This window comes from Enterobacter sp. E1 (genome assembly GCF_016809815.1).
Classification (GTDB): Bacteria; Pseudomonadota; Gammaproteobacteria; order Enterobacterales; family Enterobacteriaceae; genus Enterobacter; species Enterobacter adelaidei.
Map to the genome: position 1 here is coordinate 57672 of NZ_JAFBJM010000001.1, position 228838 is coordinate 286509.

Consider the following 228838-nt stretch of genomic DNA (forward strand, 5'->3'; position numbering starts at 1 on the left):
CGCTATGACGTGGCGGTGATCAGCGATGAAATACATATGGACATGGTGTGGGGAGATCGTCGTCACACGCCGTGGAACGCGGTAGCACGGGGCAAATGGGCGCTTCTCACCTCCGGTTCGAAAAGTTTCAATATTCCGGCGTTGACCGGCGCTTACGGCCTGATTGGTGATGAAGAAAGCCGTAACGGTTATCTTAGCGCGTTGAAAGGCCGGGACGGACTCTCTTCCCCTTCCGTGCTGGCACTGACGGCACATATCGCCGCCTATCAGCAGGGAGAGCCGTGGCTGGATGCCTTGCGGCGTTATCTGGAAGAAAATTTGTCGTATATCGCGCAGGAAATAAACAGCGCTTTTCCGAAACTGAACTGGCAGCCGCCAGAAGCGACCTATCTGGCCTGGATTGACCTGCGCCCACTGAACATTGACGACCGGGCGCTGCAAAAAGTGCTGATCGAGAAGCAAAAAGTCGCCATCATGCCAGGAAATACCTACGGCAAAGAGGGAAATGGCTTCGTGCGCCTGAATGCTGGCTGCCCGCGCAGCAAGCTGGAACAAGGGGTTCAACGCCTTATCGCCGGGATTAACACGCTACTGTAATTCATTTGCGCAACGGAATATTCCATTGCGCAAATAGCTTTTTACCTCGTTTTGTTTTTATAATATGGCGCACTTTAACCAGAAAAGAGTGCGACCATGATTGATACACGCCTGCCATTAACTGATATTCATCGTCACCTTGACGGTAACATTCGTGCCCAAACCATCCTCGATCTTGGCCGCCAGTTCAATTTAACGCTTCCTGCTCAGACACTTGAGTCCTTGATCCCTCATGTTCAGGTCACCTCCAATGAACCTGACCTGGTCAGCTTCCTGAGTAAACTCGACTGGGGCGTGAAGATGCTGGCCTCGCTGGATGCCTGCCGCCGCGTGGCGTTCGAGAACATCGAAGATGCCGCCCGTAACGGTCTGCATTACGTCGAACTGCGTTTCTCGCCAGGCTATATGGCGATGACCCACAACCTGCCCGTTGCAGGCGTAGTGGAAGCCGTCATTGAAGGCGTCCGCGAAGGCTGTAAAACGTTTGATGTCCAGGCCCGTCTGATTGGCATCATGAGCCGTACGTTCGGTGAGGCAGCCTGCCTGCAGGAACTGGAAGCGCTGCTGGCGCATCGCGATGCCATCACTGCGGTCGACCTCGCCGGTGATGAGCTGGGCTTCCCGGGCAGTCTGTTCCTGTCCCATTTCAACCGCGCGCGTGACGCCGGGTGGCACATTACCGTTCATGCAGGTGAAGCGGCAGGTCCGGAAAGCATCTGGCAGGCCATCCGCGAGCTGGGCGCCGAGCGTATCGGCCACGGCGTAAAAGCGGTAGAAGATCGCGCTCTGATGGATTTCCTGGCGGAACAGCGCATCGGAATTGAGTCTTGCCTGACGTCTAATATTCAGACCAGCACCGTGGCAACGCTGGCACAGCACCCGCTGAAAACGTTCCTTGAGCACGGTGTGCTGGCCTCACTGAACACTGACGATCCGGCGGTTCAGGGGGTGGATATTATTCACGAATACAACATTGCTGCGCCTCAGGCGGGTCTGAGCCGCGAGCAAATTCGTCAGGCGCAGATCAACGGCCTGGAGATCGCCTTCCTGACGCCTGAAGAGAAGCAGGCGCTGCGGGATAAGGTGGCATCCGCGTAAGCCTTTTTGCCGGGTGGCGGCTGCGCCTTACCCGGCCTACAAAATACCTGTACCTTATGCCAGACAGAGCGTGGCGCGATGTTTGGCCGATTCGATGCCCAGCTCAATCAGCTCCATAATCTGAATGGCCTGGCTTGCCGGAACCGGATTCTCCCCCGTTCCGTTCAGCGCATCGCGGATAGCTGCATAATAAGCCGGGTAGTTGCCAGGAATAGTCAGCAAGGTTTCCTCCACCAGCTCCTCACCTTCAACCCGCGTCACGACACCGTCTCGCATATCATAGCCCCAGTCTTCCTGCGGCAAACGTTCTCCGTTTTTTAAGCGATCTTCCTGCGGGTCGAGACCAAACTTCACATAGCTACCGCGCGTACCGTGAATGATATAACGCGCGGATTCTGCGGCCGCCACCATCGTCCCGTGGAGCACAATTCGACGCAGTGGGTAACTCAAAACCGCATGGAAATAATCCGTTGTCTGCGCGCCAGGCCTGAGCTGTGCCAGATCGACCGTCATACTCACCGGCAGGCCAAACAGATTCACGGCCTGATCCAGAAGATGCGGGGCCAGATCGTACCAGATGCCGCTGCCCGGACCGGCCTGCTCGCGCCAGCGGTTTCGTACCTGCGGGCGAAAACGGTCAAAATGCGATTCAAAAAAGAGGATCTCCCCCAACGTACCTTCGCTGAGAAGCCTTTTTACGGTCAAAAAATCGCTGTCCCAGCGACGGTTATGGAATACCGAAAGTAACCTGCCCAGGCTCTTTGCTAGCGCATCAAGCTCGCGTGCTTGTGACAACGTCACGGTAAACGGTTTATCAACGACCACGTGCTTGCCGGCTTCCAGCGCCGCCTTTGCCAGCGGAAAGTGCGTGTCGTTTGGCGTGGGGATGATAATTAAATCAATATTCGGATCGTTGAAAAGATGTCTAGGTTCAGAGACAACCGGCACGGAAGGCCAGTCGGCATGGACTTTAGTTGCATCACTACTGGATACGGCAGCCAGCGCCATTCCGGGCGTCCCGGCGATCAAAGGCGCATGAAACGTTTTTCCTGCATATCCATAACCAATAAGCCCGACGCGGATATTATCACTCATTGTGTCATCCTCTTTTATGGCGTTCTTATTTCACACTGGCTAGCCTGGCATTACTACAGATTAATAATGTGCCATATGACTTAAAATAGCAGGTTGTATGGGTTGTTTTTGTTACATAGTATTAACCACCTGATTTTGTTTAAGGGAACCGTTCCCAAAGCACTTGCCGCCGGGGAAACGCCGCTGTAACATCTGCTCCCTGTATTTATGGATAAATTACAACTACGAATCATGACGTCAATTATTAATCGAATCATTGAATTAGCGGGATGGATTGTTCTTGGGGTATCGGTCATTTTGCTTGGCGTTGCCAGCCATATCGATAACTACCAGCCGCCGGAGCCTGTCACAGTCGCCCAACCTAAGTAACCGGTTACTGCAATAAAGAGTGACACAATATGTCAGTTACGTATTGCCAGCCCTGGTGAACACGGTTAACCTTCTCTTCCAGGCATCATTTGATGCCTGAAACTTTCAGCAAAGAAAACTCCTAATTTAGTCGCATTACCTGAGTGGGCTGTTTACGTCTTTATTAATCCGTTTATTATTCGAACGAATTACCTTAACTGGTATTACTCACTTTTATATGGAAAATTATTAATATGACAGTTCAGGACTATTTATTAAAATTTCGCAAGATCAATTCGCTTGAAAGCCTGGAAAAACTGTTTGACCATCTGAACTACACCCTGTCGGATAATCAGGAAATCATCAACATGTATCGTGCCGCTGACCATCGCCGTGCGGAACTGGTCTCCGGAGGCCGTTTGTTCAATGTGGGTGAAGTGCCTAAGTCTGTCTGGCGTTACGTTTTATAAGAAAGTAGCCATCAGCGCGAAATGTTATATACTCTCCGCCCTGCAAACTGGCTGTACAACATTTCGCGCAGATTATGGGAGAGTTTATGACCGCAACGCCTGGAGAACGCATTGGAGGCTGGTTAATCGCCCCACTGGCATGGCTGCTGGTTGCCTTATTAAGCGCATCACTTGCGCTGCTGCTTTATACCACCGCACTGATTACCCCGCATGCCATCCAGACGCTGATGTCGCAAAGTGTGCTTAATATTGCGATGTGGTTTGTATCGTTCGTTTTCGCGATAGGGATGTGGTACTACACGCTGTGGCTGACCATCGCTTTCTTTAAGCGCCGTAAAAGTGTGCCTAAGCATTACATTATCTGGCTGCTGATTTCGGTCCTTCTGGCGGTAAAAGCTTTTGCTTTTTCGCCGGTTTCTGACGCCCTGGCCGTCCGCCAGCTACTTTTCCCTTTACTGGCCGCTGCGCTGCTGGTGCCCTATTTTAAGCGTTCGACACGGGTGAAAAACACCTTTGTGAACCCGTAATAACCTTACAGATAACCTGTTGTCGCCTGCGTTGGTTTATCCGATAATAGGCGGCTTTTTTATTTCAGGCTAAATAATGACCGATTACTTACTGCTCTTTGTCGGCACAGTGCTGGTTAACAACTTCGTCCTGGTGAAGTTCCTTGGCCTATGTCCATTTATGGGCGTTTCCAAAAAACTGGAAACTGCAATGGGCATGGGGCTGGCGACCACCTTTGTCATGACGCTGGCGTCTATTTGCGCGTGGTGGATTGATACCTGGATCCTTATCCCGTTGGGGTTAACCTATCTCCGTACGCTGGCCTTTATTCTGGTTATTGCAGTGGTTGTGCAATTTACCGAAATGGTGGTACGCAAAACCAGTCCGGCGCTCTATCGCCTGCTGGGGATTTTCCTGCCGTTGATTACCACCAACTGCGCCGTGCTCGGCGTAGCGCTGCTGAACATCAACCTTGGGCATAACTTTATGCAATCGGCACTGTATGGTTTTTCTGCGGCCGTCGGTTTTTCTCTGGTGATGGTGCTGTTCGCCTCTATTCGTGAGCGCCTCGCCGCAGCAGATATCCCTGCGCCGTTTCGCGGTAACGCGATTGCGCTGGTGACCGCAGGTTTAATGTCTCTGGCCTTTATGGGCTTTAGTGGTCTGGTGAAGTTGTAATGAATGCTATCTGGATTGCCATCGCCTCTATCAGCGTCCTGGGGTTGGTGTTTGGCCTTATCCTGGGTTACGCCTCCCGCCGTTTTGCGGTAGAGGACGATCCTGTTGTTGAAAAAATTGATGAGCTTCTTCCACAAAGCCAATGTGGACAGTGTGGCTATCCCGGTTGCCGCCCCTATGCCGAAGCGGTAGGGATTCAGGGTGAAAAAATTAACCGCTGTGCACCGGGTGGTGAGGCGGTAATGCTGAAAATTGCGGCTCTGCTGAACGTTGACCCGCAGCCGATTGATGGCGATGCAGACGTCCAGGAGCCGGTTCGCGCCCTTGCTGTGATCGACGAAGCGAACTGCATCGGCTGTACCAAATGTATTCAGGCCTGCCCTGTAGATGCCATCGTTGGCGCAACCCGCGCCATGCACACCGTCGTCGCTGATCTGTGTACTGGCTGCAACCTCTGCGTAGCGCCATGCCCGACGCAATGTATTGAACTGCGCCCGGTTGAAACGACTACCGAAAGCTGGAAGTGGGATCTTCAAACCATTCCGGTTCGCAACATTCCTGTGGAACAACATGCTTAAGTTATTTTCTGCTTTCAGAAAAGAGAAGATCTGGGACTTTGACGGCGGTATTCATCCGCCGGAGATGAAAACCCAGTCCAACGGCACCCCACTGCGTCAAATTCCGCTGGCGACGCGCTACGTTATGCCGCTCAAGCAGCATATTGGCGCGGAGGGCGAGCTGTGTGTGAAAGAAGGCGATACGGTTCTTCGCGGCCAGCCGCTGACCTTTGGCCGGGGACGAATGCTGCCTGTACACGCGCCAACGTCCGGTAAAGTGGTGGCGATTGCCCCGCATACGGTGGCTCACCCGTCAGCACTTTCAGAACTCAGCGTCATTATTGAAGCCGACGGTGAAGATCGCTGGATCGAGCGTGACGGCTGGGGCGACTACCGCAACCGGAGTCGCGACGCGCTCATCGAGCGTATTCATCAGTTCGGTGTTGCCGGACTGGGCGGCGCAGGCTTCCCTACCGGTGTCAAACTGCGTGGCGGTGGCGATAAAATACAGACGCTGATTATCAATGCCGCTGAATGCGAGCCGTATATTACCGCAGACGATCGTCTGATGCAGGATTGCGCCGCCCAGGTGGTGGAAGGTATCCGCATTCTCGCGCACATTCTGCAGCCGAAAGAAGTACTGATTGGAATTGAAGACAATAAACCACAGGCCATCTCAATGCTGCGCGCCGTACTGGCCGGTAGCCATGATATCGCCCTGCGCGTCATTCCAACCAAGTACCCTTCTGGTGGCGCAAAACAGCTGACGCAGATTCTTACCGGTAAACAAGTGCCACACGGTGGACGCTCCTCAGATATCGGTGTGCTGATGCAAAACGTCGGGACCGCCTATGCGGTGAAGCGCGCGGTGATTGACGGCGAGCCGTTGACCGAGCGCGTGGTAACGCTGACCGGAGAGTCTGTCTCGCGTCCGGGGAACGTCTGGGCGCGACTGGGAACGCCGGTTCGTCACCTGCTGGAACAGGCTGAGTTTTGCCCTGGCAGCGACCAGATGGTGATCATGGGCGGCCCACTGATGGGCTTTACCCTGCCGTGGCTGGATGTCCCGGTGGTCAAAATCACGAACTGCCTGCTTGCGCCTTCCCCAATCGAAATGGGCGAAGAGCAGGAGGAGAAAGGTTGTATCCGCTGTAGTGCCTGTGCCGACGCTTGCCCGGCGGACCTGCTTCCGCAGCAGTTGTACTGGTACAGTAAAGGCCAACTGCACGACAAAGCACAAGCCCATAATCTGGCTGACTGTATTGAATGCGGAGCCTGCGCCTGGGTTTGCCCAAGTAACATTCCACTGGTGCAGTATTTCCGCCAGGAGAAGGCTGAAATTTATGCCATCTCAATGGAAGAAAAACGTGCAGCCGAAGCAAAAGCCCGCTTTGAAGCGCGCCAGGCTCGACTGGAGCGCGAAAAAGCGGCTCGTCAGGAGCGCCATAAGCAGGCTGCTGTTCAGCCAGGCGAGAAAGATCAGGATGCCATTAACGCGGCACTGGCGCGCGTTCGCGAGAAAAAAGCGACCGCAGCCCAAACCGTGGTGATCCCGGCGGGTGAGAAACCGGATAATAGCGAAGCGATTGCCGCCCGAGAAGCGCGTAAAGCAGCGGCTCGCGCCCGTCAGGCTGAAAAAGCGCAAACAGCTCAGGCTGAAGTTGAGGTTGATCCACGGAAAGCCGCCGTTGAAGCGGCAATTGCCCGCGCCAAAGCCCGAAAAGCCGGTGAGCAAAACGTGGTAGTCGAGAAAGAGGCGGTGGACCCGCGCAAAGCTGCCGTCGAAGCGGCAATAGCCCGTGCCAAAGCCCGTAAGACAGCACAACAGACGCAGACAACCGAACCCGAAATGCCGGTCGACCCGCGCAAAGCCGCTGTTGAAGCAGCAATTGCACGCGCTAAAGCCCGTAAAGCGGCGCAACAGGAAGAGCAACCGCAGGCCGCAAATGACGACCCGCGCAAAGCTGCCGTCGCCGCTGCCATCGCGCGCGTTCAGGCGAAGAAAGCCGCACAGCAAGCAGTTAACGAGGATTAAATGGTTTTCAGAATCGCAAGTTCCCCTTACACCCACAACCAGCGCCAGACATCGCGCATTATGATGCTGGTCTGCCTGGCCGCGCTGCCGGGCATTGCCGTTCAGTGCTGGTTTTTCGGCTGGGGAACCCTGTTCCAGATAGTCCTGGGCTGTGTCAGCGCCTTAGCCGCTGAAGCCCTGGTGCTTAAACTGCGCAAGATGGTAGTTTCCCGCATCCTTGCCGACAACTCCGCGCTACTGACCGGCCTGCTGCTGGCCATCAGTATTCCACCGTTTGCCCCATGGTGGATGGTGGTACTCGGTACCGTCTTCGCAGTGATAATTGCCAAACAACTGTATGGTGGGCTCGGTCATAACCCGTTTAACCCGGCAATGATCGGCTACGTGGTGCTGCTGATCTCCTTCCCGGTACAGATGACAAGCTGGTTGCCACCGCATGAGATTGCGGCAACGGTTCCGGGCTTTATGGATGCCCTGCACGTGATCTTTACCGGCCATACCGCACTCGGCGCTGATATGAACACGCTGCGTATGGGCGTGGATGGTATCAGCCAGGCGACGCCTCTCGATACGTTTAAAACGTCCCTGCACGCGGGCCACAGCGTTGAACAGATTATGAAATCAGCCATCTACAGTGGCGTGCTGGCAGGCGCAGGCTGGCAGTGGGTTAACCTGGCGTATCTGCTTGGCGGTCTGTTCCTGCTGCAACAAAAAGCCATCCGCTGGCATATCCCGGTCAGCTTCCTCGTGACGCTGGCGGTTTGTGCCACGCTGGGCTGGGTGTTCTCCCCCGAGTCACTGGCCAGCCCGCAGTTGCATTTGCTCTCCGGCGCGACCATGTTAGGCGCATTCTTTATCCTGACGGATCCGGTTACCGCGTCAACGACCAACCGTGGCCGCTTGATCTTCGGTGCGCTGGCTGGGTTGCTGGTATGGTTGATCCGCAGCTTTGGTGGCTATCCGGATGGTGTGGCATTTGCCGTCCTGCTCGCCAACATTACCGTTCCGCTCATCGACTATTACACGCGTCCGCGCGTGTACGGACATCGTTAAGGGTTTCGCCATGTTGAAAACAATGCAAAAACACGGCGTTACGCTGGCTGTCTTCGCCGCGGTCCTGACTGGGCTGACGGCACTGGTGAATTCGTTGACCAAAACGACCATCGAAGAACAGGCTTCGAAGCAGCAAAAAGCGCTGTTCGATCAGGTGATCCCGTCTGATTTCTACGATAATGACCTGCAGCAAAGCTGTTTCATCGTCCAGGCGCCGCAGTTAGGCAAAGGCGCACATCGCGTCTTTATCGCCCGTAAAGGGGATAAACCGGTGGGCGCGGTGATGGAAGCGACAGCCCCCGATGGCTATTCCGGTGCCATTCAACTGCTCGTTGGCAGCGATTTCTCCGGTACGATACTGGGCACCCGCGTAACGGAACATCATGAGACGCCTGGTCTTGGCGATAAAATTGAAACCCGTCTGAGCGACTGGATTTTGCATTTTGCCGGTAAAGTGATTCATGGCGAAGGAGATACTGCCTTTGCGGTGAAGAAAGATGGCGGTGAGTTCGACCAGTTCACCGGGGCGACCATCACCCCACGCGCCGTGGTTAACGCCGTAAAACGAGCCGGGCTGTATGCTGAAACGCTGCCCGCTCACATCAACAATCTTCCGGCCTGTGAGGAGTAATCATGAGCCAGGTAAAAGAAGTTATTGTCCAGGGGTTGTGGAAGAACAACTCCGCGCTGGTACAGCTTCTGGGAATGTGTCCACTGCTGGCGGTCACCTCCACCGCCACCAACGCGCTTGGTCTGGGTCTGGCGACCACGCTGGTACTGACCCTGACCAACCTCTCCATCTCAGCCCTGCGCCGCTGGACGCCGCCGGAAATCCGTATTCCGATTTACGTCATGATCATTGCCTCGGTCGTGAGTATCGTCCAGATGCTGATTAACGCTTACGCATTCGGTCTGTATCAGTCGTTGGGCATCTTTATTCCGCTTATCGTCACCAACTGTATCGTGGTTGGACGCGCGGAAGCCTTCGCGGTGAAAAACAGTCCTGCCATGTCGGCGCTGGATGGTTTTTCGATTGGTATGGGCGCCACGGGAGCCATGTTTGTGCTGGGCTCAATACGCGAGATCCTCGGCAACGGTACGCTGTTTGACGGTGCAGACGCGCTGCTGGGCGGCTGGGCCAGGGCGCTGCGCATTGAAGTGTTCCACACCGATACGCCATTTCTGCTGGCCATGCTGCCGCCAGGCGCATTTATTGGCCTCGGCATGATGCTGGCGATAAAATACCTGATTGATGAGAAACGTAAGCGCCGCGCGGCAGAGCGCAGCGTCCAGGAAGGGATACCCGAGAAGGCCTCATGAATAAAGAAAAGCGCATTGCGATCCTGACTCGTCTGAGGGACGAGAACCCACACCCGACGACAGAGTTGAACTTTAACTCCCCGTTTGAGCTGCTGATCGCCGTGCTGCTCTCTGCACAAGCTACCGATGTAAGCGTCAATAAAGCCACCGCCCTGCTCTATCCTGTTGCCAATACGCCGAAGGCCATGCTGGAACTGGGCGTGGAAGGCGTGAAGTCTTATATCAAAACCATCGGCCTGTTTAACAGCAAAGCGGAGAACGTGATTAAGACCTGCCGGATCCTGCTGGAACAGCACGGTGGCGAAGTGCCGGAAGATCGCGCGGCGCTTGAGGCGTTACCCGGTGTAGGTCGAAAAACCGCGAACGTTGTGCTAAATACGGCATTTGGCTGGCCGACTATCGCTGTCGACACGCATATCTTCCGCGTATCTAACCGCACCAACTTCGCACCCGGCAAAAATGTCGAGCAGGTTGAGGAGAAACTGCTCAAAGTGGTTCCTGCCGAATTTAAGGTTGACTGCCACCACTGGCTGATTCTGCACGGGCGTTATACCTGCATTGCCCGTAAGCCTCGCTGCGGCTCCTGCATCATTGAAGATCTCTGCGAATACAAAGAAAAAGTGTATCCCTGATCTGCTAATTCCCCCGCTAAAAGAAGGGCTACCAAACGCGCTTCTTTTGGCCGTTATTTGTCCGCCTGTTGCTTACCCTGGCTTGTTACTTGTTCGGCCATTTAACGCTCAAACAGGTTAATAGTTTTTTTATATCCAAAAATTTCTATATATCTGTGATCGCGATCACCCTGATAACTTCATGTTGATTTTTTGTTGTCAAAATCGGCCTAAACCCTTTATCTGACAAGACACACCTCTCCCATCACCGTAGATAAGACCAGCTATTTTTCAGAATATGGGCTATATCACTGCACCAGGCGGCAAATAGCAGAACATATCGCCAAAACCTAATCATGACCGGTCATTACCAGTCGAAAAAACTACCTTTACTCATTGCATGAAATTTAACGCTGAATAACATTTATATAAACCGACGATTATACCACCCAAGATATATGTAACAGATTATTACAAACGTATTGCCAGATGGAGCAGGATAGTGAACATTACCCGCCGTTTCTCCTCCCAAAATAACTATAAGGCGTATGGACTACGGCCATCACGCTATGAACACCCCCGTTAATATGGGATGTAAAAAAAGAGGTATATGTGTCTACTGCAAACAATAAACCAACAGATGAAAGCGTAAGTCTTAACGCTTTTAAACAACCAAAAGCGTTCTATCTCATCTTCTCTATCGAGTTATGGGAGCGTTTTGGTTATTACGGCCTGCAAGGGATCATGGCGGTTTACCTGGTAAAACAGCTGGGTATGTCCGAAGCCGATTCCATCACGCTGTTCTCCTCCTTCAGTGCTCTGGTTTACGGTCTGGTCGCAATCGGCGGCTGGCTGGGTGATAAAGTTCTCGGTACTAAACGCGTTATCATGCTGGGTGCCATTGTACTGGCAATCGGTTATGCGCTGGTTGCGTGGTCTGGTCATGATGCTGCTGTCGTGTATATGGGCATGGCGACCATCGCCGTGGGTAACGGGCTGTTCAAAGCGAACCCGTCTTCCCTGCTCTCTACCTGTTACAGCAAAGATGACCCGCGTCTGGACGGTGCATTCACCATGTACTACATGTCCGTGAACATCGGTTCCTTCTTCTCCATGCTGGCAACACCGTGGCTGGCCGCTAAATTCGGCTGGAGCGTGGCGTTCTCCCTGTCCGTGGTCGGTATGCTGATCACCGTAGTCAACTTTGCCTTCTGCAAACGCTGGGTTAAAAACTACGGTTCAAAACCTGACTTCGAACCCGTACATGTGGGTAAACTGCTGGCGACCATTGTAGGCGTTGTGATCCTTGCTGCAATCGCGACCTGGCTGCTGCACAACCAGGGTATCGCACGTGCGGTTCTGGGTGTGGTTGCACTGGGTATCGTGATTATCTTCGCGAAAGAAGCCTTCGCCATGCAGGGTGCTGCACGTCGTAAGATGATTGTGGCGTTCATTCTGATGCTGGAAGCGATTATCTTCTTCGTACTGTACAGCCAGATGCCAACCTCTCTGAACTTCTTCGCTATTCGTAACGTTGAGCACTCAATTCTGGGTATCGCATTCGAACCGGAGCAGTATCAGGCCCTGAACCCGTTCTGGATTATGATTGGCAGCCCAATTCTGGCCGCTATCTATAACAAGATGGGTGACCGTCTGCCAATGCCGCACAAGTTTGCCATCGGCATGGTGTTGTGCTCCGGCGCCTTCCTGGTGCTGCCACTGGGTACCAAATTCGCGACTGATGCAGGTATCGTTTCCGTTAACTGGCTGATCCTGAGCTACGCTCTGCAGTCTATCGGTGAACTGATGATCTCCGGTCTGGGTCTGGCGATGGTTGCACAGCTGGTACCACAGCGTCTGATGGGCTTCATTATGGGTAGCTGGTTCCTGACCACTGCCGGCGCAGCAATCATTGCAGGTAAGATTGCAAACCTGATGGCCGTTCCGGATAACGTCACTGACCCACTGGTCTCTCTGAACGTCTACGGTACTGTATTCATGCAGATTGGTATCGCTACAGCAGTCATCGCTGCTCTGATGCTGCTGACGGCACCGAAACTGAATCGTATGACTCAGGACGACGACAAGACCGCTAAAGCGACTAAAACCGCTACCGCGTAATATCATTGAGAAACGACATAACAGAAGCCGCTAATGCATTAGCGGCTTTTTTTTTACCCGTTCGCGCACTAACATAGCTGAAACCTCAGCAAAAAGGAGTTACCGATGAAACTGTTCTACAAACCGGGCGCGTGCTCTCTTGCTTCCCATATCACCCTGCGCGAGAGCGGCAAAGATTTTACGCTGGATGGCGTTGATCTGATGAAGAAACGTCTGGAAAACGGTGATGATTTTCTTGCCATCAACCCGAAGGGACAAGTTCCGGCACTGTTGCTGGATGACGGTACTCTGCTGACCGAGGGTGTGGCGATTATGCAGTTTCTGGCAGATAGCGTGCCCGATCGCCAGTTACTGGCACCGGTAAGTACGGTTTCTCGCTATAAAACGCTGGAGTGGCTGAACTACATTGCGACCGAGCTGCACAAAGGCTTTACGCCGCTGTTCCGTCCCGATACGCCAGAAGAGTACAAACCCACCTTGCGTGCGCTTCTTGAAAAAAAGCTGCAGTACGTTAACGAATCGCTGAAAGACGACCAGTGGATTTGTGGTTCGCGTTTCACAATTGCCGATGCGTACCTGTTTACCGTACTGCGCTGGGCGCGCGCGGTTAAGCTGAACCTGGAAGGGTTAGACCATATTGCATCGTATATGACGCGCATGGCAGAACGTCCTGCGGTAGCTGCAGCGCTGAAAGCGGAAGGTCTTAACTAACATCGCCCGGCGGCGCGGCGCTGGCACGGGCCTACGGGTTGAGTAGGCCGGGTAAGCGCAGCGCCACCCGGCATATTTTAAAGCTGCGTTGCGCTAAAATAGTGTTCCGGCTTAGCAATACGATCCTGTGCCGCAACGACCTGTAATTCATACTCCTGCATTTCTTTCGTCGCAATCATGATTTCGTATACCGCCGCGGTGACATGCTCCAGGGCATCTCGCAACGTTGCACCCTGCAGCAGTTTCACCAACAGCAGACCGCTGGTCACATCCCCAACCCCTACCGGCTGACGTGGGCCAAAATCCACCAGCGGACGGCTGATATGCCAGGCATCGTCTTTCGTCACCAGCAGCATCTCAAAACGGTCCTTACTAAGCCCTGCACGCGCGAGATGTTTCACCAGCACAGTTTCTGGCCCCAGAGCTATCAGCTCGCGGGACGCGCTTACCGCCTCTTCTAGGCTGTTAACGGGATGCTCGCAAAGGATCTCCAGTTCGACCAGATTTGGCGCAATGATATCGCTGGCGGGCAGCGCATGGCGAACATGAAACTCTGCGACACCCGGTGCCACGATGCAGCCTTTCTCCGGATGGCCCATAACAGGGTCACAGAAGAATTTTGCCGCTGGGTTTGCCGTTTTCACCTGGCGAACAATACCGAGGATATGCTCTCCCTGCTCTGCTGAACCGAGATAACCGCTCAGTACCGCGTCACAACGTTTGAGCTGGCCGATATCGGCAATACCTTGCACAACTTCCGTGAGGTGTGAAGGCGGCATTACGCAGCCGGTCCATTGGCCGTATTGCGTGTGGTTGGAGAACTGTACGGTGTTGAGGGGCCAGACGTTGGCACCGAGGCGGCGCATTGGAAATTCCGCGGCGCTATTGCCAGCATGTCCGAAAACAACGTGGGACTGAATGGCGAGGATGTTCTTCATTTTTTTCTTACCAAACCCTGTAAAAACAAAAGGGGCGTGGTTTCCCACGCCCCTGGCTACTTTTAATTATTTCCAGCAGATCAGACAGTAATTTTTCTTGCCGCGACGCAGCAGCGTGTAGCGACCATACAGACGATCGCTGTCAGTGAAGGTGTATTCCGGGTCGGACTGCTTCTCACCATTGATGGTGATAGCGTTAGACGCAATGGTTTTACGCGCCTGACCACGGGAAGGCTGCAGCTCGGAGTCCACCAGCGCCTGCATCAGGTCAGCACCTTTTTCCATCTCGACCATTGGCACGCCGTCCTGCGCCAGCTGTTCGAAGTCCGCTTCGCTCAGATCGCTCAGTGTGCCGTTGAACAGGCTTGCCGTGATACGTTTTGCCGCGGCCAGACCTTCTTCACCGTGAACCAGTTTGGTCACTTCGTCCGCCAGCACGTACTGTGCACGTGGCGCCTTACCGCTATTTTTGTCCTCTTCTTCCAGGGCATTGATTTCTTCAATGTCCATAAAGGTGAAGAACTTCAGGAAGCGGTATACATCGGCATCAGCCGTGTTGATCCAGAACTGGTAGAATTTGTACGGGCTGGTCTTTTTCGGATCAAGCCATACCGCGCCACCTTCGGTTTTACCGAATTTGGTCCCGTCGGCTTTGGTGATCAGCGGAACGGTCAGACCAAAGACCTGGTTCTGGTGCAGACGACGGGTCAGGTCAATACCGGAGGTGATGTTACCCCACTGGTCAGAACCGCCAATCTGCAGGGAAACACCGTGCAGTTTGTTCAGACAGGCAAAGTCATAACCCTGCAGCAGGTTGTACGAGAACTCGGTGAAGGAGATACCCTGGTCATCACGGTTCAGACGCTGCTTCACGGCTTCTTTGTTAATCATCTGGTTAACAGAGAAATGCTTGCCGATGTCACGCAGGAAAGTCAGCACGTTCATGCCGCCAAACCAGTCATAGTTGTTCGCGGCAATGGCGGAGTTATCACCACAGTTGAAGTCGAGGAACGGTGCAACCTGTTTGCGGATCTTATCCACCCACTCCTGCACGGTATCTTCGGTATTCAGTTTACGCTCAGCGGCTTTAAAACTTGGGTCACCAATCAGACCTGTCGCACCGCCAACCAGGGCAACAGGTTTATGGCCCGCCATCTGGAAGCGTTTCAGGCATAACAATGGAACAAGATGCCCCAAATGCAAGCTGTCAGCGGTGGGATCGAAGCCGCAATAGAGCGCGATCGGGCCTTGCGCCAGTCGCTCTGCTAACGCTTCCTCGTCCGTCACCTGAGCCACGAGGCCCCGCTCTTGCAATTGTTTAATCAAGTTACTGCTTGCCATCAAATTCTCCATGTATAAACGACTGCACCTTTGCCGGTACACGACTTTTCGCCTGATGCGAAAGTACCATAGAATAAAGCGCAAGCGCGGTGTGCGCTAGCGCTTAAATCAACAAATTTCGGGGATTACGGTGCCAGTCTGTCGATTTTCCAGCCGCCATTGTCGCGCTGGTATAAAAAGCGATCGTGCAGGCGATGTTCGCCCCCCTGCCAGAACTCCATCTGCTCAATCGGGATGCGGAAACCGCCCCAGAAACTCGGCAGAGGGATTTCACCCTGCTGGAACTTCTGTTTCAGCTCAAGAAATTTGCTTTCCAGCACGCCGCGAGCTGAAATTCGGCTCGACTGTTTTGAGACCCAGGCGCCAATCTGGCTGTCGCGCGGACGGCTGTGGAAATACTTCACCACTTCCAGCGTCGAGAGACGTTCCGCTTTGCCTGTCACCATGACCTGACGCTCCAGCATATGCCAAGGGAACAGCAGGCTGATACGCGGATTGTTTTCCAGATGATGTGCTTTGCGACTGCCCAGGTTGGTGTAGAACACCAAACCTTTCTCGTCATAATGCTTGAGCAATACGATGCGCTGATACGGTTGACCGTTTTCATCGACCGTTGCGACAACCATAGCCGTTGGGTCGGCCAGTTTCGCTTCGCAAGCCTGTTTCAGCCAGCGTTCAAAAAGCACGAGGGGTTCAGCGGGAAGGTCCTGGCGACGCAGGCCACCTTTGGTGTATTCACGGCGCAGATGCGCGATTTGCTGCAGTTCGTCGTTATCTGACATGGCGTTAGCTGACATTGAGATTGGGTGGCGCTATTGTGCGCCGCCCCTGTAAAAATCTCAACGCTTCGGATTTTCGAGCTGACAATTGTTCAGCACGATACGGTCACGTTTGTAGACCGTGGCGCTGTCCCCTTTCGACCAGAAGACATAGATACCATCGGTATAACGTGCACCGGAGGCCGAGATGCCCTGCTTCAGGGTCAGCAATTTATTGTCGAACACAAAACTGGCTTCCTGGCGCGGGTTATTCAGCTTAATGGTCAGCGGCTTTTCATCGCAACGATACTCCAGCGTATCGGTCTGCATACGCTCAACGAGTTGGTTATAGACGCTGCACCCTGACAGCAACAAAGGCGCGACAATAAGAAGAAGTTTTTTCATGAGCGTATTCCGACGACTTTCCTGGTCCTGGAGGGCGTGACTGCCCTCCTGTTTTTATTCCATTCTAACGACAATACGCGACGCTGAATTTCAGTTAACTCTGATTCTGACGAGGGTTGGCCGGGAAAATGGCACCAAGGACGCTCGCCTCACGCGCACCGGTTACCGACGGTAAATTGCCCGGTAGCCCGGCAATCGTGCGCCAGGCAAGCCATGCAAAGGCCAGCGCTTCCATATCATCTCCACTGATACCCGCTTCATCCGTCGTCGTGACTTCTGTACCCGGCAGTAGCCCGGCAAGACGCGCCATCACCAGCGGATTTCGGCTTCCTCCCCCGCACACCAGCAGACGTTCGCATCCGCCACTGAGAAGCACCTGTTCAGATATCGACACGGCCGTTAACTCAGCAAGTGTTGCCTGGACATCCTGCGGCGAGAGTGCCGGGAATTGCGCCTGCTGGCGCTCAAGCCAGCCATAGTTGAAATATTCGCGCCCCGTGCTTTTCGGTGCCGGTAGTGCAAAATAAGGGTCGCTTAACATGGACTGCAACAGCGGAATAATCACTTTACCCGCGCTCGCCCACTCCGCGTTTTTATCATACGGTTGACCGCACTGACGCCAGATCCAGGCATCCATTAACATATTGCCCGGGCCGGTATCGTAGCCACGTACGGGCTGTCCCGGGATGAGCATGGACAGATTGGCGATACCACCAATATTGAGCACCATACGGCGTTCTGAAGGGTGCGCCAGTAAAGCCTGATGGAAAGCGGGCACCAGCGGTGCACCCTGTCCTCCAAGCGCAATATCGCGACGACGAAAATCGCCCACCACCGTTACACCGGTCTTTGCCACAATCTGGTTGTTATCACCAATTTGCAGGGTATGCGGTGCTTCGCCACCTGGCTCATGCCAGACAGTTTGTCCGTGACACCCAATGGCAACCACATCCTGTGGACGAAGATGTTCTTTGTGCATTAACGCCTGTACCGCATCAGCAAACAGCGCTCCCAGGCGTACATCGAGCTGCCCTAGCTGGGAAAGGGTGAGTTGCTGCCCCTGACAGATACTCAGAATATCCTCTTTCAGTGAAATGGGGATTGGCCAGGTCAGGCTCGCCTGCTGCGCCACCATGTTTTCATCAATGGCGGCCAGAACGACATCTACCCCATCCAGACTGGTGCCTGACATCACACCAATGTAGCGACCCGATTTCATGCGCTTTCCTTACGTTGCGTGGGCTAAGAGTATCCACTCAACCATAAACAGCGCTGCTTTGCTATCCGGCGATAATATTTTTTAACAATGTCAGACGGGTAACACGTGCGAAGACTGTTTATGTCTCGTTAAGTCAAATTCAAGTACAATTTTCCCATTGTTAGTGCAAAGATATGAACTATGGCCCCTTATGCCATATAATTTAGCCATAACGGATGCCCTCAATCGGGCGTTTTTGGTGAACAGGAGATTCAAATGATTTTACGTGTACTGGGCGTTTCGCTGATTGGTTTAACTCTGGCTGGCTGTGTGAATGACAGTTCACTTTCTGGCGACGTTTACAGCGCTTCTGAAGCGAAACAGGTTCAGAATGTGACTTACGGTACCGTTGTTAATGCCCGTCCTGTACAAATCCAGGGTGGTGATGAAAACAACGTGATGGGTGCAATCGGCGGTGCTGTGCTGGGTGGCTTCCTGGGTAATACCGTCGGCGGTGGTACAGGCCGCTCTCTGGCGACCGCAGCAGGCGCCGTTGCCGGTGGTGTAGCAGGCCAGGGCGTTCAGGGTGCGATGAACAAAACCCAGGGTGTAGAGCTGGAAATCCGTAAAGATGATGGCAGCACCATCATGGTTGTTCAGAAACAAGGTAGCACGCGTTTCTCTGCAGGCCAGCGCGTTGTTCTGGCGAGCAACGGAAGCCAGGTTACCGTTTCTCCACGTTAATTCGTTTTTGGATGTGGTCACCAGGCCACATCCATTTACAAAAATATAATATTAATTAATACTTTCACACAAATATATACTTAACTTATTATTAATTAGTCTTGATATTGTTCCTGCGCAAAGTATTTATAAAATTCATTAGTTAAACTCATCGCAATTGCTTTTTTTTTTATTTATTATAATTTTGTTAAAACTTATATGCTTGCGATGAATAATTGTGTGAAGAACCGTTATTTCTTATTCTGTATCGGCTGCATTGCCGTCATTGGGCTATTGCAGGGTTTATTTTTAGAACTTGTCGAACGGGTACCGTCGTTCTCTCCGTTATTATTCCCTACACTGACCATTTTCTTACTGGTATTTCACCTGTTTATTGCCTGTTTTATGGCAATGAAATACTGGTGTGATCGAAGAAGGTTGTATCTGATTGCAATTGCCTTAGCCTTTGCCGGCTCGGCGATGATGATGGTAGGAACGCTATCCAGCTTCCCTTCCTGGTTAGCTCTCTATCAGTTCAATGCAGTTAACTATAATGATGCCATGATCTTCTTTATGTTCCGCCATCTTATCATGGCAGTTCTCATCATCCTTTCAGCCTTGCTTTATACCATCCGGGATTACCCGCTTTCACGTCCGGTACATATTTCCATCGTGACTGGCGGATTTATCTTTACTGTTTCTATGGTGGCTCTGGCGTGGTTTTGTTCCAGTCATTCATCACTGTTATTACTGGATCTTGTCGATAATGAAACCCGGCAATTTATGGTTCTCTGGAGCCAGGCCATTAATATTCTTCTTATTGTTCTCTGGATAGTAACGTTAGCAACACTAATGTTTATTACCCGGGTACGTAACCTTTTCTGGGTTGGCGGTAATTTCTTATGCGTCTGTTATATTGTGACGCTGACAATGCTACTGGCTGGCGGACACGCTGAAGATATCGCCTGGTATCGGGCCCGATTATTTGAAACAGTTGCTACGCTGCTTATTATTTTTGTTCTGCTTTATGATGTCTTCAGGTTGTATCGTGACTCACATTTAAAGTATCAGCAATCGTATCAGAACTCGATTCGCGATCCGCTCACCCGGCTTTATAACCGCAGTTATTTCTATGAATCATTAAATCAGGCCCTGGATATCGCCAAAGCCGGTCGTCCTGTTTCTGTTATCGTCAGCGATCTCGACCGCTTTAAGCGAATCAACGACAACTATGGGCATCTCCAGGGAGACAAAGTGTTGCAGTTTGTCGCTCATCTGCTGATGGATTCCGTGCGCCCACAAGATATTGCGGCCCGTATCGGTGGCGAAGAGTTTGTACTGATGCTGGCTAACACCTCTTCAGAAGAGGCTTACAAGGTGGCTGAACGCATACGGCTCAATCTGAGCGGCTTTGATAAGGCCAGCAGCGAGGGGCAGTTACCAGAACCGATCACTATCAGCATGGGAATATTTACGGCAACCTCATCAGGGATTACTGCAGAAGAGTGCGTGGAAAGTGCCGATAAGGCAATGTACGAAGCAAAAGAGACAGGCCGTAACCGCGTAGTCGTCTTTAAATGAAAAAGGCCTTGCTGTTGCAAGGCCCTTTGGAATGTCAGTCGCGCGACTGCAGCTCATGGATGTTTTGTTCCAGGCGACCAATAAGGCTGATGAGCATTTCAAGCTCCGCCGGAGAAACACCCGAGAGGATTTCACCCCGCGTTTTGGTAATCACGGCTTCCATTTCAGTAATGATGGGAGTCGCTTTCTCTGTGAGTTTAATCCGCTTAGCGCGACGATCGCTGGCGCAGGTTTGCCGGGAGATGAGTCCCTTCTCTTCCAGCTGGTCAAGCGTACGCACCAGCGACGGTTGCTCAATACCTATCGCTTTTGCCAGTTGAATTTGCGACTGTTCAGGCGGCAGCTGATGAATGTTATGCAGCGTAACCCAATGTGTCTGTGTCAATTCCAGAGGTTTCAGGCGATGGTCAATCAGAGCACGCCAGACGCGTACCAACCTTGCCAGATCAGAACCTAATGGCGATTCCAATTTCATCTCCTTATAATTAGCTTGCTAAGTTATTATACTGATTTTAGAATAGTGTGCAGCATTTATATTGCCAAAACAAATGCAATACTGCATTCATGGAACTTAAAAGTATGACTTACACTGAATTGTGATACCTCATCATACTAAGACAAGCCATTGTGACATTCTGTTCACTGCAAAGGATTTCTACCTGTGACGTTTTTTCATCACTCAGAAGGTTTGCCCCTTCAGGACTTGATCTTCGGTGCATCAGTCTACTTTCCGCCTCTGTTTAAAGCCGTACTGGTAGGTTTTATTCTCTGGCTCATCGCACATCGTCTGCTTCGTGACTGGATGTATTCCGGCGAAATCTGGCATCCCATGTTGATGGATCTCTCCCTGTTTGCCCTCTCCGTGTGTCTGGGCCTTGCTGTCTTGCTGGTGTGGTGAATATGCCCCTGAAAACGCTGAAGTACTTTTCCACGTTGTTTGTCCTCGCTCTCGCGCTGGTTGCAGGCTGGTGGCTGTGGAATTTTTATATGCAATCACCCTGGACGCGTGATGGCAAAATTCGCGCTGAACAGGTCAGCATTACTCCCCAGGTTTCAGGGAGTATCACGGCGCTTCTTGTTAACGATAACCAGTATGTTAAAAAGGGGGACGTGCTATTCCGTATCGACGATACCCCGTATCACATTGCGATTCTGAATGCCCAGGCTCAGCTGGCAAAAGCCCAGTCTGACTTAGCGAAAGCCAACAACGAGGCAAACCGCCGCCGACATTTATCGCAAAATTACATCTCTGCAGAAGATTTAGATACTGCGAATATCAACGTTAAGGCCATGCAGGCAAGCGTCAATGTGGCTGAGGCTACGCTGAAACAAGCCCAGTGGGAGTTAACCCAAACCGTTATAACATCGCCTGTCGACGGATGGGTGACCAACCTTTCAGCGCGTGTGGGTAACTATGCCACTACCGGACAGCCGGTGTTTGCCCTCGTCGACAGCCACTCCTTCTATGTCGTGGGCTATTTTGAAGAGACCAAACTTCGCCATATCCGCGAGGGTTCTCCGGCAACCATAACCCTTTATAGCAGCTCGAAAAAGTTACAGGGTCACGTATCCAGTATTGGTCGGGCGATATACGATCAAAGCGTTGAAACGGATTCCGGCCTGGTACCGGACATTAAGCCGAACGTTCCCTGGGTGCGTCTGGCTCAACGCGTTCCGGTTCGCGTAGAGTTTGACCGTCTACCGCAGGAAATCACCCTGGTATCCGGCACGACCTGTACCGTCTCCATCGGAACCCGTTAATGAAACTGCAGGTGCTCTCCTGGCGTAACACGCCGTGGATGAAAGCGACGCGTCCCCAGTGGCGCTATGCGCTGCGTAATGGCATCGCGATGTGTCTTGCGCTGACCATCGCCTATTACCTGAACCTTGATGAACCCTACTGGGCGATGACCTCTGCGGCGGTGGTGAGTTTTCCCACGGTTGGAGGTGTTATCAGTAAAAGCCTCGGTCGTATCGCAGGCAGCCTGCTGGGTGCCACTGCAGCGTTAATTATCGCCGGTCATACGTTGAACGATCCATGGCTGTTCTTGCTGAGCATGGCGGCATGGCTGGGATGCTGTACCTGGGCCTGCGCTCATTTTACCAACAACGTCGCCTATGCTTTCCAGCTGGCGGGCTATACCGCCGCCATCATTGCCTTTCCGGTGGTTAACGTACTCGATACCACCGAACTGTGGGATATCGCTCAGGCGCGCGTCTGTGAAGTGATTGTCGGTATCCTCAGCGGCGGGTTTATGATGATGATCCTGCCCAGTACGTCGGACGGCACCGCGCTCATCACCGCGCTGAAAACCATGCATGCCCGATTGCTGGAGCACGCAAGCCTACTGTGGCAACCTGATACCAACGATGAGATCCGTCTCGCCCATGAAAAGGTCATCGGGCAGATCCTGACCATGAATCTGTTACGCATCCAGGCCTTCTGGAGCCATTACCGCTTTCGCCGTCAGAATACCCTGCTTAACTTTCTGCTGCACCAGCAGCTGCGCATGACCAGCGCTATCTCCAGCCTGCGCCGGATGTTACTCAATTGGCCGACGCCACCAGAAAACACCCGTGCGGTGATTGACGTACTGCTCGCAACGCTTGCACGCCCGGATGCGGACATCTACACCGTCGCGAAGATCATTGCGCCGCTCGCCCCGGTCGATGAGTACGATTATCGTCATCGCGCCTTCTGGCAGCGTCTTAATTATTTTTGCCGGCTGTATCTGCGAAGCAGCCGCTGGATTAACGCCGTCGAGAATGCCACCCCGGTGACTGAATTCAACGTCCCGGGTAGTCCAGCGCTCGCACGCCATACAGACTATCTCGAAGCACTTTGGAGCGGCTTTCGCACCTTCTGCGCACTGATGCTGGTGGGGGCGTGGAGCATTGCCACGCAGTGGGACTCCGGTACAGCTGCCCTGACGCTCGCTGCCATCAGCTGCGTGCTTTACTCCGTTGCTGCCTCACCGTTTAACTCTCTTACGCTGCTGATGCGCACCCTGGTATTACTGTCGTTGTTCAGTTTTGTGGTGAAGTTCGGCCTGATGGTGCAGATAAGTGACCTGTGGCAGTTCCTGCTGTTTCTGTTTCCGCTGTTAACCACCATGCAGCTTCTGAAGCTGCAAATGCCCAAACTGGCGGGGCTATGGGGACAGTTGATTGTTTTTATGGGGTCGTTTATTTCCGTGACGAATCCGCCGGTTTACGATTACGCCAGTTTTCTCAATGACAACCTGGCGAAGATCCTCGGTGTCGGACTGGCCTGGCTGGCCTTCGCGGTGTTACGCCCCGGTTCAGATGCGCGCAAGAGTCGTCGGCACATCCGGGAGTTACGCCGGGGGTTTGTCGACCAACTCAGTCGTAAACCGCATCTGAGTGAAAATGAGTATGAATCGCTGGTTTATCACCATGTCAGCCAGTTGAATAACAGCCAGGACGCACTTTCCCGCCGCTGGCTGTTGCGCTGGGGCGTAGTGCTGTTGAACTGTTCGCACGTCGTCTGGCAGCTTCGCGTATGGGAAACACGCTCTGATCCCCTCTCACAGGTTCGGGATGTTTGCATCTCCCTGCTACGCGATGTCATGAGTGAACGCGGTGTCCAGCAACGTCCCCTCGAAGCCACACTGGCTGAGCTGCAGCGGATCTGCGATACCCTCGCGCGGCACCATTTGCCCGCTGCTCGAGATTTGGCCTCGATCATCTGGCGCCTGCACTGCTCGCTGTCGCAGCTGGAGCAAGCGCCTCCTCCGGGAACCATTGAGGATCAAATTACGCCGCAGGCATAACGCACTCCGCCACCGCCAAGTGGTTTAGGCTGATCGGACATATTGTCACCGCCAACATGGATCATCAGCGCTTTGCCTTTAATCTCAGCCAGCTTTTTCAGCCGTGGTGCAACGACGGGTTCCGTGGCTTTGCCGTCGTTATTCACCACCAGCACAGGGAGATCGCCGAGATGCCCCATCCCGTTCGGACCTTCGTGTTTACCTGAATGCTGAGGATCAAAGTGGCCGCCCGCCGACTCCGCCGCCGAGGCCTTTCCCTCTTTCAGTGCAGGCTGACAGCTACCGTTGGCATGAACATGGAAACCATGTTCGCCGGGTGGGAGTGCTTTGAGGTTGGGTGCGAACTCCAGTCCTTTGTCGGTTTCGGTTATTTTCACCGTTCCGATTGACTGCCCCACACCCTGAGAGGTGACAAGATTCATTTCCACTTCATCACTGGCCGCCTGCGCACCAGCGCAGACTACCAGCGTGACGAGCGCCAGAGCAAAACGCTTCATATGACCTCCACGGGTTATTTTTTGCCCCTTAAGTTTATACCAGGGGCAAACATTTCACCGGAAAGTCACTTTTTGCTGGTTTACGGTACGTCGTAGCCGAGTGCGGCTTTACGGATGCGGAACCACTGCTGACGGGTCATCTGCAGCTCTTCTGCCGCAATCGCAGAGCGTACGCGTTCAATTTTACCAGAACCAATAATTGGCAGTGGTTTTGACGGCAGGCGCAGGATCCACGCGTACACCACTTGTTCGATGCTCTCAGCATTGAGCTCGCGGGCGATGGTTTCCAGTTCATTGCGCAGCGGCTGGAATTCATCGTCATTAAACAAGCGTCCCCCTCCCAGGCACGACCACGCCATCGGGCGAATGCGCAGCTGTTGTAGCTGGTCAAGCGTCCCATCCAGCAGCAGCGGCTGGTGAACCGGGGATATCTCGACCTGGTTAGTGGCCAGGGTAAATGGCAGGCGCGACTGAAGCAGCGCAAACTGTGCCGGGGTAAAGTTTGAGACGCCAAAATGACGGACTTTCCCGCTCTGATGCAGATTCAGAAACGCTTCGGCCACTTCATCGGCATCCATGAGCGGATCGGGACGGTGGATTAACAGCAGGTCGATATGATCCGTCGCCAGATTGACCAGCGACTGCTCAGAACTTTTGATGATATGCGCACTGTCGGTGATGTAATGACCGAGGGCATGCTCAGGTTTTGCCGTGGTGGCAATACCGCACTTCGTGACGATCTCCATGCGTTCGCGCAGGGCCGGAACCAGCTTGAGCGCCTCTCCGAACGCGGCTTCACACTGGTAGCCACCATAAATATCGGCATGATCGACCGTGGTGATCCCTAAATCGAGATGCTCTTCAATAAAGCTCGCCAACTGGAGGGGGGACATATTCCAGTCCATCAGGCGCCAGTAGCCCATCACAAAACGGGAGAATTCTGGCCCCTGGGGGGCAAGGGTAATTCGCTGAACCATAACATTTTCCTCAAGGACGTGATGTCATGAGTATACGCAATTACCGTGTTAAAAAAGTGAAGGTTGCTGGGGTTCTTCTGCCTCACCCGCTTTATTTGCGCGTATTTTGCGCAGAAGTCGCTGTCGGCAGAGTCGCAGCACCTCCTGTTTTTGCGTGTCGCTAAAGGTTTGCCAGTTGAAACGTTCATCACGGGTACGCATGCACCCGCGGCAATATCCACGTTCATCTACCTGACAAATACCCCGGCACGGGCTCTGGATGGGGAAAAACTCCAGTTGCTCTGCCACACTCACCTCCAGATTACCGCTATCACTTACAGTGAAGACGTTAAACATGCCGCGTGCAAGGGCTTTACCACAGATTTGTGGCATTAAGGTTTCACTAATCTTCCCTCTCTATACTCGCCCCATCATTAAAATGACAGGTTTTTCATTCGATGCGGTTAATTAAAAAGTTACAGTGTAACGACATTAAATTTACTCTTGGCTGTGCGCTCTTCTTTACCCTGGTAAACGCGCTATTTATACAACGCAGTTGGGCAATTATCGCCCCCGCTCATCTTCACGATATCCTCTTTGCCGCTACCGTACCGCTGGTGCTGTTTTGCGGCTGGGTGATTGTGTTTAGCCTGCTCAATATTCCCTTTATTCGCAAGCCGCTGCTGATTTTGCTGACGCTCGGGTGCGCCGCTGCCACCTACTTTATGTACACCTACGGCGCGGTTATCGATCAGAACATGATCGTGAACGTGTTCGAAACGAACTCCCAGGAAGCCACCGCCCTGGTAACGCCACAGATGATTTTGTGGATTGTTGTTGCCGGTCTCATTCCATCCGTAGTGCTGGTATTGACCCGCATTCGTACCGGGAAATGGTGGTATGCCCTGTTGATGCGCGTTGCCGCAATGCTCGGTGCCCTGCTGGTGATTATCCTTATTGCCGCCGTATTTTATAAAGATTACGCGTCGCTGTTTCGTAATAACAAAAGCATTGTCAAAATGGTCACCCCCGCGAACTACGTCAGTGCCGTGATGAAATACAGCAAAATGCGCTGGTTTGCAGGCGATCAGACGCTGGTGCGGATTGGCGAAGATGCACACAAAGGACCCTTGATTTCAGGTCAGCAAAAGAAAACCGTTCTGGTGCTTGTCGTCGGCGAAGCGTCACGCGCGGCGAACTACTCCCTGAACGGCTACGAACGCGAAACAAACCCGGAACTGAAAAAGCAGGATGTGATTAACTTCCCGCAAGCCTCCTCGTGTGGTACTGAAACCGCGGTATCCGTTCCCTGCATGTTCTCCGGCATGACGCGCAGCAAATACGATGCTGACCTGGCTCATCATCGGGAAGGACTGCTCGACGTGCTCAAGCATGCGGGTATCAATCTGCTGTGGCGCGACAACGATGGCGGCTGTAAAGGTGCCTGCGATCGCATCCCCCATACCGACATGACGCAGTGGAAACTGGATCAGTTCTGCAAAGACAAGTCCTGCATCGACGACGTGAATTTCTACCGCCTGGACAACGTCCTGGATGGCCTGAAGCAAGATACCGTTCTGGTTATCCACCTGATGGGCAGTCACGGCCCCGCGTACTATCGCCGTTATCCGGATAATTTCCGTAAATTCACCCCAACCTGCGACACCAACGAAATCCAGGATTGCGATCATCAGGCGCTGATAAACACCTATGACAACACGATCCTGTATACCGACAGCGTGGTCAGTAAAACGATTGATACGTTGAAAGCACGACAGGCAAGCATGAACACTGCGCTGATTTACCTCTCAGATCACGGCGAATCGCTGGGTGAAAGCGGTATCTATCTGCACGGTACACCGTACATGCTGGCACCGGAACAGCAAACACACATTCCGTTTATGTTCTGGTTGTCACCGGACTATGCGAAAAATTTTGGCATCAACGAGCAGTGTTTACGTGACCATGCGGCAAAAAATGCGGTTTCTCAGGACAATTTGTTCTCGACTGTACTGGGCATGATGGACGTGAAATCAACGGTTTATCAACAGCAACTGGATATTCTGCACGCGTGTCGTCAATAAACTTGCTTGCATTAGACCGAACGGTCTATTAGAGTGCGGCCATGAGCAGAAATACTGAACACGATACCCGCGAACATTTACTGGCGACCGGCGAGCAACTTTGCATGCATCGCGGATTCACCGGTATGGGCCTGAGCGAGCTATTAAAAACCGCTGAGGTACCGAAGGGGTCGTTTTACCACTACTTCCGGTCCAAAGAGGCGTTTGGCGTCGCAATGCTGGAGCGTCATTATGCTGGTTATCACCAGCGTCTGGCGACCCACTTTGCATCGGGTAAAGGTAACTATCGCGATCGTGTTTTGAACTACTATCAGGAAACGCTGAACCAGTTCTGCCAGCAGGGCATTATCAGCGGATGTCTGACGGTAAAACTTTCTGCTGAAGTGTGCGATCTCTCCGAAGACATGCGCACGGCAATGGATAAAGGTGCCAGTGGTGTTATCGCCCTGCTGGCTCAGGCACTGGAGAAAGGCCGCGATGAAAAAACGCTGGCCTTTTCCGGTGAGCCTTTAACTCAGGCGCAGGTGTTATACGCCCTCTGGTTGGGCGCTAATCTGCAGGCCAAGATTTCGCGCAGTGCCGTGCCGCTGGAAAGCGCACTGGCACATGTGAAAAACAGCATTACTACGCCTGGCGTTTAACAGGCGTTTTTATTTACCTCATTACTAGTCGACTGGTCTACTCAGGAGTCTTTATGTCAGCTGAAAAATTATTTACCCCATTGAAAGTGGGTGCCGTCACTGCACCAAACCGCGTGTTTATGGCTCCGCTTACCCGTCTACGCAGCATTGAGCCGGGTGACATCCCAACCCCACTGATGGGTGAATACTATCGTCAGCGCGCAAGCTCTGGCCTGATCATCACGGAAGCCACACAGATTTCTGCTCAGGCTAAAGGTTATGCGGGCGCGCCGGGTCTTCACAGCCCGGAACAGATCGCCGCATGGAAGAAAATCACCGCGGGCGTTCACGCTGAAGAAGGTCGTATTGCGGTTCAGCTGTGGCACACCGGTCGTATCTCTCACAACAGCATTCAGCCAGGCGGTCAGGCACCGGTTTCCGCTTCCGCCCTGAGCGCGAATACCCGTACTTCACTGCGTGATGAAAATGGTCACGCAATCCGCGTTGATACTTCTATGCCACGCGCACTTGAGCTGGACGAGATCCCGGGTATCGTTAACGACTTCCGCCAGGCCGTAGCCAATGCGCGTGAAGCCGGGTTTGACCTGATTGAACTGCACTCCGCGCATGGCTACCTGCTGCATCAGTTCCTGTCACCGTCGTCTAACCATCGCACCGATCAGTATGGCGGCAGCGTCGAAAACCGTGCCCGTCTGGTACTGGAAGTGGTTGACGCCGTATGCCAGGAGTGGAGTCCGGATCGTATTGGTATCCGCGTCTCCCCGATTGGCTCTTTCCAGAACGTCGACAACGGTCCGAACGAAGAAGCGGACGCGCTGTATCTGATTGAAGAGCTGGCGAAACGTGGTATTGCTTATCTGCACATGTCCGAGCCCGACTGGGCCGGTGGTCAGCCTTACACAGAGGCTTTCCGTCAGAAAGTACGCGACCGTTTCCACGGCGTGATCATCGGTGCGGGAGCCTATACTCCTGAGAAAGCCGAAGATCTGATCAATAAAGGTCTGATCGACGCCGTCGCGTTTGGCCGCGACTACATCGCCAACCCGGATCTGGTTGCCCGCCTGCAGCAGAAAGCGGCACTGAACCCACAGCGTCCGGAAAGCTTCTACGGCGGTGGTGCAGAAGGCTACACCGACTACCCTTCTCTGTAATCCCTCCAATGAGCATTGATAGCGGCGACAATTCGCCGCTATACTAAAACATCGTTTCTGTTCAAAAACATATTCTATTCCATAGGTTAATGAGGAAATTATGCGCCTACTTCACACCATGCTGCGCGTTGGCGATCTGCAACGTTCTATTGATTTCTACACTAACGTCCTGGGTATGAAACTGCTGCGCACCAGTGAAAACCCGGAATACAAATACTCGCTGGCGTTTGTGGGTTATGGCCCGGAAACGGACGAAGCGGTGATTGAGTTGACTTACAACTGGGGCGTAGACAGCTATGAGCTGGGTACGGCCTACGGCCATATCGCGCTGGAAGTGGACAACGCGGCCGAAGCGTGTGAGCGCATTCGCAGCAACGGCGGTAACGTGACGCGCGAAGCGGGCCCGGTCAAAGGTGGCACTACCGTGATTGCGTTTGTGGAAGATCCGGACGGTTACAAAATCGAGCTGATTGAAGCCAAAGACGCCGGTCGCGGTCTGGGCAACTGATCCCTCAGGGCGCAATATGCGCCCGTAGTTTTACTGCATACCCTTCCAAAATTTGCCATAATGCGCTCTGCTTTTTCCCCATGTAAGAGACCCTGATGTCCGATAACGCTCAATTTAGCGGTCTGTGCGACCGTTTTCGTGGTTTTTATCCCGTTGTCATTGATGTAGAAACAGCCGGATTTAACGCTAAAACCGATGCGCTGCTCGAAATTGCCGCCATCACGCTGAAGATGGATGAACAGGGCTGGCTTACACCGGACACCACGCTGCATTTCCACGTTGATCCTTTTGAAGGGGCAAACTTACAGCCGGAAGCACTGGCGTTTAACGGTATCGACCCGCATAACCCGTTACGTGGTGCAGTCAGTGAATATGATGCGCTGCACGCCATTTTTAAGATGGTGCGTAAAGGTATGAAAGAGAGCAACTGCAGCCGCGCGATCATGGTAGCCCATAACGCCACATTCGATCACAGCTTTACCATGGCCGCCGCAGAGCGTGCCTCGCTCAAACGAAATCCCTTCCACCCATTTGTCACCTTCGATACTGCCGCCCTGAGTGGCCTGGCGCTGGGGCAAACGGTGTTATCAAAGGCCTGTATCACGGCAGGTATTGAGTTTGACGGTACGCAGGCGCACTCTGCCCTGTATGACACGGAACGCACTGCAGAGCTGTTCTGTGAGATCGTCAACCGCTGGAAACGTCTGGGTGGCTGGCCGCTGCCGATGGGCGACAGCGAAGAGTAAAAAAAGCGACCTCAAGAGGTCGCTTTTTTATTTCAGCAGAAAGTTACTCTGCGTCCGGCTCTTCAGTTTTGTACTTAGCCGCCGTCTCTTTGATCAGCTGCTGCAGTTCACCGCGCTGATACATCTCAATCAGGATATCGCAACCGCCAACCAGTTCACCGTCTACCCACAGCTGTGGGAAGGTCGGCCAGTTAGCGTACTTAGGCAGCTCAGCGCGGATGTCCGGGTTTTGCAGGATATCAACGTAAGCAAAACGCTCACCACAGGCAGACAGTGCCTGAACGGCTTGCGCGGAGAAGCCGCAGCTTGGCAGCTTCGGAGAACCTTTCATATACAGCAGAATCGGGTTTTCAGCGATCTGGCGCTGGATTTTTTCAATAGTGGTGCTCATGTCTTGCTTCCTTTAACTTCTGTTACGGCATTAGTCTGACATTGTAGCGGTTCAGACTGGCATCGGAAAATAACATTTTTGTCACGTTTATTTATTTTACCGCGACTCATGAAAAGTTGCATTGCAAATGGTGTTTAACCCTGCTGCACTCAGGGTTTTGCTTAGGGAGTGAACAAATGTGCGACAGAACGATGAATTTTTTTGCACTTGCTAACGAAACACGATTGTAGATTGAAAAATGCTATTAACTTCTCGGGTTTTTATGGATTAGAATCGACGGGCTTTGTAAATCATACGCAGGTACTATAGATGATCTGCATTTATCAGGGGACTGCCCAGTGGCGCGGATAAATAAAATCTCGATCACGCTCTGTGCTTTACTGTTTACATCACTCACTTTCACGCCAGTGGCAAACGCCTCTCAGCAGGCGCGGCATTCTGCTGTGCAAAAGAACCATCTGGTGAAAGCCACAGAACGTAAGAAAAAAACCACCAGTAAGAACGATAAGAAAAAAACAACTGCTCAGACTAAACAAACCGCTTCAAGCAAGACAAAAACAAAATCTTCCCGCACTGCTCACACATCCAAAAGTAAAGCCTCGCAGACTGCCGCCAACCTCGTGACTGAAAAATGCATCACGCGTAAAGGCCACAAGGCGAAATGCACGAAGGTCACGAAAATAGCGGAAGTGCATAAAGTGCGTGTACAGAAAGCGCAAAAAACCGCGATGAACAAACTGATGGGGCAAATTGGCAAACCTTATCACTGGGGTGGCAGTTCACCGCGTACCGGCTTTGACTGCAGTGGCCTCGTCTATTACGCCTATAAAGATCTGGTGAAGTTCCGCATTCCACGTACTGCCAATGAAATGTACCACCTGCGCGATGCTTCTCCGGTTGACCGTGGTGAGCTGGAAAACGGCGATCTGGTCTTCTTCCGTACACAGGGTCGCGGCACGGCTGACCACGTCGGTGTCTATGTCGGTAACGGAAAATTCATTCAGTCGCCACGCAGCGGTCAGGATATTCAGATCACCTCGCTGAGTGAAGACTACTGGGTTCGCCACTACGTCGGCGCGCGTCGCGTCATGACACCTAAAACCATTCGCTAATCCCTGCCCTGCCGCGTCGCGGCAGGGTAAGTTCCTCTTTTGCATACCCTTTCAATTTGCTATTCTCTCCTCGTTGTCTGTGTGGTTATTGGCAACACAAAATACAATAAGGAGAGAAGCAATGTCGTTCGAATTACCTGCACTACCGTATGCAAAAGACGCCCTGGCACCGCACATTTCTGCGGAAACCCTGGAATATCACTACGGCAAGCATCACCAGACGTACGTCACCAACCTGAACAACCTGATCAAGGGCACCGATTTCGAAGGCAAAACGCTGGAAGAGATCGTCCGCAGCTCTGAGGGGGGCGTATTCAACAACGCAGCTCAGGTGTGGAACCATACCTTCTACTGGCACTGCCTGGCGCCAAACGCCGGTGGCGAACCTGCCGGTGAACTGGCTACCGCCATCAACGCCGCCTTTGGCAGCTTCGCGGATTTCAAAGCGAAATTTACCGATGCAGCTATCAAGAACTTCGGTTCTGGCTGGACGTGGCTGGTAAAAGAAGCCGATGGCAAACTGGCTATCGTTTCCACCTCTAACGCGGGTACCCCACTGACCACCAGCGCTAAGCCGCTGATGACCGTGGACGTTTGGGAACACGCTTACTACATTGATTACCGTAACGCGCGCCCGAACTACCTGGAGCACTTCTGGGCACTGGTTAACTGGGAGTTTGTGGCGAAGAACTTCGCCGCATAAGAGACACGCAGAAGGGTTCGCCCTTCTGCGTTTTTTTGCTTATTCAGCAGCGCAGGCTGTTTCTGGCTGCTTACGACCGGACATCATCACCAACAGCAGACCAAGCGCGGCAATAATCGCCCCCATCACCGGTACAAAACTGTATCCCAGTCCCCCGGAAATAACCGCGCCACCGGCGGCTGCACCGAGCGCATTACCGAGATTGAACGCACCAATATTCACTGAAGACGAAAGACCCGGCGCCTCATGGGCGACACGCATCACGCGCATTTGCAGCGGTGGAACCACAGCAAAGGTGGCAGCTCCCCAGACGACCATCGCAATGGCTGCTCCGAACTCATTACGTGCCAGCCACGGAATAGCAATCATGATGACAATCAGCAGGGTTAAGAAGCCCTTCAACGTCCCGCTCACGGAACGATCGGCAAATTTCCCACCCAGATAGTTACCAATCGAGAAGCCCACGCCAATCAACACCAGCATCGCAGTGATAAAGATCGGTGTCGCGTGAGTGATGTCGTGAAGCACGGGAGAAATGTAGGTATAGAGGGTAAACATCGCCCCTGCCCCCAACACGGTCGTCAGCAATGCCGAGAGCACCTGCGGGCGTACCAGCACAGACAACTCTTTGCGCACGTCAGGACGTTCCCCCGCGCTGCCTTTCGGCAGGGAGAAGAACAGTGCCACCATCGCGATCACACCGAGACCGGCCGTCGCCAGGAAAGACATACGCCAGCCGATCGCTTCACCCAGCCAGGTTGCCGCAGGCACCCCGCCGATGTTGGCAATCGTTAGTCCCATAAACATGGTTGCCACGGCACTCGCCTGCTTGTGTTTTGGCACCACGCTTGCGGCAACAACCGACCCCAGCCCAAAGAACGCGCCGTGGTTAAGGCTGGTCAAAATGCGGGACAGCATCAATGTGGTGTAGTCCGGCGAAATGGCGGAAAGCACGTTGCCCAGGGTGAAAATCGCCATCAGGAAAATCAGCGCATTGCGGCGCGCGCGATGCGAAAGCAGAAGCGTCATCAGCGGCGCCCCGACCATCACGCCGATAGCGTAGGCGCTGATTAACATCCCTGCGGCAGGGATCGAGACATCCACGCCTCTGGCAATAACAGGCAGTAAACCCATCGGGGAGAATTCAGTGGTGCCAATCCCAAAAGCGCCAATCGCCAGGGCCAGCAGGGGAAAATTGATTTTCATACGTCAACTCCGGATGCCGTGTCATGAGGTGACACAGAACAAAGAAGCGGAAAGCATGACATCAATCACAAAAAATGAGAAGTTAACAAAATGGCAAAAGATTTTTGCCAGAGGAGTAACAATCAAGGGAATCGGGAGGGAGAAAGCTCTCCCTCCGCGTAAATCAGTGCAGTGCGGCCGTCAGACCCGCTGCGACAATCAAAGCCAGCACAATAACGGTGGTGAACAGCGAAAACTTCAGATCGGAACTCATCAATTTTTCTCCTTTTAATCCCCCCACGAAAAGTGAGCTTGCTCATTTTTGCACAATTTACGTCAAAAATCTTCCTGGATTTAAACGGATAACCACTTTACCTCTTCCCCTTTTCATCAAGATAGGACAAAATTCCACGCTAAATTTATTAGCGTACCGGCCATTGACCCCCTCCTGACGTCCTGTGTCGTTTTCCCGGCGTGTCGCAATTCAAAATTGCGTGATAAGGGTGAGAGAAGGCAAACGTTTACCTTCAAGTTTTTCAGGAGTTTAGGATATGGTCTGGAGTGACATTTAATGGCAACAATTAAAGATGTAGCAAAACGCGCAAACGTTTCCACTACAACCGTATCACATGTAATTAACAAAACCCGCTTTGTGGCGGAAGAGACGCGCAACGCCGTCTGGGCAGCGATCAAAGAACTGCACTATTCGCCAAGTGCGGTTGCGCGTAGCCTCAAGGTTAATCACACCAAGTCTATTGGTTTGCTGGCGACCAGCAGTGAAGCGGCCTATTTTGCCGAGATCATTGAAGCGGTTGAGAAAAACTGTTTTCAAAAAGGCTATACCCTGATTCTGGGCAACGCATGGAACAGCATTGAAAAACAGCGCGCCTACCTGTCGATGATGGCGCAAAAGCGCGTTGATGGCCTGCTGGTGATGTGTTCCGAGTATCCGGAAACTGTGCTGTCCATGCTGGAAGAGTATCGCCATATCCCAATGGTGGTGATGGACTGGGGTGAAGCCCGCGCGGACTTCACCGATTCCGTTATCGATAACGCCTTTGAAGGCGGTTATATGGCGGGTCGTTATCTGATAGAACGCGGTCACCGCGAGATCGGTGTGATCCCGGGTCCACTGGAGCGCAATACCGGTGCAGGTCGTCTGGCTGGGTTTATGAAAGCGATGGAAGAAGCGCTGATCACCGTGCCGGAAAACTGGATCGTGCAGGGCGACTTCGAACCGGAGTCGGGCTACCGCGCGATGCAGCAGATCGTCTCCCAGCAGCACCGTCCGACCGCCGTTTTCTGCGGGGGCGACATCATGGCAATGGGTGCCCTCTGTGCTGCCGATGAGCTGGGTCTGCGTGTACCGCAGGATATTTCTGTGATCGGGTATGACAACGTGCGTAACGCGCGCTTCTTTACGCCGGCATTAACGACCATTCACCAGCCGAAAGACTCACTGGGTGAAACCGCCTTCAATATGCTGATGGACAGGATCGTCAACAAACGAGAAGAGTCGCAGTCCATTGAAGTTCACCCGCGTCTTATTGAACGCCGCTCCGTTGCGGATGGTCCGTTCCGCGACTACCGCCGGTAATCTCTTCACGGGGCCAGTTAAGCTGGCTCCCGTAGCCATTCCCGGTTTAGCGTTTCGCTGTCTCCCAAATAATCCAGCAGCCAGGCCATCGCTGGCGAGACATCATTTTGTTGCCAGGTGAGGCAACAGGCCGCATCCGGGAACGGGTTCTCTAGCGTCAACTCAACCCACTCTCCGGTGTCAATTCGCGGCCGCGCAAAATGAACGGGCACCATCGCAACGCACAAGCCAGCACTGAGGCACGTCGCCGACGATTCCCAGTCGGGTGCAACCACCCGCCGCTGGTTATCCAGAAGCCAGGTGATACGCTTGGGTAATGAACGGGACGTATCCTCCAGCACCAGCGATGGCCAGTTGCGTAGCGTATCGTCGCTCAAGGGGCCTTCCAGAGCCGCCAGCGGATGATCGCTTGCCACCACGCATTTCCAGCTCAGCATCCCCATATCGCGAAACGCATAACGTCCCCCAACCGGAATCGCCTGCGTGGCCCCGATCGCCATCTCTGCCCTGCCGTCCGCCAGCGCATCCCAGACGCCGTTAAACACTTCCTGCGACACCCGCAATTCAACGTCAGAAAAATGACGATAGAAATCGACAATCATTTGCCGGGTACGCTCGGGTTTGACGATATTATCCACCGCGATGGAAAGATGCCCCCGCCAGCCGTTAGCGATCTGCTGACACTGTTCGCGGGTGATCTGCATTTTTTTGATGACAGAACGTCCTTCTTTCAAAAACCACGCGCCGGCGGGCGTTAATTCCACATCACGATGTCGCCGTTCAAACAGCGGAACAGCCAGCCACTCCTCCAGCTGACGCACCGTGTAACTGATAGCTGAAGGCACGCGGTGTAACTCCTGCGCCGCTCCACTGAAACTGCCGTTACGCGCGACAGCATCGACCACTTCAAGAGAATAATCTGACCACATTTTCTGCCTGCAAAAAATTTGAATGCACACGCCAAATATTAGCGTTTCACAAGCGGCTTTGCACTCCCTACACTCAGCGCCAATGTATACCTACCTCCTCAGGAGAATAAAACAATGCAACCCAGGAAAGGTTTTTTAGTCTGGCTCGGCGGCTTAAGCGTGCTTGGCTTTTTGGCCACTGATATGTACCTGCCGGCTTTCGCCGCCATGCAGGAAGATTTGCAAACCCCTGCAGCGGCCATCAGCGCCAGCCTGAGTTTGTTCCTCGCCGGTTTCGCCTTCGCGCAGCTACTTTGGGGGCCGCTATCAGATCGTTTTGGCCGTAAACCAGTACTGTTGCTGGGACTTGGCATTTTTGCCGTCGGCTGTCTGGGTATGTTATGGGTACGCGATGCAACCTGGCTGCTGGTGCTGCGCTTTGTGCAGGCCGTCGGCGTCTGTGCAGCAGCGGTGACCTGGCAGGCCCTTGTTACCGACTACTACCCAGCCAACCGCACCAACCGGATTTTCGCCACCATTATGCCGCTGGTAGGGCTTTCACCTGCCCTCGCCCCGCTGCTGGGCAGCTGGATCCTGGTGCATTTCGAGTGGCAGGCCATCTTTGCCACCCTGTTTGCCATCACGCTGGTACTCATGCTGCCGGCATTCGCGCTCAAACCAGCGCATAAAAAAGAGGCACATGCGGATGCGAAGCCCATTACCTTTACCTCTTTGCTGAGTGCCAAAGCGTATCGAGGTAATGTCCTGATTTATGCCGCCTGCTCGGCGAGCTTCTTCGCGTGGCTGACCGGTTCGCCATTTATTCTGCACGATATGGGGTACAGCCCGGCGGCGATCGGCCTGAGCTATGTCCCGCAAACCATCGCATTCCTGGTGGGTGGGTACGGCTGTCGTGCGGCGCTGCAGAAATGGGAAGGTCAGCAGATGCTGCCGTGGCTGCTGGTGCTGTATGCATTGAGCGTTATCGGGACATGGGCCGTTGGTTTTATCCCTGGCACCGGTCTGGTAGAAATTTTAATGCCATTCTGCGTGATGGCCGTTGCTAACGGGGCAATCTACCCTATCGTTGTGGCGCAGGCATTACGTCCGTTTCCGCAGGCGACGGGTCGCGCGGCTGCGCTGCAGAACACCCTGCAGTTGGGTCTGTGCTTCCTGGCAAGCCTGGTGGTCTCTGCGCTGATTGCCACACCGCTCCTGACCACCACTACCGTGATGCTGGTGACCGTTGTGCTGGCCTTTGTGGGCTACCGTATGCAGGCTTCCGCACAGCGTGAGCTGAATGACAGCACGCCAGTTGAAACGTCGCATGCGTAATCGCGTCGGAAATTATGTTAACTTCCAGTGATTAGGTTGCTAAGAATTTTTTATTGAATCACCAAATTTTGAGGCCTATACTAAATTTGGTTCGATTAAATACGATAAATATTAAGTGTTAACGGGAGCCGGAGTGCTCCCGTTTTACCATGGAAGGCATTTCGGCAAGGGTTATCTCCCTTCCTCTGTTCTACGTCGGATATTAGCCTCGCGGTATTTACCGTGAGATTTCTCACAAACCAAAAAAAGCGTCTACGCTGTTTGAAGGTTCTGATCACACAGGGTGATGGAGAAGCTATGAGTTCATCGTGTATAGAAGAAGTCAGCGTTCCGGACGATAACTGGTCCCGGATCGTCAGTGAACTGTTAGGTCGAGCAGGCATCACTATCAATGGATCGTCGCCAGCCGATCCCCAGGTTAAACATCCCGACTTTTTTAAGCGCGTGTTGCGGGAGGGTTCGTTAGGCCTGGGGGAAAGCTATATGGACGGTTGGTGGGAGTGCGAACGGCTGGATATCTTCTTCTCCAGCGTGTTGCGTGCCGGTCTGGAAAATCAACTCCCCCGCAATCTGAAAGACACACTGCGCGTCGCCTCTGCCCGGCTGTTTAATCTGCAAAGTAAAAAACGCGCGTGGATCGTCGGCAAAGAGCATTACGATCTCGGCAACGACCTGTTCAACCGTATGCTTGACCCCTTCATGCAATATTCCTGCGCTTACTGGAAAGAGGCTTCGACGCTGGAAGAGGCTCAACAGGCTAAGCTGCATCTGATTAGCGAGAAACTGAAGTTAGAACCCGGAATGCGCGTGCTGGATATCGGCTGCGGCTGGGGTGGGCTGGCCTGGTTTATGGCGAAGCACTACGGCGTCAGCGTGGTGGGTGTCACTATTTCAGCTGAACAGCAAAAGATGGCGCGGGAACGCTGCCAGGGTCTCGATGTGGATATCCGGCTACAGGATTACCGCGATCTTAACGAACAGTTTGACCGTATCGTTTCGGTGGGCATGTTCGAGCACGTGGGACCGAAGAACTACAACACCTATTTTGACGTGGTGGATCGTAATTTGAAACCGGACGGCATCTTCCTGCTGCATACCATCGGCTCTAAGCGAACCGATAACAACGTTGACCCGTGGATCAACAAATACATCTTTCCGAATGGCTGTTTACCGTCCGTTCGCCAGATTGCCAACGCCAGTGAACCCCATTTCGTGATGGAAGACTGGCATAACTTCGGTGCGGATTATGACACCACGTTGATGGCATGGCATGCTCGTTTTCAGGAAGCCTGGCCTGAGATTGCGGACAACTATTCTGAACGATTCAAGCGGATGTTTAGCTATTATTTGAATGCCTGCGCGGGGGCGTTTCGCGCGCGGGATATTCAGCTCTGGCAGGTGGTATTCAGCCGTGGCATTGAACACGGTTTGCGTGTCGCCCGCTAAAAAAATAACCCCGGTTACCCGGGGTTATTTTTTATTCTTCTTCTGCTGTTTTAATTATTGCGGCTTCTTTTGCCGCCAGCACACGCTCAACGGTATCCACCACCGCCTGAGTTTGCGGATCGATTTCGATATTTACGCGATGCCCCAGTTTTTTCGCCCCCAGCGTGGTGCGCTGCAGCGTTTCAGGAATTAAATGCACACAAAAACGCGTCGGCGTCACTTCCCCGACAGTCAGACTAATCCCATCAATACCAATAAACCCCTTGTACAGGATGTATTTCATTAATGAAGGATCCTGCATTTTAAACCAGATTTGACGGTTATTTTCCGAGGTCACAATTTTCGCCACTTCGGCAGTGGTCATGATGTGCCCCGACATCAGATGCCCGCCAATCTCATCGCTGAACTTCGCCGCACGTTCAACGTTGACGGTATCCCCAACCGCCAGCTCACCCAGGTTGGTGATACGCAGCGTCTCTTTCATTAAATCAAAGCTGATCTGGTTGCCGTTAATTTCGGTCACGGTCAGGCAGCAGCCGTTATGCGCAATCGAGGCACCGGTTTCAATGCCCTCAAGCATATATTCCGGCAGCTCAACAACATGAGTTCGGAAATTAGGTTTTTCATCAATGGACACCACTTTGGCGGTACCCTGCACAATACCAGTAAACATGCTTACAACTCCTGTTTTTTCCGGACGGTGGTGACACCGTTTAATCCCATCACAATAACAGTTGGAAAAACAGGTTGCCAGCGGAGCGCATTTTCTGGCGATTTTTTCACTAGATAAATAGCTAAAGCCCGCTACAATAGCTGGCACCCCCCTGCATTTTCTTCTTGCTGCCCGTTTCGGCGGCTTTTTTAGTCTCTCAAATAACAACAAAATAAAGGTGTTCACGTGCAGAAGTACATGAATGAAGCGCGCCAGTTATTGGCACTGGCTATACCAGTGATCGTCGCGCAAGTGGCCCAGACCGCAATGGGATTTGTGGATACGGTAATGGCGGGTGGCTATAGCGCCACCGATATGGCTGCCGTTGCTATCGGCACGTCAATCTGGCTTCCGGCCATCCTGTTCGGCCACGGTCTGCTGCTCGCGCTCACGCCTGTTATCGCCCAGCTCAATGGCTCGGGTCGTCGCGAGCGCATTGCCCATCAGGTCCGTCAGGGTTTCTGGCTGGCGGGGTTTGTCTCCGTGCTAATTATGGTGGTGCTCTGGAACGCGGGCCATATTATTCGCGCCATGCATAACATTGACCCGGCACTGGCTGACAAAGCCGTGGGTTATCTGCGCGCCCTGCTCTGGGGGACTCCAGGCTACCTCTTTTTCCAGGTGGCGCGTAACCAGTGTGAAGGTCTGGCGAAAACGAAACCTGGGATGGTGATGGGCTTTATTGGTTTGCTGGTCAATATTCCTGTTAACTATGTCTTTATTTACGGTCATTTCGGAATGCCGGAACTGGGTGGCGTCGGCTGCGGCGTGGCGACGGCAGCCGTTTACTGGGTGATGTTCTTCTCGATGATCGCCTTTGTAAAACGCGCCCGTTCCATGCGCGATATCCGCAACGAGAACAGATTTAGTACGCCAGACTGGAGCATCATGACGCGTCTGGTGCAGCTAGGTTTGCCGATTGCCCTCGCGCTGTTCTTCGAGGTGACGCTTTTCGCCGTGGTCGCCCTGCTGGTCTCCCCGTTGGGCATTGTGAACGTAGCCGGGCACCAGATTGCGCTGAACTTCAGCTCGCTGATGTTCGTCCTGCCGTTGTCGCTGGCGGCGTCGGTGACTATCCGTGTCGGCTTCCGTTTGGGGCAAGGTTCGACGATAGACGCGCAAACAGCCGCGCGAACCGGGCTGGGTGTCGGTGTCTGCATGGCCATCTGTACAGCACTCTTTACCGTCACGCTACGCGAACAAATCGCCCTGCTCTACAATGACAACCCCGAAGTCGTGGCTCTGGCGTCGCATCTGATGCTGCTGGCAGCGGTATACCAGATATCTGATTCCATTCAGGTGATTGGCAGCGGTGTGCTGCGTGGATATAAAGACACGCGTTCCATCTTCTTTATTACCTTCATCGCCTACTGGGTATTGGGTCTGCCGTGTGGTTACATTCTGGCCCTGACCGACCTGGTGGTTGACCGCATGGGTCCGGCCGGATTCTGGATGGGCTTTATCATCGGTCTGACCTCTGCGGCAATTATGATGATGATGCGAATGCGCTTCCTGCAACGTCAGCCATCAACGGTCATTTTGCAACGCGCAGCACGTTAATTACGCAGTAGCCGCCAGCCGGCGGCTACTTTATCTTCACTTTGCGCGGTAATACAGCAATCGCGTGAAATCAGAGAGAAAAATGCATTTTCCCTCTTGCCTCATTGGTGCTGTGCCGCTAATATTCGTCCCCGTTGTCACCGACAACACGTTGCGTTCATAGCTCAGTTGGTTAGAGCACCACCTTGACATGGTGGGGGTCGTTGGTTCGAGTCCAATTGAACGCACCATTCTGCGTCCGTAGCTCAGTTGGTTAGAGCACCACCTTGACATGGTGGGGGTCGGTGGTTCGAGTCCACTCGGACGCACCATTTCAGTCCTGAAATGGTGCAAATTCCCCTCTGATTTCCTGAATTATCCTAATCCCTTATTTTCATCACTGTTCTCCTGCTACGCTTTCCTCATGGAAAAAAAGAGGAATACCGTCGATGAAGAAAATCGCCATTATCGGTTCCGGCCCTACAGGGATTTATACCTTTTACGCACTTCTTAATAATCCGCAGCCGCTTTCGGTTTACGTCTTTGAGCAAGCTGATAACTCGGGCGTGGGTATGCCCTATAACGACGACGATAATTCTCGTCTGATGTTGGCGAACATTGCGAGCATTGAAATCCCGCCACTGTTCATGTCCTACCTCGACTGGCTTAATGACCAGAGCGAAACCCATCTGGCACGCTTTAAGGTGGATAAATCCCGTTTGCATGACCGGCAGTTCCTGCCCCGGCTCCTGCTGGGTGAGTATTTCTGCGACAGCTTTTGGTCAATCGTAAAAGAGGCGAAAAAACGCGGGTTCCATGTTGAAATCCATGAGTCTGCCCGGGTCACCGACATCGTGCCCACGAATGACGGCGTCACGCTTTCCGTCAACGACAGCAGTTTTCCTGAACGCTTTGACCTTGCGGTTATCGCCACCGGCCACGTCTGGCCTGAAGACGACGAAGCCTCTCGCACGTACTTCCCAAGCCCGTGGTCCGGTCTGATGGATGCCAAAATTCCGCCCTGCCGTGTTGGTATCATGGGGACATCGTTAAGCGGTCTTGACGCGGCAATGGCGGTAGTGATGCAGCACGGCGCGTTTCGCGACGGTAAATTCGTTCTGGATACAGGCAGCGAGGCGTTAAAGATTGTCCTGATGTCCCGAACGGGCATTCTCCCGGAAGCCGATTTTTACTGCCCTATTCCTTACGAACCGTTGTCAGTGTTGACTGAGCTCGCGGTTGAACGCGAAATTGCCAAAGGGCCGGATGGCCTGCTTGATCGCATTTTTGCCCTGATGGTGAGAGAGCTTGAACTTGCTGACCCCGCATGGTGTAAGAAAGTTGCTCTGCATAAGCAGACGGCAGACAGCATGCGTGAGGCCTGGTTTGAAGATCGTAAACGACACGACCCGTTCACCTGGGCCGAAGAAAACCTCGACGAGGTTGAGAGAAACAAACAGGAACACCGCACCGTGGCCTGGCGCTACACCGTGCTTCGGCTCCATGAAGTGGTTCAGACGATCGTACCGCATCTCGACGATCGCGACAGTAAGCGCTTCAAACAAGGTCTGGCCCGGGTCTTTATCGACAACTATGCGGCTATCCCTCCACAGTCTATTCGCAGGCTGCTCGCGCTTCGCGAAGCCGGCATTATTAGCGTGGCTGCGCTCGGTGACAATTACACGCTGGATATTGGCAGCGATAGCGCAGCAATCGCCACAAAAGAGACCGTCTACCGTTTCGACGTTTTTATTGATGCGCGCGGGCAAAAGCCGCTCAAAACGAAAGATCTGCCCTTCCCGACGCTGCGCAAGCAGCTGGAAGCAACGGGTGAAGAGATACCCGACATCGGCGAAGATTACACCTTAAAAGCGCCTGACACCGTTCGCGGGCGCATCGCCTTCGGCGCGATACCGTGGCTAATGCACGATCGTCCCTTCGTTCAGGGGCTGGCGGAGTGTGCAGAGATTGCAGAGGCGATGGCGAAAGCGGCAGAAAAAACCGCGTCTGGGTTACGGCGGAAATTACCGTATAGTGAGGACTGACAGGGCATCCATGCCCTGCTGTAATGGATTACTCGAAATACACTTCCGGGTTTTCAGACAGCGAAACGAAGGTTTTCGTCGCTTTATCCAGCGCGCGAATTTCGCCGCTTTCAATGTCATACACCCAGCCGTGCAGTCGGATAGAGTTGTTACGCAGGCCCACCGCCACGGATGGATGGGTCTTAATGTTGCTCAGCTGCGCAAATACGTTTTCCTGCACCATCGCGTTGACTTTATCGATCGGCTTATCCCAGATTTTCTTCTCAACCACCGCTTTTGCCGCATCGGAATAGCGCAACCAGTGCGACACAGCAGGCATCGGCTCCAGGTTCGCGTTATCGGCAATCGCCTTCATCGCACCACAGTTGGAGTGACCGCAAATCACGATATCCGTCACACCCAGCGCCACAACAGCGTATTCGATGGTTGCGGACACACCGCCAGGCTCAGGTCCGAACGGCGGCACGATGTTGCCAGCATTACGAATGACAAAGAGTTGTCCTGGCTCCTGCTGGGTGACCAGTTCCGGGACCAGACGGCTGTCGGAGCATGAGATGAACAGCGCTTTGGGATTCTGGCTGGACGCTAAACTGCGGAAGAGTTCTTTACGTTGCGGGAAAATCTCTTTTTGAAAGCTGAGAAAACCTTCAATGATATGTTGCATAGCAATGTCTCTTTTATCTGTTTTAGTTTAGGCATGATCGAGATCACACTCGTAAAGTTTACCCACCGTGGTTTACTTCAGACAAGCAATATATTTCTGGCCCGACCGCCGCACGATCTCGTCAGCAAAGGCAAGAATGTTCTGCCCTTCGAATGCGCCGTACAGCCGTGCAAACCTTCTGCCTTCCAGATGACTTACGACCGTCGCCACGGTGCGGGCCGGCAGCGGGAGATAATTCGGGTAGCTCCACATAAACGAAACAGCGTCTTTCCCCGGCGTGACCTGCAGAATATCGCCCACCAGCAATACCCCCGCACCTTCCTGCCAGTGCAGCACTGTCCCGCCAGCAAAATGACCGCCGAGGCGCAGCAAAGTAACCGACGGGAAAATTTCCAGCGCATCGTCCTGCCAGAAGTGGATTGCCGGGCTATCGCGCATGACCCATTCTCTGTCGCTGGCGTGCAGATACAATGGTGCATCAAACGCCGCAGCCCATTCCTGCATCGTGGTGTAATAGTGCGGATGCGAAATCGCAATCGCGCTGATACCGCCGAGCGCAGTGATGAGCGTTTTAGTTGCCGGGTCGAGGTTAGCAATACAGTCCCAGAGAATATTGCCGTGCGGGGTACGCAGGAGCAATGCCCGCTGGTTGATAGCAAATGCGGGCACCGTTTTGATACTAAACAATTGCGGCTCCAGCTGCTGCCATTTGTTGCTGTGTGTGGCAGTGACGGTATCGAAATCTGTCCACACCTGGCCCGTCACGGGCACATACTGACGGTCATCCTCGCAGATCGGGCATCTGTCAGGCTGTGCATCATAGGCGGTTCCGCAGGTTTTACAGAGGGTAATCATGTGTTCTCCTCAGCGATAAAGCACTGAGTATGGCAGGGATTATCCTTATGTGCTGCGAGGTACATTGCTGGCTTTTTTTGCCCTATACTGTGCCAGTATCAAAAACTGAACAGAGCAGGTGCAACATGGAAATTGATCTCGATAACTTAGTGTTTAACGGTCTGGATGAAGCAGAAGAGCGTAATGCGGAACGTCTGGACGACGCGGATAAAAAAGCGCAGGCGATTGTCGCCGACGACGACTGCGGCGACGCCTGCAAGATCTAATAAAAAAGCACCGGGAAACCGGTGCTTTTTTATTTCACTCGTTAAACGTCGCGCACACCTCGTTCCAGTACGTTTCGCGCGTGCGGCGCAGTTCAGCGTGGCGTTTTATCATGGAACCACTCCGGGTCAATGTTGGCAACGTCTACGCCATACAGGCTGGCGACAGGCAGTATCGACTCAAGAACACGTTGCGCGCTGTTCTCCGCATTCGCTGGCCGGGCCGCAAAAAACCGCCGTAACGTGCTGATCCATTTTTTCATCGTCTTACCCTCTCTCGCCGTATCTGCCTTCAGTTAAGCACCCAAATCCCGTGGAGGGGAAATACCAAAATCCACTGTCGATGTGCAGGATCTGCAAATAGCCCCCCGTCCTTTTCACTCTTCATTAACACCTTGTTCACTAATGCTTTTTTGCTCATAGCAAAGAACGATTTCTTATTTGGCGATAGCTTTCCCTTATGGGAGCGTAACGGGGTAAAACAAAAACAACGGGATGGCGTATGACTATGGCAGCAAAAATGAAAGGGTTTAAAAAACGGACGCTGGTTCTGGGATTAGTGGCGGCCTGGGGCCTGTTTTCAGCGCAGGCGCAGGCCGATCAGCTAGCGGATATCAAGGCAGCAGGGGTGGTGAAAGTAGCCACATTTGATGCCAACCCGCCGTTTGGCTCGATTGATGCCAAAACGCATGAGATCGTGGGTTACGACGTGGACTTCGCCAAAGCGCTGGCTAAATCACTCGGCGTGAAGCTTGAACTGGTTGCCACCAATCCGGCCAACCGCATTCCGCTGCTGCAGTCCGGCAAAGCCGACCTGATCGTGGCGGATATCACCATCACCCCGGAACGCGCACAGGTCATTGATTTCTCGACGCCTTACTTCGTCACCGGCCAGCAGTTCCTGGTTCCGGCGAAATCACCGGACAAGCTTGATGACTACAGCCGGGCGCGTATTGGCGCGGTCAAAGGAACCACGGGCGAACAGGCGCTGCACCAGCGTTTCCCGCAGTCCCGCGTGCTCTCTTATGACGATATTCCACTGGCGCTGACGGCACTGCGCAATGGCAACGTGCAGGCAATCACCCAGGACAACACTATTCTGGCCGGTCTGCTGGCGCAGGCGCCGGATAAAGCCAACTTCAAAATCCTGCCCGATCTGCTCAGTAAAGAAGAGATTGGCGTGGGGGTGAAGAAAGGTGAAACCGCGCTGCTGAAGGCCGTTAACGACGAGCTGGTTAATCTCGAGAAGAACGGCCAGGCGGCAAAAATCTACGACGTCTGGTTTGGTCCAGGCACTCCAGCTCCACAGCCTCGCGCCTTTAAAATAGAAGCTAAGTAATATGCTCTCAGGTTTATTTTCACACTCCGCGGTCGGTGCCGCGGATTTTTCACATCTGGAACAGGCCAGCGTCGAGTTTCGTCATGTGGACAAACGCTACGGTGACCATCAGGTTTTAAACGACATTAACCTCACCATCACGCCCGGAGAAGTGGTCGCCATCCTCGGCCCTTCGGGTTCCGGTAAATCCACCCTGATTCGTCTCATCAACCAGCTTGAAACCCTGAGCGGCGGGGAGATCCTTGTCGACAACAAACCGACCGGCAAGCTGTCTGGTATCGGGCTGCGTCAACTGCGCAGCCGCGTGGGGTTTGTGTTCCAGCAATTCAATCTTTATGCCCATCTCACCGCCAGCCAGAACATCACCCTGGCGCTGGAGCAGGTTCACGGCTGGAAGCCGCAACCTGCCCAGGAGCGCGCGCTGTCCCTGCTGGAGAAAGTCGGAATGCTGGAAAAAGCCCACCATTTCCCGACAGAGCTTTCTGGTGGTCAACAGCAGCGCGTGGCGATAGCCCGTGCTCTGGCCTCTTCGCCGCAAATCATTCTCTTCGACGAGCCGACATCGGCTCTCGATCCTGAGATGATTGGCGAAGTGCTGTTTGTGATGAAAGCCCTCGCCCACAGCGGGATCACCATGATCGTCGTGACCCACGAGATGCAGTTTGCCCGGGAGATTGCCGACCGGATCGTCTTTATCGACGGCGGGCAAATTCTCGAGATTGCACCGCCGGCGCAGTTTTTTAGTCAGCCCTCACATCCGCGCGCGCAGCGTTTCCTGCAAAAGGTGCTTAACCCACTGCATCAGGAGCATCTGTAATGCCCGCGCTCGACTGGCACGGGGTACTGACCGGACAGCCCCTGCAGTGGATATTCTCCGGATTTCTCACCACCCTGTGGGTCACGATTATGGGGATCATGCTGGCAAGCCTGCTGGCGTTACTTTTTATGCTCCTGCGCCTTTCCGGCGGACGTCTCGGGAGCGCCATCGTCAGTGGCTGGGTATCGCTGTTTCGCAATACGCCGCTGCTGGTGCAGCTGCTGTTCTGGTATTTTGCCGCCTGGAACGGATTACCACAGGCGTTTCGCGACGTGGTTAACGCGGATCACAGCTGGTCAATTCTGCCCGGCGACGTCTGGTGGTTTACACCCGAGTTTTTATGTTCCGCCTGGGGGTTGGGCGTCTTTACCTCGGCGTTTTTAATCGAAGAGGTGGAGTCAGGGTTACGTTCTGTGCCTGCCGGACAACGGGAGGCCGCGCTGGCTCAGGGTTTCTCTTCGTGGCGTTTGTTTCGTCACATCCTTCTGCCGCAGGGCCTGGCCAACGCCTGGCAGCCCGTTGTGGGGCAGTACCTTAATCTGATGAAGCTCTCCTCGCTCGCCAGCGGGATTGGCTTTGCCGAACTCACCTACCAGGTCAGGCAGATTGAAAGCTACAACGCGCATGCGCTGGAAGCATTTACTGTCGGTACCGCACTCTATCTCCTGACCGGTCTGGTCATGGGAATGGTGCTGGTTCGTATTGGACCTCAGGCGAAACGTAAACGCCCCATCGCTGTCACCGCAGGGAGTGAAAAACATGATTGCCGGACTTAATGTCATCACCGATAACCTCGATTATCTGCTGTGGGGACGTGCGGCAGCGGGTGAACCGGGCGGCGTATTGCTCTCGTTGATGATGGCGACTGGAGCAGCCGTCATTGCTCTGCCCGGCGGGGTTGCTCTCGCGTGTCTGGCCTGGCGCTTTACCGGGCTCGTGCGAAAGGCCCTCTTTTTGTGGGCAGAACTGATCCGCGGTATCCCGCTCATCTTCGTGATTTTCTGGATGTGGTATCTGCTGCCGCTCATTACCGGGGGCGATCTGCCGGGAGCGCTTACCGTCACGCTGGCCCTGGCCTGGTTTACGGCGGCAACCGTGATGCACTCGGTGCTGGCCGGACTTAACGCGCTACCCTCCGGGCAATATGAGGCTGCACTGTCTCAGGGATTCAGCACGCAACAAACGTTGTTGCGCGTACTGCTGCCGCAGGCGCTGAGGAATATTCTGCCGTCACTGGTGGGGATTTTTATCAGCCTGCTGAAGGATACGTCGCTGGCGTTTATCGTGAACGTACCGGAACTGACCACAGTCGCGGGACAGGTCAACAACCGGGTGCAAATCTACCCGGCGGCCATTTTTATCTTTACGGGTGTGGTCTACTATCTGCTCTGCTGCTCGCTGGAGCAGCTTGCGAAACGCTGGCGTATCACCCGGCCAGCGCTTTAACCACCGTTTCCATCGCTTCGGTTGTTAATTCACTGCGTTTAACGCGCTGGTTCGCCAGCGCGGTACGCAGTACTCCAGCAATGACAATATGCTTTGGCTCCTGCCCTAAATCACGCATCTCAAGCACCACCTTACCGACTACCCGGCACATCTCCTGATACAGCGCTTCATCTTTAGTCACATTACCCATCGTCATCACTCCATTGCCTGTTAAACGTTGAGCTTAAATGATTCTCCTGCCGGATACAAAAAAGAAGCCCGGCGAGAAACTCGCCGGGCTTCATCTGTAAAATCAGCTAATTAGTTGTTTACTGGAATGACTGCGCCTTTGTACTTGGTGCGGATCCAGTCCTGAATCTCTTTCGAGTGCAGCACGTTCACCAGCGCAACGATATCTTTCTTCTTCTCGTCACCGCGATGGACGGTGATGATGTTGGCGTACGGGTTGTTTTCACCGCTCTCAACCGCAATCGGGTCGTGAACCGGATCCAGACCGGCGTCAATCGCGTAGTTGGCGTTGATCACCACCGCAGCGCCTTCATCATTGTTGTACATCTGCGGCAGCAGAGAGGCTTCAACGTTAGGGGTGAACTGCAGCTTTTTCGGGTTTTCTACGATGTCGCTGATGCGCGCGGTCACTTTGTCGATGCCCGGTTTCAGCTTGATCACGCCCTCTTTTTCAAAGATAGAGAGGATACGGCCCTCTTCAGAAACAGCGTCACGCATGATGATCTTGCCGCCTTCCGGCAGATCTTTCAGCGACTTATATTTTTTAGAGTAAATGCCGATTGGCTCTATGTGGATCGCGCCTGCACTGACAAAATCATAATCCTTGTCGCCCGCATGATCTTTCAGAACGCTGTTCAGGTAAGGGATGTGCTGGAAATAGTTCGCGTCGATATCATGACCCGCCAGCGCGGTGTTGGGCAGAATGTAGTCCTGGAACGGTTTAATCTCCAGGTCGATACCCTGCTTCGCCAGAATCGGTTTTGCCTGCTCCAGAATTTCAGCGTGTGGCGTATTGGATGCCCCCACGGTCAGGGTGTCGGCCCAGGAGGCAAAGCTCAGGGCACTCAGGGTTGCTGCAGCGATCAATGTCAGTGTCTTTTTCATGATGTGGTTCCTGTGTGTATTTATTAGCGTTTATCTAACAGTGAAGTAATGATGTCGCCGCAGAACTGAATGATGAAAACGATGATTAAAATAGTCACCGTTGCCACCAGCGTGACGTCACCATGGTTGCGCTGGAATCCTTCCAGATAAGCCAGATTTCCCAAACCACCGGCGCCAATCACCCCTGCCATCGCGCTGTAACTCACCAGCGCAATCAGCGTCACCGTAATACCTGATACCAGTGCGGGTGATGATTCCGGCAGTAAAACCCGAAATACTAACGTGCTCAGTCGTGCGCCCATCGAGCGAGTTGCTTCGATGACGCCTTTATCCACTTCACGCAGGGCGATCTCCACCAGGCGTGCGTAGAACGGTGCGGCGCCTACAATCAGTGCCGGCAGTGCCGCGTTGGCGCCAAGGATGGTGCCAACAATGGTCTTGGTGAACGGGATCAGCAACACAATCAAAATGATGAACGGAATAGAACGGAACACGTTCACCACAATCGAAATGACGCTATACACCGTGCGATTGTGAAACAACCCACCGCGTGCGGTTAAAAACAGCGCCAGCCCCAGCACAATACCCAGCACAAACGTCGCCACGCCTGAAAGCGCCGTCATGTACAGCGTCTCCAGCGTCGCCGCCCAGAGCTGATCCCATTTGAGATGCGGAAAGAGATTCTCAGCCATGTTTAATCACCTCGCCTTCAATATCGCTGTGCTGCAGGTCGGCGAGGATATTGTTCAGTTGTTCGTCAGATGCCACGACGTGCACCCAGAGCTGGCCAAACACGCCGTGGGCGGTTTGCGTCATTTTCCCGTGCAGGATGTTAAACGGCAGGCCGTAGCGGAGGGTCAACTCACCTACGATCGGCTTATGCGTGCTGTGCCCGGTAAACGTCAGTTTGATGACCGTGCCTTCCAGATCGTTTGCCAGCTCGCTATTAAAGGTTTCCTCCTCGGCATACTGGCTTACCTGGCGGACAAACTGCTGCGTAATGGGCTGTTGTGGATGGGTAAAGACGCTCAGCACATCCCCTTCTTCCACCACTTTACCGTTCTCCATTACCGCCACGCGGTCGCAGATTTTGCGCACCACGTGCATCTCGTGCGTGATCAACACGATGGTCAGTTTGAAGCGGCGATTAATATCCAGCAGCAGATCGAGGATCTGATCGGTAGTCTGCGGGTCGAGCGCTGACGTAGCTTCATCACAGAGCAGCACGTCGGGGTTATTCGCTAGCGCACGCGCAATGCCTACACGTTGCTTTTGCCCGCCGCTCAACTGCGACGGGTACGCATTCTCACGCCCTTTCAGCCCAACGAGCTCGATAAGCTCGGCCACGCGCGCCTTGATTCTCGCTTTCGGCACACCAGCAATTTGCATTGAAAACGCGATGTTTTCTGAAACCGTGCGCGACCACAGCAGGTTGAAATGCTGGAACACCATACTGATTTTCAGGCGTGCCTGGCGCAGCGCCTCGCCACTGGCGGCAGAAATGTTCTGCCCATTAATGGTGACACTTCCGGTGCTGGGTTTTTCCAGACCGTTCAGCAGACGAATCAGCGTGCTTTTCCCGGCCCCACTGTAACCAATAATTCCGTAAATCTGTCCCTGCTCTACCGCCAAGTTGACGTCATCAACGGCAGTCAGTGCCACTTTTCCGTTGTCAAAAACCTTCGAAATATTACTCAGTACAATCATTCTTATTCGTTATCCGTCCCGCACATGGCGGTTTAGAAGTATGGATGTCCAAACGAGTGTAAACAGGCGTTATCAGCTTTTAAATGAATAAAAAGGCATGTGTTATAACCGTGGGAAATAAACAGCGGATTTACCGGGAGGGAAGCATTTAGACCAATTTCAGCAATGATTATCTGCCAGATGTATATCTGCTGGCTGACACCCTTAAAAATCGGTCATTTTTGCAGCATTTCTCACTGGTATAGCCATCCTCACATCCAGACAACTTTACGTCTTGCTATCCTGACATCCAAAAACGGCATTTATATTCCTTTCAGTTCTAAACGGCAGTGAATGGTTCTTTATTGCGAAAATTACACCGCCCTATCATCCCGTCATGACATCCAGAAAGGAAAACATCATGGCGATTTATCACTCCGTCACCGAACTCATTGGTCGTACCCCGCTTATCCAGCTGCATAAGCTTGATACCGGTCCCTGCTCGCTGTTCCTGAAGCTGGAAAACCAGAACCCGGGCGGTTCTATTAAGGATCGCGTTGCGCTGTCGATGATTAATGAAGCGGAGCGTACCGGGCAGCTGCAGCCGGGCGGTACGATCATTGAGGCGACGGCGGGAAATACCGGTCTCGGCCTGGCCCTGATCGCCGCTCAGAAAGGCTACTCGCTGATCCTGGTGGTACCGGACAAAATGAGCCGCGAGAAAATTTTCCACCTGCGCGCGCTGGGTGCCCAGGTGGTACTGACCCGCTCCGACGTTAATAAGGGCCATCCCGCCTATTACCAGGATTACGCCCAGCGCCTGGCCAACGAGCTGCCCGGCGCGTTTTACATCGACCAGTTCAATAACGAAGCCAATCCGCTGGCACACCGCACCACCACAGCCCCGGAACTGTATGAGCAGTTGGACGGCAAGATCGACGCTATCGTAGTGGGTGTGGGTTCAGGCGGGACGCTGGGCGGCCTGCAGGCGTGGTTCGCCGAGCACTCTCCGCACACGGAGTTTGTGCTGGCAGACCCGGCAGGATCCGTTCTGGCAGACCAGGTAGAAACCGGGAAATATCACGATGCCGGCTCCTGGCTGGTTGAGGGAATTGGCGAAGACTTTATTCCGCCGCTGGCCCACATCGAAGGCGTGAATCGCGCCTGGCGCATCACCGACCGGGAAGCCTTCACCACCGCGCGCGAGCTGCTGAAAACGGAAGGTATTCTGGCAGGCTCCTCCAGCGGCACGCTGCTGGCGGCGGCGCTGAAGTATTGCCAGGCGCAAACCACGCCAAAACGCGTGGTGACCTTCGCCTGCGACAGCGGCAATAAGTACCTCTCGAAGATGTTCAACGATGACTGGATGCGTCAGCAAGGCCTGATCACGCGCCCGCAGGCAGGCGATCTCTCCGACTATATCGCCCTGCGCCACGATGAAGGGGCTACCGTCACCGCCGCCCCGGACGACACGCTTTCCACCGTCCTGGCACGCATGCGTCTGTATGACATCTCCCAGTTGCCGGTACTGGAGAACGGCAAGGTCGTCGGCATTATCGACGAGTGGGATCTCCTGCGGAATATCGACGGCGATGGCGATCGCTTCGCACTTCCCGTAACTGAGGCCATGACCCGTCAGGTGGAGTTCCTCGATAAACGCGCCCCGGAAAGCGACCTGAATACCATTTTCGACCGCGGTCTGGTGGCCGTGATCAATGACAACGACCGTTTTCTGGGTCTGATTACGCGCAGCGACGTTCTGACCGCCTGGCGCAACCGTCTTCAGCAATAAAGGAATAGATGATGAAAAACCTGGCTACCTTGAGCGTCCACAGCGGCGAGTTCAACGATCAGCACGGCGCGGTGATGCCGCCGATTTATGCCACCTCAACGTTTGCGCAACCGTCCCCCGGAGAACATACCGGCTATGAATATTCCCGGAGCGGCAACCCGACTCGCCACGCGCTGGAGACCGCCATCGCCGAACTGGAGGGCGGCACGCGCGGCTACGCGTTTGCCTCCGGTCTGGCGGCCATCTCCACGGTGCTCGAACTGCTGGATAAAGACAGCCATATTGTCGCCATCGATGACGTTTACGGTGGGACGTATCGCCTGATCGAGAACGTGCGCAAGCACAGCACCGGCCTGCAGGTCAGCTGGGTTAAACCGGACGACTTAGCCGGGCTGGAGGCCGCCATTCGCCCGGATACGCGTATGGTCTGGGTCGAAACGCCCACCAACCCACTGCTTAAGCTGGCGGACCTGGCGGCCATTGCAGCTATCGCCCGTCGTCATAACGTCATCAGCGTGGCGGATAACACCTTCGCGTCGCCGGTGATCCACCGTCCGCTGGAATCGGGTTTCGATATCGTGGTGCACTCCGCGACCAAATACCTTAACGGCCACTCTGACGTCGTCGCCGGACTGGCGGTGGTAGGAGATAACCAGGCGCTGGCGGACAAACTTGGCTACCTGCAAAACGCGGTCGGTGGCGTACTGGATCCGTTCAGCAGCTTCCTGACGCTGCGCGGTATTCGCACGCTGGCTTTGAGGGTAGAAAAGCACAGCACCAACGCGCTGGCGATTGCGCAATGGCTGGAGCAACATCCGCAGGTTGAAAAAGTGTTCTATCCAGGACTGGAATCGCACCCACAATATTCGCTTGCCCGAACGCAGATGGCATTGCCCGGCGGAATGATTTCTGTTGTCGTAAAAGGCGATGCGCAACGTGCAGCAGAAGTGATTCGCAACCTGAAGTTGTTCACCCTTGCGGAAAGCCTGGGCGGCGTTGAGAGCCTTGTGAGCCAGCCTTACAGCATGACGCACGCCTCGATTCCGCTGGAGCAACGCCTGGCAAACGGCATTGTGCCGCAGCTGATCCGCCTGTCAGTGGGAATTGAAGATCCAAAAGACCTGATTGCCGACCTCAGTCAGGCGCTGAAAAAATAAGCAAAATGCGGCAGGTTAATCCCCTGCCGCCATAAGTTGTCATTATGGCTTAACGCCTTGATAACAATATTATGTGAAACTTCACAGATTATTTCTGAAACACCGTTTCCATTTTCCTTTTAGCTAAAAATCAGCGTATAATGCGCGCCTAATCCCTGGTGAATGGTTTCAGCGCTTGGAATACAAAAAACAACGTACAACTTCTCCTCTCCTTCGTTGGGCTGTCACTCAGGCACACTTTCTTCTGCACGCTCATTTGATGTCTCCTATCCTTAGTGCGTGTCATATACTCTTTTGCAACACAGGTTTGACTCCGCGGCGGTGCGCCCCAGGAGCGAGATTTCCATATCCTTCCCAACTTAAAGACTAAGACTGTCATGAAAAAGACGAAAATTGTTTGTACTATCGGCCCGAAAACCGAATCTGAAGAGATGCTGAGCAAAATGCTGGATGCCGGCATGAACGTGATGCGTCTGAACTTCTCCCATGGTGACTACGCAGAACACGGTCAGCGTATCCAGAATTTGCGCAACGTGATGAGCAAGACCGGTAAAAAAGCCGCGATCCTGCTGGATACCAAAGGTCCTGAAATCCGCACCATCAAACTGGAAGGCGGTAACGACGTCTCTCTGAAAGCGGGCCAGACTTTCACCTTCACTACTGACAAATCCGTTGTCGGCAACAGCGAAATCGTTGCTGTGACCTATGAAGGCTTCACCAGCGACCTGTCCGTCGGTAACACCGTACTGGTAGACGATGGTCTGATCGGTATGGAAGTCACCGCTATCGAAGGTAACAAAGTTATCTGTAAAGTGCTGAACAACGGCGACCTGGGTGAAAACAAAGGCGTTAACCTGCCGGGCGTTTCCATCGCGCTGCCAGCACTGGCTGAAAAAGACAAACAAGACCTGATCTTCGGTTGCGAGCAAGGCGTTGACTTCGTTGCAGCCTCTTTCATCCGCAAACGTTCCGACGTGGTTGAGATCCGTGAGCACCTGAAAGCGCACGGCGGCGAGAAGATCCAGATCATCTCCAAAATTGAAAACCAGGAAGGCCTGAACAACTTCGACGAAATCCTCGAAGCCTCTGACGGCATCATGGTTGCACGTGGCGACCTGGGCGTTGAAATCCCGGTTGAAGAAGTGATCTTCGCGCAGAAGATGATGATCGAGAAATGTGTTCGCGCGCGTAAAGTGGTTATCACTGCAACGCAGATGCTGGACTCCATGATCAAAAACCCACGCCCAACCCGCGCAGAAGCAGGCGACGTGGCAAACGCCATCCTCGACGGTACTGATGCAGTTATGCTGTCTGGCGAATCCGCGAAGGGTAAATATCCGCTGGAAGCAGTGACCATCATGGCCACCATCTGCGAACGCACCGACCGTGTGATGAAAAGCCGTCTGGATTACAACAACGACAGCCGTAAACTGCGCATCACTGAAGCGGTGTGCCGTGGTGCAGTTGAAACTGCAGAGAAACTGGAAGCGCCACTGATCGTGGTTGCCACCCAGGGCGGTAAATCTGCTCGCGCTGTGCGTAAATACTTCCCGGATGCGACCATCCTGGCACTGACCACCAATGAAACCACTGCTCGTCAGCTGGTACTGAGCAAAGGCGTTGTGCCTCACCTGGTGAAAGAAATTGCCTCTACCGATGATTTCTATCGCCTGGGTAAAGAAGTGGCTCTGGAGCTGGTTGATCGTGGCCTGGCTCAGAAAGGTGACGTTGTGGTTATGGTTTCTGGTGCACTGGTACCAAGCGGAACTACCAATACAGCATCTGTTCACGTGCTGTAATAATTCCCGAACGAATTAATTTTGGTAAAAAGCGCCCCTCGGGGCGCTTTTTTTATTCCTGGCATTAGCCAAAGTCATTCAAAATGCAAATCGGGTTTTTCTATTTAATTGCGAATTATCTAAGATGAATCCGATGATAAATGCCTTTTTTTACATAGATTTTTGCCCGAAAAGGGCTGATTCGATGCTTCTTTGAGCGAACGATCAAAAATAGGGGTATTCCCATCAAAAAAATATTCTCAACCCAAAAAACTTTGTGTAATACTTGTAACGCTACATGGAGATTAACTCAATCTAGAGGGTATTAATAATGAATCGTACTAAACTGGTACTGGGCGCGGTAATCCTGGGTTCTACTCTGCTGGCTGGTTGCTCCAGCAACGCTAAAATCGATCAGCTGTCTTCTGACGTTCAGACTCTGAACGCTAAAGTTGACCAGCTGAGCAACGACGTGAACGCAATGCGTTCCGACGTTCAGGCTGCTAAAGACGACGCAGCTCGCGCTAACCAGCGTCTGGACAACCAGGCTACTAAATACCGTAAGTAATAGTACCTGTTAATAAAATGGCGCACATTGTGCGCCATTTTTTTTGCCTGCATCAAACTGCTACTGCGTCACCTTCTCCCCTTCATCTTCCGCTACGGCAGCAGACGCCTGACTGTTCTGCACCGACAACACGTTATTACTGGCTGATGGCGCGCTACCCGACGATACAACAACCGGGATCCCGGCACGGCGTGACAGGGCCTTATTGATAAGCGTTTTATCACTTCCCACCTGAGAAACAAATGTCGCAAAGTCTGCGGAGTGCGTGATTGGCGAAACCTGCGGGTTTTCCCCCTCAACCTGCGCCAGCGGACGGTGGACTTCAATATAGCGTTTACCATCCGGTTCGACGGAAAACTTCACGGGCTCATTGATAATCTGTACCCGCGTGCCAACCCGTACCTGTTCAAACAGAGCTTTAATATCCGGGGCGTTCATCCGCATACAGCCAGAGCTGACCCTCAGGCCGACGCTGTCCGGCGCACTGGTGCCGTGGATCAGGTATTCCCCATTACCCACGCCTAAACGCAGTGCAAAGCGTCCTAGCGGGTTATTCGGCCCGGCGGGTACAACCGGAGGTAATTTAATCCCCTGCTCCAGAGAGCGTGCTCTGATGCCCGGTGTTGGTGTCCAGGTAGGATTAGGGATTTTCTGGCTCACCCGCGTGGTCGTGACGGGTGTTTCCAGCCCCAGTTGTCCAATGCCGAGCGGGAAAACCTGAACAATGTTTTCTCCCGGCGGGAAGTAGTAGAGCCGAAGCTCAGCGAGATTCACCACAATCCCCTCGCGGGGCGTATCCGGCAACAGCATTTGCGACGGAATGGTAATAACGGTTCCCGGGGCAGGGTTTATCGGCGCAATAGAATTGTTGGTTTCCAGGATCACCTGGGCTGCAGTATTAAACCGGCGGGCAATGGTCTGCAGCTTATTATCCCCTTCCTGTATCGTGTAGGTTTGATTTTGCCCAATCAGACGACTGCCTGCGGGCGGCAATGGGTAGTCCATCGCGCGGGCCGAATTAAGAGCACCGAGCGAACCAAGGAGTAATAGAGTTATGAGAGACGCGCGCTTCATGCTGAGATTCCTTATTCACTGACAGAACGTCAGAAAGCTGAAAAACCAGCGAGGCGGGAACCACCTCGCGAAACAGAATGAATGCTGTTTTATAAGTCTAGCTAAGGATTGCAGCTTTAGCGCGTATGGCGCGAATCATCGCTTCGAGTCCCTGGGAACGGGAGGGGGTGAGGTGTTGAGTCAGAGCCATTTTTTCAAACCACGGGCGGACATCAAACGCAACAATGTCCTGCGCCGACATCTGGTGATAAAGAATAAACACCACGGCGATAAGCCCTTTTACAATCGCTGCATCGCTGTCGCCGTGCAACTGGATTGTGCCGTCGTGAGTTTGCTCCATCACAATCCACACCTGGCTCTGGCAGCCCTGAATGGTATTCTCCGGGTTATGCGCCTCTTCACTGAGCGGAGGTAAACGCTGTCCCAGCTCAATAATATAGAGATACTTCTCTTCCCAGTTCGCGCAACGCCCGAAGTTACGCAGCAATTTATCTTTATCCGGCAACTCTGCCATATTTTGCCTCTCCGTTAGCCCAGCAGCTGGTGAATACGTTTTAGCCCCGCCACCAGTCTGTCGACCTCTTCCATTGTGTTGTACATCACCAGCGACGCGCGACACATTGCCGGCACCTGGTAAAACGCCATCAGCGGCATGGCGCAGTGGTGTCCGGTACGGACCGCCACGCCGTAGTTATCGAGGAAACTACCCACGTCATAAGCATGGTGTTTCCCGAGATTAAACGCGATCACCCCTTGCCGGTCGGCAGGTCCATAGAGGGTCAGATCCGGCACGCTGGCAAGCTCCGCAAGCGCATAGTGCATCAGCAGCTGTTCGTACTCCTGAATACTATCAAGGCCGATCGCGGAGACATAAGAGACCGCCGCCCCCAGCCCGATAATCCCGCCTGTGTTAGGTGTCCCCGCCTCAAAACGCCACGGCGCACGGGCGTAGGTAGTCCCTTCCGACAGGCTGACGGTGGCAATCATCGACCCGCCGCCTTCCCACGGCGGCATCGCCTGCAGGATGTCCTCTTTCACATACAACACGCCAATCCCCGTTGGGCCATACAGCTTATGCCCGGAGAAGACGTAGAAATCACAGTCCAGCGCCTGAACATCAACCGCGTGGTGCATTACCGCCTGGGCACCGTCAATCAGCACCTTCGCGCCGGCCTGATGGGCTTTCCCGACAATCTCTGCGACCGGGTTTTCCGTCCCCAGTACGTTGGAGACCTGAGTGACCGCCACCAGCCGGGTTTTATCGTCGAGTAATGCGTCAAGCTGCTCGAGCTGCAGCGTCCCGTCTTCATTCAACGGAATGACCCGCAATTGCGCCCCCACACGCTCACAGAGCATCTGCCACGGCACAATATTGGCGTGGTGCTCCATCTGGGTGATGATGATGTTGTCACCTGCGTGGACCTGCGCGTTGCCCCAGCTGTTGGCGACAAGGTTGATCCCCTCCGTGGTACCCCGCACAAACACCAGCTCTTCCGGTGACCGTGCATTGAGAAAGGCGGCTATTTGCGTACGCACATTCTCCATGCGTTGAGTCGCTTCAGCACTCAGCGTGTGGATCCCCCGATGCACGGCGGCGTAGCCATGACGGTAGAACTCGGCTTCCGCATCCACCACCTGATTCGGCTTCTGTGCGCTGGCCGCACTGTCCAGGTAGGCCAGAGGAAGACCGTTCACTTCACGGGTCAGAACCGGAAAATCTGCCCGCACTTTCTCTACGGGAAAACTCATACTTCGCCTCCAGGCAGACGCTGACCAATACGGGCCAGCACCTGCTGTTTTAACAGGCCATCGTGCAACGCTTCCGTCAGTTCGGCGGCAAACGCATAGATAATCATTTTCTGCGCCGCCTGCTGGTCGATACCGCGGGAACGCAGGTAGAACATCTGCTCATCATCAATCCGCCCGACCGTCGCACCATGGCTGCATTTCACGTCGTCGGCGTAGATCTCCAGTTGCGGTTTGGTATCCACTTCTGCCAGTCGTCCCAGCAGCAGATTGTTATTGGTCATCTGCCCGTCAGTTTTAATCGCGTGTTGCGCCACGTTAATCAGGCCATTAAACACCGCACGCCCTTTGTCGCTGACAATGGTTTTGTGCAACTGACGGCTGTTGCAGTAGCCCTTGTTGTGTTCAAGCCAGGTGCGCGTGTCGCACACTTCCGCTTTGACCGGCATCGCCAGGCTGTTGATGCGCAGCGTGGTGTTTTCACCGTTAAGCTGCGTGCTGGTGTTATGGCGCAGCACGGCGCCACCGAGTAGAAAACTGTGGCTGTAGGCTGCGGCATCCTGACCGAGCAAAATATCGTTATGGGCGAAGTGGTGACTCTGCGCATTCTCAAACGCCAGCTTGATATGGTGAAGATGGGCATTGGCGGCAACGTTCATCGTCAGACGCGATCCGGTAAAGTGTCGGATATCGTTGAGACTGACGTAATGCTCAATCACCGTGGCTTCCGCCCCCTCAGCCAGTTCAAGATGATGGCGGTAGTGAGCCGTGTTGATCTCGTCGCCGTCCAGCCCCTGGGTGATATGCATCAGCAACAGCGGTTTGGCCGGGCGCTGGTTACGCTTCACATGAATATGCGTCACCGACTGCGCCAGACTTTCAGTGAGATGCAGAAACACTTCCGGCTGAACTGCTGTCGTCAGGCTCTGACGATCGTCGTTAATCGCGATGCCGAACCCGCTCTCCTGCGTGTCATCACTCAGTTCCGGGCGGAACTGACCATCGACAAACACCAGACGCACGGCATCCACACTCAGTGCCAACGCATCGCGCTGCACTGGGGTGATATCCGCCAGACGGGTGACAAACTCGCCGTTCATCAGGCCATCAAGCGGGGTGTATTTCCAGTTCTCATGCTTTCGCGAAGGCAGGCCGAGACGCAGCATCTGCTGTAAATGCTGCTGCGCCTGCTCAGAGCGTGTCTCACCCTGGGCTTCAAACAGTCGGTGCCACTGCTGGAGCGCATTACTGCTGTTCGGTAAGCCAGCCATAACCCTGCTCCTCCAGTTGTTTAACCAGCGTAAAATCACCCGATTTCACAATGCGCCCCTGGTAAAGCACGTGGACGTAGTCCGGCTTGATGTAGTCGAGAATACGCTGATAGTGGGTGACGATAATGAACGAACGCTTACCATCGCGAAGGGAATTAACGCCGTCAGCGACAATCTTCAGGGCGTCAATATCCAGCCCGGAGTCGGTCTCATCCAGAATGCACAGCGCGGGTTCCAGAACCGCCATCTGCAGGATGTCGTTGCGTTTTTTTTCACCCCCAGAGAAACCAACGTTAACCGAGCGGGTGAGCAGATCCTCCGGCATTTTCAGCAGTTTGATCTTCTCTTCCATCAAATCCTGGAAATCGAAGCGGTCCAGCGCCTCCAGGCCGCGATACTTGCGCACCGCATTCAGCGCCGTTTGCAGGAAGAACTGGTTACTGACGCCAGGGATTTCTACCGGGTACTGGAAGGCCATAAAGATGCCCTCTCCCGCACGATCTTCCGGGGACATTTCCAGCAGATCTTTGCCGTTAAATTCGACCGAGCCGTGGGTCACTTCGTAATCTTCACGGCCTGCCAGCGTCGCTGAAAGCGTACTTTTCCCGGAACCATTCGGCCCCATGATGGCGTGAACTTCACCCGGTTTGACATCAAAATTAAGGCCACGCAGGATCGCTTTGTCTTCCACGCTAACCTGTAAATCTTTAATACGTAACATGTGCTTTCCTTAACCGACGCTGTGTTCAAGACTAATGGCGAGGAGTTTCTGGGCTTCAACGGCAAATTCCAGCGGCAGTTCAGAGAACACGTCCTTACAGAAGCCGTTCACAATCATCGAAATAGCATCTTCTTCGCTGATCCCGCGTTGCAGGCAGTAGAAGAGCTGATCTTCCCCAATACGCGACGTCGTCGCCTCGTGCTCAAGCTGGGCGGTATTGTTACGACACTCAACGTACGGGAAGGTATGCGCCCCGCAGTCCGCGCCAATCAACATCGAGTCGCACTGGGTAAAGTTGCGCGCATTGGTGGCCGTCGGCATGATTTTCACCAGACCACGATAGCTGTTCTGGCTGTGTCCGGCGGAGATGCCTTTCGAGATGATGGTCGACCGGGTATTTTTCCCGATGTGGATCATCTTGGTCCCGGTATCTGCCTGCTGATGGCCACTGGTCAGCGCCACCGAATAGAACTCACCGATGGAGTTATCCCCACGCAGAATGCAGCTCGGGTATTTCCAGGTGATAGCCGAGCCCGTTTCTGACTGGGTCCACGACATCTTGCTGTTTTCACCTTCGCACAGCGCACGTTTGGTCACGAAGTTCAGGATGCCACCGGTATTGCCGTCACCCGGGAACCAGTTTTGCACCGTCGAGTATTTCACCTCGGCATCTTTATGGATGATGACCTCCACCACCGCCGCGTGCAGTTGGTAGCTGTCACGCACCGGGGCGGAACACCCTTCGATGTAACTGACATAGCTGCCCTCATCGGCCACCAAAATGGTCCGTTCAAACTGACCGGTTTTTTCGGCGTTGATGCGGAAATACGTCGAGAGTTCCATCGGACAGCGCACGCCTTTCGGCACATAGATAAAGGTACCGTCAGAGGCCACCGCCGCGTTGAGCGCCGCAAAGAAGTTGTCGTTAGAGGGCACCACGGTCCCAATGTACTTTTTCACCAGTTCCGGGTGCTCGTGAATGGCTTCACCGAAGGAGCAGAAAATGATCCCCTGCTCTGCCAGCTTTTCACGGTAGGTGGTTGCCACTGAGACGGAGTCAAAAATGGCGTCTACCGCCACCTCTTTGCCCTCACGTACGGGCACGCCCAGCTGGTTGAAGGCTTCTTCCACCTCTTTGCTGAGGAAGCTGTTTTCAGCGCCAGTCTGCTGTACTGCGCCAGGCTGAGAGGCACAGGTATCGTCGCAACTGCCGCAGGATGGCGCTGAGTAGTAGCTGTAGTCCTGATAATTCAGCTTGTCATAATGCGCTTTCAGCCAGTGCGGCTCTTCCATCTCCAGCCACGCGCGGTAAGCGCTCAGGCGAAACTCCAGCATCCACTCTGGCTCATTACGTTTCGCCGAGATCGCCCGCACGACATCTTCGTTAATGCCTTTCGCCAGCTCGTCGGTCTGCAGCTGGGTGAAGAACCCCTCTTTATAGTTGAGGTGCCCCCCGCTCCAGGTATTTACTTCACTCGTTGCTTCAGTATTACGAGACATAGTTCCGCCTATACCCCAAAGCTTTCGCCACAGCCGCATTCGTTCTGGGCTTTCGGGTTGTGAAATTTGAACAACTGGTTTAAACCTTCCCGTACGTAGTCCACTTCTGTACCGTCGATAAAGGGCATGGCCTGCAGCGCGACGTACAATTTTGCGCCGTCGGTCTCGAAGACCAGATCATCTTTCTCGGGTTCGGTGACGGTATCAAGCACGTAGCCGAAGCCTGCGCATCCCGTCTGTTTGACTCCAAGGCGCACGCCGAGGATCTCGGGCTTTTTCGCCACCAGCTCGTGAATATGTGCCGCCGCCGCTGGCGTGAGCGTTAAACCGCGCCAGGTAAAATCGGCAGGATTGAAGGTTTCTGAATGCAGTTCCATAGGTCCACCTCATCTGATTAGCCATCAGGGCATAACACCATGTTAGTGATAACGATTATCACTTCAACCCTCTGGCAGCAGGGGCATTCGGCTAAACCGCCCTTTTTGGCTACTTTTATTAAGCATAGACCCTGTTGCGACAGGCCGGAGGGATGGATTTAATTGTTCAATGCATTGATAAATAATGCATTATTCATCCAAAAACACGAAGGAAGAGGAAAAAATAAAATATGCATCGGAAATGCCTATTTTTAAGATAGATTTTTGTCTTGCAGTGAACAACGGGCAGGCAGCATATGTAAGCACCACCCTGGAGATGGCGCTTATTCAATCATACCGAATGGCCTGGCCTGGAAGATTTACACTATATATCGGCAAAATAAAACGTGTTTACACTTCACTATATGCGGGAGGTGCAGAATCAAACAATAAACCCAGTGTATCATAGGCAGGGGGTAAATTTAGATTTTCAACGGCAATGCGCGGACCTTGTCGGCGTGGTCTAAAGAGTTGAGAGGCCTCGGCATAATCTGGTAGGGCATGCAGAAAACGGCTTCGCACCGAACGTTCAAAATGATTGATAAAGGTTTTATGCACAGTGGAATCAAGATAATATTTAGCCACCGTCTGGCTTGGTCTCCTAAATATAACACCCGAACTTCCCCCCCCAACTTAAGCGATATGCTCCTCTTTTCGTAAGCTTAATTCTAGCTGTAAACCCACCTTCCTTGTTGAGCACAAGTTTTATTGTGCCTTTCAATTTACGGCTATCACTATTATAGAACGCGCTAAATTTGTTATTACTTTGCCAGCCATCTACTAAAATATCTTGTTGGCGCAAAAAATCTTCGAAAAATCCCTTTTGCGCGTTTAAGGCATCTCCTGGAGTAAATGAAGAACCGTCTGTGGCAACTGCTGAAACAACATTTCTACCAACCTCCAAATCCATCATCCCTTCGACTCTGTTCATTGCCTGTCCGGCAACTTCCATTTCTTCAGAGGCTCTGCGAACATTACGCCCAACAAAACCTGCAAAGATGAAAATAAAATCCAGCAATGGACCATGCCCGGATGCATCAGTGTTATTAATGCTATCACCACTGCAATAGGCAAAACCGTTCCCCCCCCCGGCGTCAAATGGGCTCATGTTATCCTGGCCAGTAAAACGTTTCAGAATGGGGTTAAAACCACGGTAACCATTTCCCAGAAGATAACTATTGCTTACATCAGAACGCCGCTGGCCTGAATAAAAAATGCTATTTTTCCTCATCCTATATAACCTCATAATTTAATTTATACTCAACCTTAGGAAAAATACTTTGAAAAATACAAACTATCCCCCAAGGATTCCGCCCTGAGAAAAAGCAATCAAAAATACTTACGGTACTGAAGATAAATCCGTGATAGCTAATCGCAGGCTAATGACATTATTTTCCGAAAAAAAGTAGAGTATTGTGCTTAATGAACATCAATTATTCTATTTTTTGTACGCTATTGTATTATGGCATTCGAAATCGACGAACCGACGCCGCTGGATTGACGAAACAGGTCAGGTGATGACGAAATCTAAAGCAAAAAGGCCCTTCCGGACCCCTTAGTTTAAATATGAAACGACACAGAGAACCCTTGTTCACGCCAGTGATCGAGCTGTTCCTGCTGGCGAGGCGTTGGGGATTTCCCCGTCCAGACGAAGATTTTTTGCCCCGGGAAAAGTTCCGGACGCGGTGAGTCAATAGGTTCCGCCAGCACATCAATATGCCAGCCTTTCTGCGATAAGCGTGCGGCCTCAAGCCACAGATGAGTACGGTCCTCGCATTCCCAGCCAATAAGCAGCGCGTCTTTACCCGCTTTCTTGCGCGACTCCGCCAGGCTTGCAATCGCGAATTCAATCAGGACGCCGTCAAGCAGGCTTGCCATGTGACGCACGGTGTTCTGGTCCTGATTCATTCGCTGGCGGACGGGAGAGATGATGTTATCAATCAGTGCATCCAGCGCGTGATCGCGGCGGAACTCACCAATTTTGGCGCGTAGCTTTGCCGGGCTGGCATAACGCAGAACGGTCATCATCTCTTCCTGAAATGAAACCCAGTTACCCTGAGTCAGTACGTCCTTGTTTTCCAGTAAGGCTTTGACTTTTCCGACCGAGACGCCGCTTTTCATCAGGCGCTTGATCTCTTCAATACGCAGGATATCTTCATCGTCAAACTGACGATGACCCCCTTCGCTACGCTGCGGCTTCAACAATCCATAACGGCGCTGCCAGGCACGCAGCGTAACGGGGTTGATACCGCATCGTTCGGCCACTTCGCCGATACTGTAATAGGCCATTAACTCCCTCACGCACAGTACTTCCATACCCAACTACACCAACCTTATCAGATTGTACAAACCATTTGTATAACTAAGACCTCGTTTTAAGCAGGTGATTGCGTTACAAGCCATTTACCTGTTCATACATTGTTGTATAAATTTTACCGTTCGTACAGTCACGTCAGTCGAACTGTGTACAGCTTTTTCAGAACTCGGACTTTTTCTCTGGCCACGCAATAGCCGGAATTCCGCCATGCCGAGGGCTGGCAAAAAGGTGTCCCTGAAACTGAGAAATTCCCGCAGACTCCAGCCACATCCACTCTTCCGCCTTCTCCACGCCGACCGCACAGAACTGAATTTCAAGGGAGGTACAGCACTTGATGATCGCCTGAATGATGGCCTGTCTGGGGCCGCTTTTGTGCACGTTTGCGACCAGGTCGCGATTAATTTTAATTCTGTCCGGCTGGAACTGTGCCAGTAACTGTAGCCCGGCAAAACCGGCACCAAAGTGATCGATCGTCACACTGATACCCGCACTTTTTAACTGCCTGACCGAATGGGTAAATTCATCGAAACGGGAAATGGCTTCGCTCTCCGTAAACTCCACCACAATTTGCTCGGGCACAAAGCCATTTGCATCAATCGTGGTGAGCAGGAAGTCCACGGCGTTTGGGACATTCACCAGCGTCATAGGTAGCAGGTTGAGGGATAATGTCTGGTCCTGTAGCCCCAGCGCGCTGGCCATTGAGAGCGCAACCTGCTTGCTGTGCAAATCAGATGCGTACACGTCATCACGTGGGCGGTTGGCGAAGTACACACCTGGTGAATCCCCGGACGGTGTGCGGAGAAGCGCCTCCCAGGAGACGACCTGCTGCATGAACGGATCGACGATGGGTTGAAACGCAAAACTGCAGTCCGCTCCTTTTGCCACCACCTCAGGTTGCGCGGATAGCGGTGTTTCTTCGGGGATAAAATCCCATGAATCCGCCGGAGGCAATTCAAAATAGTTGGCTTTCTCAGTGGCCTCGACAAAGGTGCGGAAAAACTGCAAAGGACGGTCATTGTATGTCAACTGATAACGTGTGGTGCCTTTGTTAAGCACCTGCTGAAGTACCTCTTCCCTGTCGAACTGGCGCAAATCAAACAGCTCCATACCCACGTTGCCAAAACGCCGGGTAGGCCCGTGATCGCGCATCAACTCCACCACGTTATGGTGGCGTGCGTCCTTACAGATCTGCTCATAGATTGACGAAACGTGTTCGACTGGCCCTTCGAGCAATTGAAAAAAATGAGTGCCGTTAAACAGCAAGATCCCCGTGACATTGGATTGCCGGTTTTTACTATTTGCAGCAGCGACCATTTTTTCCAGTGCTTTCACTGGAACGTCCTCGCAGATATGACTGCGGTAAATGATGGTTGTAAGCATGCTATTCCTGGGGGGGTTAAGGTTCTGACCACAAAAACATGTGGATACGGATCTTTTATAGCACATTAATTGCCTGACAAATAATTTACAACTCAATCATTTACGCCGTTTAATGATTCCTTTTTTTGCGCCGTACAACTTAAAAGTGCCGCTCTGATTTGTACAATATATCTTGTAGAGATACCGTTTCACGAAAATCAAATAACACATTGAAATAATAGAAATTAATTAAAAATATCACAAATAAATCCAAAATCTGTACATTTTTAATGTACAGATTTGCGAATTATGTATACCTTAAATGTAACGTTACTGATTACGAATTTTTACAGGAGTGAAACATGCAACAGAACGGTTATGTCGCAGATTCGGCAGCAGCGATTGCACAGTACTTCGAAAAAGCAGCACTTCCTACTCAGCAGGAAACATTGGGTCAGGTCGTGGTTGAGATTCTTAGCGACGGGCGAAACCTCAATCGCAAATCGCTCTGTACCAAACTGTTAAGCCGCCTCGAAAGGGCCGATGGCCCGGAAGAGGAACAACATTATCACATGCTGCTTGGTCTCCTCTTCGAGCGGTAATGCCATGAACAGCAGTGACGCAGATCGACTGATAGACCAGCTTATCGGTGAAGCCGTCCTTTCTCTTCTGAAAGAGCGGGGGCCAGTGACAACCGAAGGATTGCTACAGCGTCTGCGGGTCATGAAAAAACATGAAAAGGATCCCTGGCGGCGGGAGACACTTGCGGTGGTGATTGCCGAGATCGGCTCAAACAGCATCGCCTTTACACGTCGCAGAACCGCGCAAGGACGAACGAACAGAGAGGGATCTCTCAACGATAACAAAGACAATGTTGTGCCGTTATTTGGAAGTGGAAAACCGTCCAACCCCAAAAAAATACATTGACTGTCATTTAACAGCTACGGTGAGAACAAATGAGACAAAATATTCAGCTTCAACCCGAATACCATTCTGCTTTTTTAGACAGTGCGCTGTCGGAATATTTCCGTCACGCAGGCGATCGTTTTGCTGAAGAGTCCGCTGTTTTTTCTACTGCAGTACGCTGTGTTCTGGCCTCCGAAGGGCATCTCTCCAACAAAGCGATCATACTCTGGCTCATTCAGACGCTGGAATCGACCAACGACGTTGTCCAGGCGGATGTTATTCGCAAGACCCTGGAAATTGTCGTGGGCTACACCATGGACGACCTGTAATATCACGGCCACTCATCCTGCTCTCGTGTCATCGTCAAAACTGACGAATGTTCTGACGATGACACGCGCCTTCCCCGCTTAACCCCCTGTAAAACCAGCAAAGCCAACCTGGCACGGTTCCTGCTTACTTCCGATTACGGGGCTGGGTTTTCCAGCCAACTTTGCTTCATTTCTTAACAGGTCTGTTATTGATGAAAAAGATCGCCAGCGTCTGCCCCTACTGCGGTGCAGGCTGTAAATTAAACCTTGTCGTTGAAAATAACCGTATTATCCGTGCCGAAGCGGCAGAGGGCGTCACAAACCAGGGCACCCTGTGTCTGAAAGGCTTTTACGGCTGGGATTTCCTCAACGATACCCGTCTCCTCACCCCACGCCTGACCCAACCGATGATCCGCTACCACAAAGGAGAGGCATTTACTCCCGTCACCTGGGAAGAGGCAATCCGCTATACCGCCCACAAACTCAGCAGCATTAAAGAGCAGTACGGCCCACGGTCGATCATGACCACCGGCTCCTCCCGTGGTACCGGGAATGAAACCAACTATGTGATGCAGAAATTTGCCCGTGCTGTGCTGAACACCAACAACGTCGACTGCTGTGCACGCGTCTGTCACGGTCCTTCCGTTGCCGGCTTACAGGAAACGTTGGGCAACGGGGCAATGAGTAACTCCATCAACGACATCGAAAATTCAAAATGTCTGCTGGTTTTTGGCTACAACTGCGCAGACTCTCACCCTATCGTCGCCAGACGTGTGCTGAAGGCCCGGGAAAACGGTGCAAAAATCATCGTCTGCGATCCGCGTCGCATTGAAACGGCGCGCATTGCCGATCAGCATCTGCAACTGAAAAACGGCAGTAACATGGCGCTGGTGAACGCCTTTGGTTATGTGCTGCTGGAAGAAGAACTCTATGACAAAAACTACGTTGCGCGTTTTACAGAAGGACTTGAGGCCTATCGTCAGACGGTAAAAGACTACGCACCAGAGAATGTCGAACATCTTACCGGCATTCCCGCCCGCGATGTTCGACAGGCGATGCGCACTTTTGCGGCGGCACCGTCAGCCACCGTGATGTGGGGCATGGGTGTAACGCAGTTTGGTCAGGCTGTCGATGTGGTCAAAGGACTTTCCAGCCTGGCGCTGCTGACCGGCAACCTTGGACGACCTGCCGTCGGCGTTGGCCCTGTACGCGGCCAAAATAATGTACAGGGCGCCTGCGATATGGGGGTTCTACCCAATATGTTCCCGGGTTACCAGGACGTCACGGACCCGGCAATCAGGCAGAAGTTCGCTGATGCGTGGGGGATTGACGTCAACAAAATGGACGATCGTGTCGGAACACGCATAACTGAAGTGCCACACCTGGCACTGGAAGGTAAGGTCAAAGCCTATTACATCATGGGGGAAGATCCGCTTCAGACCGAGGCCGATCTCGGCCTGGTTCGCAGCGGTTTTGAAGCCCTCGACTTTGTGGTGGTTCAGGACATCTTTATGACCAAAACAGCGGAAGTGGCGGATGTTCTTCTCCCCGCCACCTCCTGGGGCGAACACGGCGGCGTATTTACCTGTGCCGACCGGGGGTTCCAGCGTTTTGGCAAAGCCATCGAGGCCAGCGGCAACGTGAAGCGCGACTGGGAGATCATCAGCCTTCTCGCAAGCGAAATGGGCTACCCGATGCATTACGAGTCTAACCAGCAGATCTGGGACGAGATGCGCGAGCTGTGCCCGCTGTTCTTCGGCGTGACGTATGAAAAAATGGGCGAGATGGGCCATGTGCAGTGGCCGTGCCCGACGCTGGATCATCCGGGAACCCCGTACCTGTACAAAGGCAATCAGTTCGACACCGCATCCGGTAAAGGGAAGCTCTTTGCCGCCCCGTGGCGCGCGCCGGCGGAAACCCCGGATGCGGATTTCCCGCTGGTGCTCTGTACGGTACGCGAGGTGGGGCACTACTCCTGCCGCTCCATGACCGGGAACTGCGCCGCGCTGCAAAGCCTGGCCGACGAGCCTGGCCGCGTGCAAATGAACCCTGCCGATGCAGCTAAGCTGGGCATTACAGACGGGCAACTGGTCTGGGTGCGTTCGCGTCGTGGTAAAGTGATTACCCACGCCAGCATTAGCGAGCGTATCAACGCCGGGGCGGTCTATATGACCTATCAGTGGTGGATTGGGGCCTGTAACGAACTGACGCAGGACAACCTCGATCCCATCTCCAAAACGCCGGAGACGAAATACTGCGCGGTGCAGCTGGAGGCGATTGAGGATCAGCGCTGGGCGGAGGATTTTGCGGCTTCATCTTACCAGACGATGAAAACGCGGTTGATAAACGCAGTGAATGTCTGATAATGAATGAGGCTCGCAACAGCGAGCCTCGTTTCCCTTACCCAATCATCAGCAGGCAAGACAGGTCGTCCCCGTCATTTATTTTATCAATCGCATGATCCTGGCGGGCATCAATGATTTGATTATGCCGCGTCTTCTCCGAAAAGCTGGCGATGGTTCTCATCATCACTTATCGACTCATCTCTCCATGCATTGATTTCACGCTCAGGAATACCTTGATATAGAAAAATTCGAGAACAATGCGATAAAACTGGCGCATGATAGTCGCAGTATTTTCCCAGGAAAGTAGCTATGGTAAACCTTGTAAAGATGGAAGTTGCGCAAAACATGGGGCTCTGACAAACATGAACTTTCACAGACGTTTTGCCACTGCTGGTTTATTAAAGGCCGCAATCGCGGCCCTTTCATTTACATACACTCAATGGACGTGAACGCCCAACCGCCAGGCAAAGTAGATCTCTTCTTTCAGTTCATTCGAAGAGAGCGCCAGCAAATCTGCAAATTCCAGCTCAAGCTGTTTCAGCTTTTTCAGGTACTGCGCCGGAGACAGGTTGCTCTTATCGCGACGTAAATATTCAATTGCCAGCTGTGTTGGGGTTATTTCAGTATCCATGATGTCCTCGCTTATGTACAAAACCTGACCACTATATCACAACACAGTGGCTAACTTTTGACCAAAGGCAAAACATCTGAAAACTTTACACAACCGCCGTCGTGAGCCGCGACGAGCAGCACAAACGATCCTGCTCATCGAGAATGTCAATTTGCCACACCTGATGGCGACTTCCGGCGTGCAGCGCGCGGCAAACACCGCGCACACGACCGCTACGCACCGAGCGAATATGGTTAGCATTCACCTCCAGCCCGACGACCTTCTGCTCCCCTTCGGTACAGAGATACCCTGCCACCGAGCCCAGCGTTTCAGCCAGCACGACAGACGCTCCGCCGTGCAATAAACCAAACGGCTGATGAGTACGGTGATCGACAGGCATTGTAGCCTCAATCTCATCGTCACCGATGCGGGTGAACTGGATATCCAGCAGTCCCACCATATTCCCCTCGCCCATGGCGTTGAGCGCCTGCAGCGTTACAGCACGTTTCCAGATCATCCAATTATCTCCAGTAAAGCCTGCAATGGGTGACGTACCCCGTTACCTTCTACCCGTTTCACCTGACTACGACAGGAGTAGCCTGTCGCCAGACAGCGGTTTCGCGGCAAACGCTGCATCGCCTGATGCCAGGACAACTCGTAGATACCGAGCGAGTTCGCGTGATTTTTCACTTCGTGTCCGTAGGTTCCGGCCATGCCGCAGCAGCCCACATTGACGCTCTCCAGCTTCGCGCCGAAGCGGGCAAAGACAGAGGCCCACTGGGCAGGGGCACCCGGCAGCGCGGTGACTTCCGTGCAGTGACCGAACAGATACCACGGTTCACCGCTGACATCCTGAACAGCCTTATCCTCCAGGGCCATCGGCAGCCACTCGTGCACCAGCATGACGTGGAAATCACCACGTTTATCGCCCAGCGTCTGCTTGTATTCATCGCGATAGCAAAGCACCAGCGCCGGATCGACGCCAACCATCGGTATACCCAGTTGCGCCACACGGTTTAAGAAATCAGAAGTTTTCTGCGCGGTCTTCGCAAAGCGCGTCAGGAAGCCTTTTATGTGCTGCGCCTTACCATTCGGAGAGAACGGCAGAACCACTGGCTGATAACCCAGCTTCTCTGACAAGCGGATGAAATCCGCGACCACTTGCGCATCGTAGTAACTGGTGAACGGATCCTGCACCACCAGCACCACATTCGCTTTTTGCTCAGGGGTTAACGCCTCAAGCTGTTCAAGGGTCATGTTCGCTGAGCGGTGCCCGACAAGCTGTCGTTGCAGCGACGGTACCGACAGCAGCGGCAGATCGACCATTCCGATATGTTTTTCGGAGAGCTTGCGCACCAGTGGTTGGTTAATAAAGAAGTTAAAGGTCTTTGGCGCACGCGCCATCAGCGGCGCATAACTTTCAACTGTCGCCACCAGATGGTCACGTACCGGACGCAGGTATCGGGTGTGATAAAGCTGCAGAAAACGCGAACGGAACTCCGGCACATCGATCTTAATCGGGCATTGGGTTGAGCAGGCTTTGCAGGCCAGACAGCCAGACATCGCCTCTTTCACCTCATGGGAGAAATCATACTCGCCTTTATTTGCATGCCAGCTATTCCGTGTGCGCTCAATCAGCGAACGCAGGCTGGCGCGTTTTTCCGGTAGCTCCTGCTCAAGCTTGAGCGGATCCACTCCTCGGTCGGCCAGCAGACGCAGCCATTCGCGCACCAGCGTTGCACGCCCTTTCGGAGAATGGATACGGTTACTGGTGATTTTCATCGACGGACACATTGGGCTTTTCACATCAAAGTTAAAGCACAGGCCGTTGCCGTTGCACTCCATCGCGCCGCGCCATGAGGAGCGTACCGCGATAGGGATCTGTCGGTCATAGGTGCCGCGTTTAACGGCATCCACCCGCAGCATCGGCGCATCCACACCTTCAGGCGGACAGATTTTCCCCGGGTTGAGACGGTTATCCGGGTCAAACGCCGCTTTAACTTTGCGCAACTCCGCATAGAGCTGCTCGCCGAAAAATGCCGGACTGTATTCAGCGCGGAAGCCTTTACCGTGCTCGCCCCACAGCAGGCCGCCATATTTCGCGGTTAACGCAACGACGTCATCGGAGATCTGTTTCATCAGGATCTCCTGCTGCGGGTCGCACATATCCAGCGCCGGACGCACGTGCAACACCCCGGCGTCGACGTGGCCAAACATGCCATAGCTCAGGCCGTGGCTGTCCAGCAGGGCACGAAACTCAACGATATAATCCGCCAGATGCTCAGGCGGAACGCAGGTATCTTCGGCAAACGGAATGGGCTTGGCCGCCCCTTTCGCGTTGCCAAGTAGCCCCACGGCTTTTTTCCGCATCGCGTAGATACGTTCAATGCCGGCCACATCGTTACAGAGCTGCCAGCCAATCACCCCACCTTCACCCTGCGCAATAAGTTCATCCAGCCGCTGACAGAGCGTCGTCACCTGGTTTTCAATAAGCGCCGCGTCATCGCCGGCAAATTCAACGATATTAAGGCCAAGCATTTCTTTATCTGGCACATCGGTAATCAGCTCACTGACGGAGTGCCAGACGATGTCTTCCCGGGCCAGGTTCAATACTTTGGAGTCGACGGTTTCAACCGACAGCGCTTGCGCTTCAACCATAAAAGGTGCATTACGCAGCGCAGAGTCGAAAGAGTCATATTTGACGTTCACCAGGCGACGCACCTTTGGCAACCGGGTGATATCCAGCCGTGCTTCGGTAATAAACGCCAGCGTTCCCTCAGAGCCGGTCAGTATGCTGGTTAAATCGAACCGGGTCAGATCATCGTTAAACACATGACGCAGATCGTACCCGGTCAGAAAACGGTTCAGTTTGGGGAATTTGTCGAGGATCAGCTGACGGTTTTCGCGGCAGCGCTCCAGCACGGTACGATAGATCCGTCCGCTGGCGGTGTTATCTTTACCCAGGGTTTCCGCCAGTGCAACCGGCATCGGCTGCGTATCAAGAATATCACCGCCCAGCAGAACGGCACGCACACCCAGCACGTGATCGGAGGTTTTACCGTACACCAGCGAGCCCTGACCGGAGGCATCCGTGTTGATCATCCCGCCGAGGGTCGCGCGGTTGCTGGTGGAGAGCTCAGGGGCAAAAAAGTAGCCGTAAGGCTTGAGATACTGATTCAACTGATCTTTGATAACGCCCGCCTCGACCCGCACCCATCCCTCTTCAGGGTTGATCTCAATAATGCGGTTCATATAGCGAGACATATCAACAATGATGCCCTGGTTCAGCGCCTGGCCATTGGTTCCGGTGCCACCGCCACGTGGGGTAAAGACCAGAGAAGCAAACCGCTCCTGCGTTGCCAGCCGGGCGATAAGCGCGACATCGGCCGTTGAACGAGGGAAAACAACGGCATCGGGAAGAAGCTGGTAGATACTGTTATCAGTCGCCATCGTCAGCCTGTCGGCATAATTCGTGGCGGTATCACCTGTAAAACCCTGTTGCTCCAGTGCCTGCAAAAAATTAAGCACCAGCTGAACGACGCCAGGTGCCTGAGAAATCTGTGGGATCATGACTGTCGACCCTAATTAGAGTAATTTGAAATCGTTTGCGTTGTGTCTGGAAAGTTTTATCACATTTTTTTCTTATGTGCTTCGTAGAATTACGGGCAAAATCCGCCTGTCAAAAATCGCCGAGATCACTAATGATTAGAGAGACGCGGTTTTCCGTTCCCGCCAGCCACGCTGGTGTTCATTAAAGGAAGTTTCAAATATGGTCAATCTTCGCCAGCCCAGGGATGTTGCGCAAATCTTGTTGTCGGTGCTGTTCCTGGCTCTCATGATTATTGCGTGTCTGTGGATTGTTCAACCCTTTATTCTCGGCTTCGCCTGGGCTGCGACCGTTGTCGTTGCCACGTGGCCTTTACTGTTGCGTTTGCAGAAGCTGCTGTTTGGCCGCCGCGGGTTAGCGGTGCTGGTTATGACACTCTTGTTGTTCCTGCTGTTTATTATTCCCATTGCTTTACTGGTGAATAGCCTGGTGGATTCCAGTGGTCCGATAATTCGAGCCATTACCAGTGGTGAGCTGACGCTACCGGATCTCGCCTGGCTAAACAGTATTCCAGTGGTGGGTGCCAAACTCTATAGCGGCTGGCATAGCCTGCTGGAGATGGGCGGCAGCGCGTTGATGGCGAAAGTGCGTCCTTATATTGGTACCACCACCACCTGGTTTGTGGGACAGGCGGCGCATATTGGTCGCTTTATGATGCACTGTACCCTGATGCTGGTCTTCAGTGCCCTGCTCTACTGGCGTGGTGAGCAAGTTGCTTTGGGTGTTCGTCATTTTGCTACCCGTCTGGCGGGCAAACGGGGTGACGCAGCGGTACTGCTGGCTGCACAGGCTGTGCGCGCGGTTGCGCTTGGCGTTGTGGTAACGGCGCTGGTGCAGGCGATACTGGGCGGTATCGGTCTGGCAATTTCCGGTGTGCCGTACGCCACCGTCTTTACCGTTGTGATGTTGATGACCTGTCTTGCGCAACTGGGACCGTTGCTGGTGCTGATACCCAGCATCATCTGGCTTTACTGGACAGGTGATACCACGTGGGGAACGGTTCTGCTGGTGTGGAGCTGCGTGGTTGGTACGATGGACAACGTCATTCGTCCAATACTCATCCGCATGGGTGCTGACCTGCCGCTGATCCTGATCCTCTCAGGCGTTATTGGTGGATTGATTGCCTTTGGCATGATTGGCCTGTTTATTGGCCCGGTGCTTCTCGCCGTGACATGGCGTCTGTTCTCCGCCTGGGTGCATGAAGTGCCGCCACCGGGTACTGACCCGGACCTCATCCTGAATGAGCTGGAAGAGCTGGAAGATAAGAACAGTCAGTAACCGCAGTGCCGGGTAAGATATGCTTACCCGGCCCCTTAATACTTAAGTAATACTTAACTATTTATTCATTGAGCACTGGTCAGACCCACCTTCCCTGCACTAAATCTGCTGCTAACCTCAAGAAATCTTTACGTCTCTTTAACTATTGAGACGAATCTGATCGACGCTAAATAACACAATGCCTAGTATTAGCACACGGTTATAAATCAACACCTTGGTTTATAAGCATGGAAATCCCCTGAGTGAAACAACGAATTGCTGTGTGTAGTCTTTGCCCATCTCCCACGATGGGCTTTTTTTTTCGCTTAAAAACAGTGAGTTACAAAGTACGGTGAAATTTAAGTGTACTACTGGTGCGCTAAACGTGTAATTAGCAGTAAATGCTACCCCCTGTACGCCTCTTAAAATTCCCCTAAAAATCAGAAGGTTGTTTTTGTGTATTACCCTTTTAAAAATTGTTCCATCCCGTGTAATCCGCTACACTATCGCCCCCGTTTTACTTCCCGTTTAGCGGGGCTATTTGCCGCAATTCCGGTAAAGCCTTTGCCGCTCATTGGTAGGGGCTTTTCTTTCCTCTCAGTGATATTTCTCCTTTATTCATTCATTATCTAAATAATTGATCCTGCTAATCATGGTGCTAACATAACCCTTTTCAATGGAGGGTTAAAAATGGCTATACCTGTTTATTTATGGCTGATTGATGATGCAGGAAATCAAGTAAAAGGGTCTGTAGATGTTCACGGTAGGGAAGGTTCTATAGAGATTGTAGAGTTAATGCATAACGTAGAACTACCTACTGATAACTTAACAGGGAAAATCACTTCTAAGAGACTGCACGGAGACTATTTTTTAATTAAAGAAGTAGACAGTTCATCTCCTTACATCTATCAAGGTGTTTCATCTGGTAAGCGGTTTAAGCAAGCTATATTAAAATTCTATCGCATTAATCATAACGGACAAGAGGAAGAGTATTTTAGGGTGACGTTAGATAATGTCAGAATCAATGAAGTAGAGCCTTTCATGTTTGATATTAAAAATCCTACATATGAAAAGCATAACCATCTTGAAGCATTCTATTTAGCTTATGAAAAAATCACATGGCACTATTTAGATGGTAATATTATTCATTCTGACTCTTGGAATGGTAACAAGGAGGTAGCGTAATGACTTGGGTATATAAAGTAAGTGCTCATAGTTTTTATCTTAACGGTACATACCAGTTTGATGCAATGTATGCAGGTAAACCGGGTTTTAAGAATGATTCAGCTAATGAGTGTGTAAAGGATAAAGGCCCACTTCCTAGAGGCACTTATACTATTGGACCGGCCTTCTATCACAAGAGGACAAAAGCCTACACTATGAGGCTGACACCTTATCCAGAAAATCAAATGTGCGGGCGTGATGGTTTTCTGATTCACGGCAACAGTGGAGCACATCCTTCAAGTGCCTCAAATGGTTGCATTATATTAGGTTTAAAGGGGCGTATCACGATCAATAAAAGCACAGATAAGATACTGGTAGTTGAGGATTAATATGAAGAGATTATTATTTCTACTATTTAATATTCCTGTTATATCTTATGCACAATCGGGGTGTGAATTACCTAATGCAGCGATGGAATCATCCTTATTTGATGCACTTTCTAAAGATTTAAAAATTGACACTTCAACTGTAGACGAGATGAAAGCAAAAGTAAAAATCCTCGATGTTACACCTATATCTAGATTCTATGCAGAGGAGTTAGCAAAGATAGATTATGAAGAGGATAAGGCCAGAAATAACAATAAACCGCTATTAGATGAAAAGTCATATTTTGACAGCTTCTATGATAACGATGTTAAATCTATAACTGCAAAATATACATATACAAACAAAGCAGGGAAGAAGTCTGTTTTCATTGCCACAAGCCTTATGAATAAAGATGAATGCTCTATAAGGTTCAACGGGTACATTACTCTTTCAAGAGAGTTTTAAACATAAAAGCCCCATCAGGGGCTTGTTCTAACATTCTTTCCTTCAGGAACAAAGGTAACCGATCTGATCCCGATTGATTAACACACCGCAATGCCTTCATTTGCGCGCTTAACCTGACAGCTACTGAGCATCCGCCACTCCGCAGACAGCACCCGCGTTTCACCTGTCACATTAACCGTCACCACCTCGCGGATATCCGTCGACGATGCGCCAATCTGCAACTCAAACTCACCCGGCTCAACAATGCGTTTTCCGTCCCGACGGGTGAAGTTGAACATCTCAACTGGCAGCATAAAGGTGAGCGTGGCGGTTTCGCCCGGCGAGAGCGTGACGCGCTGGAATGCCTTTAGCTCCTGAAGTGGCCGTACCTGCGTGGCAACCTTATCCCTGACGTAAACCTGCACCACCTCGCTGCCACTGCGTTCTCCGGTATTGGTAATATCCACACTCAGCGTCACCTCACCGTCAACCGGCACGCTGGATGCCACCACTTTCGCCGTTCCCCAGTTAAACTGCGTCCAGCCAAGGCCGAAACCAAACGGATAACGAGATCCGAAATGGAACGCAAACGGCGTACCGCCACTTTTGAGCTTGTGATTGTAGTAATACGGCATTGCCCCGGCACTTTTCGGCACGCTCACTACCAGACGCCCTTGCGGTTCCGCACGCCCTGTCAGTACGTCCGCAATCGCCCAGCCCCCTTCCTGCCCTGGAGCCCAGGCCATAATGAGTGCCGCTACTTTGTCTTCCAGTCCCTGCAGGTTGTATGGCCGCCCTCCGGTCATCACGACAATCACCGGTTTGCCGTTGGCTACCAGCGCCTCCAGAAGTTGCTGCTGCACACCCGGCAGATTCAGAGAATCGGTATCAGACCCTTCCCCTACCGTGCCGCTCTGGAACAATCCGGCGAGGTCGCCAACGCAAGCCACTACAACATCACTCTCTTGCGCAGCGTTAACAGCCTCGGGGATCAAATCAGTACATTGAGAAACCGGCGACTGCTGCATCGGTTTGCCGCCGCTGTCGCCCGGGAAGACCGGCGCGCCCGCCATCCGTTTTTCGATAATGTGACACCCTTTGGCGTAGCGGACCTGTGAGGCACCAAGATAATGCTCCAGCGCCGCACGCGGGGTCGTGACCTGCGAGGTCTCTTCTACCATATCGCTGATGATCAAATGCACCGGGAAACTGTAGCCGCTGAGCAGCGCGAGCGGGTCGTCCGCCGTCGGCCCCACCACCGCCACGCGGGGTTTACCCCCGAGCGGTAAAATGCCGTTGTTTTCCAGCAGCGTGAGCGATTTCGTCGCCACTTCCCGAGCGGCCTGGCGGGCCTTATCGTTTTGCAGATCGATACCATTTTCATCCGCGTACGGGTTTTCAAACAGGCCAAGGCGGAATTTTTCCGTCAGCGTACGCGCCACAATCTCATCGACCTTCGCCATAGAGATCAGCCCGCGCTCTACCGCTTCCGCCAGATGCCGCGCGCAGTCATCTTTCGGCAGCTCAACGTCCAGCCCGGCGTTGAACGCCAGCGCAGCGGATTCGGCCGCGTCGTGGGAAATCCCGTGGTGCTGGTGCAGCAGGCTGACGCCGCCGTAGTCCGCGACAATAATCCCGTCGAACCCCCACTGCTCGCGCAGGACGGTGGTCAGCAGGAAGCTGTCGCTGTGCCCCGGCTGGTTATCAATATCGTGGTACGCGGGCATAACCGAACCGGCGTTTGCCAGCTTGACCGCCATTTCAAACGGCAGCAGGAAGGTGTCGTTCAGCTCGCTGAATCCGAGGTGGACCGGCGCATGGTTGCGCGCGCCTTCGCTGAACGAGTGACCCACGTAATGTTTCAGGGTCGCCAGCAGATCGCGTTTATCGCCCTGTAAGCCCTTCACGTAGGCGGTGGCCATCACCCCCACCAGCCACGGATCTTCACCAAAGGTCTCTTCGGTACGCCCCCAGCGGACATCGCGAGAGACATCCAGCACCGGCGCCAGCCCCTGCTGACAGCCAACGGACCGCGCCTCTTTACCGATCTGCTCTGCCGCGCGCTGTACCAGTTCAGGATCCCAGGTAGAGCCGTAGTTCAGCGACGACGGGAACAGCGTAGCGTCTTTGCACAGCAGCCCCACCAGGCACTCTTCATGGAACAGCGCCGGTATGCCGAGACGCGTCTCCTCCATCATCATGCGCTGCAGGCGGTTAGCGGCACGCACCCCAGTTTTCGCGTCGACGATATGGGTACCCAGTGGACGGGTGATCTGCCCGACGCCAAGCTTTAGCCGTTCACTGAGCGAAGCCTGCTCGCTCACCCCGGAGAATTCGTCACTCAGATCGCTGCGCTCACGATGGTTACCGTTTTCATCGAGGATCAGCCAGTACGCATGCATCTGGGCAAACTTCTCTTCCGGGGTCATACGTGCCAGTAAGTCGGCGACGCGCTCGTGCACGGGACGTCCAGCGTCCTTATAGATAGCTGTCATGTTTTACTCCTGTAGTGCGGAAGGGGTTGCCGGGCTGAGTTGCCCCGTGTCAGGTCTCACCTCACGTTTGCTGGCCAGCTCCCGGGCAATGGAATCCACCAGCCGGCTGTTAAGTTTGTAGATAGCAAGCAGCGCGACCATGCAGAGGAACAACGCGCAAGGGATAAGGGTGAACAGTGCATTAATGGTAGAGAGAACATGCGGTGCCTGAGTTGCCTGTCCCGGGGCGTAATCCACCATACCAAGGACCCAGCCGACGACCGCCCCACCCAGCGCCAGGCCAAATTTGATGGCAAACAGCGCGGTGGAAAAAACCAGCCCGTCCAGGCGACGACCGCTGCGGTGCTCTTCGTAGTCGACCACATCGGAGAACATGGTCCACTGGAGCGGTGTGGTGAGGTTTTGCACAAAGCTAAAGACAATATTGAGGCCAAAGATCAGCCAGACCTGCGAAGGGGGAAGGAAGAAAATCAGCGCGCCGAAGATGACGAAGGAAATAATGGTCCACTGGTAGGCCCGGACGCGGTCAAATTTGCCCAGCAACCGTTCGGATAATAATGCGCCGCTTAAGGAGGCCACCATTCCGGAAACAATAAAGGCAAAAACCAGCTCCGGACGCAACAGCACATAGTTGACGTAATACATGGTGGCGGAACCGCGCGTCACCACCGCCGTTAACAGCAAAATATTAAACACGAACACAATACGCCACTGGCTGTTTCCGGCCAGCAGTTTTAAATCGGTGAGCATGGAGCCGGAGGTATCATTGCGCGGAGAATAACGCTCGCGAGTCATCAGGAAGCAGCAGAAGAACAGGACAATCCCGAGTAGTCCCATCAGGCTCATGGCATAGAAATAGCCTTTCTGCACGTTGCCCTGTCCTAACAATGAGACCAGCGGCAGGGCAATAACCGTAACAATCAACCCACCGATAAACGACAGGCCAAAGCGCCATGACTGCAGAGAGTGACGCTCGCGCGGATCCAGCGTCAGCGCGCCGGGCATGGCGCAGTAAGGTACGTTAATCGCGGAATAAATCAGGCTTAAGATCGCGTAGGTCACGCAGGCATACGCAATTTTCGCCGTAGGTCCCACGTCCGGAACATAGAAGGTGATGAGGCAGCTCACGCCAAACGGAATGGCGAACCACAGCAACCAGGGACGGAAACGGCCATGACGCGTTTGCGTACGGTCGACCAGTGCACCAATGCACGGGTCGACAAACGCATCGACCACGCGTACCACTAAAAACATGGTGCCCATAATCGCGGCGGGCAACCCAAAAACGTCCGTATAGAAATAAGCAAGAAATAACGTAGCCGTTTGCCAGACCAGCGCGCTGGCCATATCACCTAAGCCGTAACCTATTTTATCTTTGGTACGCAATACAGAGGAAAGTGTCATTGTTATTTGCCTTTTTATCAGGTTAAAACGTATTTCAACCAGTTGCGCATCATCGGTAGGGAAATGCGCAGTAAGGCTCAAGTATTAGCAACGGTTTGCGCGCTAACAATTGTCTAAATTAACAGACAAATTATGATATTTGGTTTTTTACTTTATTTGTGATGGGGAGCAAATAAGAAGAGAAATAAAAAAGGCGAGGAATAATCTCCTCGCCTTTTCGGGTTATGATGGTGTTACTTGTTCAGTTCTGCCAGGCTCAGCCAGGTTTGCACTACGGTGTCCGGGTTCAGGGAGAGACTATCAATCCCCTCTTCCATCAGCCATGCGGCAAAGTCTTCATGGTCGGATGGACCCTGACCACAAATCCCGACGTATTTACCCTGTTTCTTCGCCGCACGAATAGACATCGACAGCAGCGCTTTCACCGCCTCGTTACGCTCATCGAACAGCTCAGAAACCACACCGGAGTCACGGTCCAGACCCAGCGTCAGCTGCGTCATGTCGTTCGAGCCGATTGAGAAACCGTCGAAGTGTTCCAGGAACTGCTCGGCCAGAAGGGCGTTGGACGGGATTTCACACATCATGATGATCTTCAGCCCGTTCTCGCCGCGCTTCAGCCCCTGACGCGCCAGCTCGTCCACAACGGCTTTCGCCTGATCCACCGTACGCACAAACGGGATCATGATTTCGACGTTGGTCAGTCCCATGTCGTTGCGCACGCGTTTCACCGCTTCACACTCCAGCGCGAAGCAGTCGCGGAAGCTTTCGGACACATAACGTCCAGCCCCACGGAAGCCCAGCATTGGGTTCTCTTCTTCCGGCTCATAGCGCTCGCCGCCCACCAGGTTGGCGTATTCGTTAGACTTAAAGTCAGACAGACGCACGATCACGCGTTTCGGGTAGAAGGCGGCACCCAGGGTGGCAATCCCTTCCGTCAGACGGCCGACGTAGAACTCTTTTGGTGAGTCGTAGCCTTTCATCATCTCGCGGATTTCGTTCTGCAGTTTCGGATCCTGATCATCAAACTCCAGCAGTGCACGCGGGTGAACGCCGATCATACGGTTGATGATAAATTCGAGACGTGCCAGGCCCACACCTTCGTTCGGAAGGCAGGCGAAGTCAAACGCGCGGTCCGGGTTGCCAACGTTCATCATGATCTTCAGCGGCAGGTCCGGCATGGTTTCAACACTGGAACTTTTCACGCTGAAGTCGAGGATATCGGCATACACGTAGCCGGTATCGCCTTCGGCGCAGGAGACAGTCACATTCTGTCCATCTTTCATGCGCTCAGTGGCATCACCGCAGCCGACAACCGCAGGAATGCCCAGCTCGCGGGCAATGATCGCCGCGTGACAGGTACGACCGCCACGGTTGGTGACGATAGCCGCCGCTTTCTTCATGATCGGTTCCCAGTCCGGGTCGGTCATGTCGGTCACCAGCACGTCGCCTGGCTCAATACGGTTCATCTCGCTGATGTCCTGGATCACTTTGACCGGACCAGCACCGATGCGGTGACCGATAGCACGACCTTCCGCAACGATTTTACCCTGCGCGTGCAGCGTATAACGCTCCATGACCTGACCGCGAGAGCGGACGGTTTCCGGACGTGCCTGGACGATAAACAGCTTGCCGGTGTTCCCGTCTTTCGCCCATTCGATATCCATTGGACGACCGTAGTGTTTTTCAATCTGTACCGCCTGCTTCGCCAGTTCCTGTACTTCAGCGTCAGTCAGGGAGAAGCGATCACGCTGCTCCTGCGGTACATCTTCAATTTTAACCTGCTTGCCATGCTCCTGGGTTGGGGCATAGATCATGCGGATTTTTTTCGAGCCCATAGTGCGGCGCACCACCGCCGGGCGGCCAGCAGCCAGCGTTGGTTTGTGGACATAGAATTCATCAGGGTTGACCGCCCCCTGAACCACCATCTCACCCAGACCCCACGCGGAGGTGATAAACACCACCTGGTCGAAGCCGGATTCGGTATCAATGGAGAACATCACGCCGGATGAGCCCACGTCCGAGCGCACCATGCGCTGTACACCTGCGGAAAGTGCTACGCCGCGATGGTCATAGCCCTGGTGCACGCGATAAGAGATGGCACGGTCGTTGAACAGGGAAGCGAACACGTGCTTCACCGCTACCAGCACGGCATCGTATCCCTGCACGTTCAGGAAGGTTTCCTGCTGCCCGGCAAACGAGGCGTCTGGCATATCTTCTGCGGTTGCAGAAGAACGCACGGCAAAGGAGGCCTGCGCATCGTCAGCAGAGAGCTGGTTGTACGCATCGTGAATGGCTTTTTCCAGTTCCGGCTGGAAAGGTGTGTCGATAATCCACTGGCGGATTTGTGACCCGGCTTTGGCAAGCTCGGTAACGTCATCAATATCCGTTTTATCCAGCAGGTCGTAAATGCGCTGGTTCACGCCGCTCTGGTCTAAAAACAGGTTAAACGCATCGGCAGTTGTGGCAAACCCGTTTGGTACGGAGACACCCATACCCGACAGATTTGTAATCATTTCACCCAGGGAGGCATTTTTGCCCCCAACTCTGTCTACATCATTCATGCCGAGTTGGTTATACCAAAGCACCAGCGGTGACGAGCCATTGTTGGACATCGAAACAATCCTTTTGTGATATTTGATCGGAGTAAGTAACACCTGACTACGTATTTATAGTGGCATATTTATTAGCGCTAAAAAAACGGTGAATCGTGTAAGCAATTTAAATTTTCAACTTTTCGGATACTTTCCCATCACCCACGAACCCGATGATTCCTATATATTCAGCCAGAAACCACAAAAATAAAGTCGCTATTTGAAAAATGAAATCCACTTTTCAGGAAAATCAAAAACATCGTTTCATTTATAATTAAGATAAGTTCTTTGCTGTGTAATTTACTTTTTTAATTTATGCTTTCAGGCAATTAGGTATGATATTCAGGGTGAGTAAAATGGATAATGCTGTCGATCGCCACGTTTTTTATATTTCTGATGGTACGGCGATCACCGCCGAGGTGCTGGGCCATGCGGTGATGTCGCAGTTTCCCGTTTCGATTAACAGCATCACGCTGCCGTTTGTCGAAAATGAGAGCCGCGCCAAAGCGGTGAAGGACCAGATTGATGCCATCTACCAGCAGACCGGCGTCCGCCCGCTGGTGTTCTACTCGATCGTGATCCCCGAGATTCGCTCCATCATTCTGCAAAGTGAAGGCTTCTGTCAGGATATCGTGCAGGCGCTGGTGGCACCGCTGCAAAGCGAGCTTAAGCTTGACCCGACCCCGATCGCTCATCGTACCCACGGGCTAAACCCCGGCAATCTGACCAAGTACGATGCGCGTATCGCTGCCATTGATTACACCCTGGCACATGACGACGGTATCTCGCTGCGTAATCTTGACCAGGCGCAGGTGATCCTGCTTGGCGTGTCGCGCTGCGGCAAAACGCCAACCAGCCTCTATCTGGCGATGCAGTTTGGTATTCGTGCCGCAAACTACCCCTTTATTGCTGACGACATGGATAACCTGGTGCTACCTGCCGCCCTTAAGCCTCTGCAACATAAGTTGTTCGGCCTGACGATCAATCCGGAACGCCTTGCCGCCATCCGCGAAGAACGCCGCGAGAACAGCCGCTACGCCTCCATGCGCCAGTGCCGGATGGAGGTCTCCGAAGTGGAAGCGCTGTACCGCAAAAACCAGATCCCGTGGCTGAACAGCACCAACTATTCGGTTGAAGAAATTGCCACCAAAATTCTCGACATCATGGGGCTTAATCGTCGCATGTACTAATATGCTAGTACATTAGCTCAGATTCAGGTATCATCATCGGCAACCACGGGGCGGTGTCGCCCCGAACTTGAAATCAGCAGGGATTGGTTTAAGGTGATGCCCATCACTTCCCGGTAGTCTGCCGATGAAGCAAAAATTTTCTGAGACATTCCATGAATAAAACCGACGAACTCCGCACTGCGCGCATCGACAGCCTGGTTACCCCAGCTGAACTGGCACTGCGGCATCCTGTTTCCGCCACCGTTGCGGAACATGTCACGGCTTCCCGCCGGCGCATTGAAAAAATCCTGAATGGTGAAGACAAACGTCTTCTGGTAGTGATTGGGCCTTGCTCCATCCACGATCTGGATGCCGCAATGGATTATGCCAAACGACTTCAGGGGCTGCGGGACAAATACCAGCATCGCCTTGAGATCGTGATGCGAACCTACTTTGAAAAACCGCGGACCGTAGTGGGCTGGAAAGGCCTGATTTCCGATCCTGATCTGAACGGTAGCTACCGCGTGAACCACGGTATTGAGCTGGCGCGCAAACTGCTCCTGCAGGTCAATGAACTGGGCGTACCAACGGCGACCGAATTTCTCGATATGGTGACCGGGCAGTTTATCGCCGATCTCATCAGCTGGGGCGCAATTGGCGCACGTACCACCGAAAGCCAAATCCACCGCGAGATGGCCTCCGCCCTCTCCTGTCCGGTCGGCTTTAAAAACGGAACTGACGGCAACACCCGTATCGCGGTAGATGCGATCCGCGCTGCCCGTGCCAGCCATATGTTCCTGTCGCCGGATAAGAGCGGTCACATGACCATCTACCAGACCAGCGGTAACCCGTACGGGCATATCATTATGCGCGGCGGGAAGAAACCCAATTACCATGCACAAGATATTGCAGCCGCCTGTGAAACGCTGGCAGAGTTCGACCTTCCGGAACATCTGGTTGTGGATTTCAGCCACGGTAACTGTCAGAAACAGCATCGCCGCCAGCTGGATGTGTGCGATGAAATTTGCCAGCAGATCCGCAGCGGCTCAACCGCCATCGCGGGGATTATGGCCGAAAGTTTCATCAAGGAAGGCACGCAGAAGATCGTTGCCGGACAGCCAATAGTGTACGGTCAATCAATTACCGACCCGTGCCTGAGCTGGGAAGACAGCGAACTGCTGCTGGAGAAACTGGCTTCTGCGGTAGATACGCGCTTCTAAAATCCAGCCCTTCTCCCTCTCCCCGTGGGAGAGGGGCGGGGTGAGGGCATCAAGCTGCACTTCACCCCCAAATTTGATCCTCTCACCCTTTTTTCACAAAAACGCTTGCTGTGATTTTACAGTTTATTGATAATGATTATCATTGTTACATTGATTGTCATTTATAAACATTATGTCACGTACGAATAACAACGCGGCAACGCCAGAAAAAACACACACAGCCCCTGCCTCCACCGAGCGTCGGATTGACAGCAAAGCCCTGCTCGGCGATGAGGGGCGGGTGATTATCGAGCATGACGGTCAGCACTACCTGCTACGCCAGACCCATGCCGGAAAACTGATCCTGACTAAATAAACAACACGATAACTTCGCCAGCCACCCAGGTGTTCCCCAGGCAGCCAGCGCTTTCGATTCTTAATGGAGAGTTGCTATGCCATACCTGCATTCCGCGTCTTTACGCCCGTCAATTCTGGCTTTGGCAGTCGTCAGTACCCTGCCGGGCGTCGCGTTTGCTGCCGCAGATGATATTACCGTCACCGCCACGGGCAACGCCCGCAGCGCCTTTGAAGCTCCGATGATGGTGAGCGTGATTGACGCCAGCGCGCCGGAGAAACAAACCGCCAGCTCTGCTGCCGACCTGCTGCGTAACGTTCCTGGTCTCACACTGGACGGCACCGGGCGCACCAATGGGCAGGACGTGAACCTGCGCGGCTATGACCGCCGCGGCGTGCTGGTGCTGGTTGACGGCGTGCGCCAGGGAACCGATACCGGCCACCTGAACAGCACCTTCCTCGATCCGTCGCTGATTAAACGTGTTGAAGTGGTTCGTGGACCATCCGCCCTGCTCTACGGAAGTGGCGCGCTGGGCGGCGTGATCTCCTATGATACTGCCGACGCCAAAGACCTGCTGGAGCCGGGAAAAAACAGCGGCTACCGCGTATTTGCTACGGGTGCAACGGGCGATCATAGCCTCGGAATGGGGGCCAGCGCGTATGGCCGCACCGACACGCTGGACGGTCTGGTCTCCTGGTCGAGCCGTGACCGGGGTGACATTCGTCAGAGCAACGGGACAGCAGCACCAAATGATGAATCCATTAACAACATGCTGGCAAAAGGTCGATGGAAAATCGACCCGGCGCAGACCCTGAGCGGCTCCCTGCGCTACTATAACAACGACGCACAGGAACCCAAAAATCCGCAAACCATTAAAGCGGATGCCTCCAGCAACCCCATGACTGACCGTTCCACCATCCAGCGTGACGCTCAGCTGGGCTACAACATCGCGCCGGAAGGCAATGACTGGCTGAACGCCGATGCCAAAATCTACTGGTCTGAAGCGCGCATTAACGCCCAGAACATCAACGGCAGCGGTGAATTCCGCAAGCAAACCACGAAAGGTGGGAAGGTGGAAAACCGCACCCGACTGTTTAGCGACTCCTTTGCCTCACACCTCCTGACCTACGGCGGAGAATATTACCGCCAGGAGCAAAGCCCGGGCGGTGCGACGACCGGTTTCCCGGACGCAAAAATCGACTTCAGCTCCGGTTGGCTGCAGGATGAAATTACCCTGCGCGATCTGCCCATCACCCTTCTGGGGGGGACGCGCTATGACAACTATCGCGGCAGCAGTGATGGTTATGACGATGTGGATGCCGATAAGTGGTCATCCCGCGCCGGCTTAACCGTCAGCCCAGCCGACTGGCTGATGCTGTTCGGCTCTTACGCGCAGGCCTTCCGCGCGCCGACCATGGGTGAAATGTATAACGATGCGAAGCACTTCTCGATCGGCCGCTTCTATACCAACTACTGGGTGCCAAACCCGAACCTGCGTCCGGAGACCAATGAAACTCAGGAGTTCGGTTTTGGTCTGCGCTTTGACGATCTGATGCTGGCGAACGATGCCCTGGAGTTCAAAGCGAGCTATTTCGATACGAAAGCCAAAGACTACATCTCCACTACCGTCGATTTCGCAGCGGCGACCACCATGTCCTATAACGTTCCCAATGCCAAAATCTGGGGCTGGGACGTCATGGCGAAATACTCCGCCGAGATCTTCAACCTTGACCTGGCCTATAACCGCACGCGCGGGAAAGATACCGACACGGGAGAGTACATCTCCAGCATTAACCCGGACACCGTCACCAGCAAGCTGGATATCCCGGTAGCGCAAAGCGGTTTCTCCGTGGGCTGGATAGGTACCTTTGTTGACCGTTCAACGCACATCAGCAGCAGTTACAAAAAGCAGCCTGGCTACGCGGTCAACGATTTCTACGTCAGCTATCAGGGTCAGGCACAACTGAAAGGCATCACAACGACGGTGGTGTTGGGTAACGCCTTCGACAAAGAATACTGGTCACCGCAGGGTATTCCGCAGGACGGTCGCAACGGCAAGATTTTCGTAAGCTATCAGTGGTAACCCCCTCGCCCCGGTTCACCGTGGCATCCATGAAGAAGGACGAAACAATGAATCACTACACACGCTGGCTTGAGCTAAAAGAAGAAAACCCGGGTAAGTACGCGCGTGACATCGCAGGTTTAATGAACATCAGTGAAGCTGAACTGACCTTTGCCCGCGTCGGTCACGATGCCTGGCGCCTGAACGGTGAGATCCGCGATATCCTTGGCGCGCTGGAAGCCGTGGGCGAAACCAAATGCATTTGCCGCAATGACCATGCCGTTCACGAGCAGGTAGGGACCTTCACCAATCAGCATCTCCACGGTCACGCCGGGCTGGTACTGAACCCACGCGGACTGGATCTGCGTCTGTTCCTCAATCAGTGGGCGAGCGTTTTTCACATCAGTGAAGCTACCGCGCGCGGCGAGCGTCAAAGCATCCAGTTCTTCGACCATCAGGGTGATGCGCTGCTGAAGGTCTACGCCACCGATAGCACCGACGTATCCGCCTGGAGCGACGTACTGCGCCGCTTTATCTTTGCCGATAATCCACCGCTGGCGTTAAAGGTGGCCGATGTCCCGGTTCACGCAGAAAACGCGCAAGCCGCGCTCGTGGACACAGAGTGGCGCGCCATGACCGACGTGCACCAGTTCTTCGGCCTGCTGAAGCGCCACAATCTCAGCCGCCAGCAGGCGTTTCGCATGGTGGGTGACGATCTGGCCTGCAGGGTAGAGAACTCCGCGCTGGCGCAGCTGCTGGAGACGGCGCGCCGGGACGGCAACGAAATTATGGTGTTTGTCGGCAACCGCGGCTGCGTGCAGATCTTCACCGGCGTGGTGGAAAGACTGGTGCCGATGAAAGGCTGGCTGAACATCTTTAACCCTACCTTTACCCTGCATCTGCTTGAAGAAGCCATTGCGGAAACGTGGGTCACGCGCAAACCGACGGCTGACGGGCATGTCACCAGCCTGGAGCTGTTTGCCGCCGACGGCACACAAATCGCTCAGCTGTATGGTCAGCGTACCGAAGGCGAGCCGGAACAGAGCCAATGGCGTAGCCAGATAGACGCCTTAACGGCGAAAGGGTTGGCCGCATGAAAAAATGGCTCGCCGTTCTCAGCGCCCTGCCCCTGATGGCGTTTGCCGCCACGCAGGAGAAAATCGTTACGCTTGGCGGCGACGTGACGGAAATTGTCTTTGCCCTTGGCGCACAGTCGTCTCTGGTGGCTCGCGACAGTACCAGTCAGTGGCCACAGGCAGCAAACGATCTGCCTGACGTGGGATATTTGCGCCAGCTGAATGCGGAAGGCATTTTGTCCATGCGTCCCACCCTGGTGCTGGCAAGCGCCCAGGCGCAACCGTCTCTGGCATTAAAGCAGGTTGAGCAAAGCCATATCAGGGTCGTCACCGTTCCGGCAAGTAACGCGCTGGGCGTCATTGATGAAAAGGTGCGGGTCATCGCGCAAGCGACACATCGCGAGGTTGAGGGAGAAATCCTGCGTAACACGTTACGTCAGGCCCTGACCGCCCTGCCCGCCTCGCTACTCAACAAGCGGGTGCTGTTTATCCTCAACCATGGAGGGATGACCGCAATGGCTGCCGGACAACAGACCGCAGCGGATGCCGCCATTCAGGCGGCGGGGCTTAGAAATGCGATGCAAGGTTTTACCCGCTATCAACCGCTGTCACAGGAGGGCGTGATTGCCAGCCAGCCCGACCTGGTGGTGATTTCTCAGGAGGGTATCAACGCGCTGGGCGGTGAAGACAATCTCTGGAAACTGCCGGGTCTGGCGCAAACGCCGGCGGGACGCAACAAGCAGCTGCTGGCAATTGATGATATGGCGCTTCTGGGCTTTGGCGTGCGAACGCCGCAGGCAATTCAACAGTTGCGCGTCAGAGCGGAGCAACTACCCTGATGTCCCGACGGATCACCTTGTCACTGTGGATACTGACCGCACTCCTCACGACGATGACGATCGTGGCGACCGGTTTTGGCGCGTTGCATCTACCGGTCAGCCTGCTGTGGAACGGCAGCGATGATGCGCTGCGTCAGATCTGGCTGACCATACGCCTGCCCCGAGTGCTGTTGGCGCTGGTTATTGGGGGTTCACTGGCGCTGGCAGGCTGTGTAATGCAGGGGTTATTTCGTAACCCGCTGGCAGATCCGGGCCTGCTCGGGATCAGCAGCGGTGCGGCACTTGCCGTTGCGTTATGGGTGGTTATTCCGCTCTCGTTACCTGCACTGGTCATGCTTTATGCCCCGATGATCGCGGCCTTTTTCGGCGCGCTGTCTGCCACTTTCGTGATTTTCCTTCTCAGCCAGCAGCGTAACAGCTCGCTTTCCCGGTTGTTGCTAGTAGGTATCGCCATTAATGCCCTGTGCGGGGCAGCCGTCGGTGTGCTGTCATGGCTCAGTAATGATGCACAGCTTCGCCAGCTTTCACTTTGGGGTATGGGCAGCCTCGGCCAGGCACAATGGTCAACATTGCTGGCCGTCACCTCGCTGATGATGCCCACTCTTCTGGTGATATGGCGTCTTGCCAGCGCGCTCAATTTACTGCAATTGGGTGAAGAAGACGCGCACTATCTCGGTGTGGAGGTTGCGGTTGTGCAGCGGATCCTGCTGCTGTGTAGCGCCTTACTGGTCGCCGCTGCGGTAGCGGTCAGTGGCGTTATCGGTTTTGTCGGTCTTGTGGTCCCCCACCTGATGCGCATGTGGCTCGGGGCAGATCACCGGGCGGTGATCCCCGGATCTGTACTCGCCGGCGCGGCGCTGCTGCTGATTGCGGATACGGTGGCTCGTACCCTGGTCGCCCCGGCGGAAATGCCGGTTGGTTTGCTGACCAGCCTTCTCGGCGCGCCGTGGTTTCTGTGGCTGATCTTTCGTCGTGGAGGCGAGCATGGCTGAACGCTATTGTGCAGAAAAAATAGATTTCCACACCGGACTCCGGACGCTTATAAACGAAGTATCCCTGGATTTATCCCTGGGTGAAATGGTGGCGTTGATTGGCCCGAATGGCGCCGGAAAATCGACGTTACTGCGGCTGCTCACGGGCTATTTAAACCCTACTGGCGGGCAGTGCAACCTGGCAGATATCCCCCTCAATGCCTGGCAGCCGGAAAGACTCGCTCGCCGCCGGGCGGTGATGCGCCAGAACACGCAGCTCGGCTTCGACTGGCCTGTGGAGGCGGTAGTCGGCATGGGCCGCGCTCCCTGGACTCGTTACCCCGAACCCGCAGTTGTTCAGGAGGTGATGCAGATTACCGGGTGTTTACCGCTGGCGGGCAGGCAGTTTGCCGCACTATCCGGTGGGGAACAGCAGCGGATCCAGCTTGCGCGGGCGCTGGCGCAGCTGTGGCACGAGGGTGCGCCGCGCGGCTGGCTGTTCCTTGATGAACCCACGTCTGCGCTGGATCTCTATCACCAGCAACATCTGCTGCGCCTGCTGAAATCCCTGACCCATCTGGGAGATCTCCACGTCTGCGTCGTGCTGCACGATCTTAATCTGGCGGCGCTGTGGGCGGATCGGATCCTGCTGTTACACAATGGCAGATTGGTCTGCGAAGGCGCACCTGAAGCCGTTTTGCAGGCTGATGCGCTGGCACACTGGTACGGGGCAGAAGTGCTCGTCGGCAGACATCCAGTTTACGCCACGCCGCAGGTGTTTCTCGCCCCCTGACCAGGCTGATAAAAATCCTTCAGTGTTTCCAGCAGGGCACGCGCCGCTTTTGAAAGCTGCGTGTGCCCTGGATGGATCACGCCAATGCATTTCTCAATAAGCGGGTTATCCAGTGGAATACAGACCGCGCCTAACGCCGCCATCTGCGTTTCGCACAATGCCGGAACAGCGCTGCCGCCCAGTCCACTGGCGACCATCCGCCCCACCGTCACCAGTTGATGACTCTCCAGCGCCACATCCAGTTTTCTGCCGCTTCGGGCCAGCTCCTCTTCCATCATCAGACGTACCGCTGAGGGTCGCTGCAGGGTGATGAAATCCAGCGTCAGCAGCTCTTCCCATGACAAGCGTTTTTTACCGGCAAGAGAGGAATCTTTCGGCACAATGGCGACAAATCTGTCGAGACCCAGGGGCGTAAACAGCAGGTTATGCGTGGGTGCCGGCTCAAACGCGATCCCCATCTCCACCCGCCCTTCCCGAACCATCTCGATCACGTGTTCGTTGATGACATCATGCACGGTGACGTTGATCCCGGCGTGGCGATCGCGAAAGGCCTTGAGTACCTCCGGTAAGACATTCGCGGCAAACGACGGCATGGCCGCGACCGAGATTTTGCCACGCTGTAGCGTAAAACACTGATGCATCGCCTCTTCGACGTTATCCCAGTCGGCAAGCAGTTGCCGCGCCATGGGCAAAAACGTCTCCCCTTCCTGTGTCAACGCCACTTTACGCGTGCTCCGCTGCAGCAGTAGCCCTCCCAGCACATCCTCAAGCCCTTTAATCGTCAGGCTCAGTGCCGGCTGGGAGAGATTTAACCGTTCGCTGGCGTGCGCGAAATTCAGAGTGTGAGCTACCGCTAAAAACGCACGTAACTGTTTGACACTCATTCTCATTTTTTATCCTGTTAACTAATTGAAAAAATTTAGTTAACAGGAAATTAATAAAAAAACCAAATGAGTGGGTCACAAATTCAAAATTAACAAATGAGTCACCGCCCCTAATGATACCGGCACGGACAACGGGAGAAATGACGATGGCGGGACTGGATAAACGCGTCAGCAGCTATGCGCAAGCGCTGGAAGGGCTGACGGACGGGATGACATTGCTGGCAGGCGGTTTCGGCTTGTGTGGCATCCCAGAGAACCTGATTGCAGAAGTCAGACGCCGTCAGGTGAACGATCTGACGGTGGTTTCAAACAACTGTGGCGTGGATGGTTTCGGCCTCGGAATACTGCTTGAGACGCGGCAGGTACGCAAGGTGGTGGCGTCTTACGTCGGTGAGAACGCGTTGTTTGAGCAACAGGTATTGAGCGGCGAGCTGGAGATTGAACTCACGCCTCAGGGGACGCTGGCAGAAAAAGTGCGCGCGGGTGGAGCCGGTATTCCGGCATTTTACACCGCCACCGGCTATGGCACTCCCGTGGCGACTGGCAAGGAAATTCGTCAGTTTGCGGGGAAGCACTACGTCCTCGAAGAGGCCATTACGGGTGATTTCGCGCTTATCAAAGGCTGGAAAGCAGACTGGTACGGCAACGTTATCTATCGCCATACCGCGCAAAACTTTAATCCACTGATGGCCACGGCGGGCCGGATAACCGTTGTGGAGGTGGAAGAAATTGTTCCTCCGGGCGAACTGCCTCCGTCCGCTATTCACACCCCAGGAATTTACGTCGACAGAGTGATTGTCGGTCAGTTTGAAAAACGCATTGAACAGCGCACGCTGCGCGCGGAAGGAGTCTGACAATGTTGACCCGTGAACAGATGGCAATGCGCGTCGCTCGCGAGTTGCGCGACGGTTACTACGTCAACCTGGGGATCGGCATCCCTACCCTGGTGGCGAACTACATTCCGCCGGGGATGGATGTGATGCTTCAGTCGGAAAACGGTCTGCTGGGAATGGGGGAATTTCCGGATGAGCGTAACCTCGACGCCGACATGATTAACGCCGGTAAACAGACGGTGACCGCGCGGATCGGTGCTGCCATTTTCGACTCGGCTCAGTCGTTTGCCATGATCCGCGGCGGTCATGTCGATCTGACCGTATTGGGTGCGTTTGAAGTGGACGTCGAAGGGAATATCGCCTCGTGGATGATCCCCGGGAAGATGGTGAAAGGGATGGGAGGAGCAATGGATCTCGTTGCCGGGGCACAGAACATCATAGTGGTAATGACTCACGCCTCAAAAAGTGGTGAATCAAAACTACTCCCCCGCTGCACGCTGCCTCTCACGGGCGTGGGCTGCATCCGTCGGGTCTTAACCGACCTCGCGTTACTGGAGATCAAGGACGGCACGTTCATTCTTCGGGAATACGCTCCGGGGGTGAGTATCGACGAGATCGTGGCGAAAACGGCCGGGAAAATAAAATTGGCGGACGACGTTCGCGAGATGCGCTTCAACTGAGGACTCAACATGAAAAACGTCATGATTGTCGGGGCAGCGCGAACCCCTGTGGGTGGTTTTCGCGGTTCGCTCGCCTCCCTTTCTGCAGTTGAACTGGGTGCAGTAGCGGTACAACACCTGCTTGCGACCAGCGGTTTGCATGCAGATCAAATAGACGAGTTGCTCTTCGGTCAAGTGCTGACGGCAGGTTGTGGACAAAACCCCGCGCGCCAGACGGCAATCCGCGCCGGGTTACCTGTCAAAACGCCCGCGACAACGGTCAATCTGGTGTGTGGTGCGGGCTTAAAAGCGGTGCAACTGGCCGCGCAGGCGATCCGCTGTGGGGATGCCGACGTGGTTATCGCGGGCGGTCAGGAGAGCATGAGCAACGCGCCTTATCTGCTGGACGGTGCGCGATCAGGGTTGCGTTTTGGTCATACAGACCTGCAGGACAGCATGATTACCGACGGGCTATGGGATGCGTTCAACGATTACCACATGGGGATCACCGCAGAAAACATCGCCCGACAGTACGGCATTTCTCGTGAGCAGCAGGACGCTTTTGCCGCCCGGTCGCAGCAAAAAGCTGCATCCGCGGTTGAATCCGGTCGATTCGACGCCGAGATAGTGCCAGTGGCGGTGAAACAGGGTAAAAAGCCGCCCCTGATCATCAGCCGTGATGAGCAGCCCCGGCCGGGAACCACCGCAGAACAGCTCGCGCAACTGCGCCCCGCGTTTTTACACGAGGAAGGCACGGTCACGGCGGGTAATGCCTCAACGCTCAATGATGGTGCCGCCGCGGTACTGTTGATGAGCGAGGAAAAAGCACGGGAAAGCGGTTTGCCGATCCTGGGCCGCATCGCGAGTTACGCCGTGACGGGCGTTGACCCATCCGTGATGGGAATTGGTCCGGTCAGTGCCTGTCAGACGGCTCTGGCGCGGGCTGGCTGGACGCTCGATGACGTGGATCTCATTGAAGCCAATGAAGCCTTTGCGGCGCAAGCGCTGGCGGTGGGCAAGCTGCTCGGCTGGGATGAGTCAAAGGTGAACGTCAACGGTGGCGCGATTGCGCTGGGTCATCCGATTGGTGCTTCCGGCTGCCGCATTCTCGTCACGCTGCTGTACGAAATGCAGCGTCAGGGGGCTAAAAAAGGACTCGTCACCCTGTGCGTAGGCGGCGGACAAGGCATCGCTCTGACCGTCGAGCGTTAAACATCTCGTTGGTACCCGAATATAACAATGATAGTGAGGAGTCGTAATGAGTGTGTTAATTGCCCTGGCGGCACTGGCATTGCTGATGCTGGCGGCCTATCGCGGATATAGCGTTATTTTGTTTGCGCCGATTGCGGCGCTGGGTGCAGTGTTGCTGACCGACCCGGGGGCTGTCGGACCGACGTTTACCGGTCTGTTTATGGAAAAAATGGTGGGCTTCGTCAAGCTCTACTTCCCGGTGTTTCTGCTGGGTGCCGTTTTTGGCAAGCTGATTGAGCTTTCCGGTTTCTCACGATCGATCGTCGCCTCCGCCATTCGGATCCTCGGTCGTCGCCACGCGATACCGGTCATTGTTCTGGTCTGTGCGCTGTTAACCTATGGCGGCGTATCGCTGTTCGTGGTGGCGTTTGCGGTCTATCCGTTTGCCGCCGAACTGTTCCACCAGAGCGGCATCCCCAAACGGCTGATCCCGGCCACCGTGGCGCTGGGGGCATTTTCGTTTACCATGGACGCCCTGCCCGGCACGCCTCAAATCCAGAACATTATCCCCACCAGCTTCTTTGGTACTAACGCCTGGGCCGCGCCGTGGCTTGGGGTGATCGGTTCCCTGTTTATTATCTGTTTTGGCCTGCTCTGGCTGGAGCGTCAGCGCCGTAAAGCACTCAATAACAATGAAGGTTACGGCTCGGACCTCAAAAATGAACCAGAAACGCCGGACAACATAAATCTGCCGCATCCGCTGATTGCTCTCTCCCCTTTGCTGCTGGTGGGTATCCTCAACCTGCTGTTTACCCGCTGGATCCCTGGCTGGTACGGTACGAGCCATGAGCTCACCCTGCCAGGTCTGGCGAAACCGATTGTGACCGAAGTGAGTAAAATCACCGCCATCTGGGCCGTGGAGGCGGCGCTGATCTCCGGCATCATGCTGGTGCTGATTTTTGGTTTTCGCAATATCCGCGGGCGTCTGGCTGAAGGCAGCCGGACGGCGGTCAGCGGCGCCATTCTGGCAGCGATGAATACGGCCTCTGAATATGGTTTCGGGGCCGTTATTGCTGCACTGCCTGGTTTTCTGGTGCTGTCAAAAGGGCTGGCCGCAATCCCAAACCCGCTGTTAAACGAAGCGATCAGCGTGACCGTCCTCGCCGGGATCACCGGTTCCGCCTCCGGGGGGATGAGCATTGCACTCGCGGCAATGTCTGACAGCTTTATTGCCGCTGCGCACGCCGCCAATATTCCTCTGGAAGTTCTGCACCGCGTGGCCTCGATGGCAAGCGGTGGTATGGACACGCTTCCCCACAATGGCGCGGTGATTACCTTGCTGGCAATCACCGGCCTGAGTCATCGTCAGGCCTATGGCGGTATTTTCGCCATCACCCTCATAAAAAGTCTGGCAGTGCTTTTTGTCATTGCCGTGTTCTATCTGACCGGCATTGTTTAAGGAGAGAAAAATGAATCTGAAGGGTAAAACCGCTCTGGTGACCGGTTCGACAAGCGGTATTGGACTTGGGATCGCCCGCGTGCTGGCGAAGGCCGGGGCGCAGCTGATCCTCAACGGTTTCGGCGACAGCGAATCAGCAAGAGAAGAGATTGCGCAACTCGGCAAAAAGCCGGGCTATCACGATGCAGACCTGCGTGACGTACTGCAAATTGAAGCCATGATGCGCTACGCCGAATCGCAGTTTGGTAGTGTGGATATTCTGATTAACAACGCCGGAATACAGCATGTGGCCCCGGTTGAGGCATTTCCGGTAGAGAAATGGAACGACATTATCGCACTGAATCTCTCTTCCGTGTTTCACACCAGCCGGCTGGCACTGCCTGCCATGCGTGAGAAAAACTGGGGCCGCATCATTAACATTGCCTCCGTTCATGGGCTAGTCGCGTCAAAAGAAAAGTCAGCCTATGTCGCCGCCAAGCATGGCGTGGTGGGCTTTACGAAATCCCTGGCGCTCGAAACCGCCCGCACGGGGATTACCGCCAATACGATCTGCCCGGGCTGGGTACTGACTCCTCTGGTACAACAGCAAATCGACAAACGCATTGCCGATGGCGTCGTACCTGACCAGGCACGAGACCAGCTTCTGGCGGAGAAACAGCCTTCAGGTGAGTTTGTCACCCCGGAACAGTTGGGCGAACTGGCGCTATTTTTGTGCAGCGACAGCGCCGTAAATGTCCGGGGCGTCGCATGGAACATGGATGGTGGGTGGGTCGCACAGTGACGGGTAAGCCGGGTGAGCGTCGCGTCACCCGGCAAAATGACTAACTTGAGCAGCTTACATCCAGCCGCTTGCCCCAGTCAGGCGGGCGGCTGACGTAATCGTCATCCCTGTCGGCAAACGGCGTGCGTAACGCCACATGCAGACGGTGTAACTCGTCATACTCACCCTGCTCTGCCTGCTCAATCGCCCGTTGGGCCAGCCAGTTGCGTAACACCATCGCCGGGTTCGCCGCGTTCATCTGCGCGTGCCGGGTGGTATCGTCAACCTGCTCTTGCTGCAACCGCGTGCGGTACCGGGCAAACCAGTCGTCAAACGCCTGCCTGTCTATAAACTCGTCCCGCAACGGTGAGGCGGCACTGTGCTGCTCCGTCTGGCCCAGCATCCGGAAAGTACGGGTATAATCACTGCCTTCACGCGCCATCAGGGCAAACAGGTCATTGAGGATCTCGTTATCCCCCCTTTCCTGGGTCATCAGCCCCAGCTTGTTGCGCATCAACATGCCGTATTCACGCAGCAAAATATCCTGATAGCTATCGAGCGCGTCATTCAGGGCATCAACGTCGATAAACGGTGACAGCGTTTGCGCAAGACGTTGCAGGTTCCACAATCCAACCGCAGGCTGATTGTCAAAGCTGTAACGGCCCTGATAATCGGAGTGATTACAGATATATCCCGGCTGATAATCATCAAGGAACCCAAACGGACCGTAATCAAAGGTCAACCCCAGGAGCGACATGTTGTCCGTATTCATGACGCCGTGGGCGAATCCTACCGTTTGCCAGCGCGCGATCATTGATGCAGTACGGGCAATCACATCCCGGAACCAGAGAACGTATTTATCATCCTCATCCTGCAAATGTGGCCAGTGATGAGCGATAGCGTAGTCTGCAAGCTGACGCACCTTTTCCGTCTCGCGGCGATAGTAAAAGTGCTCAAAATGGCCAAAGCGCAAATGACTTTGCGCAATGCGCATCAGCATCGCCCCTTTTTCCATCGTTTCGCGCGCAACCGGCGTGTCGCTGGTGACAATCGACAGCGCACGGGTGGTCGGGATCCCCAGCGCATGCATCGCTTCAGATGCCAGGCATTCACGAATCGTTGAACGTAATACCGCACGCCCATCCCCCATCCGCGAGTAAGGGGTAAGGCCTGCGCCTTTCAGGTGCCAGTCAACCGTCTCCCCGTTGGGAAGCTGTTGTTCACCAAGCAGGATCCCCCTGCCGTCGCCCAGTTGCCCCGCCCAGACGCCAAACTGGTGTCCACTATAGACCTGAGCCAGGGGTTGCATGCCTGCGAGGAGCTTTTCGCCCCCCCAGACGCCAGCGCCGTCTGAAGGCTGAAACATGGCAGGTGGAATCGCCAGTTCCTCTGCCAGCCGATCGTTGTGCCAGATAAGACGCGAATTTTGTAAGGGTGTTGGTTTGAGTGCTGTGTAAAAACCAGGCAACTCGTCATGCCAGTGAGCAGTAAAAGACAGGGTCATAAGTCCTCCTGCTTTTAGTGTAGAGGGTTTACCCGCACTTAAACACGGGTGAAAGAAAGGGTTATCGCTGAACCAGCGTGGTGACGTGCTCTGCACTGACCGCTGGCCAGAGCGCTCCCTGCATCGCGCCGACGTTAAAGGACAAGACACGTTGCAACAGGTTGTGATCGTCGATTCCGGCTACGATGACAGACTGGCAATGTGGTGTTATCTGCCAGAGAATTGCACGCATAAAAGGTTCAAAAGAGAGCTCCGATGCACGCTGCTGAATGAACCCTTTGTCGATGATCACCCGTTTAAATAATCCATCATAGACGGCTTTGAGGGATGCTGCGCCTGCACCAAAGTTTGCCAGAACCAACGGGAAATGAATCGCCATTCTTGCCAACTGGAGATCGTCTTTTCCGTTATTTAAACCTGGATAGTTCTCATTAACAGTAAACTCAATAAACGGATAACGCTCAAGGATTGAAACAGCGTTTCCATTGCTTAATAAAAACTCAACAATAACAGGTGTAATATTGATCCATGCAATTAACTGATGCTGAATAAAAAACAGTTTGCAGGTATCAAGCAATTGCAGTTTCTCGTTAAACAACGCTAACTCTTCTGTCGCTGTAAGACGAGGGATAACGAGGTCAGTGGGGATCCTTACATCAGTGCCGACGCCAGTAAAGTTAACCAGAACCTCTAAACCTTTAAGCTCACCTGCACTATTACGGGCAGGCATGAACAATAGTTCAGACTGGTAAGCATTATCTAGCGTAATTATCATTGCACTCGCCCCGCATTAAAGATGAGAGAGGACATCCTGGAGCAATTGCCGACACAATTCCACTGTCTTGATTTTAATAAGATTAATTTCATTAGTTCCGTATTAATTTTCAGATTTATCCCTGAATCTAAAATAATCTTATCCTGGTTACTGAATAATAGCCAGTTTTAGATAAAACAGACACATGCGGGCTTAGCTAATTTTAGGTAAATTTAACTTTAATCATCTTATTTGCGAAAAAACGGCATGTTTTATTCGCTACCATGCCGTCATAAAGACACATCCGGGGCAGACTAAATACGTCGTGCTTGCCAGAAGTTTTTACGCCAGTACACATTATCGAGAGAAGATCGCATCACTCCGCGACTGGTCGAGGCGTGAATAAACTGATTGTCTGTATCATAAATTCCAACGTGAAGACCGCTTTCACCCGACCCGGTTTTGAAAAACACCAGGTCTCCAGGCAGAAGCTCATCTTTATCAATTTCAGTCCCTATTTCTGCCTGCTTGCGCGTTTCGCGCGGAAGCTGTAAGTCAAACTTGTCGCGGAACGTCATCAGGACAAAACCAGAACAATCTACACCGCCACGGCTCATGCCGCCATAACGATAAGGCGTACCGCGCCAGTTGCTCAGCTGATCGTTGAGGCTGGCAATGACGGTGATAGAATCTGAAAGCCGTGGGTTAGGCGGCGGCGCACGATGGCTACTGCATCCCGCGAGAAATAACGCTGTCATCAGGAGAAACCAGAATCGCATTTTCAGACGAATCCTCTGCTTTTTTTGTTCTTTTCGTAATTTAGCGTGCAATTGTGCTAACAGGCAAGAAACGGTTACTCCTGCCCGGTAGAAATCAGCATCTTATGTCCCTCTATATCCAGCCTGCGGAAAGACATATTGTACGCAAGGGCAAGATTTGGCGGCGTAAGAACCTGATCCCGCGTCCCGCTGGCGATCATCTTTCCACGTGACAGCAACCACACCCGGTGGGCATGCCGCAAGGTATGGTTGAGGTCATGACTGCTCATTACCACGGCGATACCCTTTCGGCTCAGACTACTTAACAGCGAATCCAGCGCCGCCTGCTGCGCCACATCCAGACCGCTCATCGGCTCATCCAGAAGCAGCATCCGCCCGTGAGGGTTACCTGCCGGGTGAATCTGAACAATGACCGCCGCCAGGCGCACTCGCTGCCATTCTCCGCCGGAAAGCTGGCTGGCGTGCCGGGACAGTTTATCTTCTAGCCCCAGGGCCGCAGCCACTTCAGTCAGCAGTGCCGTATGTTGTTTGTCGTGCAAATGCAGCATCAGATAATGCCAGACAGGCATCGCAAAAGGGGGCATTTGTTGCTGCACAAGGTAACTGCGCCGGTGCGCCAGCGAGACCGGCGACCAGTCAGTTAGAGTATGCTCCAGCAGCGATATCTGCCCTTGCCCGGAGGTTAGCCCCGCCATACGGGCCAACAACGTGCTCTTCCCTGCGCCGTTGGGCCCAACAAGATGCAGGATCTCTCCCGCATTGAGGGTACCGGTTATCGGCTCCAGACGTCCCTTCTCGGCAACGTCCGTGAGCTGCATCAGCAACGACATTATTTCGCCAGCGCCAGCTTGATAGATTCCATGACAATCGGATCTTCAGGCGTCATATCCGGCGAAAAACGCTGAACCACCTGGCCATCACGACCGATCAGGAATTTTTCAAAGTTCCACAGAATATCATCCGGGTAGAGCGGTGCCCGACCTTTGCTCGCCATACGTTCATAAAAGCCGCTGCCTTCTGGCGCAACGGCTGTCGGCGCGGCAGCAATCAGCTTCGCATACAGTGGATGGCGATCTTCGCCGTTAACATCAATTTTGCTGAACAGCGGGAACGTCACACCGTAGGTCGTACTACAAAACGTTTTGATCTCTTCTTCGCTTCCCGGCTCCTGGCCCAGGAACTGGTTGCAGGGGAAACCCAGCACGGTGAAACCGTCTTTCTCCCACGCTTTCTGAATGTTCTCCAGCTGCTCGTACTGTGGCGTCAGGCCACATTTGGATGCCACGTTGACGATCAGCAATACATTGCCTTTGTAGCCTTCCAGCGTGGTGTTATCGCCATCAATGGTGGTCACTTTGGTGTTCAGGATATCTGACTGCATAGCATTCCCTCTGGTTGTCTTACGGATCGTGATTTAACGTCCGGCTTTTAATAGTAGCCAGATAAATACCGGCGCGCCCAGCGTGGCGGTCACTACACCAATGGGCAGTTCCGCGGCTGTCAGGGCAAGCCGGGCGATGATATCGGCCACCAGCAGTGTTACCGCCCCGGCGACTGCCGAGGCCGGAAGTAAGGTTCGATGGTCGGTGAGGCCACACAGGCGAAGCATATGCGGAATAACCAACCCGATAAAACCAATCGCCCCCGCCAGCGCCACGCTGACCCCCACCAGCCAGCCAATGGCAATAACCAGCACATTACGCCAGAACACCAGTGGCATCCCGAGCTGGCGAGCGGATGTTTCACCCAGCGCGAGCATGTTGAGTGGTTGTGCCTGCATGGTCGCCCACAATATGACCGGGATCAGAAGAACCATCAGCCAGCCCTGGTGCCAGTCCACGCCCCCAAAACCGCCCATCATCCAGTACATCAGCTGACGCAGGTCAAAGGAGGTCGAGAAATAGACCGCCCAGGTCATCAGCGCGCTACAGATGATACCCAGCGCTACCCCGGCAAGCAGCAGACGGCTGGTCGATAAGTGCCGTCTGGCGAAACGCAGGAGAATGAGCGTTATCAGCAATGCGCCAGTAATGGCGCTCAGGCTGATACTCCACCCGGAAAGTGCTCCCCCACCAAGCATGACGGCCGCTATCAGCCCCACGCCTGCGCCGTTCGATACGCCGAGCAGCCCGGGTTCCGCCAGCGGGTTGTCGAACAATGCCTGCATAATGGTGCCGCAGAGCGCCAGTGCAGCCCCCACCAGGATCACCGCCACGGTGCGCGGCAGACGTATTTGCCAGATGAAGATCTGCCCGTCAGGGCTCATCCAGCTTTCAGGCCCTATCCATCTGTCGCCCGCACACAGGCTTATGCCGGCGGCGACAACAAGAAGCAGCACCAGCAAAAACAGGCGACGTTGATCGGAACGGTGCTGGCGATAGGCGTAATCAAGCATGTGTACAGTTTTATTGACGTAAGATGTAATTGATTTTACGGCGGGTTTGCCAAAGAGCGCAAAGAAAAAAGGCCGCGTGAGCGGCCTTTTTAGTTAGTTCATATTACTCTGCTTTGGGCGTTGCGTTTTCGACACGGCTTTTTAACTTCTGGCCGGGTCTGAAGGTCACCACGCGGCGAGCTGTAATGGGAATATCTTCCCCCGTCTTCGGGTTGCGGCCCGGACGTTGGTTTTTGTCTCGCAAATCAAAATTGCCAAAACCGGAGAGTTTTACCTGTTCACCATTTTCCAGAGCACGACGGATCTCTTCGAAAAACAGCTCTACCAGCTCTTTGGCATCCCGTTTGCTAAGCCCAAGCTTATCAAACAGATATTCTGACATTTCAGCTTTTGTAAGCGCCATAGGTTCAATCCCTCAATGATGCCTGGAATCGCTCTTTTAATGCCTCTACACATTTGGCGACGGTAGCGGCAATCTCCTCTTCTTCGAGTGTACGGCTGGTATCCTGAAGGATAAGGCTGATAGCAAGGCTCTTGAAACCTTCTGCTACGCCCTTGCCGCGGTACACGTCAAATAAGTTTACGCCAACTACCTGATTTACGCCAACTTTCTTACATTCGGCCAAAATATCTGCTGCGGGCACATTTTCCGCGACCACAACCGCGATATCACGGCGGTTCGCCGGGAAGCGTGACACGTCCTGCGCCTGAGGAATGACGCGGTCTGCAACCGGGTTCCACTCCAGCTCGAACACGATGGTACGGCCATTCAGATCCAGTTTACGCTCCAGCTCAGGGTGAACAACACCAATGAAACCAACACGTTTGCCGTCTAAATAAATGGCTGCACTTTGCCCCGGATGCAGTGCCGGAATGGCTTCTGCACGGAATTCAATTTCAGATAATTTACCGGTCAGATCGAGAATTGCTTCCAGATCGCCCTTCATATCGTAGAAATCAACCGTCCCTTTCGCCAGATCCCAATGCTCTTCATAGCGGTTACCGCTGATGGCACCAGCCAGCATAAGATCCTGACGGATGCCTAAATTTGCCTGATTATCCGGTACAAAGCGCAAACCGCTTTCGAAAATTCGCACACGGTTTTGCTGGCGATTCTGGTTGTAAACAATCGTACCCAGCAGCCCCGTCCACAGAGACAGACGCATCGCGGACATTTCGCTGGAGATTGGGCTTGGCAGGATCAGCGCTTCCTGGCCCGGATGGATCAACTGTTGCAGCTTCGGATCAACAAAGCTGTAGGTGATCACTTCCTGGTAACCTTTATCATTGAGCATGGTTTTCACACGCTTCAGAGACAGGTCAGCTTCACGGTGGGTGCCCATCACCAGACCCGCCTGTACAGGCTCATCAGGGATGTTGTTGTAGCCGTATACGCGAGCCACTTCTTCCACCAGGTCTTCTTCGATCTCCATGTCGAAACGCCATGATGGCGCAACAGCCTTCCATTCGTCCTGACCTTCGGTGACTTCACAGCCCAGGCGCTTCAGAATGTCGGTGACCTGCGCATCGGCAACGTGGTGCCCAATCAAACGATCCAGCTTGCTGCGACGCAGAGTGATGGTTGCGCGTTTTGGCAGAGTGTCTTCGTTTGTCACATCAATAACCGGGCCAGCTTCGCCGCCGCAGATATCGATCAGCAGGCGCGTTGCACGTTCCATTGCTTTGTATTGCAATGCCGGGTCAACGCCACGCTCGTAACGGTGAGAGGCATCGGTATGCAGGCCGTGACGGCGTGCGCGACCGGTGATGGAGAGCGGGCTGAAGAAGGCGCATTCCAGCAGGACGTTTTGCGTCTCGTCGTTCACGCCTGAGTGCTCGCCCCCGAAGATACCGCCCATCGCCAGCGCTTTACCATGATCTGCAATCACCAGGGTATCAGCGTTCAGTTTTGCTTCGCTGCCGTCCAGCAGAACCAGGGTTTCACCCTCTTTCGCCATGCGCACAACGATGCCGCCGTCGATACGATCTTTATCGAACGCATGCATTGGCTGGCCCAGCTCCAGCAGAACGTAGTTAGTAACGTCAACAACCGCATCAATGGAGCGAATACCACAGCGACGCAGTTTCTCTTTCATCCACAGAGGGGTTGGCGCTTTAACGTTAATGCCTTTCACAACACGCCCCAGGTAACGCGGGCACGCATCGGCGGCTTCAACCTGAATTGGCAGAGTGTCGGTAATGGTTGCAGCAACTGGCGTGATGTCTGGTACGTTCAGCTCAACCTGGTTCAGCACCGCAACATCGCGCGCTACGCCGATGATACCTAAGCAATCAGCACGGTTTGGCGTGACGCTGATTTCAATGGTGTTGTCATCAAGCTTCAGGTATTCACGGATATCGGTGCCAATTGGCGCATCCAACGGCAGCTCAATGATGCCATTGTGATCGTCGGAAATACCCAGCTCGGAGAACGAGCACAGCATGCCTTCAGACGGCTCACCGCGCAGCTTAGCCGCTTTAATTTTGAAATCGCCCGGCAGTACCGCACCGACGGTTGCCACAGCAACTTTCAGCCCCTGACGGCAGTTTGGCGCACCGCAGACGATATCCAGCAGGCGCTCGCCGCCCACGTTCACTTTTGTTACGCGCAGTTTGTCTGCATTAGGATGCTGGCCGCATTCAACTACTTCACCTACGACCACGCCATTAAAGGCACCTGAAACCGGCTCAACGCCGTCAACTTCCAGGCCAGCCATGGTGATCTGGTTAGAAAGCGCTTCGCTGTCCAGCGTGGTGTTCACCCATTCGCGTAACCACAGTTCACTGAATTTCATTGTTCTGTCCTGCCCTTATTTAAACTGTTTGAGGAAACGCAGATCGTTTTCGAAGAATGCACGCAGATCGGTCACGCCGTAACGCAGCATGGTCAGACGCTCCATGCCCATACCGAACGCAAAGCCGGAGTAAACTTCCGGATCGATACCTACGTTGCGCAGTACGTTTGGATGCACCATGCCGCAACCCAGCACTTCCAGCCACTTGCCATTTTTACCCATCACGTCAACTTCCGCAGACGGTTCAGTGAACGGGAAGTAGGACGGACGGAAACGAACCTGCAGATCTTCTTCAAAGAAGTTATTCAGGAAATCATGCAGCGTGCCTTTCAGGTTGGTGAAACTGATGTTTTTATCAACAATCAGGCCTTCCATCTGGTGGAACATTGGCGTGTGGGTCTGATCGTAGTCGTTACGATATACACGGCCCGGCGCGATAATACGGATTGGCGGTTCCTGATCCTTCATGGTACGGATCTGAACGCCGGAAGTTTGGGTGCGCAGCAGACGCGTGGCGTCGAACCAGAAAGTGTCGTGGTCAGCACGTGCCGGATGATGGCCAGGAATGTTCAGGGCATCGAAGTTGTGATAATCATCTTCAATTTCCGGGCCAGTCGCCACGGTAAAGCCGAGCTCACCGAAGAAACTTTCAATGCGATCGATGGTGCGGGTAACCGGGTGCAGACCGCCGTTTTCGATGCGGCGACCCGGCAGAGAAACGTCGATAGTCTCTGCAGCCAGACGCGCATTCAGCACTGCACTTTCCAGCTCAGCTTTGCGTGCGTTCAGCGCCTGCTGCACCTGCTCTTTGGCTTCGTTAATTACCGCACCCGCTGCCGGGCGTTCTTCTGGCGGCAGTTCACGCAGGGTTGTCATTTGAAGGGTCAGATGCCCTTTCTTACCAAGATATTCGACGCGGACATTGTCTAACGCGGCAACATCTGAGGCCTGATTAATGGCGGCTGTTGCACTGGCAACCAGCTCTGCGAGATGTGACATGATTTTCCTCATTATGTCGGTGCAGACACCGATTTGGTGGAGTTATTCTCTCAAATTCAGGCACAAAAAAAGCCTCCATCGGGAGGCTTATCTGGCGCTGTTTTTCGTTTCATCTTTCACGCGCTAGCCTCCTGAATTCAGGTGCTAAAGTAAAAGAAGAAGCGGAAAATAGCAGCATTCATGCTTGCGTTACCTTGTGTGGTAAATACCGTTAAGACCTTATTGAAAAGGTTGCACCGGTAAAAGTCAATCTTCTGATGGTGTTAAATGAAAAGAGGGAGCTAAGCCCCCTCTCTCAACTGGCTTATGCCAGTGCTGCTTTCGCTTTTTCGACCAGAGCGGTGAACGCTACTTTGTCGAATACTGCGATGTCAGCCAGGATCTTACGGTCGATTTCAACAGAGGCTTTTTTCAGGCCGTTGATGAATTTGCTGTAAGAAATACCGTTCTGACGTGCTGCTGCGTTGATACGCGCAATCCACAGTTGACGGAACTGACGCTTACGCTGACGACGGTCACGGTAAGCGTACTGACCTGCTTTGATAACAGCCTGGAAGGCAACGCGGTATACGCGTGAACGCGCACCGTAGTAGCCTTTAGCTTGTTTCAAAATTTTCTTGTGACGTGCACGTGCAATTACACCACGTTTTACGCGAGCCATGTGTGCTCTCCTGTATCTATTCTAAGTTAAAAAAGTTAAACGTTAACGACTTATGCGTACGGCAGGCACGCGATTACCAGGCCCAGATCGCCTTTAGAAACCATGGCTTTTGGACGCAGGTGACGTTTACGCTTGGTAGCTTTCTTAGTCAGAATGTGACGCAGGTTAGCGTGCTTGTGCTTAAAACCACCTTTACCGGTTTTTTTGAAGCGCTTAGCAGCACCGCGTACGGTCTTAATTTTTGGCATCTTAATAACTTCCACTTCGCATTGTTAAATAAACGAAACATAGGCGAACAAAACCTATGAAGCCCGAAGGCTCCACAGATTTTGCTGCTTGAAGGCCTTACTGTTTCTTCTTAGGAGCGAGCACCATGATCATCTGGCGGCCTTCGATCTTCGTAGGGAAGGATTCGACTACTGCCAGTTCACTCAGATCGTCACGGACGCGGTTAAGCACTTCCATACCAATCTGTTGGTGGGCCATCTCACGACCGCGGAAACGCAGCGTGATCTTGGCCTTATCGCCATCTTCCAGAAAGCGAATCAGGCTGCGGAGTTTTACCTGATAATCGCCATCGTCGGTACCAGGACGGAATTTGATTTCCTTAACCTGGATAACTTTTTGCTTTTTCTTCTGTTCCTTAGAAGACTTACTCTTTTCATAAAGGAACTTGCCGTAGTCCATGATACGACAAACTGGCGGTTCGGCGTTAGGGCTGATTTCAACTAAATCTACTCCAGCTTCTTCAGCCTTTTCGATTGCTTCTCTCAGACTCACAATCCCCAGCTGCTCGCCTTCCAGACCTGTTAAGCGAACTTCCTGGGCGCGAATCTCGCCATTGATACGATTCGGACGTGCCGTTTGAACTCGTTTTCCGCCTTTAATACCTTATTCCTCCAGTTGTTGAAGACTGCGGCTGCGAATCTCTTGTTGCAGCTTCTCAATCACTTCACTTACGTCCAGGCTGCCCAGGTCTTTACCACGGCGGGTGCGAACGGCAACTTTGCCTGCTTCCACCTCTTTATCACCACAGACCAACATATACGGGACACGACGTAAAGTGTGCTCGCGGATTTTAAAGCCAATCTTCTCATTTCTCAAGTCTGCTTTTACGCGAATGCCCGCATTTTGTAGTTTCTGCGTCAATTCTTTAACGTAATCCGCCTGAGAATCGGTAATGTTCATCACCACGACCTGCACTGGCGCAAGCCAGGTTGGGAAGAAGCCGGCGAACTCTTCAGTCAGGATGCCGATGAAGCGCTCCAGAGAACCGAGAATTGCACGGTGAATCATTACCGGTACCTGACGCTCGTTGTCTTCGCCAACATAAGAGGCGCTTAAACGCTGCGGCAGGGAGAAGTCCAGCTGTACAGTACCGCACTGCCATGCGCGATCGAGGCAGTCATACAGGGTAAATTCAATTTTCGGACCGTAGAATGCGCCCTCGCCCAACTGGTATTCGAACGGAATGCCGTTCTCTTCCAGCGCCACGGCGAGATCCGCTTCTGCGCGATCCCAGGTCTCATCGCTGCCGATACGTTTTTCCGGACGCGTTGAGAGTTTGACCACGATCTTCTCGAAGCCAAAGGTGCTGTACATATCGTAGACCATACGAATACAGGCGTTAACTTCGTCACGTACCTGATCTTCCGTACAGAAGATATGCGCATCATCCTGAGTAAAACCACGAACACGCATCAGACCATGCAGCGCACCTGATGGCTCGTTACGGTGGCAGCTACCGAACTCTGCCATACGCAGCGGCAGGTCGCGGTAGGACTTCAGACCCTGGTTGAAGATCTGAACGTGCCCCGGGCAGTTCATTGGCTTGATGCAGTATTCACGGTTCTCGGAAGAGGTAGTGAACATCGCATCTTTGTAGTTGTCCCAGTGGCCGGTTTTTTCCCACAGCACACGGTCCATCATGAACGGGCCTTTTACTTCCTGGTACTGGTACTCTTTCAGCTTGGAACGAACGAAGGTTTCCAGTTCACGGAAAATGGTCCAGCCGTCATTGTGCCAGAACACCATACCCGGCGCTTCTTCCTGCATGTGGTACAGGTCAAGTTGCTTACCAATTTTACGGTGGTCACGCTTCGCGGCTTCTTCCAGACGCTGCAGATAAGCATTCAGTGCTTTTTTATCGGCCCATGCGGTCCCGTAGATACGCTGCAACATCTTGTTGTTGCTGTCGCCACGCCAGTAGGCGCCTGCGATTTTCATCAGCTTGAAGTGATGACAGAAGCGCATATTCGGCACGTGCGGTCCACGGCACATGTCGACGTATTCTTCGTGATGGTACAAGCCAGGCTTGTCATCATGGGAGATGTTTTCATCAAGAATAGAGACTTTATAGCTCTCGCCACGCTTCACGAAGGTTTCACGCGCTTCGTGCCAGCTGACTTTCTTCTTGATGACGTCATAGTTCGTTTCGGCGAGCTCGTGCATACGTTTTTCGAGCGCGTCGATATCTTCCTGAGTCAGGGTGTGGTCAAGGTCAACGTCGTAGTAAAAACCGTTGTCGATTACCGGACCGATCGCCATTTTGGTGTTTGGCCACAGCTGTTTGATGGCATGACCTAACAGGTGTGCGCAGGAGTGGCGAATGATCTCCAGACCTTCTTCGTCTTTCGCTGTAATGATTGCAAGCGTTGCATCATTTTCGATCAAATCGGAAGCATCCACCAGCTCACCGTTAACACGGCCAGCGATGGTCGCTTTCGCAAGACCAGGACCAATGTCCAGGGCAACATCCATTGGGCTAACAGCGTGGTCGTAATGGCGTTGGCTGCCATCAGGAAGAGTAATTACAGGCATTTTATATCCTTATTTGCAGTGATGCCCCACACATAAGAGCATATACAAAGAAAATAATCGTGATTTGACAATAGATTACGACACCATCTGACCAACAATCGTCAAATTGGTTCGTCATCATTCACCCGCAGGAAAATCAGACAACGTCCGATTTACGGCAAGCCTTGCAATGTTAACACTAACAAAAGGGAGATTGCACCCTCTGCTGGCAGATTGGTGTGCTGGCACTTTTGCATGAATTTGCCGGTTGCATATCCCCGGAGCTCGCATTCCAGAGATGATGGGCTACTCTTGAACAGGTCATTAAACCCAAAGGTGCATACCATGAACGTATCTAGTAGAACGGTTGTGATATTGAACATCCTTTCAGCCACAGGTTTATTGTTAATTCTCGCCGAACGATTCCACTGGTTCTGAGCCTCACCTAAGCGGGTATAACCTAATCGCGCCCTGCGATGGGGCATTTTTCTGCCCTGTTTGATAGACTATGCGTATCAAGGAACAAGGATTAGGTTATGCCAACAAAACGATTTGCCGTAAAACACTGGAAAATGGTGCTGGTGCTGATAGCCATCTGCGGCGCTATGCTGTTACTGCGTTGGGCGGCAATGATTTGGGGCTAGAGGCGAATAGTCGTCATCAGAAAGTACGTCAACAGGCCTAAGATGTAAAACGGGCCGACATCTTCATCGGCCCGCCATTATTACATTCTATAACCCAGTGAAACAGTGGTTCTGCGATCGGTATGATCCGGTGCAGTTTCTGGCGGTGAAGAGTTCCAGGTCACGTTGTAAGCCACTTTCAGACCAAAGTGTTCGTTGATAGCCACGTTCAGCGCTGTCTCGGAGTTCAGCGTCGTATCGTCGGCACCAAATACTGAAACACCCTGGGTAAATTTGGTGTTGTCGGTCATCTGCCAGGCATAGGTGCCGGAAGCGTAGCCAAGAGGTTGGGTTTTGGTATCGCCATCGGTGTACTCGTCATAACGAACACCAGGACCGAATTCAAAACGGAAGCTGTGTACCGGGCCATTCAGGAACTGACGACCATAACCCGCAGTGAACACATCACGCTGACGATAACCGTTGTAGCGGTCAGTCAACCAGCTTGCCTGACCAAACAGGTAGTCATAGTCAGTCATGTTGTAGCGGCTACGTCCGCCTACCGCATATTTCTCGGAAGAGCGTTCATCATTAGCGGAAGTGTTGCTGGCATTTCCCCACAGAGACCATGCGGTGGTGTTACCGTACCAGGTGAGCGTACTGTCCGCTGTCAGAGAGGAGCTTTTCGTGTTACCGGATTGTGCCAGGTACCCGGCGTTCAGGTTACCTTCAAACGGTTTTTTCGCGGTGGTGGGATCGTCCATGACAGTAAAAACGGTATCATCGGCGCTCGCGTTCATTGCCACAAACACGCCACCCGCCAGCATCAGTGCAGCGGGTACTGTCTTCAAAAGCTTCATTTTATTAAGGAGTCCGTACAACAAAAAAAGAGACCACACGGTCCCGGAATCTTTCTTGAGGATCAATGACAAGGCGTCCAGAGAAAGGTAACAAATTATAAAAAGCCGCAAATAACATAGCAATGTTTTCTTATTTCATTTTTTGAATAAGAACGATCTCAAATTGCGTTTTATTTTATATATCCCCAAAATGTTATTTCATCCCTATTCATATTTAAAATCATACTGTTATTTACATTGCCTTCCTGATAAATGGTGCCAGACTAATAAGAACCCATGCTAAAAGGAGGTAATGATGGTTTCTATCTACACTCTGACGCTCTCCCCTTCCCTTGATTCCGCCACCCTGACGCCCCAGATTTACCCGGAAGGTAAATTGCGTTGCACGCCCCCTGTCTTTGAGCCAGGCGGTGGAGGTATCAACGTGGCGCGCGCGATTACGCACCTCGGCGGTAAAGCGACAGCAATATTCCCCGCAGGGGGAGCCACCGGTGAACACCTGATCTCTTTGCTGGCAGATGAGCATGTTGCCGTAGAGACAGTCGATGCCAAAGACTGGACACGACAAAACCTGCATGTACACGTGGAGTCAAGCGGAGAGCAATACCGTTTTGTCATGCCTGGCGCAAAGCTCAGTGATGATGAATTTCGTCAACTGGAAGAGAAAGTGCTGGCGATAGAAAGCGGTGCACTGCTGGTAGTGAGCGGCAGCCTGCCACCCGGCGTGAGCACGGAAAAATTAACAGCGCTCATCCGGGCTGCACAACAACGCGGGATCCGCTGCATTGTCGACAGCAGCGGCGATGCCCTGCAGGCTGCATTAGTGCCTGGCAATCTTGAGCTGGTTAAACCCAACCAGAAAGAGTTGAGTGCACTGGTCAACCGCGAACTGACACAACCAGATGATGTTCGCACCGCCGCACAGGAGTTGGTGCGCAGCGGTAAAGCGCGACGCGTTGTGGTCTCCCTTGGTCCTCAGGGGGCGCTGGCAGTCGATGAATCGTCGTCCGTTCAGGTTGTGCCACCCCCAATGAAAAGTCAGAGTACAGTGGGTGCCGGTGACAGCATGGTCGGTGCAATGACGCTGAAACTGGCACAGGGCGCATCACTGCTGGAAATGACACGCTACGGTGTGGCGGCGGGGAGTGCTGCAACCATCAACCAGGGCACGCGTCTCTGTTCACTGGCCGATACGCAAAAAATCGTTGATTACCTGTCACGCAATTAACACCCGTTCCCCTTCTTTATGGAGGGGAAATTCACATCGTAGTCGCCAAACACAGACTATCGACTATGCTAAGAAAACTTTCATGATAACAATGAGGTGAATTATGAGCAGTGGTGACATCACCCGCTACGTTGTAACCGTCAACCTTCATGAAGCATCGCTCACCGAGCTGAATGAGCTCAACAACGCGTTCACCCGGGCTAATTTTCTCCTCACGCTCACGGATGACGAGGGCAATGTTCATGATTTAGGCACGCTGACATTCGGCATAATCAGTCCCCTGAGCCAGGAAGAGGTACATGCGCTGGGCACCAGTCTGGTGGAAAGCGTGACTGACAAGCCTGCCGAAATTGACGTGGAAACCTGGGAAAGCTGGAAGAAAAAAGAACAATAAGTGCCCTGCATGAATTTAAACCGCTCAGGTGTGCGTTAGTTCGTATTTTTTTACCGCAATTATGCGCTAACTTTATGATCTGGCAGACAACATGGGAGAGACAACATGTGGCAGGCTATCAGTCATCTTTTAAGTGAGCAACTGGGTGAAGGTGAAATTGAACTGCGTAACGAACTGCCAGGCGGAGAGATCCACGCCGCGTGGCATTTACGCTACGCTGGACGCGACCTTTTCGTTAAATGTGATGAGCGGGAACTGCTTCCGATCTTTACCGCCGAAGCTGACCAGCTGGAACTGTTGTCGCGCAGTAAAACTGTGACGGTCCCACAAGTTCTGGCCGTGGGGAGTGACCGAGACTACAGCTTTCTGGTGATGGAATATCTCCCAGCCCGTCCGTTAGATGCCCATAATGCTTTCATTCTCGGCCAACATTTAGCGCGCCTGCATCAATGGAGCGACCAGCCGCAGTTTGGTCTCGATTTCGACAACGATCTCTCCACTACCCCACAACCTAATGCCTGGCAGCGTCGCTGGTCGACGTTTTTTGCTGAGCAACGCATTGGCTGGCAACTTGAGCTGGCCGCAGAAAAAGGGCTGGAATTTGGCAATATAGATGCCATCGTTGAGCACGTTCAGCAGCGTCTGGCATCCCACCAGCCTCAGCCTTCTTTGCTACACGGCGATTTATGGTCAAATAATTGCGCGCTAGGCCCTAACGGCCCCTATATTTTTGACCCGGCCTGCTACTGGGGTGACAGAGAATGCGATCTGGCCATGTTGCCGCTGCATCCGGAACAGCCACCGCAAATATATGATGGGTACCAGTCGGTTTCCCCCCTGCCGCCCGGTTTCCTCGATCGCCAGCCGGTGTATCAGCTTTATACGCTGATGAACCGAGCCATCCTGTTTGGCGGGGAGCACCTGGTCAACGCGCAGCGGGCCCTTGAACGTATACTTGCCGCGTGAAGGCAGATAAGGGTGGCTCTTTCGCCACCCTTATCTGTTACAGAAAACCGAGCAGCGAGAAGAAGAAGTATCCCGCCACAATGATGATCACCGGGAGGATATAGAGCGGGAAAATTTGCAGAAAAATGGTATGACGCGGCACAACAATGCGGGATTCAATCTGCTCCCGACTCATCCCTTCCGGGCCTTTAGCCTGCTCCAGAATTAACTGATCCTCAACCCCTTCGCGTAGAAAGCGCGTCTGACGACTCATTCGTGCGCCAGAGGCCTGCAATGCGAGGGCGATAAAGATCAGTGCGTAAATGACCCAAAAGCCGATATTCAGTTGCTGATGAAAATCCGGGGTGGGTGAGTTGAACCAGAAGACATTCAAGAATGGTGTGTTAAAACGCATCATCTCAATCATGACATGCGCAAAATCAAGCATTACCGCATTAATACCCGGCTGTTTTTCGCTGTGATCGTACATAAATTTCAGTACAGAGATCAGCGTAGAAATGACAGCTGGAATAAAAATCACCCAGCCAGCAATACGTTTTAAGACCGCGATGCGTCCAGCTTGTTGATACGTCATCAGTTCCTCTTCATAAAGACGCGTTATTTGTGCCTAAGTCTACCTGCTGGTCATCAATTTCGCCCGATCTTTAAAGGCAATATGCTAAATTGCAGGTTGTGCTTAGCACTTATCGTCTGTCGAACACCCTGGATAAGGAGACGTTGTGATGTCGACACCGCGCCAAATTCTTGCCGCAATTTTTGACATGGATGGATTACTGATCGATTCCGAACCGTTGTGGGATCGCGCCGAACTGGACGTCATCGCCAGCCTTGGCGTAGATATCAGCCGCCGTAATGAACTTCCAGACACGCTTGGCCTGCGCATTGATATGGTCGTCGATCTGTGGTTTGCCCAACAGCCGTGGGTTGGCCCGGATCGTGATGAAGTGACCGCACGCATTATCAGCCGCGCCATCTCGCTGGTCGAAGAGAACAAGCCGTTGCTGCCTGGGGTACGTGAAGCCGTCGCGCTGTGTAAAGCTCAGGGGCTGAAAGTCGGTCTGGCCTCTGCTTCACCGCTGCATATGCTGGAAAAAGTGCTCATCATGTTTGAACTGCGCGACAGTTTCGACGCGCTGGCATCAGCGGAAAAATTGCCTTACAGCAAGCCGCACCCGCAGGTCTATCTGGACTGTGCCGCTAAGCTGGGTATTGATCCGCTCAACTGCGTTGCGCTGGAAGACTCCGTAAACGGTATGGTGGCATCGAAAGCCGCACGGATGCGCTCCATTGTGGTTCCAGCCGAAGAAACCCGCCACGATCCCCGGTTTGCCCTTGCCGATGTGAAGCTTACTTCACTGGTCGGGTTGACGACGCATCACCTGCAGGGCGGTTAATGCCTGCGTTGGGTTTGTGACAAACAGTTACACCGTCACCTCTTCCGCCTACTGTATAAAAACCCTATACTGTATGAATTGACAGTTTTGTGGGTTTTATCATGACGGCGGAAGGCCACCTGCTTTTTTCTATTGCGTGCGCAGTATTTGCCAAAAACGCTGAACTTACCCCCGTGCTGGCGCAGGGGGACTGGTGGCATATTGTCCCTTCCGCCGTATTGACCTGTTTGCTGCCCGACATTGACCACCCCAAATCCTTTCTTGGGCAACGCCTTAAGTGGGTATCAAAACCTATCGCTCGCGCGTTTGGCCACCGGGGATTTACGCATAGTCTGCTGGCCGTGTTCGGCCTGCTGACGCTCTTCTACTTAAAAGTGCCCGAAAGCTGGATTGTCCCCGCAGATGCCATCCAGGGGATGGTGCTGGGCTATTTAAGCCATATTCTCGCCGATATGCTAACGCCTGCGGGCGTACCGCTGCTTTGGCCCTGCCGCTGGCGTTTCCGTTTTCCCATCCTTGCACCGCAGAAAGGTAACCAGCTTGAGCGCGTATTGTGCATGGCGCTGTTTGCCTATGCTGTCTGGATGCCGCAAACATTGCCCGAAAACAGTGCAGTCCGCTGGTCTTCCCAGATGATTAATTCGCTGCAATTTCAGTTCAATCGTTTTATTCATCACCAGATTGAACAGTAAACAGACAAAACTATCTCATTTGTCATAACCCATTCCATTTGGATATAAGCGCTACATCACACTTCTGCTAACCTTGCGCCAACAGGATCGGTAAAAACCGACCCCATAATAAATCAGGAGAACGGGGATGAATTTTCCACTCATCGCGAACGTCATTGTGTTCGTTGTATTGCTATTGCTTCTCGCGCAGGCGCGCCACAAACAGTGGAGTCTGGCGAAAAAAGTACTGGTTGGTCTGGTCATGGGTGTTGTATTTGGTCTGGCATTACAGGCAATTTATGGCTCCGACAATCCAGTTCTGAAAGATTCCATTCAGTGGTTCAACATTGTCGGTAACGGCTATGTTCAGCTGCTGCAGATGATCGTTATGCCACTGGTGTTTGCCTCTATTCTGAGTGCCGTTGCCCGACTGCATAACGCGACCCAACTGGGGAAAATCAGCTTCCTGACCATTGGTACGCTGCTGTTTACCACGCTGATTGCGGCGCTGGTAGGTGTACTGGTCACCAACCTGTTCGGCCTGACTGCCGAAGGGCTGGTTCAGGGCAGTGCTGAAACAGCGCGTCTGACCGCGATTCAAACCAACTACGTAGGTAAAGTGGCGGACCTGACCGTTCCGCAAATGGTGCTCTCCTTCATTCCGAAGAACCCGTTTGCTGACCTGACCGGCGCCAACCCAACCTCCATCATCAGCGTGGTCATTTTCGCCGCGTTCCTGGGTGTGGCGGCACTTAAACTGCTGAAAGACGATGCACCAAAAGGTGAACGCGTGCTGACCGCTATCGATACCCTGCAAAGCTGGGTGATGAAGTTGGTTCGTCTGGTGATGCAGTTAACCCCTTATGGTGTTCTGGCGCTGATGACCAAAGTGGTTGCGGGCTCTAACCTGCAGGACATCATCAAGCTGGGTAGTTTTGTGATTGCCTCTTATCTGGGCCTGGGCATTATGTTTGTGGTGCACGGTATCCTGCTGGGTGTGAACGGCGTTAGCCCGCTGAAATACTTCCGCAAAGTCTGGCCGGTGCTGACCTTCGCCTTCACCAGTCGTTCCAGCGCCGCGTCTATTCCGCTGAACGTTGAAGCACAGACCCGCCGTCTGGGCGTGCCTGAGTCTATCGCCAGCTTCTCTGCCTCTTTTGGTGCCACCATCGGTCAGAACGGTTGTGCAGGTCTTTACCCGGCGATGCTGGCGGTGATGGTTGCTCCAACCGTGGGTATCAACCCGCTTGACCCAGTCTGGATTGCTACACTGGTAGGGATTGTGACCATAAGTTCCGCAGGCGTTGCAGGTGTCGGTGGTGGCGCAACCTTCGCCGCGCTGATCGTGCTGCCTGCTCTGGGTCTGCCGGTGACGCTGGTTGCGCTGCTGATCTCCGTTGAACCGCTGATCGACATGGGGCGTACCGCGCTGAACGTAAGCGGCTCAATGACGGCCGGTACGCTGACCAGCCAGTGGCTGAAGCAGACTGACAAAGCGATTCTGGAAAGTGAAGACGACGTCGAACTGGCGCACCGTTAAACACTGACAATTAAAAAAAACCGCCTGATGGCGGTTTTTTTTATGGCTGTTACTCTTCAACCTCTTCATCCTGGCGGATCTGCATCGCCCACCGTTGCGCGGATTCCGGTACTGTAAAAGTCGGGGAACGACGGAAATGTTCACCGATCAGCACAAACGCCACATATTTACCGCGTAACAGCCAGACATCACGAAAACCCTCCACTTTCAGGGCATGATCCGGCGGCGCGGGTTCAACGCGGGGCACATAGCTAATAACCTGGCGGTTTTGTTGGCGAAGAGGTTTCATAAGCGACTGGTTCACTAAAGCAAATTCTTGAAGCAGGAAAATTCTATGATAGCCGATCCTGCTACCTTCCGTCGCGCCCCGAGTGGGTGAGATGGCTTCTTTCGCTAATGACGGCATGTGAAAACTCTTAGTTAGCAAACCATCTTGCGACATTGTCCTATCCTTAAAAGGTTTTTTAGCAATGAATCAAGGAGCATCGTGCAATGTCGAACAAAGATAAAACACATCAATCGCCGATTCATGGCACTGAAGAGTCTCAACCGGGAATGGACTCCCTCGCCCCTGCTGACGGCTCTCACCGCCCCTCTCCCGGCCCTTCAGCCCCAGGCGAACAACCTACCGCACCGGGAAGCGTGAAATCACCGGACACGGGAAATGAAAAACTGAAATCTCTAGCGCCACACCGTAAAGGCGGCGAAGGTTTTGCGCTCACCACCAATCAGGGCGTGCGCATTGCTGACGATCAGAACTCCCTTCGCGCAGGCGCGCGCGGGCCGACCCTGCTGGAAGATTTTATCCTGCGGGAAAAAATCACCCATTTTGACCACGAACGGATACCGGAACGCATCGTCCACGCCCGCGGTTCCGCGGCCCACGGCTACTTTCAGCCCTATAAGAGTCTGAAAGCGATCACCAAAGCGGATTTCCTCTCCGACCCGGATAAAATCACACCGGTGTTTGTGCGTTTCTCCACCGTGCAGGGCGGCGCGGGTTCGGCAGACACCGTCCGGGATATCCGCGGCTTTGCCACCAAATTTTATACCGAAGAGGGAATTTTCGATCTGGTGGGCAACAACACTCCCGTGTTTTTCATTCAGGATGCGCATAAATTTCCTGACTTTGTCCATGCGGTAAAACCAGAGCCTCACTGGGCCATACCGCAGGGACAAAGTGCGCACGACACCTTCTGGGACTATGTCTCCCTGCAGCCTGAAACCTTACACAACGTGATGTGGGCGATGTCAGACAGGGGCATTCCGCGCAGTTATCGTACAATGGAAGGATTTGGCATCCATACCTTCCGTCTGATCAATGCCGAGGGAAAAGCCACGTTTGTCCGCTTCCACTGGAAGCCTGTGGCGGGTAAAGCCTCGCTGGTGTGGGACGAAGCGCAGAAGCTCACCGGACGCGATCCGGACTTCCATCGCCGCGAGCTGTGGGAGTCCATTGAAGCGGGCGATTTCCCGGAATACGAACTGGGCCTGCAGCTCATTCCGGAAGAGGACGAATGCAAGTTCGATTTCGATCTCCTTGACCCGACCAAACTGATCCCGGAGAAGCTGGTGCCGGTTCAGCTGGTGGGTAAAATGGTGCTCAACCGTAACCCGGATAATTTCTTCGCCGAAAACGAACAGGTCGCGTTCCACCCGGGGCATATCGTGCCGGGGCTGGATTTCACCAACGATCCTCTCTTACAGGGACGTTTATTCTCGTATACCGATACGCAGATCAGCCGTCTAGGTGGGCCGAATTTCCACGAAATCCCGATTAACCGTCCAACCTGTCCGTACCACAACTTCCAGCGGGACGGGATGCACCGTCAGGATATTGATACCAACCCGGCGAACTATGAACCGAACTCCATCAACGATAACTGGCCGCGCGAAACCCCACCCGGGCCGAAACGCGGTGGATTCGAATCGTATCAGGAGCGTATTGATGGCAACAAAATTCGCGAGCGCAGCCCGTCGTTTGGCGAGTATTACGCCCACCCTCGCCTGTTCTGGAACAGCCAGACGCCGATTGAGCAGCAGCACATTATCGGCGGCTTCATCTTTGAGCTCAGCAAAGTGGTGCGCACCTATATCCGCGAGCGCGTGGTCGACCAGCTGGCGCATATTGATGTTCAGCTTGCTCAGAGCGTAGCCGATAACCTGGGTATTACGCTCACCGATGAGCAACGCAACCTGGCGCCGCCAAAAGCGGTTAATGGTGTGAAAAAAGATCCGTCACTGAGTCTGTACGCAGTGCCGGGTGGCTCAATTAAAGGCCGCGTGGTCGCCATTCTGCTAAATGATAAAACCCGCGCCAGTGATGTGCTGGGAATTATGCAGGCGCTGAAAAAGCAAGGCGTGCACGCCAAACTGCTTTATTCCCGCATGGGCGAAGTGACCGCCAATGACGGCTCCGTGCTGCCGGTGGCGGCGACTTTTGCCGGCGCGCCATCGCTAACCGTCGATGCGGTAATTGTGCCGTGCGGGGATATTAACAGCCTGCTGACCAACGGTGACGCCGTCTATTACTTGCTGGAAGCCTATAAACACCTTAAACCGATCGCGCTATCCGGCGATGCGCGACAGTTTAAAGCGCAGTTGAAGGTGGCGGATCAGGGTGAGGATGGCATTGTGGAGGGCGATAACGTCAATGACGCGTTTATGACGAAACTGTTTGATTTGCTCGCTGTTCATCGCGTCTGGTCGCGCAGCAGTAAGATTGACCAGATACCGGCGTAAAAAAATGCCGGGTAAGGCGAAACCGCCCCCGGCACTTCTTACAGATCCCTGAACGTTCCCAACCGATATCCGCGCTCGGCAATCGCATACTTGAGCGATGCCGACGTCAGCACATCCAGTTCCGCCAGTCGAGGCCAGCAGTAGGCGCTTTTACGCACGGTGTTATCAACAAAAGCGGGGTGCGCCATCACCTCCACCGACCGTTCGCCTCGGGCGGCGGAATCATCCAGCACTTTCAGGAACAGTGCTTCATCGATCCCTTCGCCATAAAACGCGCTGCTGAATCCGTCCGTTGTGGGCACTGAGAAGAATGACAGGCCGTGCAGCGCCTGCACGTCACGATCCACGCGCATTGCAACCCCTTTACGTCGCGCAAATTCCGCAACAAGCGGGAAAATCGCGGGGATCATATGGACGTGATGGTGACTGTCAATGTGCGTCGGCTCCTTGCCAAACACATCAACAAAGCGGTTGAACTGACAGTCCAGCTCACGGGTAATCTCTTCGAGCGGCAGAGCATCCTGCTCCGCCAGTTCCCAAATCCACTTACCCAGCTGTCCGTCGCGAGTCAGACCTGGCATCTGCGAAAGCGGCATCCCAAGCGTCAACACAAAGTGCATGCCGACGCCCAGCGCCGGGACGTCGCGGCTCAACTGCGCCGCGTGTTCAACCGCTTCACCATTAACCAGTGCCGTTGTGGAGGTCACGATCCCCCGACGGCAGGCTTCAATAATGCCGTAGTTTTGACCTCTGGAGAGACCAAAATCATCAGCATTGACGATCAGCAGGTTTTCCATTGCGCATCCCCTTAACGGTGTTTGAACTTCAGCTTCTCTATTGTTGCAGCAAAGTTCGGCAACCATTTTTCATGTGCCAGAATCATTTCACTGGCCAGTTGCTCCGCATCGCGATCAGAATGGACCAGCGGGCTGAGGTTCAGCGCCAGCAGCACGTCATTAAGCTCACCGCTTAACGCCGCATGACTGGCAGCCACTTCAAATCCTTTGATGGTGTGAATCAGGCCCATGACTTTGTCATCAAAATGGGTGATGCGTGGATGTGGTTTCGCCCCATCACGCCCCAGAATACAGGTCATCTCGATGGCCCAGTCAGCCGGAATGTTGTCGATATGACCATGATGCGGCACATTAACGTAATGCTCCGCTTGCTTATCGTTGTAAATGGCATTGATAACTTCACATGCTGCATCGGAGTAATATGCCCCGCCGCGCTGCTCCAGCTCTTTCGGTTTGACGTTCAGGTTCGGATCTTTATACAAATCGAACAGCTGCTTCTCAACCTTCTGAACGATCTGCGCACGCGCGCCGCCCTTATAGTACTCGCCCATTTCGATAGCCAGCATCTCTTTCTGCTTAAAGTAGTAAAGCAGGTATGAGCATGGCAGCAGATTCAGCGAGCGGATCAGCCCTTCGCTGAACGGCAGGTCAAAGATGTTTTTCACTGACGCCGCCGTCAGGCGACCGGAGGCCACGCCGTCGAGCAGTTCGGCAAAGCGCGATTTTCCGTTCACAATGACATCTTTGATAAACACCATGTGGTTCAGGCCGAATAGATCGATGGAGAGATCGTCGTTGTCGGTCAGTTCCAGAACGTCGCGGATAAACATCTTCATGCCAATCGGAATATTACAGACGCCGATAAAGCGTTTGAAACCCGTATGGCGGTAGACCGCCTCGGTCACCATCCCGGCCGGGTTAGTAAAGTTAATCACCCATGCGTTCGGGCAAATCTCTTCGACATCCTTGATAATGTCGAAAATGACTGGGATGGTACGCAAACCTTTGAACAGGCCGCCCGCGCCGTTGGTCTCTTGTCCCAGATAACCGTGACTCAGTGGAATGCGTTCGTCCAGTTCACGTGCCTTTAACTGACCCACGCGTAGCTGGGTGGTAACGAAATCCGCATCTTTCAGCGCCAGTCGACGATCCAGGGTTTTATGCACGGTTAAAGGCACACCGGCTTTCTCAACCATGCGCTTGCACAGATCGAAAATAATATTCAGTTTCTCCTGGCCTTCCTCAACGTCAACCAGCCATAACTCGCTAACCGGTAATTCATGATAACGTTTCAGGAAACCTTCAAGTAATTCCGGGGTATAACTGCTGCCGCCACCAATGGTTACGACTTTTAATTTCTTTTGCATAATATCTCCCTTAGCGTATCAGGTTAATCGCCTGCAAGATATAGCGTACTCTTCCCGCTATTTGGGCAAGCAATCAAGGCAATATTCGCGGCGGGTAAATCCGCCGAAAGTTAATTAATTACCGTCAAGTTTTTCCGGTAACTGTTCGGGGTGAACGATGTCAATTTCTTAAAGGTTTTAATAAACAGACTGGGGCTACTGTATCCGGATTCGTAAGCAATATCGGTGACAGAATAGTTGGTAATTTCCAGCTGTTTTTTTGCAAAATTAATGCGGATTTCATTAATAATTTGCACAGGTGTTTTACGATAATAACGCTGTGTCGCGCGAGTCAGATATTCCTGCGATTTTCCCGACAGTGAAACCATATTCTCCAGCGCATTTTCACTGAACTGCCCTTTATCGTGCATCAGTTCCACAGTACCGCGCAGCCATTGCGGAACATCATCCGTGACCTGCTGCTCTTCGCGATGATGGCGCAGCCGGTTCATCACATAGAATGTCACCGTTTCAATAAACTCATCGAATTCATTGTCGCGGAAGTTAAGCGAGGCGATAACCGTTTCAATCCAGGTCATAAACTCGTTTTTGACACGATAGACCTGCGATGCCACAAAGCAGAACGGTACCAGCGGCAGATAGTGCTTCTCAAAGAAGCGTCTGCTGACGCCCACATTCAGAATGCGTGTGGCACCAAATTCGTAAAAGCTCTGGTGATAGGATCCCATCGGTAAGAAGACAAAATCGCCCCGTTCAAGCAGGACGCGCTTACCGTTAATTTCCTGGTAGTAGCGGCCGGTCAGAACAATCGTGAACTCATAGTAGTCATGCTGGTGCAGACCGCTGGCGCTCTCCGTTTTGTTGTAAATGACCACGTGAAAATTCTTGCCATTAAACAGTTGCTGCTCAAGTGCGGTTTTAATTTCCATCGTGCTGACCTCCTGCTGCCTGACCTGACTTATTGCATTTTCTCGTGAAGCTCAATTAACTCCGCCACCAGCTCGCGTGCCAGCATCGACGTCATCAGGTGATCCTGCGCGTGTACCAGCACCAGGCTAACCTTCATCTTCCCTTCCCCCTGGTCACCTTCGATGAGCTTCGTCTGCACCAGGTGCGCTTCATTCAGCGCCGTACGGGACTGATCCATCATGGTTTTCGCGGCGGCGAAATCCCCCTGCTTGGCCTGCTTGAGGGCGGCATAGGCCAGGCTGCGGGCTTGTCCGGAATTGATGATGAGCCCCATCACCACTTCTTCGAGATCGTTCTCTGCGCTTTCTTCTGCAACAATACTATCCAAATCTAACATTTTAAGCTCCTTGTGGCTGGCGCGGGTTTCCCCGCGCCGGTCAATCTTAGAATTTCAGTGAGAGGGCAATATCCTCTTCGCTCTCTTCTTCATCAATGATGGTTGCTGCTTTGTTCGCAATCGCCACGAATGGCATGTAAAGCAGTGTTGCAATCCCGAGGTTGAATATCGCCAGCAGGAAGGCCGCCACGCTGCCGTTGGTGTTGAAGAACGCGCCCAGACCCGCCGGCATTGTCCATGGTGCAATGTTGGTGATTGGTGGAATGATCCCCATGTAATAGGCCGTCAGGGTAATGGCTGCCAGCAGCGGCTGAATCAGAATGAACGGGATGAACATCACCGGGTTCATGATGATTGGCAGACCAAACAGGATCGGTTCGTTAATCTGGAAGATACCTGAAGGCAGCGCCAGTTTCGCCACCTGACGATAGTCAGCACGACGAGAGACAATAAAGACCGCGATGATCAGACCCAAGGTCGCCCCGGTACCGCCCAGGAAGATATAGGAGTCAAGCATCGGCTTCGCCCACACATGGAAGGTTTTACCCGCTGCCAGCGCCGCGTCAACAGAGCCGTACTGCTGGTAAAGTGCTACGTTTTCCAGTGCCCATGGGGTCATAATCCCGCTGTCCAGCGCTGCCAGTGCCAGTGAACCATGCACGCCGAAGAACCACAGCAGAGAAGTGAAAATCACATACGCCCAACCGACCACTCCACCCATTGACGCCAGCGGCGTAGAGATAGAGTCCATGATGATCTGGTGGAAGTTAGTGCCCCAGTGAGAAAGCGCCCAGGCGATAATCCCCATGATGGAAAGAATAATGAAGCCTGGAATCAACGCGGAAAATGAACGAGAAACCGAAGCCGGAACGCTATCTGGCAAACGGATAACCCAGTTTCGACGAATAATAAAGGTGAACATCTCCGCCACCACCAGCCCGATAACAATACCGGAAATGATGTTAGCTCCGCCCAGCCAGTTGGCGCCTACTGCATACGCTTCACCGACACTGTAAGGAGTCACGGTCATAAATGCGGCAACGGATAATAAACCAGCGGCCAGTGGATCCACTTTCCGCTCTTCTGCCAGCGCCATCCCTATAAAGAAAGGCGCCATCAGCGACATAATACCTAACGTCCCGTTATAGACGTTGCCGCCGATGGCTTTAAAACCGTTAAGGGTTTCAATAGTCGAAGCGTCTAACCGAATTCCTAATGAATAAAAGAAGGAACCTTCACCAAAGCTCAGAAAAACGTTGTTAATTAAAACGAACATTGCCCCGGCCAGCGTCAACGGCATTAATTTAATAAAACCGTTTTTGATGGCATTAACGTGAGGCTGCTTTCCTATTTTAACAGCAAAAGGAAGGAGTACCTTTTCAAGTGAAGCGATGACTTTACTCATAGGAAAATACCCTTAAATGCCGCAACACAAGTTACGGCGTATTGTGTGTGAAATAACTCTTTGACGGGAAAAATAAAAATTAATTAGCAGCTTTTTTAATGGCTGCCACAGCAGCTTTCAGTACACCTAAACCATCAATCTTGCCGTACAGCCCTGAGTCGATCACTTCGACCGGTTTATTCGGTAACAGTCGTTGAATTTCGGGTAACATATAGGCGATTTGCGGCCCCAGTAAAACGACGTCGGCTTTCTGGCCTTTTTCGCCCGCCAGCGTCTCAGGAAACGCTTCAATCACCACAGGGACTTCATACTTTTCAGCTTGTGCACGCATCTTTGACACCAGAAGCGAGGTTGACATGCCCGCTGAGCAGAACAGGTAAATATGTTTCTTTTCCATCATAATTTCCCTCTTGTATGACTACCTGCCATCTTGCTATCACTCGACTCGCTGTCCCGGCAGACAGGTAGCTTGTGTATCGTTGTTTGTCGTTGGAGTGAGTATACGCAATGGTACAGACAGGGGATAATTCTGAACAGACTCAAATTGTCTCTCATTGACCTGGCTTGTTGACTCCCTTCACATTTCGGGCAAATAATTCGCGCAAAGAAATAAGATTTTTGTATGCATAAAAAAACCGACCCACTGGTCGGTTTGTTAACATCCTCAGATACGCAGGGTTACTACGCCTTAGGTGCCTGCGGATCGGTGTCGTATTCAGCACAGGTCTGATAGCCGGAGTTAATAACATGGCCGGTATCATCCAGGGCGACAAAGTAGGTCTCTGCCTTACCATCACGTTGACCCAGGATATAGGTCTGGCAGGTTCCTTTCGCATGGATCATGGTCACTTCAGAAGAAGGTTTACCGGCAATCGCAGCCACCTGCGAACGGGTCATGCCTTTTTTGACATCTTTAACCACTGGCTGTGTGAACTGATCTTTGGTGCGATCGTAAGCTGTACACCCTGCCAGCATAGTCAGTACTGCCGCTGCGCTAAGAATTCCTGCTACGTTCTTGTTCATATTCCGTCCTCTTGTTTATCAGCGTGTTATCTAAGCATGGAATAAAAAGTACGATTGTTCAACTTTGTGAATTACGCCAGACGAATTTCGGAAAATTCTAATAAAACAATGATAACCTGCTAAATCGCCGCAAATTAGCGCACTCAAAACTGTGATCCTTGTCGTTTCTCGCCCAAAGGGTTAGTTTTAGCAGTAAATACATTCGGTTTATGTTCTGCATATGGAGGGCATGATGGCTCTGCAACAAGAGATTATTCAGGCGCTGGGCGCGAAGCCTGCGGTAGATGCACATGAAGAGATCCGCCGCAGCGTGGATTTTTTAAAATCTTATTTAAAAACGAACCCTTTCCTGAAATCCCTGGTGCTGGGCATCAGCGGGGGCCAGGACTCGACGCTGACCGGTAAACTCTGCCAGATGGCCATTTCAGAGCTTCGCGAAGAGACCGGTGATGAGACACTGCAGTTTATCGCCGTGCGTCTTCCGTATGGCGTGCAGGCCGACGAGCAGGATTGCCAGGATGCCATTTCGTTCATTCAGCCTGACCGCGTACTGACCGTCAATATTAAAGGTTCGGTCCTGGCAAGCGAGCAGGCGCTCCGCGAAGCCGGCATAGAATTGAGTGATTTTGTCCGTGGGAACGAGAAAGCCCGTGAGCGCATGAAAGCGCAGTACAGCATCGCCGGGATGACCAAAGGTGTAGTTGTTGGAACCGACCATGCAGCAGAAGCGATCACCGGTTTCTTCACCAAATATGGCGACGGCGGCACCGACATCAACCCCATTTTCCGTCTGAACAAGCGTCAGGGTAAGCAACTGCTGGCCACGCTGGGTTGCCCTGAGCATCTTTACAAGAAAGCGCCGACAGCGGATCTTGAAGACGATCGCCCTTCCCTGCCAGATGAAGCGGCGCTTGGCGTCACCTATGACAATATTGATGATTATCTGGAAGGTAAAAAACTGGATGAAGGTACCGCGAAAATCATCGAAGGCTGGTATCTGAAAACCGAGCACAAGCGCCACACGCCTATCACGGTGTTTGACGACTTCTGGAAGAAATAGAGCAAAACGGTAACCCGCATAATCTAGGCCGGGTAAGGCGCAGCCGCCACCCGGCTCTTTTTTAACCACCACACTCCTGCTACACTGTATACCTGAACAGTATAGGGAGTGGTATGTGAGCAGGCGTCAATCCGCCCCGCGTCTTGAGTTTGAAGCGGCGGCTATCTACGAATATCCCGAGCACCTTCGCCCATGGCTGGAGGCGCTGCCTAAACAGCCTGGCGTGTACATCTTTCACGGTGAGAGTAACACCCTGCCACTCTATATCGGTAAAAGCGTCAATATTCGCAGCCGGGTATTATCCCATCTCCGTACGCCGGACGAGGCCGCCATGCTGCGCCAGTCACGACGCATTACCTGGGTTCAGACCGCAGGAGAAATGGGCGCGCTGTTGCTTGAAGCCCGACTTATCAAAGAGCAACAACCGCTGTTCAATAAGCGCTTGCGCCGCAATCGTCAGCTTTGCTCCCTGCAGATAACCGCGGGCAAACCGCAGATTGTCTACGCACGTGAAGTCGATTTTTCACATGCCCCAAATCTGTATGGGTTATTCGCGAATAAACGTGCGGCACTCCAGGCCCTGCAAACGCTGGCGGATGATTTACAGCTTTGTTACAGCCTGTTGGGTCTGGAGGCAACCACCCGTGGGCGCGCCTGTTTCCGATCCGCTCTGAAGCGCTGCGCAGGTGCTTGTTGTGGGAAAGAAAGTGTTGAGGAACATCATGCCCGGCTTCTCAACGGGCTGGCGGCCATCAGTGTCGCCTGCTGGCCGTGGGAAAATGCCGTTGCCCTAAAGGAAGTGGGTGAAGCGATGACCCAGTATCACATCATCAATAACTGGCTTTGGCTGGGCGCCGTTGACAATGTAAACGACGCGGCAACCTTGCTACGCACACCCGCCGGATTCGATCATGACGGCTACAAAATACTCTGTAAGCCGGTATTAACCGGCAAATATGAGATCATTGTGCTGAGTGACCCGCCAGCCAGTTAATTTCACTGAACAATAAGGTGCCTTCAGACTCCAGCAGACGGAGAGTGTGGGTACCCTCTTCCCAGAATGCCCCCTGATCGGCGGTCAACAATTTATCCCCCAACTGCCACGCGCCGCCTAACACGAACACCACGCCGCCCCGGGAACCAAAGGTGGTAAAGGTACGATCGGCAACGCGTACTTTTGCCTGGCAGCAATCGCGCCGGGTCATGATGTTGAAATCCATTGCCATCCTTCCATCCGCCAGCAGTGCTTTTACCGGTAGATCGCCAGAAAAACTGTAAGGCTGATGCTGTTTCAGGGTATGACAGAATGCCTGACCGGCATCCAGCGTCACCTCTCCTCCCTCCAGTAACGTTATGACCCGATCAACACCGGGAAAAGAGGAGAATTCACCGTTACTGGCAATAGTCGCAATACTGGCACGCCAGTAAAAATCCCGCGTCGCGGGAGGAAAACAACAAATCTCTCGCGTTTCGCCAGCACCATTGCGCCAGAGACTGACCGGCATCTTACGGATATCAAAGAACTCCATCACCACTCCTGAATGGCACAACCTGTGCCAGGGCAAGGATATTGCTATCGTTGCTGTCTTGTTTGTTATCGTTAGGGTTTCACAGACACAGTATCGGCAGCAGAGCGGGCAGGCATTAACTGAACGTTAATAAAAATTCTAACGCCATGACTCTACGAACATTCTCTGAAGCGACTACAGGAGCATACCGCGCTCGCGGTGGCAGACAAGAGGGAAGGAAAGAAAAACCGCCGGTCCTGTCCACAGCGATAGCGCTTTTGTGGACAGGATCCCGGCGGTCTTAAGATGTTGAACCGATTATTCGGTTGGTGCTGGCATTTTACCTTCCATCGCCGGACGTTCTGTCAGACGCTTCTCAAAATTCGCATTAAATTGTTTTTTCTGTTCCGGAGTCAGAATGTTGTAGATCTTATTCTGGGTTTCCATGTGAGCCAGCATGCGGGCTTTGTGCTGCTCAGCCATTTTGTCGATCTGCGCTTCAGCTTTCGCCTTATCGAAACTATCGCTGGCGATGATGTCATGCATTGCGCGACGCTCTTCAAGCGGAGGACGTTTCATCTGGTCGCGTTCGCCTTTCCTGATATCGCGGATCTGCTGCTTCTGCGCATCCGTCAGATTCAGATCTTTAAACATCATCATCTCGTTGTGCATACCCGGCTTGCCTTTATGATGCATCATCATTTTGCCTTCAGTTGGCGCGGCAGCGGTGGTGGTCGTATCTGCGGCGAACGCCATGCTGGTAGCGCCCAGAGCCAGGGTAGAAGCAACAAACAGTGCAGTAAGTTTACGCATAATTTATTTCCTTTCTTTCAGTTATTCTTCGGCGCTATGCCGTGTTGACGAGATTAACTTTACGGGCTTTATCGTCAATTAGTCAGAGCAACGGTAAAACAATGAAAGTGTAAAAAACAAATTTTCGCCAAATGTGGAGGAAATAAGGATAAAGCGTGGAGAGTTGCAACAAAAAATAAACAACACGATGATTTTAAAGAAATTAAGCATGAGTATAGCGAAGTGAAGATTAATAATAAAGCAATTCACCAGGAATATTCTGCAAAAGAAGTGCGAACGCTTTAATCGTTAAGAAAAGGTTTTTCCTTCCCCCCTCAGAGGACGAGAGGGGAAATACTCAGGAGATTTTTTCCAGCATCAATCCGGCTCGCAAACCAAACGCCACCGACGGGTTAGGAAACAACACATATTCGGTTGTCTTCTGTACTTCATAACGATCCTCACCATCTTCGGCCAACAGGACGCCTTTACGGAACGGGGTAAAGTTGAGCGTATGTGCAGCCATATGAAGCAGGAAGGCATCGCTGCGGCGAGTGATCTGCTGCACGACCCGATACCGTTCAACGGGCTGATGCGCGTGCTCAGGAACCGTTCCTCCCAGCAGCGCCCGAAGAGCGAGATGCGTAGGCGCAAAGCGAGTCAGATCGTTCTGGCCGAACGGGAGTGCTTTTCCCAGCTCCAGGGTACACGCCAGCGCAGCGAAACGTTCGCAGGTAAAGTGAGTAAACGTTCCCCCCGGTGACTGATGAAAGACCAGCGCCTCCAGCCCGGCATCGCCCAGCCAGCTCAGGAACGATTCATCCCACGGCTGATGACGCTGCGGCAGAACGCCAAAGCGAACATGATAAGACGCCCGGATCGCCGTATGCAGATCCAGATGCCAGCGCGCAGGCCCCGCAGCCGCAAAAAACGCGCTCACGACGTTCTCCAGCCACTCTGCCCGCACCGTTTCGTCACTCTGTGGAAACTGCGACCAGCGCCCACCGAACATGCGGTTAATATCGCTCACCAGATACCGTTTGTTTTGTGCCAGCGCAGGCGGGTTGCCGAGCACTACCAGCACACGACACTTAAGGGTGATATCTCCGCGATACAGCGCGCGCAACAGCAGATCGACAATCTCAACGGGTGCCGTTTCATTCCCATGAATCCCCGTTGAAAGCAGCAGCGACAGATCGCTTTTCGCAGTCGGCGTCAGCTCAAGCACTCCGCGCCCCAACCAGCGCCAGTGGAATGAGGGGCCCTCCCCCTCACTCTGCTCAGGCGTTTCGTCAGCCAGGGTCAGCGCCAGTAGATTTTCCATACTCACTCCTTTAGCGCTGGAACGGATAAACCGATCCCAGCTGCAGGATGGATGTCAACGCGTCCAGCGCCTCACGGCCTTCGCGCAGCAGCTGAGGGTCGACCAGGTCGGCCTGCGTTAACCGGTCACGATAGTAACGATCCACCCAGTCGTTCAGGGTGTTAAACAGCGTCTCGTTCATCATCACTGCCGGATTAACAGCCTGCATTTCATTCTGCGTCAGTACCACGCGCAGGCGCAGACAGGCTGGCCCACCGCCGTTGGCCATACTTTCACGCAGGTCAAAGACGCGCAGTTCGTCAATTGGGTTATCGGCCTTAACCAGGTCTGACAGATAACGCCACACCCCTTTATGATCCCGGGACTCCTGCGGCAGCACCAGCATCATGCTGCCATCGTCACGGCTCAACAGCTGGCTGTTGAAGAGATAGGTTTCCACTGCATCCTGCACGCTGACCGCCTGCGTCGGCACCTGAATCGGCATAAAACCCGGTACGCGTTCATGCAACGTAGCGAGCAGCTTCTCCTGATGGGCAAACGCCTGCTCATGGCAGAACAGTACCTGGCGGTTGGAGACGGCAATCACGTCGTTGTGGAACACGCCCTGGTCAATCACCTGTGGATTCTGCTGGGCAAAAATCACCTGGGAAGGATTGACCTGATTCAGGCGGGCAACGGCCTGACTCGCCGCCAGCGTCTGACGGGCCGGATAGCGGACGGGTTCGGAATGACCGCCCTCCTCACGCCCGTAAATAAACAACTGCACACCAGGGTCGCCATAATCACCTCCCAGCCGGTTATGGTTGGCAGCCCCTTCGTCGCCAAACATCGCCACCTGTGGCAGAGCCTGATGCACCGCAAAATGGTCGTCATGACTGAAAATGGCGCGCAACACGCGCTCGGTGGTTTCCGCTTCGGTGGCGCGGTGGAATTTGTTGTTCAGGTTCGCCACCGTCAAATGGACTTTTCCATCCAGCGTATCGGCTGACGGTGCGACGGTTGCCGCGTTGGCCACCCACATTGATGAGGCAGAGCTTGCCGCAGAGAGCAGATGCGGTGTCTGTGTACCCGCTTTTTCAACCACCTGCTCATCGCTGCCGGTGAAGCCAAGTTGACGCAACACTGCCACGTTTGGGCGCTCTTGCGGCGGAATAACCGCCTGCGGGAAACCGGCATCCGCCAGCGCTTTCATTTTTAGCAGCCCCTGTTTCGCCGCCAGTTTCGGGTTGGAGACCTGAAAACGATGCTTCGTCGAGGCTTCATTACCAAAAGAGAGACCCGCATAGTGGTGCGTCAGCCCCACCAGCCCGTCAAAGTTGACTTCACGCGCTTTCATGACGATCCCCTCCGGTAAAGTCCAGACCCGGATTGAGCGTTTCCGGCAGCGTCAGCGCCGGGGTTTCCAGGCTTGCCATCGGCCACGCGCAGTAATCCGCGGCGTACCACGCGCTGGCGCGATGGTTGCCCGATGCCCCCACGCCGCCGAACGGCGCGGTGCTCGCTGCACCGGTCAGCGGTTTATTCCAGTTCACAATCCCGGCGCGCGCTTCCAGCAGCAGCCGATCAAACTTCTCGCGATGCGGCGAAATCAGCCCGCTCGACAGGCCGTAACGGGTGTTATTGGCCATTGCAATCGCCTCATCAAAATCGTCGTAACGCCAGACGCACAGCAGCGGACCAAAGACCTCTTCGTCCGGCACGTTGCTCGCCCCGCTCATCTCAACGATGCCCGGCGTAAGCAGCGAGGCACCCGGCTGAACCTGCTTCGGTTCGAGCAGCGTTTTCGCGCCGCGCGCGACGTGATCCTGCCAGGCCTTCAGCACATTCAACGCCGCCTGCTCGGAAATCAGACCGCCCATAAACGGCTGCGGGTCGGCATCCCACGTTGCAGGTACCAGACGCGCGCTCACTTCAACCAGCCGTTTCAGGAAGGCATCCCCCTGCGCACCACGTTTTACCAGTAAGCGACGGGAACAGGTACAGCGCTGTCCGGCGGTAATAAAGGCGGACTGAATGGTCAGATGCACGGCAGCGTCAATATCGTCAGGATCTTCCACGATCAGTGGATTGTTACCGCCCATCTCCAGCGCCAGAATTTTTTCCGGCTGCCCCGCCAGCTGGCGATGCAACTGATAGCCCGTTCCGGCGCTGCCGGTAAACAACAGACCGTCAATATCGCTCAACGCGCTCAGCGCCTGACCGGTTTCACGCCCACCCTGTACCAGATTCAGCACGCCTGGTGGCAATCCAGCTTGTTCCCACAGCTTCACCACCGCCTCACCGGTTAATGGCGTTAACTCGCTCGGTTTGAAAATCACTGTATTGCCCGCCAGCAGTGCGGGCACAATGTGACCATTCGGCAGATGCCCCGGGAAGTTGTACGGACCAAACACCGCCAGCACGCCGTGCGGACGGTGGCGCAGCGTGGCCGCACCGTCCGGCATCTCGGTGTGCTGTTCACCGGTACGGGTGTGGTAAGCCTTCACCGAAATGGCAATTTTGTTGATCATCGCCGTCACTTCGGTTGTTGCTTCCCAGCGCGGTTTACTGGTCTCAGAGGCGATGATGCGCGTCAGTTCGGCTTTGTTCGCCTCCAGCAAACCGGCAAACTTTTCAACAATGGCCTGACGCACGGCGAAAGGCTGTTTTGCCCACGCCGGAAACGCGCGGCGCGCGGCATGACAGGCTTGTTCAACCTGCGCGACGCTGGCGTCATTCCCTTTCCAGAGCACCTCTTTTCCTACCGGATTGGTCTTTACGCGCTGTTCGCCTTCGCCCGTGACCCAGTCACCGTTAATCCATAATGTCATGCTGTTTTCTCCTCAGGGCAGAGACGCACCAGGCGAACCGTATCGCCGGCGTTACATTTCAGGGCATCCAGTTCTGCAGCCGTCAGCACCAGACGTTCACATTTCGGGTTGGTACGCACCAGCATGGCGCGGAAGTTGGTGTAATTCTCATTCGACACCAGACATGCCGGCCAGTCACCCGGCGCGGGCTGACCTTCAGCGACCTCAACCAGCCGGCTTTTACGAATCGCACGCACGCGGTCGATATCGCACTCAAGCGTTGGCCCGCCGTCAAAGATGTCGACATAGTTACGGTAGCGGAAGCCCTCTTTCTCCAGCACCGCGCGGGCGGGCGCGGTTTGCGGATGCACTTCGCCAATCACCGCCTGCGCTTCCGGGGTTAAGAAATGGGTATAGATAGGATGCTTCGGCATCAGTTCGGCAATAAACGCTTTCTGACCGGTACCGCAGAGATAGTCCGCCCGGCTGAACTCCATCGAGAAGAAGCGCTCGCCCAGGCTCTCCCAGAACGGTGAGTAGCCGGTGTCGTCGATCACGCCGCGCATCTCGGCCACTACCTTTTCGTTAAAGCGATCGCGGAAGGCGGCCATAAACATAAAGCGTGATTTAGAAAGCAGGTAACCGTTGCCCTCTTTGCGCCACGCCGGGTCGAGGAACAGCGTGCAGAGCTCGCTGGCGCCCGTGTGGTCATTACAAAGAAACAGCGTCGGCAGCGCGTTATAGACGTTCAGCTCTTTCGAAGCATGAACCATCGTGCCGACGCGATAGTTGTACCACGGGTCGTTTAACCCAACAGCCACTTCGATGGCGCAAATCCCGGCAACAGCACCGGTGTCGGTATCTTCAAGAACGAACACATAACCCTGTTCGCTTTTTGGCAACGTCCCCTGCCAGGTGTGCAGGGCGCGCTCAATGCGCGCCGACAGTGTTTTTTCGTCGGCGGGAAGTGAGGTCAACCCACCTCCCGTCTTACCGGCAAGCTGCATGAGCCCGGCGAGATCGCCGCGCTCAACGGGACGGATGACCATCATGATGACACCCCGGATTTCACATGTTCGCAGGCCAGCGCAAAGCGATCTAAACCAGTTTGCACCTCTTCCTGGCTGACAATCAGCGCAGGAGCAAAACGCACCACGTTGGCACCGGCAATCAGCACCATTACGCCCACTTTTGCCGCTTCCTGTGAAATAAGTTTAGCTTTTCCGGCAAACTCGGCGGTGAGCTCGCAGCCGATTAACAGCCCCAGACCGCGAATTTCTTTGAACAGGCCGGTCTTACTGTTGATGGCATTCAGGCGTTCAACAAACCAGTCGTGACGCTGCTTAACGCCTTTCAACACCTCAGGGGTGTTAATGATGTCGAGAACCTGTCCGGCAACGGCGGTTGCCAGCGGGTTGCCGCCATAGGTGGTGCCATGGGTCCCCACGGTCATCACGCTGGCGAATTTATCGGTGGTCAGCATTGCCCCAATCGGGAAGCCGCCGCCCAGCGCTTTGGCTGTCGAAAGGACGTCCGGCGTCACACCGTAGTGCATGTAGGCATACAGTTCACCGGTACGGCCCACCCCCGTTTGCACTTCATCAAAAATCAGTACCACATTATGACGATCGCACAGTTCGCGCAGCCCCTGCAGGAACGCTTTTTGCGCCGGAAGCACGCCACCCTCGCCCTGCATCGGCTCAACAATTACCGCGCAGGTGGTGTCGTTGATCAGCTCGCTGGCTGACTGGAGATCGTTATAGACACCGTGACGAATATCGGGTGGCAGCGGTGCAAAATCCTGCGAATAAGAAGGCTGACCGCCCGCGCTGACGGTAAAGAGCGTGCGACCGTGGAAGGCGTTCTTAAACGCGACAATACCGCTTTTGTGTGTGCCAAACTTATCGTGTGCATATTTGCGCGCCAGCTTCAGCGCCGCTTCGTTCGCTTCTGCCCCCGAGTTACAGAAAAAGACTTTTTCGGCAAATGTTGCGTCGATCAGTTTTTTCGCCAGACGCAGAGCGGGCTCGTTGGTAAACCCGTTGCCGGTATGCCAGAACTTCGCCGCCTGGTCATTCAGTGCCTGACGCAGTGCCGGATGAGCATGGCCCAGCGCGTTCACCGCAATCCCACCTGCAAAGTCGATATACTCTTTACCCTGCTGGTCCCACAGGCGTGAGCCTTCCCCACGAACCGGAATAAAAGCCGCCGGAGCGTATACTGGCATCATCCATTCATCGAAATTTTCACGCGTAATTGACAGAGACATAGCGACCTCATCAGGTAAATAAAAAGTTATTTGAATGTTAAATAATTGAGTGTTTGCACTGTGAATGTAGATTGCAGCCTTCGTGCCAGCCAGCGATAAAAATGCATAAACGGGTTGAGCCAACAGAATATCAATAAGTTACAATATGGAGTTATTCACTATTAGTGCATAAAAAGTGAATATTTTTACGACAAGCGGCGCTTTGCCGCATGAAAATAAGAAAGAGTATGCAGAGGCCAAATATAATTCTGGAATTGTGATCGCTCGCGAAATTTATCTGTCATTTATGCCCTGTTTGAGGGCGAGACGCGTCAGAATGGTGCAAATATTGCACCACTGGCATTATCTGTCGCAGTTATTGGTCAATCCCCGTAACAGTTGACGCAAATTCTGCTACCATCCATGCACTATTCACCTTGCACTGGCAGCGACTATGAAATTTGTCTCTTTTAATATCAACGGCCTGCGTGCCCGTCCTCATCAGCTTGAAGCTATCGTTGAGCAACATCAGCCAGATGTGATCGGCCTGCAGGAGACAAAAGTTCACGACGACATGTTCCCCCTCGAAGAGGTGGCGAAACTCGGCTACAACGTCTTCTATCACGGACAGAAAGGCCACTATGGCGTTGCGCTGCTCACTAAAGCGCCACCGGTATCCGTCCGCCGCGGCTTCCCTGGCGATGGTGAAGAAGCACAGCGTCGCATTATCATGGCGGAAGTGCCTTCTGCACTCGGGAATATCACGGTCATTAACGGTTACTTCCCGCAGGGTGAGAGCCGTGACCACGAGACAAAATTCCCGGCCAAAGCAAAGTTCTACCAGGATCTGCAGGACTACCTGACCACCGAACTGAAAAAAGAGAATCCGGTGCTGATCATGGGCGATATGAATATCAGCCCGACGGATCTCGATATCGGTATTGGCGAAGACAACCGCAAGCGCTGGCTGCGTACCGGCAAATGCTCCTTCCTGCCGGAAGAGCGTGAGTGGATGGCGCGTCTGCTTGACTGGGGTCTGGTGGATACGTTCCGCAGTGCCAACCCGGAAACACAGGACCGCTTCTCCTGGTTTGACTACCGCTCAAAAGGCTTTGATGACAACCGTGGCCTGCGTATCGATCTGCTGCTGGCCAGCTCGCCGCTGGCAGAGCGCTGCATTGAAACCGGTATCGACTACGATATCCGCAGCATGGAAAAACCGTCCGATCACGCGCCGGTCTGGGCAAAATTCAAGCTGTAACCACGTGTGAACATTCGAAAAAGACTCTTCCTGTGCGCCCTTCTGGGCGCATTTATTCTGACATTTATCGCGCTTCCTCCGGGCACACTTTCCCTGGATGGAATTAAAACTCACCAGCAGGCGTTACTCTCTCATGTTGAACACGCGCCGCTACAAAGTGCGCTGATCTTTTTTGCGCTCTATGTGGTGGTTTCCGCCCTGTCGATACCCGGCGCGGCGATACTGACCCTGCTGGGTGGTGCGCTGTTTCCTCTGTGGGAAGGCACCATACTGGTCTCGTTTGCCTCAACGCTTGGTGCCACGCTGGCGATGCTCGCCAGCCGTTATCTGCTGCGCGACTGGGTCCAGCGGCGGTTTGCTCAGCAGATGAAAACGGTAAACGCCGGCATGGCGCATGACGGCGCGGGCTACCTTTTTGCTCTGCGTCTGATGCCGCTGTTCCCGTTTTTTCTGGTGAATTTGCTGATGGGTCTTACCCGCATTGGGCTACGTCGTTACTGGTGGGTCAGCCAGCTCGCCATGCTGCCCGCCACGGTTGTCTTTCTGAACGCCGGGCGCGAGCTGGGAAAAGTGTCAACGCTGCGCGATATTTTGTCGCCGGGTATGGTATTCGCCTTTACACTACTGGGGTTATTACCGCTGGTCACACGCCGGCTATTTACCCGTTATACCCCTTCGTCTAAAAAGTGAGGCATTATGCGCCGTGTGCGTTTTTGCACGTTTCTGACCAGCCTGCTGCTGGCAACCCCTTTGTATGCCGCAGACAGCTGGCAATCCATCCAACAACAAGCCAAAGGCCAGACGGTCTGGTTTAACGCCTGGGGCGGCGATCCGGCGTTAAACCGCTACCTTGAGTGGGTAAGCGGTGAGATGAAAACGCACTACGCCATTACCCTCAAAATTGTCCCACTGGCAGATGCCGCCGATGCGGTAAAACGTATTCAGACGGAAGCCAGCGCTGGACGTAAGACCAACGGATCAGTCGACCTGCTGTGGGTTAATGGCGAAAATTTCCGCACATTAAAAGAGGCTAACCTGCTGCAAACCGGATGGGCAGAGTTGCTACCAAACTGGCGCTATGTCGATCCCCGCAAACCCGTAACGGAAGATTTTGCTGTTCCCACTGACGGGGCGGAATCGCCGTGGGGCGGCGCGCAGCTGACCTTTATCTCACGCACAAAGAGCATGCCGACGCCGCCGGAGGATCCGCAGGCGTTGCTGGCTTACGCGCGGCAGTATCCGGGTAAAGTCAGCTATCCTCGCCCGCCCGATTTTACCGGGACGGCGTTTCTTGAGCAGTTGCTCCTGACACTTACCACACAGCCGGATGCGCTGCAAAAGGCACCCGATAACACCTTTGCCCAGGTAACAGCCCCGCTTTGGGATTACCTCGACAAACTCCACCCACTCCTGTGGCGCGAAGGCAAAGACTTTCCCCCTTCGCCAGCACGTATGGATGCCCTGCTTGCCAGCGGCAGTCTGAACCTGTCGCTGACCTTTAACCCGGCACATGCGCAACAAAAAGTCGCCAGTGGTGAACTGCCAGCCGACAGCTACAGCTTTGGTTTTCACACCGGGATGATCGGTAACGTCCATTTTGTCGCCATTCCGGCTAATGCCAGCGCGAGCGCAGGTGCGAAAGTGGTCGCCAATTTCCTGCTTTCACCGCAGGCGCAAATTCGCAAGGCTGACCCGGCTATCTGGGGAGACCCGAGCGTACTGGATGTAAAATTACTCCCCGAAGGTGAAGCGAAACAGTTGCAAGCCCACACGCCTGAAGGGCTACCGAAGATACTGGCTGAGCCGCAATCGGCCTGGGTTAACGCGCTGGAGCAGGAATGGCTGCGTCGTTACGGCACCCGTTGAGTTGGCTTGTCTGGCTGGCAATGGCGGCCATCTATCTGCCGATCCTGCCCGCTGGTGCGATGCTGCTCGCCCCGGCATTTTCGGTGACTCACTGGCAGTCGCTGCTTAACGACCCGCAACTGCCTCAGGCGACCGTCGCCACGCTGGTCTCAACGCTCATTGCGACGCCGGGTTCCTTGCTAATCGCCCTTTCCCTGCTGGCGCTTCTCTGGCCCGGCAAACGCTGGCGGCGTCTCAACACGCGCCTGCCGTGGCTGTTAGCCATTCCCCACGTGGCGTTCGCCACTAGCGCTCTACTGCTATTCGCGGAAGGTGGTCTTTTTTACCAGGTCTGTACCGTCTGTACACCTGTGCTGGACCGATACGGTGCAGGGCTGGGCCTGACGCTCTCCGTCAAAGAGAGTGCGTTTGTGCTGTGGGCTATTTACGCCGTACTGCCGGAAAAACGTCTTGCACAGCAAAAAGTTGTACTGCAAACCTTCGGTTATGGACGTTTTCAGATACTCAACTGGCTGCTCCTTCCGGCTATCGCCCCAGTCCTCGGGGCGGTGATGCTGGCCGTTCTTGCATGGTCAATTTCGGTCGTGGATGTGGCAATCGTTCTTGGGCCAGGCAACCCTCCCACGCTGGCCGTGCTGGCCTGGCAGTGGCTCAGCCAGGGCGACGCACAGCAACAAACAAAAGGGATGCTGCTATGCCTGCTCATCCTCCTGCTGTTGGCTGCACTTGCCGCGCTGGGTTACGGTGCCTGGAAGGCATGGCGTCGCACGCTTTCGGATCTGCCGGGGACGCGTCGCACGTCTCCTGTCCCACTGCCCGAGCGGTCGATAAGCAGGCTGTTACCCGCGTGCGGCGTACTTTGCGTAGCAGTACTGCTGATGCTGGCACAGCGGGACGAGATGGGCTCCCTGGGTACCAGCCTTTCCTTCGGCCTGCTTTCCAGCCTGATTGCCCTGGTCCTCATTTTTCTCTGGCTTGAATGGGGGCCGCAGCGAGGTACGTTGTGGGTGTGGTTACCCCTCGCCCTTCCGGCGCTACCGCTCGTCACCGGGCAATATTTTATTGCGTTGCGACTGGGTATCGACGGGCAGTATGTCGCCGTGCTCTGGAGCCATCTGCTGTGGGTGTTACCGTGGATGCTGCTGGTGCTGCAACCCGCCTGGCACAGGATCGATCCCCGGCTTATCCTTACCGCCAGAACGCTCGGCTGGCGACGGGTAAAAATCTTCTGCCTGCTGAAATGTCCACTGCTGGTGCGCCCGGCTCTGCTGGCTTTTGCCACCGGTTTTTCCGTCAGCATGGCGCAATATATGCCAACGCTCTGGCTGGGCGCGGGCCGTTTCACCACGCTCACCACGGAGACCGTCGCACTCAGCAGCGGGGGCAGTATCCCGGTTCTGGCTAACCGGGCGCTGGGGTTATTGCTGGTCACGGGCATGGTGTTCGGCCTTGCCGCACTGCTATCACGGCTCGCGGGCCGCTATCGTCAGGGATTACGTTAATGCTGAAGGTAAAAGATCTCACCATCGAACCGCTTTTCCGCGAGGTCAATTTCTGTGTGCCTCGCGGAGAGATTGTCACCATGATGGGACCATCTGGTAGTGGGAAATCGACCCTTTTTGCCTGGATGGTGGGCGCGCTGTCCGACGATTTCCAGGCACAGGGCGAGTTATGGTTAGACGAGCGCCGCTGCGACAGGCTTCCTGTAGAATCCCGCGGGCTGGGTATTCTCTTTCAGGATGCCCTGCTGTTTGACCACTTCACTGTTGGTCAAAATTTGTTGCTGGCATTACCCGAGCGGATTGTCGGACGCGCACGGCGGGATGCGGTCGAGCAGGCACTGAGTTCCGCCGGGCTTAAAAACCACTACGCCAGCGATCCGGCGACTCTCTCCGGCGGGGAGCGTGCCAGGGTCAGTCTGTTGCGGGCCCTGCTCGCTGAGCCACAGGCGTTACTGCTCGATGAACCGTTCGGGCGCCTCGACAAAACGCTACGCGCGACGTTTCGGACATGGGTGTTTGACGTTGTCCGGGCACGCGGCATACCGGTTATTCTGGTCACGCATGATGAGGAAGACATTCCACCCAGCGGTGAAGTGATTGCGATTTCTCGCTGGCAATAATGTGCTAACGCAATGTTTTACATTTCGGGAGAGACGACAATGCCCCCCTCTTTTACTGACGTCAGGTTATACGATGAAACGTGTTTCTCAACTGACCGCGCTGGCTCTGTTTTGCAGCCTCGCTTCCCTTTCCTCTCTGGCGGCTGAAATGCCTGACACAATGACGCTGTCTCAACTTCAGGAACAGCACGGTGCGGTGATCGACACCCGTGCCAGCGCCTTTTATAACGGCTGGCCACAGTCGCTAAGCGGCACCTCCGGCCATGAACCTGCCGCGCTCAATCTTTCAGCCTCCTGGCTTGACGCAATGAGCGACGAGCAGATTGCTATCTGGGCAAAACAGCATCACCTTACGCCCGCAACCTCCCTCGCACTCTACGGCGGCGATAAAACAAACCAGGCCGTGAAAGCCCGTCTGGAGAAAGCCGGATACACTCATGTTTCGCTTCTCAGCGATGCCCTGCAAACGCCTGCTCGTCTACAGCGCCTGCCTCACTTCGAGCAACTCGTCTACCCGCAGTGGATCCACCAGCTCCAGCAGGGTAACCCCGTCACTGCCGCTCCGGCGGGGAACTGGAAAGTGATCGAAGCTGCCTGGGGTGCGCCGAAATTTTATCTGCTGAATCACATTCCCGGTGCGGGCTACATCGACACCAACGAAGTGGAAAGCGAGCCGCTGTGGAATAAAGTCTCTGACGACAAGCTGAAAGCGATGCTGGCAAAGCACGGTATCCGTCATGACACCACGGTCATTTTGTATGGCCGTGATGTGTATGCTGCCGCGCGCGTGGCGCAGATTATGCTGTATGCAGGTGTGAAGGATGTCCGTATTCTCGATGGTGGCTGGAAAGCGTGGTCAGATGCGGGTCTGCCCGTCGAACGCGGTATGCCTGCAGAGGTGAAACCTGCCGCTGATTTTGGTGCGCCGATCCCCGGTCAGCCGCAGCTGATGGTGGATATGGAGCAGGCGCGCGGGATGTTACATCGCAAGGATGCCTCGCTGGTCAGCATTCGCTCGTGGCCGGAGTTTATTGGCGAAACCAGCGGCTATAGCTACATCAAACCGAAAGGTGAAATTGCCGGTGCCCGCTGGGGTCATGGCGGAAGCGACGCCACTCACATGGAGGATTTCCATAACCCGGATGGCACCATGCGTAGCGCCGACGACATCGCCAGCATGTGGAAAAGCTGGAATATCCTGCCGGAACAGCATGTCGCATTTTACTGCGGTACCGGCTGGCGAGCCTCTGAGACCTTTATGTACGCCCGGGCGATGGGCTGGAAGAACGTCGCCGTCTATGACGGCGGCTGGTACGAATGGAGCAGCCACCCGCAAAACCCGGTCTCAACCGGCGAGCGCGGGCCCGAGAGTTCCCTCTAAGAATTGAGTGACTTCAACGTCACATAACCGCTCCAGATGCGCGTTGTGGTGGTCAGCCAGCACAACGCGCCGAATACCCACGCGAAAAGCGTAAAGTGCGCCGGAAACAGGCAGCACAGTACAAACAGCGCAATGGTCTCTGTCCCTTCTGTTAAACCACCGATGTAATAAAACGATTTGTGCGCGTAGCCCGGGTTGTCGATATCGTGTTTCGCCGCCAGCGCGGCGAAGGCCAGAAAGCTGCTGCCGGTGCCGATAAAGGCGAACAGCAGCCAGGCGGCGGCCAGCGCATTCTCTTCGGGAGCTGCCAGTGCAAAGCCAAACGGCACCAGGGCATAGAACAGAAAATCGAGAGCGATATCGAGAAAGCCTCCAGAATCCGTCAGCCCTCTCCTCCGTGCCAGCGCGCCGTCCAGACCATCCAGCAGGCGGTTAAATACGATGGCGACAAGCGCGGCAAGATACCAACCGAGGGCCAGAAACGGTAGCGCCAGCACGCCCACGGTAAACCCGGCCACGGTTAATCCGTCGGGCGTAATACCGGGTTTATCCAGCCAGGCCGCCAGCCGGTTAAGGGCGGGCTTTACCCGTGGATGGATATGTCGATCAAGCATGCGGCTTTCCTTTTAGCGTGTCGCACAGTCCCTGCGCCGGGATATCGAGAGCGGCGTTGAAGCGGGCGGAGAGATTTTGAAACGCAACCAGTGCCGTCATTTCGGTAATCGTCTCATCGGTGAAAAGACGTTTGAGGTCGCGTTTGAGCGCCTCATCCACCTGCGGCGGCGTGGCGGTAACGGCCTCAGCGTAGGCCAGCGCCGCGCGCTCCTGCTCATTGAAAAGCGCGGAGTCACGCCAGTGGCTGACGGCCTGGACTTTATCCAGCGCGCCCACGCGTTCGGCAAGGCGCAGACTGTTGGCATCAATACAAAAAGCACAGTGGCATATCTGCGACACCCGCGTCATCAGCAGCGAGCGCAGCACGGGCGTCAGGCGTGCATGACGCCGTTCGAGGAAACCGACAAACAGCGCCACCAGCCAGAAAAGACGCGGCATACGCCCCCACCATCGCGTGGGGTTAAGCACGACACCGAAGTGTTTTTTCTGCATGGCGGCAATCGGTTTTAAACTCGCCGGAAGGGTTGAGATGGGCACTACCCAGGTGGAGGTTTCTTTCACCTGATTCTCCTGATGACTGGACTCTGACAAAGGGCAAGATAATATGGTGGTTTTCGCTTTCAAGTATTGACGACCATGCTTAAAACAGTCGATGTCGTTGCGGCAATCATCGAAAAAGACCATAAAATTTTACTCGCGCAGCGCCCGGCCCATGCTGACCAACCCGGTATGTGGGAATTCGCTGGTGGAAAAGTTGAAGCCGGAGAGACACAACCCGAGGCGCTTGTCCGTGAGTTGTGGGAGGAGCTCGGTATTCAGGCCCAGCCGGGGCAGTATGTGGCAAGCCATCAGCGGGAAGTTTCGCAGCGGTTAATCAACCTTCATGCCTGGCACGTTCCCGCGTTTAGCGGTGATCTGACGGCGCACTACCACAGTGCGCTGGTGTGGTGTACGCCTGAAGAGGCGTTCGACTACGCCCTGGCCCCCGCGGATATTCCCCTGCTGGAAGCCTTTATTGTTTTACGCGACGCCAGACCAGCGGGTTCGTGCTGATCGTGCGCTCATCGCGCTGGCACTGCAACAGGACGCCATCCGCCTTCACCACAGCCCCTTCCGAATAGTTCTGATCCTGATAGATGCAGCACTGATTACAGGGCTGGGCACTTTGCCCGCTGGAGCTAAAGACCTCCGGCGGCACATTCACCTGAACATCCGGGCGAATACGGTCAGCCTGAGCGCCTGCGGTAAACATCAAACATAACGCGGTCATCACGTAACGGTTCATAGACTTGCCTTCCTGTTGTGTTCTGTTAACAACTATAACGGTTAACCGAAGCAGAACCTTTAATTTATCTCGTCATCGCTTTTTGTTATGACGCGCTGCGTATGATTAATTTCCCTTTCCGCATGAATTTCTGCTTGCCTGACAAAGCGGTGCGGGTGGTATAGTCAAAAAAACAACACAAATCGCATAAGCAATAATCATAAAACACCATAAGGGGTTCTTATATCTATGGATCAGACACGTTCTCTGGAAAGTTTCCTTGCCCATGTTCAACAGCGCGACCCGCATCAGAGTGAGTTTGCGCAGGCCGTACGTGAAGTGATGACCACTCTGTGGCCCTTCCTTGAAGAAAACCCGCGTTATCGTCAGATGTCTCTGCTTGAGCGCCTCGTAGAGCCAGAGCGCGTGATCCAGTTCCGCGTGACCTGGGTGGATGACCGCAATCAGGTCCAGGTCAACCGCGCGTGGCGCGTGCAGTTCAACTCCGCCATCGGCCCGTTCAAAGGTGGGATGCGCTTCCATCCTTCGGTGAACCTGTCGATCCTGAAATTCCTTGGCTTTGAGCAGACGTTTAAAAATGCCCTAACCACCCTGCCAATGGGCGGAGGTAAAGGCGGAAGTGATTTCGACCCGAAAGGCAAAAGCGAAGGCGAAGTGATGCGCTTCTGTCAGGCGCTGATGACCGAACTCTATCGCCATCTTGGTCCGGACACCGACGTCCCGGCGGGGGATATCGGCGTGGGTGGCCGTGAAGTGGGCTTTATGGCCGGAATGATGAAAAAACTCTCCAACAACAGCGCCTGCGTCTTTACCGGCAAAGGTCTGTCGTTTGGCGGGAGCCTGATCCGCCCGGAAGCGACCGGGTACGGCCTGGTTTACTTCACTGAAGCCATGCTCAAGCGTCACGGCTTAGGCTTCGAAGGCATGCGCGTCGCGGTATCGGGCTCCGGCAACGTGGCGCAGTACGCGATTGAGAAAGCAATGCAGTTTGGCGCTCGCGTGGTGACCGCCTCTGACTCCGGCGGTACGGTGGTGGATGAAGCGGGCTTTACGGCTGAGAAGCTGGCGCGCCTGTGTGAGATCAAAGCCAGCCGCGACGGGCGCGTGGCGGACTATGCCCGGGAATTTGGCCTGACCTGGCTGGAAGGCAAGCAGCCGTGGGGCGTGCCGGTGGATATCGCCCTGCCGTGTGCGACACAGAATGAGCTGGACGTGGAAGCTGCCCGAACATTGATTAGCAATGGCGTGAAAGCAGTGGCTGAAGGCGCGAATATGCCGACCACCATCGAAGCGACCGATCTGTTCCTGGAAGCAGGCGTTCTGTTTGCACCGGGTAAAGCGGCGAACGCGGGCGGCGTGGCGACATCAGGCCTTGAGATGGCGCAAAACGCCGCACGTCTCGGCTGGAAAGCAGAGAAAGTGGATGCGCGTCTGCACCATATCATGCTGGATATTCACCATGCGTGTGTGGAGTACGGCGGTGAGGCATCGCAAACCAACTACGTGCGCGGCGCGAATATTGCCGGATTCGTTAAGGTGGCGGATGCAATGATTGGGCAGGGTGTGATTTAAGTTTTTCGCCGGGTGGCGGCTACGCCTTACCCGGCCTATAAACTCATGCCGCACTCTTCTTCTTTTTAAAGGGTTTCTTCGCGCCAGCACCTGGCGCAACCATCCCTCGGAACCGCTTCACCGGCGTGCTGCGCGCCTGATCGATCAGCTGATAAAGCGTCCCCACCAGCGGCTGCATAAAGTCCTGATAGCGGCACTGCTTTTCGCTGATTTGCGTCAGCACGGACTCCCAGTGCGCCGTCATGTCTGGCCTTGCCGCCAGCTCAGGCAGCGAATGAATCAGTGCGCGTCCGGGCTCCGTTGAATGGATGTAACGCCCTTTTTTCTCCAGAAAACCGCGCTTAAACAGCAGTTCTATAATACCTGCACGCGTTGCTTCGGTACCCAATCCGTCGGTTGCGCGCAGGATCTTCTTCAGATCTTTATCCTGCACAAAACGGGCTATCCCCGTCATGGCTGAAAGCAGCGTCGCATCCGTGAAATGGCGTGGGGGCTGGGTTTGACGTTCAACCACTTCGCCCTTCTCACACAGCAGTTCGTCATCTTTGGCGACGACAGGCAGCGGCGTGCCGTCGTTCTCTTCATCACGCTCTTTGTTCCCCAGCAGCGTACGCCAGCCTGCTTCTGCAAGGAAACGCGCTTTGGCGACAAACTTGCCTTTGGCAATCTCCAGCTCAATAACGCACTTGCGGAACACCGCGTCCGGGCAGAACTGCATCAGGTACTGACGGGCAATCAGGTTATAAACCTTCGCTTCGTTATCGGTCAGATTGACGTTGCTGGCGCGCGCCGTCGGGATAATCGCATGGTGAGCATCCACCTTTTTATCGTCCCAGCAGCGGTTATGGGTATCCGGGTTCACCGCCGGTTGCGGCAGCAGATCCGGCGCGTGGACGCTAATGGCGTTCATCACCGAATGACGTCCGGCAAAGTGCTCTTCCGGCAGATAACGGCTATCTGAACGCGGATAAGTGATCAGCTTGTGGGTTTCGTAGAGCTTCTGGCAGATGTCCAATACGTTCTGTGCGCTGAGACCAAAGCGCTTCGCGGCCTCAATCTGCAGGGCTGATAGCGAGAACGGCAACGGTGCCGGTTCTGATTCCCGTTTATCGTTATAGCTGGTAACGATAGCCGGCTGACCTGTAATGCGGTTAACCACATGATCCGCGAGCGGACGGTGCAGCAGTCGCCCCTCTTCGTCCTGATACGATTCACAGGCATCGCTCGGCTGCCAGACAGCGGTAAAGCGTTCGTCTTTAGGCGTGACGATATGCGCTTTCACTTCAAAGAAATCTTTGGCGACAAAGTTCTCAATCTCCTCGTCGCGACGCACAACAAGCCCCAACACCGGCGTTTGCACACGGCCCACAGAGAGCACGCCCTGATAACCCGCGTTACGCCCAAGAATGGTATACGCACGGGTCATGTTAATCCCGTACAGCCAGTCCGCACGGGCGCGGGCCAGCGCGGAGACGCACAGTGGGATAAACTCGCTGTTGGCGCGCAGACGGGAGATCGCTCGTTCAACGGCCTGCGGGTTGAGGTCGTTAATCAGGCAACGCTGCACCTGCTGACGCTTTTCCGGTGCCAGTTCCAGATAGTCCAGCACTTCATCGACCAACAGTTGCCCTTCTCTGTCCGGGTCACCCGCGTGGACGATTTCAGTGGCCTCATGCAGGAAGCGCTTGATCACGTTGAGCTGTTTGGTGACCGAAGGCCGGGGTTGCAGGCGCCATTTCTCTGGCACAATGGGCAGATCGTTCAGATTCCAGCGGGCATAGCGGCTGTCGTAGACATCCGGCTGCGCCTGCTCAAGCAGGTGACCAATACACCAGGTGACCACCTGCCCGTTGCCACATTCGATAAAGCCATCGCCTTTGCGATGCGGTTTAGGTAGCACATCGGCGATGGCTCGCGCCAGACTCGGCTTTTCGGCAATAAACAACCGCATCGAATTAACGGATCTCGATCATCGGTCGGCCACCGCGCGCGGTCACCAGCTCACCGATCGCCGTCAGGGTAATACCAAACTCGGCAGCAGTGGCCTGTACCTCTGCTTCGGATTCCGGTGTGACCGCCAGCAGCAGGCCGCCAGAGGTTTGCGGATCGCACAGCAGGTTACGCCATTCTTCAGGCATCTCGCCCATCAAATGACCATAGCTGGCGAAGTTGCGCTGGGTACCGCCCGGGACCGCGCCCTGAGCAATATACTCTTCCACGCCAGGCAGCTTCGGCACATCCTGATACCAAACCTGCGCCTGCACGCCCGCACCCTGACAGACCTCGGAAAGATGTCCCAACAGACCAAAGCCGGTCACGTCGGTCATCGCCTTCACGCCGTCAATATTGGCGAAAGCCGCACCGGCGAGGTTCATCTGGCACATGACTTCCGTTGCCAGCCCTTTGTGCTCCGGTTTGAGCAGGGATTTTTTCTCAGCGGTAGTGAGTACGCCAATGCCCAGCGGCTTGGTAAGGAACAGTTTGCAGCCTGCCTGCGCAGTGCTGTTGCGCTTCACGCGTTCAGTAGGAACCACGCCAGTGACGGCGAGGCCAAAAATAGGCTCAGGCGCATCAATCGAGTGACCGCCGGCCAGCGCAATCCCCGCCTGCTGGCAGGCAAAACGCCCACCCTCGATCACCTCGCGGGCAACTTCCGGCGGGATGGTGTTGATCGGCCAGCCCAGAATGGCAATCGCCATAATCGGCTTACCGCCCATGGCGAAAATATCGCTGATGGCGTTGGTGGCCGCAATGCGCCCAAAATCGAACGGATTGTCGACAATCGGCATAAAGAAGTCGGTGGTACTGATAATGCTGGTGCCGTTACCTAAGTCATAAACTGCAGCATCGTCGCGCGTTTCATTGCCGACAAGCAGGTTCGGGTCGACAAACTTCGCCTGTTCACTGTGCAGGATGGTCTCCAGCACTTTCGGGGAAATTTTACAACCGCAACCGGCTCCGTGGCTGTACTGCGTTAAACGAATGGTTTGCTCGCTCATGGACGTCTCCTGTCATCTCAATCGCGCTATGGTAGCGCTCATTCCATAAAGAGGTAAGTATGACTGTCTGAATTCTGCGGCAGATGCTCAGAATCCAGACAGTTTAGCGTGCGTTATCAGAAACGGCTGACGAAAGGCGTGGTGTCCGGCACGCTGATGGTGCTGGAGGCTTTAAGCTGTGGAGTGCCGAGGTAGAGGAAACCGACAATTTTGTCATGCTCACCGCAATCAAAACCGTCACGAACCACCGGGCTTTCGGTTAATGCACCGGTGCGCCAGATACCGTTAAACCCTTGCGCGACGGCAGCCATTTGCATCGCCATCACCGCACAGCCTGCGGACATTTCCTGTTCCCAGACCGGCACTTTATGGTCTGGCTGGCATTTTGCCACGACGGCGATGATCATCGGTGCGCGGAACGGGGCACTGCGCGCCTTGTCGATACCTTTCTCATCCTGTCCGGCGGCAATCGCGCCCTGCTCCAGCAGCTGGCTGAAACGATCGCGGCCTTCGCCTTCAATCACAAAGAAGTGCCACGGCTGCAGCGTGCCATGATCCGGGGCACGCATGCCGGCACGCAGAATGTTCCTCAGCTGCTCGTCTGCCGGGGCAGGTTCGGCCAGACGGGAAGCGCTACGGCGGTTAACAAGCAGTTCGAGTGCGTCCATTGGTTAACTCCTTTCTTGAAATTTACTCACAAAATTAACACGACGGCAGATTTTGTTACAGCCTGGCAGGCGATTCCTGCTGACAAGTGGCGGTTGGGTCATTACGATAACCCAACATTACCGTCCAGTGGCGACGGAAACAGTCATTTTCTGGTTAGGGAGAATACATGCGAACCCTTTGGCGAATCTTTGCCGGTTTCTTTAAATGGACGTGGAGACTGCTCAACTTCGTCCGCAACCTGGTGATGAATATCTTCTTCATCTTCCTGGTTCTGGTTTGCGCGGGCATCTGGATGCACATCAGCAGTGCAAATCAGTCTCAGCATTCAACGCGCGGCGCGCTATTACTCGATATCACCGGCGTGATTGTTGATAAGCCGTCCACAAGCAGTCGCCTGAGCGTGATTGGTCGCCAGCTGTTTGGCGCAACCTCAGACCGCCTGCAGGAAAACTCCCTGTTTGATATTGTCGATACCATTCGTCAGGCGAAAGACGACCGTAACATCACGGGGATCGTGCTGGATCTGAAAGATTTTGCCGGAGGCGATCAGCCATCCATGCAGTACATCGGTAAAGCCCTGCGCGAATTCCGCGACAGCGGCAAGCCGGTGATTGCCGTAGGGGACAGCTACAGCCAGGGGCAGTATTACCTGGCGAGCTTTGCTAATAAAATCTGGCTCTCCCCGCAGGGCACGGTGGATCTGCACGGCTTTGCCACCAATGGTCTATACTACAAATCCCTTCTCGACAAGCTGAAAGTCACCACCCACGTCTTCCGCGTCGGTACCTATAAATCTGCCGTTGAGCCATTTATTCGCGATGATATGTCCCCTGCCGCCCGTGAAGCCGACAGCCGCTGGATTGGCGAGCTGTGGCAGAACTATCTGGGCACCGTTGCCGCGAACCGCCAGATTACGCCGGAGCAGGTGTTCCCTGGCGCGCAGGGCGTGCTGGATGGCCTGCGTAAGGTTGACGGTGATACCGCGAAATATGCGCTTGATAACAAACTGGTTGATGCTCTGGGCACGAGTGCCGAGATTGAAAAATCCCTGAGCAAGCAGTTTGGCTGGAGCAAAGAGGATAAAAATTACAGCGCCATCAGCATGTATGATTACTCAACGAAAAAGCCGGATGACAGCGGTGACAGCGTCGCCGTGGTGTTTGCCAACGGCGCCATCATGGACGGTCAGGAGACCCCGGGTAACGTGGGCGGTGATACTACCGCGTCACAAATCCGCGATGCTCGCCTGGATCCGAAAGTGAAAGCGATCGTCCTGCGGGTGAACAGCCCTGGGGGCAGCGTCAGTGCTTCAGAGGTGATCCGCGCCGAACTGGCAGCAGTGCGTGCCGCTGGCAAGCCGGTCGTCGTATCAATGGGTGGAATGGCCGCCTCTGGTGGTTACTGGATCTCAACGCCAGCCAACTACATCGTGGCCAACCCAAGCACGCTGACCGGCTCGATTGGCATCTTCGGGGTGATCAACACCGTGGAAAACAGTCTGGATTCGCTGGGTGTGCACACCGATGGCGTTGCCACCTCTCCGCTGGCGGATGTGTCGGTGACCAAATCCCTGCCGCCGGAAGTTTCTGAGATGATGCAGCTCAGTATTGAGAATGGCTACAAACGCTTTATCACTCTGGTGGCAGATTCCCGTAAAAAGACGCCGGACCAGATAGACCAGATTGCACAGGGTCACGTCTGGACCGGTCAGGATGCGAAGAGCAACGGCCTGGTCGACAGCCTGGGCGACTTCGATGACGCGGTGAAGAAAGCCGCTGAGCTGGCGAAGCTCAAGCAGTGGCATGTTGAGTATTACCAGGATGAACCGTCGTTCTTTGATCTGGTGATGAACAGTATGTCCGGCTCGGTTCGCGCCATGTTGCCTGAGGCATTGCAGGCGTACCTGCCTGCGCCAGTGGTGACTGCCGCCAAAGCGATGAAAGCAGAGAGCGATAAGCTCGCGGCCTTTAACGATCCACAGAGTCGTTACGCGTTTTGCCTGACCTGCGCGAACGTCCGTTAAAAACCGTCCCCTCTTCCTGCGAAGAGGGGATTTTTTTCTTTTGAAGAACAAGAACTCACTACCATGCAGAAGAAATCGATTTATGTAGCCTACACTGGCGGTACCATCGGTATGCAGCGCTCTGAAAACGGCTATATCCCTGTCTCCGGCCACCTTCAGCGTCAGCTTGCGTTGATGCCAGAATTCCACCGTCCGGAAATGCCTGACTTTACTATCCACGAATACGAGCCGCTGATGGACTCCTCCGACATGACGCCGGAAGACTGGCAGCACATCGCGGATGACATTAAAGCCCATTACGACCAGTACGACGGTTTCGTGATCCTGCACGGCACTGACACCATGGCGTTCACCGCCTCGGCGCTCTCCTTCATGCTGGAGAACCTGAGCAAGCCGGTTATCGTCACCGGGTCGCAAATCCCGCTGGCGGAGCTTCGCTCTGACGGGCAGATCAACCTGCTTAACTCCCTGTACGTGGCGGCGAATTACCCGATTAACGAAGTGTCGCTGTTCTTTAATAACCGTCTGTATCGCGGCAACCGCACAACTAAAGCCCACGCCGACGGATTTGACGCCTTCGCCTCCCCTAACCTGCAGCCGCTGCTGGAAGCCGGTATTCATATCCGTCGTCTGGGAACGCCTCCGGCACCGAACACCGCCGGCGAGCTGATTGTGCATCCGATTACTCCGCAACCGATTGGCGTGGTCACCATTTACCCGGGAATCTCCGCCGACGTGGTGCGCAACTTCCTGCGTCAGCCAGTAAAAGCGCTAATTTTACGCTCCTATGGCGTGGGCAATGCGCCGCAGAACGGCGAGTTCCTGAAAGAGTTGCAGGAAGCGAGCGAACGCGGAATTGTGGTCGTGAACCTGACCCAGTGTATGTCCGGAAAGGTCAACATGGGCGGCTATGCCACCGGTAACGCGCTGGCGCATGCTGGGGTGATCAGCGGCTTCGATATGACCGTTGAGGCAACGCTGACTAAACTTCACTATTTACTGAGTCAGGATCTGGACATTCAGTCCATTCGCAGCGCGATGATGCAAAACCTGCGCGGCGAACTGACCCCGGACGAATAAGGAGTGCTCATGAAGCAACGCGCCCTGCTACTGGTCGATTTGCAAAATGATTTCTGCGCGGGCGGTGCGCTGGCCGTCGCCGAAGGTGACAGCACCGTTGACGTGGCAAATACGCTGATTGACTGGTGCAAAGCTCGCGGTGAAGCGGTTCTCGCAAGCCAGGACTGGCACCCGGCGAATCACGGTAGTTTTGCCAGTCAGCACAACGTAGAGCCGTTCAGCCAGGGTGAACTTGACGGCCTGGCGCAAACCTTCTGGCCGGATCACTGCGTGCAGCAGACGGAAGGTGCGGCGTTGCATCCGCTCCTGAATCAGAAGGCCATCGACGCGGTGTTCCATAAAGGGGAAAACTCGGCTATCGACAGCTATAGCGCGTTTTTCGATAACGGGCATCGCCAGAAAACAGCGCTGGACGGGTGGTTACGTCACCACGAAATCACGGAGCTGATCGTGCTGGGTCTGGCAACGGATTACTGCGTGAAGTTTACCGTACTGGACGCCCTCCAGTTAGGTTATACCGTCAGCATCATCACCGACGGCTGCCGAGGGGTGAACATTCAACCACAGGACAGCGCCCAGGCGTTTATGGATATGGCCGCTGAAGGCGCGACGCTGTATACGCTCGAAGACTGGCTGGAAACGCAGGCGTAGTCCTTTTAGCCGGGTGGCGGTTGCGCCATCCGGCAATCCCCCCTCCGATCGTCCATAAAGTGAACTCCCTCGCATCCTCAGCGAAGCGGCAATGCTATTCTCCTCAGGTTGTTTTTTCGCCACGCCTTTTCCGTGGCGTGGTTAATTTTATTAAGTCAAAGAGGAACTTGTATGAAACGTTTGCCCTTGCTGGCAGCATTACCCTTGCTTTGCGCGTCACTTGCTTCCGCCGCACCCCTGATGTCCGTGGGCTACTTTAACGGGGGTGGCGATGTCACCGCCGGACCGGGTGGTGATATCAATAAACTGGACGTTCGCCAGATCACCCACCTCAACTACTCGTTCGGTCTGGTCTATAACGACGAAAAAGACGAAACCAACGCCGCGCTGAAAGATCCGGCGAAATTGCATCAGATCTGGCTATCGCCAAAAGTTGCTTCCGATCTGGCCCTGATCCCTGCCCTGCGAAAACAAAATCCAAACCTTAAAGTGCTACTCTCCGTTGGCGGCTGGGGGGCGCGTGGCTTCTCCGGCGCCGCGGCAACCAAAGAAACGCGCGCGGTATTTATCCGCTCCGCACAGGAGATTGTCGACAAATACGGTCTGGACGGGATCGATCTCGACTGGGAGTATCCGGTCAACGGCGCCTGGGGGCTGGTTGCCAGTACGCCTGCCGACAGGGATAATTTCACCGCCCTGCTGAAAGAGATGCGCAATGCCTTCGGGCACAAAAAGCTGGTTACCATCGCGGTAGGCGCCAATGCGGAAAGTCCGAAAAACTGGGTGGATGTCAAAGCCATCGCTCCCCTGCTCGACTACATCAACCTGATGACCTATGACATGGCGTACGGTACACAGTACTTCAACGCCAATCTGTATGATTCCAGCGCCTGGCCGACGGTGGCTGCCGCAGACAAGTACAGCGTCGATTTTGTGGTGAACAACTATCTTGCCGCCGGGTTAAAGCCACAGCAAATGAACCTTGGGATCGGCTTCTATGGCCGCGTGCCGAAACGCTCTGTTGAACCGGGTATTGACTGGAGCAAACCGGATGCGCAAAAAAATCCTGTCACCCAGCCGTACTTTGGGACTCAGGAGATCGGGTTATTTAAGTCTCTCGGCTACGACCTGACCAAAGATACTTACGTGAAGTACAACGATATCGTGAAGAAGCTGTTGAACGATCCGCAGAAGCGTTTTACCGAGCACTGGGACGATCAGGCGAAAGTGCCGTGGCTTTCGGTGAAGGGTGCCGATGGCAACGCGCTGTTTGCGATTTCCTATGAGAACCCGCGTTCCGTTGCAATCAAAGCGGACTACATCAAAGAGAAAGGTCTCGCCGGGGCGATGTTCTGGGAGTACGGGGCTGACGACGAAAACCTGCTAGCGAAACAGCTGGCGGAGTCGCTCGGGATCCCACACAAGTAGTGAGTCAATCAAGCCCTCTCCCGGTGGGAGAGGGTTGCGTGAGGCGCACCGTTATTGCATTTTCATTGTCGCAATCGGCTTCGGCGTGATACCAAAGTCTTCTTTCAATTCGCGCTTACTCTTCATCACCATCTGACCCTGGGTGTCGATAGTCATGTGCTGCGCATCCGTGTTATTGCGCGCCTGCCACAACATCACCAGTTGCAAACTGTTCTCTTTTTGATCCGGGGTAAGCGCAACGCCATCAGGCCATTTTCCCAGTTCTACGGCGGTAACCAGACGCTGATAAATTTCCGGCGTCATACCGTTAATCATGTCATCAATATTCACGATCTCTCCTTTTCAAAGGAATAATTTGCTGAATCGTTTTTTCAACCTTTGATCTGGTCGCCGTTTTCGTCATCGGTAAAGCTCATAGAGGCTGAGTTCACACAGAAACGTTCACCCGTTGGCTGAGGGCCATCCGGGAAGACATGACCAAGGTGCGCGTCGCAGTTTCCACAACGAATTTCGGTGCGCACCATGCCGTGTGAGGAATCTGTCAGATAGCGGATTGCGTCATCGCTTACCGGCTCATAAAAGCTCGGCCAGCCGCAGCCGGAATCAAATTTCGTTTGGGAATTGAACAGTGGGGCATCGCAGACCAGACAGTGGTAGACGCCGTCTCGTTTGTTGTGCAGTAAACGCCCGGTGAATGGCGGTTCTGTTCCGTGATTCTGGGTCACGTAAAACTGCATTTCTGTGAGGTTTTTTTTCAAATCGTCAGGGTTACGTTGGTTCGACATATGCTTACATCTCGCTGTAGAAACAGACATCTTTTAACCCGGATTCTAACAAAACATTAACACCCTTGCGTGCACTTTTGTTCTAAACTTATGTGTCGCGAAAAAGCGGTCAGGCAATTGTGATCTTGTTCACATTTTTATCCTGTGAGGACTTTAAAATCCCGGGCGCAGCCCCCATTTGGTTGCAAGCTCAAAGGGAAAGTGAGGCGAGTCAGTCGCACAAACGTTAGTCACAGGATTGATTTGTCGCAATGATTGACACGATTCCGCTTGACGCTGCGTAAGGTTTTTGTAATTTTACAGGCAACCTTTTATTCACTAACAAATAGCTGGTGGAATATATGACTATCAAAGTAGGTATCAACGGTTTTGGCCGTATCGGCCGTATTGTTTTCCGTGCTGCTCAGAAACGTTCTGACATCGAAATCGTTGGTATCAACGATCTCCTGGACGCTGAATACATGGCGTACATGCTGAAGTACGACTCAACTCACGGTCGTTTCGACGGCACCGTTGAAGTGAAAGACGGCCACCTGGTTGTTAACGGCAAAACCATCCGCGTTACTGCTGAGAAAGACCCAGCTAACCTGAAATGGAACGAAATCGGTGTTGACGTTGTTGCTGAAGCAACCGGTATCTTCCTGACCGACGAAACTGCGCGTAAACACATTACCGCGGGTGCGAAGAAAGTTGTTCTGACTGGTCCTTCCAAAGACAACACCCCAATGTTCGTTCGTGGTGCAAACTTCGAAACTTACGCTGGCCAGGATATCGTGTCTAACGCATCCTGCACCACCAACTGCCTGGCACCGCTGGCTAAAGTTATCAACGACAACTTCGGCATCATCGAAGGTCTGATGACTACTGTTCACGCGACCACCGCTACTCAGAAAACCGTTGATGGCCCGTCTCACAAAGACTGGCGTGGCGGCCGTGGCGCGGCTCAGAACATCATCCCATCCTCTACCGGTGCTGCTAAAGCTGTAGGTAAAGTACTGCCAGAACTGAATGGCAAACTGACTGGTATGGCGTTCCGCGTTCCAACTCCTAACGTATCCGTTGTTGACCTGACCGTTCGTCTGGAAAAAGCTGCTTCTTATGAAGAAATTAAGAAAGCAATCAAAGCTGCTTCCGAAGGCGCAATGAAAGGCGTTCTGGGCTACACCGAAGACGACGTTGTATCTACCGATTTCAACGGCGAAGTGTGCACTTCTGTGTTCGATGCTAAAGCTGGTATCGCACTGAACGACAACTTCGTTAAACTGGTATCCTGGTACGACAACGAAACCGGCTACTCTAACAAAGTACTGGACCTGATCGCTCACATCTCCAAATAAGTTGAGATGAGTGCTTGATCCAAAAAGGCGACTACGGTCGCCTTTTTTATTGCTTTAAAGACAGAGGATTGCGTAATGATTAATAAAATTTTTGCACTTCCGGTAGTCGAACAACTTACCCCTGTGCTCTCCCGCCGTCAGATCGACGGTGCCGATATTATCGTCGTTGACCATCCGCGCGTAAAAGCCTCCGTAGCGCTGAACGGCGCCCACCTCCTCTCCTGGAAACCTGAAGGAGAAGTTGAAGGTTTGTGGCTGAGTGATGCAACCTCTTTCAAAAAAGGGGCCGCGATCCGAGGTGGCGTGCCGATCTGCTGGCCGTGGTTCGGCCCGTCCACGCAACCGGGTTTGCCTTCTCACGGTTTTGCCCGTAACCAGCAGTGGACGCTGAAAGCGCATAATGAAGATGACAACGGCGCAGTGCTGACCTTTGAGCTGCAGGCTAATGATGAAACCCGCGCCCTCTGGCCGCACGATTTCACCCTTTACGCCCGCTTTAAGCTGGCTAAAACCTGTGAAATTGAACTGGAAGCCCATGGCGAGTTCGAAACCACCTCTGCCCTGCACACCTATTTCAACGTGGGTGATATCAACGCAGTGAAGGTGAGCGGTCTTGGCGATACCTTTATCGACAAAGTGGACAACGCCAAAGAAGGCAAGCTCAGCGACGGGATACAAACGTTCCCTGATCGTACCGACCGCGTATATCAGCATCCGGAAGCGTGCAGCGTGATCCACGACGGAGCCCTGAACCGCGGAATTGAAGTGGTTCACCACCATCACAGCGACGTGGTGGGCTGGAACCCAGGTCCGGCACTTTCTGTTAGCATGGCAGACGTACCTGACGATGGTTACAAAACCTTCGTCTGCGTAGAAACGGCTTGCGTGACGACACCGCAGAAAGCCAGCGAAGAAAAACCATCTCGTTTAGGGCAAACCATTCGCATTGTTAAGCGTTAATCTGGTTGCACCACGATAAAGCAAACGGGGCGCTTGCGCCCCGTTTTGATGCACTGACTGCACCGTATTAATGCACAATCAGAACTTGTAGGTCACACCAACAGAGAAAATGCCCGCCCAGGACTTGTCGACCATTGGGCTATCTTTCACTTCGTCGCTCAGACGCTCGTAACGACCAGTACCGTATACGTTCCAGTCACCGAGGAAGTTGTAGCTCGCGGTCAGCTCCAGGTACGGATCCCAACCATCATCTGCGCTGTAGCTTTTCAGACCGCTACGACGGGACTCGTTTTTAGAAACGCCATAGTAGTAGTCGTTGTAGTTCTCACTGTTGTACTGCACACCAATACCTGGCGTCAGGGTCAGCGCACCGTTGGTGTAGCGATAAAGCCACGCCAGATCCCAGATAAAGCCGTTGCTGTTATCCAGTGTATCTCCCGCCAGCGCGGTACGCAGGAAGCCATACTGGGTGTTATGCACATAAGAGAGACCGGCCATCATGGTGCTCTTACGCTTGTCGAGCTGACGCAAGGCGTGACTGTCACTGTCACCTGGTTTGAAGTGCGTCGGATCGTAGTAGGCCATGATGGAGAGCTTATCGGCCGTATCGTTCCACAGATAATAGCCGCCGCCCAGACCGCGGAACCAGAAATTATCGCCTTCATAGGTGACAACCGGAACGGGGTAAAGATCACGGTCATACTGTTTGTATGGGCTGTTAATGACGCCAACGCCCGCCCCAACCGTCCACTGACTTTCCGCCTGTGCGGTGCTAACTGCGGTTACGGCGAGTACGCCTAATGCCAGAAGTTTGAGTTTGGTCACAATCCATTCTTTCCTGTAGTCAAATAATCAGCGGGTGAAGTGTAACCGCCAGACCCGTACTTCCCCAAATTTTTTGCCTGCTAATCACTTTGATTAACCCGTTATTTTTCATTTTTCAGATGACAGGCCGTTTTCATTTATATGACCACCAGGTGAAGAATGCCCTTATGACTTATATCGGCAATGGAAATTTTTGGATGAGTTATTGATATGTCATTGAAATTAGATTTTATCGGCATGCAAGTTTTGCAAATGCCATCTACGCTTTAATTTAAGAAGAGTTTTCCTGAACACCCTGCGGTTCTTAGCGTCTGACCTGGCACACAGGTTGCTGCTCTGGCAGTGAGGTGCGAGAGATTCTCTTCCGGGAGCCTCCACTACTCATACGAACGGCTCTTATCCTGTGCTAAAAAACGAAAGGACGGCATGCCATGAATATATTCGATCACTATCGCCAGCGCTATGAAGCTGCCAAGGACGAAGAGTTCACACTGCAGGAGTTTCTTACCATCTGTCGGCAAGATCGCAGTGCCTATGCCAATGCGGCAGAACGGCTATTAATGGCTATTGGTGAGCCAAACATGGTTGATACTGCCCTGGAACCCCGGCTTTCCCGTCTCTTTTCGAATCGGGTGGTCGCCCGATATCCGGCGTTTGAAGAGTTCTATGGTATGGAAGATGCCATCGAACAGATTGTCTCGTATCTGAAGCATGCCGCCCAGGGTCTGGAAGAGAAGAAACAGATCCTCTATTTACTGGGTCCAGTGGGGGGTGGTAAATCATCTCTGGCTGAACGCCTGAAATCACTGATGCAGCGCGTCCCTATTTATGTGCTGAGTGCGAACGGAGAACGCAGCCCGGTAAATGACCATCCGCTGTGTCTGTTTAACCCGCAGGAAGATGCGCAAATTCTGGATAAAGAATTTGGCATCCCGCGTCGTTATCTTGGCACTATTATGTCGCCGTGGGCGGCAAAACGTCTGCATGAGTTTGGTGGCGACATTACCAAATTCCGCGTGGTGAAAGTGTGGCCATCCATTCTGGAACAGATTGCCATCGCCAAAACGGAACCCGGCGATGAGAACAACCAGGACATCTCAGCCCTGGTGGGGAAAGTCGATATTCGTAAGCTGGAAAACTTTGCGCAAAACGATCCGGATGCCTATGGCTATTCTGGCGCACTGTGCCGGTCAAACCAGGGGATCATGGAATTCGTAGAGATGTTTAAAGCACCGATTAAAGTGCTGCATCCTCTGCTGACGGCCACCCAGGAAGGGAACTACAACGGGACGGAAGGTATCTCCGCCCTGCCGTTTAACGGCATCATTCTGGCACACTCAAACGAATCAGAATGGGTGACCTTCCGTAACAACAAAAATAATGAGGCGTTCCTTGACCGTGTTTATATCGTCAAAGTGCCTTATTGCCTGCGGATCTCTGAAGAGATCAAAATTTACGAGAAACTGCTTAACCACAGTGAGCTGGTACATGCCCCTTGCGCGCCCGGTACTCTGGAGACCCTCTCACGCTTCTCCATCCTGTCGCGCCTGAAAGAGCCAGAAAACTCCAGCATCTACTCGAAAATGCGCGTTTACGATGGTGAAAGCCTGAAAGACACCGACCCGAAAGCGAAGTCGTATCAGGAATACCGTGATTACGCCGGGGTCGACGAAGGGATGAACGGTCTGTCTACGCGTTTCGCGTTTAAGATCCTCTCCCGCGTCTTTAACTTCGATCATGCGGAAGTGGCCGCCAACCCGGTTCATCTGTTCTATGTACTGGAACAGCAAATCGAACGTGAGCAGTTCCCGCAGGAACAGGCTGAACGCTACCTTGAGTTCCTGAAAGGCTACCTGATCCCGAAATACGCCGAGTTCATTGGCAAAGAGATCCAGACGGCCTACCTGGAATCCTATTCAGAATACGGGCAGAACATTTTCGACCGTTATGTCACCTATGCTGACTTCTGGATCCAGGATCAGGAGTACCGCGACCCGGATACCGGCCAGTTGTTTGACCGTGAATCCCTGAACGCAGAGCTGGAAAAAATCGAGAAGCCTGCCGGGATCAGCAACCCGAAAGACTTCCGCAACGAGATTGTGAACTTCGTGCTGCGCGCCAGAGCGCATAACAGCGGACGTAACCCGAACTGGACCAGCTACGAAAAACTGCGCACGGTTATTGAGAAGAAAATGTTCTCCAATACCGAAGAGCTGTTGCCGGTTATTTCGTTTAACGCCAAAACCTCAACCGATGAGCAGAAAAAGCACGACGACTTTGTCGACCGTATGATGGAAAAAGGCTACACCCGCAAGCAGGTTCGCCTGCTCTGCGAATGGTATCTGCGTGTGCGTAAATCGTCTTAAAACAAGTGCCCGGTAGGCACTCGCGCTTACCGGGCCTACAAAATGCAAGTTGGCAAATGCAGTACGGGGGGTATATGACCTGGTTTATTGACCGGCGTCTTAACGGCAAAAACAAGAGCACGGTGAACCGCCAGCGCTTCTTGCGCCGTTATAAAGCGCAAATTAAACAGTCTATCTCCGAGGCCATCAACAAACGCTCGGTGACTGACGTCGACAGCGGCGAATCTGTCTCCATCCCTACCGATGACATCAGCGAACCGATGTTTCATCAGGGGCGTGGCGGACTGCGCCATCGCGTTCACCCAGGTAATGACCACTTCGTTCAGAACGACAGAATTGAGCGTCCTCAGGGCGGCGGCGGTGGTTCAGGAAGCGGTCAGGGACAGGCCAGCCAGGATGGTGAAGGTCAGGACGAGTTTGTCTTCCAGATTTCGAAAGATGAATATCTCGACCTGCTGTTTGAGGATCTGGCGCTACCGAATCTGAGAAAGAATCAGCATCGTCAGCTTAACGAGTACAAAACCCATCGCGCGGGCTATACCGCCAATGGCGTACCCGCCAATATCAGCGTCGTGCGTTCATTGCAGAATTCACTGGCGCGACGCACGGCCATGACGGCAGGTAAACGTCGCGAACTGCGCGAACTCGAAAGCAACCTGAAAGTCGTGGAAAACACGGAACCGGCACAACTGCTGGAAGAGGAGCGCCTGCGTAAAGAGATTGCTGAGTTGAGGGCGAAGATCGATCGGGTGCCGTTTATCGACACCTTCGACCTGCGCTACAAGAACTACGAAAAACGTCCGGAGCCGTCCAGCCAGGCCGTGATGTTCTGTCTGATGGACGTCTCCGGTTCAATGGACCAGGCCACCAAAGATATGGCGAAGCGTTTTTATATTCTGCTCTACCTGTTCCTGAGCAGAACCTATAAGAACGTGGAGGTGGTCTATATTCGCCACCACACGCAGGCCAAAGAGGTGGATGAGCATGAGTTCTTCTACTCCCAGGAGACCGGGGGAACCATTGTATCAAGCGCACTGAAGCTAATGGATGAAGTGGTAAAAGAGCGTTACGACCCGGCGCAGTGGAACATTTATGCCGCGCAGGCCTCGGATGGCGATAACTGGGCAGATGACTCGCCGCTGTGTCATGAAATTCTGGCGAAGAAAATTCTGCCCGTCGTGCGTTACTACAGCTATATCGAAATTACCCGTCGTGCGCACCAGACCCTGTGGCGGGAATATGAACATCTGCAATCTATGTTCGATAACTTTGCCATGCAGCATATCCGTGACCAGGATGACATCTATCCGGTGTTCAGGGAGCTGTTCCACAAGCAATCTGCAACCAGCAATGCCTGACCCTACAGCCAGCGAATTCGCTGGCTGTTTTCTTTCGACCCCGTTCATCCCGTGCTAATGTAGAAAACTGCATACTGAATTATCACCGGGAAAATCGTTATGTCTGATGACGTTATTGGGACAGGGACTCACCAGCAGCTGATCGCTTTACTCACCGAGCAGGGCGCGCGGTTTCGCGTCATGGAGCACGAGGCGGTGGGGAAATGTGAGGCGGTGAGTGAAATTCGCGGGACCGATCTCAGGCAAGGCGCTAAAGCTCTGGTCTGCAAAGTGAAGGGAAACGGTGTAAAAAAACACGTTCTGGCGATCCTGGCCGCCGATCTGCAGGCCGACCTGAGCCAGCTTGCCAGCCATTTTGGCGGATTAAAAGCGTCGCTCGCCAGCCCGGCCGAAGTTGATACTCTGACCGCCTGCGTTTTCGGCGCTATCCCGCCTTTCAGCTTCCATCCCGATCTGACGCTGGTTGCCGACCCGCTGCTGTTCGAGCGTTTTGACGAGATCGCGTTCAACGCCGGTCTGCTGGATAAATCTGTGATTATGGATACCCAGGATTATCTGCGTATCGCCCGTCCTGAGCTTGTGACGTTCCATAAGGCCTAATCACACAGGCTGGCATTTCTGTCAGCCTTTTCTTTCCAGAAACAGAACAGAGGCAACGAGAATAACGGCAATTGCGAAAAACGACGATGAGATAATTAGCGTCTCAACAAACATGTGATCGTTCATGATAGCGACCCCTTTTGCGATTTCTGTCTTCGTTTTAATCCGCGTAAATGACAAGGTTATGACAGTGATGAGATCTTTTAAAAACTGTCCTCCGCCGTTTTTCCGCGTAAAGTAAGCAGGATGATTTTTTTGGCAAGGATTCCCTATGTTTGACCCTACTCTGCTCATTCTTCTGGCGCTCGCCGCGCTCGGCTTTATCAGCCATAACACCACCGTCGCCATCTCGATTCTGGTGCTTATCATCGTGCGCGTGACGCCCTTAAACACCTTTTTCCCGTGGATAGAAAAACAAGGCCTCACTATCGGGATAATCATCCTTACCATTGGTGTGATGGCTCCCATTGCCAGCGGTACGCTGCCTGCCTCAACGCTGCTGCACTCGTTTGTAAACTGGAAATCGCTGGTGGCGATTGCGGTCGGTATTTTTGTCTCGTGGTTGGGGGGGCGTGGCGTCACGCTGATGAGCAGTCAGCCCTCGCTGGTGGCGGGTCTGCTGGTGGGAACCGTGCTGGGTGTAGCGCTTTTTCGCGGCGTGCCAGTGGGCCCGCTGATTGCAGCGGGGCTGGTCTCACTGTTTATTGGGAAGTCGTAGTCAGGTTAGCCATATAACGTGCCGGTGTCTGGCCAAGCCCCTTCCTGAACATGGTGATAAATGCAGTGGTAGAGTCATAGCCCAGTGTCTGTGCCACCTGCTGTACCGACTTCCCGCTAATCAAATGCTGTAGCGCCACAATTAGCTGCAGCTGATGACGCCAGCGGCGAAAGCTTAAACCGGTTTCTTTCACCACCAGCCGCGCCAGATTGCGTTCGCTCATGGCAAAGTGGCTCGCCCACTGTGCCAGCGTCTGCCAGGCGGCAGGTTCTTCCGCCATCTTCTCACTCATCAGCCTGATTTTGGGATGAGGTGAAACGGGTAACTGCAAATGCTCCTGACGCTGCAGCGGCAGTTCATCAAACAGAACTTCCACCAGGCGTGACGTAGCCGCAAGATGAAGCTGCTCACGCGACTTTTCCGCCAGAGATAAAATCAGTTCCCGTACCAGGGGAGAGATTTTCAGGGTGCAGCAGCGATCGGGCAAACTGGCAGCACCGGGTTCAATGAATAAAAAGCAGAGCTGTGCTCCCGGCGTAGCCCTGTTACTGTGCGGCATCTGGCCGGGGATCCAGACAGCATACTGAGGCGGTACCATCAGCATGGCATTTTCCACTTCGCAGGTGATAGCGCCACCAAGGGCCAGAATCAGCTGTCCCTTACGGTGATGATGCAATGGAATATATTGTTCCTCCGCCACCACGCGGATGCGGAACGCGATGGCCGCATCGTGCTGGCTATCAGGATCGTAGCCATCCAGTCCCAGACCGATCATCATGTTGTCCGATATTAGCGATAAACTGTCATTTTAGCCTGATTTCAACCACTGAGAAAATCGGTATTGTGTGCCCTCGCTTGAACGTATGAGAACACAATGACAACTGCTATTCGCATCTCTGGAAAACAAAGCACGCTGTTGATTGCAGGCATCCTGATGATTGCCACCACGCTGCGCGTTACCTTCACCGGGGCAGCCCCGCTGCTCGACGCTATTCGCCTTGATTATGGCTTAAGCACGGCACAAACCGGTCTGCTGACCACCCTGCCTCTGCTGGCTTTTGCGCTTGTCTCCCCGCTCGCCGCAGGTGTCGCCCGGCGTATCGGCATGGAGCGAAGCCTGTTTATCGCCCTGCTGCTGATTTGCGCCGGGATTGCGGTTCGTTCCCTGCCCTCCGCAACGTTGCTTTTCACGGGTACGGCGGTGATTGGCTGCGGTATTGCGCTGGGGAATGTTCTGCTGCCGGGATTAATTAAGCGTGATTTTCCAGGTCAGGTAGCCCGTCTCACCGGGGCCTATTCCCTGACGATGGGGGTCTCTGCGGCGTTAGGCTCTGCGCTGATTGTTCCTCTGGCACAAGGTGACGCTGGCTGGCATGGCGCACTGCTGATGCTGATGGTGTTTCCCCTGATCGCACTGCTGCTCTGGCTGCCACAGTGGCGTCAAAAACACGTCGCGACGGTAACGGGCGCTGGGGCGTTGCATAATCGCGCGATCTGGCGCTCTGCTCTTGCCTGGCAGGTGACGCTGTTTTTGGGGATTAACTCGTTGATTTACTACGTTATCATCGGCTGGCTGCCGGCGATATTACTCAGCCACGGATACAGCGAAGCACAGGCCGGCTCGGTGCATGGTCTGTTACAGCTCGCCACCGCCGTACCTGGTCTTGCTGTGCCGTTGATCCTCCATCGTCTGAAGGATCAGCGGATAATCGCCGGGGTTGTGGCCCTGATGTGTGCAGTCAGCGCGGCAGGATTGTGGTTTGTACCTGAGATGGCAGTCCTGTGGACACTGGTGTTCGGCTTTGGCACCGGCGCAACGATGATCCTCGGCCTGACGTTCATCGGCCTGCGCGCCAGCTCTGCACACCAGGCTGCGGCGTTATCCGGTATGGCGCAGTCAATTGGCTATCTGCTCGCTGCCTGCGGTCCACCGTTGATGGGAAAAATTCACGATACTGCGGGAGACTGGCGCATCCCGCTTCTGGGCTGCGCGTTGGCTGCGGTGGTCATGGCCATCTGCGGTATGCTCGCCGGGCGTGACCGGGAGATCACGCCCCGTTAAACATTGTGGCGGGCCGTCGGGTCTGCCTTTTTTAGCCGCGCGCCGCGCGCAGCATCGCCTGTACCAGTACCACCGGGCGACCTTCCAGTGCCGCACGCTCATGCTGGAATAAGGTGATCACAAAGAAGGGGTGGGTAACCAACTCTGCGGCGCGGATCTCACCCTGCTCATCCCAGCCAGTCACGCGCATATCACCGTTTTCAAGCGCCTGTGCAAACGCCGGCGATACGCCATAGTTACAATGATAGCCCTCTTCAATTTCCGGCTTACCATAGGCTTTCGCGATCAGCGTGTTATTACGCAGCTCAATGGCATCGGTTTTTTCCACCAGCGAACAGGCCAAAGGTGCAATCACCATGGTGCCTTCGGTATCCGTTTCGGCATGTGCCGCATCGCTCCAGCCCAATACGTTACGGGCATACTCAATCAACGCATGCTGGAACCCACCGCAGGTACCGAGGAACGGAATGCTGTTTTCACGGGCGTAGCGTGCCGCGATAAAGGCAGCTTCCGTGTTTTTATAGGGGCTTGCAGGAACCAGCCAGATGGCATCGTACCCTACCAGATCTTCAGGACTGGTCAGTTCAGTCGTGGCAAGCCAGTCGTAATCGGCGGTGAGGTCGAGGACTGCGGCGGCGTCGTCAATGGCCAGCGGAATCGCCTGATGTGCAATAACATTAGGATTGTAATCGCCAACCAGCGCAATGCGCAGCGTCGTTTTTACCGGGAGGTGTTCCATTAAAGGTTCCTTATGCCAGGGAATTATCAGATAACATAAGGAACCTCAGACTACCGATCTTCTGCAATTATCACAATACCTTAAATTAGGAGGGTGGAAATATGATTCAATGCAAACGCGTCTATGAGCAGGCAAGCCCGGACGATGGTTATCGGGTTCTGGTTGACAGGCTCTGGCCGCGAGGGGTTAAAAAAACGGACCTCGCGTATGATGAATGGTGTAAAACCCTCACGCCGTCAAATGAATTACGCAAGGCCTTTCACGGAGAAGCCATTGATTTCGCAGCCTTCAGTAAGGCCTATCGTGAAGAGCTGGCGCAGCACAAAGAGGAAGGAATGCGCCTGGCGGAGCGGGCAAAAAAGCAGACCGTCACCCTGCTCTACGGCGCAAAAGATAAGACACAAAATCATGCCCTGGTATTAGCCGACTGGCTGCGCCATCTATAATCAGTCGATCATCAGCTCATCAAGGGTTTGCGGTGTTTCATCCGGGGTAAGCGGCATCAGGTGTTCAGGGCGAACAAATGCAAAGCCGTGCTGATTGTCAAAGGCGTAGACATCTCCCGTTACCAGCCATAGCGCGCGATCCGCCGTCGCGGGCAGTTCCGTCATCACACCATTGACCGGGTTAACGAAACGCAAGCCGGGCTGGCAAAGACCAAACAATTCAACGGATTTACCAATATTGCGACGGCCAGAGGCTGTGCGGGCACCGATGATCATCGCCATGCTGCCCGGTTTAAGCTGAAACATACTTCTCTCACGGTAAAGGTGGCCAGAAACTGGCTAAGAATAATCCTAAAGAGAAGTGTATCGCAGTCAATATGTCATTGTCACCTGGTGGGTTGCGGATGATCGCGACGATAAAGCGTCCATTCATCGATCACTTCGCCACCCGGTAACTTGCACTCCGTGCGGACACCCTGTGGGCTTTGAACCGGGATCTGTTCCCCGCCTTTCTCCAGACAATAAACGGAGGCCGGGTTTGCCATACCGACAACGTGAGGCGGTTTCGGGGCATCAGGTGGTGGTGTTTTGGTGGTGCAGGCGGCCAGGGGAAGTGCCAGCGCCAGAAGCAGAAATCTCATCTTAGTGATCCTTTTGAACTCATCAATAGTTTAAGGGTAACGGGTCACTCGCGCTTTCTCCATGGTTTCTCCATTTTAACTGCACTTTTCAACGCTATAGTGTGGCGTGTTCTCAACATGACCAGAGAACATCATTCCGTAATCAAGATGTCTTTGCCCCGGTCTCAACAACGGGGCTTTTTTTCGCCTACGCCTCTCCCCCTGCATATATTAAATTTTCTATATTCATGTTTTACTATGCCAGAAGTCTAAAAATTCAGCATAACATGCAGATGCAGACGCCTTCTGCATGGGAGTCATTCTACGTCATGTCGGATATCATCCTTGCCCGTGTTTCAGAAACCCTCGCCACTGAACAATCCCTTGAAAGTCTCGTTCGTCAACTGCTGGAGATGCTGGAGATTGTGACTGATATGGAGTCGACCTATCTGACGAAGGTCGATATCAAAGCACGACTGCAGCATATTCTCTATGCCCGCAACAGCAAGCAGATGGAGATCCCGGAGGGACTGAGTGTTCCATGGGATGAAACACTGTGTAAGCGCGCACTGGATAGCAACACGCTATTCAGCAATGATGTTCCTGAACGTTGGCCTGATTGCGAGGCTGCGAAAGCGCTTGGCATTACCACCTACATGAGTATTCCTGTTCATCTTGCTGATGGTTCACTTTACGGAACGCTCTGCGCCACCAGCACGGCAAAGAAACCGCTCAGCGAGCGCGGCGAACAGGTTCTGAAATTGTTCGCCGGGTTGATTGCCCAGTACATTCAGAAAGAGTCTCTGGTGGCCCAGCTTCGGGAAGCCAATGCCGCGCTCATCGCGCACTCTTATACCGATGCCCTTACCCGCTTACCCAACCGTCGAGCCATTTTTGAGGATCTGACGACCCTGTTTTCTCTGGCGCGACACCTTAAACGTAATGCCATCATCGCGTTTATTGACCTGAATGATTTCAAACTGATTAACGATCGTTACGGGCATGAAGCTGGCGACCAGTTCCTGGTTGAAGTGGGCAAGCGTTTGACGGAAGAAAAACAGCAGGACGATATCATTGGCCGGTTGGGCGGCGATGAGTTCCTGGTGGCTTCTCTGAGCAAAACGGGCAATGAAGGTGATAGCACGCAGATAAACCTGCTAAAAACACGCCTCAGCGCCTGCATTGCGGGTGAATACTGGTTGGGCAGTGTCCATATCATTTACCCGGGAGCCAGCATTGGCGTTATCGAAGTTGATCCTGACGTAACCGATCCGGACAGTGCGTTACACGCCGCTGATATCGCGATGTATCAGGATAAGAAAGGAAAAAGCAAAACACGCTTTCTCACTATGGATTAACCCCGTACACTCTACGGCGTTATAGAAACCGAAACAGGTGATGATATGAGAATAGGGATCCTCTTCCCGGTCGTTATTTTTATAACGGCTGTGGTTTTTCTGGCGTGGTTTTTTGTCGGTGGTTACGCAGCACCGGGGGCATAAATGAGAAAAACAACCCTCATTATGTTGATCGTTGCCATTGGGGCTTTTGCCGGTACACAGCTCGGCTGGTGGTAAACCCGCTACGTAAAAAAGGCTGCCCTCTGGCAGCCTTTTTCAACGCGTTCAGATTTAGCTTTTGATTTTTCTGTAGACAAACAGAACAACCAGCGCACCAATCACTGCAACGACAAAACTGCCGAAGTTAAAGCCATCGACCTTGCCAAAACCGAACAGCGTACTGATCCAGCCGCCGACGACCGCGCCGACAATCCCCAGTATTACGGTAACAATAAACCCACCGCCATCTTTGCCCGGCATGATCCACTTCGCCAGAATACCCGCAATAAGCCCAAAGATAATCCAGGATAAAATTCCCATAACTTTCCTCTCTGTATGGTTTTTGTCATTAAATCAACGACACAAAAAGAATAGCACAGGATCAGAGAAAGAAAATTTGTGATAAGCATCACAGTGAGAGAGCGTCTGTTTATTCACCAACAAAAAAGAGCGTTTCACATAAATTGTGGGGTTGCATCTTTTGTTGAGAAAGATTATCTTTCTCAACACTGAGTAGTTGAGTAAAAGACTCAAGTATTCAGTACGACATTGCTCACATTGCTTCCAGTATTTCTTGCCCACTCTTGAGTGGGCTTTTTTTTCTGCTCATACCCCAACAAAAGCGTACTGGTTACGGCCGGCGCGTTTTGCCTGATAAAGCGCCTGATCTGCAGCAATGATAATACTCTGCTGGCTACCGGCTATTTCTACAGCACGTGCAGTGGAGACCCCTACGCTTACCGTTACCCGCCCAAAAGGGCTAAACGCATGTTCAATTTGTAAAGAGAAGACATTGCGAATAATCGTCTGAGCAATACGCCGCGCCTCCTGGATATCTGCATCAGGTAAGATCAGCGCAAACTCCTCCCCGCCATACCGCGCCACAATCTGGTTATCACGGGTAAGACTTTTCCTGAGAGTGTCTCCCAGTAGAGCCAGGCACCGATCCCCTTCAGGATGGCCATAGTTATCATTGTATTTTTTGAAGTAATCCACATCCACGATCAGCACCGAAATCGGCGCACCGCGCGCTATGCAACCCGCAATTTCCGAGAGTATTTTTTCATCAAAACTGCGGCGGTTGAAAAGCCCCGTCAGCGCATCTTCAGAGGCAATAATCTTCAGCTCTTTGTTATCTCTGGTTTTTCGTGATAAATCCGAATACAGGAAATACGACGCCACAATGAGTATTACGGTAAAAACGAAAATAAGAACGGCAAGCTGAATAGCCTGCTTGCGCCAGGGAGAGAGTGCTTCATCGGTGCTGACGGCCACCGTGGTGACCAGTCCGTAACGTGTGTTTTTCTCATAGGCATAAATGCGTTCGATTTTATCAAACCGGGAAATAGAACTGGCGATCCCGGTATTTTGTACCTTGAGATATTTTCTGAAGAGAGGCGAATCAGAGACAATCGCGCCAATATAGTTATTTTTAAAGGGATAACGGACCAGCAAGACGCCTGACTGTGTCGTTAAGCCAATGACGCCAGAATGACCAATATTAATCTGCCCGTAGAGCGCCAGAAAGTTTTCGATGCCCAGTGTCACAACGACGACACCATTAAACGCTCCGGTATGGGTTTCAAGGCGTCGACTAATGGTGATAACCCATTTACCATTAGTTCTGCTTACCACAGGCTCACCAATAAAAATCTGCTGACTCTTATTATTCTTGTGGTAGATAAAAAAAGCCCTGTCCGCTCCTTTCCGGGGGCCAGAAAAAGTTTCGTGCAATGCGGTAAAGAGTTCGCCCCGGACGTCGTAAACAACCACATTATTAATCTGGGTAAGGAGATTATCCTGGTTGCTTATCATCCGCTGGATATTGGTCGCCTGTTCTGGGGTCATGCCATAAATTTCGATTATGTCGGAAACAGTCGTAATCAGCATTTCGCTTTGGCGCATGATCCCCTCAGTATACACATCCAGGGTATGACTCAGGTTGGCAACACTGGTATTAATTTGCTGGATTGACTGCTGTCTGGATGTGCTAATTTGGACAGCAAGCGAAAGCGAGATGATCAATGAGACAATGATGACGGTAATGGTTGTTGTGTAGAAAGTATTTTTTACATGCACAAGCTTTTCCACCTTATCACGCCTGACATCCCTGGCTGACAACTCTTGTCACTGTAACAAAGCTCAGGATAAGAGGAAAATGAATTGCACTTAAGCATACAACAGAAGCTGGCCTTAATTGCATTTTACAAACTCATAGTCTCCCTGGGCTTAGATAAAATGACTTTAATAAAGTCAATATAGGAGACGGGCTTACCAAAATAGTATCCCTGCAAAAGGGTAATCTCATTACGGTTGAGATACTCCAGTTGCTCCCTCGTTTCTACGCCTTCAGCCACAATGCGCAATGACAGTTTTTTAGCCAGATCAATGACGCAGTCCAGCAGAATCGTTGAATCCTTCTCCTCAGAGACCCGGTTTACAAAGCTCTTATCAATTTTAATATAATCAATGGCCAGCGCATTAAGGCACGAAAGCCCTGAATAGCCCGTCCCAAAATCATCCAGTGCAATGACAAAGCCAGCGTTATGTAGCGTGTTGAGATTTTCCACAAGATGAGGATTATCGATCAACGGTTCACGCTCCGTCACCTCGAGGACCAGTTTAACTTCTTTCCCCTGAAACCCCTTTCCGAAGACACGACAGTCACCAATAAAAGAAGGTGCATTGATATGTCTGGCGCTGATGTTAACCCCGATGTGAAACCCGTCTGGTAGCTTAGGCAGAAGCGGCTTTAGCTGGTTGACCACCTTCGCCATTAACCCTTTGGTCAGAGGAATAATCAAACCGCTCCGTTCCGCAATCGGAATGAAAACATCCGGCGGGATAAAACCCGATTTTGGATGCTTCCATCTTGCTAATACCTCAACACCGTACAGCCCACCGGTATCACCATTGACGATCGGCTGATAATAAGGAACGATCTCTCCGTGCAAAATGGCTTTCCGCAGATCGTCTTCAAATGAGGAGCTTTTCCCCTTGTAACGGCGGATCAAAAATCCAACCGTAACGGACAATGCGAGAATGAGCAGTATCAGGCTCCATCCTTGTTGCAGTAATCGCGTCAGACTGAAAAAAGCGGGTGGCTGCCAGACCACGCTAAACGGGAAATGCGCCGATGCCGTTAACGCCCCTGCCCATGAGGCGGCTTTCCAGTCCCTCACATCACCGGTGCGCGCAAGCATTCTTTCACCCACAACCAACGCCATGTCAGCGCTATTTGTTGCGCTTGCAATCACATCCCGCAAATGTGCGTCACTTACGCTGACAATCACGCGCCCATCCGCGATCGACATCTGGAAAATGAGAACCGGAATACCATTCACCAGTCGATTACCCGGTAACAGCATCAATGTTTCGTTGGGTAACGTTTGAGGACGAACAATTAATACGCCATTTCCCGGCAGTGAGGTACAAATGATTTGGCCTTGCTGCTGGATCATCACGGCACGCAGATGCGGTTTCAGTGCGGCTTCTGTCCCCAGCTCCAGCTGTCCGTCACGGGTACATCCCTGTGCAGCAACATGCTTAGCGGTATTGGCGGCACTGACAGCTTCAGCAAGAATATTATCTATTTTTTGAGTGCTTGCGGCGGCGGTCTGGGTGTAACCGAGTGTAGCCATATGCCATAACTGCCAGTTAATAATTAACATGCCACTCAGAAAGAGAAATAAAGCGCAGAGGATGGGCATCATAAGGTTGCGCATGATTTTTCCTTACCAGAAAAACAAGTAGGGTTCCTGAAAAAGGCGCTATGTTTAACTCAGCGTTGCATATAGCATTAAAAATAGCTTAGTCAAAAGCTATCTTAAAAAACTGATGCTTTTGCATGAGTTATCGTTCTGAATGTGATCAACGGGCGTGACTATCAGGCTTGTGCCTGGTCCTGTCTGTGTTAGGATTTGTAAAATGAGGGAGCAGACAGGATAACGGGAAAATGAAAAAGATCATTGCTGTTGCTATCATTTCAACACTTCTGGTCGTCCTGTCTCTTTATGCGGTCAATGCGGTTATCGTTAGCCAGCAGAAGAGCAAACAGCTTGAGATTTCCCATACGCTTTTACAATATTCAGAAGACCTGTCCCAAAACGTGGCACTGGCTCTCAAAAGCATCACTACACAGGGATGTGATAAAACCAGTCTTGATAGTTACAGGCAAATAAAACTCGACAGTCTCTATTTTGGTGACGTCGGATTCATAGAGAAAGGAAAAATAGTCTGTACTGCTTTTTGGGGTAAACTCGCTACACCTGTTGCACTTCCTACAGAACTGCATAAAACCCCAAGGGGCTTTCTCCTGGCCCAGTTTGACAAAAAAGAGTTCTTTACAGGTAACGCGGCAATTTATCATAACATTATTATCTTCACCTCCCGCTACGCTTACGATAAATTCTCTCCGGTTACAGAGAGTTACTCTCTGAGTGCAACCACCAAAGACTTTGGCAGAACATTCTTTTCGACCACCCCTGCGTTTAAGCAACAGGACTTGCTGCATTCGGCATTGTTTACCATCACCCTCACACAGTGCAGTGCTTTCTGGGATTTATGCGTCATTGTGAAACATCACAACGCAGGGCTTGCTTCGCTATCTCCCGTTGTGTTTACGTTTCTTGTGGTCATCCTGTATTTTATCTGGGTAGCGATAACGTTCTTTTTCTTCCGCATTTATGAAGATCGTTTTTCTCTCGAACGAACGCTGGTCAAGGCTGTCATCACCAATACCATTGGTGTTAAATATCAGCCAATCATTCGAATTCAGGATAAAAAAATAGTGGGTATTGAGGTTCTGTCGAGATGGCACGATCAAAAACACGGTGATGTCTCCCCGGAGCTTTTTATTCCATTAATCAAGAAGATTGGCCTGTATAGAAAATATTACATTAATATTATCGAAAAATCCCTTTTAGAAGTTGCATCACTTGCAACAAAACATCAACTGGTCGTCTCACTCAACGTTGGCCGAACGGAAATTGAAGACGGGCAATTCATTGCTATCTTACGTCGCGCGTGTTTAATTCATCGCATTCCACTCTCCTTGATAAAAATCGAACTCTCTGAAAAGGCCGTTTCCACTGTAGATATTCTTGAAGAATTCTGTCGGGAATTAAAATCCCTTGGCATAAAAGTATCAATAGATGATTTTGGTGTGCAAAATTCAAATCTGGCCAGACTGTCACTTCTGGAATATGATGAAATCAAAATCGACAAATCGCTGGTCGACGGCATCAGTGAACATTATAAACAGAACATCTTTGTTATTTTTAGTGATGCTCTCGCCCGACTGAATAAATCCCTTGTTTTTGAAGGGGTAGAGAATGAAATACAATATCGTTTTATTGCCGACAGATATCCCGATGCCCTGGTTCAGGGATGGTATTTCTCAAAATCACTGACCCGCAGTGAGCTGGCGCAGAAACTTGTCGGAGTCGCGCGGTAGCCACTGATGTCTGGCGTGCCCATGTTTTTTCGGATCAGGCATTTTCATTCCTCACCCAAAAACATATAGTTGTCACAATCAGACGGTAGATTACCCTGAAGCACACTCTTATTTTGGTTAAAAACGTGAAATTATCCTTACTATTACCAGTGGTACTTTTCTGTCTGACCGTTATTTTCGCGTTGTTTATCGACGCCCCCGCTTCACATATTCTGCGTAAAAAATGCATGTGGTCTGATAGCGTGATGCTCAGCTGCATAGCAAAGCATCAGCATAATGGCTTTTGAGGAAGACTATTCATTCCCCCACTGATTGAGGAAATTCGCAATATCATCAATGCGAGAAGCACGGATCCCGGCCTCAGTGGCCATCTCCTGCTGGGCTTCCTCGCTGATCTCCTCGTTATTTGATAAACGGGTGAGCAGCAGCTGGAAATAATGTGCCAGCGCATCGAGCTCTGATTCAGCGACCTGCTCTGCGGCTTCCGTCGCGTACTCATCGGCAATATCATAATATTTCAGTGGGATAACGTTATTCATAACTATCTCGTTGCTAACCTGTAAGGGTAAAGCCATCAGTATATCGGACGCCTTACCTCAACCAAAGCATTGCTTCAGATGAGTAACGCAAGCAGCGCAGCGAGAGCGGGCACGGCCTGTACATACAAAATTTTTCGGCTGGCGGTGGCTGCGCCAAAGAGCCCGGCGATCAGCACGCAGGTCAGGAAGAAGATGGCCACATGAACGCCCTTTTCACCGAGCCAGAGGCTCCAGAGCAGACCCGCCGCCAGAAAACCGTTATACAGCCCCTGATTTGCGGCCAGCACGCGGGTGTCGCGCGCAAAATCGGGACGCAGATTAAAAGCCTTGTGCCCTGTTTCGGTGTTCCACAGAAACATTTCCAGCACAAGAATGTAGAGATGGATGAATGCAACGACAGCGATAAGGACAGTGGCTAACATCGTGTTGTATCCTGCAGGCAGAGGTAAAAAAAACGGGAACCTTCAGGCCCCCGCTCTTGTTTAACCCAGAATCTGGATTACATGTTCGCGATAATCGCGTCACCAAACTCTGAACATTTCAGCAGCTTAGCGCCATCCATCAGACGTTCGAAGTCATAGGTCACGGTCTTGGCAGCGATAGCGCCTTCCATGCCTTTAACAATCAGGTCTGCAGCTTCGAACCACTCCATATGGCGCAGCATCATTTCTGCGGACAGGATGATAGAACCTGGGTTCACTTTGTCCTGGCCTGCATATTTTGGTGCAGTACCGTGAGTCGCTTCGAACAGGGCGCACTCGTCACCGATGTTCGCGCCCGGGGCAATACCGATACCGCCAACCTGTGCCGCCAGGGCATCAGAAATGTAGTCACCGTTCAGGTTCATACAGGCGATCACGTCGTATTCAGCAGGACGCAGCAGGATTTGCTGCAGGAACGCATCGGCGATCACATCTTTAATGATGATCTCTTTGCCAGTGTTCGGGTTCTTGATTTTCTGCCACGGGCCGCCGTCGATCAGCTCACCACCGAACTCTTCTTTCGCCAACTGGTAACCCCAGTCTTTGAACGCGCCTTCGGTGAACTTCATGATGTTGCCTTTGTGAACCAGGGTCACAGAGTCACGGTCGTTGGTGATGGCGTACTCGATGGCCGCACGTACCAGACGCTTGGTGCCTTCTTCGGAGCACGGCTTGATACCGATACCGCAATGTTCAGGGAAGCGAATTTTCTTCACGCCCATCTCATCGCGCAGGAATTTAATCACTTTTTCTGCGTCTGCAGAGTCAGCTTTCCATTCGATACCTGCGTAGATGTCTTCTGCGTTCTCGCGGAAGATAACCATGTCGGTCAGTTCAGGGTGCTTAACCGGGCTTGGTGTGCCCTGGTAGTAACGAACCGGACGCAGACACACGTACAGGTCCAGCTCCTGACGCAGTGCAACGTTCAGAGAACGGATACCGCCACCGACAGGTGTGGTCAGTGGGCCTTTAATAGCAACGCGGTAGTCGCGGATCAGGTCCAGCGTCTCCGCTGGCAGCCAGACGTCCTGGCCATAAACTTGAGTAGATTTTTCACCGGTGTAAATTTCCATCCAGGAAATTTTACGCTCGCCTTTGTAGGCTTTCTCAACAGCGGCATCAACCACTTTCAGCATTGCCGGGGTAACGTCTACACCGATACCGTCACCTTCGATGAACGGGATAATCGGATTGTGAGGAACGTTAATCTTGCCGTTTTGCAGGGTGATCTTTTTACCTTCCGCCGGAACAACTACTTTGCTTTCCATTAACCTCTCCTTCGAGCGCTTCTGGTTGTTACTGATCTTATGTTAATAAATTGTAATGAGCCCTTCGATAGTACCTGATTGTCCGACGCCATGAAAGGTCTTCGTTATTAGGCTATAATGCGGCAATTGATAGAGCCTGAAAATACCATGAAGAAAACTTCTTTTACAAAACACCGGGTTGAGCGATTCAGCTCGCGACAAGCCGCCAGAAGACCGCAAGAAAGCCAGCCGAAGCGGGTTATTTTGTTCAATAAACCCTACGATGTTTTGCCGCAATTCACTGATGAAGCCGGGCGCAGCACGCTTAAGGATTACATTCCAGTCCAGGGCGTCTATGCTGCCGGGCGTCTGGACCGTGACAGCGAAGGCCTGCTGGTCTTAACTAACGACGGAGCCCTACAGGCGAAGCTTACGCAGCCGGGGAAGCGCACGGGTAAAATTTACTTCGTACAGGTAGAAGGTGAACCGGATGAAGAGACGCTGGCAACATTACGCAGCGGCGTCACGCTGAATGACGGTCCAACTCTGCCGGCAGGTATTGAACGCGTGAATGAACCGGAGTGGCTGTGGCCGCGTAACCCGCCCATCCGCGAACGCAAATCCATTCCGACAAGCTGGCTCAAAATTACCCTTTATGAAGGCCGAAACCGTCAGGTTCGGCGCATGACCGCACACGTTGGCTTCCCTACCCTGCGCCTGATTCGCTACGCCATGGGCAACTACACGCTGGAGAGCCTGGCTAACGGTGAATGGCGGGACGCTACCTCCTAAGGAGTCACTATGTTCAAACCTCATGTCACTGTCGCCTGTGTCGTTCACGCGCAAGGTAAATTCCTGGTCGTCGAGGAGACGATTGGCGGCAAAGCCTTATGGAACCAGCCCGCAGGACACCTCGAAGAAAACGAAACGCTGCTGCAGGCCGCAAAACGCGAGCTGTGGGAAGAGACGGGGATCCATGCCGAACCTCAGCACTTCATCCGCCTGCACCAGTGGATAGCGCCTGACCACACGCCTTTCCTGCGCTTTTTATTCGCCGTTGAGCTTAACGAAATGTGCGCCACAGAGCCGCAGGATGATGATATCGACCGCTGCCTGTGGGTCACTGCTGACGAGATCCTGAACGCGCCAAACCTGCGCTCGCCGCTGGTTGCGGAAAGCATTCGCTGCTGGCAGTCTTCTGGCCGCTTACCGCTGGATGTTATCGGAGAATTTAACTGGCCGTTTACAGAGGGTGTCAATGGTGGGGGGGCGTGATAGAATACGCCGCCTTGAAGTTCAATGTCGTGAGTATTCCATGTCAGATAACAGCCAGAAAAAAGTAATCGTCGGCATGTCCGGCGGTGTCGATTCCTCCGTTTCCGCCTACCTGTTACAACAACAGGGCTATAAGGTGGAGGGCCTGTTCATGAAGAACTGGGAGGAAGATGATGGCGAGGAATACTGCACTGCCGCTGCGGATCTCGCCGATGCGCAGGCCGTATGCGACAAGCTCGGCATTGAACTTCACACCGTTAACTTTGCCGCAGAATACTGGGACAACGTTTTTGAACTGTTCCTGGAAGAGTACAAAGCAGGCCGTACGCCAAACCCGGATATTCTGTGCAACAAAGAGATCAAATTTAAAGCCTTCCTGGAATTCGCGGCGGAAGATCTGGGCGCAGACTTCATTGCGACCGGTCACTACGTGCGTCGTGCCGATGTGAATGGCAAAAGCCAGCTGCTGCGCGGCCTGGACGGTAACAAAGATCAAAGTTACTTCCTCTATACGCTGAGCCACGAGCAAATCGCTCAAAGCCTGTTCCCGGTCGGCGAGCTGGAAAAGCCGCAGGTGCGTAAAATCGCCGAAGAGCTGGACCTGATCACCGCGAAGAAAAAAGACTCTACCGGTATCTGCTTCATCGGAGAGCGCAAATTCCGCGATTTCCTGGGGCGTTACCTGCCTGCGCAGCCAGGTAAAATTGTTACCGTCGACGGGGAAGAGATTGGCCAGCATCAGGGGCTGATGTACCACACCTTAGGCCAACGTAAAGGCCTGGGTATCGGCGGGACGAAAGAAGGTAGCGAAGATCCGTGGTACGTGGTCGACAAAGATGTCGAAAACAATATTCTGGTTGTCGCTCAGGGTCACGACCACCCGCGTCTGATGTCCGTTGGCCTGATCGCGCAACAGCTGCACTGGGTCGATCGCGAACCGCTGAAAGGCACGCTGCGCTGCACAGTGAAAACGCGCTACCGTCAGACCGATATTCCTTGCACTGTTACCGCGCTCGATGACGATCGCATTGACGTGCGTTTCGACGAGCCTGTTGCTGCTGTCACTCCGGGTCAGTCTGCTGTTTTCTATAGCGGCGAAATCTGCCTGGGTGGCGGGATCATTGAACAGCGCCTGCCGCTGACCGCTGTTTAACACGATTGCACACCTAAAGGAGACCGTGTGGCGAAGAACTACTATGACATCACCCTGGCACTGGCGGGAATTTGCCAGTCTGCCCGTCTGGTGCAACAGCTGGCGCATCAGGGTCATTGCGACGCTGATGCGCTGCACGTTTCACTCAACAGCGTTATCGACCTCAACCCTGGCTCAACCCTGGGTGTCTTCGGTGGGAGTGAAACTAATCTTCGTCTCGGTCTTGAAACCCTGCTTGGCGTGCTGAACGCCAGTAGCCGTCAGGGATTAAACGCAGAGTTGACCCGCTACACGTTAAGCCTGATGGTGCTTGAGCGTAAACTGAGCGCAGCGAAAGGTGCACTCAATACGCTTGGTGACCGCATTGCCGGGTTGCAACGTCAGCTCGACCATTTTGATCTGCAGTCCGAAACGCTGCTGAGTGCCATGGCTGCCATTTATGTTGACGTCATTAGCCCACTTGGCCCGCGTATTCAGGTCACCGGTTCCCCTGCTGTTCTGCAAAGCCCTCAGGTCCAGGCAAAAGTGCGTGCCTCCCTGCTGGCCGGGATCCGCGCCGCTGTGCTGTGGCATCAGGTTGGCGGCGGCCGCCTGCAGTTAATGTTTTCTCGTAATCGCCTGACTACTCAGGCAAAACAAATTCTTGCTCATTGTTAACCTCCCGGAGTTGCGAATTATGGAATTATCCTCACTGACCGCCGTATCCCCTGTCGATGGACGCTATGGCGATAAAGTCAGCGCGCTGCGCGGGATCTTCAGCGAATATGGTTTGCTGAAGTTCCGTGTTCAGGTTGAAGTACGCTGGCTGCAAAAGCTAGCCGCCCAGGCAGCAATCAAGGAAGTTCCTGCTTTTGACGCCCAGGCAAACGATTACCTTGATAAAATCGTTGCTGACTTCAACGAAGAAGATGCCGCGCGTATCAAAACCATCGAGCGCACCACCAACCATGACGTGAAAGCGGTTGAGTATTTCCTGAAAGAGAAAGTGGCTGCTGTGCCTGCTCTGCATGCCGTATCTGAATTCATTCATTTCGCCTGCACATCAGAAGATATCAACAACCTGTCTCACGCGCTGATGCTCTCTACCGCACGCAAAGATGTGGTACTGCCTTACTGGCGTAAAATCATCGACGCGGTAAAAGCGCTGTCCGTGGAATACCGCGACATTCCGCTGCTCTCCCGTACCCACGGACAGCCAGCCACCCCATCCACGATGGGTAAAGAGATGGCGAACGTCGCGTATCGTATGGAGCGCCAGTATCGTCAGCTGGAACAGGTTGAAATTCTGGGTAAAATCAACGGTGCGGTCGGTAACTATAACGCCCACATCGCCGCATACCCGGAAGTGGACTGGCATCAGTTCAGCGAACAGTTCGTCACCTCTTTGGGTATTCAGTGGAACCCGTACACTACCCAGATTGAGCCGCATGACTACATCGCCGAACTGTTTGACTGCATCGCCCGCTTCAACACCATTCTGATCGATTTCGATCGTGACGTGTGGGGCTACATCGCGCTGAACCACTTCAAACAGAAAACCATCGCCGGTGAAATTGGTTCTTCTACCATGCCGCACAAAGTGAACCCAATCGACTTCGAAAACTCTGAAGGCAACCTGGGTCTGGCGAACGCCGTGTTGCAACATATGGCAAGCAAACTGCCGGTTTCCCGCTGGCAGCGTGACCTGACAGACTCCACCGTTCTGCGTAACCTGGGTGTGGGCATTGGCTACGCGCTGATTGCTTACCAGTCCACCCTGAAAGGCGTGAGCAAACTGGAAGTGAACCGTGACCGTCTGCTGGACGAACTGGATCACAACTGGGAAGTTCTGGCTGAGCCAATCCAGACCGTGATGCGTCGTTACGGTATCGAAAAACCGTACGAGAAACTGAAAGAGTTGACTCGCGGTAAACGCGTTGACGCTGAAGGCATGAAACAGTTTATCGACAGTCTGGCACTGCCAGAAGAAGAGAAAACCCGCCTGAAAGCGATGACCCCGGCCAATTACATTGGTCGCGCCATCACCATGGTTGATGAACTGAAGTAAAGGCCCTCTACCCTCTTTCCGCCCGGAAAGAGGGTTGCTTTCCCCCGGTTTACTAAATGTTTATCCCCACAACAACATAATCAGCGTTAAACTATTCATACCATTAATTTAGGGAGAAGAGATGATGCGCGTATTGGTTGTTGAGGATAATGCATTGCTACGCCATCACCTGAAAGTACAGCTTCAGGAGATGGGACATCAGGTGGACGATGCCGAAGATGCAAAAGAAGCCGATTATTATCTCAATGAACACCTGCCGGATATCGCCATCGTCGATTTAGGGTTACCTGATGAAGACGGTTTGTCGTTAATTCGTCGCTGGCGCAGCCATGATGTTTCTCTCCCGGTTCTGGTTCTGACTGCCCGTGAAGGCTGGCAGGACAAGGTCGAAGTGCTCAGTGCGGGGGCAGATGATTACGTCACCAAGCCGTTTCATATTGAAGAGGTGGCGGCGCGCATGCAGGCGCTGTTACGCCGCAACAGCGGGCTGGCCTCGCAGGTCATTTCTATCCCTCCGTTCCAGGTTGATCTCTCCCGGCGGGAATTAGCCATCAACGATGAAGTGATCAAGCTAACCGCCTTCGAATACACCATTATGGAAACGCTGATCCGTAACAATGGCAAAGTGGTGAGCAAAGATTCTTTAATGCTCCAGCTTTATCCAGATGCTGAACTGCGCGAGAGCCATACCATTGACGTACTGATGGGACGTTTGCGTAAGAAAATTCAGGCGCAGTACCCACAGGACGTGATCACCACCGTCCGTGGTCAGGGCTACCTGTTCGAATTACGCTAGATGAGACGGATTTTGCGCCACATACTGCCCCTCTCGCTACGGGTTCGTTTTTTACTGGCAACGGCCGCCGTTGTCCTGGTCTTGTCGCTTTCGTACGGTATGGTGGCGCTGGTGGGCTACAGCGTCAGCTTCGATAAAACGACCTTCCGACTGTTGCGCGGTGAAAGTAATCTGTTTTATACCCTGGCAAAGTGGGAAAACAACAAAATCACCGTTGAAATGCCGGAAAACCTCAACCAACAGAGTCCAACGCTGGCCCTGATTTATAACGAAAAGGGAAAATTGCTTTGGGCACAGCGCGATATTCCCTGGCTGGTCAACAGCATTCGTCCGGAGTGGCTTAAAACCAACGGGTTTCATGAAATTGAAGCCGATCTCAATACCACCAGCTCGCTGATTCGTGAAGATCGCTCTCTGCAACAGAAACTGAATGAGATCCGCGCCGATGATGCCGAAACGGAAATGACCCACTCCGTTGCAATCAATCTTTATCCGGCGACGTTGAACATGCCGCAGTTGACCATCGTAGTGATCGACACCATTCCTGTGGAACTGAAACGTTCTTATATGGTCTGGAGCTGGTTCATCTATGTTCTGGCCGCGAATCTGCTGCTGGTGATCCCACTGCTGTGGGTGGCGGCGTGGTGGAGCTTGCGCCCCATCGAATCACTGGCGAAAGAGGTTCGCGAACTGGAAGAACACCACCGTGAAAAGCTCAACCCTGCAACCACGCGTGAACTGACAAGCCTTGTGCGGAACCTCAACCGCCTGCTGAAAAGCGAGCGCGAACGCTATGACAAATACCGCACCACACTTACCGACCTGACGCACAGCCTCAAGACACCGCTTGCGGTAATGCAAAGCACATTGCGTTCAATGCGCAGTTCAAAACTCAGCGTCGATGATGCTGAACCGGTGATGCTTGAACAAATCAGCCGTATCTCTCAGCAAATTGGCTACTATCTGCATCGCGCCAGTATGCGCTCGGGTAGCGCGTTATTAAGCCGCGAATTACATCCTGTAGCGCCACTGCTGGACAACCTCACGTCTGCGCTGAACAAGGTTTATCAGCGAAAAGGGGTAAATATCAGCCTCGATATCTCGCCGGAGATCAGTTTCGTCGGCGAGAAAAATGATTTTATGGAAGTGATGGGGAACCTTCTCGACAATGCCTGCAAGTACTGCCTGGAGTTTGTAGAAGTGTCGGCGCGTCAGACAGAGAACGAACTGCACATTATTGTTGAAGATGATGGCCCGGGCATTCCACTTAATAAACGTGAAATGGTGTTCGATCGCGGCCAGCGTGCCGACACACTGCGTCCCGGCCAGGGCGTGGGATTATCCGTCGCACGTGAGATTGTCGACCAGTACGATGGCAACATCGAAACCGGTGATAGCTTACTGGGCGGCGCCAGAATGGAAGTGATTTTTGGTCGTCAGCAGCCCATATTGAACGATAGTTAACCCGTTATGTGAAAAATGCGAGGATCTCGCACCCAGGCTCCTGAGCTTCCGTTATAATCCGAGTCAGTAAGAGCCTGCGGAATAAAAAAATATGGACTATCACTTAACACTTAACTGGCCTGAGTTTATTGAACGTTACTGGCAAAAACGCCCGGTGGTTCTGAAACGCGGGTTCAGCAATTTTATCGACCCCATCTCTCCAGACGAACTGGCCGGTCTGGCCATGGAAAACGAAGTCGACAGCCGCCTGGTCAGCCACCAGGACGGGAAATGGCAGGTCAGCCACGGTCCTTTCGAAAGCTATGATCATCTCGGTGAAAACAACTGGTCACTGCTGGTGCAGGCGGTCAACCACTGGCACGAGCCGACTGCCGCATTAATGCGTCCGTTCCGTGCCCTGCCTGACTGGCGAATGGACGATCTGATGATCTCCTTCTCCGTACCTGGCGGCGGTGTGGGTCCGCATCTGGATCAGTACGACGTATTTATCATTCAGGGAACTGGCCGCCGCCGCTGGCGCGTGGGCGAAAAAGTGCCGATGAAACAGCACTGCCCACATCCGGACCTGCTGCAGGTAGACCCTTTTGAAGGGATCATCGACGAAGAGCTGGAGCCGGGGGATATTCTCTACATTCCGCCGGGATTCCCGCACGAAGGTTATTCACTGGAAAATTCGCTGAACTACTCTGTCGGGTTCCGTGCGCCAAGCGGTCGCGAGATGATCAGCGGTTTTGCCGACTATGTTCTGCAACGCGAACTGGGCAGTTATCGTTACAGCGATCCCGATGTCCCTGCGCGCGAGCACCCGGCTGATATTCTGCCAGAAGAGCTGGATAAACTGCGCGGCATGATGCTGGATTTGATCAACGAGCCCGAACATTTCCGTCAGTGGTTTGGTGAGTTTATCAGCCAGTCGCGTCATGAGCTGGACGTTGCGCCGCCAGAACCGCCGTATCAGGCCGATGAAATTTATGATGCGTTGCAACAGGGCGACAAGCTGGTTCGTCTGGGCGGGTTGCGCGTTCTGCGGATTGGCGAAGGGGTGTTCGTCAATGGCGAGAAGCTGGATTCGCCACACCGTCCTGCCCTCGACGCCATCGCCAGCCATCTGGTGCTGACTGCTGATACCTTCGGCGATGCACTGGAAGATCCCTCTTTCCTCGCGATGCTCTCTGCGCTTGTAAACAGCGGGTACTGGTTCTTTGAGGACTGAGTTGTAAACATTTGCCGGGTGGCGGCTGCGCCTTACCCGGCCTACATTCTGATCGTAGGCCCGGTAAGCGTAGCGACACCGGGCAATGTCTTACTGCTTCGCGGTTAACTCCGCTATCCGCACAATCACCTTCACTGCTTTTTCCATCCCTTCCAGCGTCACAAATTCGTGTTTGCCATGGTAGTTGTAGCCACCGGTAAACAGGTTCGGACAAGGCAAACCCATAAATGACAGCTGGGATCCGTCAGTGCCGCCACGAATCGGTTTTAAGATCGGTTCAATGTCGCAATCGCGCATCGCCTGCTGGGCGATATCAATAATATGCGGATGCGCCATCACCTTCTCACGCATATTGTAATAGCTGTCTTCGATGATCAGCTCAATATAGCAGTCAGGGTGCAAGCCCTTCCCAACCTTCTTCGCGATCTCCATCATTTTACGCTTGCGCGCTTCAAACGCTTTGCGGTCAAAATCGCGGATGATGTAGTGCATCTGCGCGCTGTCGACTGTGCCCTTAATGCTGGTCAGGTGATAGAAACCTTCATAGCCTTCCGTCTGCTCCGGGCTTTCTTCTACAGGTACTTCCGCATGAATGCGTGATGCCAGCGACAACGCATTCACCATCACTCCTTTGGCGGAGCCTGGATGAACATTGTTCCCGACAATCTTGATCGTCACCGATGCGGCATTGAAGTTTTCATACTCCAGTTCACCGACGCCACCGCCGTCGACGGTATAGGCCCACTGCGCGTTAAAGGCTTCCACGTCGAAATGCTTCGCGCCCTTGCCGACCTCTTCATCAGGCGTGAAGGCCACGCGAATATCACCGTGTGGAATATTTTTGCCCTTCAGTACCGCCAGCGCGGTCATGATTTCCGCGATACCCGCCTTGTCATCCGCCCCCAGCAACGTTTTCCCGTCGGTGGTGATCAACGTCTGGCCGAGTAACTGGTGCAGCACCGGAAACATCACAGGAGAGAGCACTTCATCACCAATGCCCAGCGCAATATCACCGCCGCGGTAGTTTTCAACAATCTGCGGGTTCACGTGTTTGCCGCTAAAGTCCGGAGAGGTGTCGACATGGGAGATAAAGCCAACCGCCGGAATATCGCCCGGGACGTTTGCAGGCAGCGTTCCCATCACAGTGCCTTTATCGCTTAACGTGACGTTAACCAGCCCCATGGCGTCAAGCTGCTCTTTAAGCAGGTTTAATAACTTCCACTGGCCTTCGGTGCTCGGCACCTGGCGGACACCCGGTTTAGATTGGGTATCCAGCGAAACGTACTGTAAAAAACGCTCAAGTAATTTATCCATGCAGTCACCCTCACTTTTTGTGACAACATTATCAATAAGCATCAAAACGCAAATATTGCGTCAGGTCACTTTTATCCCGCAAACGAGAATATTTTCCGTTTATATCGTTATGCGCTAGTAAATGTAGCTTATGAATCAGTGACAAGGATTGGCGATTCCAGTGGTTTACCGTAGAATGTCCGCCCTCATTACGAGTCACCAAGGTGGTTACACACAAACCCCGCTTCAGTCTGCTGCCTGAGGCGTCTATATGGGACAGCGCAAAAATTGAATACACAATCCCGTTCACGTTCACCGCTGGTGCAACTGGAACGAATTCGTAAGAGTTTTGATGGTAAAGAGGTCATTTCAGAGCTCGACCTGACCATCAATGACGGTGAGTTCCTCACGCTGCTTGGCCCCTCTGGCTGCGGCAAGACAACCGTACTACGCCTTATTGCCGGGCTGGAAAATGTCGATAGCGGCACAATCCATCTTGAAAACCAGGATATTACCCAGGTCCCCGCTGAAGATCGTCACGTTAACACCGTCTTTCAGAGCTATGCGCTTTTCCCGCATATGACCGTGTTCGAGAACGTGGCATTTGGTTTGCGCATGCAAAAAACGCCGGCTGGCGAAATCCCTCCGCGTGTCACTGACGCGCTGCGTATGGTGCAACTGGAAGAGTTTGCTCAGCGTAAGCCTCATCAGCTTTCCGGCGGTCAGCAACAGCGTGTGGCCATCGCCCGCGCCGTGGTGAATAAACCGCGTCTACTCCTGCTGGATGAGTCTCTTTCAGCACTGGATTACAAATTACGCAAGCAGATGCAGAACGAGCTTAAAGCCCTGCAGCGCAAGCTTGGCATCACCTTTGTGTTCGTGACCCACGACCAGGAAGAGGCGCTGACCATGTCGGACCGTATCGTGGTCATGCGCGACGGCAAAATCGAACAGGACGGTACGCCACGCGAAATCTACGAAGAGCCGAAAAATCTGTTTGTCGCCAGCTTCATTGGTGAGATCAATATCTTCAATGCCACGGTGATTGAACGCCTGGACGACCAGCGGGTGCGCGCCAGTGTTGAAGGTCGCGAGTGCAATATCACCGTGAATTTCCCCGTCGAAAAGGGACAAAAACTCAACGTTCTGCTGCGTCCGGAAGACCTGCGTGTCGATGAAATCCACGGTAATACGGAGGCTGAGGGGCTTATCGGCTATATCCGCGAGCGGAACTATAAAGGGATGACGCTGGAATCCGTCGTCGAACTGGAGAACGGCAAAATGGTGATGGTCAGCGAGTTCTTTAATGAGGATGACCCTGACTTCGACCACTCTCTCGACCAGAAAATGGTTATCAACTGGGTAGAAAGCTGGGAGGTTGTACTGGCTGATGAAGAACACAAGTAAATTCCAGAATGTGGTGATTGCCACTATCGTCGGTTGGCTTGTGTTATTTGTCTTTTTACCCAACCTGATGATCATTGCCACCAGCTTCCTGACCCGTGACGATACAAACTTCGTTTCGCTGGTCTTTACGCTGGAAAACTACGCGCGCCTGCTCGATCCGCTCTATTTTGACGTGCTTCTTCATTCACTCAATATGGCGCTGTTCGCCACCGTTGCCTGTCTGGTGCTCGGTTATCCATTTGCGTGGTTTCTGGCGCATCTGCCGCAAAAGGTCCGCCCGGTGCTGCTGTTTTTACTGATAGTGCCTTTCTGGACCAACTCGCTCATTCGCATCTACGGGCTGAAAATCTTCCTGAGTACTAAAGGCTATCTCAACGAGTTTCTGTTGTGGCTGGGGGTGATTGATACGCCAATGCGCATCATGTTTACGCCGGGCGCGGTGATCGTTGGACTGGTCTATATCCTGCTGCCGTTTATGGTCATGCCGCTCTACTCCAGCATTGAAAAGCTGGATAAACCCCTGCTTGAAGCGGCTAAAGATTTGGGTGCCAATAAACTGCAGACCTTTACCCGCATTATCGTCCCGCTGACCATGCCCGGCATTATCGCGGGCAGTCTGCTGGTGATGTTGCCGGCGATGGGGCTATTTTACGTTTCTGACCTGATGGGCGGAGCGAAAAACCTGCTGATTGGTAACGTCATTAAAAGCCAGTTCCTCAACATCCGTGACTGGCCGTTCGGCTCGGCCACCAGCATTACCCTGACGGTGGTAATGGGCCTGATGCTGTTGGTTTACTGGCGTGCCTCACGTTTACTGAACAAAAAGGTGGAGCTTGAATGATCGGTCGACTGCTTCGCGGCGGTTTTATGACCGCCATTTACGCTTACCTTTATATCCCGATTATCATTTTAATCGTGAACTCGTTTAACAGCTCGCGCTTCGGGATTAACTGGCAGGGGTTTACCACCAACTGGTACAGCCTGCTGATGAACAACGACAGCCTGCTGCAGGCCGCTCAGCACTCGCTGACGATGGCGATTTTCTCCGCCACCTTCGCGACACTGATTGGCTCCCTTACCGCCGTGGCGCTCTACCGCTATCGCTTTCGCGGCAAACCGTTCGTCAGCGGCATGCTATTTGTGGTGATGATGTCACCCGATATCGTCATGGCGATTTCGCTGCTGGTGCTGTTTATGCTGCTGGGCGTTCAGCTTGGCTTCTGGTCACTGCTGTTTTCCCATATCACCTTCTGCCTGCCGTTTGTGGTGGTGACCGTCTTTGCGCGCCTGAAAGGTTTTGACGTGCGCATGCTGGAGGCGGCGAAAGATCTGGGCGCCAGCGAGATGACCATCCTGCGCAAAATCATCCTGCCGCTGGCGATGCCCGCCGTGGCGGCTGGATGGCTGCTCAGCTTTACCCTGTCGATGGATGACGTTGTCGTCTCCTCCTTTGTGACCGGGCCGAGCTATGAAATTCTGCCGTTGAAAATCTATTCGATGGTAAAAGTCGGCGTTTCACCTGAGGTGAACGCGCTGGCGACCATTCTGCTGGTGTTTTCGCTGGTTCTGGTGATCGCCAGCCAGGTTATTGCTCGTGATAAAACAAAATCTCAGGGGACAATGAAATGAAAAAAATGCTCGCCGCTGCGGCGCTGGTGCTTGGCATGGGTGCGGCACACGCTGATGACAGCAAAACGCTCTACTTCTATAACTGGACCGAATATGTGCCGCCGGGCCTGCTGGAACAGTTCACCAAAGAGACGGGCATCAAGGTTATCTACTCGACCTACGAATCGAATGAAACCATGTACGCTAAGCTCAAAACCTACAAAGACGGCGCGTACGATCTGGTGGTTCCTTCTACCTACTTTGTCGACAAAATGCGCAAAGAGGGCATGATCCAGAAGATCGATAAAACGAAGCTAACCAATTTTTCAAACCTCGATCCTGAGATGCTCAACAAGCCGTTCGACCCAAATAACGACTACTCCATTCCATATATCTGGGGAGCAACTGCGATTGGCGTTAACAGCGAGGCCGTCGATCCGAAATCGGTGACTAGCTGGGCCGATCTGTGGAAACCGGAGTATAAAGGTAGCCTGTTGTTAACCGACGACGCACGCGAAGTATTCCAGGTTGCGCTCCGCAAGCTGGGCTACTCTGGCAACACGACGGATCCAAAAGAGATTGAAGCGGCGTATACCGAGCTGAAAAAGCTGATGCCTAACGTGGCGGCCTTCAACTCTGATAACCCGGCAAACCCGTATATGGAAGGTGAAGTGAACCTGGGCATGGTCTGGAACGGCTCAGCGTATGTCGCCCGCCAGGCCGGTACGCCGCTTGAGGTGGTCTGGCCGAAAGAAGGCGGTATCTTCTGGATGGATAGTCTCGCAATTCCTGCCAATGCGAAAAACGTGGATGGTGCTCTGAAGCTGATTAACTTCCTGCTGCGCCCGGACGTGGCTAAACAGGTTGCTGAGACGATTGGCTATCCGACACCCAACCTGGCTGCGCGCAAACTGCTCAGCCCGGCTGTGGCGAACGATAAATCGCTTTATCCGGATGCCCAAACCATCAGCAAAGGTGAATGGCAAAACGATGTCTGTGACGCCAGCCGCCTTTACGAGGAGTACTACCAGAGATTAAAAGCGGGCCGCTAACCGGTATCTCGTTCTTCCTCACGCCGTCTGTACGTCGTGAGGAAGCGTTTAACTCACGGCATTCTCCCCCGCCCAGAGTGTTGCCCTTCGCATTGCCTCGACCACATCCTCATCTGACAGCCCGAGTGCCTGACGAACCCTGGTCGCATCGTCCCACCGCTGCTGCTCATAATAACGGCAAAGCGTAACCATATCCGATAACTGCCCTTCATGATGGCACAGCGCATTGCTCACACTCTGTGGCACCGCGATTTGCTTCATCAACTCAGCCATCGGCAGTTCAAGGAGGGTATCAAGCAGTGAAAACAGACCGCACATGAAGGCATTTTCAGCCAGCGTCGGTTCGTTCATCTTCTCTGCAATCAGTTCACAGAACTTTCCGCGCATCATGCTCAACGGGTAAAGCTCGCTGACGGTATCATTCCCCGCACTCGCCAGGACCACGACGGCAACAAACCGCCTGAGCTGGTTTTCCCCGAGATATCTGAGCACTTCACTCAGGGTTAACTTACTGAAATTACAGGCGCCGACATGTTTAAATGCGGTGTGCTTCATATAGCGCATGATTTTATACGACAAGGTGAGATCGGTTTTTATCAACGACTCGATGATCCGAAAATCAGGTTTATTGCGTCCCACTTCCATTTGCAGACGGAAAATAGCCAGCTGATTTTGCGATAATCTTTTATATTTAATCACCTCCGGACGGCAGAAAAAATATCCCTGAAAAAGAGAAAAACCTTCATCCCGGTATAGTTTGAATTCCTCTTTAGTCTCAATTTTTTCAGCGAGATATTTAATATGTCCGGTCAGGTGTTTACGTTCATTCAGATACTGTTTAATTTGCGCTAAGGAATAATTTCTGACATCGAATTTCAGTATTGAAATATAGGGTAAAAAAGCATCCCACTCCGGAGCAAGGGTGAAATCATCAAGTGCGAAGTGGTATCCGTGCGCATGCATTTCCCTGACAGCCAGCAATAGTTCTTCCCCTGGAACAGCATCCTCCAGGATCTCAATGACCACTTTCTCTTTATCAAGCGCCTCTCCACTGCGGTCAATGACCATCCTGGAAGGAAAATTAATAAACGACACATGCGCCCCGGCGATGCGCTGAGAGGGCACACATAAAAACTGGTCGGATATCATTCTGGAGGTGGCATATTCCGCCGACACATCCGGAAAACGGTTTGTCATCCCATCTCTGAAAAGCAGCTCATAAGCTACCGTATTCATATCAGGATTAAAAATGGGTTGTCGCGCGATAAATCCGTACATATCCCATCCTCCTCTACAACTTTATATTTATTAGCATCCTCTTTCTACACGACGATAACGAGCATTATCGAGTACTATTTTGATTGAATGCACAAAATAAAAGCATCCACACTAACTAACAGGATTTGAAATCCTGAAATTTAAATTAAATATACCTGGTACTCTACAGAAAGGAGGCGATATATCCGATAAGTAATGTGTGCCTGCCCGACATGCACAACATTACGGGAGATGAGAATGAAAGACGCCATGGTCCGAAAACAAAAAATGAGAGTCAAGACGTTGATGCTATTGTCCATTTTCCTCACCGTGACGGTGGGCTTTACCGCAACGATCGGGTTTATGATGTGGCAGTGGATGGCACAGCAAGACATTCTGGCCAAAAAACATATCCGACAAATTGCCGAAGTGCAGTCTTTGCAGGTCAGCAAACAGCTGGATTCCGCCCTGTCAGCCGCCCGGGATATGGGTAACAGCGCTCTGGCGCTGCACGAGGCGGGCGTAACCGATCGTCAGAGCCTCAATCAGTTGCTCACCCATTATCTCTCGGCTCACCCACAGTTTCTCTCCATGTCGATGGCCTTTGAACCCAACGCTTTCGACGACAAAGACGCCACTTTTGCCGGGCAGAGCGGTGAAGACCCTGCCGGGCGTTACGCCCGCTACGTCGACCGCGACGCCACCGGCAAACCCGCATTGCACTTGCTGACGGATTTCGAATCGCCGGGCAGCGGCGATTATTATTTGCTGCCGAAGCAGCGTCATAAAGATGTGATCATCGAACCTTATATTTATCCCTACAACGGCGTGGACGTGATGCTTACCTCAATTGCCGCGCCCATCATGCGTGATGGTCAGTTCCTGGGATCAGTCACCTCTGACTTCTCGCTTGCCACGCTGCAGTCGATGATCGGGGCGATTAAACCGTGGAACGGCACTGGTTACGCCCTGCTCCTCTCCGCGGGTAATAACGTGGTTTCCAGTCCGGACAAACGTGCCACAGGCAAGCCTTACGCGGGCAAGATTGCCGGTAATGACGTCATCCGGGCGGACGATCCGCTACTGAAAGAAGAAGTGTTTATCACCTGGCAGGACATTGTTATCGGCAACAGTCAGACACCGTGGAAACTGGCTATTGTCACACCGGTCAGCGAAGTGATGGCCGAAGCAAGGGCATTTTTACTGAAAGCTATCATCCTGATGGTGTTAAGCATCGTTGCCGTCAGTCTGGTGATGGCACAGATATTTACCCGTAAAGTTGACCGTCCGGTTGGAGGCGAACCGGCAGATGCCGCGGGGATCGCCCTGGCTGTTGCCCAAGGGGATCTGAACAATACCATCCCGGTTCGTCCCGGGGATACCAGCAGTATTTTTTACGCGCTGCACACTATGCAGATGCAGCTCAAGCGCATCGTCGACAATATCAGCGAAGCCAGCCATTCCGTACACGGCGGCACCAGCGAAATTTCGGCGGGTAATCTTGATCTCGCTTCACGTACCGAAGAACAGGCGGCAGCGATTGTTGAAACAGCCGCCAGCATGGAAGAGATTTCGGTCACGGTGAAGAACAATGCCGATAATGCGCATAAGGCGACAACGTTGACCGACCGCGCCGCCACGCTCGCCGGGCACGGGGAAACACTGGTGAACGACGTGGTCGTTGTGATTGGAGAGATTGATGAGAGCGCACGTAAGATCGGCGAGATTAACAGCATCGTCGATGGCATTGCTTTCCAGACCAATATCCTGGCGCTGAATGCTGCCGTTGAAGCGGCCCGGGCTGGCGAACAGGGACGCGGTTTTGCGGTAGTGGCAGGTGAAGTCCGCAATCTTGCCCAGCGCAGCGCTAACGCGGCTAAAGAGATCTCTCAGCTGATCGCCGAGTCGTCAGGTCGCGTCAGCAAAGGCGTTGAGCTGGTCAATGAGACGGGGGTCATGATGAAACAGGTCATTGAGGCCGTATCGCATGTCCATCTGGTGATCAACGATATGGTTCAGGCCCTGGACGAGCAGAATCGGGGAATTAGCCAGGTGAGCACTGCCGTCAATCAAATGGACAGTACGACCCAGCAGAATGCTTCTCTGGTTCAGCAAATCTCTGCGGCTGCCCTCTCGCTGGACGAACAGGCTAAGTCGCTGGAGAAAACGCTGGCGTTCTTTAATTCATAACAAAAAGGCACCCGGAAACGGGTGCCTTTTTGGATTACAGCCCTTTCAGCAGCTTGTCGACAAATTCCGGTACGACCGTACTTGCCAGGCCATAGTGCTTCTCTTCAAACTCGCTTCCCACCTGGCTTGGTTCCAGGTTCAGTTCGACCGTATGCGCGCCATGCAGCCGCGCCTCGTGAACAAACCCCGCTGCCGGGTAGACATGGCCTGACGTGCCAATAGCGATAAACACATCTGCCATCGCCAACGCACTGTAGATCTCATCCATCCCCAGCGGCATCTCACCAAACCAGACCACATGCGGACGCAGCCGCGCGGGGAACTGACAGCAGTGGCATTTATCCTCTGGCAGCACGTCCTCTTTCCAGTCCAGCACCTGACCGCTCCAGGCACAGCGAACTTTCAGCAGCTCACCGTGCATATGGATGATGTTGTGGTTACCGGCCCGCTCATGCAGGTTGTCGATATTCTGCGTAATCAGCAGAAAGCGATCGCCCAGCGCCTCTTCCAGCTTCGCCAGCGCCAGATGCGCCGCGTTCGGCGCAATCTCTGGCTGCTGAAGCTGGCGACGGCGGGCGTTGTAAAACGCCTGCACGAGATCCGGGTCGCGGGCAAAGCCTTCCGGCGTGGCCACATCCTCCACGCGGTGCTCTTCCCACAGCCCGTCCGCCGCGCGGAAGGTTCGAATTCCTGACTCGGCGGAGATCCCCGCGCCAGTCAGCACCACCACTCTGGGTTTATCCATCGCTTCTGGCATCATTCTGTCTCTGAAAAAGATCCGCTGGCGCAAGCGCTCACGTAAGCGGCGTTTGTTTTTGCGAAAACGGCTGAGTCGACCCTGGCGACGCGACAGCATAGAAACCTCGTAAACTAATCGGTGAGATGAAGGAATGCGGCTCCGCGCATGCCTCCTGCGTCCCCGTGTCGCGCGCGTTCAATACGCGGCACGCGGGCAACCGGCAATAAATGTCGGGGCAAACGCCCGGACAACCGTTCCGTAATCGCGGTAAAGTTTGAAAGCCCTCCCCCGATCACCAGCAGGTCCGGGTCGACGATGGTGAGAATGTTTCCCAGACACACCGCCAGCAGATCCAGATAGCGCTCAACGTGCTCACGCGCCTGCGCATCCCCTTGCTCCCACAGGGTAATGATTTGAGGAGCTTCAAGTTTCTGATGATAGAAGTGTTCGTAAAGCCATGCAAACCCGCGGCCTGACAGGTAGTTCTCAATACAGCCGTGCTGACCGCAGCCGCAACGGGTCAGCGGGAAATCACGCCCCACCACATCAAGCGCATCCACCGGCAGACGGATATGGCCGAACTCGCCTGTGATGTAGCTGCGCCCGGTGATGGGCTTACCGTTGAAAATGATCCCACCACCAACGCCGGTGCCGAGGATCAGCCCCATCACCAGGGGATACTGTGTAAATTCTTCGTCCCAGGCTTCCGAGAGCGCAAAGCAGTTGGCATCATTGTCTAAACGCACGTCGCGTTCAAGGAGAGCAGAGAGATCGGCGCGCAGCGGTTTACCGCTGGCGGCAGGCACGTTGGCCGCGTAAAGCGTACCGTCGTCGGTTTCGGGCATGCCCGGAATACCAATGCCGACGCTGCCTTTCACGCCGAAACGTTCATCCGCCTGCGCCACCAGCGCGGCAATGGCGGTTAAAAATTCGTCGTAGCTTTTGCGCGGCGTGGGAACGCGGGTTTCCCACTGCAGTTTGAGATCTTTATCAAACACGCCGAGCGCAATCTTGGTGCCGCCAATATCAAATCCATAATACATAATGCATTCCTCTTTCTGACATAGCGGCCTCAAAACCGCTACATCATGACGTAATTACTGGCCACTTAGTACCCTCGCCGGATCAATTCGGCTTGCGCGACGCGCCGGATACCAGCTTGCCAGCAGACTCAGTAAAAGTGCTGTCACCAGCACATAAAAAACGTCCAGCCAGTGCAGTTCAGACGGCAGGAAGTCAATAAAATAGATATCACCCGACAGGAACTGGTGACCAATAAGTTTTTCAATGCCGTTGATAATCGGCGTAAGTTGCAGAGAAACCACCACACCAATCACCACGCCGCACAGGCTACCGAATAGCCCCGCCAGCAAACCGTACCAGACAAAGATGGCGCGGATAAGACCGTCTTTTGCGCCTAAGGTGCGCAGCACAGCAATATCGCCACTCTTGTCTTTGACCGCCATCACCAGCGTCGAGACAATGTTAAAGCACGCGACACCAATCACCAGCACCATCGCCAGGTACATAATGGCTCGGATCATCTGGATATCACGGTACATATACCCGTAAGTGCCGATCCAGCTTTTGATGTAGACATAGTTATTGGTCACACCGCCTGCGTCACGTACCAGTTTGTTGGCGTTAAAGACGTCGTTAACCTTAATGGCAATGCCCGTCACGCTGTCGCCCATATCGAGATACTGACGCGCATCTTCCATCGGCACCATCGCAAAGCTGTGGTCAAGCTGGCCGCTCAGCTGAAGAATACCGGTGACATGAAGACGCACGCGTTTAGGCTGCTGCAGTTTGTGGTCGGCACTGGCGTTCGGGATCATGATTGACACCCAGTCGCCCTGCTTCACTTTCAGAGCATCGGCAACGCCTTTACCCATGATGATCTGCTGCTCACCGGCCTTAAAGTTCGCCCATGCGCCGTTCTGTACATACTTCGGCAGTGCGCTCAGACGCTCCTCCTGCGCCGGGTTTACCCCTTTTACCTGAATGGCGCGCAGGTTTACCCCGCTCTCCACCAGCCCGGTAAAGTTAATGTAGGGGGCGGCGGCGGCAATGCCCGGCACTTTTTCCACTTTGGTCAGGGCATCGCTCCAGTTGTTCCACGGTTGGTTAACCGGCTCGATCTCCCCGTGCGGTACCACCGCCAGAATGCGGTTGTTGAGTTCGCGCTCAAAGCCGTTCATGGCGCTCAGCCCCACAATCAGCACGGCGACACCCAGCGCAATGCCCACGGTGGAAATCACCGAAATAAGCGATACCATGCCACCGCGACGGCGACCGCGGCTAAAACGTAGCCCAATGAGTAACGATAACGGTGAAGCCATTACTCCGCTCCCATCAGGGTCAGCTCGGCGTTCAGATGACCGTCACGCATCTCAAGCTGGCGTCCCATGCGTTTTGCCAGCTGCAGGTCGTGGGTCACCACCAGAAATGCGGTGCCCTGCGAGGCGTTCAGCTCGCCCAGAAGCTGGAAAATACTGTCCGCATTGCGCGCGTCCAGGTTACCGGTAGGCTCATCCGCCAGCACCAGACGCGGGTTGTTGACCAGCGCACGGGCAATCGCCACGCGCTGGCGCTCGCCGCCGGAAAGCTCAGAGGGACGATGGTTACCGCGATGGCCCAGCCCTACCGCTTTCAGCATGTCGCTGGCGCGGGCGTTAATTTCTGCCGGTTTCTTTTTGCCAATCAGCAGCGGCATCGCCACGTTTTCCAGCGCCGTGAAGTCCGGCAGCAGGTGATGGAACTGGTAGATAAAACCGAGCTCACGGTTACGTAACTCGGCCTTCGCCGCTGAGGACATTTTGCTCATCGGCTTGCCGGAGAAAATCACGTCTCCGCTGGTTGGGGTATCCAGCCCGCCCAGCAGGTGTAATAAGGTACTTTTGCCGGAACCAGAGCTACCGACAATCGCCATCATCTCGCCTTCTCCCACGCTAAAGCTCACATTGTGCAGCACGTCAGTCTGCACAGTGCCTTCCTGATAGCGTTTGGACAGGTTGTCGCATTGCAACAGGATCTTATTCATAACGTAAAGCCTCAGCGGGTTGAGTGGCGGCAGCGCGCCAGGAAGGATAAAGCGTAGAAAGCAGCGCAATCGCCATCGCGGCCAGCGCAATTCCGATCACCTGTAGTGGCTCAATCGCCACAGGCAGCGCCGCACCATCGAGCAACGCACCGATGATCGGCATTAAGTTGTTAAGCTGGCTGGCAAGCAGTGCACCCAGCACTGCCCCAAGCAGCGCGCCGATAATCCCGGCGCTAGCACCCTGTACCATAAAGACCGCCATGATCTGGCGCGGCGTGAGTCCCTGGGTTTGCAGAATAGCGACTTCACCCTGTTTCTCCATCACCATCAGTCCCAGTGAGGTAATGATGTTAAACGCGGCAACGGCCACGATCAGGCTCAGCAGCAGCCCCATCATATTTTTTTCCATGCGTACGGCCTGGAACAGTTCGCCTTTACGCTCACGCCAGTCCTGCCATTTGGTCCCTTCCGGCAGTTTTTGCTGGCTGAGGGTATCAACTTTCAACGGTGCGTCGAGCCACAGGCGCCAGCCGGTAATATTCCCTGCCGGGTAGCGCATCAGGCGCGAAGCGTCCTGGATATTAACCAGCATCTGGTAACCATCGACTTCGCTGTTGGCGGCAAAGGTACCAATCACGTTGAACAGGCGCTGGCTTGGCAAGCGCCCCATTGGCGTGAACTGGCTGGCAGACGGCACCATCACACGCAGCTGATCGCCGCGGTTGACGCCAAGCTGCCCGGCAAGCTGTTCGCCCAGAATCACGTTGTATTTACCCGCTTCCAGATCGGTCTGTTTTACGTTAACCAGATACGGCGTCAGCGGATCGTTTTGCGCCGGGTCAATCCCCAGCATCACGCCGACCGCCACGCTGCGGGCGCTTTGCAGCACCACATCGCCTGTGGTTAACGGCGCAACGCGCGTGACACCCTGTAACTTCGCCGCGCTTTCCGGCAGCTGTTGCGGGTTAACCGAACCGTTGGTTGATGAGAGAACGGCCTGCGGCATCAGCCCCAGGATGTTGTTTTGCAGCTCGCGTTCAAAGCCATTCATGACGGACAGTACCGTCACCAGAGCCATCACGCCAAGCGTAATGCCAATAGTCGAAAGCCAGGAGACAAAGCGACCGAAGCGGTCCGCGGCGCGCCCACGCATGTAACGTAAGCCTATGAAGAGTGCGACAGGTTGGTACATGAAATCCGTCTGTTTGCTGATAGCAGACCCACGAGTATATAAGCGAATCCGCTAAGCGTAAATGACTGAAACAGTAAGCTTTGGTAATCATTTTTCCGAAAAATTCAGATAAATCAGAGTGCTATTGTCTGAATACTCGCCTTGTAACCTCCACCTTTTCCGAAAAAGCTCCTGATACAGACTGTTACCCGTTACATCCAGGCGTCGTTTAACAACAATTGCTCGTTCGTTTATGGCAATAAGGTAGTGGCGAACAATGAAGCAAAAAGCATTATGGATTAACCAGATAAAAGGGCTGTGTATCTGCCTGGTGGTTATTTACCATTCGGTTATCACGTTTTATCCGCATCTGATCGGGCTGCAACACCCGCTCTCCGGCCTTCTCGCCAAATGCTGGGTCTATTTTAACCTCTATCTCGCTCCGTTCCGAATGCCGGTCTTCTTCTTTATCTCCGGCTATCTGATCCGTCGTTATATTGCTGAGGTGGACTGGCGAACCAGTCTCGACAAACGGATCTGGAGCATTGTCTGGGTCCTGGCGCTGTGGGGCATCCTGCAATGGCAGGCGCTGACCCATATGAATGCCTGGCTGGCACCCGAGCGTGAACTCGCCACATCATCGAATGCGGCCTACGCCGACTCGCTCTCAGGATTTGTGCTGGGGATGCTCACCGCCAGCACCAGCCTCTGGTATCTGTATGCTCTGGTGGTGTACTTCACGCTGTGTAAACTGCTGAGCCGATGGAAGCTGCCGGTACTGGGGCTGCTGGCGCTGGCAAGTATCGCGATCAACTTCCTGCCGCTACCGTGGTGGGGGATGAACAGCGTGGTACGCAACATGATCTACTACAGCCTCGGGGCGTGGTATGGCGCAGAGATGATGGCGTGGATGAAAAGCCTCAACCTGCGCCGCATCTGGCTGGCAACTGGCGCTTTCGCCGCCGTCTCCGTGGTGCTGTGGTTTGCTAACGTCCCGCTACTGCTCTCTGTGTTGTCGATTGTGTTGATCATGAAGCTTTTTTATAACCTTGAGCAGCGTTATGCCGTGCATCCTGACAACTTGCTGAACGTGATTGGCTCAAACACGATCGCGATTTATACCACCCACCGCATCTTAATCGAGGCCTTTAGCCTGTTCCTGATTGGCGAGATGAATAGTGCCTTGTGGCCGGTCTGGGCGGAGTTGGGTCTGCTTCTGATCTACCCGTTTGCCAGCCTGCTTATCTGTACACTTGCCGGGCTCGGGGTGCGTAAACTCTCCACCGCGCTGTTCGGGGACGTTTTCTTCTCCCCTCCGTCAACGCTGAGCCTGTCGCCATCCTCCCGTTGATGGCTCTCTTCGCCCCTGCTGGGGCGAATTTTCCCCCTGTGCGGTTCTGGTTTGCTTATACAAAACGATCGAGGATAATAAAGACATTGCGTATCAGTGATATGCCCCAATACTGTTGGTATATCCATAAGAGACTCTGACATAGCCATGCCTGAACACTATCGTTATTCCTTGCCTGTCAAAGCGGGTGACCAGCGCCAGCTGGGTGAACTCACGGGCGCGGCGTGCGCCACGCTGGTAGCGGAAATCGCTGAGCGTCATCCTGGCCCGGTAATTCTGGTTGCCCCGGACATGCAAAACGCCCTGCGTCTGCACGACGAAATTCGCCAGTTCACCGATAGCCTGGTGTTCAGCCTGGCCGACTGGGAAACGCTGCCCTATGACAGCTTCTCCCCACATCAGGAGATCATCTCCTCGCGTTTGTCGACGCTGTATCAACTCCCGACCATGCAGCGTGGCGTGCTGATTGTACCGGTGAATACCCTGATGCAGCGCGTCTGTCCGCACAGCTATCTGCACGGTCACGCGCTGGTGATGAAAAAAGGTCAGCGCCTGTCCCGCGACACCCTGCGCGTGCAGCTGGACAGCGCCGGATATCGCCATGTTGATCAGGTGATGGAACACGGAGAATACGCCACGCGCGGTGCGTTACTCGATCTCTATCCAATGGGGAGTGACCAACCGTATCGCCTGGACTTTTTCGATGATGAAATCGACAGCCTGCGCGTGTTTGACGCTGACACGCAGCGTACGCTGGAAGAAGTGGAATCTATCAATTTACTGCCCGCCCACGAGTTCCCGACGGACAAAACCGCTATCGAACTGTTCCGCAGCCAGTGGCGCGATAAATTCGACGTCAAACGCGATGCCGAACATATTTATCAGCAGGTCAGCAAAGGTACGCTGCCCGCAGGTATTGAGTACTGGCAACCGCTGTTCTTCAATGAACCCCTGCCTCCGCTGTTTAGCTACTTCCCGGCAAATACGCTGATTGTTAACACCGGAGATATCGACGCCAGCGCCAGCCGCTTTGAAAACGAAACCCGCGCCCGCTTTGAAAGCCGCGGCGTTGACCCGATGCGCCCGCTGTTGCCCCCGGAGGCGCTCTGGCTGCGAACCGATGAACTCAACGCCGAGCTGAAGCGTTGGCCGCGTATGCAGCTTAAAACCGATTCGCTTGCCGCCAAAGCCGCCAATACCAACCTCGCGTTTCAGACGTTGCCAGATCTGGCCGTTCAGGCGCAGCAGAAATCACCGCTGGATAATCTGCGGAAGTTTCTGGAATCCTTTACCGGCCCGGTGGTGTTCTCGGTTGAAAGTGAAGGCCGTCGCGAAGCACTCGGGGAGCTGCTGGGGCGCATTAAAGTGGCGCCGAAGCGTATCCTGCGTCTGAGCGAAGCCACCGGAAACGGTCGTTATCTGATGATTGGCGCCGCCGAACATGGGTTTATTGATACGCTCAATAACCTGGCGCTGATTTGTGAAAGCGACCTGCTGGGTGAGCGCGTCGCACGTCGCCGTCAGGACAGCCGTCGTACCATCAACCCGGACACGCTGATTCGCAACCTGGCCGAGCTACACCCGGGCCAGCCGATTGTTCACCTGGAGCATGGCGTCGGGCGTTACCAGGGAATGACCACGCTAGAAGCAGGCGGTATCAAAGGTGAATACCTGATGCTGACCTACGCGAACGACGCCAAACTGTATGTTCCGGTCTCTTCCCTGCATCTGATCAGCCGCTACGCGGGTGGCGCAGAAGAGAATGCGCCATTGCATAAGCTGGGTGGCGATGCCTGGGCACGCGCGCGCCAGAAAGCAGCGGAAAAAGTGCGTGACGTGGCGGCTGAGCTGCTGGATATCTATGCACAACGCGCGGCCAAAGAGGGCTTCGCCTTTAAACATGATAAAGAACAGTATCAACTGTTCTGCGACAGCTTCCCGTTTGAAACCACGCCAGATCAGGCCCAGGCCATTAACGCCGTGCTGAGCGACATGTGTCAGCCACTGGCAATGGACCGCTTAGTCTGTGGCGACGTAGGCTTCGGCAAAACCGAAGTGGCGATGCGCGCCGCCTTCCTTGCGGTTGAAAACAACAAGCAGGTAGCGGTACTGGTGCCAACCACCCTGCTCGCTCAGCAGCACTTCGACAACTTCCGCGACCGTTTCGCCAACTGGCCGGTACGTATTGAGATGCTCTCGCGTTTTCGCAGCACCAAAGAGCAGACGCAGATCCTCGAACAGGCAAGTGAAGGCAAAATCGATATTCTGATCGGCACCCACAAGCTGCTGCAAAGCGACGTGAAGTGGAAAGACCTGGGGCTGCTGATCGTCGATGAAGAGCACCGCTTTGGGGTACGTCATAAAGAGCGCATCAAAGCGATGCGTGCCGATGTCGATATCCTCACCCTGACCGCAACGCCAATCCCGCGAACCCTGAACATGGCGATGAGCGGCATGCGCGACCTGTCCATTATTGCCACCCCACCGGCGCGTCGTCTGGCGGTGAAAACCTTTGTCCGCGAGTACGATAATCTGGTGGTACGTGAGGCGATTCTGCGTGAAGTACTGCGCGGAGGTCAGGTCTATTACTTATACAATGATGTGGAAAATATCCAGAAAGCGGCGGACAGGCTGGCGGAGCTGGTACCGGAAGCGCGCATTGCTATCGGTCACGGGCAGATGCGTGAGCGCGAGCTGGAAAGGGTGATGAACGACTTCCACCACCAGCGCTTTAACGTCCTGGTGTGTACCACCATCATTGAAACCGGGATCGATATTCCGACGGCGAATACCATCATCATCGAACGAGCCGATCACTTTGGTCTGGCGCAACTCCACCAGCTGCGCGGCCGCGTCGGGCGTTCACACCATCAGGCCTACGCCTGGTTGTTAACGCCGCATCCGAAAGCGATGACCACCGATGCCCAAAAGCGTCTGGAAGCGATCGCCTCCCTGGAAGATCTTGGCGCAGGCTTTGCGCTGGCAACACACGACCTGGAGATCCGTGGTGCCGGCGAACTGCTGGGTGAAGACCAGAGCGGCTCCATGGAGACCATCGGCTTCTCCCTGTATATGGAATTGCTGGAAAACGCGGTCGATGCCCTGAAGGCCGGACGCGAGCCGTCGCTGGAAGATCTCACCAGCCAGCAGACCGAGGTTGAATTGCGTATGCCTTCCCTGCTGCCGGATGATTTCATTCCGGATGTAAATACCCGGCTGTCGTTCTATAAACGCATCGCCAGTGCGAAGAGTGAGAACGAACTGGAAGAGATTAAGGTTGAGCTGATCGACCGCTTCGGCCTGCTGCCAGACCCTGCGAGAAATCTGCTGGACATCGCACGCCTGCGTCAGCAGGCGCAGAAGCTCGGTATTCGGAAGCTCGAAGGGAATGAAAAAGGTGGCGTGATTGAATTTGCCGAGAAGAACCACGTCAACCCGATGTGGCTGATCGGTCTGCTGCAAATGCAGCCGCAACATTTCCGTCTGGATGGTCCAACGCGCCTGAAATTTACCCAGGAGCTAACGGAACGCAAAACCCGCATGGATTGGGTGCGTCACTTTATGCGTCAACTGGAAGAGAACGCGATCGCTTAACCCATTCTCCCCCTCTAGCGGGGGGAGAATTTACAAACACTTTGCACTTCACCCGATCTTCCCGACACACCCATTCGCCATAATTATCATTAACGCCTTATAAAACAATAACCTTAATATTTATATGGACTATGGTAATGATGACCTCTTCGCGTTTTACTCGCTGGATAACATTGTTTGCGCTGGCAGCCACCGTCGCGGTTGCGCTTCCTGCCCGTGCAAACACCTGGCCACTTCCACCACCGGGCAGCAAGGTCGTGGGGGAAAACCGCTTTCATGTGGTTGAAAACAATGGTGGCTCACTGGAAGCGATTGCTAAAAAATATAACGTCGGTTTTCTGGCGCTTCTTCAGGCGAACCCTGGCGTGGACCCTTATGTACCGCGTGCGGGCAGCGTACTCACCATCCCGTTGCAAACAATCCTGCCGGACGCCCCGCGCGAGGGGATCGTCATAAATCTGGCAGAGTTACGTCTCTACTATTACCCACCGGGTAAGAATGAAGTTACTGTCTACCCTATCGGTATTGGTCAGTTGGGCGGTGATACCCTGACGCCAACGATGGTTACCACAGTATCAGATAAGCGCGCTAACCCAACCTGGACACCCACGGCTAATATTCGTGCCCGTTATAAAGCACAGGGCATCGACCTTCCGGTTGTTGTCCCGGCAGGACCTGACAACCCAATGGGTCACCACGCGATTCGCCTGGCGGCTTACGGTGGTGTCTATCTGTTGCATGGAACGAATGCAGACTTTGGCATCGGCATGCGCGTCAGCTCCGGCTGTATTCGTCTGCGTGATGACGATATCAAGACGCTTTTCAACGTCATCACACCGGGAACCAAGGTGAATATTATCAATACGCCGATTAAAGTCTCGGAAGAGCCGGGTGGCGTGCGACTGGTAGAAATTCACCAGCCATTATCGAAAAACATCGGCGATGACCCGCAGACATTGCCCATTAACCTGAATGCCGCAATGGTAAGTTTTAAAACGAATACCAGCACCGATGGCGTAGTCATGGAGCGCGCAATGGAGGCCCGGTCAGGGATGCCAACCGATGTCACCCGACATCACAACGTCGCTTCACAGGCGATGTAAACGCACAGATAAGAAAAACGCCCTGCTCATGCAGGGCGTTTTTTATTGCAGTGGCATAAATGAGGGTTCAGCCGGGCTTATTTGTAGATAACAGCAGTGCCGTGCAGCGTGTTAGGACCGGTAACAGAGGTGATGCGGTAAGATTTTGCACCCATCTCTTGTGCTTTTTGCGCCAGCTGATCTTCCAGGGAGCCCAGGTTAGTACCGGCAGACGCAGAGATAGTGCCAACTTTATGCTGATCTACAGGGGTGGATTGCACCTGTACAGCTGCAAAGCTTGCGAATGAAAGTGAACTCAGGACTGCGGCAGCGATGAGGGTTTTTACGTTTTTCATGATGTTTACCTTTAGCAGATGAATTTGGAGGTCGTTAATCATTTAGTTAACGATCGATAGGTAAATGATAAATGTGATCCAGGTCACGCGTCAACATAATTTTATAACGAGCATTAACTTATTTTTAAAGTCGTTATTTTTCATACGTATATGATTAATTTATTTTTAAGCATTCTGCACTGGTGGTGGGTTGCGTTTATTTTTATAATGGTCATTCACCAAACCAACAGAGGACCAACGGCAAATGACAACCGATGTCACGAGTTGTGCGAAGAAAAGCCGTGGCCGACCAAAAGTGTTTGACAGGGATGCAGCGCTTGATAAGGCCATGACTCTCTTCTGGCAACATGGGTATGAAGCAACTTCGCTTTCCGATCTGGTAGAAGCTACCGGAGCCAAAGCGCCGACGCTGTATGCCGAATTTACCAATAAAGAGGGGCTGTTCAGGGCAGTGCTGGACAGATACATTTCGCGCTTTGCAGCGAAGCACGAAGCCCAACTTTTTTGTGAAGAGAAAAGCGTTGAACAGGCGCTACGGGACTTTTTCACTAGCGTCGCCACTTGCTTCAGCAGTAAAGATACGCCTGCGGGCTGCTTTATGATTAACACCTCTGCCACCCTTGCGGCGTCCTCTAAAGAGATCGCTAAAACGGTGAAGTCGCGTCATGCCATGCAGGAGGAGACGCTAAGTGCGTTTCTGGCACAGCGTCAGCAGCGTGGTGAAATTCCCGCGCATTGCAATCCTCAGATACTGGCGCAATACCTGAGCTGTATTTTGCAGGGGATGTCGATAAGCGCACGTGAAGGCGCAACGCTGGAAAAACTGCAGAGTATTACCGATACCACCCTACGACTGTGGCCTGAACTACTCAAAATCTGAAGCAAAAAAAAGCTCCTCAGCCTGAGCGCATGAGGAGCTAAATTCAGAGAACATCTTTTTTACACTTTGTTATTCAGAACCAGCTGACCATTTCCATCCAGTGGAATTTGTGTGCCAGGATCTTTATCCATGCGGATTTTGCCCTGCTGATCGCCAATTTTGTACGTCACGTCATAACCCAGCATTTTTTCCGACTTGTCATAGACGGTTTTACAGCGTTGCTGAGTCGTAGTGTAGGTATCATTATCCTGCATCGCGCCCTGCACCTGGTTACCGGCATAGCCGCCGCCCAGCGCGCCGACCACGGTCGCCACATCTTTACCCCGACCACCACCAAACTGGTGACCAATTACGCCCCCCGCTACCGCACCCAGAACAGAACCGGCAATGCGGTTTTCATCCTGTACCGGACGACGGTGCGTCACGGAGACGTTGCGGCACTCCTGACGAGGGGTTTTCACGGTTTCTTTAATCGGTGTAGCAGAAACCACCTGTGCATACTGCGGGCCGCGATCTAATACGTTGAGACTGGCAACGGCAGCCACACCTAACGCAGCCGCGACGCCAATCCCTATACCCGCCAACATTGATTTATTCACGGGACTTCCTCCTTTGTTGCTATTGGTAACAATTTTGCAATGGAGACAAGGCTTCGCCAATAAGATAAAGGATCAAAAAAGGGGCGTTGAGAGGAGATATATTGTATTTAGGAGAACTCTTAAGCACTCAATCTATGATGAGCAGCATGATATGCTAAAAACTCCCTCCGGAGGACCCGGAGGGAGTGAAAGATTAGTGCAGCTTAAGACGCGGACGGATCACACGGTTGATTCTGCCCACCAGCATCATCAGCCCGGTTTTGAAGTAGCCGTGCAGCGCAATCTGGTGCATACGGTACAGGGAGATATACACGAAGCGGGCAATGCGCCCTTCTACCATCATTGAGCCACGCATCAGGTTGCCCATCAGGCTGCCGACGGTAGAGAAGTTTGACAGCGATACCAGAGAACCGTGGTCTTTATAGACATAGCCTTTCAATGGCTTGCCTTTGTACTGCGCCAGAATGTTGTGCAGCACCAGGCTTGCCATCTGGTGAGCAGCCTGGGCGCGCGGCGGCACGAATCCACCTTCAGGACGCGCGCAGGAAGCACAGTCACCGATAGCAAAAATTTCAGGATCACGTGTAGTTTGCAGCGTCGGCTCCGTCACCAGCTGGTTAATGCGGTTCGTTTCCAGGCCGCCGATATCTTTCATAAAGTCAGGTGCTTTGATACCCGCTGCCCAGACCATCAGATCCGCTTTGATGTATTCGCCGTCCTTGGTGTGCAAGCCACCTTCGTCTGCGCTGGTCACCATCGTCTGCGTCAGCACCCGCACGCCCAGTTTGGTGAGCTCATTGTGCGCCGCACCGGAAATACGTGGCGGCAGCGCAGGCAGAATGCGCTCACCGGCTTCAACCAGCGTGACGTTCAGCGCTTCGTTGGTTAACCCTTTGTAACCGTAGCTGTGCAGCTGTTTCACCGCATTGTGCAGTTCCGCAGACAGCTCTACGCCCGTCGCACCACCGCCGACAATGGCGATATTAACTTTACCGTTCGCACCCAAATTGCTGGTGTACTTCAGGAACAGGTTCAGCATTTCCTGATGGAAACGACGCGCCTGGTGCGGGTTATCGAGGAAGATACAGTGCTCTTTCACGCCTGGCGTGTTGAAGTCGTTGGAGGTACTGCCCAGCGCCATGACCAGCGTGTCATACGCCAGTTTACGCTCAGGAACCAGCAGCTCCCCTTTTTCATCGCGCAGCTCTGCCAGGGTGATGGTTTTGCTTTCACGGTTGATATCCACCACCGAGCCCAGCTGGAACTGGAAATGATGGTTGCGCGCGTGCGCCAGATAGCTGAGCGCATCTACACCCTCATCCAGAGAACCGGTTGCCACTTCGTGCAGCAACGGTTTCCACAGGTGGCTGTGGTTACGATCTACCAGCGTAATTTTGGCTTTTTTACCGCGACCCAGCTTCTTGCCCAGCTGTGTAGCCAGCTCCAGCCCGCCAGCACCACCGCCTACAATCACTATCTTTTTCAATGGCGTAGTCAACGTGACCCCCTCAAATTATTAACCAATTGTTAATTAAAAGTTATAAAAATAACCCTTAATTAACAACAGGTTACATCACTGAAACCATTCAGGTGCATTGAGAATACCACGTCAGGCGCATTGGTCATACCAAAATTGATATGCATCAAGTTTTGATGGCTTAAAAGTAGACAATTCTGGTCAAAAAGAAAGCCCGGTACGCTTTCGCGGCCGGGCTTTGGTGCCTGCGGATGAGAGGTTAACCCAGCGTTTTAAACGCTTTGATACGCTGCAGGTGCGGTGAGATGTTTTTGAATTTGTGCGTCTGTTCTTCGTCCCAGACAATTTCATAGTAATGATGCAGCAGTTCAGCAGCCCGATGGCTGTTGAGCGCCTCATCTTTACGTGAAAGGATCACCAGACAGCGGTCGCGGTTTTTCTCACGAAAATTGCTGACGCACTTGGTCGCAATATCGACGTACTCTTCCGGACGGTCAATTTTGCCTTCCATATTCTCGTTCGGGAAAAGGTTAGGATTGAACACCACCTGGCGGATGTCGCACAGGAAGCCAATGCGTTCCGCCCAGTAGCCGCCCAGTCCTACACCGCAAATCAACGGACGGTCATCGACGTTGAGCTGCAACATCTTGTCCACTTCTTTGAGAAGATGTTGCATGTCATGCTTCGGATGGCGCGTGCTGTAACTGATCAGCCGAACATCCGGATCAATAAACTGCAGTTGCAACACCTTCTCATGATTACCAGGGCTGTTTGAGTCAAAACCGTGTAAATAGATGATCATTGTCTTCTCACCACGCTACGCCTTCCGGGAGGGTTTACAGGCTGGCTTTATGTGCCTGCCAGCGCTCATTCAGGTCTTCAAGCCGGGCGTTGACCGCCTTCCAGCGGGCCGAATCCATCAACTCCTGACGGCTAAATGAACCTTTATGATACAATTGTGTAACACGCTGTGCATTGATCGGCGACAGGTTATCCAGCACGCTAACGGCACCTTTACGATTATTGCAGACCAGGATCATATCGCAACCTGCATCCAGCGACGCCTGACCGCGTTCCGCATAGCTGCCCATAATCGCGGCCCCTTCCATCGACAAGTCGTCTGAGAAAATCACGCCATTGAACCCCAACTCCTGACGCAGAACGGTTTTCAGCCAGTGCGGAGAGCCGCTGGCAGGACGCGGGTCGACGTCGCTGTAAATCACGTGCGCTGGCATAATGGCGTCCAGCTTGTTATCGGTGATAAGCGAGCGGAACACCGACATATCTTTGGCTCGAATTTCCGCTTCCGGGCGCGGATCGCGCGGAGTTTCTTTGTGCGAGTCCGCGGTCACTGCACCGTGGCCCGGGAAGTGTTTCCCGGTGGTTTTCATTCCCGCATCGTGCATGCCGTCGATAAACCGGGTCGCCATCGCCAGCGCAATACGTGGATCTTCATGATATGAGCGTTCACCAATGGCAGCGCTGATATGTCCCACGTCCAGAACCGGGGCAAAACTAATGTCGATATCCATGGCAATCATTTCACTGGCCATCAGCCAGCCAGCTTCCTGCGCCAGTATTCCCCCCTCATCTGTACCCAGCAGTGCAGCAAAAGACTGGGCTGCTGGCAGACGGGTAAAACCTTCGCGAAAACGCTGCACGCGTCCACCTTCCTGATCGACGGCCACCACCAGATGATTGCGCGATGCGTCGCGGATCTGACGCACCAGTTCACGCAGCTGTGCCGGATCGTGATAGTTGCGGGTAAACAGGATCAGACCACCCACCTGCGGATGCGCCAGAATCTCACGCTCTTCCGCATCCAGTTCAAACCCTTCTACATCCAACATGACTGGACCCACACCAACCTCTCTTATCCTTTAGTTTGTAACTGACGCCAGGCATCGTCTGCCAGCGCAATAAATTGTTTGTCTCTGGACTGCTGCAAACGCATTTCAAACCAGCCAGCCATCAGCATCACAACCCACGGTCGCCACCGCCTGACCTGACGCGCAAGCACTTCAACATCAAAATGTGCCATCCTGGCGTAGTCTCGGACGAGGTTTTGCCGCGCGGCTTCACTCTCTGTCCAGACTGCCGCCAGCTCAAGCGCAACATCGCCGTCTCCGGCATATTCCCAGTCGATAAGCCTGGCTCCTGCTGACGTATGAACAATGTTCCCGATATGTACATCCATATGCAACGGAGAGAGCCGCATCGGCTGTGGCTCACCCGCTTTACGCAGCCGTTTAAGATGTGCAAGCCACATTGGGGTACGTCTGTCTGGCAGGGCTTGCTGCCAGTAGTGCTCAAGCAATGGAAGCAGTGCGATTCGCCACCCCAGACGCGGCTGCTGGTGCAAATGATACAACATAGCCGCAAGCACAGGGGTGTCCGGGAGCTCGCTTTTGACCTCACCCGCCAGATACCCAACAGCCATCCAGCCCTGCCGGAAAAAACAGGGTTCAGGCACAAGATCCGACGGAAGACGCTTCAGGGCGCGAAACTGACGACGAAAATGGGAAGCAGGTGCGAAAGGATCATGGTTCTGCCGCAATACCAACCGTTGTTCGTCTCGCTCTATAATGCAACTCGCGCCGCCAAGCCCGGATTGGGCCTGCGGCGCGATAAGGCGATACTGGGGAAAATAACGCGTCAGGATCTCTTCACGCGTAAATTCACTGCTGCGTAACGGCACCTTTACCTGACCAGATAATTTCGCCTGTCTGAACCAGCATCAATTGCATCTGCAGAGCTGGCGTATTCACATTCCCGGTGGCGTTAGAGTACAACACGTACTGTGCACCTACGTTACGGGCAATACCGATCGCCTTGCTACGGGTACCGAGACTATCCTGTGGTGACAGGCCCAGTTGCTGTTTAGCCACCGCGAGCTGCTGAGCCGAGACCAGCGTAAACTTACCGTTGTTTGCCAGAGCATTGCGCAGCGTCTCTGTCGCTTCACCCGCGTTCAGTGAACCGTTGGTACGGTTGTTCACGCTATCCACCAGCAACACACTGCCTGCCGTCACGCCTTGAGCCTGCAGCATTTTTCCCACCATCGGCTGCATCGCACCGTTCCAGTCATAATGACGCACGCGTGGCGCTGGTTGTGACGTCTGATCCGGATGTTCAATCGGGCCCGGCTGCGACGGGATTGACGGTACAGACGGCACGGTTGGCTCCGGCTGCGTGGGTTGTGTCGGCTGCTCAGTCCCGGGTTTAGCTTCTTCCACAGGCGCAGGCTGCTCAGTACGGGTCACACACCCTGCGAGGAATAAAGCAAAAGCTGTCACGAGCGCATAACGGCTCATATTTTTAATCAAGGTTCACCCCTTACAGATAAAGATAAAGTCTCACCTTATGTGCACCCAGATAGTTGGCGCTGCCATAGAGCGTTACCGACGATCTTGCCGGAATCGTGACGCTGCGCGGCGCCTCCAGCGGGTGCATTTCAAGACCTCTTACGTCATACCAGAAAAAACGGTAATGAACCGTCACAGGCTCATGTCTTTCATTAAAGAGCGTAGAGGAAGCAGAAGAGTTGATTTCACTGATGGTCAACGCAGGTTGTTGCGCCGTGATGCCCGCAGCAAGCACAGAAGATTCCATCACCAGCGTCTGTTCATCACTCACGGGGATCGCCGGACGCGAGCTGCACCCCGCAATCATCACCATCAGTATCAGCGCTGCAATACGCCCTTTAAGCATGTCAAAGACCTTTATGTGCCAGCATCGGTCCCAGAGGACGTCCACCCAGCAGATGCATGTGAATATGATAAACTTCCTGGCCGCCATGACGATTACAGTTCATGATCAGGCGGTAGCCGTCTTCAGCAATCCCTTCCTGTTCAGCAATTTTCGCGGCCACCGTCAGCATACGACCTAACGCCAGTTCGTGCTCGGCTTTTACGTCGTTTACGGTTGGAATCAGAATATTAGGAATGATGAGGATGTGAGTCGGTGCCTGAGGGGAAATGTCCCGGAAAGCCGTCACCAGTTCATCCTGATAGACGATATCCGAAGGAATTTCGCGACGGATAATTTTACTGAAAATTGTTTCTTCAGCCATGACCTTTTCCTTTTGTGTTTAGTCTGACGTGGTGCATCCGCTGTTAACACACTCTCTCAACGATCGTGTGACATAACGCAAGAGTATGAGCGAGTTTCTCCTGTCCTTTCAACCTTCTCCCCCGATTTCTTTCCCGAATGTTCATCTGCTGTATGAAGAGTGACCGCTTGCGCGCCTTAGAGACGTTTTTTAAGACATATTCCGCACCAATAAAAAAGGCAGCCATTCGGCTGCCTTAGTCTCCCCTGGTCACAACTTAGTGGCCGCGGATGTACTCATCCATTTCGGTTTTCAGGTTATCGGATTTAGTACCGAAGATTGCCTGAACACCAGAACCAGCCACAACAACACCTGCTGCACCCAGTTTTTTCAGGCCAGGCTGGTCTACTTTCGCGACGTCGGCAACGCTCACACGCAGACGGGTGATGCACGCGTCCAGGTTAGTGATGTTCTCTTTACCGCCGAACGCGGCAACCAGTGCCGGAGCCATTTCGCTGGTTGCACCTGCTTTGCTGTCTTCTGTTGCATCTTCACGACCTGGAGTTTTCAGGTCCAGTGCTTTGATCAGCACACGGAAGATGGTGTAGTAAACAACGGCATAGCACGCACCAACGATTGGGAACAGCCACAGTTTGCTGCTGTTACCGGACAGAACGATGAAGTCGATCAGGCCGTGAGAGAAGGACGTACCGTCACGCATACCCAGCAGGATACAGATTGGGAACGCCAGACCCGCCAGAATCGCGTGGATAACGTACAGGATCGGTGCAACGAACATGAAGGAGAACTCGATCGGCTCGGTGATACCGGTCAGGAACGAGGTCAACGCTGCGGAGATCATGATACCACCCACTTTTGCACGGTTCTCTGGCTTAGCAGAGTGCCAGATAGCAATCGCGGCAGCTGGCAGACCGTACATTTTGAACAGGAAGCCACCTGACAGTTTACCTGCAGTTGGGTCACCCGCCATGTAGCGTGGGATATCACCGTGGAATACCTGGCCTGCCGCGTTGGTGTATTCACCAATCTGCATCTGGAAAGGTACGTTCCAGATGTGGTGCAGACCGAATGGTACCAGGCAGCGTTCAACGAAGCCGTAGATACCGAACGCAACAACGGGGTTCTGGTAGGCCGCCCACTGAGAGAATGCCTGAATCGCGGAACCAATTGGTGGCCAGATGAAGGACAAGATCACGCCAGTGAAAATCGCTGCCAGACCAGAGATGATCGGAACGAAACGCTTGCCCGCGAAGAAGCCCAGATACTCAGGCAGCTTGATGCGATAGAAGCGGTTAAACATATAGGCCGCAATCGCACCGGAGATGATACCGCCCAGAACACCGGTATCAGCCAGGTGTTTCGCAGCGATCTCTTCTGCAGGTAAGTGCAGAACCAGTGGTGCAACCACAGCCATGGTTTTCACCATGATGCCGTAGGCCACAACTGCTGCCAGCGCAGAAACGCCGTCGTTATTAGTGAAGCCCAGAGCCACACCGATCGCGAAGATCAGAGGCATGTTAGCAAAGACAGAACCGCCTGCTTCGGCCATCACATGGGATACTACGGCTGGCAGCCAGCTGAAGTTTGCAGAACCGACACCCAGCAGGATACCTGCGATAGGCAGTACGGATACTGGCAGCATCAGCGATTTACCGACCTTTTGCAGGTTAGCAAATGCATTCTTAAACATAATTGAGAGTGCTCCTGAGTATTTGTGCTTTTTTTACGCTTTCACGCATTGGCCCGGGGGGAGTACCGTGCCGTGGACGGGACATCTAAGCGCCCTTTATTTATTACACAGAGTAAAATAATTCCCTCTGGGTTTGTTTGACGGCTATCACGTTTCAGCTTAAGGCGGTCGAAAAACTTTCAGTTATTTACAAAAAGCATGTCTGGATGTGTCTAAAAACACCCTCACCGCCCCAAATGAGGCGGTGAACTTTACTCGTTTTATTTATTAATTACGAGCCTAAAAAAAACAGGTGTATCAAACAGATTGCAGGCGGGCGGGGTCGATATGGAACAGCGTAGAGAAGTTTTCGGTCGTGACGCGGGCCAGCTCTTCAATACTGACACCTTTAAGCACGGCCATGTACTCAGCTACATCTCTCGTCATGGCTGGCTGGTTCTCTTTACCGCGATGCGGTACCGGTGCCAGATAAGGAGAGTCTGTTTCCACCAGAATGCGATCGAGCGGAACATAACGCGCAGCATCACGGAGCTGCTCTGCATTACGGAACGTCACGATCCCAGAAAACGAAATATAAAACCCCAAATCAAGCAGTTTGCCCGCCGTTTCTCTGTCTTCTGTGAAACAGTGTAGTACGCCACCACAATCCGTCACGTTTTCTTCCCGGAGGATCGCCAGCGTATCGGCACGCGCATCGCGGGTATGAACAATGACCGGCTTGTTAAGTTCGCGGCCAATGCGGATATGATGACGGAAGGACTCCTGCTGGCAAGATTTAGTTTCAGGTGTGTAGAAATAGTCCAGCCCTGTCTCACCCATCGCGACAACACCCTCTTCCGCCGCCAGACGACGTAAGTCCTCAACGTCGTACGCCTCGTCCTGATTCAACGGATGCACGCCACAGGAGAACACCACGTTATCGCGAACGCCCACCAACTCGCGCATGGAGCGGTAGCCCGGCAGCGTGGTTGCTACCGCAAGACAGAATTTCACATCGCGGGCGGCGGCTTTCGCCAGCACGTCATCGACGTTTTTATGCAGAGATTGATAATCCAGGCCATCAAGATGGCAGTGTGAGTCGACTAAAAACATAATGTCTCTCTCAGAGATGGGAAACAGGCGGTGTGATGCCTGGTTGCAGGTAATGTTCAATACGCAGTAACTGGTCGGTCAGTAACAGCTCGCGATTAAGACCAGTGACTGTCAAAAGCTGTTCACGGCTCTGGCAAACCTCATGAAGGATAGCGTGCAGAACCGTACCTGAGAGGCGGTTTGCCAGTGTGTTCACCAGCGGCCACACATCCAGGTTGGTCAGCAGCATTGCACCTTGCTGGATCTTGAGTGCATCCAGAAGTAAGGAGGCCAGCCAGTGCAGACGTTCAACGGCCTGATCGCTATTCAGTGCAGGCAGCAAACTTAGCCAGTCATGGCTGTTGAGTGAAGAGTCGACTGCCTTACAGAGCGTCTCTCGCTGCGACCAGACATCAGGTTGCAGCAGTGCCAGAGCTGCAGCAGGCGCACCGCTGCTCAGACGCAATGCGGCCAGCGCACCATTTTGTGACGTTGTCACCTCTCGCTCCAGCCAGCTTAACGCCCACGATTCCTGAGGCACTGCAAGGTGATGAAGCCGACAACGACTGCGCAGCGTCGCCAGTAATCGTCCCGGGTCACGGCAAGAGAGGAAGAACCACGTTTTTTCCGGCGGCTCTTCCAGGGTTTTCAAGAGTGCGTTCGCTGCCGCCTCAGTAAGCAGTGTGGCGTCTTTAAGCCAGACCACTTTTGCGCCGCCCAGTCGCGCGTGTTCGTACAATTTTTCACTGACTTCACGCACGGCATCAATACCCAGCGTGTTTTTGCCCTTCTCAGGCTCAAGCGTGTAGTAGTCAGGATGCGTGCCCGCCTGCATCAGCTGACAGCCACGGCATTTACCACAGCTCTTGTGCCCTTCCGGTTGCTGGCACATCAGAAAACGGGTGATGGCATAAATCAACGCATCATCCCCCATCCCTGGCAACGCCTGAATCAGTAACGCATGATGCCCCCGACCCGCCTGATAGCTGCTGATCAGCTGTTCAAAGTGTGGGCGCAACCATGGATACCATTTCATGCCTGCTGCTCCCGAAGCCACTGCGTCACGGTTTGCTGAATAGAGCGGGTAACCTCTTCCAGAGATTGGGTCGCATCAATAGTGCGAATAGAACTATCCTGCGCTGCCAGCTCCAGATAACGCGCACGAGTGCGGTTAAAGAAGTCGAGAGATTCCTGCTCAATACGGTCCAGTTCACCGCGCGCACGGGCACGTTTCAGCCCCACTTCCGGGGTCACATCCAGATAGAGCGTCAAATCGGGACGAAAATCACCGAGCACGGCATTACGCAGCGTGGCCAGCATCGTCTGGTCAATACCACGCCCCCCCCCCTGATACGCCTGAGTAGACAGATCGTGACGGTCGCCGATTACCCACTTGCCAGCGGCCAGCGCGGGTTTGATTACCGTCTCAACCAACTGTACGCGCGCAGCGTAAAACATCAAAACTTCAGCTTTGTCCGTGATAACTTCATCGCCAACGGATTTAATATCCAGCACCAGGCTACGCAACTTCTCAGCCAGTTGCGTACCGCCCGGCTCGCGGGTAAAGACCATGTCCGCAACGCCGAGCGCGTTGAGTGTATCAACCACCACGTTGCGAGCGGTGGTTTTACCCGCCCCTTCGAGTCCCTCAATGACAATATATTTACTGCGCATTTTTTTCCTTAAGTGCCTTCAGATAGTCCTGAACAGAGCGATTATGGCTGGCAAGGTTGGTGTTAAAGGTATGCCCCCCTTTTCCATCAGCCACAAAATAGAGATACGGTGTTTTAGCCGGATGTGCGGCCGCACGCAGAGAAGCTTCACTTGGTGTGGCAATCGGGCCTGGCGGTAACCCGCTAATCACGTAGGTATTATACGCCGTTGCCGTCTCAAGATCTTTTCTCGAGATCTTACCCGCATAACTCTCTCCCATGCCGTAGATGACAGTAGGGTCGGTTTGCAGACGCATACCGATGCGCAGACGGTTGATAAACACCGATGCAACCCGATCGCGCTCGGCCGCGACGGCCGTCTCTTTCTCTATGATTGAGGCCATCGTGACAAACTGGTTTTGATCTTTATATGGCAGCCCTTCCATTCGCCCTTCCCAGGCGGAATCCACCGCGGTGACCATTTTTTTATGTGCCCGCTTCAAAATCGCCACATCGGTGGTGCCTGCCGTGTACATCCAGGTGTCTGGCCAGAACCAGCCTTCCACCCATTCCGGGTGTTCAAACTTCAGCGCGTCAGCCACCGTCTGATAGCTATCGTCTTTTAACGTATGTTTGATATACGGCGCGTCACGCAGCTGTTTGAGATAATCGCTCAGGCGCATCCCTTCCACAAAACGCAGCGGGAATTGAGCCTCTTTACCGCTTTCCAGCAGTTGCAGCATGTCTCTGACGGTCATGCCAGGTGTAAAACGATAGGTACCGGCTTTGAAATGCGACAGCTCGGGTTCGATACGCAATAACCACTGGAAGACACGCGGACGGTTAATGATTTTATCGCTGTAAAGCTGTTCACCCAGCGCCAGACGTCCGGTTCCTGCTTTAAGGGTAAATATTGTCTCTTCTTTGATCAGAAGCTTGCTGTCCGCCAGCTGACGAACCTTCCACACTCCGACTCCGCCAGCAATAGCCAGCACAACAACCAGGAGCAGGATAAAGCGCAACATTTTCTTCATGACGTTCTGGTTTGCTCACATAACGGGGCTAAAAAATGATACAGCTCGCGCGATGACCAGCGATGTTGGCCGCAGGCGCGAACAGGTACAACTGGCATTAACGCATTACAGACAACGACCTCTTCTGCTGTTATCAGCGCATTCTCAGCTGCGTTAACTTCGACAACGCGAAAACCAGAGTGTGCCAGTTGCTGTAGACAAAACTGGCGCATAATGCCATTTACGCCAGCCTGATCAAGCTTCGGCGTAAAGACATCGCTGCCCTGCCGCCAGAATAAATTAGCCGCACAGCATTCAGTAATGAACCCTTCGCTGTCAAGGACCAGCGCCTCGTCTGCGTCTGACTGGTCAAGATGAGCACGAATCAAGACCTGCTCAAGACGGTTAAGATGTTTTATTCCGGCTAGTGCAGGGTTTCGCCCAAGGCGTACCGGGCTTAATTCAAGCGTGATACCGTCATGACGCCAACGTTCATAATGTGAAGGATATGCAGAAACGGAGAGGATCCGCACCGGATGCTGGCAGCTCGCGCCACTGTAACCCCGGCCACCACTACCACGGCTGATGATCACTTTCAGCACGCCGCTGGAATGCCCTTTTGCCCGTTGAGCCATCTCGCCGGCAAGTGTGTCCCAGTCCGTGAAAGGGATCAGCAGTTTTTCACAGGCCCCCCGCAATCGTCGGATATGCTCTGCAAGGAAACAGACATCGCCATGATGAATGCGCGCCGTGGTGAAGCAGCCGTCACCAAACTGAGTCGCCCTGTCGCTTGCAGGCAGCGTGTCCTGCTCAAGGCCATTGATTAGAAACATACTGGCTCCTTATGCGTGGTCGTACAGTCTGGCAAGGTGAATAACATCGGACAAGGGGATAAAACCGAATAAAAAAGGTCCGACAAGCGGACCTTTTTATCGCCATCAGGCAGTCAGGCTCAGACCTTTTTAAAAATCAGGGAACCATTCGTACCACCAAAGCCGAAGGAGTTACACAGGGTGTACTCCATGCCACTGACCTGGCGCGCTTCGTGAGGAACGAAGTCCAGATCGCAACCTTCATCCGGGTTATCCAGGTTGATGGTTGGCGGAACAGCCTGATCGCGCAGGGCAAGAATGGAGTAGATAGACTCTACTGCACCCGCCGCGCCCAACAGGTGGCCGGTCATGGATTTCGTGGAGCTCACCAGTACGCGGCTGGCAGACTCGCCGAAGATAGACTTAACAGCCTGAGCTTCCGCTTTATCGCCTGCTGGCGTAGAAGTACCGTGCGCGTTTACGTAGCCAATTTGTGCCGGGGTAATACCCGCGTCACGAATCGCGTTCTCCATAGCCAGCGCAGCACCTGCGCCGTTCTCTGGAGGCGACGTCATGTGGTAAGCATCGCTACTCATACCAAAGCCAACGACTTCAGCATAAATTTTCGCGCCGCGTTTTTTAGCATGTTCGTACTCTTCCAGCACGAGCATACCCGCACCATCACCCAGTACGAAACCATCACGGTCTTTATCCCACGGACGGCTTGCCGCCTGAGGATTATCGTTGCGGGTAGACAGCGCACGCGCGGCACCGAAACCACCAACACCCAGCGGGGTACTGGCTTTTTCAGCACCACCCGCAACCATAGCATCTGCATCGCCGTACGCAATGATACGCGCGGCCTGGCCGATGTTATGCACGCCGGACGTACATGCGGTCGCGATAGAAATGCTTGGCCCACGCAGGCCAAACATGATGGTCAGATGACCCGCCACCATGTTAACAATCGTGGACGGAACAAAGAACGGGCTGATCTTACGCGGGCCACCATTCATCAGAGATGTATGGTTTTCCTCAATCAGGCCAAGACCGCCAATTCCGGAGCCAATAGCGGCACCGATACGGGTTGCGTTCTCTTCCGTAATTTCAAGACCAGAATCCTGCATGGCCTGAACGCCAGCGACAATTCCATATTGAATGAAGGCATCCATCTTGCGCTGTTCTTTACGCGAGATGATCTCTTCACAGTTAAAATCCTTTACTAAGCCAGCAAATTTCGTTGCATAGGCGCTAGTATCGAAATGGTCGATTAGGCTGATGCCGCTCTGACCGGCAAGGAGAGCTTTCCAGGTGGACTCTACGGTATTGCCGACAGGAGACAACATGCCAAGTCCGGTCACAACTACACGACGCTTAGACACGTTTGTCCTCCAGGGAGGGATAAAAAAGGGATTCGTGGGACAAAAAAGATAAAACTCAGGCGGTCGAATGACCGCCTGGAGATGTTCACTTACGCCTGGTGACCGTTGATGTAATCAATGGCAGCCTGAACGGTGGTGATTTTCTCAGCTTCTTCGTCCGGAATCTCAGTATCAAACTCTTCTTCCAGAGCCATTACCAGCTCAACGGTGTCAAGAGAATCTGCGCCCAGGTCTTCAACGAAGGAAGCGGAGTTCACAACTTCTTCCTGCTTAACGCCAAGCTGTTCGCCGATAATTTTCTTAACGCGTTCTTCGATAGTGCTCATACTCTTAAATTTCCTATCAAAACTCGCTTTCGCGATGGTTTTCGTAGTGTATAAAATGTTGAAAAATTTGCAACTAAATCCCGGCAGTTCTTACCACGATTTTACGTTATTTTGAGGCCAATCCCTACAATAACGCAAATATTTTTCATCGTGATTAAACCATGTACATCCCGCCGTTGACGTGGAGGGTCTCACCAGTGATGTAACCCGCTTCGTCAGAGGCTAAAAATGCAACCGCACTGGCAATTTCTTTAGGGTCACCTAAGCGACCTGCAGGAACTGCTGCCAGTGTACCCGCACGCTGTTCTTCAGTCAGCGCACGCGTCATGTCCGTTTCAATAAAGCCCGGAGCAACAACGTTCACAGTAATACCGCGAGACGCGACTTCACGCGCCAGCGACTTACTGAAACCAATCAGACCTGCTTTCGCCGCAGCGTAGTTAGCCTGACCAGCATTTCCCATGGTACCAACCACAGAACCAACAGTGATAATACGACCATGACGCTTTTTCATCATAGCGCGCATTACCGCTTTTGACAGACGGAATACAGATGACAGGTTGGTTTCGATAATATCGTTCCACTCGTCGTCTTTCATTCGCATTAACAGGTTATCACGAGTGATCCCGGCATTGTTTACCAGAATATCCACTTCGCCGAACTCTGCGCGAATATTTTCCAGAACAGATTCGATGGATGCAGGTTCAGTCACATTCAGTACCAGACCTTTACCGTTTGCACCCAGATATTCGCTGATGGCCTGAGCGCCATTCTCGCTGGTTGCTGTACCAATCACTTTCGCGCCGCGCGCAACCAGTGTTTCAGCAATTGCACGCCCGATACCGCGGCTTGCACCCGTCACCAGGGCGATTTTTCCTTCAAAACTCATGGTATTCCTCTTTTATTGCGAGAGTGCCGCTGACATCGCTTCTGGCTCGTTAATCGCCGAAGCTGTCAGGGTGTCAACAATACGTTTTGTCAGACCGGTGAGGACTTTACCTGGACCGACTTCATACAGATGCTCAACGCCCTGTGACGCCATAAACTCAACGGTTTTGGTCCACTGTACCGGGCTGTAGAGCTGGCGAATCAACGCGTCACGGATGGCGTCCGGCGCTGTTTCGCATTTCACATCGACGTTATTCACAACGGAAATTGTCGGTGCGTTAAACGTAATTTTTTTCAGCTCAACCGCCAGTTTGTCGGCAGCAGGCTTCATCAGCGCACAGTGTGACGGCACGCTCACTGGCAGTGGCAGAGCACGCTTCGCGCCCGCGGCTTTACAGGCAGCACCCGCACGTTCAACCGCTTCTTTATGACCGGCGATAACCACCTGGCCCGGCGAGTTGAAGTTAACCGGAGAAACGACCTGACCTTCGGCTGCTTCTTCACAGGCTTTCGCAATGGCGGCATCATCAAGGCCGATGATGGCAGACATGCCACCCGTGCCTTCTGGTACAGCTTCCTGCATGAATTTACCGCGCAGCTCCACCAGACGTACCGCATCACTAAACGCGATCACACCGGCACACACCAGCGCAGAGTATTCACCCAGGCTGTGACCCGCGAGCAGCGCTGGCGCTTTACCGCCCTGCTGCTGCCAGACACGCCACAGCGCAACGGATGCAGTCAGCAGCGCTGGCTGAGTCTGCCAGGTTTTGTTCAGTTCTTCAGCCGGCCCCTGTTGAGTCAGTGCCCACAGATCATAACCCAGTGCATCTGAAGCTTCACGGAAAGTCTCTTCAATTACCGGATAGTTTGCTGCCATTTCAGACAACATCCCAACGGTTTGAGATCCCTGGCCCGGGAACACAAAAGCAAATTGCGTCATTTTTTATTCCTTATCCTAGAAACGAACCAGCGCGGAACCCCAGGTGAACCCACCACCGAAGGCTTCAAGCAAGACCAGTTGGCCCCGTTTAATTCGTCCATCACGTACCGCTTCATCAAATGCGCACGGTACCGATGCCGCAGAGGTGTTGCCGTGACGATCCAGCGTCACCACAACGTTATCCATCGACATGCCCAGCTTTTTAGCGGTCGCGCTGATGATTCGCAGGTTCGCCTGATGCGGCACCAGCCAGTCGAGTGCAGTGCGTTCAAGGTTATTGGCTTCCAGCGTCTCGTCAACAATGTGCGCAAGCTCAGTCACCGCTACCTTGAAGACTTCATTACCCGCCATTGTCAGGTAAATGGAGTTATCCGGGTTAACGCGATCGGCGTTAGGCAGCGTCAGCAATTCACCGTAGCTTCCATCGGCATGCAGATGCGTGGAGATGATGCCCGGCTCTTCGGACTGGCCCAGCAGTACCGCACCCGCACCATCACCAAAAATAATGATCGTACCGCGATCGGTTGGATCGCAGGTACGCGCCAGCACGTCAGCGCCAATGACCAGCGCATATTTCACGGCACCGGATTTTACATACTGATCGGCAACGCTCAGGGCATAGGTGAAACCTGCACACGCAGCAGCGACGTCAAACGCCGGACAGCCCTTAATGCCGAGCATGTTTTGCACCTGGCACGCCGCGCTTGGGAAAGCATGCGTGGCTGACGTCGTGGCGACCACGATCAGGCCAATCTCTTCTTTATCGATGCCCGCCATTTCGATAGCACGCTGTGCGGCTTCGTAACCCATGGTGGACACGGTTTCGTCTGGCGCGGCGATACGACGTTCACGGATACCTGTGCGCGTGACAATCCACTCGTCAGACGTATCTACCATTTTTTCCAGATCGGCGTTGGTACGCACTTGTTTTGGCAGGTAGCTGCCGGTACCTAAAATCTTCGTATACATGTACGCTCAGTCACTTTTAGCTAATACAGATTCCAGGCGAGCGGCAATCCGCTGAGGGACTTGTCGCTGCACCGCCTGCACTGCCTGTTCAATGGCGACAGAAAATGCTCGCTGATTGGCGGCGCCATGACTCTTAATCACGATGCCGCGCAATCCTAACAGACAGGCGCCATTATACTGGTCGGGGTTGAGGTGACTGAATCGCCGCGTCAGGCTTTTTTGTAACCAACGCTTCAATAAAATCAACCACCAGGCGCTTTTTTTGCCTTCTCCTTGAGATTTCAGCAGAGAAAGAAACATGCGCACGACCCCTTCCATGGTTTTTAACGTTACGTTTCCGGTGAAGCCATCGCACACCAGAACATCCGTTTTACCCGTCAGCAACTCATTGGCTTCGAGATAACCAATATAGTTGATGGAAGGAACCTGTTTGAGCAATTCTGCAGCTTCGCGAATGCTGTCCAGGCCTTTGGTCTCTTCTTCACCAATGTTCAGTAACGCAACACGGGGATTGTTGATCCCGACCACTTCTTCTGCCAGCACCGAACCCATCACGGCAAACTGAGCCAGCATTGTACTATCACAGTCGACATTAGCGCCCAAATCGAGCACCACTGTCTTGCCCTTCTGTTGATGCGGTAATACCGTCACCAGCGCCGGGCGCTCAATACCCTCAATAGGCTTGAGCAACAATTTCGACAGCCCCATCAGCGCACCGGTATTTCCCGCACTGACGCAAGCCTGCGCTCGCCCTTCTTTCACCAGCTCAAGCGCCATCCGCATTGAGCTACCACGGCTATTGCGAATCGCCTGCGAGGGCCGGGCATCACTGGCAATAACTGACTGCGCAGGAATAATCTGCAGACGCGAACGTTGTTCAAAGTCAGCTTTTGCAAGTAATGGCGTGATTGTGTCGGGATTGCCGACTAAAAGAAGTGTGAGTTGCGAATTAGAATTCAGTGCCTGCAATGCTGCAGGCACTGTCACAGAAGGGCCAAAATCTCCCCCCATGACATCTAACGCCAGGGTTAGACGTGTCAAGGTATCGTCGCAGCCTGGTTCGGTAAATTCCCCGTTTGCACGGGGAAATCCTCACTAAGCTTCATCACGCTTGCGCGTGATTACTTAGTGATAACCTTGCGGCCGCGGTAGAAACCGTCAGCGGTGATGTGGTGACGCAGGTGTTTCTCACCAGAAGTCTTGTCTACAGACAGGCTGGTAACTGCAGTCAGCGCGTCATGGGAACGACGCATGCCACGTTTGGAACGGGTTGGTTTATTCTGTTGTACGGCCATGGACCTTACTCCTCAATTACTTACGCTTTAAGCTGGCTAATACGGCAAATGGGTTTGGTTTTTGCGCTTCATCAGGCAGTTCCCCAAAGACCATGTCCGCCTCGGACACTTCACAGTGTTCAGAATCATGCACCGGAACCACTGGCAAGGTGAGGATGATTTCATCTTCAACCAGAGCCAGAAGATCGATTTCACCGAATTCGTTAACCTCAATCGGCTCATACGCTTCCGGGAGTGCTTCAGCCTGTTCGTCAGAACGAACCGGACTGAAACAATACGTTGTGTGAACATGCTGTACAAACGGTTTCCCGCAACGCTGACACTCGAGCGTTACCGTTACCTTTGCATCACCGGTTAAAACGGCGAGACGCTGGTTATCGATAGCGAACGACATGGAGCATTCTACATCACTGTCCACACTGACTACGGATTCGGCAATACGCTCGGCCTGATCGGAAGTATAGATACCTTCGTAATCGAGGCGTTTTTGAGCCGTACGAACCGGATCAAGAGTCAGGGGTAATTTTACCTTTTGCATAGGGCGCGCATATTAACTTTGTAACGTCATATAGTCAAAGAAAAAGGCAACCTGGGCTGCCTTTTGCCAATTATTCGCACACATTGCGGCCTGTAGTTTAAAATGGCTGGCATCGATACGCTATATCTGGTGATAAAAATATGCCAAATCTCGTACTTGCTTCCACTTCTCCCTACCGCCGAATGCTGCTGGAAAAGCTCGGGATCCTGTTTGAATGTGCTGCACCAGGCGTTGATGAGACGCCACAGCCTGGCGAATCACCGCGTCATTTGGTGACGCGTCTTGCTAAGGAGAAAGCACAATCGCTCGCCGCACATTATCCTTCGCATTTGATTATAGGCTCCGATCAGGTTTGCGTGCTTGACGGCGTTATCACCGGGAAACCTCACACCGAAGAGAATGCCATTCAGCAGCTGATGAGCGCACGCGGTAATATCGTCACCTTTTATACGGGCCTGGCGCTGTACAACTCGGCCTCTGGCCATCTGCAAACGGAGTGCGAGCCTTTCGATGTGCACTTCCGCCATCTCAGCGAGCAAGAGATTGTGGATTATGTGCGTCGTGAGCGACCGTTGAACTGTGCGGGGAGCTTTAAAAGTGAAGGATTGGGGATTGCGCTGTTCGACAAACTCGAAGGTCGAGACCCGAACACGCTGGTTGGGTTACCGCTGATTGCCTTGTGTCAGATGTTAAGGCGAGAAGCGTGTAATCCGCTGACGTCGTGATAAAACCATTGCGTCCTGGTGCCCCCCACAGAGAGAGGGCACCAGGCAAAATCAGCCGCGCAGAACCTTCAGACAGCGCTTTAACTGGTCATCCAGCGGTGCTTCAATACGGATGGTTTCGCCCGTATTTGGATGAGTAAACTTCAGCGCTGCCGCATGCAGGAACAGACGAGACAGCCCCGTGCCCGCCAGCTGCTTATCGAACTCCCGATCGCCATAGCGATCATCAAACGCGATAGGATGGCCTGCAAACTGGGTATGCACGCGGATCTGGTGGGTACGACCGGTCACCGGACTGCAGCGCACCAGTGTGGCAAACTCGTAGCGCTCTTCAACTTTGAAACGCGTCTCTGACGGTTTCCCTTCCTGGCTCACGCGGACAATACGCTCGCCGCTTTGCAGAATGTTTTTCAGCAATGGTGCCTGCACCACTTTCACATGGGACTGCCACTGACCGCGAACCAGCGCCAGATAATCTTTCTGCATCCCTTTTTCACGCAATTGCTCATGTAAAGAACGCAGTGCAGAGCGTTTTTTCGCCACCAGCAGTACGCCGGACGTGTCACGGTCAAGGCGGTGCACCAGTTCGAGGAAACGCGCCTCCGGACGAAGGGCTCGCAGCCCTTCAATCACGCCGAAGCTCAGACCGCTACCACCATGAACAGCAGTCCCTGACGGTTTATTTAGCACCAGAATGTAGTCATCCTCATAAAGGATCACATCGCTCAGGGCCGCGACTTTTTGTAGCTTAGGTGAAACGACCTCTTCTTCACGTTCTGCAACGCGCACTGGCGGAATACGCACTTCATCGCCAGCTTCGAGCTTATACTCAGGTTTCACGCGCTTTTTATTAACCCGCACCTCACCCTTACGCAAGATACGGTAGATCATACTCTTTGGCACACCTTTCAGTTGAGTGCGCAAAAAGTTGTCGATACGTTGCCCCGCTTCATCTTCGGCGATGGCAACCATTTTTACGGCTGGAGTCTCTGTTTTCATGGTTGGCGATTCTAAATATCGTCACGCATTAGCGCCACTCATTTTTCTATGCTTATATTTACTTTTATCCGGCACGCTTTCTTCGTGCGCAATCGATTTGGTGGATATTAGACCAATCGCTTCGCTGAAGTGGAGAAACTGTGAGTAACCGGGTGATAATTGGTAAAAGTCATCTTGCTATAACCCGGCGAGCAGTGGAATAATGAGACCGTTTTCCGTGTTAAATCCTGGTTAAGTAAGGATACTGACGGAATGACCAATTTTGTCTGACCGATCATCCACGCAGCAATGGCGTAAGACGTATTGATCTTTCAGGCAGTTAGCGGGCTGCGGGTTGCAGTACTTCCCGGTATAAGGATTGTTCTCTGGAGAGTTTTACCCAGGCAATTCCCCTGATAATTGCGCTGTGTTTCCGTATGAAACACAGGCAACCGACACTCTGCGCCTCTTAAGCGAGCGACAACCGTGAGGTTGGCGACGTGAATAGACACGAGGCCATCGGTTCATACCCCGGAAAGC

Annotated in this window: 235 protein-coding genes, 2 tRNA genes, 1 other RNA gene and 1 other annotated feature (1 of these 239 running past the window's edge); of the genes, 116 read left to right on the forward strand and 122 right to left on the reverse strand. The window is 53.5% G+C overall.

The window, feature by feature from the left end:
• Both JGF26_RS00265 and add read left to right on the forward strand, forming a co-directional pair.
• Positions 1–597: the 3' portion of a MalY/PatB family protein gene (locus tag JGF26_RS00265; RefSeq protein WP_134707599.1), read on the forward strand. Its footprint begins 576 nt before the window's first position; 597 of the gene's 1173 nt are visible here — the last part of the coding sequence; the start codon falls outside the window, past its left edge; the stop codon is at positions 595–597.
• A 96-nt stretch (positions 598–693) separates the two neighbouring features.
• The gene (add, locus tag JGF26_RS00270) at positions 694–1695 is read left to right on the forward strand and encodes an adenosine deaminase (RefSeq protein WP_134707598.1); all 1002 of its coding nucleotides are present in this window, start codon (positions 694–696) and stop codon (positions 1693–1695) included.
• A gap of 54 nt (positions 1696–1749) precedes the next feature.
• On the opposite strand, the gene JGF26_RS00275 is transcribed toward add, so the two are convergent.
• Positions 1750–2790: an oxidoreductase gene (locus JGF26_RS00275; RefSeq protein ID WP_134707597.1), complete on the reverse strand. Its 1041-nt coding sequence runs from the start codon at positions 2788–2790 to the stop codon at positions 1750–1752.
• A gap of 243 nt (positions 2791–3033) precedes the next feature.
• On the opposite strand from JGF26_RS00275, the gene blr reads away from it, so the two are divergent.
• The 12 genes from blr to gstA all read left to right on the forward strand — a co-directional run bounded on the left by blr (position 3034) and on the right by gstA (position 13201).
• A complete protein-coding gene (blr, locus tag JGF26_RS00280; RefSeq protein WP_168112406.1) occupies positions 3034–3159 on the forward strand; it encodes a division septum protein Blr in 126 nt (41 codons plus the stop codon).
• A gap of 233 nt (positions 3160–3392) precedes the next feature.
• Positions 3393–3608 carry a transcription modulator YdgT gene (ydgT, locus tag JGF26_RS00285; RefSeq protein ID WP_006174966.1) on the forward strand — a complete coding sequence of 72 codons (216 nt, stop codon included), beginning with the start codon at positions 3393–3395 and terminating at the stop codon, positions 3606–3608.
• 86 nt (positions 3609–3694) lie between these two features.
• Positions 3695–4135 (forward strand): DUF2569 domain-containing protein, encoded by a 441-nt coding sequence (locus tag JGF26_RS00290; protein ID WP_023311379.1) that lies wholly within the window; start codon positions 3695–3697, stop codon positions 4133–4135.
• Positions 4136–4211: 76 nt separating this feature from the next.
• Positions 4212–4793 carry an electron transport complex subunit RsxA gene (rsxA, locus tag JGF26_RS00295; RefSeq protein WP_008500564.1) on the forward strand — a complete coding sequence of 194 codons (582 nt, stop codon included), beginning with the start codon at positions 4212–4214 and terminating at the stop codon, positions 4791–4793.
• Positions 4793–5371: an electron transport complex subunit RsxB gene (gene rsxB / locus JGF26_RS00300; protein ID WP_028017313.1), complete on the forward strand. Its 579-nt coding sequence runs from the start codon at positions 4793–4795 to the stop codon at positions 5369–5371. Before rsxA ends, rsxB begins: the two co-directional genes overlap by 1 nt.
• Positions 5364–7385, forward strand: a complete 2022-nt coding sequence (rsxC, locus tag JGF26_RS00305) for an electron transport complex subunit RsxC (RefSeq protein ID WP_134707596.1) — start codon at positions 5364–5366, stop codon at positions 7383–7385. The genes rsxB and rsxC overlap by 8 nt, the downstream gene beginning before the upstream one ends.
• Entirely contained in the window at positions 7386–8438 is a 1053-nt protein-coding gene (gene rsxD, locus JGF26_RS00310; RefSeq protein WP_028017311.1) for an electron transport complex subunit RsxD, read from the forward strand.
• Positions 8439–8448: 10 nt separating this feature from the next.
• Positions 8449–9069, forward strand: coding sequence for an electron transport complex subunit RsxG (rsxG, locus tag JGF26_RS00315; RefSeq protein ID WP_028017310.1), 621 nt, complete (start codon positions 8449–8451; stop codon positions 9067–9069).
• Positions 9070–9071: 2 nt separating this feature from the next.
• Complete coding sequence (locus JGF26_RS00320; protein WP_028017309.1) at positions 9072–9758, forward strand: electron transport complex subunit E; 687 nt, start codon at positions 9072–9074, stop codon at positions 9756–9758.
• Complete coding sequence (gene nth / locus JGF26_RS00325) at positions 9755–10390, forward strand: endonuclease III (protein ID WP_049006313.1); 636 nt, start codon at positions 9755–9757, stop codon at positions 10388–10390. The genes JGF26_RS00320 and nth overlap by 4 nt, the downstream gene beginning before the upstream one ends.
• 591 nt (positions 10391–10981) lie before the next feature.
• Positions 10982–12490, forward strand: coding sequence for a dipeptide/tripeptide permease DtpA (gene dtpA / locus JGF26_RS00330; RefSeq protein ID WP_028017307.1), 1509 nt, complete (start codon positions 10982–10984; stop codon positions 12488–12490).
• 105 nt (positions 12491–12595) lie between these two features.
• Positions 12596–13201 (forward strand): glutathione transferase GstA, encoded by a 606-nt coding sequence (gstA, locus tag JGF26_RS00335; RefSeq protein WP_028017306.1) that lies wholly within the window; start codon positions 12596–12598, stop codon positions 13199–13201.
• A 77-nt stretch (positions 13202–13278) separates the two neighbouring features.
• On the opposite strand, the gene pdxY is transcribed toward gstA, so the two are convergent.
• The 5 genes from pdxY to anmK form a co-directional block, all read right to left on the reverse strand.
• Positions 13279–14139, reverse strand: a complete 861-nt coding sequence (gene pdxY, locus JGF26_RS00340) for a pyridoxal kinase PdxY (RefSeq protein ID WP_134707595.1) — start codon at positions 14137–14139, stop codon at positions 13279–13281.
• Between the two features lie 66 nt (positions 14140–14205).
• Positions 14206–15480 carry a tyrosine--tRNA ligase gene (gene tyrS, locus JGF26_RS00345; RefSeq protein WP_028017304.1) on the reverse strand — a complete coding sequence of 425 codons (1275 nt, stop codon included), beginning with the start codon at positions 15478–15480 and terminating at the stop codon, positions 14206–14208.
• Between the two features lie 125 nt (positions 15481–15605).
• Positions 15606–16262 (reverse strand): pyridoxamine 5'-phosphate oxidase, encoded by a 657-nt coding sequence (pdxH, locus tag JGF26_RS00350; RefSeq protein WP_028017303.1) that lies wholly within the window; start codon positions 16260–16262, stop codon positions 15606–15608.
• Positions 16263–16319: 57 nt separating this feature from the next.
• Positions 16320–16643 (reverse strand): C-type lysozyme inhibitor, encoded by a 324-nt coding sequence (gene mliC, locus JGF26_RS00355; RefSeq protein ID WP_134707594.1) that lies wholly within the window; start codon positions 16641–16643, stop codon positions 16320–16322.
• A 94-nt stretch (positions 16644–16737) separates the two neighbouring features.
• A complete protein-coding gene (gene anmK, locus JGF26_RS00360; protein ID WP_134707593.1) occupies positions 16738–17862 on the reverse strand; it encodes an anhydro-N-acetylmuramic acid kinase in 1125 nt (374 codons plus the stop codon).
• 255 nt (positions 17863–18117) lie between these two features.
• On the opposite strand from anmK, the gene slyB reads away from it, so the two are divergent.
• Together slyB and JGF26_RS00370 are read left to right on the forward strand one after the other, a co-directional pair.
• The gene (gene slyB, locus JGF26_RS00365) at positions 18118–18585 is read left to right on the forward strand and encodes an outer membrane lipoprotein SlyB (protein WP_008500578.1); all 468 of its coding nucleotides are present in this window, start codon (positions 18118–18120) and stop codon (positions 18583–18585) included.
• 198 nt (positions 18586–18783) lie between these two features.
• Positions 18784–20145: a GGDEF domain-containing protein gene (locus tag JGF26_RS00370; RefSeq protein WP_134707592.1), complete on the forward strand. Its 1362-nt coding sequence runs from the start codon at positions 18784–18786 to the stop codon at positions 20143–20145.
• A gap of 34 nt (positions 20146–20179) precedes the next feature.
• On the opposite strand, the gene slyA is transcribed toward JGF26_RS00370, so the two are convergent.
• Entirely contained in the window at positions 20180–20620 is a 441-nt protein-coding gene (slyA, locus tag JGF26_RS00375; RefSeq protein WP_028017299.1) for a transcriptional regulator SlyA, read from the reverse strand.
• Positions 20621–20806: 186 nt separating this feature from the next.
• On the opposite strand from slyA, the gene JGF26_RS00380 reads away from it, so the two are divergent.
• Genes JGF26_RS00380 through JGF26_RS00390 form a run of 3 tightly spaced genes read left to right on the forward strand, consistent with a single transcriptional unit; the run spans position 20807 to position 23939 of the window.
• Entirely contained in the window at positions 20807–21043 is a 237-nt protein-coding gene (locus JGF26_RS00380) for a DUF1656 domain-containing protein (protein ID WP_028017298.1), read from the forward strand.
• A gap of 2 nt (positions 21044–21045) precedes the next feature.
• On the forward strand, positions 21046–21906 hold the full coding sequence (locus JGF26_RS00385; protein WP_108090105.1) for an HlyD family secretion protein: 861 nt from the start codon (positions 21046–21048) through the stop codon (positions 21904–21906).
• Complete coding sequence (locus JGF26_RS00390; protein ID WP_134707591.1) at positions 21906–23939, forward strand: FUSC family protein; 2034 nt, start codon at positions 21906–21908, stop codon at positions 23937–23939. Before JGF26_RS00385 ends, JGF26_RS00390 begins: the two co-directional genes overlap by 1 nt.
• On the opposite strand, the gene sodC is transcribed toward JGF26_RS00390, so the two are convergent.
• From sodC to JGF26_RS00405, 3 genes are all read right to left on the reverse strand, one after another.
• Complete coding sequence (gene sodC, locus JGF26_RS00395; protein WP_028017295.1) at positions 23918–24436, reverse strand: superoxide dismutase [Cu-Zn] SodC; 519 nt, start codon at positions 24434–24436, stop codon at positions 23918–23920. The two genes, JGF26_RS00390 and sodC, sit on opposite strands and share 22 nt — an antisense overlap.
• 80 nt (positions 24437–24516) lie before the next feature.
• Positions 24517–25413 carry an aldo/keto reductase family oxidoreductase gene (locus JGF26_RS00400; protein WP_134707590.1) on the reverse strand — a complete coding sequence of 299 codons (897 nt, stop codon included), beginning with the start codon at positions 25411–25413 and terminating at the stop codon, positions 24517–24519.
• A 48-nt stretch (positions 25414–25461) separates the two neighbouring features.
• On the reverse strand, positions 25462–25749 hold the full coding sequence (locus JGF26_RS00405; RefSeq protein WP_161788399.1) for a DUF1289 domain-containing protein: 288 nt from the start codon (positions 25747–25749) through the stop codon (positions 25462–25464).
• Positions 25750–25850: 101 nt separating this feature from the next.
• Here JGF26_RS00405 and eptA point away from each other — a divergent pair, with 101 nt between their 5' ends.
• The 5 genes from eptA to rnt all read left to right on the forward strand — a co-directional run bounded on the left by eptA (position 25851) and on the right by rnt (position 30522).
• Positions 25851–27476: a phosphoethanolamine transferase EptA gene (eptA, locus tag JGF26_RS00410; RefSeq protein ID WP_134707589.1), complete on the forward strand. Its 1626-nt coding sequence runs from the start codon at positions 25851–25853 to the stop codon at positions 27474–27476.
• 41 nt (positions 27477–27517) lie between these two features.
• Positions 27518–28117, forward strand: a complete 600-nt coding sequence (locus JGF26_RS00415) for a TetR/AcrR family transcriptional regulator (protein WP_049006325.1) — start codon at positions 27518–27520, stop codon at positions 28115–28117.
• A 53-nt stretch (positions 28118–28170) separates the two neighbouring features.
• The gene (locus tag JGF26_RS00420; RefSeq protein WP_049006327.1) at positions 28171–29268 is read left to right on the forward strand and encodes an alkene reductase; all 1098 of its coding nucleotides are present in this window, start codon (positions 28171–28173) and stop codon (positions 29266–29268) included.
• A gap of 100 nt (positions 29269–29368) precedes the next feature.
• Positions 29369–29776 (forward strand): lactoylglutathione lyase, encoded by a 408-nt coding sequence (gloA, locus tag JGF26_RS00425; protein WP_013096923.1) that lies wholly within the window; start codon positions 29369–29371, stop codon positions 29774–29776.
• A 95-nt stretch (positions 29777–29871) separates the two neighbouring features.
• Positions 29872–30522: a ribonuclease T gene (gene rnt / locus JGF26_RS00430; protein WP_049006331.1), complete on the forward strand. Its 651-nt coding sequence runs from the start codon at positions 29872–29874 to the stop codon at positions 30520–30522.
• 43 nt (positions 30523–30565) lie between these two features.
• Here rnt and grxD read toward each other — a convergent pair whose 3' ends face one another.
• Positions 30566–30913: a monothiol glutaredoxin 4 gene (gene grxD, locus JGF26_RS00435; RefSeq protein WP_003832760.1), complete on the reverse strand. Its 348-nt coding sequence runs from the start codon at positions 30911–30913 to the stop codon at positions 30566–30568.
• A 338-nt stretch (positions 30914–31251) separates the two neighbouring features.
• On the opposite strand from grxD, the gene JGF26_RS00440 reads away from it, so the two are divergent.
• Both JGF26_RS00440 and sodB read left to right on the forward strand, forming a co-directional pair.
• Positions 31252–32025 carry a C40 family peptidase gene (locus JGF26_RS00440; protein WP_028017288.1) on the forward strand — a complete coding sequence of 258 codons (774 nt, stop codon included), beginning with the start codon at positions 31252–31254 and terminating at the stop codon, positions 32023–32025.
• A gap of 121 nt (positions 32026–32146) precedes the next feature.
• Entirely contained in the window at positions 32147–32728 is a 582-nt protein-coding gene (gene sodB, locus JGF26_RS00445; RefSeq protein ID WP_028017287.1) for a superoxide dismutase [Fe], read from the forward strand.
• A gap of 39 nt (positions 32729–32767) precedes the next feature.
• Here the strand turns inward: sodB and JGF26_RS00450 are convergent, their stop codons facing one another.
• Both JGF26_RS00450 and JGF26_RS00455 read right to left on the reverse strand, forming a co-directional pair.
• Positions 32768–33934 carry an MFS transporter gene (locus tag JGF26_RS00450; RefSeq protein WP_028017286.1) on the reverse strand — a complete coding sequence of 389 codons (1167 nt, stop codon included), beginning with the start codon at positions 33932–33934 and terminating at the stop codon, positions 32768–32770.
• A 163-nt stretch (positions 33935–34097) separates the two neighbouring features.
• A complete protein-coding gene (locus JGF26_RS00455; protein ID WP_020688313.1) occupies positions 34098–34187 on the reverse strand; it encodes a YnhF family membrane protein in 90 nt (29 codons plus the stop codon).
• A gap of 297 nt (positions 34188–34484) precedes the next feature.
• Here JGF26_RS00455 and purR point away from each other — a divergent pair, with 297 nt between their 5' ends.
• A complete protein-coding gene (purR, locus tag JGF26_RS00460; protein ID WP_028017285.1) occupies positions 34485–35510 on the forward strand; it encodes an HTH-type transcriptional repressor PurR in 1026 nt (341 codons plus the stop codon).
• Between the two features lie 17 nt (positions 35511–35527).
• Here the strand turns inward: purR and punR are convergent, their stop codons facing one another.
• A complete protein-coding gene (gene punR, locus JGF26_RS00465) occupies positions 35528–36439 on the reverse strand; it encodes a DNA-binding transcriptional activator PunR (RefSeq protein WP_129324548.1) in 912 nt (303 codons plus the stop codon).
• A gap of 114 nt (positions 36440–36553) precedes the next feature.
• On the opposite strand from punR, the gene punC reads away from it, so the two are divergent.
• Together punC and cfa are read left to right on the forward strand one after the other, a co-directional pair.
• Entirely contained in the window at positions 36554–37753 is a 1200-nt protein-coding gene (punC, locus tag JGF26_RS00470; RefSeq protein ID WP_028017283.1) for a purine nucleoside transporter PunC, read from the forward strand.
• A gap of 297 nt (positions 37754–38050) precedes the next feature.
• Entirely contained in the window at positions 38051–39199 is a 1149-nt protein-coding gene (gene cfa, locus JGF26_RS00475; protein WP_108090111.1) for a cyclopropane fatty acyl phospholipid synthase, read from the forward strand.
• A 31-nt stretch (positions 39200–39230) separates the two neighbouring features.
• Here cfa and JGF26_RS00480 read toward each other — a convergent pair whose 3' ends face one another.
• Positions 39231–39872, reverse strand: a complete 642-nt coding sequence (locus JGF26_RS00480; RefSeq protein WP_028017281.1) for a riboflavin synthase — start codon at positions 39870–39872, stop codon at positions 39231–39233.
• Between the two features lie 225 nt (positions 39873–40097).
• On the opposite strand from JGF26_RS00480, the gene mdtK reads away from it, so the two are divergent.
• From mdtK to JGF26_RS00500, 4 genes are all read left to right on the forward strand, one after another.
• Positions 40098–41471, forward strand: coding sequence for an MdtK family multidrug efflux MATE transporter (gene mdtK, locus JGF26_RS00485; protein WP_134707588.1), 1374 nt, complete (start codon positions 40098–40100; stop codon positions 41469–41471).
• Between the two features lie 153 nt (positions 41472–41624).
• Positions 41625–41701: transfer RNA gene (locus tag JGF26_RS00490), tRNA-Val, on the forward strand.
• Between the two features lie 4 nt (positions 41702–41705).
• Positions 41706–41782: transfer RNA gene (locus JGF26_RS00495), tRNA-Val, on the forward strand.
• 117 nt (positions 41783–41899) lie between these two features.
• The gene (locus JGF26_RS00500) at positions 41900–43495 is read left to right on the forward strand and encodes an FAD-NAD(P)-binding protein (protein WP_134707587.1); all 1596 of its coding nucleotides are present in this window, start codon (positions 41900–41902) and stop codon (positions 43493–43495) included.
• Positions 43496–43523: 28 nt separating this feature from the next.
• On the opposite strand, the gene JGF26_RS00505 is transcribed toward JGF26_RS00500, so the two are convergent.
• Together JGF26_RS00505 and JGF26_RS00510 are read right to left on the reverse strand one after the other, a co-directional pair.
• Positions 43524–44159 (reverse strand): carbonic anhydrase, encoded by a 636-nt coding sequence (locus tag JGF26_RS00505; protein WP_108090114.1) that lies wholly within the window; start codon positions 44157–44159, stop codon positions 43524–43526.
• A 72-nt stretch (positions 44160–44231) separates the two neighbouring features.
• On the reverse strand, positions 44232–45014 hold the full coding sequence (locus tag JGF26_RS00510; RefSeq protein WP_134707586.1) for an MBL fold metallo-hydrolase: 783 nt from the start codon (positions 45012–45014) through the stop codon (positions 44232–44234).
• Positions 45015–45139: 125 nt separating this feature from the next.
• Here JGF26_RS00510 and JGF26_RS00515 point away from each other — a divergent pair, with 125 nt between their 5' ends.
• Entirely contained in the window at positions 45140–45280 is a 141-nt protein-coding gene (locus JGF26_RS00515; RefSeq protein WP_003857665.1) for a hypothetical protein, read from the forward strand.
• 92 nt (positions 45281–45372) lie between these two features.
• Here the strand turns inward: JGF26_RS00515 and JGF26_RS00520 are convergent, their stop codons facing one another.
• On the reverse strand, positions 45373–45540 hold the full coding sequence (locus tag JGF26_RS00520; RefSeq protein ID WP_032666818.1) for a hypothetical protein: 168 nt from the start codon (positions 45538–45540) through the stop codon (positions 45373–45375).
• Positions 45541–45785: 245 nt separating this feature from the next.
• Here JGF26_RS00520 and JGF26_RS00525 point away from each other — a divergent pair, with 245 nt between their 5' ends.
• The 4 genes from JGF26_RS00525 to JGF26_RS00540 are packed head-to-tail and all read left to right on the forward strand — an operon-like array spanning position 45786 to position 48879.
• Positions 45786–46616 carry an ABC transporter substrate-binding protein gene (locus JGF26_RS00525; RefSeq protein ID WP_134707649.1) on the forward strand — a complete coding sequence of 277 codons (831 nt, stop codon included), beginning with the start codon at positions 45786–45788 and terminating at the stop codon, positions 46614–46616.
• Position 46617: 1 nt separating this feature from the next.
• The gene (locus JGF26_RS00530) at positions 46618–47433 is read left to right on the forward strand and encodes an amino acid ABC transporter ATP-binding protein (RefSeq protein WP_134707585.1); all 816 of its coding nucleotides are present in this window, start codon (positions 46618–46620) and stop codon (positions 47431–47433) included.
• Positions 47433–48209: an amino acid ABC transporter permease gene (locus JGF26_RS00535; protein ID WP_128347968.1), complete on the forward strand. Its 777-nt coding sequence runs from the start codon at positions 47433–47435 to the stop codon at positions 48207–48209. The genes JGF26_RS00530 and JGF26_RS00535 overlap by 1 nt, the downstream gene beginning before the upstream one ends.
• The gene (locus tag JGF26_RS00540) at positions 48193–48879 is read left to right on the forward strand and encodes an amino acid ABC transporter permease (protein WP_108090117.1); all 687 of its coding nucleotides are present in this window, start codon (positions 48193–48195) and stop codon (positions 48877–48879) included. Before JGF26_RS00535 ends, JGF26_RS00540 begins: the two co-directional genes overlap by 17 nt.
• Here the strand turns inward: JGF26_RS00540 and fumD are convergent.
• From fumD to JGF26_RS00560, 4 genes are all read right to left on the reverse strand, one after another.
• Positions 48860–49069, reverse strand: a complete 210-nt coding sequence (fumD, locus tag JGF26_RS00545; RefSeq protein ID WP_008500615.1) for a fumarate hydratase FumD — start codon at positions 49067–49069, stop codon at positions 48860–48862. The two genes, JGF26_RS00540 and fumD, sit on opposite strands and share 20 nt — an antisense overlap.
• 110 nt (positions 49070–49179) lie before the next feature.
• Positions 49180–49992: a MetQ/NlpA family ABC transporter substrate-binding protein gene (locus JGF26_RS00550; protein ID WP_003857677.1), complete on the reverse strand. Its 813-nt coding sequence runs from the start codon at positions 49990–49992 to the stop codon at positions 49180–49182.
• 23 nt (positions 49993–50015) lie between these two features.
• The gene (locus JGF26_RS00555) at positions 50016–50684 is read right to left on the reverse strand and encodes a methionine ABC transporter permease (protein ID WP_049006353.1); all 669 of its coding nucleotides are present in this window, start codon (positions 50682–50684) and stop codon (positions 50016–50018) included.
• The gene (locus tag JGF26_RS00560; protein WP_134707584.1) at positions 50677–51699 is read right to left on the reverse strand and encodes an ATP-binding cassette domain-containing protein; all 1023 of its coding nucleotides are present in this window, start codon (positions 51697–51699) and stop codon (positions 50677–50679) included. The genes JGF26_RS00555 and JGF26_RS00560 overlap by 8 nt, the downstream gene beginning before the upstream one ends.
• A gap of 400 nt (positions 51700–52099) precedes the next feature.
• Between JGF26_RS00560 and JGF26_RS00565 the strand changes: the two genes are divergently transcribed.
• The 4 genes from JGF26_RS00565 to lpp all read left to right on the forward strand — a co-directional run bounded on the left by JGF26_RS00565 (position 52100) and on the right by lpp (position 56973).
• On the forward strand, positions 52100–53470 hold the full coding sequence (locus JGF26_RS00565) for a cystathionine beta-synthase (protein WP_134707583.1): 1371 nt from the start codon (positions 52100–52102) through the stop codon (positions 53468–53470).
• 11 nt (positions 53471–53481) lie between these two features.
• The gene (locus JGF26_RS00570) at positions 53482–54627 is read left to right on the forward strand and encodes a PLP-dependent aspartate aminotransferase family protein (protein WP_129324557.1); all 1146 of its coding nucleotides are present in this window, start codon (positions 53482–53484) and stop codon (positions 54625–54627) included.
• Positions 54628–55004: 377 nt separating this feature from the next.
• A complete protein-coding gene (gene pykF / locus JGF26_RS00575; RefSeq protein ID WP_028017267.1) occupies positions 55005–56426 on the forward strand; it encodes a pyruvate kinase PykF in 1422 nt (473 codons plus the stop codon).
• 310 nt (positions 56427–56736) lie between these two features.
• Positions 56737–56973, forward strand: coding sequence for a murein lipoprotein Lpp (gene lpp, locus JGF26_RS00580; protein WP_001082307.1), 237 nt, complete (start codon positions 56737–56739; stop codon positions 56971–56973).
• Between the two features lie 60 nt (positions 56974–57033).
• Here lpp and JGF26_RS00585 read toward each other — a convergent pair whose 3' ends face one another.
• From JGF26_RS00585 to JGF26_RS00630, 10 genes are all read right to left on the reverse strand, one after another.
• Entirely contained in the window at positions 57034–58047 is a 1014-nt protein-coding gene (locus JGF26_RS00585) for a L,D-transpeptidase family protein (RefSeq protein WP_134707582.1), read from the reverse strand.
• A gap of 97 nt (positions 58048–58144) precedes the next feature.
• Positions 58145–58561 carry a cysteine desulfuration protein SufE gene (sufE, locus tag JGF26_RS00590; RefSeq protein ID WP_028017265.1) on the reverse strand — a complete coding sequence of 139 codons (417 nt, stop codon included), beginning with the start codon at positions 58559–58561 and terminating at the stop codon, positions 58145–58147.
• Between the two features lie 14 nt (positions 58562–58575).
• Positions 58576–59796 carry a cysteine desulfurase SufS gene (gene sufS, locus JGF26_RS00595; protein WP_028017264.1) on the reverse strand — a complete coding sequence of 407 codons (1221 nt, stop codon included), beginning with the start codon at positions 59794–59796 and terminating at the stop codon, positions 58576–58578.
• The gene (gene sufD, locus JGF26_RS00600; protein WP_028017263.1) at positions 59793–61064 is read right to left on the reverse strand and encodes a Fe-S cluster assembly protein SufD; all 1272 of its coding nucleotides are present in this window, start codon (positions 61062–61064) and stop codon (positions 59793–59795) included. Before sufD ends, sufS begins: the two co-directional genes overlap by 4 nt.
• The gene (gene sufC / locus JGF26_RS00605; RefSeq protein ID WP_028017262.1) at positions 61039–61785 is read right to left on the reverse strand and encodes a Fe-S cluster assembly ATPase SufC; all 747 of its coding nucleotides are present in this window, start codon (positions 61783–61785) and stop codon (positions 61039–61041) included. Before sufC ends, sufD begins: the two co-directional genes overlap by 26 nt.
• Positions 61786–61794: 9 nt before the next feature.
• Positions 61795–63285 (reverse strand): Fe-S cluster assembly protein SufB, encoded by a 1491-nt coding sequence (gene sufB, locus JGF26_RS00610; protein WP_028017261.1) that lies wholly within the window; start codon positions 63283–63285, stop codon positions 61795–61797.
• Positions 63286–63293: 8 nt separating this feature from the next.
• Positions 63294–63662: a Fe-S cluster assembly scaffold SufA gene (gene sufA / locus JGF26_RS00615; protein WP_028017260.1), complete on the reverse strand. Its 369-nt coding sequence runs from the start codon at positions 63660–63662 to the stop codon at positions 63294–63296.
• 640 nt (positions 63663–64302) lie between these two features.
• Complete coding sequence (locus JGF26_RS00620; RefSeq protein WP_167587163.1) at positions 64303–64932, reverse strand: RHS repeat-associated core domain-containing protein; 630 nt, start codon at positions 64930–64932, stop codon at positions 64303–64305.
• 329 nt (positions 64933–65261) lie between these two features.
• The gene (locus JGF26_RS00625; protein WP_128347977.1) at positions 65262–65990 is read right to left on the reverse strand and encodes a MerR family transcriptional regulator; all 729 of its coding nucleotides are present in this window, start codon (positions 65988–65990) and stop codon (positions 65262–65264) included.
• Between the two features lie 187 nt (positions 65991–66177).
• Positions 66178–67398, reverse strand: coding sequence for a diguanylate phosphodiesterase (locus JGF26_RS00630; protein ID WP_129324540.1), 1221 nt, complete (start codon positions 67396–67398; stop codon positions 66178–66180).
• 341 nt (positions 67399–67739) lie between these two features.
• Here JGF26_RS00630 and ycgZ point away from each other — a divergent pair, with 341 nt between their 5' ends.
• From ycgZ to fdhF, 4 genes are all read left to right on the forward strand, one after another.
• Positions 67740–67979 carry a regulatory protein YcgZ gene (gene ycgZ / locus JGF26_RS00635; RefSeq protein WP_028017257.1) on the forward strand — a complete coding sequence of 80 codons (240 nt, stop codon included), beginning with the start codon at positions 67740–67742 and terminating at the stop codon, positions 67977–67979.
• A 4-nt stretch (positions 67980–67983) separates the two neighbouring features.
• On the forward strand, positions 67984–68304 hold the full coding sequence (locus JGF26_RS00640) for a hypothetical protein (RefSeq protein WP_028017256.1): 321 nt from the start codon (positions 67984–67986) through the stop codon (positions 68302–68304).
• A gap of 29 nt (positions 68305–68333) precedes the next feature.
• Positions 68334–68612 carry a biofilm/acid-resistance regulator YmgB/AriR gene (locus JGF26_RS00645; protein WP_028017255.1) on the forward strand — a complete coding sequence of 93 codons (279 nt, stop codon included), beginning with the start codon at positions 68334–68336 and terminating at the stop codon, positions 68610–68612.
• A 191-nt stretch (positions 68613–68803) separates the two neighbouring features.
• Positions 68804–70954, forward strand: coding sequence for a formate dehydrogenase subunit alpha (fdhF, locus tag JGF26_RS00650; RefSeq protein WP_134707580.1), 2151 nt, complete (start codon positions 68804–68806; stop codon positions 70952–70954).
• Between the two features lie 37 nt (positions 70955–70991).
• Here the strand turns inward: fdhF and JGF26_RS22480 are convergent, their stop codons facing one another.
• The 4 genes from JGF26_RS22480 to JGF26_RS00670 all read right to left on the reverse strand — a co-directional run bounded on the left by JGF26_RS22480 (position 70992) and on the right by JGF26_RS00670 (position 75116).
• Positions 70992–71123, reverse strand: coding sequence for a hypothetical protein (locus JGF26_RS22480; RefSeq protein ID WP_275042258.1), 132 nt, complete (start codon positions 71121–71123; stop codon positions 70992–70994).
• Between the two features lie 249 nt (positions 71124–71372).
• Complete coding sequence (locus tag JGF26_RS00660) at positions 71373–71567, reverse strand: YdiH family protein (protein ID WP_010430192.1); 195 nt, start codon at positions 71565–71567, stop codon at positions 71373–71375.
• An 85-nt stretch (positions 71568–71652) separates the two neighbouring features.
• Positions 71653–72063, reverse strand: a complete 411-nt coding sequence (gene menI, locus JGF26_RS00665) for a 1,4-dihydroxy-2-naphthoyl-CoA hydrolase (RefSeq protein ID WP_028017253.1) — start codon at positions 72061–72063, stop codon at positions 71653–71655.
• On the reverse strand, positions 72060–75116 hold the full coding sequence (locus JGF26_RS00670; RefSeq protein WP_134707579.1) for an FAD-binding and (Fe-S)-binding domain-containing protein: 3057 nt from the start codon (positions 75114–75116) through the stop codon (positions 72060–72062). The genes menI and JGF26_RS00670 overlap by 4 nt, the downstream gene beginning before the upstream one ends.
• A 199-nt stretch (positions 75117–75315) precedes the next feature.
• Between JGF26_RS00670 and ydiK the strand changes: the two genes are divergently transcribed.
• The 5 genes from ydiK to JGF26_RS00695 all read left to right on the forward strand — a co-directional run bounded on the left by ydiK (position 75316) and on the right by JGF26_RS00695 (position 78405).
• Entirely contained in the window at positions 75316–76431 is a 1116-nt protein-coding gene (gene ydiK, locus JGF26_RS00675) for an AI-2E family transporter YdiK (RefSeq protein WP_049006386.1), read from the forward strand.
• Positions 76432–76626: 195 nt separating this feature from the next.
• An RNA gene (rprA, locus tag JGF26_RS00680) (antisense sRNA RprA) lies at positions 76627–76734 on the forward strand.
• A 366-nt stretch (positions 76735–77100) separates the two neighbouring features.
• Positions 77101–77595 (forward strand): type VI secretion system tube protein TssD, encoded by a 495-nt coding sequence (tssD, locus tag JGF26_RS00685; protein WP_049006387.1) that lies wholly within the window; start codon positions 77101–77103, stop codon positions 77593–77595.
• A complete protein-coding gene (locus tag JGF26_RS00690) occupies positions 77595–77963 on the forward strand; it encodes a tlde1 domain-containing protein (protein ID WP_049006388.1) in 369 nt (122 codons plus the stop codon). The genes tssD and JGF26_RS00690 overlap by 1 nt, the downstream gene beginning before the upstream one ends.
• Position 77964: 1 nt before the next feature.
• Positions 77965–78405, forward strand: coding sequence for a Shiga toxin A subunit (locus JGF26_RS00695; RefSeq protein ID WP_108090139.1), 441 nt, complete (start codon positions 77965–77967; stop codon positions 78403–78405).
• Positions 78406–78482: 77 nt separating this feature from the next.
• Here the strand turns inward: JGF26_RS00695 and JGF26_RS00700 are convergent, their stop codons facing one another.
• The 3 genes from JGF26_RS00700 to ppsA all read right to left on the reverse strand — a co-directional run bounded on the left by JGF26_RS00700 (position 78483) and on the right by ppsA (position 84895).
• Positions 78483–80879, reverse strand: coding sequence for a glycoside hydrolase family 3 N-terminal domain-containing protein (locus JGF26_RS00700; protein ID WP_134707578.1), 2397 nt, complete (start codon positions 80877–80879; stop codon positions 78483–78485).
• A gap of 3 nt (positions 80880–80882) precedes the next feature.
• The gene (locus tag JGF26_RS00705) at positions 80883–82283 is read right to left on the reverse strand and encodes an MFS transporter (RefSeq protein WP_028017246.1); all 1401 of its coding nucleotides are present in this window, start codon (positions 82281–82283) and stop codon (positions 80883–80885) included.
• A gap of 233 nt (positions 82284–82516) precedes the next feature.
• Positions 82517–84895: a phosphoenolpyruvate synthase gene (ppsA, locus tag JGF26_RS00710; RefSeq protein WP_134707577.1), complete on the reverse strand. Its 2379-nt coding sequence runs from the start codon at positions 84893–84895 to the stop codon at positions 82517–82519.
• 335 nt (positions 84896–85230) lie between these two features.
• Between ppsA and ppsR the strand changes: the two genes are divergently transcribed.
• The 8 genes from ppsR to JGF26_RS00750 all read left to right on the forward strand — a co-directional run bounded on the left by ppsR (position 85231) and on the right by JGF26_RS00750 (position 93338).
• Positions 85231–86064, forward strand: a complete 834-nt coding sequence (gene ppsR / locus JGF26_RS00715; RefSeq protein ID WP_028017244.1) for a posphoenolpyruvate synthetase regulatory kinase/phosphorylase PpsR — start codon at positions 85231–85233, stop codon at positions 86062–86064.
• A 152-nt stretch (positions 86065–86216) separates the two neighbouring features.
• A complete protein-coding gene (gene aroH, locus JGF26_RS00720) occupies positions 86217–87263 on the forward strand; it encodes a 3-deoxy-7-phosphoheptulonate synthase AroH (protein WP_049006390.1) in 1047 nt (348 codons plus the stop codon).
• 172 nt (positions 87264–87435) lie between these two features.
• Complete coding sequence (hemP, locus tag JGF26_RS00725) at positions 87436–87618, forward strand: hemin uptake protein HemP (protein WP_134707576.1); 183 nt, start codon at positions 87436–87438, stop codon at positions 87616–87618.
• A gap of 76 nt (positions 87619–87694) precedes the next feature.
• Positions 87695–89680 (forward strand): TonB-dependent hemoglobin/transferrin/lactoferrin family receptor, encoded by a 1986-nt coding sequence (locus tag JGF26_RS00730; protein WP_129324528.1) that lies wholly within the window; start codon positions 87695–87697, stop codon positions 89678–89680.
• A gap of 47 nt (positions 89681–89727) precedes the next feature.
• The gene (gene chuS, locus JGF26_RS00735) at positions 89728–90756 is read left to right on the forward strand and encodes a hematinate-forming heme oxygenase ChuS (protein ID WP_134707575.1); all 1029 of its coding nucleotides are present in this window, start codon (positions 89728–89730) and stop codon (positions 90754–90756) included.
• Positions 90753–91574 (forward strand): hemin ABC transporter substrate-binding protein, encoded by an 822-nt coding sequence (locus JGF26_RS00740; protein ID WP_134707574.1) that lies wholly within the window; start codon positions 90753–90755, stop codon positions 91572–91574. Before chuS ends, JGF26_RS00740 begins: the two co-directional genes overlap by 4 nt.
• On the forward strand, positions 91574–92566 hold the full coding sequence (locus JGF26_RS00745; RefSeq protein WP_134707573.1) for an iron ABC transporter permease: 993 nt from the start codon (positions 91574–91576) through the stop codon (positions 92564–92566). The genes JGF26_RS00740 and JGF26_RS00745 overlap by 1 nt, the downstream gene beginning before the upstream one ends.
• Positions 92559–93338 (forward strand): heme ABC transporter ATP-binding protein, encoded by a 780-nt coding sequence (locus JGF26_RS00750; RefSeq protein ID WP_134707572.1) that lies wholly within the window; start codon positions 92559–92561, stop codon positions 93336–93338. The genes JGF26_RS00745 and JGF26_RS00750 overlap by 8 nt, the downstream gene beginning before the upstream one ends.
• Here the strand turns inward: JGF26_RS00750 and JGF26_RS00755 are convergent.
• Positions 93305–94228: a LysR family transcriptional regulator gene (locus tag JGF26_RS00755; protein WP_167587161.1), complete on the reverse strand. Its 924-nt coding sequence runs from the start codon at positions 94226–94228 to the stop codon at positions 93305–93307. The two genes, JGF26_RS00750 and JGF26_RS00755, sit on opposite strands and share 34 nt — an antisense overlap.
• Before the next feature lie 140 nt (positions 94229–94368).
• Here JGF26_RS00755 and JGF26_RS00760 point away from each other — a divergent pair, with 140 nt between their 5' ends.
• The 5 genes from JGF26_RS00760 to JGF26_RS00780 are packed head-to-tail and all read left to right on the forward strand — an operon-like array spanning position 94369 to position 99145.
• Positions 94369–95076, forward strand: coding sequence for a CoA transferase subunit A (locus JGF26_RS00760; protein ID WP_129324523.1), 708 nt, complete (start codon positions 94369–94371; stop codon positions 95074–95076).
• A gap of 2 nt (positions 95077–95078) precedes the next feature.
• Entirely contained in the window at positions 95079–95735 is a 657-nt protein-coding gene (locus tag JGF26_RS00765; RefSeq protein WP_108090148.1) for a CoA transferase subunit B, read from the forward strand.
• 9 nt (positions 95736–95744) lie between these two features.
• Positions 95745–96926, forward strand: a complete 1182-nt coding sequence (locus tag JGF26_RS00770; protein ID WP_134707571.1) for an acetyl-CoA C-acetyltransferase — start codon at positions 95745–95747, stop codon at positions 96924–96926.
• Positions 96927–96972: 46 nt separating this feature from the next.
• A complete protein-coding gene (locus tag JGF26_RS00775; protein ID WP_134707570.1) occupies positions 96973–98364 on the forward strand; it encodes a GntP family permease in 1392 nt (463 codons plus the stop codon).
• Between the two features lie 10 nt (positions 98365–98374).
• Positions 98375–99145 (forward strand): 3-hydroxybutyrate dehydrogenase, encoded by a 771-nt coding sequence (locus tag JGF26_RS00780; RefSeq protein ID WP_134707569.1) that lies wholly within the window; start codon positions 98375–98377, stop codon positions 99143–99145.
• 40 nt (positions 99146–99185) lie between these two features.
• On the opposite strand, the gene selO is transcribed toward JGF26_RS00780, so the two are convergent.
• From selO to thrS, 14 genes are all read right to left on the reverse strand, one after another.
• Positions 99186–100628, reverse strand: coding sequence for a protein adenylyltransferase SelO (gene selO, locus JGF26_RS00785; protein ID WP_134707568.1), 1443 nt, complete (start codon positions 100626–100628; stop codon positions 99186–99188).
• 61 nt (positions 100629–100689) lie between these two features.
• On the reverse strand, positions 100690–101403 hold the full coding sequence (locus JGF26_RS00790; protein ID WP_028017230.1) for an EAL domain-containing protein: 714 nt from the start codon (positions 101401–101403) through the stop codon (positions 100690–100692).
• Positions 101404–101696: 293 nt separating this feature from the next.
• Entirely contained in the window at positions 101697–102161 is a 465-nt protein-coding gene (locus JGF26_RS00795) for an NlpC/P60 family protein (RefSeq protein WP_134707567.1), read from the reverse strand.
• Between the two features lie 74 nt (positions 102162–102235).
• Positions 102236–102991: a vitamin B12 ABC transporter ATP-binding protein BtuD gene (gene btuD, locus JGF26_RS00800; protein ID WP_108090153.1), complete on the reverse strand. Its 756-nt coding sequence runs from the start codon at positions 102989–102991 to the stop codon at positions 102236–102238.
• The gene (locus JGF26_RS00805; protein WP_028017227.1) at positions 102991–103542 is read right to left on the reverse strand and encodes a glutathione peroxidase; all 552 of its coding nucleotides are present in this window, start codon (positions 103540–103542) and stop codon (positions 102991–102993) included. Before JGF26_RS00805 ends, btuD begins: the two co-directional genes overlap by 1 nt.
• A 33-nt stretch (positions 103543–103575) precedes the next feature.
• Complete coding sequence (gene btuC, locus JGF26_RS00810) at positions 103576–104556, reverse strand: vitamin B12 ABC transporter permease BtuC (RefSeq protein ID WP_028017226.1); 981 nt, start codon at positions 104554–104556, stop codon at positions 103576–103578.
• Between the two features lie 103 nt (positions 104557–104659).
• Entirely contained in the window at positions 104660–104959 is a 300-nt protein-coding gene (gene ihfA / locus JGF26_RS00815; RefSeq protein ID WP_003857805.1) for an integration host factor subunit alpha, read from the reverse strand.
• A gap of 4 nt (positions 104960–104963) precedes the next feature.
• On the reverse strand, positions 104964–107351 hold the full coding sequence (gene pheT / locus JGF26_RS00820) for a phenylalanine--tRNA ligase subunit beta (RefSeq protein WP_128347991.1): 2388 nt from the start codon (positions 107349–107351) through the stop codon (positions 104964–104966).
• 15 nt (positions 107352–107366) lie between these two features.
• The gene (pheS, locus tag JGF26_RS00825; protein WP_010426091.1) at positions 107367–108350 is read right to left on the reverse strand and encodes a phenylalanine--tRNA ligase subunit alpha; all 984 of its coding nucleotides are present in this window, start codon (positions 108348–108350) and stop codon (positions 107367–107369) included.
• Positions 108351–108412: 62 nt separating this feature from the next.
• Positions 108413–108537, reverse strand: a sequence feature (Phe leader region).
• Positions 108488–108532, reverse strand: a complete 45-nt coding sequence (pheM, locus tag JGF26_RS00830; RefSeq protein ID WP_001386830.1) for a pheST operon leader peptide PheM — start codon at positions 108530–108532, stop codon at positions 108488–108490. Its footprint overlaps the feature before it by 45 nt.
• A gap of 117 nt (positions 108538–108654) precedes the next feature.
• On the reverse strand, positions 108655–109011 hold the full coding sequence (rplT, locus tag JGF26_RS00835) for a 50S ribosomal protein L20 (protein WP_000124850.1): 357 nt from the start codon (positions 109009–109011) through the stop codon (positions 108655–108657).
• Positions 109012–109061: 50 nt separating this feature from the next.
• The gene (rpmI, locus tag JGF26_RS00840) at positions 109062–109259 is read right to left on the reverse strand and encodes a 50S ribosomal protein L35 (protein WP_001124225.1); all 198 of its coding nucleotides are present in this window, start codon (positions 109257–109259) and stop codon (positions 109062–109064) included.
• 97 nt (positions 109260–109356) lie between these two features.
• Positions 109357–109899, reverse strand: coding sequence for a translation initiation factor IF-3 (infC, locus tag JGF26_RS00845; protein WP_023616141.1), 543 nt, complete (start codon positions 109897–109899; stop codon positions 109357–109359).
• Between the two features lie 3 nt (positions 109900–109902).
• Positions 109903–111831, reverse strand: a complete 1929-nt coding sequence (thrS, locus tag JGF26_RS00850) for a threonine--tRNA ligase (protein WP_028017224.1) — start codon at positions 111829–111831, stop codon at positions 109903–109905.
• 324 nt (positions 111832–112155) lie between these two features.
• Between thrS and yncL the strand changes: the two genes are divergently transcribed.
• The gene (gene yncL, locus JGF26_RS00855; RefSeq protein WP_021241082.1) at positions 112156–112248 is read left to right on the forward strand and encodes a stress response membrane protein YncL; all 93 of its coding nucleotides are present in this window, start codon (positions 112156–112158) and stop codon (positions 112246–112248) included.
• Between the two features lie 98 nt (positions 112249–112346).
• Positions 112347–112454 carry a small membrane protein YniD gene (yniD, locus tag JGF26_RS00860; protein WP_008500658.1) on the forward strand — a complete coding sequence of 36 codons (108 nt, stop codon included), beginning with the start codon at positions 112347–112349 and terminating at the stop codon, positions 112452–112454.
• 80 nt (positions 112455–112534) lie between these two features.
• Here the strand turns inward: yniD and JGF26_RS00865 are convergent, their stop codons facing one another.
• The gene (locus JGF26_RS00865; protein ID WP_028017222.1) at positions 112535–113293 is read right to left on the reverse strand and encodes a YdiY family protein; all 759 of its coding nucleotides are present in this window, start codon (positions 113291–113293) and stop codon (positions 112535–112537) included.
• Positions 113294–113588: 295 nt separating this feature from the next.
• Between JGF26_RS00865 and pfkB the strand changes: the two genes are divergently transcribed.
• The 3 genes from pfkB to JGF26_RS00880 all read left to right on the forward strand — a co-directional run bounded on the left by pfkB (position 113589) and on the right by JGF26_RS00880 (position 115881).
• Positions 113589–114521, forward strand: coding sequence for a 6-phosphofructokinase II (gene pfkB / locus JGF26_RS00870; protein WP_049007599.1), 933 nt, complete (start codon positions 113589–113591; stop codon positions 114519–114521).
• A gap of 103 nt (positions 114522–114624) precedes the next feature.
• A complete protein-coding gene (gene ghoS, locus JGF26_RS00875; protein WP_028017220.1) occupies positions 114625–114915 on the forward strand; it encodes a type V toxin-antitoxin system endoribonuclease antitoxin GhoS in 291 nt (96 codons plus the stop codon).
• A 105-nt stretch (positions 114916–115020) separates the two neighbouring features.
• On the forward strand, positions 115021–115881 hold the full coding sequence (locus JGF26_RS00880) for a fructosamine kinase family protein (RefSeq protein ID WP_134707566.1): 861 nt from the start codon (positions 115021–115023) through the stop codon (positions 115879–115881).
• Positions 115882–115918: 37 nt separating this feature from the next.
• Here JGF26_RS00880 and JGF26_RS00885 read toward each other — a convergent pair whose 3' ends face one another.
• Positions 115919–116455 (reverse strand): YniB family protein, encoded by a 537-nt coding sequence (locus JGF26_RS00885; RefSeq protein WP_049007596.1) that lies wholly within the window; start codon positions 116453–116455, stop codon positions 115919–115921.
• Between the two features lie 148 nt (positions 116456–116603).
• On the opposite strand from JGF26_RS00885, the gene hxpB reads away from it, so the two are divergent.
• The 3 genes from hxpB to JGF26_RS00900 all read left to right on the forward strand — a co-directional run bounded on the left by hxpB (position 116604) and on the right by JGF26_RS00900 (position 119486).
• Positions 116604–117275 carry a hexitol phosphatase HxpB gene (hxpB, locus tag JGF26_RS00890; RefSeq protein ID WP_028017217.1) on the forward strand — a complete coding sequence of 224 codons (672 nt, stop codon included), beginning with the start codon at positions 116604–116606 and terminating at the stop codon, positions 117273–117275.
• Positions 117276–117376: 101 nt separating this feature from the next.
• Entirely contained in the window at positions 117377–117967 is a 591-nt protein-coding gene (locus JGF26_RS00895; RefSeq protein WP_014883483.1) for a metal-dependent hydrolase, read from the forward strand.
• 127 nt (positions 117968–118094) lie between these two features.
• Positions 118095–119486 (forward strand): L-cystine transporter, encoded by a 1392-nt coding sequence (locus JGF26_RS00900; RefSeq protein WP_028017216.1) that lies wholly within the window; start codon positions 118095–118097, stop codon positions 119484–119486.
• 49 nt (positions 119487–119535) lie between these two features.
• On the opposite strand, the gene cedA is transcribed toward JGF26_RS00900, so the two are convergent.
• The gene (gene cedA, locus JGF26_RS00905; RefSeq protein ID WP_306671787.1) at positions 119536–119928 is read right to left on the reverse strand and encodes a cell division activator CedA; all 393 of its coding nucleotides are present in this window, start codon (positions 119926–119928) and stop codon (positions 119536–119538) included.
• A 50-nt stretch (positions 119929–119978) separates the two neighbouring features.
• Between cedA and katE the strand changes: the two genes are divergently transcribed.
• On the forward strand, positions 119979–122228 hold the full coding sequence (gene katE, locus JGF26_RS00910) for a catalase HPII (RefSeq protein ID WP_134707565.1): 2250 nt from the start codon (positions 119979–119981) through the stop codon (positions 122226–122228).
• 38 nt (positions 122229–122266) lie between these two features.
• Here katE and chbG read toward each other — a convergent pair whose 3' ends face one another.
• The 7 genes from chbG to osmE form a co-directional block, all read right to left on the reverse strand.
• The gene (chbG, locus tag JGF26_RS00915; protein ID WP_049007593.1) at positions 122267–123025 is read right to left on the reverse strand and encodes a chitin disaccharide deacetylase; all 759 of its coding nucleotides are present in this window, start codon (positions 123023–123025) and stop codon (positions 122267–122269) included.
• 11 nt (positions 123026–123036) lie between these two features.
• Entirely contained in the window at positions 123037–124392 is a 1356-nt protein-coding gene (locus JGF26_RS00920; protein ID WP_028017213.1) for a 6-phospho-beta-glucosidase, read from the reverse strand.
• A 110-nt stretch (positions 124393–124502) separates the two neighbouring features.
• Positions 124503–125354, reverse strand: coding sequence for a transcriptional regulator ChbR (chbR, locus tag JGF26_RS00925; protein WP_256125016.1), 852 nt, complete (start codon positions 125352–125354; stop codon positions 124503–124505).
• On the reverse strand, positions 125351–125698 hold the full coding sequence (chbA, locus tag JGF26_RS00930) for a PTS N,N'-diacetylchitobiose transporter subunit IIA (protein WP_028017211.1): 348 nt from the start codon (positions 125696–125698) through the stop codon (positions 125351–125353). Before chbA ends, chbR begins: the two co-directional genes overlap by 4 nt.
• Before the next feature lie 46 nt (positions 125699–125744).
• Positions 125745–127103 (reverse strand): PTS N,N'-diacetylchitobiose transporter subunit IIC, encoded by a 1359-nt coding sequence (gene chbC / locus JGF26_RS00935; RefSeq protein WP_028017210.1) that lies wholly within the window; start codon positions 127101–127103, stop codon positions 125745–125747.
• Between the two features lie 79 nt (positions 127104–127182).
• The gene (gene chbB, locus JGF26_RS00940) at positions 127183–127500 is read right to left on the reverse strand and encodes a PTS N,N'-diacetylchitobiose transporter subunit IIB (RefSeq protein WP_014883474.1); all 318 of its coding nucleotides are present in this window, start codon (positions 127498–127500) and stop codon (positions 127183–127185) included.
• A 284-nt stretch (positions 127501–127784) separates the two neighbouring features.
• Complete coding sequence (osmE, locus tag JGF26_RS00945) at positions 127785–128126, reverse strand: osmotically-inducible lipoprotein OsmE (protein WP_008500677.1); 342 nt, start codon at positions 128124–128126, stop codon at positions 127785–127787.
• A 232-nt stretch (positions 128127–128358) separates the two neighbouring features.
• On the opposite strand from osmE, the gene nadE reads away from it, so the two are divergent.
• Positions 128359–129186, forward strand: a complete 828-nt coding sequence (gene nadE, locus JGF26_RS00950; RefSeq protein ID WP_108090159.1) for an ammonia-dependent NAD(+) synthetase — start codon at positions 128359–128361, stop codon at positions 129184–129186.
• A 115-nt stretch (positions 129187–129301) separates the two neighbouring features.
• Positions 129302–130180 (forward strand): excinuclease Cho, encoded by an 879-nt coding sequence (gene cho, locus JGF26_RS00955; protein ID WP_032666814.1) that lies wholly within the window; start codon positions 129302–129304, stop codon positions 130178–130180.
• On the opposite strand, the gene ves is transcribed toward cho, so the two are convergent.
• The 7 genes from ves to JGF26_RS00990 all read right to left on the reverse strand — a co-directional run bounded on the left by ves (position 130149) and on the right by JGF26_RS00990 (position 137868).
• Entirely contained in the window at positions 130149–130715 is a 567-nt protein-coding gene (gene ves, locus JGF26_RS00960; protein WP_028017207.1) for an environmental stress-induced protein Ves, read from the reverse strand. The genes cho and ves overlap by 32 nt on opposite strands.
• Before the next feature lie 297 nt (positions 130716–131012).
• Complete coding sequence (gene spy / locus JGF26_RS00965; protein WP_028017206.1) at positions 131013–131507, reverse strand: ATP-independent periplasmic protein-refolding chaperone Spy; 495 nt, start codon at positions 131505–131507, stop codon at positions 131013–131015.
• A 337-nt stretch (positions 131508–131844) separates the two neighbouring features.
• On the reverse strand, positions 131845–132810 hold the full coding sequence (gene astE / locus JGF26_RS00970) for a succinylglutamate desuccinylase (RefSeq protein WP_028017205.1): 966 nt from the start codon (positions 132808–132810) through the stop codon (positions 131845–131847).
• Between the two features lie 10 nt (positions 132811–132820).
• Positions 132821–134146 carry an N-succinylarginine dihydrolase gene (gene astB / locus JGF26_RS00975; protein WP_028017204.1) on the reverse strand — a complete coding sequence of 442 codons (1326 nt, stop codon included), beginning with the start codon at positions 134144–134146 and terminating at the stop codon, positions 132821–132823.
• Positions 134133–135620, reverse strand: a complete 1488-nt coding sequence (gene astD, locus JGF26_RS00980; RefSeq protein ID WP_028017203.1) for a succinylglutamate-semialdehyde dehydrogenase — start codon at positions 135618–135620, stop codon at positions 134133–134135. Before astD ends, astB begins: the two co-directional genes overlap by 14 nt.
• Positions 135617–136651 carry an arginine N-succinyltransferase gene (gene astA, locus JGF26_RS00985; RefSeq protein WP_028017202.1) on the reverse strand — a complete coding sequence of 345 codons (1035 nt, stop codon included), beginning with the start codon at positions 136649–136651 and terminating at the stop codon, positions 135617–135619. Before astA ends, astD begins: the two co-directional genes overlap by 4 nt.
• Positions 136648–137868, reverse strand: a complete 1221-nt coding sequence (locus tag JGF26_RS00990; RefSeq protein ID WP_134707564.1) for an aspartate aminotransferase family protein — start codon at positions 137866–137868, stop codon at positions 136648–136650. Before JGF26_RS00990 ends, astA begins: the two co-directional genes overlap by 4 nt.
• 433 nt (positions 137869–138301) lie before the next feature.
• Between JGF26_RS00990 and xthA the strand changes: the two genes are divergently transcribed.
• From xthA to JGF26_RS01020, 6 genes are all read left to right on the forward strand, one after another.
• On the forward strand, positions 138302–139108 hold the full coding sequence (gene xthA, locus JGF26_RS00995) for an exodeoxyribonuclease III (RefSeq protein WP_032666813.1): 807 nt from the start codon (positions 138302–138304) through the stop codon (positions 139106–139108).
• Positions 139109–139114: 6 nt separating this feature from the next.
• Positions 139115–139798 carry a TVP38/TMEM64 family protein gene (locus JGF26_RS01000; protein WP_028017199.1) on the forward strand — a complete coding sequence of 228 codons (684 nt, stop codon included), beginning with the start codon at positions 139115–139117 and terminating at the stop codon, positions 139796–139798.
• Positions 139799–139804: 6 nt separating this feature from the next.
• Positions 139805–140974 carry an ABC transporter substrate-binding protein gene (locus tag JGF26_RS01005; RefSeq protein WP_032666812.1) on the forward strand — a complete coding sequence of 390 codons (1170 nt, stop codon included), beginning with the start codon at positions 139805–139807 and terminating at the stop codon, positions 140972–140974.
• Positions 140947–142476: a thiamine ABC transporter permease gene (locus JGF26_RS01010; protein WP_134707563.1), complete on the forward strand. Its 1530-nt coding sequence runs from the start codon at positions 140947–140949 to the stop codon at positions 142474–142476. Before JGF26_RS01005 ends, JGF26_RS01010 begins: the two co-directional genes overlap by 28 nt.
• Positions 142476–143096, forward strand: coding sequence for an ATP-binding cassette domain-containing protein (locus JGF26_RS01015; RefSeq protein ID WP_134707562.1), 621 nt, complete (start codon positions 142476–142478; stop codon positions 143094–143096). Before JGF26_RS01010 ends, JGF26_RS01015 begins: the two co-directional genes overlap by 1 nt.
• Positions 143097–143169: 73 nt before the next feature.
• Positions 143170–144477 (forward strand): sulfurtransferase, encoded by a 1308-nt coding sequence (locus JGF26_RS01020; RefSeq protein ID WP_129324500.1) that lies wholly within the window; start codon positions 143170–143172, stop codon positions 144475–144477.
• Here the strand turns inward: JGF26_RS01020 and JGF26_RS01025 are convergent.
• Positions 144474–145091: a CDP-alcohol phosphatidyltransferase family protein gene (locus JGF26_RS01025; protein WP_028017194.1), complete on the reverse strand. Its 618-nt coding sequence runs from the start codon at positions 145089–145091 to the stop codon at positions 144474–144476. The genes JGF26_RS01020 and JGF26_RS01025 overlap by 4 nt on opposite strands.
• On the reverse strand, positions 145084–145653 hold the full coding sequence (locus tag JGF26_RS01030; RefSeq protein WP_108090171.1) for a carboxymuconolactone decarboxylase family protein: 570 nt from the start codon (positions 145651–145653) through the stop codon (positions 145084–145086). Before JGF26_RS01030 ends, JGF26_RS01025 begins: the two co-directional genes overlap by 8 nt.
• A 75-nt stretch (positions 145654–145728) precedes the next feature.
• Here JGF26_RS01030 and JGF26_RS01035 point away from each other — a divergent pair, with 75 nt between their 5' ends.
• Entirely contained in the window at positions 145729–146145 is a 417-nt protein-coding gene (locus tag JGF26_RS01035; RefSeq protein WP_108090172.1) for a pyrimidine (deoxy)nucleoside triphosphate diphosphatase, read from the forward strand.
• Here the strand turns inward: JGF26_RS01035 and JGF26_RS01040 are convergent.
• Positions 146105–146377 (reverse strand): YnjH family protein, encoded by a 273-nt coding sequence (locus JGF26_RS01040; RefSeq protein WP_028017191.1) that lies wholly within the window; start codon positions 146375–146377, stop codon positions 146105–146107. The two genes, JGF26_RS01035 and JGF26_RS01040, sit on opposite strands and share 41 nt — an antisense overlap.
• Positions 146378–146605: 228 nt before the next feature.
• Here JGF26_RS01040 and gdhA point away from each other — a divergent pair, with 228 nt between their 5' ends.
• On the forward strand, positions 146606–147949 hold the full coding sequence (gene gdhA / locus JGF26_RS01045) for an NADP-specific glutamate dehydrogenase (RefSeq protein ID WP_134707561.1): 1344 nt from the start codon (positions 146606–146608) through the stop codon (positions 147947–147949).
• Between the two features lie 43 nt (positions 147950–147992).
• Here the strand turns inward: gdhA and JGF26_RS01050 are convergent, their stop codons facing one another.
• The 3 genes from JGF26_RS01050 to JGF26_RS01060 all read right to left on the reverse strand — a co-directional run bounded on the left by JGF26_RS01050 (position 147993) and on the right by JGF26_RS01060 (position 151616).
• Complete coding sequence (locus JGF26_RS01050; RefSeq protein ID WP_128348731.1) at positions 147993–149900, reverse strand: DNA topoisomerase III; 1908 nt, start codon at positions 149898–149900, stop codon at positions 147993–147995.
• A gap of 4 nt (positions 149901–149904) precedes the next feature.
• Positions 149905–150948 carry a selenide, water dikinase SelD gene (gene selD, locus JGF26_RS01055; RefSeq protein WP_028017188.1) on the reverse strand — a complete coding sequence of 348 codons (1044 nt, stop codon included), beginning with the start codon at positions 150946–150948 and terminating at the stop codon, positions 149905–149907.
• Between the two features lie 116 nt (positions 150949–151064).
• Positions 151065–151616, reverse strand: coding sequence for an NAD(P)H nitroreductase (locus tag JGF26_RS01060; protein WP_134707560.1), 552 nt, complete (start codon positions 151614–151616; stop codon positions 151065–151067).
• Between the two features lie 167 nt (positions 151617–151783).
• Between JGF26_RS01060 and sppA the strand changes: the two genes are divergently transcribed.
• From sppA to JGF26_RS01080, 4 genes are all read left to right on the forward strand, one after another.
• Positions 151784–153640, forward strand: coding sequence for a signal peptide peptidase SppA (sppA, locus tag JGF26_RS01065; protein WP_134707559.1), 1857 nt, complete (start codon positions 151784–151786; stop codon positions 153638–153640).
• A gap of 63 nt (positions 153641–153703) precedes the next feature.
• Positions 153704–154720, forward strand: coding sequence for an asparaginase (ansA, locus tag JGF26_RS01070; protein ID WP_008500705.1), 1017 nt, complete (start codon positions 153704–153706; stop codon positions 154718–154720).
• A 9-nt stretch (positions 154721–154729) separates the two neighbouring features.
• Positions 154730–155371: a bifunctional nicotinamidase/pyrazinamidase gene (gene pncA, locus JGF26_RS01075; RefSeq protein WP_134707558.1), complete on the forward strand. Its 642-nt coding sequence runs from the start codon at positions 154730–154732 to the stop codon at positions 155369–155371.
• Between the two features lie 171 nt (positions 155372–155542).
• Positions 155543–156799: a glycoside hydrolase family 18 protein gene (locus tag JGF26_RS01080; protein ID WP_134707557.1), complete on the forward strand. Its 1257-nt coding sequence runs from the start codon at positions 155543–155545 to the stop codon at positions 156797–156799.
• Between the two features lie 51 nt (positions 156800–156850).
• Here JGF26_RS01080 and JGF26_RS01085 read toward each other — a convergent pair whose 3' ends face one another.
• Complete coding sequence (locus JGF26_RS01085; RefSeq protein WP_028017183.1) at positions 156851–157129, reverse strand: YeaC family protein; 279 nt, start codon at positions 157127–157129, stop codon at positions 156851–156853.
• Positions 157130–157170: 41 nt separating this feature from the next.
• Positions 157171–157584, reverse strand: a complete 414-nt coding sequence (gene msrB, locus JGF26_RS01090) for a peptide-methionine (R)-S-oxide reductase MsrB (protein ID WP_028017182.1) — start codon at positions 157582–157584, stop codon at positions 157171–157173.
• 341 nt (positions 157585–157925) lie between these two features.
• Here msrB and gapA point away from each other — a divergent pair, with 341 nt between their 5' ends.
• Together gapA and JGF26_RS01100 are read left to right on the forward strand one after the other, a co-directional pair.
• On the forward strand, positions 157926–158921 hold the full coding sequence (gapA, locus tag JGF26_RS01095) for a glyceraldehyde-3-phosphate dehydrogenase (RefSeq protein WP_014831506.1): 996 nt from the start codon (positions 157926–157928) through the stop codon (positions 158919–158921).
• 75 nt (positions 158922–158996) lie between these two features.
• A complete protein-coding gene (locus JGF26_RS01100; RefSeq protein WP_134707556.1) occupies positions 158997–159881 on the forward strand; it encodes a D-hexose-6-phosphate mutarotase in 885 nt (294 codons plus the stop codon).
• 78 nt (positions 159882–159959) lie between these two features.
• On the opposite strand, the gene JGF26_RS01105 is transcribed toward JGF26_RS01100, so the two are convergent.
• Positions 159960–160706 (reverse strand): MipA/OmpV family protein, encoded by a 747-nt coding sequence (locus JGF26_RS01105; RefSeq protein ID WP_028017180.1) that lies wholly within the window; start codon positions 160704–160706, stop codon positions 159960–159962.
• A 431-nt stretch (positions 160707–161137) separates the two neighbouring features.
• Between JGF26_RS01105 and yeaG the strand changes: the two genes are divergently transcribed.
• The 3 genes from yeaG to JGF26_RS01120 all read left to right on the forward strand — a co-directional run bounded on the left by yeaG (position 161138) and on the right by JGF26_RS01120 (position 165030).
• Positions 161138–163072, forward strand: coding sequence for a protein kinase YeaG (gene yeaG / locus JGF26_RS01110; RefSeq protein ID WP_028018993.1), 1935 nt, complete (start codon positions 161138–161140; stop codon positions 163070–163072).
• A 74-nt stretch (positions 163073–163146) separates the two neighbouring features.
• Positions 163147–164430: a YeaH/YhbH family protein gene (locus tag JGF26_RS01115; RefSeq protein WP_028018994.1), complete on the forward strand. Its 1284-nt coding sequence runs from the start codon at positions 163147–163149 to the stop codon at positions 164428–164430.
• 99 nt (positions 164431–164529) lie between these two features.
• Positions 164530–165030: a YbaK/prolyl-tRNA synthetase associated domain-containing protein gene (locus JGF26_RS01120; RefSeq protein WP_028018995.1), complete on the forward strand. Its 501-nt coding sequence runs from the start codon at positions 164530–164532 to the stop codon at positions 165028–165030.
• A gap of 21 nt (positions 165031–165051) precedes the next feature.
• On the opposite strand, the gene yoaI is transcribed toward JGF26_RS01120, so the two are convergent.
• Positions 165052–165156: a small membrane protein YoaI gene (yoaI, locus tag JGF26_RS01125; protein ID WP_010430055.1), complete on the reverse strand. Its 105-nt coding sequence runs from the start codon at positions 165154–165156 to the stop codon at positions 165052–165054.
• Positions 165157–165301: 145 nt separating this feature from the next.
• Here yoaI and JGF26_RS01130 point away from each other — a divergent pair, with 145 nt between their 5' ends.
• A complete protein-coding gene (locus tag JGF26_RS01130; protein ID WP_008500737.1) occupies positions 165302–165748 on the forward strand; it encodes a DUF441 domain-containing protein in 447 nt (148 codons plus the stop codon).
• Here JGF26_RS01130 and JGF26_RS01135 read toward each other — a convergent pair.
• The gene (locus JGF26_RS01135; protein ID WP_134707647.1) at positions 165732–166523 is read right to left on the reverse strand and encodes a helix-turn-helix transcriptional regulator; all 792 of its coding nucleotides are present in this window, start codon (positions 166521–166523) and stop codon (positions 165732–165734) included. The two genes, JGF26_RS01130 and JGF26_RS01135, sit on opposite strands and share 17 nt — an antisense overlap.
• A gap of 99 nt (positions 166524–166622) precedes the next feature.
• Here JGF26_RS01135 and JGF26_RS01140 point away from each other — a divergent pair, with 99 nt between their 5' ends.
• On the forward strand, positions 166623–167810 hold the full coding sequence (locus JGF26_RS01140; protein ID WP_134707555.1) for a CynX/NimT family MFS transporter: 1188 nt from the start codon (positions 166623–166625) through the stop codon (positions 167808–167810).
• 31 nt (positions 167811–167841) lie between these two features.
• Here the strand turns inward: JGF26_RS01140 and JGF26_RS01145 are convergent, their stop codons facing one another.
• Positions 167842–168549, reverse strand: coding sequence for a CTP synthase (locus tag JGF26_RS01145; RefSeq protein WP_128348725.1), 708 nt, complete (start codon positions 168547–168549; stop codon positions 167842–167844).
• Between the two features lie 101 nt (positions 168550–168650).
• Here JGF26_RS01145 and JGF26_RS01150 point away from each other — a divergent pair, with 101 nt between their 5' ends.
• Complete coding sequence (locus tag JGF26_RS01150) at positions 168651–168995, forward strand: DUF488 domain-containing protein (protein ID WP_134707554.1); 345 nt, start codon at positions 168651–168653, stop codon at positions 168993–168995.
• Here the strand turns inward: JGF26_RS01150 and JGF26_RS01155 are convergent, their stop codons facing one another.
• Complete coding sequence (locus JGF26_RS01155; protein ID WP_028019000.1) at positions 168996–169301, reverse strand: hypothetical protein; 306 nt, start codon at positions 169299–169301, stop codon at positions 168996–168998.
• Between the two features lie 80 nt (positions 169302–169381).
• The gene (locus tag JGF26_RS01160; RefSeq protein ID WP_114978371.1) at positions 169382–169636 is read right to left on the reverse strand and encodes a DUF333 domain-containing protein; all 255 of its coding nucleotides are present in this window, start codon (positions 169634–169636) and stop codon (positions 169382–169384) included.
• Between the two features lie 308 nt (positions 169637–169944).
• Between JGF26_RS01160 and JGF26_RS01165 the strand changes: the two genes are divergently transcribed.
• Both JGF26_RS01165 and JGF26_RS01170 read left to right on the forward strand, forming a co-directional pair.
• Entirely contained in the window at positions 169945–170973 is a 1029-nt protein-coding gene (locus JGF26_RS01165; RefSeq protein WP_049007916.1) for a sensor domain-containing diguanylate cyclase, read from the forward strand.
• Positions 170974–171018: 45 nt separating this feature from the next.
• A complete protein-coding gene (locus JGF26_RS01170; protein ID WP_014883431.1) occupies positions 171019–171117 on the forward strand; it encodes a YoaK family small membrane protein in 99 nt (32 codons plus the stop codon).
• A 129-nt stretch (positions 171118–171246) separates the two neighbouring features.
• Here JGF26_RS01170 and JGF26_RS01175 read toward each other — a convergent pair whose 3' ends face one another.
• The 3 genes from JGF26_RS01175 to JGF26_RS01185 form a co-directional block, all read right to left on the reverse strand.
• Entirely contained in the window at positions 171247–171495 is a 249-nt protein-coding gene (locus JGF26_RS01175; protein WP_028019003.1) for a GlsB/YeaQ/YmgE family stress response membrane protein, read from the reverse strand.
• Positions 171496–171780: 285 nt separating this feature from the next.
• Positions 171781–173253 (reverse strand): sensor domain-containing diguanylate cyclase, encoded by a 1473-nt coding sequence (locus tag JGF26_RS01180; protein ID WP_134707646.1) that lies wholly within the window; start codon positions 173251–173253, stop codon positions 171781–171783.
• Between the two features lie 125 nt (positions 173254–173378).
• Positions 173379–174899, reverse strand: a complete 1521-nt coding sequence (locus tag JGF26_RS01185) for a cyclic diguanylate phosphodiesterase (protein WP_134707553.1) — start codon at positions 174897–174899, stop codon at positions 173379–173381.
• Positions 174900–175129: 230 nt separating this feature from the next.
• Here JGF26_RS01185 and JGF26_RS01190 point away from each other — a divergent pair, with 230 nt between their 5' ends.
• Complete coding sequence (locus JGF26_RS01190; RefSeq protein ID WP_134707552.1) at positions 175130–176629, forward strand: cyclic diguanylate phosphodiesterase; 1500 nt, start codon at positions 175130–175132, stop codon at positions 176627–176629.
• A gap of 293 nt (positions 176630–176922) precedes the next feature.
• On the opposite strand, the gene JGF26_RS01195 is transcribed toward JGF26_RS01190, so the two are convergent.
• From JGF26_RS01195 to icd, 3 genes are all read right to left on the reverse strand, one after another.
• Positions 176923–177168: a DUF2543 family protein gene (locus JGF26_RS01195; protein WP_134707551.1), complete on the reverse strand. Its 246-nt coding sequence runs from the start codon at positions 177166–177168 to the stop codon at positions 176923–176925.
• 74 nt (positions 177169–177242) lie between these two features.
• On the reverse strand, positions 177243–177590 hold the full coding sequence (locus JGF26_RS01200; RefSeq protein ID WP_129324483.1) for a DUF1304 domain-containing protein: 348 nt from the start codon (positions 177588–177590) through the stop codon (positions 177243–177245).
• Positions 177591–177667: 77 nt separating this feature from the next.
• Positions 177668–178918 carry an NADP-dependent isocitrate dehydrogenase gene (gene icd, locus JGF26_RS01205; protein ID WP_028019009.1) on the reverse strand — a complete coding sequence of 417 codons (1251 nt, stop codon included), beginning with the start codon at positions 178916–178918 and terminating at the stop codon, positions 177668–177670.
• A 117-nt stretch (positions 178919–179035) separates the two neighbouring features.
• Between icd and rluE the strand changes: the two genes are divergently transcribed.
• The 8 genes from rluE (at position 179036) to JGF26_RS01245 (ending at position 186845) form a co-directional block, all read left to right on the forward strand.
• Positions 179036–179689 carry a 23S rRNA pseudouridine(2457) synthase RluE gene (gene rluE / locus JGF26_RS01210; protein ID WP_028019010.1) on the forward strand — a complete coding sequence of 218 codons (654 nt, stop codon included), beginning with the start codon at positions 179036–179038 and terminating at the stop codon, positions 179687–179689.
• 9 nt (positions 179690–179698) lie between these two features.
• Complete coding sequence (locus JGF26_RS01215) at positions 179699–180172, forward strand: NUDIX hydrolase (RefSeq protein WP_049007863.1); 474 nt, start codon at positions 179699–179701, stop codon at positions 180170–180172.
• A gap of 40 nt (positions 180173–180212) precedes the next feature.
• Positions 180213–181325 carry a tRNA 2-thiouridine(34) synthase MnmA gene (mnmA, locus tag JGF26_RS01220; RefSeq protein WP_128348826.1) on the forward strand — a complete coding sequence of 371 codons (1113 nt, stop codon included), beginning with the start codon at positions 180213–180215 and terminating at the stop codon, positions 181323–181325.
• A gap of 27 nt (positions 181326–181352) precedes the next feature.
• The gene (hflD, locus tag JGF26_RS01225; protein WP_028019013.1) at positions 181353–181982 is read left to right on the forward strand and encodes a high frequency lysogenization protein HflD; all 630 of its coding nucleotides are present in this window, start codon (positions 181353–181355) and stop codon (positions 181980–181982) included.
• A 19-nt stretch (positions 181983–182001) separates the two neighbouring features.
• Positions 182002–183372, forward strand: a complete 1371-nt coding sequence (purB, locus tag JGF26_RS01230; RefSeq protein WP_134707550.1) for an adenylosuccinate lyase — start codon at positions 182002–182004, stop codon at positions 183370–183372.
• 124 nt (positions 183373–183496) lie between these two features.
• Positions 183497–184168 (forward strand): two-component system response regulator PhoP, encoded by a 672-nt coding sequence (phoP, locus tag JGF26_RS01235; protein ID WP_028019015.1) that lies wholly within the window; start codon positions 183497–183499, stop codon positions 184166–184168.
• Positions 184169–185632 (forward strand): two-component system sensor histidine kinase PhoQ, encoded by a 1464-nt coding sequence (gene phoQ / locus JGF26_RS01240; RefSeq protein WP_028019016.1) that lies wholly within the window; start codon positions 184169–184171, stop codon positions 185630–185632.
• Between the two features lie 91 nt (positions 185633–185723).
• Positions 185724–186845 carry a cupin domain-containing protein gene (locus JGF26_RS01245; protein ID WP_134707549.1) on the forward strand — a complete coding sequence of 374 codons (1122 nt, stop codon included), beginning with the start codon at positions 185724–185726 and terminating at the stop codon, positions 186843–186845.
• A 90-nt stretch (positions 186846–186935) separates the two neighbouring features.
• On the opposite strand, the gene pepT is transcribed toward JGF26_RS01245, so the two are convergent.
• Positions 186936–188159 carry a peptidase T gene (gene pepT, locus JGF26_RS01250; protein ID WP_134707548.1) on the reverse strand — a complete coding sequence of 408 codons (1224 nt, stop codon included), beginning with the start codon at positions 188157–188159 and terminating at the stop codon, positions 186936–186938.
• 237 nt (positions 188160–188396) lie between these two features.
• Here pepT and potA point away from each other — a divergent pair, with 237 nt between their 5' ends.
• The 4 genes from potA to potD are packed head-to-tail and all read left to right on the forward strand — an operon-like array spanning position 188397 to position 192205.
• The gene (gene potA / locus JGF26_RS01255) at positions 188397–189545 is read left to right on the forward strand and encodes a spermidine/putrescine ABC transporter ATP-binding protein PotA (protein ID WP_167587173.1); all 1149 of its coding nucleotides are present in this window, start codon (positions 188397–188399) and stop codon (positions 189543–189545) included.
• On the forward strand, positions 189529–190386 hold the full coding sequence (gene potB, locus JGF26_RS01260) for a spermidine/putrescine ABC transporter permease PotB (protein ID WP_134707546.1): 858 nt from the start codon (positions 189529–189531) through the stop codon (positions 190384–190386). The genes potA and potB overlap by 17 nt, the downstream gene beginning before the upstream one ends.
• Positions 190383–191174, forward strand: coding sequence for a spermidine/putrescine ABC transporter permease PotC (gene potC, locus JGF26_RS01265; protein ID WP_014169603.1), 792 nt, complete (start codon positions 190383–190385; stop codon positions 191172–191174). The genes potB and potC overlap by 4 nt, the downstream gene beginning before the upstream one ends.
• Positions 191171–192205: a spermidine/putrescine ABC transporter substrate-binding protein PotD gene (gene potD / locus JGF26_RS01270; RefSeq protein ID WP_134707545.1), complete on the forward strand. Its 1035-nt coding sequence runs from the start codon at positions 191171–191173 to the stop codon at positions 192203–192205. Before potC ends, potD begins: the two co-directional genes overlap by 4 nt.
• A 48-nt stretch (positions 192206–192253) precedes the next feature.
• Here potD and JGF26_RS01275 read toward each other — a convergent pair whose 3' ends face one another.
• A complete protein-coding gene (locus JGF26_RS01275) occupies positions 192254–193483 on the reverse strand; it encodes an HDOD domain-containing protein (protein WP_028019023.1) in 1230 nt (409 codons plus the stop codon).
• 237 nt (positions 193484–193720) lie between these two features.
• On the opposite strand from JGF26_RS01275, the gene JGF26_RS01280 reads away from it, so the two are divergent.
• A complete protein-coding gene (locus tag JGF26_RS01280) occupies positions 193721–195652 on the forward strand; it encodes a methyl-accepting chemotaxis protein (protein WP_028019024.1) in 1932 nt (643 codons plus the stop codon).
• 34 nt (positions 195653–195686) lie between these two features.
• Here the strand turns inward: JGF26_RS01280 and cobB are convergent, their stop codons facing one another.
• Genes cobB through lolC form a run of 5 tightly spaced genes read right to left on the reverse strand, consistent with a single transcriptional unit; the run spans position 195687 to position 200626 of the window.
• Positions 195687–196508: a Sir2 family NAD+-dependent deacetylase gene (cobB, locus tag JGF26_RS01285; RefSeq protein WP_028019025.1), complete on the reverse strand. Its 822-nt coding sequence runs from the start codon at positions 196506–196508 to the stop codon at positions 195687–195689.
• Between the two features lie 14 nt (positions 196509–196522).
• A complete protein-coding gene (nagK, locus tag JGF26_RS01290; protein WP_028019026.1) occupies positions 196523–197434 on the reverse strand; it encodes an N-acetylglucosamine kinase in 912 nt (303 codons plus the stop codon).
• Positions 197435–197488: 54 nt separating this feature from the next.
• Positions 197489–198733: a lipoprotein-releasing ABC transporter permease subunit LolE gene (lolE, locus tag JGF26_RS01295; protein ID WP_028019027.1), complete on the reverse strand. Its 1245-nt coding sequence runs from the start codon at positions 198731–198733 to the stop codon at positions 197489–197491.
• Positions 198733–199434 (reverse strand): lipoprotein-releasing ABC transporter ATP-binding protein LolD, encoded by a 702-nt coding sequence (gene lolD, locus JGF26_RS01300; protein ID WP_028019028.1) that lies wholly within the window; start codon positions 199432–199434, stop codon positions 198733–198735. The genes lolE and lolD overlap by 1 nt, the downstream gene beginning before the upstream one ends.
• Positions 199427–200626, reverse strand: a complete 1200-nt coding sequence (gene lolC, locus JGF26_RS01305) for a lipoprotein-releasing ABC transporter permease subunit LolC (RefSeq protein WP_028019029.1) — start codon at positions 200624–200626, stop codon at positions 199427–199429. The genes lolD and lolC overlap by 8 nt, the downstream gene beginning before the upstream one ends.
• A 256-nt stretch (positions 200627–200882) precedes the next feature.
• Between lolC and JGF26_RS01310 the strand changes: the two genes are divergently transcribed.
• The 3 genes from JGF26_RS01310 to JGF26_RS01320 all read left to right on the forward strand — a co-directional run bounded on the left by JGF26_RS01310 (position 200883) and on the right by JGF26_RS01320 (position 206653).
• On the forward strand, positions 200883–201956 hold the full coding sequence (locus tag JGF26_RS01310; RefSeq protein ID WP_128348414.1) for an acyltransferase family protein: 1074 nt from the start codon (positions 200883–200885) through the stop codon (positions 201954–201956).
• Positions 201957–202103: 147 nt separating this feature from the next.
• Complete coding sequence (gene mfd / locus JGF26_RS01315; RefSeq protein WP_134707544.1) at positions 202104–205550, forward strand: transcription-repair coupling factor; 3447 nt, start codon at positions 202104–202106, stop codon at positions 205548–205550.
• Positions 205551–205687: 137 nt separating this feature from the next.
• On the forward strand, positions 205688–206653 hold the full coding sequence (locus JGF26_RS01320; protein WP_134707543.1) for a L,D-transpeptidase family protein: 966 nt from the start codon (positions 205688–205690) through the stop codon (positions 206651–206653).
• A gap of 77 nt (positions 206654–206730) precedes the next feature.
• Here the strand turns inward: JGF26_RS01320 and bhsA are convergent, their stop codons facing one another.
• On the reverse strand, positions 206731–206988 hold the full coding sequence (gene bhsA, locus JGF26_RS01325) for a multiple stress resistance protein BhsA (RefSeq protein ID WP_008500777.1): 258 nt from the start codon (positions 206986–206988) through the stop codon (positions 206731–206733).
• Between the two features lie 244 nt (positions 206989–207232).
• Between bhsA and JGF26_RS01330 the strand changes: the two genes are divergently transcribed.
• A complete protein-coding gene (locus JGF26_RS01330; RefSeq protein ID WP_134707542.1) occupies positions 207233–207868 on the forward strand; it encodes a TetR/AcrR family transcriptional regulator in 636 nt (211 codons plus the stop codon).
• A 59-nt stretch (positions 207869–207927) separates the two neighbouring features.
• Here JGF26_RS01330 and JGF26_RS01335 read toward each other — a convergent pair whose 3' ends face one another.
• From JGF26_RS01335 to yceD, 22 genes are all read right to left on the reverse strand, one after another.
• The gene (locus tag JGF26_RS01335; protein WP_008500779.1) at positions 207928–208467 is read right to left on the reverse strand and encodes a glycine zipper 2TM domain-containing protein; all 540 of its coding nucleotides are present in this window, start codon (positions 208465–208467) and stop codon (positions 207928–207930) included.
• A gap of 193 nt (positions 208468–208660) precedes the next feature.
• A complete protein-coding gene (locus JGF26_RS01340) occupies positions 208661–209965 on the reverse strand; it encodes an NAD(P)/FAD-dependent oxidoreductase (protein ID WP_028019034.1) in 1305 nt (434 codons plus the stop codon).
• Positions 209966–210203: 238 nt separating this feature from the next.
• Positions 210204–210746 (reverse strand): alpha/beta hydrolase YcfP, encoded by a 543-nt coding sequence (gene ycfP / locus JGF26_RS01345; RefSeq protein ID WP_028019035.1) that lies wholly within the window; start codon positions 210744–210746, stop codon positions 210204–210206.
• A 34-nt stretch (positions 210747–210780) separates the two neighbouring features.
• Positions 210781–211806 carry a beta-N-acetylhexosaminidase gene (gene nagZ / locus JGF26_RS01350; protein WP_134707541.1) on the reverse strand — a complete coding sequence of 342 codons (1026 nt, stop codon included), beginning with the start codon at positions 211804–211806 and terminating at the stop codon, positions 210781–210783.
• Positions 211807–211817: 11 nt separating this feature from the next.
• Positions 211818–212642 carry a thiamine kinase gene (gene thiK, locus JGF26_RS01355; RefSeq protein WP_134707540.1) on the reverse strand — a complete coding sequence of 275 codons (825 nt, stop codon included), beginning with the start codon at positions 212640–212642 and terminating at the stop codon, positions 211818–211820.
• Complete coding sequence (gene lpoB / locus JGF26_RS01360; protein ID WP_028019038.1) at positions 212623–213270, reverse strand: penicillin-binding protein activator LpoB; 648 nt, start codon at positions 213268–213270, stop codon at positions 212623–212625. Before lpoB ends, thiK begins: the two co-directional genes overlap by 20 nt.
• Before the next feature lie 10 nt (positions 213271–213280).
• Positions 213281–213655 carry a YcfL family protein gene (locus JGF26_RS01365; protein WP_028019039.1) on the reverse strand — a complete coding sequence of 125 codons (375 nt, stop codon included), beginning with the start codon at positions 213653–213655 and terminating at the stop codon, positions 213281–213283.
• A 1-nt stretch (position 213656) separates the two neighbouring features.
• On the reverse strand, positions 213657–214016 hold the full coding sequence (gene hinT, locus JGF26_RS01370) for a purine nucleoside phosphoramidase (RefSeq protein WP_028019040.1): 360 nt from the start codon (positions 214014–214016) through the stop codon (positions 213657–213659).
• Between the two features lie 256 nt (positions 214017–214272).
• A complete protein-coding gene (ptsG, locus tag JGF26_RS01375; RefSeq protein ID WP_108090213.1) occupies positions 214273–215706 on the reverse strand; it encodes a PTS glucose transporter subunit IIBC in 1434 nt (477 codons plus the stop codon).
• 297 nt (positions 215707–216003) lie between these two features.
• Entirely contained in the window at positions 216004–216798 is a 795-nt protein-coding gene (locus JGF26_RS01380) for a metal-dependent hydrolase (protein WP_134707539.1), read from the reverse strand.
• A gap of 10 nt (positions 216799–216808) precedes the next feature.
• Entirely contained in the window at positions 216809–217813 is a 1005-nt protein-coding gene (holB, locus tag JGF26_RS01385) for a DNA polymerase III subunit delta' (protein ID WP_028019044.1), read from the reverse strand.
• On the reverse strand, positions 217810–218451 hold the full coding sequence (tmk, locus tag JGF26_RS01390) for a dTMP kinase (protein WP_028019045.1): 642 nt from the start codon (positions 218449–218451) through the stop codon (positions 217810–217812). Before tmk ends, holB begins: the two co-directional genes overlap by 4 nt.
• Positions 218441–219463, reverse strand: a complete 1023-nt coding sequence (yceG, locus tag JGF26_RS01395) for a cell division protein YceG (protein ID WP_134707538.1) — start codon at positions 219461–219463, stop codon at positions 218441–218443. The genes tmk and yceG overlap by 11 nt, the downstream gene beginning before the upstream one ends.
• A complete protein-coding gene (gene pabC, locus JGF26_RS01400; protein WP_134707537.1) occupies positions 219460–220275 on the reverse strand; it encodes an aminodeoxychorismate lyase in 816 nt (271 codons plus the stop codon). The genes yceG and pabC overlap by 4 nt, the downstream gene beginning before the upstream one ends.
• Positions 220276–220394: 119 nt before the next feature.
• Positions 220395–221636, reverse strand: coding sequence for a beta-ketoacyl-ACP synthase II (gene fabF / locus JGF26_RS01405; RefSeq protein ID WP_008500794.1), 1242 nt, complete (start codon positions 221634–221636; stop codon positions 220395–220397).
• A gap of 89 nt (positions 221637–221725) precedes the next feature.
• A complete protein-coding gene (gene acpP / locus JGF26_RS01410) occupies positions 221726–221962 on the reverse strand; it encodes an acyl carrier protein (RefSeq protein WP_003857954.1) in 237 nt (78 codons plus the stop codon).
• Positions 221963–222116: 154 nt separating this feature from the next.
• Positions 222117–222851 (reverse strand): 3-oxoacyl-ACP reductase FabG, encoded by a 735-nt coding sequence (fabG, locus tag JGF26_RS01415; protein WP_028019048.1) that lies wholly within the window; start codon positions 222849–222851, stop codon positions 222117–222119.
• A gap of 12 nt (positions 222852–222863) precedes the next feature.
• Positions 222864–223793 (reverse strand): ACP S-malonyltransferase, encoded by a 930-nt coding sequence (gene fabD / locus JGF26_RS01420; protein WP_134707536.1) that lies wholly within the window; start codon positions 223791–223793, stop codon positions 222864–222866.
• A 15-nt stretch (positions 223794–223808) separates the two neighbouring features.
• The gene (locus JGF26_RS01425) at positions 223809–224762 is read right to left on the reverse strand and encodes a beta-ketoacyl-ACP synthase III (protein ID WP_028019050.1); all 954 of its coding nucleotides are present in this window, start codon (positions 224760–224762) and stop codon (positions 223809–223811) included.
• A 6-nt stretch (positions 224763–224768) separates the two neighbouring features.
• Positions 224769–225803, reverse strand: coding sequence for a phosphate acyltransferase PlsX (gene plsX, locus JGF26_RS01430; RefSeq protein WP_108090219.1), 1035 nt, complete (start codon positions 225801–225803; stop codon positions 224769–224771).
• Positions 225804–225883: 80 nt separating this feature from the next.
• A complete protein-coding gene (gene rpmF, locus JGF26_RS01435; protein WP_003857964.1) occupies positions 225884–226057 on the reverse strand; it encodes a 50S ribosomal protein L32 in 174 nt (57 codons plus the stop codon).
• A gap of 16 nt (positions 226058–226073) precedes the next feature.
• The gene (gene yceD / locus JGF26_RS01440; protein WP_014883375.1) at positions 226074–226595 is read right to left on the reverse strand and encodes a 23S rRNA accumulation protein YceD; all 522 of its coding nucleotides are present in this window, start codon (positions 226593–226595) and stop codon (positions 226074–226076) included.
• A 140-nt stretch (positions 226596–226735) separates the two neighbouring features.
• Here yceD and JGF26_RS01445 point away from each other — a divergent pair, with 140 nt between their 5' ends.
• Positions 226736–227320 carry a nucleoside triphosphate pyrophosphatase gene (locus JGF26_RS01445; protein WP_134707535.1) on the forward strand — a complete coding sequence of 195 codons (585 nt, stop codon included), beginning with the start codon at positions 226736–226738 and terminating at the stop codon, positions 227318–227320.
• A gap of 51 nt (positions 227321–227371) precedes the next feature.
• Here the strand turns inward: JGF26_RS01445 and rluC are convergent, their stop codons facing one another.
• On the reverse strand, positions 227372–228319 hold the full coding sequence (gene rluC / locus JGF26_RS01450) for a 23S rRNA pseudouridine(955/2504/2580) synthase RluC (protein WP_028019053.1): 948 nt from the start codon (positions 228317–228319) through the stop codon (positions 227372–227374).
• Between the last annotated feature and the right edge of the window lie 519 nt (positions 228320–228838).

Coding starts and splice junctions, on each gene's coding strand:
- add (WP_134707598.1), top strand. CDS start 694: ATGATTGATACACGCCTGCCATTAACTGATATTCATCGTCACCTTGAC.
- JGF26_RS00275 (WP_134707597.1), bottom strand. CDS start 2,790: ATGAGTGATAATATCCGCGTCGGGCTTATTGGTTATGGATATGCAGGA.
- ydgT (WP_006174966.1), top strand. CDS start 3,393: ATGACAGTTCAGGACTATTTATTAAAATTTCGCAAGATCAATTCGCTT.
- JGF26_RS00290 (WP_023311379.1), top strand. CDS start 3,695: ATGACCGCAACGCCTGGAGAACGCATTGGAGGCTGGTTAATCGCCCCA.
- rsxA (WP_008500564.1), top strand. CDS start 4,212: ATGACCGATTACTTACTGCTCTTTGTCGGCACAGTGCTGGTTAACAAC.
- rsxB (WP_028017313.1), top strand. CDS start 4,793: ATGAATGCTATCTGGATTGCCATCGCCTCTATCAGCGTCCTGGGGTTG.
- rsxC (WP_134707596.1), top strand. CDS start 5,364: ATGCTTAAGTTATTTTCTGCTTTCAGAAAAGAGAAGATCTGGGACTTT.
- rsxD (WP_028017311.1), top strand. CDS start 7,386: ATGGTTTTCAGAATCGCAAGTTCCCCTTACACCCACAACCAGCGCCAG.
- rsxG (WP_028017310.1), top strand. CDS start 8,449: ATGTTGAAAACAATGCAAAAACACGGCGTTACGCTGGCTGTCTTCGCC.
- JGF26_RS00320 (WP_028017309.1), top strand. CDS start 9,072: ATGAGCCAGGTAAAAGAAGTTATTGTCCAGGGGTTGTGGAAGAACAAC.
- nth (WP_049006313.1), top strand. CDS start 9,755: ATGAATAAAGAAAAGCGCATTGCGATCCTGACTCGTCTGAGGGACGAG.
- gstA (WP_028017306.1), top strand. CDS start 12,596: ATGAAACTGTTCTACAAACCGGGCGCGTGCTCTCTTGCTTCCCATATC.
- pdxY (WP_134707595.1), bottom strand. CDS start 14,139: ATGAAGAACATCCTCGCCATTCAGTCCCACGTTGTTTTCGGACATGCT.
- tyrS (WP_028017304.1), bottom strand. CDS start 15,480: ATGGCAAGCAGTAACTTGATTAAACAATTGCAAGAGCGGGGCCTCGTG.
- pdxH (WP_028017303.1), bottom strand. CDS start 16,262: ATGTCAGATAACGACGAACTGCAGCAAATCGCGCATCTGCGCCGTGAA.
- mliC (WP_134707594.1), bottom strand. CDS start 16,643: ATGAAAAAACTTCTTCTTATTGTCGCGCCTTTGTTGCTGTCAGGGTGC.
- anmK (WP_134707593.1), bottom strand. CDS start 17,862: ATGAAATCGGGTCGCTACATTGGTGTGATGTCAGGCACCAGTCTGGAT.
- slyB (WP_008500578.1), top strand. CDS start 18,118: ATGATTTTACGTGTACTGGGCGTTTCGCTGATTGGTTTAACTCTGGCT.
- JGF26_RS00370 (WP_134707592.1), top strand. CDS start 18,784: ATGCTTGCGATGAATAATTGTGTGAAGAACCGTTATTTCTTATTCTGT.
- slyA (WP_028017299.1), bottom strand. CDS start 20,620: ATGAAATTGGAATCGCCATTAGGTTCTGATCTGGCAAGGTTGGTACGC.
- JGF26_RS00385 (WP_108090105.1), top strand. CDS start 21,046: ATGCCCCTGAAAACGCTGAAGTACTTTTCCACGTTGTTTGTCCTCGCT.
- JGF26_RS00390 (WP_134707591.1), top strand. CDS start 21,906: ATGAAACTGCAGGTGCTCTCCTGGCGTAACACGCCGTGGATGAAAGCG.
- sodC (WP_028017295.1), bottom strand. CDS start 24,436: ATGAAGCGTTTTGCTCTGGCGCTCGTCACGCTGGTAGTCTGCGCTGGT.
- JGF26_RS00400 (WP_134707590.1), bottom strand. CDS start 25,413: ATGGTTCAGCGAATTACCCTTGCCCCCCAGGGGCCAGAATTCTCCCGT.
- JGF26_RS00405 (WP_161788399.1), bottom strand. CDS start 25,749: ATGTTTAACGTCTTCACTGTAAGTGATAGCGGTAATCTGGAGGTGAGT.
- eptA (WP_134707589.1), top strand. CDS start 25,851: ATGCGGTTAATTAAAAAGTTACAGTGTAACGACATTAAATTTACTCTT.
- JGF26_RS00415 (WP_049006325.1), top strand. CDS start 27,518: ATGAGCAGAAATACTGAACACGATACCCGCGAACATTTACTGGCGACC.
- JGF26_RS00420 (WP_049006327.1), top strand. CDS start 28,171: ATGTCAGCTGAAAAATTATTTACCCCATTGAAAGTGGGTGCCGTCACT.
- gloA (WP_013096923.1), top strand. CDS start 29,369: ATGCGCCTACTTCACACCATGCTGCGCGTTGGCGATCTGCAACGTTCT.
- rnt (WP_049006331.1), top strand. CDS start 29,872: ATGTCCGATAACGCTCAATTTAGCGGTCTGTGCGACCGTTTTCGTGGT.
- grxD (WP_003832760.1), bottom strand. CDS start 30,913: ATGAGCACCACTATTGAAAAAATCCAGCGCCAGATCGCTGAAAACCCG.
- sodB (WP_028017287.1), top strand. CDS start 32,147: ATGTCGTTCGAATTACCTGCACTACCGTATGCAAAAGACGCCCTGGCA.
- JGF26_RS00450 (WP_028017286.1), bottom strand. CDS start 33,934: ATGAAAATCAATTTTCCCCTGCTGGCCCTGGCGATTGGCGCTTTTGGG.
- JGF26_RS00455 (WP_020688313.1), bottom strand. CDS start 34,187: ATGAGTTCCGATCTGAAGTTTTCGCTGTTCACCACCGTTATTGTGCTG.
- purR (WP_028017285.1), top strand. CDS start 34,485: ATGGCAACAATTAAAGATGTAGCAAAACGCGCAAACGTTTCCACTACA.
- punR (WP_129324548.1), bottom strand. CDS start 36,439: ATGTGGTCAGATTATTCTCTTGAAGTGGTCGATGCTGTCGCGCGTAAC.
- punC (WP_028017283.1), top strand. CDS start 36,554: ATGCAACCCAGGAAAGGTTTTTTAGTCTGGCTCGGCGGCTTAAGCGTG.
- cfa (WP_108090111.1), top strand. CDS start 38,051: ATGAGTTCATCGTGTATAGAAGAAGTCAGCGTTCCGGACGATAACTGG.
- JGF26_RS00480 (WP_028017281.1), bottom strand. CDS start 39,872: ATGTTTACTGGTATTGTGCAGGGTACCGCCAAAGTGGTGTCCATTGAT.
- JGF26_RS00500 (WP_134707587.1), top strand. CDS start 41,900: ATGAAGAAAATCGCCATTATCGGTTCCGGCCCTACAGGGATTTATACC.
- JGF26_RS00505 (WP_108090114.1), bottom strand. CDS start 44,159: ATGCAACATATCATTGAAGGTTTTCTCAGCTTTCAAAAAGAGATTTTC.
- JGF26_RS00510 (WP_134707586.1), bottom strand. CDS start 45,014: ATGATTACCCTCTGTAAAACCTGCGGAACCGCCTATGATGCACAGCCT.
- JGF26_RS00515 (WP_003857665.1), top strand. CDS start 45,140: ATGGAAATTGATCTCGATAACTTAGTGTTTAACGGTCTGGATGAAGCA.
- JGF26_RS00520 (WP_032666818.1), bottom strand. CDS start 45,540: ATGAAAAAATGGATCAGCACGTTACGGCGGTTTTTTGCGGCCCGGCCA.
- JGF26_RS00525 (WP_134707649.1), top strand. CDS start 45,786: ATGGCAGCAAAAATGAAAGGGTTTAAAAAACGGACGCTGGTTCTGGGA.
- JGF26_RS00530 (WP_134707585.1), top strand. CDS start 46,618: ATGCTCTCAGGTTTATTTTCACACTCCGCGGTCGGTGCCGCGGATTTT.
- JGF26_RS00535 (WP_128347968.1), top strand. CDS start 47,433: ATGCCCGCGCTCGACTGGCACGGGGTACTGACCGGACAGCCCCTGCAG.
- JGF26_RS00540 (WP_108090117.1), top strand. CDS start 48,193: ATGATTGCCGGACTTAATGTCATCACCGATAACCTCGATTATCTGCTG.
- fumD (WP_008500615.1), bottom strand. CDS start 49,069: ATGGGTAATGTGACTAAAGATGAAGCGCTGTATCAGGAGATGTGCCGG.
- JGF26_RS00550 (WP_003857677.1), bottom strand. CDS start 49,992: ATGAAAAAGACACTGACATTGATCGCTGCAGCAACCCTGAGTGCCCTG.
- JGF26_RS00555 (WP_049006353.1), bottom strand. CDS start 50,684: ATGGCTGAGAATCTCTTTCCGCATCTCAAATGGGATCAGCTCTGGGCG.
- JGF26_RS00560 (WP_134707584.1), bottom strand. CDS start 51,699: ATGATTGTACTGAGTAATATTTCGAAGGTTTTTGACAACGGAAAAGTG.
- JGF26_RS00565 (WP_134707583.1), top strand. CDS start 52,100: ATGGCGATTTATCACTCCGTCACCGAACTCATTGGTCGTACCCCGCTT.
- JGF26_RS00570 (WP_129324557.1), top strand. CDS start 53,482: ATGAAAAACCTGGCTACCTTGAGCGTCCACAGCGGCGAGTTCAACGAT.
- pykF (WP_028017267.1), top strand. CDS start 55,005: ATGAAAAAGACGAAAATTGTTTGTACTATCGGCCCGAAAACCGAATCT.
- lpp (WP_001082307.1), top strand. CDS start 56,737: ATGAATCGTACTAAACTGGTACTGGGCGCGGTAATCCTGGGTTCTACT.
- JGF26_RS00585 (WP_134707582.1), bottom strand. CDS start 58,047: ATGAAGCGCGCGTCTCTCATAACTCTATTACTCCTTGGTTCGCTCGGT.
- sufE (WP_028017265.1), bottom strand. CDS start 58,561: ATGGCAGAGTTGCCGGATAAAGATAAATTGCTGCGTAACTTCGGGCGT.
- sufS (WP_028017264.1), bottom strand. CDS start 59,796: ATGAGTTTTCCCGTAGAGAAAGTGCGGGCAGATTTTCCGGTTCTGACC.
- sufD (WP_028017263.1), bottom strand. CDS start 61,064: ATGGCTGGCTTACCGAACAGCAGTAATGCGCTCCAGCAGTGGCACCGA.
- sufC (WP_028017262.1), bottom strand. CDS start 61,785: ATGTTACGTATTAAAGATTTACAGGTTAGCGTGGAAGACAAAGCGATC.
- sufB (WP_028017261.1), bottom strand. CDS start 63,285: ATGTCTCGTAATACTGAAGCAACGAGTGAAGTAAATACCTGGAGCGGG.
- sufA (WP_028017260.1), bottom strand. CDS start 63,662: ATGGAACTGCATTCAGAAACCTTCAATCCTGCCGATTTTACCTGGCGC.
- JGF26_RS00620 (WP_167587163.1), bottom strand. CDS start 64,932: ATGAGGAAAAATAGCATTTTTTATTCAGGCCAGCGGCGTTCTGATGTA.
- JGF26_RS00625 (WP_128347977.1), bottom strand. CDS start 65,990: ATGGCCTATTACAGTATCGGCGAAGTGGCCGAACGATGCGGTATCAAC.
- JGF26_RS00630 (WP_129324540.1), bottom strand. CDS start 67,398: ATGCTTACAACCATCATTTACCGCAGTCATATCTGCGAGGACGTTCCA.
- ycgZ (WP_028017257.1), top strand. CDS start 67,740: ATGCAACAGAACGGTTATGTCGCAGATTCGGCAGCAGCGATTGCACAG.
- JGF26_RS00640 (WP_028017256.1), top strand. CDS start 67,984: ATGAACAGCAGTGACGCAGATCGACTGATAGACCAGCTTATCGGTGAA.
- JGF26_RS00645 (WP_028017255.1), top strand. CDS start 68,334: ATGAGACAAAATATTCAGCTTCAACCCGAATACCATTCTGCTTTTTTA.
- fdhF (WP_134707580.1), top strand. CDS start 68,804: ATGAAAAAGATCGCCAGCGTCTGCCCCTACTGCGGTGCAGGCTGTAAA.
- JGF26_RS00660 (WP_010430192.1), bottom strand. CDS start 71,567: ATGGATACTGAAATAACCCCAACACAGCTGGCAATTGAATATTTACGT.
- menI (WP_028017253.1), bottom strand. CDS start 72,063: ATGATCTGGAAACGTGCTGTAACGCTGCAGGCGCTCAACGCCATGGGC.
- JGF26_RS00670 (WP_134707579.1), bottom strand. CDS start 75,116: ATGATCCCACAGATTTCTCAGGCACCTGGCGTCGTTCAGCTGGTGCTT.
- ydiK (WP_049006386.1), top strand. CDS start 75,316: ATGGTCAATCTTCGCCAGCCCAGGGATGTTGCGCAAATCTTGTTGTCG.
- tssD (WP_049006387.1), top strand. CDS start 77,101: ATGGCTATACCTGTTTATTTATGGCTGATTGATGATGCAGGAAATCAA.
- JGF26_RS00690 (WP_049006388.1), top strand. CDS start 77,595: ATGACTTGGGTATATAAAGTAAGTGCTCATAGTTTTTATCTTAACGGT.
- JGF26_RS00695 (WP_108090139.1), top strand. CDS start 77,965: ATGAAGAGATTATTATTTCTACTATTTAATATTCCTGTTATATCTTAT.
- JGF26_RS00700 (WP_134707578.1), bottom strand. CDS start 80,879: ATGACAGCTATCTATAAGGACGCTGGACGTCCCGTGCACGAGCGCGTC.
- JGF26_RS00705 (WP_028017246.1), bottom strand. CDS start 82,283: ATGACACTTTCCTCTGTATTGCGTACCAAAGATAAAATAGGTTACGGC.
- ppsA (WP_134707577.1), bottom strand. CDS start 84,895: ATGTCCAACAATGGCTCGTCACCGCTGGTGCTTTGGTATAACCAACTC.
- ppsR (WP_028017244.1), top strand. CDS start 85,231: ATGGATAATGCTGTCGATCGCCACGTTTTTTATATTTCTGATGGTACG.
- aroH (WP_049006390.1), top strand. CDS start 86,217: ATGAATAAAACCGACGAACTCCGCACTGCGCGCATCGACAGCCTGGTT.
- hemP (WP_134707576.1), top strand. CDS start 87,436: ATGTCACGTACGAATAACAACGCGGCAACGCCAGAAAAAACACACACA.
- JGF26_RS00730 (WP_129324528.1), top strand. CDS start 87,695: ATGCCATACCTGCATTCCGCGTCTTTACGCCCGTCAATTCTGGCTTTG.
- chuS (WP_134707575.1), top strand. CDS start 89,728: ATGAATCACTACACACGCTGGCTTGAGCTAAAAGAAGAAAACCCGGGT.
- JGF26_RS00740 (WP_134707574.1), top strand. CDS start 90,753: ATGAAAAAATGGCTCGCCGTTCTCAGCGCCCTGCCCCTGATGGCGTTT.
- JGF26_RS00745 (WP_134707573.1), top strand. CDS start 91,574: ATGTCCCGACGGATCACCTTGTCACTGTGGATACTGACCGCACTCCTC.
- JGF26_RS00750 (WP_134707572.1), top strand. CDS start 92,559: ATGGCTGAACGCTATTGTGCAGAAAAAATAGATTTCCACACCGGACTC.
- JGF26_RS00755 (WP_167587161.1), bottom strand. CDS start 94,228: ATGAGAATGAGTGTCAAACAGTTACGTGCGTTTTTAGCGGTAGCTCAC.
- JGF26_RS00760 (WP_129324523.1), top strand. CDS start 94,369: ATGGCGGGACTGGATAAACGCGTCAGCAGCTATGCGCAAGCGCTGGAA.
- JGF26_RS00765 (WP_108090148.1), top strand. CDS start 95,079: ATGTTGACCCGTGAACAGATGGCAATGCGCGTCGCTCGCGAGTTGCGC.
- JGF26_RS00770 (WP_134707571.1), top strand. CDS start 95,745: ATGAAAAACGTCATGATTGTCGGGGCAGCGCGAACCCCTGTGGGTGGT.
- JGF26_RS00775 (WP_134707570.1), top strand. CDS start 96,973: ATGAGTGTGTTAATTGCCCTGGCGGCACTGGCATTGCTGATGCTGGCG.
- JGF26_RS00780 (WP_134707569.1), top strand. CDS start 98,375: ATGAATCTGAAGGGTAAAACCGCTCTGGTGACCGGTTCGACAAGCGGT.
- selO (WP_134707568.1), bottom strand. CDS start 100,628: ATGACCCTGTCTTTTACTGCTCACTGGCATGACGAGTTGCCTGGTTTT.
- JGF26_RS00790 (WP_028017230.1), bottom strand. CDS start 101,403: ATGATAATTACGCTAGATAATGCTTACCAGTCTGAACTATTGTTCATG.
- JGF26_RS00795 (WP_134707567.1), bottom strand. CDS start 102,161: ATGCGATTCTGGTTTCTCCTGATGACAGCGTTATTTCTCGCGGGATGC.
- btuD (WP_108090153.1), bottom strand. CDS start 102,991: ATGTCGTTGCTGATGCAGCTCACGGACGTTGCCGAGAAGGGACGTCTG.
- JGF26_RS00805 (WP_028017227.1), bottom strand. CDS start 103,542: ATGCAGTCAGATATCCTGAACACCAAAGTGACCACCATTGATGGCGAT.
- btuC (WP_028017226.1), bottom strand. CDS start 104,556: ATGCTTGATTACGCCTATCGCCAGCACCGTTCCGATCAACGTCGCCTG.
- ihfA (WP_003857805.1), bottom strand. CDS start 104,959: ATGGCGCTTACAAAAGCTGAAATGTCAGAATATCTGTTTGATAAGCTT.
- pheT (WP_128347991.1), bottom strand. CDS start 107,351: ATGAAATTCAGTGAACTGTGGTTACGCGAATGGGTGAACACCACGCTG.
- pheS (WP_010426091.1), bottom strand. CDS start 108,350: ATGTCACATCTCGCAGAGCTGGTTGCCAGTGCAACAGCCGCCATTAAT.
- rplT (WP_000124850.1), bottom strand. CDS start 109,011: ATGGCTCGCGTAAAACGTGGTGTAATTGCACGTGCACGTCACAAGAAA.
- rpmI (WP_001124225.1), bottom strand. CDS start 109,259: ATGCCAAAAATTAAGACCGTACGCGGTGCTGCTAAGCGCTTCAAAAAA.
- thrS (WP_028017224.1), bottom strand. CDS start 111,831: ATGCCTGTAATTACTCTTCCTGATGGCAGCCAACGCCATTACGACCAC.
- yncL (WP_021241082.1), top strand. CDS start 112,156: ATGAACGTATCTAGTAGAACGGTTGTGATATTGAACATCCTTTCAGCC.
- yniD (WP_008500658.1), top strand. CDS start 112,347: ATGCCAACAAAACGATTTGCCGTAAAACACTGGAAAATGGTGCTGGTG.
- JGF26_RS00865 (WP_028017222.1), bottom strand. CDS start 113,293: ATGAAGCTTTTGAAGACAGTACCCGCTGCACTGATGCTGGCGGGTGGC.
- pfkB (WP_049007599.1), top strand. CDS start 113,589: ATGGTTTCTATCTACACTCTGACGCTCTCCCCTTCCCTTGATTCCGCC.
- ghoS (WP_028017220.1), top strand. CDS start 114,625: ATGAGCAGTGGTGACATCACCCGCTACGTTGTAACCGTCAACCTTCAT.
- JGF26_RS00880 (WP_134707566.1), top strand. CDS start 115,021: ATGTGGCAGGCTATCAGTCATCTTTTAAGTGAGCAACTGGGTGAAGGT.
- JGF26_RS00885 (WP_049007596.1), bottom strand. CDS start 116,455: ATGACGTATCAACAAGCTGGACGCATCGCGGTCTTAAAACGTATTGCT.
- hxpB (WP_028017217.1), top strand. CDS start 116,604: ATGTCGACACCGCGCCAAATTCTTGCCGCAATTTTTGACATGGATGGA.
- JGF26_RS00895 (WP_014883483.1), top strand. CDS start 117,377: ATGACGGCGGAAGGCCACCTGCTTTTTTCTATTGCGTGCGCAGTATTT.
- JGF26_RS00900 (WP_028017216.1), top strand. CDS start 118,095: ATGAATTTTCCACTCATCGCGAACGTCATTGTGTTCGTTGTATTGCTA.
- cedA (WP_306671787.1), bottom strand. CDS start 119,928: ATGTCGCAAGATGGTTTGCTAACTAAGAGTTTTCACATGCCGTCATTA.
- katE (WP_134707565.1), top strand. CDS start 119,979: ATGTCGAACAAAGATAAAACACATCAATCGCCGATTCATGGCACTGAA.
- chbG (WP_049007593.1), bottom strand. CDS start 123,025: ATGGAAAACCTGCTGATCGTCAATGCTGATGATTTTGGTCTCTCCAGA.
- JGF26_RS00920 (WP_028017213.1), bottom strand. CDS start 124,392: ATGCAAAAGAAATTAAAAGTCGTAACCATTGGTGGCGGCAGCAGTTAT.
- chbA (WP_028017211.1), bottom strand. CDS start 125,698: ATGTTAGATTTGGATAGTATTGTTGCAGAAGAAAGCGCAGAGAACGAT.
- chbC (WP_028017210.1), bottom strand. CDS start 127,103: ATGAGTAAAGTCATCGCTTCACTTGAAAAGGTACTCCTTCCTTTTGCT.
- chbB (WP_014883474.1), bottom strand. CDS start 127,500: ATGGAAAAGAAACATATTTACCTGTTCTGCTCAGCGGGCATGTCAACC.
- osmE (WP_008500677.1), bottom strand. CDS start 128,126: ATGAACAAGAACGTAGCAGGAATTCTTAGCGCAGCGGCAGTACTGACT.
- nadE (WP_108090159.1), top strand. CDS start 128,359: ATGGCTCTGCAACAAGAGATTATTCAGGCGCTGGGCGCGAAGCCTGCG.
- ves (WP_028017207.1), bottom strand. CDS start 130,715: ATGGAGTTCTTTGATATCCGTAAGATGCCGGTCAGTCTCTGGCGCAAT.
- spy (WP_028017206.1), bottom strand. CDS start 131,507: ATGCGTAAACTTACTGCACTGTTTGTTGCTTCTACCCTGGCTCTGGGC.
- astE (WP_028017205.1), bottom strand. CDS start 132,810: ATGGAAAATCTACTGGCGCTGACCCTGGCTGACGAAACGCCTGAGCAG.
- astB (WP_028017204.1), bottom strand. CDS start 134,146: ATGAAAGCGCGTGAAGTCAACTTTGACGGGCTGGTGGGGCTGACGCAC.
- astD (WP_028017203.1), bottom strand. CDS start 135,620: ATGACATTATGGATTAACGGTGACTGGGTCACGGGCGAAGGCGAACAG.
- astA (WP_028017202.1), bottom strand. CDS start 136,651: ATGATGGTCATCCGTCCCGTTGAGCGCGGCGATCTCGCCGGGCTCATG.
- JGF26_RS00990 (WP_134707564.1), bottom strand. CDS start 137,868: ATGTCTCTGTCAATTACGCGTGAAAATTTCGATGAATGGATGATGCCA.
- xthA (WP_032666813.1), top strand. CDS start 138,302: ATGAAATTTGTCTCTTTTAATATCAACGGCCTGCGTGCCCGTCCTCAT.
- JGF26_RS01005 (WP_032666812.1), top strand. CDS start 139,805: ATGCGCCGTGTGCGTTTTTGCACGTTTCTGACCAGCCTGCTGCTGGCA.
- JGF26_RS01010 (WP_134707563.1), top strand. CDS start 140,947: ATGGCTGCGTCGTTACGGCACCCGTTGAGTTGGCTTGTCTGGCTGGCA.
- JGF26_RS01015 (WP_134707562.1), top strand. CDS start 142,476: ATGCTGAAGGTAAAAGATCTCACCATCGAACCGCTTTTCCGCGAGGTC.
- JGF26_RS01020 (WP_129324500.1), top strand. CDS start 143,170: ATGAAACGTGTTTCTCAACTGACCGCGCTGGCTCTGTTTTGCAGCCTC.
- JGF26_RS01025 (WP_028017194.1), bottom strand. CDS start 145,091: ATGCTTGATCGACATATCCATCCACGGGTAAAGCCCGCCCTTAACCGG.
- JGF26_RS01035 (WP_108090172.1), top strand. CDS start 145,729: ATGCTTAAAACAGTCGATGTCGTTGCGGCAATCATCGAAAAAGACCAT.
- JGF26_RS01040 (WP_028017191.1), bottom strand. CDS start 146,377: ATGAACCGTTACGTGATGACCGCGTTATGTTTGATGTTTACCGCAGGC.
- gdhA (WP_134707561.1), top strand. CDS start 146,606: ATGGATCAGACACGTTCTCTGGAAAGTTTCCTTGCCCATGTTCAACAG.
- JGF26_RS01050 (WP_128348731.1), bottom strand. CDS start 149,900: ATGCGGTTGTTTATTGCCGAAAAGCCGAGTCTGGCGCGAGCCATCGCC.
- selD (WP_028017188.1), bottom strand. CDS start 150,948: ATGAGCGAGCAAACCATTCGTTTAACGCAGTACAGCCACGGAGCCGGT.
- JGF26_RS01060 (WP_134707560.1), bottom strand. CDS start 151,616: ATGGACGCACTCGAACTGCTTGTTAACCGCCGTAGCGCTTCCCGTCTG.
- sppA (WP_134707559.1), top strand. CDS start 151,784: ATGCGAACCCTTTGGCGAATCTTTGCCGGTTTCTTTAAATGGACGTGG.
- ansA (WP_008500705.1), top strand. CDS start 153,704: ATGCAGAAGAAATCGATTTATGTAGCCTACACTGGCGGTACCATCGGT.
- pncA (WP_134707558.1), top strand. CDS start 154,730: ATGAAGCAACGCGCCCTGCTACTGGTCGATTTGCAAAATGATTTCTGC.
- JGF26_RS01080 (WP_134707557.1), top strand. CDS start 155,543: ATGAAACGTTTGCCCTTGCTGGCAGCATTACCCTTGCTTTGCGCGTCA.
- msrB (WP_028017182.1), bottom strand. CDS start 157,584: ATGTCGAACCAACGTAACCCTGACGATTTGAAAAAAAACCTCACAGAA.
- gapA (WP_014831506.1), top strand. CDS start 157,926: ATGACTATCAAAGTAGGTATCAACGGTTTTGGCCGTATCGGCCGTATT.
- JGF26_RS01100 (WP_134707556.1), top strand. CDS start 158,997: ATGATTAATAAAATTTTTGCACTTCCGGTAGTCGAACAACTTACCCCT.
- yeaG (WP_028018993.1), top strand. CDS start 161,138: ATGAATATATTCGATCACTATCGCCAGCGCTATGAAGCTGCCAAGGAC.
- JGF26_RS01115 (WP_028018994.1), top strand. CDS start 163,147: ATGACCTGGTTTATTGACCGGCGTCTTAACGGCAAAAACAAGAGCACG.
- JGF26_RS01120 (WP_028018995.1), top strand. CDS start 164,530: ATGTCTGATGACGTTATTGGGACAGGGACTCACCAGCAGCTGATCGCT.
- yoaI (WP_010430055.1), bottom strand. CDS start 165,156: ATGAACGATCACATGTTTGTTGAGACGCTAATTATCTCATCGTCGTTT.
- JGF26_RS01130 (WP_008500737.1), top strand. CDS start 165,302: ATGTTTGACCCTACTCTGCTCATTCTTCTGGCGCTCGCCGCGCTCGGC.
- JGF26_RS01135 (WP_134707647.1), bottom strand. CDS start 166,523: ATGATCGGTCTGGGACTGGATGGCTACGATCCTGATAGCCAGCACGAT.
- JGF26_RS01140 (WP_134707555.1), top strand. CDS start 166,623: ATGACAACTGCTATTCGCATCTCTGGAAAACAAAGCACGCTGTTGATT.
- JGF26_RS01145 (WP_128348725.1), bottom strand. CDS start 168,549: ATGGAACACCTCCCGGTAAAAACGACGCTGCGCATTGCGCTGGTTGGC.
- JGF26_RS01150 (WP_134707554.1), top strand. CDS start 168,651: ATGATTCAATGCAAACGCGTCTATGAGCAGGCAAGCCCGGACGATGGT.
- JGF26_RS01155 (WP_028019000.1), bottom strand. CDS start 169,301: ATGTTTCAGCTTAAACCGGGCAGCATGGCGATGATCATCGGTGCCCGC.
- JGF26_RS01160 (WP_114978371.1), bottom strand. CDS start 169,636: ATGAGATTTCTGCTTCTGGCGCTGGCACTTCCCCTGGCCGCCTGCACC.
- JGF26_RS01165 (WP_049007916.1), top strand. CDS start 169,945: ATGTCGGATATCATCCTTGCCCGTGTTTCAGAAACCCTCGCCACTGAA.
- JGF26_RS01170 (WP_014883431.1), top strand. CDS start 171,019: ATGAGAATAGGGATCCTCTTCCCGGTCGTTATTTTTATAACGGCTGTG.
- JGF26_RS01175 (WP_028019003.1), bottom strand. CDS start 171,495: ATGGGAATTTTATCCTGGATTATCTTTGGGCTTATTGCGGGTATTCTG.
- JGF26_RS01185 (WP_134707553.1), bottom strand. CDS start 174,899: ATGCGCAACCTTATGATGCCCATCCTCTGCGCTTTATTTCTCTTTCTG.
- JGF26_RS01190 (WP_134707552.1), top strand. CDS start 175,130: ATGAAAAAGATCATTGCTGTTGCTATCATTTCAACACTTCTGGTCGTC.
- JGF26_RS01195 (WP_134707551.1), bottom strand. CDS start 177,168: ATGAATAACGTTATCCCACTGAAATATTATGATATTGCCGATGAGTAC.
- JGF26_RS01200 (WP_129324483.1), bottom strand. CDS start 177,590: ATGTTAGCCACTGTCCTTATCGCTGTCGTTGCATTCATCCATCTCTAC.
- icd (WP_028019009.1), bottom strand. CDS start 178,918: ATGGAAAGCAAAGTAGTTGTTCCGGCGGAAGGTAAAAAGATCACCCTG.
- rluE (WP_028019010.1), top strand. CDS start 179,036: ATGCGGCAATTGATAGAGCCTGAAAATACCATGAAGAAAACTTCTTTT.
- JGF26_RS01215 (WP_049007863.1), top strand. CDS start 179,699: ATGTTCAAACCTCATGTCACTGTCGCCTGTGTCGTTCACGCGCAAGGT.
- mnmA (WP_128348826.1), top strand. CDS start 180,213: ATGTCAGATAACAGCCAGAAAAAAGTAATCGTCGGCATGTCCGGCGGT.
- purB (WP_134707550.1), top strand. CDS start 182,002: ATGGAATTATCCTCACTGACCGCCGTATCCCCTGTCGATGGACGCTAT.
- phoP (WP_028019015.1), top strand. CDS start 183,497: ATGCGCGTATTGGTTGTTGAGGATAATGCATTGCTACGCCATCACCTG.
- phoQ (WP_028019016.1), top strand. CDS start 184,169: ATGAGACGGATTTTGCGCCACATACTGCCCCTCTCGCTACGGGTTCGT.
- JGF26_RS01245 (WP_134707549.1), top strand. CDS start 185,724: ATGGACTATCACTTAACACTTAACTGGCCTGAGTTTATTGAACGTTAC.
- pepT (WP_134707548.1), bottom strand. CDS start 188,159: ATGGATAAATTACTTGAGCGTTTTTTACAGTACGTTTCGCTGGATACC.
- potB (WP_134707546.1), top strand. CDS start 189,529: ATGAAGAACACAAGTAAATTCCAGAATGTGGTGATTGCCACTATCGTC.
- potC (WP_014169603.1), top strand. CDS start 190,383: ATGATCGGTCGACTGCTTCGCGGCGGTTTTATGACCGCCATTTACGCT.
- potD (WP_134707545.1), top strand. CDS start 191,171: ATGAAAAAAATGCTCGCCGCTGCGGCGCTGGTGCTTGGCATGGGTGCG.
- JGF26_RS01275 (WP_028019023.1), bottom strand. CDS start 193,483: ATGTACGGATTTATCGCGCGACAACCCATTTTTAATCCTGATATGAAT.
- JGF26_RS01280 (WP_028019024.1), top strand. CDS start 193,721: ATGAAAGACGCCATGGTCCGAAAACAAAAAATGAGAGTCAAGACGTTG.
- cobB (WP_028019025.1), bottom strand. CDS start 196,508: ATGCTGTCGCGTCGCCAGGGTCGACTCAGCCGTTTTCGCAAAAACAAA.
- nagK (WP_028019026.1), bottom strand. CDS start 197,434: ATGTATTATGGATTTGATATTGGCGGCACCAAGATTGCGCTCGGCGTG.
- lolE (WP_028019027.1), bottom strand. CDS start 198,733: ATGGCTTCACCGTTATCGTTACTCATTGGGCTACGTTTTAGCCGCGGT.
- lolD (WP_028019028.1), bottom strand. CDS start 199,434: ATGAATAAGATCCTGTTGCAATGCGACAACCTGTCCAAACGCTATCAG.
- lolC (WP_028019029.1), bottom strand. CDS start 200,626: ATGTACCAACCTGTCGCACTCTTCATAGGCTTACGTTACATGCGTGGG.
- JGF26_RS01310 (WP_128348414.1), top strand. CDS start 200,883: ATGAAGCAAAAAGCATTATGGATTAACCAGATAAAAGGGCTGTGTATC.
- mfd (WP_134707544.1), top strand. CDS start 202,104: ATGCCTGAACACTATCGTTATTCCTTGCCTGTCAAAGCGGGTGACCAG.
- JGF26_RS01320 (WP_134707543.1), top strand. CDS start 205,688: ATGATGACCTCTTCGCGTTTTACTCGCTGGATAACATTGTTTGCGCTG.
- bhsA (WP_008500777.1), bottom strand. CDS start 206,988: ATGAAAAACGTAAAAACCCTCATCGCTGCCGCAGTCCTGAGTTCACTT.
- JGF26_RS01330 (WP_134707542.1), top strand. CDS start 207,233: ATGACAACCGATGTCACGAGTTGTGCGAAGAAAAGCCGTGGCCGACCA.
- ycfP (WP_028019035.1), bottom strand. CDS start 210,746: ATGATCATCTATTTACACGGTTTTGACTCAAACAGCCCTGGTAATCAT.
- JGF26_RS01365 (WP_028019039.1), bottom strand. CDS start 213,655: ATGCTTAAAGGGCGTATTGCAGCGCTGATACTGATGGTGATGATTGCG.
- hinT (WP_028019040.1), bottom strand. CDS start 214,016: ATGGCTGAAGAAACAATTTTCAGTAAAATTATCCGTCGCGAAATTCCT.
- ptsG (WP_108090213.1), bottom strand. CDS start 215,706: ATGTTTAAGAATGCATTTGCTAACCTGCAAAAGGTCGGTAAATCGCTG.
- JGF26_RS01380 (WP_134707539.1), bottom strand. CDS start 216,798: ATGTTTTTAGTCGACTCACACTGCCATCTTGATGGCCTGGATTATCAA.
- holB (WP_028019044.1), bottom strand. CDS start 217,813: ATGAAATGGTATCCATGGTTGCGCCCACACTTTGAACAGCTGATCAGC.
- tmk (WP_028019045.1), bottom strand. CDS start 218,451: ATGCGCAGTAAATATATTGTCATTGAGGGACTCGAAGGGGCGGGTAAA.
- yceG (WP_134707538.1), bottom strand. CDS start 219,463: ATGAAGAAAATGTTGCGCTTTATCCTGCTCCTGGTTGTTGTGCTGGCT.
- pabC (WP_134707537.1), bottom strand. CDS start 220,275: ATGTTTCTAATCAATGGCCTTGAGCAGGACACGCTGCCTGCAAGCGAC.
- acpP (WP_003857954.1), bottom strand. CDS start 221,962: ATGAGCACTATCGAAGAACGCGTTAAGAAAATTATCGGCGAACAGCTT.
- fabG (WP_028019048.1), bottom strand. CDS start 222,851: ATGAGTTTTGAAGGAAAAATCGCCCTGGTGACGGGTGCAAGCCGCGGT.
- fabD (WP_134707536.1), bottom strand. CDS start 223,793: ATGACGCAATTTGCTTTTGTGTTCCCGGGCCAGGGATCTCAAACCGTT.
- JGF26_RS01425 (WP_028019050.1), bottom strand. CDS start 224,762: ATGTATACGAAGATTTTAGGTACCGGCAGCTACCTGCCAAAACAAGTG.
- rpmF (WP_003857964.1), bottom strand. CDS start 226,057: ATGGCCGTACAACAGAATAAACCAACCCGTTCCAAACGTGGCATGCGT.
- yceD (WP_014883375.1), bottom strand. CDS start 226,595: ATGCAAAAGGTAAAATTACCCCTGACTCTTGATCCGGTTCGTACGGCT.
- JGF26_RS01445 (WP_134707535.1), top strand. CDS start 226,736: ATGCCAAATCTCGTACTTGCTTCCACTTCTCCCTACCGCCGAATGCTG.
- rluC (WP_028019053.1), bottom strand. CDS start 228,319: ATGAAAACAGAGACTCCAGCCGTAAAAATGGTTGCCATCGCCGAAGAT.